Raw genomic sequence first — 168,880 nt, 5'->3', positions numbered from 1 at the left:
CCGGCGACCCGACCCGTCCATCACCTCGACATCGTGCTGCGCCTCAGACCAGTCATCACCCACAAACAACACCACCGACCCCACCCCCTCCACACCCACGAACACAGGAGAGACCAGCGACCTAATGAACAGTGCTCACACCCACAGCCTCACACCCCACGAGCCGGCACGACATCCCAGCAGCCATCAACCCTCCCAGAACCACCAGCCAGGGCACGATCTCCGTCAAGAACTCACCACGTCCAGGAGCGCCCCAGTGCTCACCAGCCAGCAGCACGAGTCTGCACCCAAACCACAGACCCAACACTCATTAGGAGCGGGCGTAGCACCGCGAGGGAAAGACAAACCCCTCACGCGGTGAGGGGAGAGTTGGTGGAGACGAGGGGACTTGAACCCCTAACCCCTGCCTTGCAAAGGCAGTGCTCTGCCAGTTGAGCTACGCCCCCGTGACGGGGTGGTCAGCGGCCCGGGGTGACCGGGTCGACGGCCTCGGCCCAGAGGTCCTTCTCGGCGCGGGACTGCTGGGTCTTCTTGTAGGCGAAGTATCCACCGATGCCGGCCAGCAGCACCAGCAGGATCTTTCTCAGCACTGGAGACTCCTCGGAATCGGGCTTCGTGGTGGTGGGCCTAACTGGACTTGAACCAGTGACCTCTGCCTTATCAGGGCAGCGCTCTAACCGTCTGAGCTATAGGCCCGCGTTGCGGGGTGGAACCCGGGAGAGATTACCGCACCAAGTGCCTGTCTCCCAAACCGGTTCCGGCCGGACCCACCAGGGGCCCGGCCGAGGCAGGTCAGTCCTCCGATGCCAGCGTGACTTCGAGGCCGCCGAGGAGCGTGGCGGCGATGTTGTAGAGGAAGGATCCGAGCGTCGCCAGCGCGGTGATGATCAGCACGTCGGCGCACGCCAGCAGGGTGGTGAAGCCCATCACCTTGCCGGTGTTGATGTAGTTCTCGATCCGGAACGGCTCGGCGGTCGGCGTCCCCAGCACCTCTTGGACGGTGCTGTTGATGTTGTCGAACACACCGGCCGCGCCGATCGCGGACCAGATGATGAACACTGCGACCCAGGTCACGATCCCGAAGGCGATCGACAGCAGGAACGCCGTCTTCATCACCGACCACGGGTCGATCCGGGACATCCGCAGCCGCGCCTTGCGGGTCTGCGGCCGATTCGACACCTTCGGCTCCCTTTCGGCCTTCGCGGTGAGCCGGGTGTCGGCCTTGTCCACCTTGTCGGCCTTCACTGCGGCGGCCTTGTCCAGCACGGCCTGACGCGCCGCGCTCACCCGGTCACCGAACGACACGGTCTTGGGCTCGGTCTTCCCGGTCAGTCCGTACGACGATGCCGCCGGAGTCGCCGACGGGACCGGCGTGTGGGTGGGGGACCACGGTTCCGGGCGGCCCGGCGTACTCGGGCTCGTGCTCGGACGGGTCGGCTGGGCCTGTTGCGGGCGCGGCGGGGCACCGGCCTGGCTCGGCCCGCCGGTGGCGGCCGGCCGCGGCTGCGGGCGGAACTCCGACGGCCGCTGGCCGTTCGATGTGCCCGGCCTCGGCTGGCCATTGCCGCTCGGCGCGGCGCTGGAACGACCGTTGGAGGCCGGAGTGGCCGGTCCGGAGGACTGCTTCCCGCCCTGCGCCGGCCGCTGGCTGTTGGAGCTGTCCGCCGCACCTTCGGGCCAGGTCGGCCTCGCGCGGTTGGTCATCAGTTACCCCTCCTGGCCGGCTTCGTCGTCTTCGACGGTAGCCGCGCCGTCCCCGTCCGTCGAACGCTGGTCATCTTTCTGGACGCTCTCAGGGGTGGATTCGGTTGTCGATCCGTCCACATCCTGAACACTTTCCGGAGCTGTACCCGCTTCGGCGTCCTCTGATTCCTCCCCGTTCACGGTGAGATCGGTGTTCCGGGCGATCGCGACCACGGCGTCGGACTCGCCGACCCCGGCGAACCGGACACCCATCGTGTCGCGGCCCTTGACCGGCACGCTGTCCACCCGGCTGCGGACGACCTGGCCGCTGGCCTTGATCGCCAGCACCTGGTCCTCGTCGACCACGATGATCGCGCCGACCAGCGAACCGCGCTCGTCGTTCAGCTTCACGGCCTTGATCCCGAGACCGCCGCGGCCCTGCTGCCGGTACTCCGAGACCCGGCTGCGCTTGGCGTACCCGGCGTCGGTCACGGTGAAGACGAACTGCGAGTCCTCGTCCGCGCCGGCCCGGATGACCGACATCGACAGCAGCTCGTCGCCGGAGCGGAACTTCATCCCGGTGACGCCGGAGGTGGCCCGGCCCATCGGGCGGAGCTGCTCGTCGTTCGCGGTGAAGCGGATCGACTGGCCCTTGCGGGACACCAGCAGCAGGTCGTCCTCGGCGGTGGCCAGGTCGGCCCCGATCAGCTCGTCGTCCTCCTCGCGGAAGTTGACCGCGATGATGCCGCTCTGCCGGGCCGAGTCGTAGTCGGTCAGCGCCGTCTTCTTGACCAGGCCCCGCTTGGTCGCGAGCACCAGGTAGTCGGCCTGCTCGTAGTCGCGCAGCGTCAGCACCTGGGCGATGTCCTCGTCGGGCTGGAACGACAGCAGTCCGGCCACGTGCGAGCCCTTCGCGTCCCGGGCCGACTCCGGCAGCTGCCACACCTTGGCGCGGTAGACCCGGCCCTTGGTGGTGAAGAACAGCATCCAGTGGTGGTTCGTGGTGGCGAAGAAGTGGCTGATCTCGTCCTCGGCCCGCAGTTGCGCGCCGCGGACACCCTTGCCGCCGCGGTTCTGGGTCCGGTACAGGTCGGTCTTGGTCCGCTTCGCGTACCCGCCGCGGGTGATGGTGACGACGACGTCCTCGTCGGGGACCAGGTCCTGCACGGACAGGTCGCCGTCGGCCGCGATGATCTCGGTCCGGCGCTCGTCGCCGTACCGCTCGACGATCTCGGCGAGCTCGTCCTTGACGATCGTCCGCTGCCGCTCCGGGCTGGCCAGGATGTCCTCGAGGTCGGCGATGATCGCCTCGAGCTCGTTCAGCCGGTCGATGATCTTCTGCCGTTCCAGGGCGGCCAGCCGGCGCAGCTGCATGTCCAGGATCGCCTGGGCCTGGATCTCGTCGATGTCGAGCAGCTGGATCAGGCCGGTGCGCGCCTCTTCCACGTCCGGGCTGCGCCGGATCAGCGCGATCACCTCGTCGAGGGCGTCGAGCGCCTTCACGTACCCGCGGTAGATGTGCGCGTTCTTCTCGGCCTCGCGCAGGCGGAACCGGGTCCGCCGCTGGATGACCTCGATCTGGTGGTCGATCCAGTGGCTGATGAACAGGTTCACGCTGAGGGTGCGCGGTACGCCGTCGACGAGCGCGAGCATGTTGCAGCCGAAGGTGTCCTGCAGCTGCGTGTGCTTGTAGAGGTTGTTCAGTACGACGCGCGGCTGGGCGTCCCGCTTCAGCACGATGACGAGCCGCTGCCCGGTCCGCGACGAGCTGTCGTCGCGGATGTCCGCGATGCCGTTCACCTTGCCGGTGTTCACCAGCTCGGCGATCTTCTGCGCCAGGTTGTCCGGGTTGACCATGTACGGCAGCTCGGTGACGACCAGGCTGGTGCGGCCCTTCGCGTCCTCCTCGATGTCGACGACCGCGCGCATCGTGACCGAGCCGCGACCGGTGCGGTACGCGTCGTCGATGCCCTTGTAGCCGACGATCAGCGCGCCGTTCGGGAAGTCCGGGCCCTTGATGTGCTGCAGGCAGGCGTCGAGCAGCTCCTCCGGGGTGGCGTCCGGGTGCTCGAGCGCCCAGTCGACCGCGGCGGCGACCTCGCGCAGGTTGTGCGGCGGGATCTGGGTGGCCATGCCGACCGCGATCCCGGACGAGCCGTTCACCAGCAGGTTCGGGAATCGGGCCGGCAGGATCACCGGCTCCTGCGACTTGCCGTCGTAGTTGGGCCGGAAGTCGACCGTGTCCTGGTCGATGTCGCGGACCATCTCCATCGCCAGCGGCGCCATCCGGCACTCGGTGTACCGCATCGCGGCGGCCGGGTCGTTACCCGGCGAGCCGAAGTTGCCCTGGCCCTGGATCAGCGGCGCCCGCATCACCCACGGCTGCGCCAGCCGGACCAGGGTGTCGTAGATCGCCGAGTCGCCGTGCGGGTGGTACTGACCCATCACGTCACCGACGACGCGGGAGCACTTGTTGAAACCACGGTCCGGCCGGTAGCCGCCGTCGTACATCGCGTAGAGGATGCGGCGATGCACCGGCTTGAGGCCGTCGCGGACCTCGGGCAGCGCGCGGCCGACGATGACCGCCATCGCATAGTCGAGATACGACTGCTGCATCTCGGTCTGCAGGTCGAGAGGCTCGACCCGGTCGTGGCCCGGGGAGGTGGGGGTCTCGGTCATGAAAAGGTCGTCCCGTTCAACTCAGTACGTCGGTGTGTGGCGAGGCGGATCGTGGCCCGCGGCAACGGGCCACCACCGTCAGATGTCAAGAAAACGAACGTCCTTGGCGTTGCGCTGGATGAAGCTGCGCCGCGCCTCGATGTCGTCGCCCATCAGCGTCTGGAACGTCTCGTCGGCGCGCACCGCGTCGTCCAGCGTGATCTGCAGCAGCACCCGGTTGGCCGGGTCCATCGTCGTCTCCCACAGCTCGTTCGCGTTCATCTCGCCCAGACCCTTGTAGCGCTGGATCGGGTTCTCCTTGGGCAGCTTCTTGCCCGCCTCGTGGCCGGCCTCGAGCAGGCCGTCGCGCTCCCGGTCGGTGTAGGCGAGCTCGTCCGGCTGGTTGCTCCAGCGGATCTTGTACAGCGGCGGCTGCGCGGCGTACACGTGCCCGCGCTCGATCAGCGGCCGCATGAACCGGAACAGCAGCGTCAGCAGCAGGGTCCGGATGTGCTGGCCGTCGACGTCGGCGTCGGCCATGATCACGATCTTGTGGTACCGGAGCTTGTCCTCGTCGAAGTCCTCGTGGATCCCGGTGCCCAGCGCCGAGATGATCGCCTGGACCTCGTTGTTCTGCAGGACCTTGTCGATCCGGGCCTTCTCGACGTTCAGGATCTTGCCGCGGATCGGCAGGATGGCCTGGAACTTCGGGTCCCGGCCGCCCTTCGCGGAGCCACCGGCCGAGTCACCCTCGACGATGTAGACCTCGCACTCCTCCGGGTTGGTCGACTGGCAGTCGGCCAGCTTGCCCGGCAGGCCGCCGCCGCCCAGCAGGCCCTTGCGGTTGCGGGCGAGGTCGCGCGCCTTGCGGGCCGCGATCCGGGCGCTCGCCGCCGCGGTCGCCTTGCGGATGATCTCGCGGCCCTCGGCCGGGTTCTGCTCGAACCAGGCGCCGAGCTTGTCGTTCACGACCCGCTGGACGAAGCCCTTCACCTCGGTGTTGCCGAGCTTGGTCTTCGTCTGGCCCTCGAACTGCGGCTCGGCGAGCTTGACCGAGATGATCGCGGTCAGGCCCTCCCGGATGTCGTCCCCGGTGAGCCTGTCCTCCTTCTTCTTGATCATGCCCTGGTCCTCGCCGAACGAGTTGACCAGTGAGGTCAGCGCGGCCCGGAAGCCCTCCTCGTGGGTGCCGCCCTCGTGGGTGTTGATCGCGTTCGCGAAGGTGTGCACGGACTCCTGGAACGAGCCGCTCCACTGCAGCGCGACCTCGAGGCTCATGCTGTTCTCGCCCTGGGTCTGCGCGGCCTCGAACGAGATCACGTCGCGGTGCACGGTCTCGCGGATGCCGGTCAGGTACTTCACGTAGTCGACCAGGCCGTTGTCGGCGCGGAACGACTGCTCGACCGGGTGGCCGTCCTCGGTGTGGTCCGGGCGCTCGTCCCGGATGGTGATCTGCAGGCCCTTGTTCAGGAAGGCCATCTCGCGGAACCGGGTGGCCAGCGTCTCGTAGGAGTACGTCGTGGTCTCGAAGACGTCCGGGTCCGCCCAGAACGTCACGGTGGTCCCGTTCGACTCCGACGTACCGATCTCGGCGAGGTCCTCGTCCGGGACACCGTGGGTGAAGGACTGCGTGTACAGCTTGCCCTTCAGCCGCACGTCGACCTTGAGCCGGCTGGACAGCGCGTTCACGACGGACACACCGACGCCGTGCAGCCCGCCGGACACCTTGTAGCCACCGCCGCCGAACTTGCCGCCGGCGTGCAGCACGGTCAGCACGACGGTCACGGCCGGCTTGCCCTCGGACTCGACGATGTCGACCGGGATACCGCGGCCGTTGTCGTCGACCTTGATCCCGCCGTCCGGCAGCAGCGTGACGACGATGTGGTCGCCGTACCCGGCCATGGCCTCGTCGACGGCGTTGTCGACCACCTCGGTGACGAGGTGGTGCAGACCACGCTCACCGGTGGACCCGATGTACATGCCTGGGCGCTTCCGAACCGCGTCCAGACCCTCGAGGACCTGGATCGCACTGGCGTCGTACTCCCGCTCGACGATGTTCGAGGGGATCTCGTCGCTGGTGAGGGGACTGTCTCCTGTTTCGGGTAGGCCGGTGCCGATCGGGTCGGCTGACTGGTTGGCGTCGATCTCTGTCGGCTCGTCGGTCACCGGCTGTTGTCCTCCTCGGACCCCGCGTTCGCGAGGCATCGCTGCACAGTGGGAGCCGCCCCCTACAGTGGTACTAGAGGTGCGGCTCGCCCTACATGGTCCATCTTACCTGTCGAGCGAAGCAGAACCGGCCATCAGGCGCCTGAAACTGTGGATAGGGCGTCTTTTCTCCCTCCTAGCCATGTCCCCACTCATGGATGGGGGGCCAGAAAGCGCTCACGGGCGCTCAGTGGCCTCCGGGCAGTTCGCCACTGACGCTCCGGAGACCGGGACCAGGCTGACCGGTCCAGACCGGTGAAACAGCCATGGACGAGGGTGCCCGCCGCGCACCCACCGCCCTCTAGGATCGCTGCCGTGGAAAGTCTCGACGACGTCATCGACGCCATGATCGCCGACCGGGTGATCCACCGGCACCGGCGGAAATGGCTGATCGTCATCGCGCTCGTCGTCGTCCTGGCGGTCGTCGTCTTCTTCACCGGCGGCTGGAAGGAGAAGGAGGGCCGGACGGTCCCCACGCTGACCAATCTCGCCACCACCGTGGGCGACGCGACGAAGGTCGGCGCCGCGACCACGGTGTCGGCCGGCAAGTGGGAGTTCAGCTTCAGCAAGGCCGAGATCGTCCGCACCCCGAAGGACAAGTACACCGAGGCCAAGGCCGAGCTCCGGGTCTACTTCGACCTGAAGAACATCGACACCGAGGAGCAGACCTCGGACAACCTGTCCGGCAAGCTCCTCGTCCTGGTTCCGGGCGGCGGCAAGGACACGGTCGAGTCGAACGGCGCCGACTGCCGGGGAGAGCTGAACTGGGTGGTGGTCTACGGACTGCCGCCGGAGAGCTGCTTCACGAAGTTCGACGTACCGGCCGACTTCACCGCCGATCTGGTGGAGGTCGGCGTCCTCGGCGAGCACTACGAGTCCGACAACGGCCTGCTCGGCGCGAACGAGGATCCGTACTGGCACAACGCGAGCCCGGTCGCCGTCGTCCAGCTCAAGCCGACGGTCGTCGTGGACAGCGGGGAGAACTAGTGAAGCTCTACCGCCCCGCCACCATCCTGGTCGGCGTCCTCTTCGTCCTGCTCGGCGGCCTGACCCGACTGGCCACACCCGACCAGGTGTACGACGAGCAGAACATCAAGGTCATCCACGGCACGATCGGCGAGCCGCTCGACTACACCGGCAGCGGCTCGACGGTGGAGGTCACCCGGATCGCGTTCGCCCAGTCCGTGCTCGACGCCGGCGCCGGTGACGACGACAAGCCGCTGGAGACCAACGGCGTGTACGTCGCGGTCGAGTGGGACACCGTCCGCGGCGTGCAGAAGCCGGACACCATCATCCCGACCCTGACCGCCGACGGCGGCAGTGTGTACACGCCGATCGAGGGCGTGACGAGCAGCAGCTTCGACTTCCCCGACGCGGGCTTCGCGCGCACCGGCGCGATGGTGTTCGAGGTGAACCCGAGCGACATGAAGAACCTGACCCTGAAACTGCGGCCGATGATGCTGTTCAACGTCTACAACACCAACGTCGAGGTCGATCTGGGCATCCCGACCGACGCGATCGCCCAGCGGATGGTCGACGGCGCGGTCCCGCAGTACGTCGTACCGCGGCCGGTCACCCGGGTGGCGTCATGAGGATCGCGGGCCGGGCGACCCGGCTGGCCGCGCAGATCTCGTTGCTCGTGGCACTGCTCGCGACGGGACTGTTCGTCATGCTGCGCAGCTATCTGGACGACGACGAGCGACTGTACGACGAGGGCCGGATCAACCGCGTCGTGAACAACGGCGGCCCGGTGACGATCGGCAACGTCGAGTGGAAGCTGGACAAGCTCCAGGCGTACACCCAGCTCGTCGACGACGAGGGCGAGAAGATCAGCCTGGACCAACCGGCCGGATCCGTGGTCATGCTGGCCACGCTGACCGTGACGCCGCACCAGGGGATCCTGCTGAAGGACGGCGGGTTCAGCTGCTCGGCGATCCTGCGGGACGACCGGGGCAACACCTGGCAGAGCCAGAGCGCGTACGGCTTCGAGATGCCGACCTCCTGCACCGACGACGACCACCCGTTCGAGCTCGACAAGCCGGGCACGATCGCCCAGATCTACATCGTGCCGGAGTCCGCGGTCCCGCACCTGACCGGCGTCGTCGTCGAGAACCTCGACGAGCGCAACCGCTTCCTGATCACCCCGTGACAGTGGCTGGTACGGCGGACGCCGTACCAGCGGATGGGGCGGCGATCAGGCGTTGGTGGGCACCGGCTGCTCGGCGGACTCGGTCTCGGCCGCATCGGCCTTCGCCTGCGTCGCCGCGGCGGCCTCGGCCCGGCGCTGGGTGCCGACCGAGATGCACAGGTCGAACGCGGCCGCGAGCAGCGCGATCCGCAGCGGCTCGAAGACGAGGTCCCGGACGAAGCCCGCGATCTCGTGGTTCATCAGGCCCCAGTACTGGCCGTGGATACCGAGCAGTCGCTGGATCACCACGAATCCCCAGTCGCTGCCGAGCAGCCAGAACGTGTAGACCATGCAGACCACGCCGAGGAACACCGGGCCGACCCGCACCAGCAAGCGGAACGCGTTCAGCGCCGGGTAGAACTTCTCCCGCAGTCCGCCGAGGACGAGATCGGGCGCCTTGTAGGTCAGCGCGACGAACCGGTTCTGGCCCGGCTCCTCCTCCGCACCGAGCTTCCCGCCGAGCCGGCGCTCCAGCCGGGTGCCCTTGAAGACACCACCACTGGAGAGCACACGGTGACCGAACACGACCGTGGTGATCGCCAGCCAGGTCAACGGCTCCGCGACGCCGAGCTTGAACAACGGCCAGAGCGACTCCCAGAAGAAGCCCCAGAGGAACTCGATACCGGCCGGCAGCGGGATCTTGATCCCCGCGAAGAAGTCCTTGACGCCGTCCCACCAGTCCAGCGACCAGTACCAGAAACTGCGCTCCTTGAACCACACCTTGCCTTCGGCAATGGCGTACGGCGTGCAGATGACGGTGAGCAGGATGAAGAAGGACTCGGCCCAGACCTGGGAGAGCTTGACCGGCCGGCTCGGCCAGCGGTCGTCGACCGCCTGCAGCAGCCGGCGCAGGACCAGCAGGATGACGAGGGCCGGCAGATACTTGTGCCACTCGTGGATGCCCACGTGGAAGAACGCCGAGCCGGGCTGGGTCCCGTTCTGCACCAGGTAGGTGGCGCTCAGGCGACTGACCTGGTCGTCGAAGAAGCCCCACGCCGACCACACCGCGACCAGCGGCAGCAGCGTGACGGCGAGCAACTCCAGCAAGCCGCGCTCGGTCGGGTCCGCGGTCTCCTCGGTCTCGCTGCTCGCGGCGTCACGCCAGCGGTACAGCGACATCGCGCAAGTGCGGATCATGCCGACCGCGGCGGTGATCTGCAGCAGGACGCCGACCGCGAAGAGGCCGGTGCCGAGACTCGAGTGCGCGTGCTGGGCCAGCCAGATCGCCCCGTTGATACACACCGTCAGGCCGACGAACCCGGCCACCCACCACATCGTCATGGGCAGCAGGTTCCGCCACCACAACCGGAAGGTGTCTCCGATCAGGTGGACCATCTGGCGAAAACCATCGACGATCGTGCGCATCGGGCCCGATCCTAGGGCATCCGAGGGTGACGTCCCGGCGTCTGCCGACCGGCTGGAACAACCGGCCGGCGTGCGGTCACGGGTAGGCCGGCGAGGTCAGCGCCGACGCCATGGTCGACTCCCACAGCTTGGCGGAAACCTTCCGGTTGGCGTTCGTGGTCAGCCGTAGGTGTCGCGGGGACCTCGGCCGCCGCGGATGGTGCGCGGGCCCTTGCGCCAGCTGGGGGTGTGGGGGCCTTGGATGTTGACCTGCGTGACGGTGCCTTCGCCGAGTTCCTTGTTGAGGCGGCGGACCAGGTCGGGGGCGAGGAGTTTGAGCTGGGTCGCCCACGCCGTGGACGAAGTACGGACGGTCAGGACGGTGTTCTCGTAGGACTCGGGCGTGCAGTGCTCGGCCATCTCGGGGCCGACGATCGACGGCCAGCGGGCCATCACGCCGTGGACGGCGACGTCGACCTCCCAGCCCTGGTCGCGCATCAGCCGGCCGAGGGTGTTCGTGAGTTTCTGCGGATCGCGGTCGTCGGGACGGGCGCTGCTGATCTGGGCGCCGTCGATGCGCGGCCGGCGGCGGCGCTTGACCGGCTTGATCCCGCCGTTCGCCGCCTGCTGCTTCAGCCGCCCGGCGAGCGATTTCGCCAGGTCCAGCCCCTGCTTGTCGTGCTCGATCTCCTCCGGCACCTCCGGAGCGGCGTCGCTCTCGAAGCCGCTCTCAGAGGAATTCCGGGGTTCAGGCACGTCGAACGGCTCCGTCACCGACGTCGAACCGGACTCCGCTGAGCTCAGCGGGCACGTCCGCGCCGACCGCCGCGGTCACCAGCACCTGCTCGGCCGGCGCGACCAGCTCGGCCAGCCGGTCCCGGCGCTGCGAGTCGAGCTCGGCGAACACGTCGTCCAGGATCAGCACCGGCTCACCCCCGTCCGCTCTGAGCAGTTCGTACGACGCCAGCCGCAACGCGAGCGCGAACGACCAAGACTCACCGTGACTCGCATACCCCTTCGCAGGCAAGTCCCCGAGCCCGAGTACGACGTCGTCGCGATGCGGACCGACCAGCGACACACCCCGGTCGAGCTCGTCCTGCCGCTTGTCCCGGACCGCCTGCATCAGCACCTCGGCCAACTGCTCGCGCGAGACCACGCCCGGCTCGAGCGGCACCGACGACTTGTACTCGAGCCGTGCATCACCCTTGCCTCGGGCAACAGCGTCGTACGAGCCGGAGACCAGCGGACGCAGGGATTCCAGCAACTCCAGCCGGGTGGCGAGCAACTCCGAACCCGACCTGGCCAGGTGCGAGTCCCAGACCTCCAGGGTGCGCAACTGCCCTTCGGCCGCGCCCGACCGATTCTGGCGGCGGGCCATCGAGGCACTGCGGAGCAACGAGTTCCGCTGCTTCAGCACCCGGTCGTAGTCCTGCCGTACGCCGGCCATCCGGGGCGACCGCAGGGTCAGCAACTCGTCCAGGAACCGCCGCCGCTCGGACGGATCGCCTTTCACCAGGGCGAGATCCTCCGGCGCGAACAGCACTGTGCGGAGCAGTCCGAGCACGTCGCGCGGTCGTGGCACCGGCGAGCGGTTCACCCGGGCCCGGTTTGCCCTCCCAGGATTGATTTCCAGCTCGACGACCACGTCGCGGTCGTACTGGCTGCGGATCTCGGTCCGCACGATCGCCCGGGTGGCACCGGCCCGCACCAGCGGAGCGTCGTTCGCCACCCGGTGCGAGCCGAGCGTCGCGGTGTAGTGGATCGCCTCGACCAGGTTGGTCTTGCCGTGGCCGTTCGGCCCGACGAAGGCCGTCACGCCCGGGGCGAGCTGGACCTCCGCCTGCTGGTAGGACCGGAAGTCGATCAGACCCAGGGCGGTGACATACACCTCAGTGCTTGATCGGGGGTGTCGCGTACGACGGGTCCGCGGCCTCGGCACCCTTCACCGCGTGCCCGCCGAACTGGTTGCGCATCGCGGCGATCGCCTTCATCGCCGGCGAGTCCTCCTGCCGGGACGCGAACCGGGCGAACAGCGCGGCCGAGATCGCCGGCATCGGCACCGCGTGGTCGATCGCGGCCTCGACGGTCCAGCGCCCCTCGCCGGAGTCGTCGGCGTACCCGCGGATCTTGGCCAGGTGATTGTCGTCCTTCAGCGAGGCCACCAGTAGGTCGAGCAGCCAGGACCGGATGACGGTGCCCTCGCGCCAGGACTCGAAGGCTTCCGGCACGTTCTCCACGACGTCCGCGGCCTCGAGCAGCTCGTAGCCCTCGGCGTACGCCTGCATGATCCCGTACTCGATGCCGTTGTGGACCATCTTCGAGAAATGCCCGGCGCCGACCTTGCCGGCGTGCACGAAGCCGAACTCACCCTCGGGCTTGAGCGCGGTGAAGATCGGCATCACGGTGCCGACGGTGTCCTTGTCGCCGCCACACATCAGGGCGTAGCCGTTCTCCAGGCCCCAGACGCCGCCGGACACGCCGCAGTCGACGAACTTGATGTCCTTCTCGGCGAGCTGCGCGGCCCGCCGGGTGTCGTCGGTCCAGCGGCTGTTGCCGCCGTCGATCACGATGTCGCCGGGGGACAGCAGCTCGGCCAGCTCGGTGACGACCGGGTCGATGGCCTGGACCGGCACCATGATCCAGACGACCCTCGGCTGGTCGGCGGCGGTGAGCTTGCCGACCATGTCGGCCAGGTCCTTGGCGTCGGAGATGTCCTGGTTGTGGTCCAACCCGACCACGGTGTGGCCCGCGTTGCGGATCCGCTGGCGCATGTTGCCGCCCATCTTGCCGAGACCGACAAGGCCGAGCTCCATCGTGAATCCCCTTGTTCTGTTGGCGTTCAGCTGTTCAGGCGGACCGGCATCAGCACGTAGCGGAACTCGCTGATCGGTTCGCCGTCGAAGTCCGTCACACCGGTCAGTTCGGCCGGCTTCGTCGCCTGGGTGAAGGCCAGGTGGGCGATCGGCGTACCGATCGCGTTCAGGCCATCGAGCAGGTACGTCGGATTGAAGCCTACGGTCACCGGATCGCCGGCGACCCTCGCCTCGATCGACTCCGACGCCTGCGCCTCGTCACCGCTGCCAGCGTCCAGCGTCACGCTGTCCTCCGCGAACGTCAGCCGGACCGGAGCGTTGCGCTCGGCGACCAGGGCGACGCGCTTGACCGCCTCGACCAGGTTCGCGGTCTCGATCCGCACCCGGGTCGCGATCGCGGCGTCGGTCGGGATGATGCCGCGGACCTTCGGGAACTCGCCGTCCAGCAGCCGGGTGGTGGCCCGCCGGTTGCCGCCGGACACCTCGCCCTCGAAGCCCACGATGCCGTCGCCGGTACCAGGGGCGGCCAGCGAGACGATCACGTCCGAGCCGGTCATCGCCTTCGCGGTCTCGGACAGCACCCGGGCCGGCACCAGCGCGGCCGCGGACGCGTCGGGGGACTGCGGGTTCCACTCGAGCTCACGGATCGCGAGCCGGTAGCGGTCGGTGGCGAGCAGGGAGATCGTGGTGCCTTCGATCTCGACCCGGACACCGGTCAGCACCGGCAGCGTGTCCTCACGCCCGGCGGCGGTGACCACCTGGGAGACGGCCTGGGCGAAAACGTCTGCCTTGACCGTCCCGCTCGCGGCCGGAAGCTCCGGCAGAGCCGGATATTCCTCTGTGGGAAGCGTTTGGAGCGTGAACCGCGAACTGCCACAGGTGACTTGGGCCTTGGCGCCGTCGATGGCGAAGTCCACCGGCTGGTTCGGAAGGCTCTTGGAGATGTCGGCGACCAGCCGGCCGGAGATCAGGCACTTACCGGAGTCGGCCACTTGTGCGGGCACGGTGACGCGCACGGAGGTCTCGTAGTCGAAGCCGGACAAGGTGATCTGCCCGTCCTCGGCCTCGACCAGAAGGCCGGCAAGGATCGGGACGCTGGGACGACTGGGCAAGCTACGCGCGGCCCAGGCCACCGACTCGGCCAGTACGTCGCGCTCGACGCGAAACTTCACCGCTGGGTGCCTCCTGATTCGGCTGTGTGCCAGGCAGATCCTGCCACGGACAAGTGTGCTCTGCGCCAATCGGGCGTGACGTGGCGCTTCGGGCGGGTCGCGTCGGCGTCGTTCCGGTGGGTTCTGACGACGGTGTTCCGGTGCTTCTGAAGACAGCCTGACAGGTACGTCAAACCGATGCGAGCCCGGGGTTTTCCCCAGGTCGGGCCGCTCGTTCGTTTTGTGGACTGGGAACTCTCTACAGATTCCATAGTGTTCTTCGCACCGGTGGATACTGTGGAAAAGCGGCGACTTCGCAGGTCAGGTACCGAATCGGCCTGTGTACGCCGTGTGGACGAGTCTCGCTTCGTCTGAGGACGCCTGGGTACGGCGAATTCTGTCCCCACAGCGAATCCACAACACAGACCGACGTGTCCACCGCGATACCCCCAGTTATCCACAGGTGTATCCCCACCCTGTGTGGTTCCGGTGACCGCGTCGTAGCGCTCGGCGTACAGAGCTTTTCGACGCGGTCCCGAGGTCATTGCTGCTTGGCCTGGTGCTTGATCCGGTTGGTCAGTTCGGTGACCTGGTTGAAGACACTGCGCCGCTCGGACATCAGCTGACGGATCTTCCGTTCGGCGTGCATCACGGTGGTGTGGTCGCGGCCGCCGAACTGCTGGCCGATCTTCGGCAGCGACAGATCGGTGAGCTCGCGGCACAGATACATGGCGATCTGCCGCGCGGTGACGAGGACCCGGCTACGGCTGGATCCGCAGAGGTCGTCGATCGAGAGACCGAAGTACGACGCGGTCTGGCCCATGATCATGCTGGCCGTCACCTCGGGCTTGCTGCCTTCGGGGATCAGGTCCTTCAGCACGATCTCGGCCAGGCTCAGGTCGACCGGCTGCCGGTTGAGGCTGGCGAACGCGGTGACGCGGATCAGGGCGCCCTCGAGCTCACGGATGTTGGTCTGCACCTTCGAAGCGATGAACTCCAGCACCTCCGGCGGCGCGGTCAGCCGCTCGGTGGCCGCCTTCTTCCGGAGGATCGCGATCCGGGTCTCGAGGTCGGGCGGCTGGATGTCGGTGATCAGACCCCACTCGAACCGGTTCCGCAGCCGGTCCTCCAGTGCCTCCAGGCGTTTCGGCGCCCGGTCGGAGCTGATGACGATCTGCTTGTTCGCGTTGTGGAGGGTGTTGAAGGTGTGGAAGAACTCCTCCTGGGTCTGGATCTTGCCCTCGAGGAACTGGATGTCGTCGATGAGCAGCACGTCGACATCGCGGTACCGGCGCTGGAACTGGGACGCCTTGTCGTCGCGGATCGCGTTGATGAAGTCGTTGGTGAACTCTTCGCTGGAGACGTACCGCACGCGCGCGCCGGTGTAGAGACTGCGGACGTAGTGCCCGATCGCGTGCAGCAGGTGGGTCTTGCCCAGACCGGAGTCGCCGTAGATCAGCTGTGGGTTGTACGCCTTGCCCGGGGCCTCGGCGACGGCGACCGCGGCCGCGTGGGCGAACCGGTTCGAGCTGCCGATGACGAAGGTCTCGAAGGTGTACTTCGGATTCAGCCGGGCTTCACCTTGTGCCTCGGTGGGCGGGTGGGCCGGCGCGGATCCGTTCGGCAGTGGCGACGTACCGAATGGCTGTTGCTGTTGTGGGGCCGGGCCGCGCGGCTGGTCGTAGTGCTGTGGGGCCGGCTGCTCGTAGCGCTGGACCGGCTCCGGGTGCGGCTGACCGAACTGCGGTCCCTGGTCCGGGTCGGTGAGCGCGGACTGGATCGTCGGCTGGAAGGCTCCGTCGGTCCGCAGCGGTTCGCGGACGGCCGGCTGTGGTGGTGCCTGTGGTTCGCGCAGCTCCGGGTCGAGGGACGGGTCGACGGTGACCGCGATCCGGATGTCGCGGCCGAAGCTCTCGGTCAGGATGCGCTCGAGGTCCGGGCGGAGCCGGGTCTCCAGCTGGCCACGGGTGAAGTCGTCGGGCACCGCGACGATCGCTGTGCTCTCGTGCAGCGTCACCGGGCGCGAGTTCGTGAGCCAGGCGCGCTGGTTCGGCGGGAGACCCGCGAGTACCCGGGTCCAGGCATCGCCGAGGTCCATCACCGGTCCTGCGGCTTCCGGTCGAGACTCCGCCGGCCGGGACTGCGATTCGACCGGCCGCTGCTCGACCGGCCGGGGCTGGGATTCGACCGGCCGCTGCTCAACGGGCCGCTGCTCGACCCGCTGCTCCACCGGCCTGTGCTCCACCCGCTGCTGCTCGATGGGCCGCTGCTCGAGCGGTCGCTGGTCGACTGGCCGCTGGTCGACTGGTCGCTGCTCGACTGGTTGTTGTTCGGTTGCCGGAGTCTCTGGGATCCGGGATTCCGGCATCCGGGGTTCAGGGATCCGGGGTTCGGGATTTCTGCCACCGTCCACACGTGCATCACCCTCGTTCCGCGCCGCTACGTCACCGCTGCCAGTACCCTCAGCGGCGTATCGCTGACCACTCCAGGCATTGCCGTTGTTCGCACCGGGGTATCCGAGGTCGCCGACCACGGGCGCGGCACCGAAGTACGCCGGACCAGCGGAGGGCTCGGACGTCGGGCCGGTGGGGAGATCTGTCGCGGCACGCTCCAGGTCGGAGCGGTAGCGATAGCCGTCGTACTCCGGCCGCGGGGCCGGCCGGTAGCCGGACTCCGGCGGCTCGGGCATCGGGATCGGCAGGGAAGGGCTCAGGTGCTCGGCCGGGTCCATCCGCGGCGCCGGCTCGGGGAACCGCTCGGCGCGGAAGGCAGCCGGAGGTACGGCGTCCTCCGCCGGGTGAGCGTCGCGCGGAGCTGCCGGGTGAGCGTCGCGCGGAGCTGCCGGGTGAGGGTCGCGCGGGGACAACGGCCGGGCGTCGTGAGGGGATGCCGGATGAGCCGCGGGCGGGAACTCGGGCCGGGGAATCTCGGTCCGGAAGTCTGCCCGAAAGTCCCCGGGGACAGCTTCGGTGCGGAACTCTGTCGGGGCGACCTCGGTGCGGAAGTCGGCCACCGGGTCGGGGCGGAGGTCCTGCCCGCCGTCGCCGGTGTGCTGCGGTCCGGCGTGATCGGGCCTGGTGTACTGCGACGGTGTCTCTTCCGCCGGTGTGAAGTCCGCACTGGCGGAATGGTCCTCGACCACGCGTTGCTCCCCGATTCATCGCTGCGGTGGCCGGCGCGTTCCGGGCGGACCCGGGCGGCGCGACCGTTGAACCCGACACCGTGCGGCCGGTGAGTCGTGATGCTGTTCGGCTCAGCGCGGTAGCTGGTTTCCGCAGCCGATCGCCGCGCTGTCCACACGGTTGTCCACAGTTGTGAACGACGGGTGGAGCAGGTTGGTTACCGATCGCGGGGTGTGGGACCTCTGGTGTGAGGGGCTGACGCTAACAAGTTCGCACAGGGTGCTTCAAGCCGTCATCCACAGGCTATGAACAGGAAATTGGGTACAACCTCCGGCGTGTCGGGTGGACGCCGGAGCGTAGTCATGGTGCGTGGTCGCTGTCGGTGGCGATCCGGACCGGACAGTGACGACCACTGCACCGATCGGCCGTCCACTATTCTGTCCACAGCCCTGTGGAAAACTATGGGGACGACTGGTTTGACCTGTCCACAGGCGGCCACGTACCGTGGATCAGTCGGTGTTGAGCCGGCCGTTTCGTGCTGCGCTCCCTGCGGGACCACATCCTCTGGTTCTCCGACGGCGTGCAGGACTGCACCAGCGGCAGATCTATCAATGGATTTGTCGACAATTCTGTGATCTCGAGTAACCGGAGTCATTCCAGTGAGCAAGCGGACGTTCCAGCCGAACAACCGTCGCCGGCACAAGAAGCACGGCTTCCGTCTTCGGATGCGCACCCGTGCGGGTCGTGCCATCATCGCCGCCCGCCGTGGCAAGGGCCGTCAGCGCCTCGCGGCCTGAGCGACCCTCTCGACGGTGACCACCTCGTGTTGCCCGCGTCGAACCGGTTACGCCGGTCCGACGACTTCCGCCGCGCCGTTCGGTCTGGACGGCGCGCGGGCCGGCGCGCGGTGGTGCTGCACCTTTTGGTGCGGGACGGCCGGGACAACTCCGAGGCCGAGCCCGCTCGCGTCGGATTCGTGGTGAACAAGGCGGTGGGCAACGCGGTTCTGCGGAACCGGGTCCACCGCCGTCTGCGTGCTGTCCTGGCCACGCGGCTCCCGGAGCTTCCGGCCGGCAGCCTGACCGTCGTCCGCGCGCTCCCGTCGTCCGCCTCGGCGTCGTACGACGAGCTCGCCGCGGATGTCGACGCCGCCCTCAGCCGGTTGTCGGTGTCATGAGGCGGTTCAATCCCGTGAAGAGCGGGATCATCGGTTTTCTGAAGTTGTACCGGCTGACCATCAGCCCGATGTACGGGCAGGTGTGCAGGTTCTACCCGAGTTGTTCGGCGTACGCCCTGGAGGCGGTCGAGCGCCACGGTGCGGTGCGCGGTAGCTGGCTGGCGGCGAAGAGACTCGCCCGCTGCCACCCGTGGAACCCCGGCGGCTACGACCCCGTTCCACCCACAGATGTCGACCAGCGCGGAGACTCGATCTCCGCCAACCAGCCCGGATCGTCCACCGACACCGGGCCTGTGCAGCGAGGTGCATGAGTGACTCTTCTGGCCATCCCCGGACTCGCGGTGTGGGACGGAATCGTAGACCTGTTCAACACCGTTATGACGCCGCTGTACTGGGCCGTGTCGGCCCTGCTCGTCGGCTGGCACTGGCTGTGGAGCCAAGTGCTCGATCCGAACGGCGGCTGGGCCTGGGCACTGTCCATCGCCGGCCTCACCGTCGTGATCCGCACCCTGCTGATCCCGCTGTTCGTGCGGCAGATCCGCTCCAGCCGGAACATGCAGCTGCTGCAGCCCAAGATGAAGGAGCTGCAGAAGAAGTACGGCCATGACCGGGAGAAGCTCGGTCAGGAAATGATGAAGCTGTACAAGGAGACGGGCACCAACCCGTTCTCCTCGTGCCTGCCGCTGCTGCTGCAGTCGCCGATCTTCCTGGCCCTGTTCCGGGTGCTCGACTACGCGGCGAACGGCAAGGCGCACAGCGCGATCATGCAGCCGTACGTGTCGTCGCTGCAGCACGCCAAGATCTTCGGCGCGGAGATCTCGCAGACCTTCCTGAAGGCGAGCGGCCCGGGCGCCAACAACGTCAAGATCGTCGCGATCGTGCTCATCATCCTGATGACCACGACGATGTTCATCACGCAGCTGCAGCTGATGCGCAAGAACATGCCGAAGGAGGCCCTCACCGGCCAGGCGGCGCAGATGCAGAAGATCATGCTGTACGTCTTCCCGATCTTCTTCCTGATCGGTGGCTTCAACTTCCCGATCGGTGTGCTCATCTACTGGTTCGTCTCGAACCTCTGGACGATGGGTCAGCAGTTCTACGTGATCCGCCGCAACCCGGCCCCGGGCACCCCGGCGTACGACGCGATGGAGGCCCGCAAGCGCGAGCACAACCTGCGCGCGGGCCGGCCGGCCGACGAGGGCCTGGGCGATGCCGAGGGTACGACGGACACGCTGACGGACCGCCGTCCGGCGCAGCGCCAGCAGCCGAAGCGGCAGTCGCGCAGCGACCGCAAGGGCGGCCCCGCGAGCAGCGGTCCGGCGAGCAGCGGTGGAGCCGCGGCGAGGCCGTCCGACACAACCGCCGCCGCGAGCAACGGGCAGACGACGTCGAACGCCCAGCAGGGTGCGGCCAAGAAGACTCAGGCCGGTGCCGCCAAGAAGCAGCCGGCCGCCAAGAAGGGTGCAGCGGCGAAGCGCCAGCCCGCGGCGAAGTCGGCCGCGCAGAAGAGGGCGGCGCAGAAGAAGTCGGGTGGTTCGCGCTGATCGGCGCGCGCTCTCTGCTCTCTGCTTGTACGACCTGGGTCCCCGTGGGGCGGATCTCGACATTGCGAAGGAGTGGCCGTGACCGACGGCATGCAGAACGGTGATGCGGCGGAGCAGTCCGCCGGTACGAATAGCGCGGCCGACGAGCGCCTGAAGGCACTGGAGGCGGAGAGCGACATCGCCGCCGACTACCTCGAGGAGCTGCTCGACATCGCCGACCTCGACGGCGACATCGACATGGACATCGACGGCGACCGGGCCGCGGTCTCCATCGTGGGCGCGGAGCTGAACAATCTCGTCGGCGAGAACGGCAAGGTCCTGGAGGCGCTGCAGGAGCTGACCCGGCTGGCCGTCTACCGGGAGACCGGCGAGCGGTCCCGGTTGATGCTGGACGTGTCGAACTACCGGGCGAATCGGAAGGCCGAGCTGGAAGAGGTCGGCCGGAAGGCGGTCGAGGAGGCGAAGGCCACCGGTACGCCGGTCCGCCTGGACCCGATGACGCCGTTCGAGCGCAAGGTCGTCCACGACGTCGTCGCGGCCGCCGGCCTGACGAGCGAGTCCGAGGGCGAGGAGCCCCGGCGCCGCGTCGTCGTCCAGCCGTCGTGATGCGATGACCATCGGCCGAGTCCGGGGTCGGGTCCACTGGTGACCGACTCCGTTTCACGTGAAACGCCGCCGCCGCTCGTGGAAGAACTGTTTCCACGGGCGGCGGTTCGGCTTGCGGCCTATGCCGATCTGCTGGCGACCGAGGGCACGGTCCGCGGTCTGATCGGACCACGCGAGGTTCCGCGGCTGTGGGACCGGCACCTACTGAACTGTGCCGTCCTCGAGCGCCTGATCCCGGAGGAGTCGTCGGTCGCCGATGTCGGCACCGGCGCGGGGCTGCCGGGGATCGTGCTCGCTCTCGTTCGTCCCGACCTCCAGGTGGCGCTCGTCGAGCCCCTGCTCCGGCGCACCACGTTCCTCGAAGAGGCGGTCGACGTCCTCGCGCTGGACAACGCGACCGTGGTCCGGGCCCGGGCCGAGGAACTTCCGCGGGCGTCGTACGACGTGGTGACTTCGCGGGCGGTGGCTCCCTTGGGCAAACTGGCCCGGTGGTGTTTGCCACTGTGTGTCGAAGGGGGGCTGATGCTGGCGATGAAGGGATCGTCCGCCGAGGAGGAACTGGACTCCTCCGAGCGGGAGCTCGCGTCACTCGGAGCCGAGCTGTGGCACATTCACCAACTCGGCGTCGACGAACTGGCCCAGCCGACGACAGTCGTGAGTATTGTGGCCGGACGTGCTGCAGGGGGATCCCGGCACGGAAGACGCGGGAGGTGAGCGGGTTGGTGAGTCGTGCCCTCGGGTGGCCCGAGAAGAGCACCGGTGAGCCGAGAACATCCCAAGGCATCGGCTGGCCCTCCGATCCGGACTCCACCGTCCGCGTGATCACCCAAGACCCTCCGGCTCCCACCAAGCCCGCCACCGCACCCCCTGTCCTCACCTCTCCCACTCCGGCAGTGACGATCTCCCTGACGGAGCCACTCGACCGACAGGAATCGCTTGACGGTCGCGAGCTACTCGATCGCCAGGTGCCGGCCGGACGGAGTGTTCCGGTCGACACCTCGGGGTTGCGGGCAGCTGCCGCGGCGGGTCTCGATGTACCCCCGGCGCCGGCTCCCGTCGTCGATTCCGCGTCCACCGTGGCGCCCGTTTCACGTGAAACGGGGGAGTTGGGAGATGATGGTTCCGCACCGGAGACGGCGTCACTGGTGGACGCCGAACCGGACTTCTCCGAGTCTCCACCGCCTGTGGATGACGACCGCATGAAACTGCCCTCGCACACGGGAATTCGTCCACAGAGGCCTGTGGACGAAGCTGGGGGCAGACCCGCCCCGACCCCTACCGACATCCTCTTCGGGCCAAGTCCCGCACCTCTTGGAATGGGCGCTATGACTGCCGCACAGATCGCCGCGCGGGCCACGTCGGACGAGCTTCAGCGACGACTTCTCGAGACTCCGATCGCCGCCGCCACCGAACGGACCCTGCTGGTGAATGAAGGACGCACTATGGGCCGCGAGTTCCCGCTGCCCGCTGAGACCCGAGTCTTCGTCGTCGCCAACCAGAAGGGCGGCGTCGGCAAGACCACGACGACGGTGAACGTGGCCGCGGGCCTCGCGCTGTACGGCGCGCGGATCCTGGTCATCGACCTCGACCCGCAGGGCAACGCGTCGACCGCCCTCGGCATCGACCACTCGGAAGGCACTCCGGGTGTCTACGAGGCGATCATCGAGAACGAGCCGCTGAGCAAGCTGCTCCAGCCGTGCGCCGAGCACCCCGGCATCATGGTCGTCCCGGCGACCATCGACCTGGCCGGCGCCGAGATCGAACTCGTCAGCATCGTGGCCCGCGAGAGCCGGCTGAAGCGGGCGCTCGACGCGCACCTGGCGGAGACCGAGGCCGCCGGCGAGAAGTACGACTACGTCTTCATCGACTGCCCGCCGTCCCTCGGCCTGCTGACGGTGAACGCGCTGACCGCGGCCCGCGAGGTGCTGGTCCCGATCCAGAGCGAGTACTACGCCCTCGAGGGTCTGTCCCAGCTGCTCCGGCACATCGACATGGTGAAGTCGCACCTGAACCCCGGGCTCGACGTCTCCACCATCCTGCTCACCATGTACGACGCCCGCACCAAGCTGGCCGGCGAGGTCGCGGCCGAGGTCCGTGGTCACTTCCGCGACGCCGTCCTGCGCACCGCCGTACCGCGCTCGGTGCGGATCTCCGAGGCGCCGAGCCACGGCCAGACCGTGCTCGCCTACGACCCGGCGTCCGCCGGAGCGCTCTCGTACCTCGAGGCCTCCCGCGAGATCGCGATGCGGAACAACGCCTGAGCGCGCGGACCGCCGTCGTGTCGTTTCACGTGAAACGAGGCGCGGTCGCCGATCGCTGGTGTAGTAGGTCAGAAGTAGCTCAGCAGGCTGTCGAACACGAGGGAGCGCGATGAACACCCGACTCGGACGCGGACTTGGTGCGCTGATTCCCAGCACGCCCGCTCCCGGCACCACGACGACGCTCGGCAGCAAGTCCCACTCGATTCCGGGAGCACCGCCGATCGCGCAGCCGGACGGGTCCGGACTGGCCGCCGTCCCGGGTGCGGAGTTCGCGGAGATCGAGGTCGACAAGATCACCCCGAACCCGAAGCAGCCGCGCACCGTCTTCGACGAGGAAGCGATGGAGGAGCTGGTCCACTCGGTGAAGGAGATCGGGCTGCTGCAGCCGATCGTCGTCCGCCGGCTGACCCGGGACACCTACGAACTGGTGATGGGGGAGCGCCGCTGGCGCGCCACCCAGCAGGCCGGCCTCACCACGATCCCCGCGATCGTCCGCGACACCCAGGACGACGTGATGCTCCGGGACGCGCTCCTGGAGAACCTGCACCGCAGCCAGCTGAACCCGCTCGAAGAGGCGGCGGCGTACCAGCAGATGCTCGACGACTTCGGCTGCACGCAAGAGGTGCTCGCCACCCGGATCGGCCGCTCGCGCCCGCAGATCTCCAACACCCTTCGTTTGCTGAAGCTCCCGGCCTCGGTCCAGCGTCGCGTCGCCGCCGGTGTCCTCTCCGCCGGGCATGCGCGCGCCCTCCTCGGCCTTCCCAGCGGAGACGCCATCGAGCGGCTCGCTCAGCGGATCGTCGCCGAGGGCCTCTCGGTGCGGACCGTCGAAGAGATCGTTGCCCTGGGCGACATGAACGGCGACGAGCCGGCCGCCGCGCAGCGCCGCCGCAACAAGCCGGTGGCTCCGCGGCTGGTCGATCTCGCCGACCGCCTGTCCGACCGCTTCGAGACCCGCGTCAAGGTCGACCTCGGCAAGACCAAGGGCAAGATCACCGTCGAGTTCGCGTCCCTGGACGACCTCGAGCGCATCGTCACGCTGATGGATCCGAACAAGCAGTCGGACTGATCGCTCAGAATCCGGCTCACAGAGGAATTCCGGGGTCTCCGGTCCCGAAGCACCACGCAGGATTTGTCGACAAAGCTACTTGCAGACTCGCGGCGATGTTTCACATGAAACATCGCCGCGTGGCTTTGATGAGGTAGGTGGCGGGGAGTTGAGTCGCAGTGGGACCGAGCCCGGGGTACAGGTCGTCGACGGGGGACTCGCGGAACTCCGCCAACTCAAGGCCGGCGGCCAGCAGGCTGGTGATGATGTCGCTCGGCGGCCAGATGAACGCGGTGAAGTCAGGAGCGGAGGGGTTGTCGCGGGCGCCGGTCGGGAGCTTCGCGTTGTCGATGGTGGCGCGCGGCCTGGACCGGCCGAAGTAGTCGGCCGTGACTGTCAGGTGGTTGGGGCCGCGGACGGCGAGGACTTCCCAGATCGGGTGATGGTCCGCCAGCAGAACGGACCCGCCAGGAGCCAGCCGGTCGGCGACGAGCCGCGCGAAGACGGCCAGGTCCGGGACCCAGCAAATGGCGCCCCAGCTCAAGTAGATGAGATCGAAGCCGGTCAGCTGAGCCGGCAGGTCGAGCATGTCGGCCTGACGGAACTCGACCGCGAGACCTACCTCGGTGGCCTTCTCGCGGGCCATCGAGATGGCGACCTCGGAGATGTCGACGGCGGTGACCTCGGCGCCGAGCATGGCCCAGGACAGGGCCTGGTCGCCGCAGGAGCAGGCGAGCTGGAGTACCCGTCGGCCGGCAACGTCTCCGGCCGCGGCGATCTCGTCCGCCTCGAGGGTCGAGCCGCCGGAGGTGAAGAACGCCGGGGGTTCGCCGGGGCGGGCACCGTGGATCTGGTTCCAGCTGGCCCGGTTCGACTGCGTGATGTCGCGGAGGTTCGGCACGGACCTGAAGCTAGGTCAACGCGGCCGAGCCTCCAAGGGGATTACCGGCCGAGGAGTTCGTGGGTGGTCTTGCGCTCGGCGTAGAAGGACAGGAACGGGATCGTGCCGGCCAGCGCCATCAGGACCAGGCGGGGGAACGACCAGCGGACCCGGCGGAACAGGTCGAAGGTGCCGACGAGGTAGACCATGTACAGGAAGCCGTGGGCCGGGCCGATCACGTCCATCGCGCCCGGGCTGTCGGCGAAGTACTTCAGCGGCATCGCGACGAACACGAGCAGCAGGAGCATCACGCCGACGACGTACGCGATCACGCGGTACCGGATCAGGGCGCCGCGGACGGCCGGGGTGATGGGCTGCGAGGTGGCGGAGGTGGCGGGGTCGGCTGAGGAGGTCACGCTGAAACGGTACCGCTTGACTCCACAGGCTCCCCGGCCTGGTCGCCCGCTGCTTCAGTTCCGGACCCGGCGTCGGTGGAGTCGGGATCCGGTTCGTTGGCGGAGCGGTGCGCATCCAGCACCATGCGGGCCCACATCCACAGCGTGAAGGCCGCGAAAACCCACCACTGGAAGGCGTACGCGATGTTCCGCAGCCCGGCGTGATCCGTCGGCGGCGCCGGCGGTGGTACGACGGCCGGCGCGGGTGAAGGTACGACGCCTGAGTCGACGGAGGACTGGATCACGAAGGCGTCGTACACGCGGTAGTCGACCAGATGAACGATCGTCGGGATCCGCAGCGATGACAGCACGCGGCCCTTGGCGGCGTCGTCCGAGGAGTCCTCCGCCTCGGACGCCACGACCGCGCCGGACAGTCGGACCGGGCCGGTGGGTGCCGCAGCAGCCGGGTCGGAGACCGACGGGACCCAGCCCCGGACCACCATCACAGCTCCAGAACCAGAGCCGTCGAGCATCACAGGGGAGACCACCCAGAAGCCGTCCGCCGACCCCTGCCTCCGGTCGGAGATGAACACCTGGTCCGCCGCCGGACCCCACGTCCCCTCGACCGTCACGCGCCGCCCGACCGCCTTCGACGGCAATCCCTCGTCGATCGAGAACAGCGACTGCAGCGCGACCGGAGCGGCGTCAGCCCGCTTGGCGGTCGCGGACGCGGTCTTCGACTGGTACACGTCCAGCTGCCACACGCCCATCACCGACATCACCGCGGCGATCGCCAGCGCCAGCAACAGCAACCCCGACCATCGCGGCGTCAGGACGGTCCGCCACAGCGGCTGCGGCTCCCCCGAGGACATCAGGACCTCAACGCGCCGCGGCGGCAGCCAGCAAGTCGCGGCACAGCACACCCAGCTCGATCCCCGCGGCCTCGGCGGCGAGCGGGACCAGCGAGGTCTCGGTCATCCCCGGCGCCACGTTCACCTCCAGGAACCACGGCACCCCGGCCGCATCGACCACCAGGTCCGACCGCGACAGATCCCGCAACCCGAGCGCCTGGTGCGCCGCGACAGCAGCCGACGCGCACGCCTCCGCCACCGTGGCATCCAGCCGAGCCGGTACGACGAACTGCGTCGCCCCGGCCGTGTACCGGGCCTCGTAGTCGTAGAACCCGGAGTCCGGCCGGATCTCCACCGCCGGCAGGGCTCGCGGCCCGTCGCCGGTGTCGACCACGGTCACGGCCACCTCGGTCCCGTCGATGTACTGCTCGATCAGCGCGACCGGTCCGTACGCGTAGCAGTTCACCATCGCCGATGGCAGCTCCTCGGCCGACCGGACGATCGTCACCCCGAGCGCCGAACCGCCGCGGGCCGGCTTCACCACCAGCGGCAGGCCGACCTGCTTGACGACCGCCTCCATCAGCGACGCGGCGCCGAGCTCACGGAACGTGTCGTGCCCGAGCACCACCGACGCGGGGGTGTGCAGTCCGGCCGATCCGACCATCGTCGAGGCGACCGGCTTGTCGAAGGCCGTCCGGCACGCGGCCGCGTCGGCTCCGACGTACGGAACGCCGTACAGGTCGAGGACCTGGCGGAGTGCGCCGTCCTCGCCGGTGACGCCGTGCAGGACGGGGAAGACCGCGTCCGGCGGATCGTCGCGGAGGCGATCGACCAGGGTGGCGTCGACATCGCGCTGCTCGACCTCGACGCCGACGCTGCGCAGGGCGTCGGCGACCCGACGGCCCGACCGGAGCGAGACGTCCCGCTCGTGGGACAACCCGCCTGCCAGTACCAGCACTCGACCCAGATCACTCATCACAAATATCCCGATCACTCGTGGGCGACTCCGGCACGGCCGCCGGTCCCGAGGCCCACTGGAACGGTACCGCTACCGCGTCAGTGACCCCCGGCCGCCCGCAGATCCATTGCGCAACCTTTGCGCAGCGGATCAGAGAAAACCCGTCAGCTCAGCTCCGGCCCCGGAGCGTCGTAGTCGCGGCCCGGACCCGGCGTCATCGGACCGAACGTCTCCCGCAGTTCGAGCTCCTCGTGGATCACCGCGGCCAGCCGGCCGACACCTTCGGTGATCCGGGCGGGTGTCGGATGACAGTAGGACAACCGCATGCACTGGGAGCCGAAACCGTCCGCGAAGAAGGCCGTCCCGGGGACGTACGCCACCCGCGCGGTGACCGCGCGCGGCAGCATCGCCTTCGCGTCCAGGCCGTCCGGCAGGGTGAGCCAGACATAGAACCCGCCGCCCGGCCTGGTCCAGGTCGTTGCCGCGGGCATCTTTTCGGTCAGCGCCGACAGCATCGCGTCGCGGCGCTCCCGGTACATCTCCCGGAACTGCTTCACCTGCCCGAGCCAGTCGTGCCGGGCCAGGTACGACGAGATGGCGAGCTGGCTGAACACCGGTGGACACAGCGTCGCCGATTCCTGTGCCAGCACAAGCTTCTCGCGCACCGCGTGCGGCGCGACCGCCCAGCCGACCCGGAATCCCGGGGCGAACGTCTTCGAGAACGAGCCGAGGTAGATGACCCCCTCGCGATCGTCGGCCCGCAACGCCTGCTGCGGGTCACCGTCGAAGCCGAGCAGGCCGTACGGGTTGTCCTCCAGCACCAGCAGGTCCGCGCGCTGACAGATCTCCAGCACCCGCCGCCGGCGCTCGTCGGACAGCGAGACCCCGGCCGGGTTGTGGAAGTTCGGGATCGTGTAGAAGAACTTGATCCGCTTCCCGGCCGCGCGCACCGCCGCGATCGCCTGCTCGAGTGCCTCCGGCACGACGCCGTCGTCGTCCATCGCGACATGGACGACCTCGCACTGGTACGCACGGAAGACGCCGAGGGCACCGACGTACGACGGAGCCTCGCAGATCACCACGTCGCCCGGATCGCAGAACACCCGGGTCACCAGATCGACCGCCTGCTGGCTGCCGACCGTCACCACGACGTCGTCCGGGTGGGCGTCGATCCCCTCCAGCCGCATCACGTCGCAGATCTGGTCCCGCAGCGCCGGGTCGCCCTGGCCGGAGCCGTACTGCATCGCGGTGGCGCCGTGGTCGATCACCAGGTCGCGGACCGCGCCGCCGACGACGTCCAGCGGCAGGCCGCCGATGTTCGGCATCCCGCCCGCGAGCGACACCACCTCGGGCCGGCTGGCGACCGAGAAGAGGGCCCGGATCTCCGATGCGGTCATGCCCTTGGTCCGTGCCGCGTACCGGTCGACATAGTTGTCGAGGCGGGTCTGCCGGACATCGGGCACGTCAGCACTCACGGGGGCCACTCCAACGGTGATCGAGGGGGAAGTCACCAGGTTACGTCGGCAGACCCGAGTTGTGTCCGGGCTGTGGATCGGCGCGACCTCTCACTACCATGCCTTATAGGGGCAGGTTCGACCATGCCGTGATCTGGCTGCTGAGACAGCCGGCGGGTGTGGTGCGGCCTGAGAGGTGCAACTGGAAGGCATGATCGGATGAGCGTGGGCAAGACAGCCGGGTGGACGCTCGGCGGACTGTTGCTGGGCGTGCTGGCCGGTTTCGCCGGCGAGCTGCTCCGGCGGCAACCCGCCGCGAAGGTGCAACAGCGGTACGTCGCTCCGGAGGCGACCAGGACCACGGACGCGCGGACTCCGGCTCCCGCGCCGGAACCGGCCACTCAGTGAGCCACGGGGTGAGACCCGCCGTGACGAAGGTAACAACCAGCACGCCACCGGACCGGACGCCGGCCACCGCGGACCGGACGCGCTGATGGCCCGACGGCTCGAACCGCTGACGCTCGCCAATCTCGACGAGCTGCCGGTGCCGTGCCGTGACTGCGTGTTCTGGGAACTCGACCCGGTCGCCGCCAAGCAGGCCGACCGCAACGGCGACACCGGCCTGGAGAAGGAGGCCTGGCTCTCGCAGTTGCTGCTCGACTGGGGTACGGCGGGTGTCGTGCTCTACGTCGACGAGGAGCCCGCCGGGTTCGCGGTGTACGCGCCCGCGGCGTACCTGCCCAGGATCCAGGCGTTCCCGACCGCGCCGGTCAGCCCGGATGCCGTCGTCCTCGCGACCGGCCGGATCCAGCCGCGCTACCTGGGGCTCGGGCTCGGGAAGATCCTCGTCCAGGCGGTGGCGAAGGACGTGCTCAAGCGCGGGTTCCGGGCTGTCGAGGCGTTCGGCGACTCGCGCTGGGACGGGCCGGGCTGTGTCTGGCCGACGGAGTTCCTCCGGGCCGTCGGCTTCGGTGTCGTCCGCGAGCACCCGCGCAATCCCCGGCTCCGGCTCGATCTGCGGTCCGCGATCACCTGGCGCAGCGAGATGGAGGCCGCCGTGGAGCGGCTGATGGGCGCGATCCGCCCCGAGCACTCCCCGCCCGCGCCGGTCACGGTCCGGGACGCCCTCACCCGCGACCTGACCCCCTGACAGCGAGGCGACCATGATCTGGCGTGTGCTGGCCGACGTGATGGTCGTTCTGCACGCGGCCTTCCTGCTGTTCTTCGTGCTCGGCGGCTTCCTCGCCTGGAAGTGGCCGAAGGTGATCTGGGCGCATCTGGGCATCGTGGTCTGGAGTCTGGCGATCGTGCTCATCGACTACGACTGTCCCTTTACCGGCATCGAGAAGTACTTCCGCCGCAAGGGCGGCGAGACCCCCTACGAAGCCGGCTACATCAACCACTATCTGGACGGCCACATCTGGCCGGAGGGCGCGACACCGGTCGCGGAGAAGGTCGGGTTCGCCCTGGTGATCATCGGCTACATCGGATTCTTCATCTTCCGCGGTCGTCGCAAGGCGAAGCAGGCCAAGGTCAGGGGAGACTCAGTGGGACCCCGGACGTGATCGGTCCGGCGGTTCCCCATACTTGAAGGCGTGTCCAGTACCAGCACCCCGGTCGACGACTACCTGGCCGCACTGCGCAAGTCGCTCACCGGTCCGCGTCGCCGCAAGGCGGACCTGCTGGCCGAGGCGCGGGACCACCTGACCGACGCGACCGAGGCCTTCGAGGCCGACGGTCTCGGCCGGTACGACGCCGAGCGCGAAGCCGTGGCCGACTTCGGTGAGCTGGCCGAGGTCGTCCCGGGCTACCGCGCCGAGCTCGCGATCAGCCAGAGCCGGCGGACGGCGATGCTGCTGTTCCTGGCGCTGATCATCCAGCCGATCGTCTGGCAGGAAGGCGCCTGGAGCTGGAACCAGGACCCGGCTTCGGCCGGCCCGCTCAACGACTTCCTCCAGTCGTTCGTCCGCACCGTCGGCATGCTGGCGATCGCCGGGACGGTGCTGGCCGTGCTCGGGGCCGGGATCGGTCTGCGCCACCCGGTCGTCCGGGAGCACATCAGCCGGGTGACCGCACTCTTCGCGCTCGCCAGCGCCGTGGTCATCAGCCTGATCGGAATCCTGATGGCGACGACCAGCGGCCGTCCCGTCGGTGCTCTGGACCTCGCCGTGGTCGGCAGCTTCGTCGTGCTGCCGCTGGCCTTCGTGGCCCTCCAGGCCGGCCGCTGCCTACGCCTGGCCCGGTCGTAGCACGCCTTCCACCACAGCCCGGAAGGTCAGCCACTCCTGCTTGCCCGAAGCAAGCATCTTCGTCCCGGCGCTGGTCAGCTGGTAGGTACGGCGCTTCCGTCCGCTGACCGTGCTCCACTCGCTGGCCAGGTACCCGGCCCGCTCCAGCCGCCGCAGCGCCGGGTAGAGCGTCCCGGTCGGCAGGTCGAGCTCGCCGCCGCTGCGCTCGAGCAGCGCCTCCATGATCGCGTAGCCGTGCAGCGGCTCGTGCTCGACGACCGCCAGGATCATCGGGTCCAGATGGCCCCGCAACGCATCCGCTTTCATGTAGCCAGTCTACTCATATGTCTGTTACTGTCGAGAGGCAACATGTAGCCAATCTACTTATCAAGGAGGGCGCACGCCATGACCGTGGACACTCCCGTACGACGACCGCCCGGTCAGGACGGTGGACGACCCGGGCTGCTGCACCGGGTGTCCGGCTGGTCGATGCGGCACGCCGGCCTCGCCCTGCTGCTCTGGGTGGTCGCCCTGGTCGCCGTCACCGCCGCCTCGGTCGTGGTCGGCGACGCCTACAAGAACGACAACTCGCTGCCCGGCACCGACTCCCAGCGGGTGACCGACACCTTCAAGGCACACCAGCCGCGGGGGGAGACGGCGTCGGTGCAGATCGTCCTGCGGGCCGACGGCGGACTGACGGCCGAGAAGCCCCGGATCGCCTCGATGCTCGCCGTCGTTCGCGACCTCCCGCATGTGGCGTCGGTCGCCGATCCGTTCACCGCACCCGGATCGCTGTCGCAGGACGGCCGGACGGCGTACGCGACGGTCGGCTTGGACGTCGCCGTGGCGGACATGCCGGTCGAGGACGTGCGGACGATCATCCACCGGGCGCAGGACTTCGCCCGCCCCGGACTGCAGGTGGAGGTCGGTGGCGACCTGGCCCGGTCCGCGGCCGAGAGCGCGGGTGGCGCGTCCGAGGGGGCCGGCATCCTGGCCGCGCTGGTGATCCTGGTGCTGCTGTTCGGATCGTTGCTCGCGGCAACGCTCCCGCTGCTGACCGCGGTGTTCGCGGTCGGCAGTACGCTCGGCCTGCTGGTCCTTGCGTCCCACTTGTTCACGGTTCCCGACTACACCGCGCCGGTGATGATGCTGGTCGGTCTCGGCGTCGGGATCGACTACGCGCTGCTGATCTTCTCCCGCTATCGCCATGAACTACTGAAGGACGGCACGGATCGGGCGACCGCGGCGATGGTCGCCCTGGACACCGCCGGCCGATCGGTGATGTTCGCCGGCTGCACGGTGGTGATCGCGCTCCTCGGTCTGCTCGCGCTCGGACTCGGCTCGCTGCAAGGCGTCGCGCTCGGCGTCACGCTGACGGTCCTGATGACGATGCTGGCCGCGGTGAGCCTGTTGCCGGCGCTGCTGACCCTGTTCGGGAAGCGGATCGAGCGGAGTGTCCGCAAGCACGCTGCGAAGACGCGCCGTACTCCGGGGGATGGCTGGCGGAAGCTGGCGGCGGCGGTGCAGCGGGGACCGTGGGTGCCGTTGATCCTGGGGACGGTCGCGCTGGTGGCGTTGTCACTGCCGGCCTTGGGCATGCGGCTCGGATTCGCCGACGCGGGGACGGACGACCCGGCCAAGACCAGCCGGAAGGCCTACGACCTGCTGGCCGACGGCTTCGGGCCTGGCTTCAACGGTCCGCTCGTGGTGGTCTCCGAGGGCGACGAGGCGGCAGCGCGGGCACTCGGTCAGACGCTCGCCGCCGATCCCGGCATCGCCGCGGTGACTCCGCCGCAGCTGACCCCGGACGGCAAGATCGCGACCGTACTCGCGTTCCCGAGGTCGGCACCGCAGGACGCCGCGACGAGCGAGCTCGTGAACCGGCTCCGGGACACGACCCTGCCGGCGCTCGAGTCGCAGACCAGGGCGACGTACCTGGTCGGTGGCGCGACCGCGGCGGCGGACGACTTCGCGTCCGCGGTGAGCAAGCGGCTGCCGATCTTCGTGCTGGTGGTGGTTGGTCTGTCCGCACTGCTGCTGATGGCGGTGTTCCGGTCGATCCTGATCCCGCTCAAGGCGGCGGTGCTCAACCTGCTCAGCATCGGCGCTTCGCTCGGGGTGATCACGCTGGTGTTCCAGCACGGATGGTTCGGTGCGCAGCCGGGTCCGATCGAGGCGTTCGTACCGGTGATGATCTTCGCGATCGTGTTCGGGTTGTCGATGGACTACGAGGTGTTCCTGGTCTCGCGGATCCATGAGGAGTGGCGTCGTACCCACGACGCCCGGGAGGCGGTGCGCGAGGGGCTCGCGACCACAGGCAGTGTGATTACCGCGGCAGCGGCGATCATGATCGTGGTGTTCGGGGCCTTCCTGCTCAGCCCGGACCGGATGCTGAAGCAGTTCGGGCTCGGCCTGGCGACCGCGGTCCTGCTGGACGCGCTGCTGATCCGCTGCGTCCTCGTCCCCGCCGTACTGCGCCTGTTCGGCAACCGCGCCTGGTGGCTGCCGCGCGGTCTCGACCGCGTTCTCCCGAAGATCGCGCTCGAGAAGGACTAGACGGTGAGCTGGCCGAAGCGGAGCATGCCGGTCGCGGCGTCCTGCTCCGGTGGGAGGTACACGCGCTGGATGGCGACCACGATCGCCTCCGCGATGACGTCCCGGAAGGCCGGGTCGGCCAGCCGGGCGGAGTCGTGCGGGTTGGTGACGTAGCCGATCTCGAGCCGGACCGCGGGCATCTTCGTCCGCCGCAGCAGGTCCCACGTCTTGGCGTGGGTCCGGCAGTTCAGCAGGTCGGTGCGCGCGACGATCTCGCGCTGCACCAGGCCGGCGAACTGCTCACCGACGCTCGACGACGCGCCGTGCAGATCGTTGCCGTAGTAGTACGTCGCGACGCCCTGGGCCTCCGGGTTCATCGAGCCGTCGGTGTGCAGCGAGACACACAGGTTCGCGTCCGTCTCGTTCGCGAACGCGGCCCGCGCCAGCTCGTCCGGCCCCTGATCCCGCCCACGCGACAAATACGCGCGTACGCCGGTCGCACCCAGGCGACCCTCGATCCGGGCGGCCAGGTCGTACGCGACATCGGACTCGCGGAGGCCGAAGCCCTCCCAGCCGTAGTCGAACCCACCGTGGCCCGGATCGATCACCACGGTCTTGCCGGACAGCCGCGGACCGGCGGCCCGCACGGCCTCCGACGCACGCAAGGCGTCCGGACGTCCGCCGGTCGCCATCGGCCGGATCCGCTGCAGCGCCTTGAACGTCGACGGACCACAGGTGCCGTCACCCGGAAGGCCCATGTTGCGCTGGAAGTCGGTCACCGCGCGCTGGGTGTCCGGTCCGAAGATCCCGTCGATCCGGGCGACCGCGAACCCGAGCTCCTGCAGCTTCGCCTGCAGTGCGAGGACGTCGTCACCGGTCAGCGGGTGCGAGACGACGTACGTCAGCAGCCGGTCGCCCAGCCGCCAGCGCGCGTCGTCGATCGCCCGGTACGTCTGCGGGCCGACGATCCCGTCGATCATCAGCCCGCGTTGCTGCTGGAACCCCCGGACAGCGTGCGCGGTCGCTTCGTCGTAGACGTCGTGACCGCCGGCCAGCAGCCCGAGCCGCTGGAGCTTGCCGACGATCTCGGCGACGGCCTCGCCGCTGTCGCCGATCCTGTACACGCCGTGGGGGCCAAACGGTGACTCAGACATCAAAAGGCTCCTTGCCGTGGCGGTCGGAGGTTCCAGGCGAAGCCTGATTCAGCCGGTGAAGTCGGCCAGTTCCTTCAGCAGCGCCGCCTTCGGCTTGGCGCCGACGATGGACTTGGCCAGTTCACCATTCACGTAGACGTTGATGGTAGGGATACCGGTGACGCGGTAGTTGCTCGGGGTGACCGGGTTCTCGTCCACGTTCATCTTCAGGAACGTGATCTTGTCGCCGTGGTCCTGGTTCAGCTCCTCCAGGATCGGGGACACCTGGCGGCACGGTCCACACCACTCGGCCCAGAAGTCGACCAGCACCGGCTTGTCGCTCTTCAGTACGGTCTGGTCGAACTCGGCGTCGGTGACGGCATTCATCTTCTCGCCCACGGGCGTAACTCCTTCAGTGGTGATGGTCAGGTTCAGACGGAAACCGGCTCAGTGGTGGCCGCCGCGGACGCGGCCGTCGCCGCGTCCTCGAGGGCGGCCAGGTAGCGCTCGGCGTCCAGGGCGGCCGCACAGCCGGTGCCGGCGGCGGTGATCGCCTGCCGGTAGGTGTGGTCCACCAGGTCGCCGGCGGCGAACACGCCGGGCAGGTTGGTCGCGGTGCTGTCCGGCTCGACCAGCACGTAGCCCTCGGCGTCCAGCTCGACCTGCCCCTTGACCAGCTCGGAGCGCGGGTCGTGCCCGATCGCGATGAACAGGCCGGTGGCCGGCACGTGCCGGGTCTCACCGGTGACGGTGTCCTTCAGCGTCACACCGGTCAGCTTGTCCTCACCGTGGATCGTGTCGACCTCGGAGTTCCACTGGAACTCGATCTTGTCGTTCGCGAACGCGCGGTCGGCCATGATCTTCGAGGCCCGCAGCTCGCCGCGGCGGTGCACCAGGTGCACCTTCTTGGCGAACTTGGTCAGGAAGGTTGCCTCCTCGACGGCCGAGTCGCCACCGCCGACGACCGCGATCTCGTGGTCGCGGAAGAAGAACCCGTCACACGTCGCACACCAGGACACCCCGTGCCCGGACATCCGGTCCTCGTCGGGCAGACCCAGCTTGCGGTAACCCGACCCCATCGCCAGGATCACGGTCTTCGCGCGGTGCTCGGTGCCGGCCGAGTCGGTGACCACCTTGATGTCACCGGTCAGGTCGACCTTGATGACGTCGTCGGGCACCAGTTCGGCGCCGAAGCGCTCGGCCTGGGTCCGCATCTCGTCCATCAGCGCCGGGCCCATGATGCCCTGCGAGAAGCCGGGGAAGTTCTCCACGTCGGTGGTGTTCATCAGTGCGCCGCCGGCGGTCACGGAGCCCTCGAACACGAGCGGATCCAGCCGGGCGCGCGCGGCATACACGGCGGCCGTGTAACCGGCCGGACCGGAGCCGACGATGATGACGTTGCGAACTCCTGCGTCGCTCATAAAAGGCGTTCCTCGTGTCGTCGAGTTGATACGTCGTACTCAACGGATCCTAGAGGCCGACCATTCCCACGGTACCCATCGCCGGGCCGGGGCACCGCATTGGTGTCTCAGCGATTGCGCAGTGTCACCGTGGTCTCGTACAAGGTGCTGGCGACGCCCCCGGGGTCACTACATCCGGTGACCGCGAAGACCTGGATGTCGCGGGGTGATCCGGCCTGCAGGCCGATCAGGACGGCGCGCCTGCCGTCGACCTTGGCGGGCTGGACCAGCTGGAGCTGCGGGTTCGGCCGGCCGGAGGCGAACTGGCGGGCGCAGGCCAACTCGGTCGCCGAGCCGTGCAGCAGCGGCGCTTGGGTGTTCTCCAGCCAGCGCTGGGCCTGCGGGCCGACGTCGTTCGTGGTCATCGTCGGGACGCCGCTCGGCACCCCGGTCGGGTTGGTGTTGGCGGCGTTGTCGCCGGCCTGGTCCTTGGTGGCGATCACCACGCCGACGCCGATCGCCGCCACCAGGACGACGGCCGCGGCGGCACCCAGCAACTTGGGCATGTGCCGGCGCGGCTCCTCGCGGATCTGGGCCAGCGAGTGCACACCGACGGTGGATGCGCGCAGGACGGACTCGGACACGATGACCGCGTCCAGGTGCTCGGCGACGTCGGCCGGCATCGGGATGTCCGTCCGGCCCTCCTCGGCGAGATCCTCGGACAGCTGGACGAGGGCGTCGTACGTCTGCTGGCAGTCCGGACAAGCCTTCACATGTTCACGAGCGCGGTGTGCCTCGGGGGCGGGCAACAGGTTCTCGATCAGATCGGCGATCGTGTCCGCATCGAGGTGCTCGAGGTGCTCGCTGGTCGGAAGACCGGATTCGGTCATCGGGAACTCGCCTCCCCACGGGAGGAACGCGCTGTGGTCATCGGAGTGCTCCGGGTAGAGGCATGGAGGCTGGGTCGCAGGTAGGCGACTTCGCTTCGACGGAGTACCCACTCATTCGGTTCCCACCGTTTCGGCGGCGGATTTCTCCGGTACGTCGGACTCGTCGGCACCGGCCCTGGTCGTCTGCCAGTGCCGCAGCAGTGGGAGCAGCCGGGCCCGGCCACGGGCACAGCGGGACTTCACCGTTCCGGGAGCGCAGCCGAGGATCGCGGCCGCCTCCTCGATCGAGTAGCCCTCCATGTCGACCAGCACCAGGGCACTGCGCTGGTCGGGGTTGATCTGCTTGAGCGCGTTCAGCACGTCCAGTCGCCGTTCGCGGACCTCGGCCGGGTCCTCCTCGGCCGGTCCGGCCAGCTCGGCCGCGCGGTCCTCGTCCTCGGGCAGCGGATCGGCGGCCCGCACCTGGCGGCGGCGGATCCGGTCCAGGCACGCGTTCACCACGATCCGGTGCAGCCAGGTGGTCACCTTCGCGTCGCCGCGGAACGAGTCGGCCCGGCGGAACGCCGAGATGAACGCCTCCTGCAGCGCGTCCGCCGCCTCCTCGGGCTCACCGAGGGTGCGGATCGCGACCGCCCACATCCGGTCCCGGTGGCGCTTGACCAGGAATCCGAACGTGTCCGGGTTGCCGGCCACGTGCAGCCGGAGCAGCTCGTGGTCGTCGAGCTGGTCGTAGCTGGTCGGCCCACCCGGCGCGGCAGACTGCGGCGCAGGCTCGGCCGCGCCGATCCGGGGAACGTCTGACCGGGGCGGTGGGGTCGGCCCCGAATCGAGGTGAGCCGTCATTTCTGGATTGTGACCTCCGAGATCGTGCCCCGGTAACCGCTGCCGTCCTTCGGCAGCTTGGTCAGCCAGACCAGCACGTAGCGCGTCTCGGTCGGTGCCGAGGGTTTCAGGATCACCGTACCCTCGGGCTGGTCCTCCATGGTGGCGACGGGCGTCCAGCCGCTCACGGTGGCCGGCGACGTGCTCGTGTCGTCCTTCGGGATCATCAGCTGCAGGCTCGTGTCGTCACCCTGCAGGCTGACGGACACACTGGACACCGCGGTCGGCGCGCCCAGGTCGTAGATGATGCCGACACCCGGCTTCTGGCCACCGAGGTTCGGCTTGTTCTTGTACGACTGCGTGGTCCAGGTCGTGCTGGCCTTGCCGTCGTAGGTGTTCGGGACGTCCTCGTGGTGTTCCTCGCCGTTGCCGTCCGGCTTCGGGTCGAAGTCCGTCGCACCGACGATCTTGGCCGGTCCACCGGTCGCCGACGGGGTCGTGCTGGTCTGCGGCGCGCTGCTCTTGGTGCTGCCGGAGTCGGTGCCCTGGTCGTTGTTCATCGCGCCCTTGAGCAGGAACTGCGCCATCGCGACCACCGACAGCAGCGCCAGCACGGCGAGCAGGATCAGGATCCGGCCACCCCACGAGCCCTTCGGCTTCGGCTCGTCGGGGCGGCGCCGGCCGTTGCCGTTCGGCGGCGGTGGCGGCTGGCGCCGGATCGGCCGGGTCTCGGGGGCGGTCGCGTACGCCGAGTGCGGCTGGTGACCGTTCTCCGACTGGTACGCCGGAGGCGGCGTCGGATCGAGCGCCGGCGGCGACTGCGGGACGACCTGGGTCGCGTCGTCGATGCTGCCGTTCTGCCGGGCGACCTGGACGGTCTCGTCCATCTGGTTCGGCGGCTCGTGTGAGCTGCCGACGACCCCGGAGAGCGCAGCGGACAGACCGGCGGCGCTGGTGATCGGCGGCGCGTGGTGCCGTGGCGGGTCGCTCAGCAGCCGGTCGCTGATGTCGTCCAGCGAGCGCGGCACGCCGGCGCGCACCTGACGTGGGCTGAGCAGCCGGCCGTGCTCGACGGGCGCGGGCTGTAGTCCCCAAGCCGGGGCAGGTCCGGGCCAGCGGCCGGTGAGCGAGGCGTAGAGCAGCTCGCCGAGTGCATACACATCCTGCTCGGGCGAACCCGGGCCGGACGAGCGCAGCGCGGCCTCGGTGGCCAGGCCGACGACCTTGATCGCGCCCGCGTCCGTGACGACGACGGTCGACGGGCTGATGGATCCGTGCGCGTGGCCGGTGCGGTGCAGGTTCTCCAGCGCTTCGGACACCTCGCGAGCCAGCCAGCCCGCCTGCTGCCCGGTCAGCGGGCCGGTGCCGAGCATCCGCTCGAGGGGCCGGCCGCCGGCCCACTCGCGGACGCAGTACGTGACGCCGTCGTGCATGTCGCAGTCGAGCACCCGGAGGAAGCGCGGGTCGGCCGCGGCGGCCGCCCGGCGAGCGGCGTCGAAGAGCAGGTTCGTGCGTGGATCGCCGACCGGCAGGACATCCACGACGACGGCCCGGCTGAGTACCTCGTCCACTGCCCGCCACACCCGCGCACCGTCGATCTCCGCGAGTAACTCGGCGATCCGGTAGCGGCCGGCAAGCAGGGCACCAGGACTGACGGTCTGGTTCGACACGGTGTCTCTCGCCCTCCTCGATGCACTGGTCGGCCTGCGTCTGCCGCTCCGGACCCGGTCGGCGGGAGTCCGATAGCAGCCCCCATGCTAGTGCCTCGGCACAGTGCTCCCCTGACTGCGCAAAGGGTGCACGAGTGCACAAGCGGTCTGGCTCAGCGGCGGCCCGGCAGTTTCGATGTGACCATGGACACCACGTCGTTGACTTCGTGGATCCGCAGTACCCGCGCGACCCCGGCGTACACCGGCAGCATCACGGCGGCCGCGATGGCGAGCTGGAGGATGGCGCCGATCGGTCCGGACCAGTCGATCACCTGGCCGAGCACCCACAGGACCGCGCGCCCGGCGCCGACCCCGAGGACGGCCGCGATCACCATCGCGAGCAGCGGCAGCCCGATCCCGGCTCCCGGGACCCGCGGCACCTTGCGCCGGAGCACCGGTCGCGACAGCAGTACGGCGACCAGGTAAGCCAGCGCGTACGCCGCACCGAGCACGACACCGCTGAACCGGAGGTGCTCCGCATCCAGCAGCACGCGGACCCCGATCACGGCCGCCGCGATGTTCGTCGTCGCGATCACGCACTGCAGGAAGAACGGTGTCCGGGTGTCCTCGAAGGCGTAGAACGTCCGCAGCTGGAAGTACTGGATCGTGAACGGGACTATGCCCAGCGCCAGTGTCATCAGCGTGTACGACATCAGTGTCAGGTTGTTCTTACCCGAGCCGTACCCGGTGATCACCGTGACGATCGGATACGCGAACGCGACCATCGCGGCCGCGGCCGGGACGACGATCGCCAGCGTCTGCCGGACCGACCGGGCCGACAGCCGCTCGAGCTCGGTCATGTCGCCGTCGGCCGCGAGCGCGGACATCTGCGGCAGCGCGGCGGTCGCGAGCGAGACCGTGACGATGCCGTGCGGCACCAGGATGATCAGCATCGCGGTGCTGTACGCGAACAGACCGGCCTTCGAGCCCGGGTCGTCCGACGCGCTGCCGGCGATCGCGAGCCGCGTGACCACCACCAGCGTCACCTGGTTGACCGCGACGAAAAGAACCGTCCAGATGCCCAATCGGGCAGTGTGCCCCAGACCGGTACCGCGCAGACCGAACTTCGGCCGGAAGGTGTGCCCGCTCGCCCGCAGGTACGGCAGCAGCACCAGCAGTTGTACGGCGATGCCGAACGTGTGCCCGAGACCGAGCAGGAGCTCCTCGCCGTGGCTGTAGGTGGGCGGGTGGTCGCCGACCCGGTAGACCATCAGGAAGATCACGATCGACGCGCACGCGACGATGTTGTTCGCGATCGGCGCCCACATCATCGGACCGAACCGGCGCCGCGCGTTCAGCACCTGGCCGACCAGCACGAACGCGCCGTAGAAGAAGATCTGCGGCAGGCAGAGCCGGACGAACATCACCATCGACGCCCGCTCGGACGCCCGGGACGGGTCCTTCAGCTCCTCCGGCATGTACAGGTTGGCGATCGCCGGCGCCAGCAGCACGCACCCGACCGTCACGACCGCCAGCACCACGAAGCCGAAGGTGAGCAGCCGGTTGGTGAAGTCCTGGCCGCCGTCGTCGTGGTTCTTGATCGCACGCACCAGTTGCGGCACCAGCACGGTGTTGAACACGCCGCCGGCCAGCAGGATGTAGAGGCTGTTCGGGATGGTGTTCGCGGCGGTGAAGATGTCACCGCGCAGCGCGGTGCCGATCGCGGCCGCGAGCAGGGCGATCCGGACGAATCCGAGCAGGCGTGACAGCACGGTTCCGGCTGCCATCACCCCCGCGGAGCGCAGGGTGCGGTCAGCCATCCTTCGAACCGACTCCTTCTTTCAGGGACGCGTCGGCGGCCGGGCCGGCGGACGGTGGATCCAGTGGCTCAGGGTGCAACGGGTCGACCGGCGCCTCCGCCTCGGCCGACGGACCGGCCGACGGGCTGCGGCGCTCGGTCCGGATCCGGCGGTAGATGCGGACGAACGACGTACCGAAGAGCAGTGCGCAGGCCGCGCCGACCAGGATCCAGCCGACGCTGCCGTACTGGCTGGCCTGGATCAGCAGCTCCTCGGACTTGCCGACCGGGCGGCCGGAGGCGGTGATCACCTGGGCGTTGGCCCGGATCAGGCCGTTCTGCTCAGCGCTCGCGTTGATCCGCGGGGTGAACTTCTGCTTCGGCGCCAGGACCCTGGTCTGCTGCTCCTCGATCCGCAGGTCGGTCCGGTTCGTCGGCGTGACCACGATGCCGACCCGGACCGACCACTCGGTGTCGTTCGTGATCGTCAGCGGGAACGTGCCCTTGCTGCCGGCCAGGTTGACCTTGATCTCGCGGCGTTCGCCGTTCGCCACGTTGTTGACCAGGTGCACCTTGCCCAGTTGCTGGTTCACCGAGCCGAGCTCGATCGCGGTGTACCGCTGGGCCTCGTCCGGGAACCCGCGCCAACTGGTCGACGCGGCGCGGAGCAGGGCCTGCGGCATCGTCTCGGGCAGGTCCTCCGGGTCGGCCAGCAGGTTCTCGAGCGTGGTGGTCGCCTGGTCGAGCTGGTTCAGGCCGTTGAGCTGGTCAGCGGTCATGGTCGCGTTGGACCGGGGCGCGGCCGGCGCCTTGATGCTCGGCGGCTTCGGCGTCGCGGTCACGACCTGGTCGACGCTGCTGGGATTGATCCACGGCAGCGAGAGATCCGCGGCGAGCGCGGCGGTGGCACGTCCGTCGGAGTCCCAGCCCCGCGGCGGTACGGCGACCACCGAAGTGGTGCCCTTGCCGCCGGCGGCCATCAGCGCGGTCTCGGCCGCGAACCGCTGCCGGACCTGGAGTGGGCTCTCGTCGGTGCCGTTGTCCGGCCCGCCGGACGTCAGCGCGGCGTCGGCGACGACAGTACGCACCTCGTCCCGCGGGCCTTCCGGCGTCTGGATGTCGTAGACCGGGGAGGTCGCCGTCAGGCCCGGACGCTCGGGGGCCGGCCAGGACGCGCTGCTGACCAGATTCACGTCATCGGCGGTCGCGCCGGGGAAGCCGGTCGAGGCAGCCGCGAGGTAGCGGCCGGCGGCGGCGCCGCCTTCCAGCCAGAGCCCGTTGGTGAACCCGTACGGCGCCAGGTTGAAGCCCTCGGAGCGGAACCGCGCGTCCCGGACCAGGTCCTTCAGCGGATCGCCCGCGTCCAGCAGCCCGGCCACGTCCGGGTCGCCGTACGGCAGCAGGACGACCTGGTTGCCGCGGGCCAGGCTGGCCTCGAACTCCTGCAGCCAGGCGGCGGCGGTCCGCTGCCCGGTGCCGGGCGTCGGCTTGGTCTCGCCGACCTCGTACCCGTCCCGCATCCGCCGGGCCTCGTCGAGCATCGCGGGGTCGACCAGCCAGGTGACCTTGCGGTCCTTGCCGAGGGCCAGCAGCTTGCCGAGCCGGCCGGTCGGGGCCATCGCTTCGGCCAGCGACTCGTTGGTGAACTTCTTGCCACCGAGCAGAGTCGGCCGGTGCCGCAGCGGGATCACCAGCGCGGTGTTCACCTTGCCGGGCAGTGGCTCGTTGCCGATCACCGGCATCAGCGTGCGGGCCCGGCCGATGGTGAGCCGTTCCTTGTCCTGCGGGGTGCCGCGGAACACGACGCCGACCACGTAGACCCCGGTCTCCCGGCTGATCCGCCACTCGTTCCACGGCACGGTGAGGGTGAACTGCACCGAGGCGTTCGGCGCCAGCGGGGCGTCGTACTGCTGGAAGACCCCGCTGTCCGGACTCGTCAGCCGGGAGCAGCTGTTCTGGTCGTTCATCGGCACGTCCTGCTCGGCCGGGATCCCCGCGATCTCGGCGGCCGTGGACAGCCGGGTCCGGTCGATGCACGCGAGCGCCTGCGGTGCCTCGAACGTCTCGGTGCTGGTGTTCTTGACGGTGCCCTTGATCTGCACCTGCTCGCCGGGCTTCGGCGCGATCGGCCCGAACGAGTCGATGGTGACCTGGACGACCGGGTCGTCGGCCGGAGCCGCCGTCGCCGGCGGAGTGCCGAGAGTCGCTGCCGTCGCAGCGATCAGCAGGCCCGCACCCGCCACCGCGGAGAGCCTCAGTCGCCGTCTGAACACGCCGTCACCGTAACCTAGTTCCCCGTGTCACCCTTTGCCGACCAGTCAGGCCCCGCCGGATCGCTGTCCGCCATCCAGCGGCGCGCGGTCCAGTCACTGCTGCAGATCGCCCCGGTGGTCGACGAGCTCGGTTCCCGCTTCGCCGGCGCCGGCCACGAGATCGCCCTGGTCGGCGGTCCCGTCCGGGACATTCTGCTGGGCCGGGGGAGCAAGGACCTGGACTTCGCCACGTCAGCGCACCCGGACGTGATCGAGCGGTTGCTGGCCGGCTGGGCGGACCACATCTGGGACATCGGCAAGGCCTTCGGCACCATCGGTTGTCGTAAGGGTGAATGGATTCTGGAGATCACGACGTACAGGTCGGAGTCCTACGATCCCACCTCGCGCAAGCCCGAGGTGTCGTACGGCGACAGCCTCGAGGGTGATCTGGCCCGCCGCGACTTCGCGATGAACGCGATGGCGGTCCGGTTGCCGTCGCACCAGTTCGTCGACCCGTACGGCGGGATCGAGGACGTCGCGCACCGGCGGATCCGGACGCCGGGCACCCCGGAGGACTCGTTCTCCGACGACCCGTTGCGGATGATGCGGGCGGCCCGGTTCGCCGCCCAGCTCGGGTTCACGCCCGACCCGGCGGTGGTGGCCGCGATGACCGCGATGGCCGAGCGGATCACGATCGTGTCGGCCGAGCGGGTCCGCGACGAGCTGATCAAGCTGATCTGCGCCGACCACCCGCGGATCGGCCTCGACCTGATGGTGGCCACCGGCCTGGCCGAGCACGTGCTGCCCGAGTTGCCCGCGCTGAAACTGACGGTGGACGAGCACCACCGGCACAAGGACGTCTACCAGCATTCGCTCACCGTCCTCGATCAGGCCATCGATCTGGAGTCTCGTCTCTCTGTTCCGACGCCCGATTTCGTCGTTCGGTTCGCTGCTCTGATCCACGACATCGGCAAACCGAAGACCCGGCGGTTCGAGGACGGGGGCAAGGTGACCTTCCATCACCACGATGTCGTCGGCGCGAAACTGGCCGCCAAGCGGATGAAGGCGCTGCGGTTCAGCAACGAGCAGATCGAGCAGGTGAGCAAGCTCATCGAGCTCCACCTCCGCTTCCACGGCTTCGGCGACGGCGAATGGACCGACTCCGCCGTACGGCGCTATGTCCGCGACGCCGGCGACCAGCTCGAGCGGCTGCACGTCCTCACCCGCGCCGACTGCACCACCCGCAACCGCCGCCGGGCCGAGGCACTGCGAGCCGCGTACGACGAGCTCGAGGCGCGGATCGAGCGCCTCCGCGAGCAGGAGGAACTCGACGCCCTCCGCCCCGACCTGGACGGCAACCAGATCATGGAGATCCTCGGCATCCCCCCGGGCCGCGAGGTCGGCGAGGCCTACAAGTTCCTCATGAACCTCCGCCTCGACGAAGGCCCTCTCGGCGAAACCCGAGCCCGGGAACAACTCCTCCACTGGTGGTCCGAGCGCTCCTAGATGGGCTGCGGAGGTATGGAGTCGTAGGCGGCGGCTAGGCGGGCCGCTGAGTCGGGGTGGGGTGGGTAGGTCGTGGTGTCGGGGCCGGTGGTGACCGAGGCGACGGGGAGGGCCGGGTCGATCGAGTTCGTCAGGTAGGCGGCGTCGTACGTCGGGAGGTCGGTCAGGGGGATGGCCGTGGTGTCGTAGCTGGCTAGGCCTTGCTGGAGGAGTTGCTGGCGGATGCCGGGGAGGACTGGGGCGGTCGGGAAGACGATCGTGGTGCCGCGGGCGAAGCAGATGTTCCAGATCGAGGCCTCGGAGATCTCGCCGGACGTTGTGTGGAAGACGGCGTCGTCGTACCCGGCGAGCTCTGCCTGGCGGCCGTAGTACACGAGGTCGAAGGTGCCGGTGTGCTTGAGGTGGGGGACCGCGCGCTCGTGCTGGAAGGCGAGCAGGCGCTGCGGTCGTACGCCGGGGTCGACCGGCGGGCCGACGCGGATCAGAAGGTGTAGCTCGGTGGTGGCGAAGACGTTGACGCGCAGCGAGAGATCGCCGGTCCCGGCGTACTCGAGGGCCGCGCGAAGATCGGCGCGGACACGGTCGGCGGAAAGCGCCTGGCCGAACACCTCACGGGCACTGCGGTCGAGCCGCTCGAAGTGGAGGTCGAGTCCGTCCACCGCGCCGCCGCGAACCTGCATCGAGGTGAAGTGTCCGTAGGCGGTTGCTCTCAGCACCTGTGGGTCGACGGCCCGCAGGGGTACGCCGTCGAGCAGTAGCGACTCGGTCACCGGATCAGTCTGCTCTACGCTCGCGCTGTGGACGTCTTGAGCATCATCGGGTGGGGCGGATCCGCGCTGGTCGTGCTGTCGCTGCTGCAGACCCGGATCCTGCGGTTGCGGCTGCTGAACCTGATCGGCTGCGTGATCCTGGTCGGCTTCAACCTCGCGATCGGCGTCTGGCCGATGGTCGGCATGAACGCGGTCCTGGCCGTGATCAACGTCGTCCACCTGTGGCGGCTGCTCCGGCACCGGCACGACGAGGCCGAGTACACGGTCCTGAAGGTCGACGAGAGCGACGCGTACCTGGGTCACGTGCTGACCCGGCACGAGAGCGACATCAGCCGGTTCAACCCCGGCTTCACGCCGAGCGCCAGCCCGTACGCGTTCCTGGTCCAGCACGGCGACCGCACCGTCGGCGTCGTCCTGGCCCACGACGCCGGCGAGGGCCGGGCCCAGATCGACCTCGACTACGTGCTGCCGAAGTACCGCGACTTCACTCCCGGCGAGTTCGTCTACCGGCGCAGCGACGTCTTCACCGACCACGGCTTCCGCCAGGTGCTGGCCTCGCCCCGGATGCGCGACTCCACCCCCTACCTCACCAAACTCGGCTTCCACCGCGCCGGCGACCACCTGGTCCTGGACCTGCCCTGAACATCGACGTTGTAGAGGTGCACTTATTATAAGTATAGTTCTCAAACATGCGGAAGCCTGACCGGATCTTCGCGCGCGACACCGAGTGGAGCTCCCTGGAGCGGTTTGCGGGCAGGACCGCGAAGAGCCCGCAACTGGGTGTGGTCAGCGGCCGCCGGCGCCAAGGCAAGACGTATCTGGTGCAGGCGCTCGCGGAGCAGACCGGTGGCCTGTACTTCGGCGCCACCGAGGCAACCGAGACCGAATCGCTCGCCCTGTTCGCGACGGCGGTGGGGACCCACCTCGGGCTGGCCTCACCACCCCGGTTCGACAGCTGGGACGAGGCCGTCCGCTTCCTGTTCTCCCTTGACCCGGCCACCGGCCCGTTCGTCATCGACGAGTTCCCCTACCTGAGCAAGGTTTCACCGGCGCTTCCGTCGATCCTGCAGCGAGAGATCGACCAAGCCGCGTCGGCCGGGCGCCGGACCAGCATCCTGCTGTGCGGTTCCGCCCTGTCGGTGATGGGCGGACTGCTGTCCGGCAGCGCTCCGTTGCGCGGGCGGGCGAGCCTGGAGCTGGTGGTCCGGCCCTTCGACTACCGCCTGGCCGCCAAGTTCTGGGGTCTGACGGATCCGCGGCTCGCCGCTCTCGTGCATGCGGTGGCCGGCGGGACTCCGGCGTACCGGCGGTTCGTCGACGACGACGTTCCGGGGTCCGTGGACGAGTTCGACGACTGGGTCCTGCGGACCGTGCTCAGTCCGGTGAATCCGTTGTTCCGCGAGGCGCGGTACCTGCTCGACGAGGAGATGGACGTCCGCGACAGTGCGCTCTACCACTCGGTGCTCGCGGCAGTTGCTGCTGGCAACGGTACGCGGGGTGGCATCGCGAACTACGTCGGCCGGAAGTCGACCGACATCGGGCACCATCTGACCGTCCTCGAGGACAGCGGCCTGGTGCGGCGGCAGGACGACGTGTTCCGCTCGCGTCGTTCGACCTATCGGGTGGCCGAGCCGCTCGTGGTCTTCTACCACGTGGTGATGCGGCCGCAGTGGGGACTGTTGGAGAGCGGCCGGGCGCGGAACGTCTGGGAGGCGGCCAGAGCGCGGTTCTCCTCACAGGTCGTCGGACCGCACTTCGAGCAGCTCTGCCGGGACTTCGCACTCTCGGCGCCGGCGGAGCTGTTCGGTGAGCTGCCGGGACAGATCGGCGCCGGCGTCGTCCCGGATCACAGTCGCCGCACTCAGATCGAGATCGACGTCGTCGTCCTCGCGCCGGCGACTTCCGGGCAGCGACGCAAGCTCTTGTCGCTGGGGGAAGTGAAGTGGGGCGAGGTGATGGGGCGGCGGCATGTCGAGCGGCTCGAGCGAGCGCGGCAGTTGCTGTCGAAGGACTACGACACCTCGGACACCGTGCTGGCCTGCTACAGCGGAGCCGGGTTCGAACCCGGGCTCGACCCGAAGGTGCTGACCGTCGGGCTCGATGAGATCTACAGGTCTTTGGCGTAGCAGAGGGACGCGGGTTCGTGTTCGAACGGGGGGTACGGCGGGGTGGGGGTGTAGCCGTGGTGGGTGTAGAGGGCGATGGCCTCGGTCTGGTGGGTGCCGGTCTCCAGCCGGAGGCGGGTCAGTCCGGTGGCGCGGGCCTGGGTCTCGACGGCCTTCAGGAGGACCCGGGACAGGCCCCAGCCGCGGGCGGACGGGTCGACGTACATGCGCTTGATCTCGCCGAGGCCGGGGGAGACCGGTTGCAGGCCGACGCAGCCGACCGGGGTGCCGTCGAGCAGCAGCAGGGTGAACGAGATGTCCGGGTGGAGGGCGACGAGCGGCTGGTCCTCGCCGTACATCGCGGCCAGCTCGGCCTGCTGCGCGGTGGTCAGTGCCAGCAGCGCGGGATCGGTGCCCGGCACCGCCCGGAGCTCGGTCCCTTCGATCAACTCCGCCGTCATGCCCGCGACGGTAGCAAGACAGCATGACGCCCCTGTTTCGGTTTCCTCTCGCCCGTTCCGGACAGCCGTGAGGCCGGCGTGGTCTGATGTGCGGGTGACGTCGTTGGAGGAGATTGCGGCCGGGGTTCGTGCGGGGAGCGTCGATCCGGCCGAGTTGGTCGAGCACGCGTTGACCCGGGCGAACGAGATCGCTGGGTTGAACGCTGTCGTGCACTTGGATGCCGAGGGTGCCCGGAAGGCCGCGGCCACTCATGACCGGAGCGGAGCGCTCGCGGGTGTGCCGGTGCTGGTCAAGGAGATCGTCGAGGTCGAGGGCCTGCCGTACCGCTGTGGGTCCGATGCGCTCGACGAGGTCGGGCACCGTGACGCGGACGTCGTACGGCGGCTCCGCGCGGCCGGGGCGATCGTCATCGGGCTCAGTCACAGTCACGAGTTCGCCTACGGCTGCACTGGTACGTCGAACCGGGTCGGCCCGTGCCGCAATCCGCATGACCCGTTGCGGATGACGGGTGGCTCGAGTTCGGGCGCAGCGGTCGCGGTGGCGGCCGGTGTGGTTCCGTTGGCGATCGGGACGGATACCGCCGGGTCGGTGCGAATCCCAGCGGCGTTGTGCGGTGCGGTCGGCTTCAAGCCGTCGTACGGCACCCTGTCGGCGGATGGAGTCTTTCCGTTGTCGCAGAGCCTTGACCACGTCGGCGTACTGGCGTCGACTGTCGCGGACGCGGCGTACGCCCTGGCTGCCCTTGCCGGCGTTGAGTTCGAGGCCCGGACCACAGCACCCCGGCTCGGGGTGGTCACGAACCCGGAGTACCTCGAGGCGACGCCGGACGTCCGTGCCGCGTGGTTGACGGCATTGGACAGTCTCGCCGCGGCAGGTGCCGTCCTCGTCGACGTGGAGCTTCCGGACTGGGCCGACAGCTTCCGCACCGCGGCGGACATCCAGGGACCCGAGGCCGTGGCCAACCACGCCGGTCGATCCACGGAGCGCTACCAGCCTGACGTGAGGCAGCGTCTCCGCGAGGCGGCGCAGGTCTCGCCCGCAGAGCGTGAGGCTGCCCGGACCAGAGCGACGGCGATCACCACCGAACTGGCCGACCTGCTCGCGAACGTCGACGCCGTCCTCACGCCGACCGTTCTCACCACGGCACCGCTCATCTCGGCCGTCGACACCGAGGAAGGCGGGCTCGCCGTACGGGCCCAGTTGCTGCGGAACACCCGGCTGGCCAACCTCACGCGGCACCCGGCCGTCAGCCTGCCGATCCAGGCTGACGGCCTTCCCGTCGGGTTGCAGGTCATTGCCTCTGACAATGACAAGGCCGCGGCGGTCGCGGGCTGGATCGAGGGTCAGCGGTAGAGCCGGAGGTCGGCCAGGCTCCACCAGTTGCCGGCGCTGCCGGTCGAGGTGATCCGCAGGTACCGCGCGGACACGGCCCGTACGTCGATCGTCGTCAGCTGACCGGTCGACGGACCGCTCGCGATCGTCCGCCAGTGGACGCCATCGTTGCTGACGGCAACGTCCTGGCCACGAGCGAAGTCGCCGATGTTCCCGCCGCTGTCCAGAGCGATCTCCCGGAACGTCTTCGCCCGGCCGAGATCCACCTGCACCCACTGACCCGGCGCCTGTGCCTCCTTGCTCGTCCACACCGTCGACCCGTCGGCATCGATCGCCAGCCCGGCCTCGGTCCCGTTCACCGAAGCGGTCGCTGTCGCGCCCTCGAGCGAGACCGGCTGCGGCACGTCCGCGCTGACCCGGTCCCAGGTGAAGGTCGCGATCGAACCGCCCGGCAACTCGTACTCGAAGGACTTGTCGCCGATCGCCACCGCGAAGCTCCGCGGGTCGTCGTTCTCGTTGTGGACGAGCAGTGCGGTCGAACCATCGGGGTTCCGGAAGGCCGCGGACATCAGCTGCCCGTTCCACCCGGTCGTTCCGTACGACGTACTCCCGATCCGGACCGCGCCCGGCTTCACGAACTTCGACAGGTGCCCGATCGTGTAGTACTCGGCATCGGTGCTGACCGTCCCGTCCGGCTGCAGCGTGACCAGGCCGGTGCAGGTGTCACAGCCACCGAGGTGCGGGCCGCCGGTGGAGTCGAGCGCGATGTTCCAGTTGACCACCGACTTCGCCCAGTTCCGCGTCGTACCGAGCATCAGCGTGCGGGCGTGCCAGGTGAGCGTGCCGCGGAAGATCTGCAGCGGGGTGTCGGTCGGACCGTGCGATCCCGAGCACTCGGTGAACCAGATGCCCTTGGTGGGGAACGCATTGTGCAGGTCGGTCTGCTTCGACGGATCGCCGGAGTAGCAGTGGTACGCCGTACCCGCGATCCACTTGGCCGCGGACGTCCGGAGGAGCTTGTACGGGTAGTCGGTCTCCGGGTCCTCACCGGGCGGCGTGGACGCGATATCACCGGGGTGGGTGGTCCAGTTGTGGTCGTAGCCGAGGATCTTCGTCCGCGGGCTCGCCTTCTGCAGCAGTGGACCCAGGGCGGTGATCACTGCTGCTTCCTGGCGGACCGGCATGTCCGTGCCCGGGTACGCGCTCGGCTTGCGGTTCTGCGGCTCGTTCTGGATGGACAGGAAGTCGATCGGCACGCCGGCCTGGGTGTAGGCCTGCACGAACTTCACCAGATAGCGCGCGTAGGCGTCGTACACCTTCGGGTCGTCCTTGAGCCGGCCGCCGACCAGTGAGTCGCCGGTCTTCATCCACGCGGGCGGGCTCCACGGCGTCGCCATCACCTTGAGTGCCGGGTTGAGCTGCTTGGCCCGCTTGAGCAACGGCAGGACCTGCTGCTGGTCGTGCGCGATGCTGAAGTGCTTCAGGCCGAAGTCGGTCTGCCCGGCCGGTACGTCGTCGTACGTGTAGTGCTCGGCCGCGGCGGTGAAGTCGGACGAACCGACCGGCTGCCGCAGGAGGCTCACCCCGATGCCCTGCTTCGGGTCGAAGAGTTTGCGCAGCGTCTGTTCACGGTCCGCCGGGCTGAGTCGGTAGAGGACGCTCGCGGACGAGTCGGTGATCGAGGCGCCGAAGCCGTCCATGGTCTGGTACGACGTCGTCGGGTCGACCGTGATCGTCGTCCGGTCGCTCGCTCCCCGCTGGAAGGTGACCGGGGTGCGTTCGTGCAGCAGCTCGGCCCGGTCCGGGGTCGTGACCCAGACGCGGACCTGTGGTGGCGACGGGGGATGGGCTTGGGCGGTGGGAACGGTGAGCGAGGCGGTGGCCAGTGCCAGGGCGACGCCGAATGCCTGTGCTTTCATTGCGGCTCCTCGAATGAAACAAACGGCCACAGGAAACGCTCGCCTCTCACCACTGTCAAGGTCTGGGAGCGGTGGCCTAGAGTGCTGAGCGTGAAACAAAGCGATGTAACAAATGCCTAGAGATCGGGCCACCGTCCGCGAGGTCGCGGCGGCGACCGGCGTCTCGATCGCGACCGTGTCCCGGGTCCTCAACCAGCAGGGCAGCGTGGCCCCGGAGACCCGGCGGCTGGTCGAGCGCGCGGTCGAGGAGCTCGGCCTGCGCGCACCCGGCCCGCGCGGCGGTACGGCGAAACCCGTCGCCGGAGCCGTCTACGTGCGCTGTCCTTATGTACTCACGGACTACTTCGGGCTGATCGTGTCGTCGATCGCCGAGACGCTGGACCGGCACGGGCGGCAGCTCGTCCTCAACGCGGGAGAGTCGGCGCAGCACGAGCAGGTGCTGTCCCGGTTGCCCGCGCAGCGCGAGGTCGGCGGCGCGATCCTGATCCTGCCGCCCGAGCCGAGCGAGGAGCTGGTCCGGCTGAGCTCACGCCGGTTCCCGTTCGTCGTGGTTGACCCGCGGACGACACTCCCGCGCGACATCGCTTCGGTCTCCGCGGCACATCACTCCGGTGCCCGTCAGGTCACCTCCCACCTGGTCTCACTCGGCCATACCCGCATCGGCGTCATCGCGGGACCTCGGGAGTGGCTCGCCGCTGACGCCCGGCTGAGCGGCCACTCGGCCGCGCTCGCGGGTGCCGGCGTACTGCCCGACCCTTCGCTGGTTCGGCATGTCGAGCCGACGGTCGCGCACGGCCACCGGGCCGCGAGCGAGCTCCTCGATCTCGATCCGCGGCCGACGGCGCTGGTCGCCTTCAACGACAAGGCCGCGATCGGTGCGCTGCAGGCCGCCGCCGAGCGCGGGCTGTCCGTCCCTGGCGATGTGTCGATCGCCGGATTCGACGACATCGACCTGAGTCGTGCGACCACGCCGCAGCTCACGACCGTCCGGCAGCCGTTGCAGGAGATGGGCCGGATGGCCGTCAGCCTGCTGATCCGACTGCTCGACCGGCACGAGCTCGAGGCCCTGCACGTCGAGCTGGCGACCGAGCTGATCGTCCGCGGGACCACCGGGCCGGTGTCCACTATCCGGAGTTAGGCAGTGCGCAAAACGGTTCGGTTGTGGCAAGTTCTAGACATGAACCTTCGGATCGGCATTGCCGGGATCGCTATCGAGTCCAGCACGTTCTCGCCGCACCGGGCCGGCCTGGCGGACTTCGACGTACGCCGTGGTGAAGACCTGCTGCGGCGGTACGACTTCCTCGACAAGGAGTGGGCGCAGGGCATCGAGTGGGTGCCGCTGCTGCACGCGCGCTCCCTGCCCGGCGGCGCCGTACTGCCGGAGGTGTACGACGACCTGTCCGCCGAGATCATCGAGCTGATCGGGACGGCCGGCGAGCTGGACGGGTTCTTCTTCGACATCCATGGGGCGATGAGCGTGGTCGGCCGGCAGGACGCCGAGGCCGACCTGGCCACTCGGGTCCGGGCCGCGATCGGCCCCGACGTCCTGATGTCGGCCTCGATGGACCTGCACGGGAACGTGTCCCGCGAGTTGGGTACGGCCGTCGACCTGATCACCTGCTACCGGATGGCGCCGCACGAGGACGCGATGGAGAGCCGGGAGCGTGCGGCCCGCAACCTGGTCGAGCGGATCCGGTCCGGGCTGGGCAAGCCCGGTAAGGCGTGGATCCAGGTCCCGGTGCTGCTGCCCGGCGAGAAGACGTCGACCCGGATCGAGCCGGCCGCGTCGATCTACCAGCGCGTCGCGGAGATCGCCGACGAGCCCGGCGTACTCGACGCCGCCGTCTGGGTCGGCTACGCGTGGGCCGACGAGCCGCGGTGCCGCGCGGCCGTGGTCGTGACCGGGGATGACCAGGAGTTGATCACCGCTCGTGCTGCCGAGCTGGCTCAGGCCTATTGGGGTGCTCGTTCGGAGTTCGCGTTCGTCGCTCCTACCGGCACGTTGCAGGAGTGCGTGACCGCGGGTCTCGCGAGTACGGCGCGGCCGTTCCTGATCAGCGACTCCGGTGACAACCCGACGGCCGGTGGAGCCGGGGATGTCTCGTGGACGCTCGGGCAGCTGCTCACGGTCGACGAGCTGACCAAGGGCAACGCGACCGCGATCCACGCGAGCATCACGGACCCCGAGGCGGTCGCTGCCTGTGTCGCTGCTGGTGTGGGCAACCCGGTCCGGGTGTCTGCCGGCGGCAAGGTCGACCCCGGTCCGGCGGGTCCGGTCGACCTCGAGGGCACTGTCTTCTCGCTGTCCGAGGACCCGGTCGGTGGGACCGTCGCGGTGATCAAGGCCGGCGGTCTGCACTCGATCCTCACCTCACGCCGCAAGCCGTACCACCACATCGCCGACTTCACCCTCCTCGGCCTCGACCCCGCCGCCACCGATCTGGTCATCGTGAAGATCGGCTACCTCGAGCCGGAGCTCTACAACCTCGCCAAGGACTGGCTCCTCGCCCTCACCCCCGGCGGCGTAGACCAAGACCTCCTCCGCCTCGGCCACCACGGCGTACTCCGCCCTCTGTTCCCCTTCGACCCCGAGATGGAAGACCCCACTCTCACCCCGGAACTCCTCCCATCGTCCTAGTACAGGTCGAGACGGTGCAGCTCGACAGGACGTAACCGGTGGTCGAGCCCGGCGTAGGCTGGCGGGCGGGGGGCCTATGGGTGCTGGTGGCGACGGCGAATTGGGGCAGCCGGTTCGAGGTGAGCCTCGGTGGCCGAGCGTGGCCGCCGTGCTGGTGGCCATGGCCCTGACGCTCGCGCGACCGAAAGACGTCCGGCTGGCTCCGGCGTACGTCCTGCCGGCCGTCGAGGTCGTGCTGCTGTCGGTGCTGATCGTGCGGGATCCGGGACGGATCGACAAGCGGTCGTCGCTCCTGCGCGGCGTATCGATCGCGGTCGTGGCGTTGCTGGTGCTGGACGCCCTGGGGGCGACGGTGCGGCTCATCGCGGCGCTGATCCGCGGCGGATCGATGACGAACTCACCTGAGGCGCTGCTCGCGGCCGGCGGCGTCGTGTGGTTGTCGAACCTGATCGGGTTCGCCTTGCTGTACTGGGAACTGGACGCCGGCGGCGCCGCGAACCGGGCTCACCGGATGCCGAAGTACCTCGACCTGGCCTTCACGCAGCAGCTCAGCCCGGAGATCGCGCGACCAGGCTGGCGACCCGGGTTCGGCGACTATCTGTACCTCGCGATGACCACTTCGACGGCCTTCAGCCCGACCGACGTGATGCCCCTGGCCCGCTGGGCCAAGATGTCCATGGGCCTGCAGTCCCTGATCTCCCTGGCCGTCGTAGGCCTCGTGGTAGCCCGTGCGGTCAACGTCTTCACCTGACGCCGCACGGGAGTACGACGAGTTTGCCGGTGGCTTGGTTGGATTCCATCTGGCGGTGGGCGGCGGCGATGTCGGTCAGAGGGAAGGTGCGGTCGATGTTGGGGCGGTAGCGACCGGCCTCGACCTGCTGGATGACTCGCTGGAGCACGGGCGCGCCCGCGGAGCCTTCGAGGTTGTGGCTGTGGAAGGCGGTGAGGTTGGTGCCGGACGGGATCATCGCGATGGGTTCGAAGTCGGTGATCAACCACCCGCGGAGCGAGCCTGACACGCACACCGTGCCGCCGCGGCGGACCAACTGGAGCGAGTTGATTGCCGTACTCGCGCCGACGAGATCCAGGATGTAGTCCGGGCCGTCGGGCCAGATCGAGTACAGACTCGCGGCGAGCGAGCCATCGGTGTCGACGATCGCGTGGGAAACGCCGGCCGCGGTCAGTGCCTCGACCTTGTCCGGACTCCGAGTCGTGGCTGCGGTCTCCACCCCGTGGCCGGAGGCGATCGACGCGGCCGCCAACCCCACCGACGAGGTCCCGCCACGGATCAGCAACCGGCCGCCGGGCGCGATACCCAACGTGTCCAGCGAGCCCTGCGCGGTCAGATACGTCTCCGGTAACGCGGCAAGGACCTCCCACGGCAGCGTGGTGGTGACCGGCATCAGCAGATCGTTCGGCAGGAGTGCGTACTCGGCATAGCCGCCGTCGAACGCGCGGCCCATCTCACCCATCACCGCCGCGACTGTCGTTCCCTCCGGCAACCCGGGATCGGTCGAGGCCGCAACGATTCCCACGCACTCGATCCCGAGGACGCGAGGGAAGGTCACCGAGGGAGAGTGGCCCTGGCGGGTTCTCAGTTCCGAGCGGTTCAGGCCCGCGCCCTTCACCAGGACCAGGCTCCACCCCTCGCGGACCGTGGGAATAGGGACTTCACGGATCTCCAGCACCTCAGGGCCGCCTGCGCGGACGCACACCGCGGCTCGCATGGTCATACTCATGCGTTCATCGTTGCCGGGAGGTGGCGCGGCGGGCCACCGATAGAATGCCAACTTGTGCCCGTTAGCCGCCAAACCCCGCAATCGCAGATCTGGCCGTCCGGTGGGGTTCATCTCTGGGAGCCCGGCGGGACGAGCGAAGTGCAGTCCCATGCGCGGGGACACTTGGTGTACGCCGCCCGCGGGGTGCTGTCCGTGCACACCGAGCGTGGCACCTCGATCGTTCCGGCCAACCGGGTCGCCTGGACTCCGGCCGGATTCACGCACTACCACCGGGCGCACGGTCACACCGATATGCGGATCGTCTTCCTGCCGCCGTCGCTGGCCCGCCGCGTGGCTAGCCGGCCTGCCGTGTTCATGGCCTCCGACCTCGCCCGCGAGGTACTGCTCACGCTGACTGGCCCACGCAACTACGAGCGCGCGGCGACCAGTCACGACCGCGCCGCCAGCGCTCGCCTCCGGAGAGTCCTCGTCGACGAACTCCAGGAAGCGCAAGAGCAACCACTGCAACTGCCGGAACCGCAGGATGATCGCCTACAAGCCATCGCCCGCATCCTCTACGAGCAGCCCTCCGACAACACCCCACTCGCGGAGCTCGGCCAGACGATCGGAGCCAGCGCCCGCACCCTCAGCCGGCTGTTCCACGACGAGCTCGGCATGACCTTCTATCAGTGGCGCACACAACTGCGCATCTACCACGCACTCGTCCTGCTAGCCGACGGCCACGACACAACCCACGTCGCCAACGCCTGCGGTTGGTCGAACCCGAGCAGCTTCATCGCAGCCTTCACCGCCCTGATCGGCACAACCCCGGGCCGCTACCGAACCAAGGGCTAGAGCTTCCGCAAGGTGTGGAGGGCTTCGATGGCGTGGTCTACCAGGAACTTGTCGGAGTACGGGCGGTCTTCCTCGGGGAGGCCGGACCACTCGATCGCGAGGTCTTCGGCGTACGCGAGCCAGGCGTGGACGCGCATGTACTCGCCGGATGCGGGGTCTTCGGCGACCTCCGGCGTACCGAGGTAGGTGAGGATGCGCTTGGTCAGGCCGGCGCGGGTCTCGTCGTACACCTCGACCGCGAAGTCGTCGCCGCCGGCGGCACCGCGGACGAAGGAGATGTACGCCGTCCGCCGCCGGGTGATGAACGCCACGAACTGGGTGAGCATCTCCCGCAACTGCTCATCCGGTGGGAGTGACTCGGCCGGCTTGGTGACCCGCAACAGCCGGCGGCCGGCGGCCGAGATCACCGCGACGTAGTAGTCCCGCTTGCTCGGGAAGTAATGGAAGAGCAGGCCGCGGGAGATCCCGGCCTGGCCCGCGACGGCGTCGATCGATAGTTCGTGGATCGGCTGGGTCCGCAGCATCATCAACCCGATCCGGATCAGCTGCTTGCGGCGGTCGTCGGAGGTCCATCGCTCACTCACGCTATTGAGCATTGCTTAGACGCTGCGCTACGGTCAAGAAAACTGGAGGAGGCTTGATGGGGTTCGAACCTTCGGCCCGCGCTCAGGACCTGATCGTAGCCGTGGAGGGGTTCCTCCGCACCGAGATCGAGCCGGTCGAGGCCGAGTTGCACGCCGCGGTCAAGGCGGCCGGTGACCCCTGGCAGCCGCAGCCCGTGATCAAGGATCTGCAGGCGAAGGCCCGCGACCTCGGCCTGTGGAACCTCTTCCTCCCCAAGGCCGAGCCGGGCAACGAGCAGTACGGCGAAGGGCTGTCCAACCTCGACTACGCCCCGATCGCCGAGCTCACCGGTCGCTCGTTCATCGCGCCGTACATCTTCAACTGCAACGCGCCGGACACCGGCAACATGGAAGTCCTGCTGCGCTACGGCAGCCCGGAGCAGAAGAAGCAGTGGCTGGAGCCGTTGCTCGACGGCACGATCCGGTCCGCGTTCTGCATGACCGAGCCCGACGTCGCGTCGTCGGACGCCACCAACATGGCCGCGACCGCGATCGTCGACGGTGCCGAGGTGGTCATCAACGGCCGCAAGTGGTGGAGCACCGGCGTCGGTCACCCGGATTGCGAGCTGCTCATCTTCATGGGCCTCACCGACCCGGACGCCCATCGGTACGCGCGGCACACGATGGTGCTCGTCCCCCGCGACACCCCGGGGGTGAAGGTCGAGCGTCTCCTCCCCGCGATGCACCGGTACGACGAGCCGCACGGACACGGCGAGGTGTCGTTCACCGAGGTCCGGGTGCCGGCGTCGAACATCCTGGTCGGACCGGGCAAGGCGTTCGAGATCGCCCAGGGCCGGCTCGGTCCGGGCCGGGTGCACCACTGCATGCGACTGGTCGGCCTGGCCGAGAAGGCCCTCGAGCTCGCGATCCAGCGCGGCACCAGCCGGACCGCGTTCGGCAAGCCGCTGGTCAATCTCGGCGGCAACCGGGAGCGGATCGCCGACGCGCGGATCGCGATCAACCAGGCGCGGTTGCTCGTGCTGCAGACGGCGTACCTGCTGGACACCAAGGGGCTCGCGGGGGCGTTGAGCGAGGTGAGCCAGATCAAGGTCGCGGTGCCGCGGATGGCGCAGGACGTGATCGACATGGCGATCCAGCTGCACGGCGGTGGTGGGCTGTCCGACGACTTCCCGCTCGCGGCCGCGTGGACGAGCGCGCGGTCGTTGCGGCTCGCGGACGGGCCGGACGAGGTGCATCGCGGGGTCATCGCGCGGATCGAACTGGCGTCGTACCTGTCCGCAGCTCAGGAGGCGAAGTGAGCCGCATCCTCGTCACCGGCGGCGCGAGCGGTCTCGGGGCCGCGCTGGTCGCCCAGTTCATTGCCGAAGGCCATCAAGTGCTCAGCACCGATGTGGCGGTGGACGGTCCGGAGGACGCAGCGTCGTACCGGAAGCTCGACGTGCGCAGCCCGGAGGACTGGGCCGCGGCGGTCGAGTGGGTCGAGCAGAACTGGGGTGGCCTGGACATCCTGGTGAACAACGCCGGCATCGCGACCGGCGGCCGGATCGACGTCGAGTCGCTCGACGAGTGGGATCGCGTCGTCGACATCAACCTGATGGGTGTCGTCCGCGGCTGCCGCGCGTTCACCCCACTCTTCAAACGGCAGCGCTCCGGTCACATCGTCAACACCGCGTCCGCGGCCGGGCTCGTGCACCCGCCGATGATGAGCTCGTACAACACCGTGAAGGCCGGTGTCGTCGCGCTGTCGGAGACGCTGTCGCACGAGTTGCATCCGTACGGCGTGACCGTCTCGGTGGTCTGCCCGTCGTTCTTCCGGACCAACCTGGCCGACTCGATCCGCGGCGCCGACACCGCGATGGGGGCGACCGCGCGGCAGCTGATCGAGAAGTCGCCGCGGTCGGCCGACGACATCGCGGCCGCGGTGATCAACGGGATCAAGAAGCAGCAGTTCCTGATCATCCCCGATCGGCCCGCGCTGCTGGCGTGGCGCACCAAACGCTTCGTCCGGCCCCTGTACAACCGGCAGATGCGGAAGATCGCGGAGCGCGCCCGGCAGCGGGCCGAGGCTGCCGATGGGTGATGGCGCGCGGGCGGTCCGGGACGAGGACGCGTTCGATGTGCCCGCGGTCGATGGTTGGTTGCGACAACAGACGGAGCTTCCGGCCGGGTTGCCCGAGGTCAAGCAGTTCTCCGGCGGCGCGTCGAACCTGACCTATTTGTTGCGGTACGGCGACCACGATCTGATCCTGCGCCGCCCGCCGGCCGGGACGAAGGCCAAGGGCGCGCACGACATGGGCCGTGAGTACCGTATCCAGTCGGCCCTGAAGCCGGTGTTCCGCTACGTCCCGACGATGATTGCCCACTGCAACGACGACGCGGTGATCGGCTCCGAGTTCTACGTGATGGAGCGCGTCGTCGGAACGATCCCGGGCCATCACGAGCTGGGTGTCGACCTGACGCCCGAGCAGACGCGGCAGCTGGGGTTCACGTTGATCGACACGCTGGCCGAGCTGCACGCAGTCGATGCCGAAGCCGCCGGCCTGACCGACCTCGGCCGCGGTGAGGGGTACGTCGGACGCCAGGTCACCGGCTGGTCGGAGCGTTATCGCAAGGCGAAGACGTGGAACGTGCCGAGCTACGAACGGGTGATGGCGTGGCTCGCGGCGAACCAGCCGACCGACGTCCGGACCTGTGTCATCCACAACGACTTCCGGCTCGACAACGTCGTCCTCGCGCCGGACGATCCGCTGCGCGTGGTCGGCGTACTCGACTGGGAGCTCGCGACGCTGGGCGATCCGCTGATGGATCTGGGCAGCGCGCTCGCGTACTGGGTGCAGGCCGACGACGACTGGGCGTTCCGCCGGTTCCGGCTGCAGCCGTCGGACGTGCCCGGCATGATCACGCGGGACGAGATCGTTGCCTACTACACCGAGCAGTCCGGGCTGAAACCGGAGAACTGGCCGTTCTACGAGGTGTTCGGGCTGTTCCGGCTGGCGGTGATCGCGCAGCAGATCTACTACCGCTACCACCACAAGCAGACGCGCAACCCGCGGTTCAAGAACTTCTGGCTCCCGGTCAACCTGCTCGAGCGGCGCTGCCGCCGGATCATCCGGCAGGCGTGAATGGGCGTCGTCTACCTGATCCGGCACGCGCAGGCGTCCTTCGGTGCGAGCGACTACGACAAGCTCTCGCCGCAGGGCGAACAACAGGCGGCGCGCCTGGGCGAGGCGTTGGCAGCGCGGGGAGTGCGGCCGGATCTCGTGGTGTCCGGCTCGATGCGCAGACACGCCCAGACCGCATCGCTGGCTGGATTCACGGCCGAGGTCGACAAGGGTTTCGACGAGTTCGACCACGACGAGCTGATCGTCACGCACAAGCCCGCGTACCGGGTCCGCGCGGTGCTGCTCGCGGACATGGCCCGCAAAGGGAACCCACGGCACGCGTTCCAGGAGATGTTCACCGCGGCGATCCAGCGGTGGATCGATGGTGGTGACGGCTACACCGAGTCCTTCCACACCTTCTGCGAACGGTCCGATGCGGCAGTACGCCGTACTGCCGAGCGACTGGGGAAGGGGGAGACCGCGCTCGTGTTCACCTCCGGCGGGCCGATCTCCGTGGTGGCGAGCCGGCTGCTGTCCGGTGGCGACGAGCTGTGGGCGAAGCTGAACTCCGTCACGGTCAACACTGCGATCACGAAGGTCGTGTCCGGCCGGAGTGGGCTGACCATGGTCAGCTACAACGAGCACGGGCACCTCGACGGCAGCGACCTGCTCTCCTATAGATAGGGCCTCCGATGCGACGGAACATCTTGATCACCGGCGCCAGCGCCGGTCTCGGTGCGGAGATGGCCCGGCAGTTCGCTGCCAAGGGCCACAATCTGGCGTTGACCGCGCGGCGGGAGGAGCGCCTGGAGGCGCTGCGGGCCGAGCTGTCCGAGAGTTGTCCACAGGTCCAGGTGGTCATCCACAGGCTGGATGTGACCGACCACGACCAGGTGTTCGACGTGTTCCGCAAGGCCGACGCCGAGCTGGGTCAGCTTGACCGGGTCATCGTGAATGCCGGCCTCGGCAAGGGCGCTCCGCTGGGCACCGGCCGGTTCGATGCCAACCGCGAGACCGCGCTGACGAACTTCGTCGGCGCGCTCGCCCAGGCCGAAGCGGCGATGGAGCTCTTTCGGGCCCGGAACGCCGGGCACCTTGTCTTCATCTCGTCGATCTCCGCGCTACGAGGGCTGCCGAAGACGGTCACGACGTACGCCGCGACCAAGGCGGCGCTGGCCTCGCTCGGGGAAGGGCTGCAGCTGGAGCTGCTCGGCAAGCCGATCAAGGTCAGCACGATCTTCCCTGGCTACATCCGGTCCGAGATGAACGAGCACGTCGCGAACACCCCGCTGATCGTCGACACTGTTCCCGGCGTCCGTGCGATCGTCGCCGCGATCGAGGCCGAGAAGGCGAAGGCGTACGTACCGCCGTGGCCGTGGATCCCGCTCGCCCGGGTGATGCGGTTCGCACCATTGCCGCTGCTGAAGAGGATGATCTAATGCGCTGGGGTCTCACCGTTCCGCTGACCGGGGTGCCGCTGCGGGAACACCGGGAGCTGATCCAGGATCTGGCGTTCCTGGGGTACACCGACCTGTGGTCCGCGGAGGTGGCCGGCGCGGACGCGTTCACTCCGCTCGTACTCGCGTCCGAGTGGGACGACCGGCTGCGGCTGGGGACGGCCGTCGTCCCCGTGCACACGCGGGGACCGGCCGCGCTCGCGATGAGTGCGGCGGCGCTCGCGGACCTCGCGCCGGGGCGGTTCGTGCTCGGGATCGGGGCGTCGTCGGAGACGATCGTGACGGGGTGGAACGGGATCGCGTACGACCCGCCGCTGGCCCGGACCCGCGACGTCCTGCGGTTCCTGCGGCAGGCGTTCGCCGGGGAGAAGGTGGACGGGGAGTTCGAGAGCTTCACCATCCGGCGGTTCCGGCTGGAGAAGGCGCCCGACGTGCCGCCGTCGATCATGCTCGCCGCGCTCCGGCCGCAGATGCTCAAGCTGGCGGCGCGTGAGGCGGACGGCGCGATCACGAACTGGCTGTCGGCGGACGACGTACGCCAGGTCCGCGCCGAACTGGGCCCGGACAAGGAACTGGCCGCGCGGATCTTCGTCTGTCTCACCGAGGACGCGGAGATGGCGCGCAACATCGGCCGCTTCCTGATCGCGACCTACCTGACCGTCCCCGGGTACGCCGCCTTCCACGACTGGCTCGGCCGTGGCGCCGCGATGAAGCAGATGCGGGAAGCCTGGGCCGCCGGTGACCGGAACGCCGCGATGGCCGCCGTACCGCTCGAGGTCCTCGACGACCTGATCGTCCACGGCACCGCCGAGCAGTGCCGCGACCACATCAACCGCTATGTCGACAACGGCCTCGACACCCCCATCATCGCCACCCTCCCCACCGGCACCGACCTGATGGAAACCGCCCGAGCCCTCGCCCCCAGCTGAAAGCCCCCGCCCGCGCCACGCTCAAAGGACACCGGCTGACGTATGGCCGCCTCCGGCGGCGCGAACCGCGCCGACAGCGACCGTGGTCCGCGGGGATCCAACCGTGATGGGGCAGGCTGCCCGGCGGCACAGCAGCTCCGATCCCGCGCTCAGGCTGGAGTGATGGAGAAGATGCGGACGCAGAGGGGTTCGGGGGTGAGTTGCTGGATGATGACTACGCCGGTGACCGGGGAGCCTTTGGTGGTGCCGGAGAGGCGGATGGCGAAGGTGGGCTGAGCACCGATCGAGGTGCCGGGGGTGAGTCTGGTCGGGGGACGGAGGTACTGGCCCATCAGGATGGGGATCAGCTGCTTCGAGTCCTGGCAGGCGTAGGTGGCCGCGGCGGTCGGGTTGTTCGCGTTGAGTTGGGCGACGAAGCGGCGGGCCAGCTCGGCAGCACTGCCCGGGCGTGTGGGCGCGGCCGGCTTGGTGGTGGGCGCCTTGGTGGTGGGTTTGGTAGTCGGCGGCTGGACTGTCTTGGTGGGCCGTGGCTCCGGCACTGAGCGCTTCGGGGTCGGCGAGCTCGCGGGCGGTGCGGCTGAGGTGGCTGGGCCGGGTGCCGAGGAATGGTGCAGCTTGTCGGAGACCAGGCGATAGGTGAGGACGCCGCCGACGCCCAGTACGCCGATCAGCAGCAGCACCATCAGCACGATGATCAGCCCGGCCCGGTTCTTGCGGGGCGGCTGTCCGTAGTTGGGCGCCGCGGAGACGGGCGGTGGGTAGCTCACGATGTTCAGTGTGGCAGCGAGAGGTGCAACCGGCCGCCTGATCTCAGCTGAGCCGGTGTTCCTCGAGCCAGGTCTTCGCGCGGCGATTGGATGCCCGGGACAACCAGGCGTCCTGGATCACCTCGGTCAGCTCCTGCTTGGACAGCTCGCCGAGGCGGCTGCCGCGGACCAGGACCGAGGGGTGGCCGTCGAAGTGCGGGGTACTGAAGAACGGGTTGGACTCGTCCGACACCAGGGCCAGCTTCTCGTCCTGGGACTCGACCCAGATCACGATCACGTCGTCGTACCGCTCGCCGGTCTCGGGGTCGAAGGCGTCCGGGCGGGCGGTCCGGAAGAACACGAACGACTTCCCGCCGACCTGGTACACCGGGCGATCGGTGCCGTCGTCCCGCTTCCAGACCGTGACGTGCGGCATCGCCTGGGCGATCTCGTGCACATCCGCCACGCGGGCTTTCCGGCCGGCCACCCGCCGAGGTTATCGAGCCGGGATCCAGATCGTGAAGACCGATCCGGACCCGAGCCGGCTGGTGACTGCGATCCGGCCGCCGTGCGCCTCGGCGAGATGCTTGGTGATCGCGAGTCCGAGTCCGCTCCCGCCGGTACTCCGGCTGCGGGACTGCTCGGCGCGGTAGAACCGGTCGAACAGATGCGGCAGATGCTCGTCAGCGATGCCCGTGCCGTTGTCTGTCACGGTCAGGTTGTAGCCGTCGTCCACCCGTCGTACGCCGACCACGACGTGCCCGCCCGGTGGCGTGAAGCGGATCGCGTTCGAGACCAGGTTGCCCAGCGCCTGGCGGATCCGGGCACTGTCGATGGACGCCGTCGCGGGCCCTTGAACTTCAGCGGTCAGCGACACCCCGGCCGTCTCGGCGGCCGGCCGATGCGCCAACACCACCTGTTGCGCGAGCTCGGACAGATCACGCGGCGCGGGGTGCATGCGAAGCATCCCGGCATCCGCGAGCGCAAGGTCCTGCAGATCCGCCACGAGGTGCTCGAGCAGTTCGGTCTCCTCCAGCAGTGATGTCACCAACTCCCGATCCAGCGGTACGACGCCGTCCTCGGACGCGACCAGATACCCCTTCATGTTGGCCAGCGGCGTCCGGAGCTCATGCGCGACGTCGCTGACCATCGCCTTGCGCTGGAAGTCGTGCCGCTGGATCGCCTCGGCCATGTCGTTGAACGCATGTCCTAGCCGGGACACCTCGTCCTTCCCGGTCACCGGAACCCGCGCCGCGTGGTCGCCGTTCCGCATCCGCTGGGCCGCACCGGTGAGCGCGACGATCGGCCGAACCAGCCGGCGCCCGGCGAACACCATCACCAGCGCCGCGATCAGCAGTACGCCGAGTGCGGTCGCCCCGGTCCGCAGCATGCCCTCACCGGAGAACACGTTGAACGTGCTCTTAGCACCCAGGTACAGCTTCGCGGGCGGAGCGACGTACGGCGTCAACGCCTGCGACCGGGCTTCCGACGTACACGTGATGAACTGGTCCGTGAAATCGCGCTCGCTCGTCGGCTCGACCGTCCTCAGGCCCTCGATGTCGTTGATCGAATACCTCAGGCCGGCGGCGTCGAGGCAGGCGGTGGCGCGCCGGATCTCGTCGTCGTTCACGAGCTTGGCCTTGGCGCTCGGTGCGTTCAGACCCGGTGGCATGCACGCGTCGTCCGGCGCGACGCCGGGCTTCTCCATCACGCTCACCCCCGCGGCCGACCGGCTCGACTCGATCATCACCTGCGGGACGTCGGCTCCACCGGTGGCCAGGCTCGCGTTCTTGCCCTGCGCGCGGTAGCAGTCCACCGCCTGCCGGCCGAGCTTGTCGCGCTCGCGCAGTTCCTCGTCGGTCAGGCCCCAGAGTGGGGAGATCGCGGCCGCCGGCACCAGCCCCGCCGCGGTGACCATGTCGTTCGCCTTGCCCGCGGCAATGGTCTTGCGGGCGGCGTACACGGTCAGGGCACCGGACATCTTGCCGAACCCCTCGCTCCGGGCGTCGATGGTTGCCGCCGGCACCGACGGGAGCTCGGGACCGGCGCCGAGCATCCGGGCCGAGTCGGCGATCACGGTGCCGTCCGGTCCGGTGACCGCGATCCGCCGGCCGTGCTTGTCGGCCAGGTCGTGCACCAGTTTGTCCACGCCGGACCAGGTCGGGTGGTTCGAGGCGTACTTCGACAGCTCGGCGTAGATCTGCCCGTCGACCTGGAGCTGGCTGGTGTTGGCGTCGATCTCGCCCTGCAGCTTCTCGGACGTGCTGTACGTCGCGATCACCGCCGTCGCGATCACCGCGCCGAGGGCGACGGCCAGCGACAGCCCGAGGAACCGGATCAGCACGCTACGACGCATCGACGCTCACCTCTTTGTCGGCCAGCTTGTAGCCGACGCCGTACACGGTCTTCAGGTACGCCGGTGGGCCCGGGGACGGCTCGATCTTCTTCCGCAGGTTCATCACGTGGACGTCGATGGTCCGGTCGAACACGTAGTGGTCGAAGCCGAACGCGTGCTCGAGCAACTGCTGCCGGGAGAACGCCCGCCCGGGGGAGGCGGCCAGGCAGGCGAGGATCTTGAACTCCGCAGGCGTCACCTCGACCAGCTTCCCGGCCAGCCGGATCTCGTGCCGGCCCGGATCGATCTCCAGCTCGCCGACCCGGTACACCTCGCCCTCGGCCCGGCTCCGGGTGCGGCGCAGTACCGTCCGGACCCGGGCGACGAGCTCGCGCGGGTTGTACGGCTTGGTCAGGTAGTCGTCCGCGCCCAGGTCGAGACCGAGCAGCAGGTCGTCCTCGGTCGCGCGGGCGGTCAGCATGATGATCGGCACCTCGCCGTCTGCCCGCAGTACCCGGCAGACGTCCAGGCCGTCGACCTTCGGCATCATCACGTCGAGCACCAGCAGGTCCGGGCTGCGCCGGCGCGCCTCGTCGATCGCGGCCCGGCCGTCGTGCACGACGACGGTCAGGTGCCCCTCCCGCTCGAGATACCGCCGGATCAGCTCCGCCTGCTTCAGATCGTCTTCGGCGACGAGGATCCGCGCTGGCATACCCCTCAGAGTCGCCGAGTTTGATGAGAATCCTATGAAGATCGGCTGAGAGCATCGGGTGCAAATCGGTCCTTCACAGGTTCTTCACCGCCCCGCAGGCACGCTCCACCACCATGAAGACCTCACGGAAAGCAGCCCTCGCCCTGGTGGCGGTCCTGGCGTTGGCCGGGTGTGGCAACAACCAGAATCCGGCGGCCTCCGGGGACGACAAGAGCGACAAGAGCCCCCTCGCGGAGTACATGGGCGACGGCTTCGTCAGCTCGTCCGGCGGCGGGATGCGGATCGCGGTCCGGGCCGGCGGCGGTCAGCAGCCGTCGGAGGAGGAGCTGGCCAAGCAGCGCAAGGTCGAGGACGCCACCGCCGCCTGTATGAAGGCGGCCGGGTTCGAGTACGTCGCGGTCCCGCCGGAGTCGAATCCGAAGAGCAAGTTCAGCGACGCGTTCAACCTGCCGGCCGACAAGTTCGCCGAGCAGTACGGCTACGGCATCAGCACCATCGACTGGACCAAGGCCGGCGACGACGACACCAACCCGAACACCAAGATCCGCAACGCCCTCTCCGCGAACGCGAAGAAGGCCTATGACAAGGCGCTGAACGGCCCGAACGCGCTCGGCAACGGCAACGTCGTGATCGCCCCGAAGGAAGGCGACGGGCCGACCTCGAGCGGAAAGCTGGACCTCGGGTGCCGGGGCAAGGCGGTCGAGGAGGTCTACGGCAAGGGCCAGGACCGGACGGCCGACTTCAAGAAGTTCGACAGCCTGTTCAAGGACATCCAGGCGCTGTCGAAGCGGATCGAGGCCGACCAGCGGGTGGTGGACGCGACCACCGCGTGGGCCGACTGCCTGGCCGACGCGGGGCAGGCCGGCTACAAGAAGGTCGACGAGCCGCGCGAGAAGGTCCAGCAGAAGCTCGACGCGCTGACCGGCGCGACGCCGCCGACCGGCAACACCAAGGGCAAGACGCTGCAGGGCCCGCCGTCGTTCGACAAGGTCGACGCGACCAAGCTGGCCGACCTCCGCAAGTTCGAGATCGCGCTCGCGGTGGCGGACCAGAAGTGCAAGGCCAAGGGGTACGACGAGGCCTACAAGAAGGTCCAGTACGAGCAGGAGAAGGAGTTCGTCGACCAGCACAAGGCCGAGCTCGAGGCGTACCGCGACGAGATGGCGAACCGGTGACCACTTCCCCCAAGTCCCGGCGCCGCGTCCTGGTCGGCGTGTCCGCGGTGGCCGCGGTCTCGCTCGGAGTGGGCGTGGCCGCGGGCAGCCGGATCACGTCGCCCGAGGACGCCGCCGCCAAGACCGCGGCCCCGAAGGCTTCCCAGATCACCGTGCCGGTGGAGAAGAAGGCGCTGTCGAGCAAGGTGGTCGGCCGGGGTGACGCGTCGTTCGACGGCGCGGTGAACATCCGGGTCGAGACCAGCGGGCTGACGACTCCGGCGATCGTGACCGGCAAGGTCCCGGCGGTCGGCTCGACCATCACCGAGGGCAAGGCGCTGCTCGAGATCACCGGTCGGCCGGTGATCGGTCTGGCCGGCGTACTCCCGATGTACCGGACGCTCTCCCCGGGTAGCAAAGGACCCGACGTGCTGCAGTTGGAGCAGACGCTGGACCGGCTCGGCCTCGACCCGGGCACGGTCGACGACGAGTACGACACCGACACGTCGCAGGCGGTCGAGCGCCTCTACGAGAAGGCCGGGTACGACGCTCCCGAGCCGGAGGAGCGCCTCACCCAAGCCGCCGACGCCGCGAAGAAACAGGTCGACGCGGCGAAGAACCAGCTCCGGCAGGCGAAGGCCCAGCTGAAGCAGGCCAAGGACGCGAAGGCCAAGGACACCTCGGTGCAGGAGGGTGCGGTCGACGACGCGGAGGAGAACCTCGCCGACGCGCAGGAAGCCCTGAACGAAGCCGACTTCAAGGCCGGCACCCCGCTCCCGGTGTCCGAGGTCGTCTACGTCAAGACGCTCCCGCGCCGGGTCGACGACGTGAAGGTCGAACGCGGCGGCACGGTCAACGGCGTGGTGATGTCCGCCAGCGGCGCCTCCCTGGTGGTCACGGTCAAGGTCGATGCCGAGACCGCTCAGCGCCTGAAGGCCGGCATGGCCGCGACCCTCGACCTCGGCGAGGGTACGGCGGTCGCCGCGAAGGTCCGCCGGATCACCAAGAACGGCAGCCAGTACGACGTCGTGGTCGCACCGAACGCGCTGACAGCGAGCCAGCTGGCGCTGCTCCGGGATGCGAACGTCCGCGTGACGATCCCGGTGAAGAGCACCAGCGGCAAGGTGCTCGCCGTACCGGTGGCCGCGTTGTCGTCCGGGTCGGACGGCGGATCGCGGATCGAGGTACTGCGGAACGGGACGGTCGATCTCGTCCCGGTGACGGTCGGTCTGTCCGCCGACGGGTTCGCCCAGGTCACTCCGGCCGGCGACGCCAAGCTGTCCGAGGGCGATCAGGTGGTGGTCGGCCGATGACCGCCACTGCGGTAGCCCTGCCGGCGCCGGTGGTCGAGATGATCGGCGTACGCCGGTTCTTCCCCGGGCCGCCCGAGGTCCAGGCGATCCGTGAGGTCGACCTGTCGATCGCGCAAGGGGAGTACCTGTCGATCGTCGGGCCGTCCGGGTCGGGGAAGTCGACGTTGCTGCATCTGCTCGGGTTGCTGGACAACCCGACCGGCGGTGTCTACCGGCTCGACGGCGTGGACACGATGAGCCTGCGGGAGCGGCGTCGCGCCGTCCTGCGGGGTGAGCGGATCGGCTTCGTCTTCCAGTCCTTCCACCTGCTCGACCACCGGACCGTGCTGGAGAACGTCGCGCTGTCGATGGTGTACGTCGGTGTGCCGCGACGGGAGCGGATGGCCCGAGCGCGGGTCGCGCTGGAGCGGGTCGGGCTCGCGCACCGGATGGAGTTCGGGCCGACCACGCTCTCCGGTGGGGAGCGGCAGCGGGTGGCGATCGCGCGGGCGCTGGTCGCCGAGCCGAGCCTGCTGCTCGCGGACGAGCCGACCGGCAACCTGGACAGTGCCAACGCGGAGGCGATCCTCGAAGTGTTCGACGAGTTGCACGCCGACGGGATGACGCTGGCCGTCATCACCCATGACGACCACGTCAGCCGCCGGGCGCAGCGCCAGGTCCGGATCGTCGACGGAACCCTCCAGTGGTGACCCCCACAGCAGGCCCCCCGGATCCCGCCGGCGGGCCGTCCACCACCCCGCCCCACCTCGGGCCGGGAGCGCCGCCGCCCTCACCGGCGCGCTCCCGGCGCCGGGTGCGGCCCCGGCTCGCCCTCGCCGGGCTCATCCGGCGTGGTGCTTCCCTCGGCCCCACCCGGTCGCGGGGCCGGACCCGTCCCGCCGTCCGGGACCTCCTCGACGAGGCCCTCGCCGGGGTGGCCGCCAGGCCGACCCGGCTAGTCCTCACCACCTTGGGCACTGTGCTCGGGATCGCCGCACTGGTGGGGACGGTCGGGCTCGGGCAGACCGCGTCGGGGCAGATCACGCAGCGGTTCGACCTCGCGGCCGCGACGCGCGTCGTCGTACAGCCGGACGACAAGGGCGGGCAGGAAGGCGAAGCGGCCACGCAGTTGCCGTGGGACGCGCCGGCCCGGATCCAGCGGCTGAACGGCGTCGAGGCGGCCGGCACGGTCAGCACCCTCGACGTCGGCGACGACCTCGTCCGCAGCGTCGAGGCACTGGACGATCAACGCAACGGTCATGCCCTGCAGGTGATGGCCGCTTCGGCCGGGTTGTGGGACGCGGTCCGGGCGGTGCTGTCGACCGGCCGGTTCTTCGACACCGGGCACGACAAGCGCGGCGACAAGGTCGTTGTCCTCGGCAAGCATGCCGCCGAGCGGCTGGGCATCAACCGGGTCGACTCGCAGCCCGCGGTGTTCATCGGCGACGAGGCCTACACGGTGATCGGCATCCTCGAATCCGTCACCGGGCGGGCCGAGCTCAACGACGCCGTGATCATGCCGAACGGTGCGGCTCGGACGGCGTACGACCTGGAATCCCCGGACGCGGTCGAGATCCGGACCCAGGTCGGCGCGGCGCAGCTGATCGCCGAGCAGGCACCGATCGCGATCGAGCCGAACAACCCGAGCACGCTGCGGGTCGACGCCCCGCCGAAGCAGGGCGCCGTACGCAAGGGGGTCGAGTCCGACCTGAACGCGCTGTTCCTGCTGCTCGGCGCGGTCGCGCTGCTGGTCGGCGGACTCGGCATCGCGAACGTCACGCTGCTGTCGGTGCTCGAACGCATCTCCGAGATCGGCCTGCGTCGGGCGCTCGGGGCGGCCCGAAGACACATCGCGGTGCAGTTCCTGGTGGAGAGCGTGATCGTCGGCTTCCTCGGCGGACTACTCGGTACGGCGGTCGGCGTACTGCTCACCGTCGGAGTGTCGTGGGTCCGGGACTGGACTCCGATCCTGGACAACCGGCTCGCGTTCGGGTCACCCCTGCTGGGTGCGTTCATCGGCCTGGTCGCCGGCACGTACCCCGCGTGGAAGGCCTCCGCCATCCAGCCCATCACCGCGCTCCGGGGAACCTGATCCGTCCCGGCTGAGCCGTGCGTACACCGCCGCGGTGACGGCGAAGCCGAGGGCGATGAAGGCGAGGGCCGGGTACGACTTCCCGTCGTCGGGCAGGATCCACGCGCCGAGCGCGGCCGCGGAGACCTGCCCGACGTTGAAGATCATGTCGTACAGCGAGAACACCCGGCCGCGGTAGACATCGTCGACACCCGTCTGGACGAGGGTGTCGACGCTGATCTTCACACCCTGCGCGCAGAAGCCCGTCAGGAAACCGCCGACGATCAGCGCGGGCTGCGTGAAGAGGCCGATCGGTACGACAGTCACCACCGCGGCGGCCACGAACAGCCAGGTGATCCACTGCCGCAGCGTCATCACGCGCGTACCCCACGGGGTGACGAGGGCGGCCACGAACAGGCCGGCGCCGACCGCTCCGGTCGCGATCGCCAACGCACCGAAGGCCTCGTCGAGCCGGTCCGGGCCGTAGAAGTAGTTGCGGTAGAGCAGGATCATCATCACGGTCATCAGGCCGAAGAAGAACCGGAGCGAGCCGATCGCGGCCAGACCGAGGGCGGGTTGCCTGCGTTCCCTCAGATGCCGGGCGCCGTCGACCAGGCCGGCCGCGATGCTCCGGAGCGCTTCGACGATGCCCGGCTCGTCGCCGTTCAGATCCGGGCCGAGCTGGTCGCGCCGCAGTCTCAGCGCGAGCAGGGCCGCCGCGGTGTAGATGACGACGGTGAGCGCGAGTACGGCGAGATCCGAGTCGACGATCAGCTTGACCCCTGCGCCGACTCCGCCGCCGATGAGGAAGGCCGCCGTACCGGAGGTCGGGGTGACCGCGTTGGCCATCACGAGCTCGTCGCGCTCGACGACGTGCGGGAGACCGGCGGACAGTCCGGACAGCAGGAAGCGGTTCACTCCGAGCGTCAGCAGTACGGCGAGGTAGAACAGCACGCCCGCGTTACCGGTCGCCACGATCGCGCCGACCCCGACCACGAGCGCGGCCCGGGTCAGGTTCGCGCCGAACAGGATCTGCCGCCGCGACCAGCGGTCCAGCAGTACTCCGGTGAACGGCCCGAGGATCGAGTACGGCAGCAGCGCGACCGCGAACAGTCCCGCGATCGCGGCCGCGTCCGGCGCCCGCTCCGGCGAGAACAGCACGTACGACGCCAGCGCGACCTGGAACACGCCGTCCCCGAACTGCGACGTCAACCGCACCGCGAACAGTCGCCGGAAATCACGGCGCTCGAGCAGCGTCCACAGATCCCGGATGAACCGCACGCCCGCAGCCTAGCCCGGCTGCCGCGTCAGCCGTCGCTGGACAGGTGCAGGCGCTCGGCGGCGGTCTCGCCGCGCTGGTTCACCGGCTCGACCCCGGCGACCTTGCCGAGACCGAACAGGGGCATGTTGCCGTAGATCGTCTCCACGCTGCCGGCCGGGACGACGTACGTCTCGTGCCAGATGCCGACCGCGCCGCCCTTGTAGGACTTCCGGAAGTAGTCGACCCAGGCCGGCCGATGCGTCCGACCGTCGTCGTTCGCGAACGCCTGCAGCTTCTCGATCGACTCCCAGTACTGGATCATGGTGACGCCGCGCCACGTCGGCAGCGTCCGGAACCCGAGCAGCCCGCTCGCTGGATCCTTCGACAGTTGTCGCAGCATCGGGCCCATCGCGTTCGCCACCGGCAGCCACTCACGCACCTTGCGGACCGAGTTCACTCGAAACCCGATCAGGAACACGACCAGCTCCCCGTCGTACGCCGCTGTCTGCCGCCCCTCGACCACGCTCATCCGCCGCCCCACCTCTCCTGGTCAGACCCATCGAGGTCCAGCATGAACAACAATCAGGTCGTCAACCAGCGGGCCCCCGACAGAGTCAGGCCGTCGCGCGGGCGGCCTGCCGGGCGCGGAGGCGGTCGCGTTGCTCGACGAACCGGGTGGCCTGGGCGTCCAGGCCGGTCATGAACTCGGCGAGCTCGTCGCGCGCCTTGGCCCCGTCGCCGCTGAGATCCTCGCGGTCGAAGACCTTCCACATCCGCAGGATCGGCGCGACCACCTCGTCGTGGTGCAGGCGCAGGTCGTAGATGCCGGCCTTGGCGATCGTCACCGAGTTGCGGGCGAACCCGTCCATCGTGGCGCCCGGCATCGAGAAGTCGGTCACCTCGTTGGTGACCGCTCGCATGGTCTCGTTCGGCGCGGTCTCGAACGCCGCGGCGACCAGGTTCCGGTAGAAGATCATGTGCAGGTTCTCGTCGGTGGCGATCCGGGCCAGCAACTGGTCCGCGATCTCGCAGCCGGTGGCCTTACCGGTGTTGCGATGGGAGACCCGGGTGGCCAGCTCCTGGAAGCTGACGTACGCGATCGCCTCGAGCATGTTCTTGTCGACCTCGTGGCCGGCCGTCATGTGCGCCATCCGGGCGACCTCCAGCTCCACCGGGTCGACGCCGCGGGTGACCACGAGGTAGTCGCGCAGCGCGATCCCGTGCCGGCCCTCCTCGGCGGTCCAGCGGCCGACCCAGGTGCCCCAGGCGCCGTCGAGGCCGAACTGGGTCGCGATCTCCCGGTGGTACGAGGGCAGGTTGTCCTCGGTCAGCAGGTTGGTGATCATCGCGACCTTGGCGACCGGGTCCAGCCGGGACTGCTCCGGGGACCAGTCCTCGCCGCCGAGGAAGGCGAAGTCGCGGCCCTCGCTCCAGGGCACGTAATCGTGCGGGTTCCAGTCCTTGGTAATGGCCAGATGGCGCTCGAGATTCTGCTCGACGACGGGCTCCAGCTCGTGCAGCAGGTTCGTCACCAGCTTGTCGGTCACCAGGGTCTCCTTCGTCGGCGATTCCCCCCACCCTACGGCACCGTAAGTTACGGGACCGTAGGTTGTGGTGCGCCGCACAGCCGGGAGCCGCCGCTATGGTGGCCCGATGGATCGGAGTTCCTTTCCGCATTTTCTGGCGATCACGCTGCGGTGGAAGGACAACGACGTCTACGGACACGTGAACAACGTGGAGTACTACAGCTTCTTCGACACCGTGATCAACGACTTCCTGATCCGGTCCGGCGGCCTCGACATCCACGGCGGCGACGTGATCGGACTGTGTGTGGACTCACAGTGCACCTTCAAGCAGTCACTGGAGTTCCCGGGGGTCGTCGACGCGGGATTGCGGGCCGGGCAGCTGGGTAATTCCAGCGTGCGGTACGAGATCGGCCTGTTCCGCGAAGGCTCGGACGAGCCGGCCGCGACCGGGCGGTTCGTGCACGTGTTCGTCGGCCGGGCGGACCGCCGCCCGGTGCCGGTCCCGGACCGGATCCGCACCGCCCTCGAAGGGATCACGGGATGATCGTGCGCGGCGCCGTACTGCGGGAGATGGGACTGCCACGCCCGTACGCCGAGTCCCGGCCGCTGAGCATGGAAGCGGTCGAGCTGGCCCCGCCCGGTCCGGGTGAGCTGCTGGTCCGGATCCGCGCGGCCGGGCTCTGTCACTCCGACCTGTCCGTGATCGACGGTTCGCGTCCGCGAGTGCTGCCGATGCTCCTCGGCCACGAGGCCACCGGCGAGGTCGTGCAGTCGGAGGCACCGGGGTTCGCCGTGGGTGACACCGTGGGGTTCGCCTTCGTGCCGGCCTGTGGCGAGTGCGGGCCGTGCGCCGACGGCCGGGCCGCGCTCTGCGAGCCGGGTGCGGCCGCCAACACGGCCGGGACGTTGTTGTCCGGCTCCCGGCGGCTGGACGGCGTACATCACCACCTCGGGGTGTCCGGCTTCGCGGACCACGCGGTGGTGTCGGCGCGATCCGCGGTGAAGATCGATCCGTCCCTCCCACCGGAGATCGCCGCGCTCTTCGGATGCGCGGTGATGACCGGCGTCGGCGCCGTGGTGAACACAGCCCAGGTTCGAGCCGGCCGGAGTGCGGTCGTCTTCGGCCTCGGCGGCGTTGGATTGTCCGCGCTGCTCGGTGCCGTGCTGGTCGGAGCGCATCCGATCGTCGCGGTGGACGTCGTCCCGTCCAAGCTGGAGTTGGCGCAGGAGCTGGGTGCGACCGTCGTGGTCAACGCCCGGGACGCCGACGCCGTCGACCAGGTGCGTGCGGCGACTTCAGGTGGAGCCGACTACGCCTTCGAGACCGTCGGGAGCGCGCAGGTCCTGGAGCAGGCGTACGCCGCCACCCGCCGGGGCGGCACGACGGTCACGGTCGGGCTGCCGCATCCGTCGCAGTCGTTCAGCGTGCCCGCGGTCAGCCTGGTCGCCGAGGAGCGCACGGTGAAGGGGTCGTACCTCGGCTCGTCGGTGCCGTCGCGGGACATCGCGCGGTACGTCGCGCTCTACCAGGCCGGCCGGCTCCCGGTCGACCGGCTGCTCACCGCGACGGTCGGGCTCGACGACCTCAACCAGGCCTTCGACGACCTGGCCGCCGGTACGTCGATCCGTCAGGTGTTGCTGTTCTGAAGGTTCTCGGCGGCCTTCAGCAAGGTCTGCTCCTCACGGGCGCGCGCCTCGGGCGTGAACTCGGCGCCGAAGTCGTCCGGGGTCGCGACCTGCCGGATCTCCAGTCCGGTGCCCTGACCGGTGCCGGCGGGGCCCTCGTCGGCGGCCATGCACCGCCAGCCCCACTCGAGCGCTTCTTCGCGGGAGGCCACCTCGATCAGGCAGAACCCGGCAATCAGCTCCTTGGTCTCCGCGAACGGGCCGTCGACGACCCGGCGCTTGCCGGCGTCCAGCTGGAGCCGGACGCCCTTCGAGCTGGACAGTAGCCCCTCGCCGGCCAGCAGGACGCCCTTCTCGGCCATTTCGGCCATCACCAGACCCATCTCGGTCAGGCTCTTCTCACTCGGCATCGCTCCGGCCTCGGATTCCTCGCTGGCCTTGAACACCATCATGAAGCGCATCGGAACCTCCGCAAGTCGGCGTTAAATCCCGAGACGAATCTATACAGCGCGAGGGCCGGTCGGGCAGGCTACCGAAAGTACGCGCCCGCGTACGAGATGTGAAGCAGTGCCCGCCCACCGCCCATGGTCGGTCGGAGTCCCTGAGGAGGACCCCAGCAATGCACACCCGCCCCCGCCGCCTCGGCGCCCTCGTCGGCGCCGGAGCTGTTGTCTTCGGTGCGCTGGCCGTCGTGGCCGGCAACCAGGCCGACGCCCAGCAACCCGCCCCCGCCCCGATCGACCAGCTGCTCGGCCAGGAACTCCAGGGCACGGCCGCCCTGGGCAAGGTCCAGTCGCGACTCGCCGAACTCGCCCAGCGCAACGGGATCGCCGCCGACCGGCTGGAGCAGATCCTGGCCACCGACAAGACCAGCTGGCTGGACCGCGACGGCAAGCTCTTCTACCGCGAGCCTGTCGCGGGCGCAGCCTCCCGGCAGGCCGCCGCGGCGCCGTCCCCGCGCTGGGCCACGCGTGCCGTCGCGGCCGCCACCGGTCCGGCCTTCGAGCTGCACAGCAAGCCCGGCTCCAACCGGGTGATCTACCTGGACTTCGACGGTCACACCATCAGCGGTACGGCGTGGAACACCAACGGCAAACCGGCCACCGTGAACGTCACGGCGTACGACACGGACGGGAACCCGAACAACTGGAGCACCGCCGAGCAGGACGTCGTACGCGATGTCTGGGCTCGCGTGGCGGAGGACTACGCGCCGTTCGACGTGGATGTGACCACGCAGGAGCCGGCCGCTGCGGCGATCACCCGGTCCGGTTCCTCCGACCAGCAGTACGGCACCCGCGTCCTGATCGACCCGACCACCTGGTACCAGTCCGGCTGTGGCTGCGGCGGGGTCGCGTACGTCGGCGTGTACGACAACACCAGCCAACACTCGTACTACCAGCCGGCTCTCGTCTTCACGAAGGGCGTCGGCACCGGTGCGAAGAACATCGCCGAGGCCGCGTCGCACGAGGCCGGCCACAACGTCGGCCTGAGCCACGACGGTACGGCGTCGGTCGGGTACTACGCGGGTCACGGCGCGTGGGCGCCGATCATGGGTGTCGGCTACTCCAAGGCGATCAGCCAGTGGAGCAAGGGCGAGTACTCCGGTGCCAACAACAAGGAAGACGACTTCGCGGTGATCGGTCAGAACGGTCTGGCGCTGCGGGCCGACGACCACGGCGATACGACCGGTGCTGCCACCGCGCTCACGCTCGGCACCAGCGTGAAGGGCATCTACGCCAACGACTCCGACGTCGACCTGTTCCGCATCGACGTGGCGGCCGGCACCTTCACCTTCGCGGCGTCGTCCGCGGCGTCCGGCGCCGACCTGGACATCAAGCTGCAGTTGCTGAACTCGGCCGGCACAGTCGTCGCCACCGCCGACCCGGCAGCCGGCCAGTCGAACTCGGCCACTCCGACCGGCCTGAGCGCGAGCATCAGCCGCCAGGTCGCGGCCGGCCGCTACTACCTGCGCGTGGAGAACACCGGCTACGGCAACCCGCTGAACACCGGCTACTCGACGTACGGCAGCCGCGGCGCCTACACGGTCCGCGTCACCGCCGGCTGAGGTCATCCCGGCACCTGAGCTGCCCGGGGCCGTCGTTCCCACCGAGATCGACGGCCCCGGGTCTTTGGGGGATACCGCCCACTGGGGGGACTCTGAGGAGGAGTCCGTCATGAACAAGTTCCGCCGCACCGGTGCAATCACCGGCGCCGGTGCTGTCGTCTCCGGTGGACTGGCCGTTGTCACCGGCAACCAGGCCGACGCCTGTTCTTCCGCGAGACGAAGGGCGTCGGCACCGGGGCGAAGAACCTCGCCGAGGCCGCGTCCCACGAAGCCGGCCACAACGTCGGCCTGAGCCACGACGGCACCTCCACCATCGGTTACTACCAGGGGCACGGCGCGTGGGCTCCGATCATGGGCGTCGGCTACTACCGCGGCATCAGCCAGTGGAGCAAGGGCGAGTACGCCGACGCGAACACACGGAAGACGACTACGCGGTCGTCGGCACCCACGGCCTGGCCCTGCGCGCCGACGAAGCCGGCGACACCACCGGCGATGCGGCCGCCCTGGCCGTCGGTACTCCGGCGTCCGGGGTGATCGCCGCGGAGACCGACACCGACGTGTATAGCGTCGACGTCGGTGCTGCCGGCAACTACACCGCAACCGCGAGCGCGGCGGCTATCGGCGGCAACCTCGACATCAAGCCGGACCTCCTGGACAGCTCCGGCGCGGTCGTTGCCTCCGCCGACCCGGCCTCCGGCCAGAGCGACGCCGGTACGCCGACGGGCCTCGGCGCGAGTGTTAGCAGCACCCTCCAGCCGGGTACGTACTACCTGCGGATCGACAACGTGGGCTACGGCGACCCGCTGTACACCGGCTACTCGACCTACGGCAGCCGCGGCGCCTACACCCTCGGCATCTCGCCCTCCTGACCCCTGTGGCTGGCCGGTCTCTGGCGGGCCGGCCAGCCACAGGCCTCAAGCCCGTCGTGAGTCGTCTGTCAGGCGGGGACGAGGTGGGTTGCCGCCAGCTGAGCCAGGGCAGCGGCCTGGTCGCCGAGTACGGCGTCGTCGAAGCGGACCACGCTCGAGTGGTTCGACGGCGCGTCGTCGGCATCGACGTCATCGGGACGGGCGCCGAGCATGATGAACGTGCCGGGCACCTCGTCCAGCACCATCGAGAAGTCCTCCGACCCCATCAACGGGTTGTCCAACGGCTGCACCCGGTCCGCGCCGAACAACTCCTGCAGCACGCCCGAGACCTCCGCCGTACGCCCGGCGTCGTTGACAGTCACCGGGTACTGCTTGGCGAGCGTCGCGTCGACCGTGCACCCGTGCGCCGCCGCGATATTCTCGGCCAGCGCCGGCAGCTCGCGGGACAGTTGCTCGAACGTCGCATTCGAGAGCGTACGCACGGTCGCGCCGAGCCGGGCCGTGTTCGGGATGACGTTGATCGCGATCCCGGCCTGGAGCTGCGTCACGGTGATCACGACGGGGTCGAACACGTTGACCCGCCGGGTCGCGTACGTCTGCAGCGCGAGTACGAGCTCGGCCACCACCGGCACCGGATCGATCGTCCGGTCCGGCGACGAGCCGTGCCCGCCCTTGCCGTGGACGGTGATGTGCAGCTGGTTCGACCCGGCCATGATCGTCCCGGGGCGCGTCTGGAAGATCCCCTTGGCCTCCTGCGACCAGACATGCACGGCGTACGCCGCGATCGGCTTGTCACCCGTCGCCCGCAGCAGACCTTCGCGGAGCATGTACCCGGCGCCGCCGAGACCTTCCTCGCCCGGCTGGAACATGAAGAGCACGTTCCCGTGCAGCTCCTCGCGATGCGCGCTCAGCAACTGCGCCGCACCCACCAGTCCGGCGGTGTGCAGATCGTGGCCGCAGGCATGCATGTTCCCGTTCTCCGACGCGTACTCGAGCCCGGTCTCCTCGACCACCGGCAGCGCATCCATGTCACCGCGCAGCAACACCGTCGGCCCCGGCTGCCCACCTCGCAGCACGCCGACCACCGAGGTCAGCTCCTTGCCGGTACTGATCTCCAACGGCAACCCCGCCAGAGCGTCAAGCACCATCGCCTGCGTCTCAGGCAACTGCAGCCCCACCTCAGGAACCCGATGCAACTCCCGCCGCAACCCCACCAACCCCGCCGCAACACCCGCCCCCTCCGAGCCCAGCTCCACCACGACTCCCTCCATCCGCACACTCCAGCGCCAACGCTCGCCACCGTACCCGTACGCGCGGCTGTCAGTCCCCGAGTGCGCGCGGCCTCCGATCCGGCCTACGGGTGGCGCTGGGGTCTTTCGGCCGGGGCTCGTGGTCGGGTCTGCCGTGCTGCGGCTTCTGCAGCGGTGGACTCGCCCCCAGCCCTGCGTCCAGGCTGCGCCGAAGATCCTGGTTGGCCGACCAATACTCGGCGACCTGGCGGACCTCCCGCATCGCGTTGCGCCCAGCATGAGCGCCCGCCAGCGCGGACATGCGGACGTCCGAAGGCTCGTTCGGATCGAACTCGCGAATCGCAGCGAATGGTGGCCGCATAGCCGTCTCGATGCGCTCGACCGCCGCGGCCTTCCCAGCCGCCGGCACCACCGCAGACAGCTCACCCGCGTCATACAGCAACTCCGCCGCAACCCGGAACTTGTTCTCCGGGTTCACCACCGCCATCCGGCGAATCACCTCCGGAGCAGAGAGCCCAGCCCGATCCGCAATGCCTTCACTAAACACCTCGACCGCAGGCACATACGCGCCGTACGCATGCCCGGTCCGTACGCCGCTGATCCCCGGCGCGATCACCTCGAGCTCGAGCTCACCGATGTAGTCGTCGAGAGCGTTCTGAGTCGCGAGCTCGGTGCCGGCCTCCTCCAGAACCTTGTTCGACGGTTCCTGATAAGCATCAACGGCCATCGCGTACGAAGTACCCGCCGCCGCGAGCAGGTGAATGTTCTCGTGAAACACGACCCGCACCGCCTCGCGATACCGCTGCAGCGTCTCCTCGTCATGCCGCTCCCCGGCCCGGTCGAACATCTCCCGCAGCACCGCAACCACGTGCCGCGGGTGGTACCCGATCGTGTGATCCCACCGCACCACCCCCCGCCGCTGATCCTCCGCGGCAAGCAACTCGTACCTGCCATTCCACGACGAGTGATGCGCCCCCAAAACCTTCACCGCAGCCCGAGCCTGCGCAGCCATCAGTTGCTCGAAGCTACCAACCACCACTCACCACCCCCACCCGTCGAGCGACCCAGCCTGCCAGCGCCTCACCGGCGCGCCCCCACGTCGGGTGTTCGGCGGCCGCCGGTGTGGTGAGTCGCAGAGACTCGCGGTGGCTCAGCACGCCCTCGCATCACCGTCATGTCGCCACGTCGCGGCTTCAGTGGTCGGAGGGCTGTCGTGTGGCGAGTCGCAGGGCCTCGACGAGGGTCAGCGTCCCGTCGCATCAGCGGCACGTCGCCGCGTCGGGGACTCAGCAGTCGAGGGCCGGTGGTGTGGTGAGTTTCGGGGACTCGCGGTGGATCAGCGTGCCGTCGCATCAGCGCTACCACGCCATGTCGGGCGTTCAGTGGCCGGAGGCCGGAGGTGTGGTGAGTCGCAGGGAGCCGACGAGGGTCAGCGTGCCGTCGCCTCACCGTCATGTCGCCGCGTCGAGGATTCAGCGGTTGGAGGCCAGCGGTGCGGTGAGTCGCGGGGACTCGAGGAGGATCAGCGTGCCGTCGCATCAGCGGCAAGTCGCCACGTCGGGGGCTCTGTGGTCGGGGGCCAGTCGTGCAGTGAGTCTCACGCGCTCGAGGAGGATCGGCCGCGGCGGCCCCGCCGTCATCGTCGGCCCGGGCGTGCCGTCGCATCAGCGCTTTGACGCCGTGTCGGGTGTTCAGCTGTCGGAGGCCGGCGGTGTGGTGAGTCGCGGGGACTCGCGGTGGATCAGTGTGCCGTCGCATCAGTGGTACGTAGCCGCGTCGGGGTTCAACGATCGGAGGGTGGTGTGGTGAGTTTCAGCGAGTCGAGGAGGATCGACAGCGGTTCGTTCAGGTCGAGGATGCGCGGCTGGTCAGCGGGCGATGCGGTGGCGGCGATCCGGCCGATCTCCGCGATGGCGGCGTGGAGGTGCTCGATCCGCTCGGCTGGGGTGCCTTCCACGGACTGCGCCCGGGCCTGCACACGGATGGCCTCGGCCAACTCGTCCGATACTGGTGGCGCTTCGTAGCTCAAGGCTCGGTCGAGCGAGGCCATGAGAGAACCCGCGGCCTCCCGATCCGCCGCCGGCTCGACCGAGTCGATCAGCCCCCGCAACCGGTCGACCTCGGCAGCCAAGGTCGCCTCGTCCAGCGACTTGGCCATGGCCGCTTCCAGCACTCGCCCGTACTCCGCATCGAACGCGTCGTAGTCCATCCCGTCAGTATCCCGTCCCGACTCATCCCGCTCGCGCAGTCGCCACCCGTCCGCACGCCGCCGTCTCCCGGCTCCACCGCGACCCCGACCTACCGCGCTCGCACGCTGAATACCTCCCGGCTCCGCGCGTCCTCGATCTACCGCGTTCGCACACTGCCGCCTCCCAGCCTCGCCGCGTCGCTGGTCTCCCGCGTCGCGCGGGGCGCCTCTTGGCTTCGCGGCGCCAGCCCAAGTCCCCCGCTGGTTCGTCGGCCTACGGTCCTCGCCGCGTGTCCGGGTTCCCAGCTCGCCCGCGTGTCCGTCCTCCCCGGCTCGACCGCTGCCCGGCCTACGGTCCTCGCCGTGTCATGCGACCTACTGTCCTCGCAGGGTTGCAGGCTGCCGGGCGGACGTGGTCTGCGCCGGGGATCGCCGTACGCCGGGATCCTGGTCACCGGCAGCCGTACCTCGTACGCCGGGCGTCCGTACGGGCGCTCCTGGGACGCTGGTTGACGGACGCGCTGTTGTCCGGGCGGCTGCAGTGTCGGCGGGGCACGGTCGTGGTGGCGAGATGCCGGATAGAGCCGTGTGGAAGGCGTGCGGGACGGCGCGGGCTGCCGCGTTGGTCGACGTGTCCGAGGAGGAAGTCGGCGGAGCAACGCGTTTTGGCCCCGCCGGGCTGGGTGCGGTGAGCGCCGGGTGGGTGGGGCTGGCTTGGGACGGGGCGAGCGCGAGGTCGGCGGGTGTGGTTTGGGAGAGGGGTGGGAGGGCGAGGCGGGTGGTGGTTGAGGCTGGGGGTGTGCGGGGTGAGGTGTTGGGTGGGGGGAGGGCGCAGGCGGTGGGGTGGGAGTTGTAGGCAGATTCGGCGGAGTGGATTTCTTGGTGGAGGTGGGTGAGGAGTTGGGTGGCGGTGGAGTGGGACTTGGCTGCGGCGAAGCCGGGTGGGTGGAGTTCGTGGGTGTCGAGGTGGGCGAGGCCGGAGCGGAGGATGGATTCGAGGCGGTGGCGGGTGTTGGCGCCGGTGGGCTCTAGGTCGGGTAGGCGGGTGGAGTTGTAGACGAGGCTGACCAGGAGGGGGAACTGGCCGGCGGCGGTTTCTCGGTTCAGGGCGTCCAGGACCTGGCCGGGGGTGAGCTCGTTGCGGGACTCGAGGTCGTTGGTGAGTTTGCGGACGGCGGGGACGAAGGCGGCGTAGTAGCCGGGGGCTTGGACGTCTTTGATGCCTGGGGCAACTTTGTCGATGCCTAGGCGGGTCAGGTACTCGTTGAGGTTGTCCTGGGCCCAGGCTTCCGCGACGCCTTCCTCCAGTTGGCGGCTGCCTGGTTGGGTGAACGCCTCCCGGGCGGCGTCCTGGGATGAGCCGGCCGGACCGAGGAAGTGGGCCTGCTCGTGCAGGAGGGTGGCGAGGGATTCGCGGTAGTGGACGAGCGTCGGGATTGGCTGCTTCTCCCCGGCGTGGTCGTACATCTGTCGCAGTGGGTCGAGGATGCAATCGCGGTCGAGGTAGAGCGTGCCGTCCCAGTGCGCGAGCCCGAGGATGCTGCCGTCGGTCTCGGTGATGCGACCGTTCCACGCGGACTGACCCGCCCCGGAGAGCTCGAGCGCCGCCTCCCCACTCCAGGCGAGCAGCTCGTCCACCGAGCCCGGTGGACTAGGCGGGACGCGGACCGGTTCGCCTCCGTGGGTCGTGGCGCGGAGCGGGTCACTCCCGCCAGCCATGGTGTGGACCGAGTCGTCCCCGTGGGCCGCGGCGCGGAGCGGGTCGCGCCCGTCGGCAGCGGCGAGGAGCGGGTCGCGTTCGTCAGCCGCGGCGCGGACCGGGGCGCGTCCGTCAGCCGCGGCGACGACCCGAGCGTTCCCAGCGTCCTCGGCAACGGGCGGCTCGCCTCGATCAGCCGGGGCAACGACCGGCTCGGGTGGATCAGATGCGGCGCGGACTGGAGCGGGCTCGTCACCCGTGCCGAGGAGCGGGTCGCGCCCGCCGGCCGCGGCGTGGACAGGGTCGCCCCCGTGGGCCTGGGCGAGGACTGGGTCGCGCGCGTCAGCCGCAGCGCGGAGCGGGTCCCTCCTGTCGGTCGCGGCGCGGAGTGGGTTGCGCCTGTCGGCCGCGGCAGGAACCGGAGCGCGCTGGTCGGTCGCGGCGAGGAGTGGGTCGCGGTCGTCGGCGGTGGGACGGGTTGGGTTGTGGGGTGGTGCAGGTGTGTCCGCTGGGCGCACGGTCATGAGCGGAAGGCGATGGCTAGGCGGACGAGGGAGTCGGCGGTTCGGCGGAGGCGGGCTTGTTCTTGGGGGTCGTCGGCTGCGGCGGCGCGGCGGCTGAGTTCGGTGACGAGCCAGTCGGTGCGGGCCTGCCGTTCCGCTCGCGTCGGGTCGCTCGACGGTGCGGCCGGCGAGTTCAAGTGCTCCATGTTCAGTCCTCCCGAGGGTTTGGTCTCGGCGGAGAACATATGGAGATTCGGTCCTGTCCCAGCGACGAACTTTCCGTGCTGTGGATAACTAGAACAGCGTGGGCGGCTCGACCTCGACCGGCTGGGGCAGCGGCTCGACGCTGGGGACGAGTGCACGGACCTCGGCGTGGAAGCGGCGGGCCAGGTTCAGTGCCTCCACGTTGTCCGGAGTGTGCAGGAAGATCGTCGGCGAGCGGCCCTCCGCGAGCCACGCCACGACGAGGTCGATCAGATAGCCCCATCCTTCGACGGTCTCGGCCACCGAGTCGCGGCCGATGTAGCGGACGATCGGGTGCCCGGTCAGCGCGCGCGTACGGCGGACGACGCGAGGCTTCTTCATCCACGCGTCACGTTCGGCGAAGCTGGTCGGGCGACGGGAGAAGAGGGTGCCAGTGTCGAACGGGATCCACTCGGCCCCGACCCGGCCCAGGACCTGTTCGAGCCAGCCGGCCGACCGGGCATCGTCGAAGAACGCCGGGTGGCGGACCTCGACGGCGTACCGATAGTCGCGCGGCGCGTGGTGAAGGAACGCGGCGAGTGTCCCGAGGTCGTTCGGTGCGAAGGACGCCGGAAGCTGGATCCACAGCGCATGGTTGCGCTCGGCCAAGGGGCTCGATCGCGGACAGGAATGCCCGCAGCTCCACCTCGCTACCGGAGAGGCGCCGTTCGTGGCTGATGAGTTGCGGCAGCTTCACGACGAAGCGGAAGTCCGCCGGCGTCTGCCCGGCCCACTTCTCGACGGTCGAGCGGGACGGCGTCGCGTAGAAGGTCGTGTTGCTCTCGACCGCGTTGCAGCACGAGGCGTACCACTGCAACTTCGAGCGCGCCGGCTGCGGCCAGCCGGGGTGGGTCCACTGCGCACACCCCACATGCAGTCGCATCGGCCCAATCTAAAACAGCCCCGCAGCCGGCCCGAAGGCCGGCTGCGGGGCTGCAGGGACGTTCTTTACGTCAGCGCTCGACCTCGCCGCGGATGAACTTCTCCACCAGGTCGCGGCAGACGTCGTCGGCGTACTGCTCCGGCGGCGACTTCATGAAGTACGACGACGCCGACAGGATCGGGCCGCCGATGCCGCGGTCCTTGGCGATCTTGGCCGCGCGGATCGCGTCGATGATGATGCCGGCCGAGTTCGGCGAGTCCCAGACCTCGAGCTTGTACTCCAGCGACAGCGGGACGTCGCCGAAGTTGCGGCCCTCGAGCCGGATGAACGCCCACTTCCGGTCGTCCAGCCAGGCCACGTAGTCGGACGGGCCGATGTGCACGTTGCGGCTGTCGATCTCGTCGCGCAGCTGCGAGGTGACGGACTGGGTCTTGCTGATCTTCTTGGACTCCAGGCGCTCGCGCTCGAGCATGTTCTTGAAGTCCATGTTGCCGCCGACGTTCAGCTGGTACGTGCGGTCCACGGTGACGCCACGGTCCTCGAACAGCTTGGTCAGCACGCGGTGCGTGATGGTCGCGCCGATCTGCGACTTGATGTCGTCGCCGACGATCGGCACGCCGGCCTCGGTGAACTTGTCGGCCCACTCCTTGGTGCCCGCGATGAACACCGGCAGCGCGTTGACGAACGCGACGCCCGCGTCGATCGCGCACTGCGCGTAGAACTTGGCCGCCTGCTCCGAACCCACCGGCAGGTAGCAGACCAGTACGTCGACCTGTGCCTCACGCAGCGTGGAGACCACGTCGACCGGCTCGGCGTCGGACTCGGTGATGGTCTCGCGGTAGTACTTGCCGAGACCGTCGAGGGTGTGACCGCGCTGCACCGTGATGCCGGTCGGCGGCACGTCGCAGATCTTGATCGTGTTGTTCTCGCTGGCGCCGATCGCGTCGGCGAGATCCAGTCCGACCTTCTTGCCGTCGACGTCGAAGGCGGCGACGAACTGCACGTCGCGGACGTGGTAGTCGCCGAACTGGACGTGCATCAGACCGGGGACGCGCTCCTCGGGCTTCGCGTCGCGGTAGTAGTGCACGCCCTGGACGAGCGAGCTGGCGCAGTTGCCGACACCGACGATCGCTACGCGGATCGAGGTCATCTGAACTCCTTAGGTAGGCGGTTGGTGCAGGTCAGGGGGCCGCTGTTGCCGCCGCTCGCCGTCGATCAGCTCGTTCAGCCAGCGGACCTCTCGCTCGGCCGACTCCAGGCCGTGCCGTTGCAGCTCGAGGGTGTAGGCGTCGACCCGCTCCGCGGTGCGGTTCATCGCGGCCCGGAAGTTGGCCAGCCGCTCCTCCATCCGGGCACGCCGGCCCTCGAGGATGCGCAACCGGGTGGCCGGATCGGTCCGGCCGAAGAACGAGAACCGGACGCCGAACGTGTCGTCGTCCCAGGCTGACGGACCAGCGTCGTGCATCGCGTGCGCGAAGTAGTCCTTGCCGTCGGCGGTGATCGTGTAGACGATCTTCGGCCGGCGACCGGACTCCGGTGACCCGGAGTCGGCCGTGATCAGGCCGTTGCGGAGCATCGCCTTCAGACACGGGTAGAGCGACCCGAACGACAGCACGCGCCCCCAGCCGAACTGGGCGTTGACGCGCTTGCGGAGCTCGTAACCGTGCATCGGCGCTTCGTGCAGCAGACCGAGTACGGCGAGTTCCAGGACCCCACTGCGGTTTCCCATGACCCCCACCTCCTCGGTCCAGTTTGTCATGACCTGATGTATCGGTTCGATACATCGTGCCGCCAGGGTAAGCACACCCGACGGCTGTGGACAACTCTTGACAAAGTCGGGGTTTGTCAGGTCGAGCGCGCGGACGCCCGGAAACCTGTTACGTCAGGCGCCGATCTGCGTTAATCGGTTGACACACAGAGTGGTGGTCCAGGAGCGGAGGGTCATGGCCGACAGCCATGCGAAGCACGCCAAGCACGAAGTCGAGGACGAGGGCCCGCTGGCCCGGACCGTTGCGGTTCACCACCCTCGCCGAGAAATGGCTCCCGGACGCGTTCGGGTTCGTGCTGGTCGGGACGTTCGTGGTGCTGCTGTTCGGGCTCGTCACCGGTGAGCCGCTGCTGAAGCGCCCCGACGATCCGGCCGCGACCAAGGGCTTCGGCATGGTCGATGCCTGGGGCCTCGGGTTCTGGTCGCTGATCACGTTCACGCTGCAGATGGCGATGATCATCACCGGCGGGTACGCCGTCGCGACCAGCGGACCGGTCGCCCGGTTGATCTCCCGGCTGGCGCGGATCCCCAAGAAGCCGCGGACCGCGGTGGCGTTCGTGGCCGCGGTCGCGATGCTGGCGTCGTACCTGAACTGGGCGTTCAGTCTGATCTTCGCCGCGATCCTGGCGCGCGAGGTGGCTCGCAACGTGCCGAAGGCGGACTACCGCGCTTTGGGCGCGATGGCGTTCCTGGGGCTCGGCACCGTGTGGGCGCAGGGGTTGTCCGGCTCGGCCGCGTCGCAGGTGGCCAGCGCGAGCAGCAGTCCGGCGCCGGTGCAGGAAGTGATCAAGGCGGGCGGACGCCCCAGTGGGCTGATCCCGCTCAGCGACACGATCTTCACATGGCCTAGAGACCCAGGCGCGTCGGCCGGGGGACTGGCTCGAGCACTCACCACTGTTCAGTCTGCTGATCGTCCTGCTCGGTGCGGTCTATCTGCTCCGCTACTTCAGCGGGAAGAGCTTCTTCAACACACTCGACCTCAACACGGTCAACCTCATCCTGTTCCTGCTCGCACTGCTCCTGCACTGGCGCCCGTGGCGGATGGTCCGGGCGGTGCGCGACGGTGCGCCCGCGGCGGCCGGCGTACTGCTGCAGTTCCCGCTGTACGGCGGCATCTTCGGCATGATCGCGTACACCGGGATCTCGGCCCGGCTGGCCGGCTGGATGGTGCAGGCGAGCAGCCAGTTCCTGTTCCCGCCGCTCGTCGCGATCTACTCGTGCATCCTCGGCATCTTCGTCCCGAGTGGTGGCAGCAAGTGGGTGATCGAGGCGCCGTACGTGCTGCAGGCCGCCACCGAGCTCCAGGTGGACGCGGGCTGGATGGTCGTCGTCTACGACCTCGGGGAGGCGAGCGCCAACCTGCTCCAGCCGTTCTGGATGCTGCCGACGCTCGCGATCCTCGGGCTGAAGGCCCGCGACATCATGGGCTACACCTTCACCCTGTTCCTGGCTTGCTTCCCGGCGGCGCTGATCGCTGTGACTCTGCTCGCACCGCACATGACCGGGTAATCGCTTGCCGAAGGCCCGGGATAGATCTCGGTAAGGCTTGTTCGCGCCCGAATCGTGCCTGACCGCCTGGCTTGCTAGCATCCGGAGCGGATTCGGGCGCGTTACCACACCCACCGTAGTCTGTGGGGCAATGACTTCCGCGAGATCGTCGAGGATTGCACTGTGAGTGAAGCTCGTAGAAAGGCCGTCAAGCCCCCACGCCTGAAGAAACACTGGGCGCTGCGGGTGCTCGGCTGGCTCGCCGCGCTCTTCTTCATCGGCATCATCGGCGCCGTCGCCACCTTCTTCATCGTCTACCAGACGACGAAGATCCCGGACCCGAACAAGGAGTTCGCGACCAACACGACGACGGTGACCTGGGACAACGGGTCCCGGGCGCTGGGGACGTTCTACGAGCAGAACCGGCACTCGGTGCCGCTGTCGCAGATCCCGAAGCACGTCCAGGACGCGGTCATCGCGGCCGAGGACCGGACCTTCTGGACCAACCCCGGCATCTCCCCGTCCGGCATGGCTCGCGCGGCGTGGAACATCGCCCGCGGCGAGCAGTTGCAGGGCGGTTCGACGATCACGCAGCAGTACGTGAAGATCATGTACCTGACCCAGGAGCGAACGGTCTCCCGCAAGTTCGAGGAACTGTTCATCGCGACGAAGCTGAGCCGGCAGCAGGACAAGAGCAAGACCCTCGAGGGCTACCTCAACACCATCTACTTCGGTGAGGGCGCGTACGGCATCTCCGCCGCCGGCGACGCCTACTTCAAGCAGCCGGATCCGCGGAAGCTGAGCGTGCCGCAGGCGGCCTTCCTCGCGACGGTGCTGAACAACCCCACCCTGTTCGACATCGACGACAAGGATCCGCGGACGCAGAAGCGGATCATCGAGCGGTACCACTACGTCCTCGACGGGATGCGGCTGAGCGGCACGATCACCGAGGCGCAGGCGACCGCCTACGGCAAGAAGTTGCCGAAGATCGACAAGAAGGAGAAGAACAACCGCTACAAGGGCTCGACCGGATTCCTGCTCGACATGTCCCGCAAGGAGTTGCTGCGGCTGGGCTTCGACGAGGACCAGATCAGCGGCGGCGGTCTCAAGGTCGTCACCACCTGGAACTACGACAAGCAGAAGCAGATGGTCGCCGCGGCGGAGGACGAGCTGCCGGAGAAGCGGGACAACCTGCACGTCGGGATGGCCGCCGTGACGCCGGGCACCGGGGAGCTGGTCTCCATGTACGGCGGGCCGGACTTCCTGAAGAACCAGTTGAACTGGGCAACGGCGCCGGCCCGGCCGGGGTCGGGGTTCAAGCCGTTCGCGCTGGCCGCGGCGCTCAAGGAGAACAAGAGCATCTACGACACCTTCCAGGGTGACAGCCCGATCGAGGTCCAGGGCCTGAAGCTGAACAACGAGTTCGACCGCGACTACGGCGACGTGACCCTGCTGGAGGCGACCGAGCAATCGATCAACACGGCCTTCTACGACCTGGTCGACAAGCAGATGGACGACGGCCCGGACAAGGTCGTCGACGCCGCCGAGGCCGCCGGGATCCCCAAGGGCAAGTACCTCGAAGCCGGCCGGGGCAACCCGTCCACTGTGCTCGGTCCGGACCCGTACGCGTCGGCGGTCGACATGGCGAACGCCTATGCGACCTTCGCGGCCGACGGGAAGTACGCGCCGCTGCACACGATCAAGAGCGTGACCGGCCCGGACGGCAAGGTCTTGTGGTCGGCGGACAAGAACCTGGCGAAGCCGAAGCAGACGATCGACCCCGAGGTCGCCAAGATGGTCAACTACGTCCTCCAGGACGTGGTCCAGAAGGGGACCGGTACGGGCGCGAAGGAACTGGACCGCCCGGTGGCCGGAAAGACCGGTACGGCGGGTGGCGTCGCGGTCGAGGACCGGGCCGAGAACGCCAAGTGCGACGGGTGCAAGGACGGCTCGGCGACCCTGACCTCGTGGTGGACCGGGTACACGCCTCAACTGTCCACCGCGGTCGTGTACCGGGCCGGCAAGACCGGTGAGAGCAACCTCGACCCCTACTCGGACGACGCGGCGTTCTTCGGTGGCAACTGGCCGCTGAAGACCTGGCTGGCCTTCATGGATCCGGCGCTCAAGGGTCAGCCGGACGCGGAATTCGCCGAGCCGGACGAGGACGCGATCGAGGACAGCCCGACGCCCACCTACACGCCGTCGGAGACGCCGACCATCACCCCGCCGACCAACACTCCCACGAACACCCCGAGCAACACCCCGAGGAACACCCCGTCGAACACTCCGAGCAGTACGCCGACCAAGACCAAGCCGACGCGTACGCCGATCTGGCCGACGATCCCCACCGGGGGACCGCAGCAACCGACCGACACCCCGAAGAATCCCAGCGGCGGCCAATAGCTCCCGAGAACCGGCCGCGGCCCGGGTGCTTCAACGACAGCACTGGCCGCGTGCCCGGTGGAACGGATGGGGCACGATAGGGGGATGACTCGGGTGGACTGTGGTGTGCGGTGGTGCTGCCGTGTTTGAGCGGACGGCTGCCGACGAGCCGCAGCCGTCCGGACAGGCGCGGCGGGCTCGGGTCGATGGGATGTGGTGGCAACGGTGGATGCCATCGGCTCAGGGGCGGGAGGTACTGGGGTGGTGGCTGGTCACCCGGGCGAGTCTCTTTCTGCTGTCGATCTCGGCGCCGTTGCTGTTCAACCGGGGGAGTGACTACCCGAACGTCTGGCACGCCTGGTTGCAGTGGGACGTCTGGCATCTGAACGCGGTCGCCGAGTTCGGGTACAACCACGGGGAGCCGTCGGGCGCTCCGCTGGCGGCGTTCTTCCCCGGGTTCCCGGTGCTGGTCCGGATCGTCAGCTGGACCGGGATCGGATACGTTGCCGCGGGCATCGTCGTGTCGGCGATCGCCAGTGCGGTCGCGGGCATCTACCTGGCGCGGCTCGCGCAGTACGAATTCCCGGAGCTCAAGGGGATCGGTCCGAACGCGGCGATCATCTGGTACGCCGCTCCCGTCGGAGTCTTCCTGGCTGCCGGGTACACGGAGGCGCTCTTCTGCGCGTTCGCGTTCCCCGGCTGGCTCGCGGCACGACAGGGCCGGTGGGGCCGGGCGGCGATCTTCGTCGCGCTCGCGGCGACCGTGCGGGTGTCCGGGATCTTCCTCGCGTTCGCGCTGATCGTCGAGTTCCTCACCTCGAAGAAGCGGGACTGGTACTCGCTTCCCTGGCTGGCGCTGCCGGCCGTTCCCGTCCTCGGTTTCATGGCGTACCTGAAGCAGATCCACGGCTCCTGGTTCGCCTGGCAGGAGGCGCAGGAGAAGGGCTGGGCCCGCGAGTTCACCTGGCCGTGGACCTCCCTGATGCATACGTTCGAGGCGGCGAGCAAGGGCCACTTCGCCGCCGAGCGCAGCGACTGGACCTGGATGTTCCGGGCCGAGCTGGTCGCACTCTTCGTCGGCCTGCTGCTCCTCGCCTGGCTGCTCTGGCGCCGCTCCTGGGGCGAGGCCGCCTGGGTCGCCGCCACCGTCGGCGCCTTCTGTACGTCGTTCTGGATCTACTCGCTCACCCGGGCGACCCTGCTGTGGTGGCCGCTGTGGATCGGCCTCGCCGTCATGGCACACCGAAAACCCTGGCTCGGTCGCCTCTACCTGGCCCTCGCGATACCTCTGGCCGCCATCTGGGCGGCGGGCTTCTTCACCGGCCGCTGGTCCGGCTGAGTAGTTCTGCTCAGGTACGCCGGCCGCCGGATGCTTAGCGTGAGGCCATGGACACCTGGGGGCGGTCGATCGGCAAGGTTGCGCTGCAGGCGGGGTTCGTCGGGGTGGTGGCGGGCGTCGCGTACGGACTGATGCTCCACCTCCAGGCGCCGCTGTGTCCGCCAACCGCGGTGGACTGCGCGGTCGACTCCTGGGGTGCCCTCTTCGCGATCCAGCTCGGTGGAGTCGCGACCGCGCTCGCGCTGCCGGTGCTGGCGCTCCGCGCGGGGCTGGGCTGGATGGTCGCCGCCGCGGCCACCACGGTCGGGCTGGTTCTCAACCTCGCGTGGTTCCTGGCGACCGCCTCGGACCTGACACTGTCCGGCATGTGGACTCTTTCCGGCGGAGGCAACCCCTGACGGTGCTCGAGCGTCGTTAGGGATGAAGGGGTGGCAGTCCGGGCGGGGACCGCCACCCCTCACAGATTTCCGGCGGAACCTCTCAGGGGCAGGCTTCGCCGGCCAACCTCCGCGCGGGCGGCGGCACCAGCCGCCGCCCACCGGCGTCTCCGGACGGATGCAACCCCTCCCGGTGCTCACCCAGTACATCCAGGGTGGAGATCGCCGACAGCGGAGGGTCGATCGTGAGTGATCGGGACGCACAGTTCCTCGAGTACGCCGCAGCACACCGGGCCCGGATGCTCCGCCTGGCCCGGCTGCTCACCGCGGGGGACGCGTACTGGGCCGAGGACCTCGTCCAGGTCGCCCTGACCCGGCTCTACGTCCACTGGTCGAAGGTACGGCGGGAAGACGGCGCGGCCCGGTACGCCGACCGGATCCTGGTGAACGCGTTCCTCGACGAACGCCGCCGGCTCTGGCGCAAACGCGAGGCGAGCACCGACCGGATGGACGACCCCGAGCCCGCCCCCGGCCCGGACCAGGCCGAGCGGATGACCGTCCTGCAGGCCCTGGCGAAGCTGCCCCGCCGGCAGCACGCGGTCGTGGTGCTCCGGTACTTCCGAGACTTCGACATCCAGACCACCGCAGAGCTGATGGGTTGCTCGCCCGGGACCGTCAAGTCGCAGACCTCGCGCGCGCTGGCGACGATGCGTGATCTCCTCCATGACCCGCTGGAGAGCTTGGAGACGCTGCCATGACCGACCTGAAGGAACTGCTCGACCGGGCCGCCGGCGCCGAACCGGCCGTGACCGACGCGGACCTCTCCGCCGACCTCGACCGCGGCCGCCGCGCGCTGCGCCGCCGCCGGACAACCGGAATCGCGGCCGGCGCCGTCGCCACCGCAGTGGTGATCGGCGTCGGCTGGTCCGTCCTGCCGTCCGGTACGACGAACGGCGCACCCGACCCGGCCGGGCAGGCCACATCCAGTCCGACCGCCACGCCGACGGTGCGGACCTCGCCCAAGCCTTACGTCCCGCTTTCGGCCAGGCGACCGGTCCCGCCGACCGAGCGGGACGACCCTCGCCCGATCCCGCCGGTCCTCGCTGCCTCGGTGCCGCTGGTCGCCAACACCACGCCGTTCCCAGGACCGATCACCTGCGACCTGATCCCGAAGGGCTGGGCGGTCCGGGCGCAGGGATCGAGCGGTGAGCAGGAGCTGTACGACCCGAAGCTGAAGAACCCGAACCAGTACCGTGCCCTGACCTACACGATGGTCGTCCGGCCGTCCGAGATGCTCCCTCGGCCGGGCGGCCTCGGCATCGACCGGGTCGCCGACGAGTCCTGGAACAGGTTGAGGGGCTGGCATGCCGGGGAGAACGACGCAGCCGTCTTCGTGATCCCGGACAGCGAGGGCCGCACCAGCAACCCGTTCCAGAAGGAGGTGTACGCCCGCCAGGGCCAGAGCTCCCACCTGGTCGTCGTCACCAACTACGCCTGGACCCTGTCCTGGGACCCCTTCGCGCTGCTGAGGTTCGCCGGTTCCTGTCACTATCGGTGACAGGAACCGGCGAGTGGGATCAGCCGTAGTTGCGGTCGATCGACTGGGAGGGGGTTGGGCTGGGCTTGGTCTCGGCGACGCGCTTGTCGGTCGGGTGTGTGCCGGGTTCGATGCCCTTCAAGGTGCCGAGGAGTTCGAGCTCGGACAGCGTGATGCCGGCAGCGCCCGCAGCGGGGGTCAGCACCAGGCGGTACTGCGTGTAGGCCTTCGGGGACGCGATGCTGAAGGATCGGGTGTACGACGCCCACGCCCAGCTCTCGCCGGACCGGCGATCCACTGTCGTCCACGTCGTACCGTCGTTCGAGCCTTCGAGCACCCAGGCGGACGGCGCCGTACCGGTGGCACCACTGGTCAGCGTGTACATGCCGACCGGCCTGCCCTGCGGCAGGGCGACCGTGACGGTGGACTGGGCGCCGGGGAGCGTGACCTGGGTCTTCGCGTCGTTGTCGGTCAGTGCGGAAACGTCCGCACCACCGGCACCGACCACGGCGCCCTCGTCGGACGTCGAGTCCCGCCACGTCATCGGGTCCTCGCCGGGGGTGGTGATCGACGGCGGTGCGTCGTTCCGGCCGGTGCCCCACTTCGACGGCTTGTCACCCATCTCGAACTCGATCTTGCCACCGTTGGCGATCAGGTCGTGCGGCAGCGCGGTCGACGTCCACTTCTTCCCGTTCACGCGAACGCTCTGCACGTAGATGTTGCGCGAACTGTTGCCCGGCGCGCTGATCACCAGCTTCTTGCCGCCGGCCAGCCGGACCGTCGCCTTGGTGAACAGCGGAGAGCCGATCGCGTACGTCGGCGAGCCGACCTGCAACGGGTAGAACCCGAGCATGCTGAACAGGTACCACGACGACATCTCGCCGTTGTCCTCGTCACCCGGGTAGCCCTGCCCGATCTCCGAGCCCAGGTACAACCGGGACAGCACCTCGCGGACCTTCTCCTGCGTCTTCCACGGCTGACCGGCGAAGTCGTACATGTAGGTCAGGTGGTGCGACGGCTGGTTGCTGTGCCCGTACTGACCCATCCGGACGTCGCGGGCCTCGAGCATCTCGTGGATCGTGCCGCCGTACCCGCCGGGGTGCAGCGCGTCCTCCGGCGTACTGAAGAACTCGTCGAGCTTCTTCGCCAGCCCGTCGCGGCCGCCGTAGATCGCGGCCAGGCCGGCACCGTCCTGCGGGGCCGAGAACGCCATGTTCCAGGCGTTCGTCTCGGTGTAGTCGTGACCCCAGTCCCGCGGGTCGAACAGACTCGGCGAGTAGCCCCAGACACCGTCCGGGCCCTTGCCCTGGAAGAAGTCGATCGCCGGGTCGAACAGCGTGACGTAGTTGCGGGCCCGGTTGATGAAGTACTTGTAGTTGTCCAGGTACTCCTGCTTGCGCGGGTCGCTCTTCTTCGCCGTGTCGTAGAGCTTCTTCGACATGTTCGCGATGCCGAAGTCGTTGATGTAGCCGTCCATCGACCAGCTGAAGCCCTCACCGGTGGTGTTGGCCGTGTAGCCGTTGAAGGTGGACAGGTCCATGCCCTTGCGGCCGACGTTCTGCGACGGCGGCACCACGGACGCGTTCTTGAGCGCCGCGTCGTACGCCGCCTGGACGTCGATCCCCTTGATCCCCTTGAGGTACGCGTCCGCGAAGGCGACGTCGGACGACGTACCGACCATCAGGTTCGCGTAGCCGGGGGACGACCAGCGCGAGATCCAGCCGCCGTCCTTGTACTGCTGGACGAACCCGTTCACCAGGTCCGCCGCCTCGTCCTGCGCGAACAGCGAGTACGCCGGCCACACGGTGCGATACGTGTCCCAGAAGCCGTTGTTCACGTACGTCTGGCCGGCCACGATCTTCGAGCCGGTCGTGGTCGGGGTGTCGGTGCCCACCTTCGTCGAGGTCGGCGACGCGTAGGTGATCACCGGCTTCGCCGCCGTACCGGTGTTCTCGGAGCCGTTGTTCGGGTAGAGGAACAGGCGGTACAGGTTCGAGTACAGGGTGGTCAGCTGGTCGGCCGTCGCACCCTCGACCTCGATCGTGCGCAGCTTGGCGTCCCACAGGTCCTGCGCGGCGTCCTTCACCTTGCCGAACTTCGATCCGGCCGGCAGCTCCAGCTCCAGGTTCTTCTGCGCCTGCGCGGTGCCGATCAGCGAGGTCGCGATCCGCAGCTGGACCTGGGTGACCTTCGGGTCGAAGGAGAAGTAGCCGCCGACGTTCGCGCCGCCGCCGTTCGACAGCTTGCCGGCGGCAACCACCTTCTGGTCCACCACGCCGTACACGAACAGCCGTCCGGCGCCGGTGGACAGGCCGCTCTTGATGTCGCTGAAGCCGGTCACGACACCGGTCGCGGGGTCGAGCGTCAGGCCGCCGCTGTTGTTCACGTTGTCGAACACCAGCGACGGGTTGCCCGCGGGGAAACTGAACCGCAGGATCGCCGCGTGGTCGGTCGGCGCGATCTCGGCCGCGTTGCCGTTGTCGAACGTGACGCCGTAGTAGTACGGCCGGGCGATCTCGTTGTCGTGGCTGAACGACCAGGCCCGCGCCTTGCGGTCCGCGGTCGGGGTCGCCGCCGTCGACGGCATCACCTGGAACGTCTGCCGGTCACCCATCCACGGGCTCGGCTCGTGGCTGATCGACAGCGCCTGCATGGTCGGCTTGTTGGCCTCGTTGTTGCCCTTGGCGTAGTCGTACAGCCAGGACGTGGAGCCGGCGTTCGTCACCGGGGTCCAGAAGTTGAAGCCGTGCGGTACGGCGGTCGCCGGGAAGTTGTTGCCCCGCGAGAAGCCGCCGGTGGCGTTCGTACCCCGGGTGGTCAGCGCCAGGTCCGACGGGTGCTTGGCCGCGGTCTTCTGGGCCGCGCGGTCGGGGTCGATCGCGGCGGCGATCCGGATGTCGTCGACCCAGCCGCGGAAGTCGGCCGGCCCGGACGGCTTGTCGTACCCGATCAGGATCCGCTGGACAGTCTTGCCGGCGGCGACCTTTCCGAGGTCTGCCTCGACGTTGTTCCACTGGTTCGTGGACAGGCCCTTGGCGTCGCCCTGGCCGCGCGGGCTGAGCTCGAACCCGTGGTGATCGCGCGCCTTCAGGTCGCTCAGGTAGGTCCCGTCGGAGAACGCCAGGTCGAGGGCGGCGTACGTACTCGGGTAGCTCAGGTCACCCTCGACGTGCTCGGGGAAGATCTTGTACGACAGCCGGGTGTCCTTGCCGACCTTCAGGTCGACGTCGGCGATCTTGTTCCAGGTGTAGCCACGGCCCTCGGCCTCCTGGTGGCCGGCGTACCGGAACGACTTGACGCCGGTGAAGCCGACCCGGGCGCGGGCGTTGTAGGCGCTGGTCGGACCGGAGTCGAGCCGCGACTCGGCGACCGGGCCGGGTGGGGGCAGCGGTGCGCCGTTGGACAGGTACCAGTCGGCGAGTTGGACGATGTTCTCGCCGTGGTTCAGCGTGACGTCCAGCTTGAAGAACCTGTACGCCGTCTCGTTGGTGAAGCTGTACTCCTTGGTCTGGAAGCGGTTCTCGAAGCTCTCGCCGGTCCGGGTGTCCAGCGTGGTCCAGGTGGTCCCGTCGTTCGAACCGGCGACGGTCCAGTTCTGCGGGTCGCGGCCGTCGGCGTCGTTGGCCGAGGTCAGCGCGTACTTGCGGATCACCACCGGGGCCGAGGTCTCGTAGACCAGCCAGCCGGTCGGCTCGAACACCAGCCACTTGGTGAACTTGTCGCCGTCGGCCACGTTGGTGGCGATCTCGCCGCCGCCGGTGTTCTCGCCGTTCGCGGTCACCTTGGTGACCTTGTCCATCTCGCTGCCGCCGATCCCGGTCGGCGTCGGGCCGCGGACCCCGTCGGTGCGCGGTTTCCCGTCCGGTCCGGTCTCGACCGTGTCGGTGTAGCCGGGCTGCGGCTGCCCCGGCTCGAACGAGGTGAAGAACGAGGACCCGGAAACCACCGGCTGATCCTCCGACGTGGGTGAGACAGCATGCGCTGGCGTCATGGAAACTGACATTGTCACAACGAGCCCTAGAGACGCGACGAGCCCCAGTGGGCGGCGGAGATCCATCTACGCTCCTTGCACGGCCGGACCGGCGCGACAGCGCGAGCTGTCCGCCAGAGGGTTACGCGGCCCCGATGACAAGGTTGTCAGCCCGCGCCCGGGGTGATCCTGCCCATCATGATCACCCGCGGTCAAGGGTTCGTCGCAGACCGTTCGCCTGTGTCCCGGGGTTGATCGGTCAGCGGTAGGTTGAGGGCATGGACGAACGTGTGCTGGTCACCGGTGCGGCCGGGTTCATCGGGCGGGCTGTGGTGGCCGCGTTGCGGGAGCGCGGGGTGGCGGTGACCGCCGTGGATCGCGAGCCGCCGGATGCCTCCTGGGACGAGGGTGTGCACGTGGTGACCGGTGACCTGGCCGAGCAGGAGGTCTGTATCGCGGCCTTCGAGACCCGGCCGACGGCTGTGGTCCACCTGGCGGCGCTGACGTCGGTGCTGCGTTCGGTCGACGCTCCGATGCAGACCTTCGCCCAGAACGTCACCATCACCCAGGTCCTGCTGGAGCTGTCCCGCGGCAGCGGTGTCGACCGCTTCGTGCTCGCCTCGACCAATGCGGTCGTCGGCAACGTCGGTACGTCGACCATCACCGCGGACCTCCCGCTCCGGCCGCTCACGCCGTACGGCGCGACCAAGGCGGCCTGCGAGATGCTGCTCTCGGCGTACTCCGGCAGCTACGGGATGACCACCGCCGCACTGCGGTTCACCAACGTCTACGGTCCGGGCATGTCGCACAAGGACAGCTTCGTGCCCCGGATGATGCGGGCCGCGCTCACCGGCACCGGAGTCCGGGTGTACGGCGATGGCCAGCAGCGGCGGGATCTGGTGTTCATCGATGACGTGGTGAACGGCGTCCTGCTCGCTTTGGACACCAAGTCCGACGGCCGGGCGATCATCGGGTCCGGCCGGTCGGTGTCGGTGCTCGAGATGATCGAGACCGTGCGTACTGTGACCGGCTGCCCGGTTCCGGCCGAGCACATCGAGGCACCGGCCGGTGAGATGCCGGCGGTCGTCGTCGACATCACCAACGACCTCGGCTACGCCCCGACGGTGTCGCTGGAGGACGGGCTGGCCCGCACGTGGCAGTACTTCCAACAGCAGTGAACTCACAACAACCCCGTCCCCGAGCGAAGCGAGGGGGCGGGGGGCTACTGAGGAAGCACTGGTTGCTCGCAGTCTTCCTGCTGGCGGGCACGGTGCTGCGTGTCCTGGCGACCATCGCCTACCGTCCGGCGATCGTCTACACGGACTCCCAGCAGTACCTCAACAACATGCACAAGCTGAGCCCCGACCAGCTCAACCCGATCGGCTACGACTTCGTCCTGCGCCCTCTGGTCGCCGTCGGCGGCCTCACCTTCGTCGTGATCGTGCAGCACGTGGTCGGACTGCTTCTCGGCATCGCGATCTACGCGCTGGCCCGCCGGCTCACCGTCTACCGCTGGCTGGCCGCGGTGGCGGCCGCACCGATCCTGCTCGACGCCTACCAGGTGCAGATCGAGCAGAACATCATGGCCGAGACCACCTTCGACGTCCTGCTGGTGGCGGTCCTCTGGCTGCTCCTGGGCCGCGGTGCGCCCGGCTGGAAGCGCGCAGCGGCCGCGGGCGTCCTGATCGGTGCGGCGTTCACGGTCCGCGCGATCGGCATGGTCCTGATCGTCGCCGTGGTCCTCTACCTGATCGTGGTCGGCAACGCCTGGCGCAAGCGCCGCCTCCAGGTCGTACGGCGTACTGCCGCGGCCATAGCCGGATTCGCTGTCGTGTTCGCGGCCTATGCGACCTACTACCACGCGGAGACCGGCCGGTGGGGTTTCACCGGCGCCGAGAACCAGGTGCTGTACGGACGGACCGCAGTGGTCGCCAACTGCGCGAAGCTGCCGCTCAACGAGGGCACCAGCCTGTTCTGTCCCAAGGAGCCGCTGGGACAGCGCCTGGGCGTGGACAAGTACGCGCACAACCACTACGGCGATCCGAACTGGCCCGGACCGCTGCCGCCAGGCACCACCAAGCGGCAACTGGCCACGGAGTTCGCGCGGCTGGTCATCCGGCATCAGCCGCTTGATGTCACCTGGGCCGCGCTGAAGGACTTCGCGAAGGGCTTCGCGCCGACGCGGACCACCTCACCGGACGACGTGCCACTCGACCGCTGGCAGTTCCAGCTCACCTATCCGAACCTGCAGGACCCCAACACCGCGAAGGTCGCGCTGAAGTGGGGCGGATCGGAGCCACACGTCACCCACGTGCCGGCCGTGATCCTGCGCGCGTACCAACTGCACGGCGGTTACACCTCTGGGTCGCTGCTCGGGCTCTACGCCCTGATCGCCCTCGCCGCGGTCGCGGGCCTCGGCCGCGCCAAGACATCCGGTCTCAGATCGGCCGCTCTGCTTCCGCTTGCGTCCGGTGTGATCCTGCTGCTGGGTTCGGCCGCGTTCGAGTTCTCCTGGCGCTACCAGCTGCCCGGTCTGGTGTTCTTCCCGCTCGCCGGGGCGATCGGACTGCGGGCGATCCTCGGCAAGGACCAGGCGCGTCCGGCGATGGCCGACTACCCGGACACCGTGGACTCCCTTGCTGTGAAGGACTTCGGGAAGCCCGACTTCGCGCCGGTCGTCGTCGTGATTGCCGCGTACAACGAGGCCGGCGGGATCGGTCAGGTGCTGACCGACATGCCGCGGACCTGCGCCGGTCTACCGGTCGATGTCCTGGTCGTCGTGGACGGCGCCACCGACGACACGGCCGAGATCGCCCGCGAGCACGGGGCTTTCGTCTGTGTTGCCCCGAGCAATCGTGGTCAGGGCGCCGCACTCCGGCTCGGGTACCACCTCGCGGCCGAGGGCGGCGCTCGGTACGTCGTGACGACGGACGCGGACGGGCAGTACGACAACGCCGAGCTCGACGTCCTGCTGCGGCCGATCCTGGACGACGAGGCCGACTTCGTCACCGGGTCACGGCGGCTCGGGGCCGAGGACGCGGACAGCCGGCTGCGGTGGGTCGGCGTCCGGGTGTTCGCCGTACTTGCCTCGGTCCTGACCCGGCGCAAGCTCACGGACACGTCGTTCGGGTTCCGCGCGCTGCGGGCCGAGCTGGCGACCGCGGTGACGTTGCGCGAGCCGCAGTACCAGTCGTCGGAGTTGTTGCTCGGGGCCCTCGCGCTCGGTGCGCGGGTGGTCGAGCTGCCGATGACGATGCGGCGCCGCGGCGACGGGACCAGCAAGAAGGGCCCGGGCCTGGTGTACGGCGCGAACTACGGGCGGGTAATGACTACGACGTGGTTACGGGAGTACGTGCTGCGACGGGGTCGGCGTTCGCGGGCTTGGCGAACACGAACCGATCGAACAGCAAGAACTTCAGGATGAACAGCACGCCGTAGGTGCAGAAGTAGGAGCCCGTCACCAGCAGCGTCTTCCACGCGTGCGAGTCGATGCCCTGGACCAGGTGGCTGGTCACCGTCGTGACGAGTGCCGCGGTGGCCGCCGAGCCGATCACGATGATTGCGTAGGGCAACAGCTGCCCGTCCCGGCCCCAGGCCCAGCGGCGGTTCATCAGGTAGTTCGGCACCGCGCCGGCCAGCCAGGCGACCAGCGTGGCCACGATCGCCGCCGTACCGAACCAGTAACACAGCGCGAACGCGAGCTGGCTGACCACGGTGGCGACTACGGAGGAGGCCGAATATCTCGCCCACAGCAACAATCGGCTCCGGCGCGGGCCGGTTCCGTCTCTGACCTTGGTGAGGAGGCGCATCGCCGCCTATTCTGCACCCCCGCACCGGGCAGGGGCAGTCCGGCGGAGATTCTCAGCCGATTGCCAGCTAATCAGTGGGGCTGATCACGTTACTGGAGCGGGTACTCGGGATAGGAAGGACTGTGACAGCCAATGTCCCACCGGAAGGCGGCCCAGCCGTGCGTGTTCTCGTCCTGGGCGGTGACGGTTACCTAGGGTGGCCGACCGCGCTGCATCTGTCCGACACCGGCCACGACACGGCCGTCCTCGACAACTTCGCCCGCCGCGGCTACGACCGTGAGCTGGGCGTGCAGAGCCTGGTCCCGATCCAGGACCTCGACACCCGGGTGGCGGCGTGGGAGGAGGTCTCCGGCCGGCGGATCCCGGCGTACACCGGGGACCTGCTGGACGCGGGCTTCGTCTACCAGGTGCTGGAGGAGTTCCAGCCGGACGCGATCGTGCACTTCGCCGAGCAGCGGGCGGCGCCGTACTCGATGATCGACCGCGAGCACGCCGTCTACACCCAGCACAACAACGTGGTCGGCACGCTGAACCTGATGTACGCCATCGCCGAGACGAACCCGGACATCCACCTGGTCAAGCTCGGCACGATGGGCGAGTACGGGACGCCGAACATCGACATCGAGGAAGGCTGGCTGGAGGTCGAGCACAACGGGCGCAAGGACCGGATGCTCTACCCGAAGAAGCCGGGCTCGTTCTACCACCTCAGCAAGGTGCACGACTCGCACAACCTCGAGTTCGGCTGCCGGATCTGGGGGATGCGCGTCACCGACCTGAACCAGGGCGTGGTCTACGGGCAGCAGACCGACCAGACCGTGCGGGACCCGCGGCTGGCGACCCGGTTCGACTACGACGCGGTCTTCGGCACGGTCCTCAACCGCTTCGCCATCCAGGCCGTCCTCGGCGAGCCGCTGACGGTGTACGGCGCCGGCGGCCAGACCCGCGGCTTCCTGGACATCCGGGACACCGTGGAGTGCATCCGGCTCGCAGTCGAGAACCCGGCCGACGCCGGTGAGTTCCGGGTCTTCAACCAGATGACCGAGAGCTACTCGGTCGCCCAGCTCGCGGAGAAGGTCGCGGAGTGCTTCCCCGGCCCGGTCCAGGTCGAGCATCTGGAGAACCCGCGGGTCGAGCAGGCGGAGCACTACTACAACGTCAAGCACACCGGCCTGGTCGGCCTCGGCCTGCAGCCGCACCTGCTGTCGGACACCCTGATCGACTCGATGTTCGACATCGTCGCCGCCAACAAGGACCGGGTCGACCCGGCCGCGCTGCTCCCGACCGTCCGCTGGAAGGGCCACCTCAAGCAGCGCTGAGCTTCGACTTCACCAGCTCGGTGAACCGCCGCGCCGCGGGCGTGGCGGCGTGCCCGCTCGGCAGCACCAGATCGACCCGGCGCTCCAGCCGGATCCCTTGCAACGGGACCAGCCGGAGCGCGGCGGTCGACCGCGGGTGCAGCGTGAAGTCCAGTCCCTCCGGTACGAGCGCGACGCCAACGCCGGCCGCGACCAGGTCGAGCGCCATGCTCCACTCGTTCACCACGCACGCGATCGTGCGCTGAATCCCCGCGTCCGCGAAGGCGCGGTCGATCTGTGCCCGGATCGCCCACGCGGGCGGCGCCTCGACGAAGCGCTCGCCGACGAGCCGGTCGAGTGCGACTGCCTTCTCGTCGGCCAAGGGGTGACCCGCCGAGCAGGCCAGCACCAGCGGCTCGGCGAGGAGCGGTACGACGTCGAGTCCGGCGGGCTGTTTGTCGAGCAGGGCCACCAGTGCGCAATCCAAGCCTCCGTCGACGACCAGTTCGACCATCTCCGAGGCAGACAGCTGCTGCACCGACACCTCCACCCGCGGATGTGCCAGCGAGAACTCTGCCAGCCAGCTCGCGACCGGAAGCGTGTGCGCGGTCGACTGCAGTGCTCCGATCCGCAGCTGCCCGGCCAGCACACCGTGGACTTCCTGGACCGTTTGCCGGGCCGCGGCGGCCGCCTCCAGCGTCCGGCGCGCCGCCGGGACCAGTGCCTGCCCTTCGGCGATCAGCCGGATCGGCCTGGTCCCGCGGACGAACAGGAGTGCTCCCACGTCCTTCTCCAGCGCCCGGATCGAGGTCGACAGACCGGACTGCACGATGTGCTCGCGGGCCGCGGCCGTGGTGAAGCTGCGCTCCTCGGCGAGCGCGACGAAGTGCCGCAGGTGCCGTAGTTCCACCTTCGCATTATCTCTGCCGGAGATGAAAAGCATCTGATCCGGTCCCGGCAGAGCTGGTATGAGCGGTCGTGGATGGGTCGTTCGGACTCAGTGAATCTGATTCCACGACGAGAGGCACCACCGAGATGAGTACCGCCCTGAGCGTCGGCAACCGGCACCTGACCGGGTTCTGGTTCGTCGCCGTCGCCTTCCTGACCCTGATGGCGTTCGGCATCGTGCCGACGCCGCTCTGGCCGATCTATCAGGTCAGAGACCACTTCGGGGCCACGACGGTGACCGTCGCCTTCGCCGTGATGGTCGTCGGCGCCGCGGCCAGCTTCCGGTTGCTCGGCCATTTGTCCGATCGGCTCGGCCGGCGTCGGGTGATCCTGCCGGCCCTGCTGACCGGGATCCTGTCCGCCGCGGTCCTCGCGAGCTGGCCGGCCCTGCCCGGCCTGTTGGTCGGCCGGGTCCTGACCGGTGTCGCCGTCGGGCTGATGGCCTCCACCGCGACGGCCTACCTCACCGACCTGCATCGTGAAGCCCGTCCGGATGAAGCCGGGTCGCCGTTCCCCGCACTGGTTGCTACAGCGTCGAACCTGGGTGGTCTCGCGCTCGGCCCGCTGGTCGCGGGAGCTCTCGCCGAATGGGCGCCGGCGCCGGTGCGCACGGCGTACCTGATCTTCGGTGGGTTGATGGTGGTCCTGCTGCTGTTGGTGCTGTCGACTCCGGAGACCGTGGACACCGAGCTGGCCGATCGGGACCGGCCGGTGCGGTTCGCCGTACGGGAAGGGCAGTCGGGTGCGTTCGTCTCGGCCGCCGCGCTCGGGTTCTTCGCGTTCGCGGTGATGGGGTTGTTCTCGTCGCTGGGAGCGATCATCGTGCGCGGGCAGCTGGGGATCACGTCGTACTTCGTTGCCGGGCTGGCGCCGTTCGTCGCGTTCGCGGCGTCCGCGGTCGCCCAGCTCGCGGTCGGCCGGCTCACCCACGCGAAGGTGCTGCTGATCGGCACGCTGCTGTTCCCGGCCGGTCTCGCGCTGACCGCGGTGTCGCTCTACCGGCCCGCGCTCTGGCTGGTCCTGACCGCGGCGACCCTGGCCGGTGCGGGAGCCGGCCTGCTCTTCAAGAGCGCGGTCGCCACGACGGTCGTCGCCGCCGTACCGGCGTCGTGGGCCGGGGTGCTCGCCGCCTTCTTCGTGATCGCGTACGTCGGCATGGGCCTGCCGTCGATCGCCTTCAGCCTGGTGATCCGCCAGTTCGCCCTGCGCCCGTCGATGATCGGGTTCGCCGTCGTCCTGTCCCTCGGCGCCGTATTGGCCGCGACTCAATCGGTGCGGAAGCAGAAGGTCTAGCGGCGTGCTCCGACGAGAAGGGTCGGGATCGCGGCCAGGAATCTGTTCTGGTCGCCTCGGTCCGACTGTTCGGTGAGCCAGACATCGGCGTCCGCCTGGGTGATCAGGGCCTTGTCGACCGCGGCGGCTGCCGCGGCTTCGAGTTGGGCGGCCATCAGGTGGTGGTCCGTCACGACCTCCGTGCGTACGACGACGTCGACGTCGCGGAAGCCCGTGTCGAGGAGGACGTCGCGGAGGCTCCGGACCGCGCGGGGAGCGACCGAGCGCGACTCCAGGCCGAGGAGGACGACGTCGGTCAGGTCCTGGTCGGAGCTGTCGACGAGCAGGAAGCCGAAGTCCTGGCCGCCGAGCACGATCCGTCCGCCGGGCCGGAGCACCCGCCACGCCTCGGCCACGGTCGGGCCCGGGTCCGACAGCAGATGGAAGAGCCGGACCGCGCGATAACCGTCCATCGACTCGTCCTCCAGCGGCAGGTCGTCGGACCGTGCCACGTGAAACATTGCGCCGGGCGCGCGGCCGCGGGCAGCCCCGATCGCCTCGGGGTCGGTGTCCACCCCGGTCACCTTCAGCCCCTTCGCCGCCAGTTCGGCGACCGCGTGGCCGGCGCCGCACGCCACATCCACGCAGGTGGTGCCCCGCTTCAGACCCAGCAACCGGTACGACTCCGCCCGGAGCTCCGCTGCTCCGGGCCGCTCCTCGATCCGTTCCAGAAAGCTCATGGGACCACGCTGCAACTTCAGGTCCACCTGAAGTCAACAACGCCTTGTCACATTCCCGGGGCGCCCTGCGTCAGGCTGGGTGACAGAAACCGAGTGGGAGGAGCGGGATCGTGAAATTCGCGAAGACCATCGTGTACGTCGAGGATGCCAAGGCCTCGATCGAGTTCTTCGAGCGCGCCTTCGGGTGGAAGGGCACGTACTGGGACCAGGGCGCCGGCGAGGTGGACACCGGTGACACCAAGATCGTCTTTGCCACCTACGCCGTCGGCCAGAGCCACCTGGCCACGGTCGCCGCACCCGGTGCGGTCGGCTTCGAGCTCGGGCTGACCAGCGAGGACGTCGAGGGTGACTTCCAGCGGGCGGTCGACGCGGGTGCGGAGCCGATCAAGCCACCGGAGAAGACGCCGTGGGGCCAGGTCTCGTCGTACCTGCGCTGCCCCGACGGCACCGTGATCGACCTGGCCTCGCCGGCCTAGTCCATCGAGACCTTGTCGAAGGTGGTGGTGGTGTAGCGGACGTCGACGCCGACGGTGTCGCCGACCGCGGGCGGTGCGACCGAGGACGGGAGGAAGAGCATGCTGGCCTGCATGTGCGGCGGCTCGGCGAACCAGCGCTGCTTGCCCTCGATGGTGAACGGGGACAGCGCCATCCCGGCCGCGTCAAGGCTGCCCTTCGCCATCGCGATCGCCCGCTGACGGACCGTCGCGGCGGCGGTCGGTGCCTCCAGGCCGACGCCGTGGGCGGTCCCGCCGGACACCACCAGGATGTGGCCGTCCCCGCTGACCCGGCGCTGCCGGTAGCCGACGCGCTCACCGCGGCGGACCGAGTGCACGTCGAGCACGGTCGCCCGGACGGTGAGCGCACCCCGGTCGCCGAGCCACAGGCCGGTGCCCATCCGCAGCTTCACGTTGTCGCCGATGTCGGCCAGCTTCTGCGACGGTACGTGCGACACCCACAGGCTGCCCTTGCGGACGTCGAGCGCCGCCTTGGCCAGCTGCTGGGCTTCCCTCAGGTTGGCCGACGTACCGCCCGCACCCATCGGGAAGTGCAGTGACCAGCCCTCGAACCTGATCCGGTCGAGCGCGTTCAGCAGCATCGTGTGCCGCAGTTCGCGGGCGCCGATCCCGTGCCGCCGCATCGAGGTCATCACCTCGATCAGCACCCGGCTGCCGGCCGGGATCGAGACCAGGTCGGCCAGCCGGCTGACCGTGTGGATCACGTTCTTGCTCTGCGGGACCTCCAGGAACGGCCGCCACGGCGAGAGCACGACGATGTCCTCGCGCGGGTCCGGCGGTACCTCGAAGTACGTGCCGACCGCGACCGTCCGGGCGCCGAGCGCGCGCGACTCGGCGATCAGCCGCTGGTTGCCGAACCCATATCCGTTGCCCTTGGCAACCGGAATGACGTCGGGGTGCCAGGTGGAACGCAGGTGATCACGCCATCGATCGGAATCGACGTGCAGGACTAGGGGCATGGTGTCAACGCCGTCTCATGTAGAGGTCGAATGCGGTGTAGAGCGCCTTGTTCAACGGCAGATCCCACTCACCGACGTACTCGACGGCCTCGCCGCCGGTGCCGACCTTGAACTGGATCAACCCGACGTGCGGGTCGTTCGGGTCCAAGGTGTCGGTGATGCCCCGTAGGTCGTACACGGACGCGCCCGCCGCGAGCGCGTCCGACATCATCCGCCACTGGATCGCGTTCGATCCACGGACGTCTCGCTTGGCGGTCGAGCTGGCTCCGTAGGAGTACCAGGAGTGACCGCCGACCCGGACCCAGATCGTCGACGCGACCAGGTCGCCTTCGTGGTAGGCGTTGTAGATCCGGAAGTCACAGCAGTCGGCGGGCTGGTTCGCCATCGCCGCGTGCATCTTCTCGAAGTACGGCAGCGGGCGCGGCGTGAAGTGGTCCCGCTCCGCGGTCTCGACGTACAACTGGTGGAAGGCCTTCAGGTCCTCGGCGCCACCCTGCGTCACCTCGACGCCGGCCTTCTCCGCCTTCTTGATGTTGCGCCGCCACAACTGGTTCATGCCCTTCAGCAGGTCGTCCTGGCTGCGGCCGGCCAGCGGGACCTGGAACACGTACTGCGGTTGCCCGGCGGCGAACCCCTCGCCGACGCGTGGGGCCTTCCACCCGAGGGTGCGCAGCTGTCCGGTCACGGTCGCGCCGGACGGGTCGATCTCGTCCGGCCGGACGTCGCCGAGCTTCGGCTGCTGACCGCCGGCGATCGCGTCCTTGATCGTCTTCGCGCCCCACCGCCGCGTCGGCACCGGCGGACCCATCCGGACGCCGAACGCGCCCTGTTGCTGCAGGTGCGCGGCCAGTGGACGGAGATAGCGGCCGAGGTCGACGGCGTCCCAGTCGATCACCGGACCCTCGGGCAGGTACGCGAGGTAGCGCTTCACCTTGGGCATCTGGCGGTACAGGACGAGACCCACGCCGAGCAGTTCGCCCGGGTTCGAAGCGTCGTACCAGCCGAGTGACTCCGCCTTCCACTCACTCTTCACCGCCGCCCACCCAGGGGTCTGCAGGAAGCTTGCCGACGGCTGCGTCGCGATGTACGTCGCGTGCTCGTCGGCCGAGATGGTCCGGATGCTCAAGTCACTCACGGTCGGTCAGGTTACCGGCCCGGAGCTTGGAACCGTAGCCGAGCCGGTGCCCTGATCAAACCTGCAGCAGCTTTCGGAGACCTCCCACAAGCGGGTGGCGGCCTCGGGGTCGAGCGCGTAGGCCGCGACACCACTGAATTCGTCACCGGTGTTGGGCAGGGCCTCGTTGTTGTCCTCGAAGTACCGGCCGGTGACACCGTCGATCAGCGGCGACGCGGCGAGCAGCACCGAGGTCGACGCACCCTGTTCGGTGGTCTTCCACTGGAACCTGTCCCAACCCTTCTGTACCTCGGGATCCACGTGCCGCTGCAGCGCGGTCCGGATCGCGCCCGGCATCAGGGCGTTGGTGATGATGCCGTCACTCGCCCAGCGCTTGGCCGCCTCGACGGCGAACAGCACGTTCGCGGTCTTCGACTGACCGTAGGCCTGCCATTCCTCGTACGGGCGGTGCTCGAAGTGGAGGTCGTCCAGATGGACGTCCGAGCGCAGGTGTGCGCTCGAGCTGACCGAGACGATCCGGGCGTCACCGCCCGCGGTCAGGGCGTCGTGCAGCCCGATCGCCAGGCCGAAGTGGCCGAGGTGGTTGGTGGCGAACTGGTGCTCCCATCCCTCCGGCGTGCGGTTGAGCGGCTCGGCCATCACACCGGCGTTGTTCACCAGGATGTGCAACGGCCCGTCCCAGCCGGCCGCGAATGCGCGTACGGACGCGCGGTCGGCCAGCTCGATCGGCGCGACGAAGACGTCGTTCAGGTTCTGTCGGTTGGGTCGGGTAGCGTCTTCACCGGTTGCGATAGCCAAGTAACCAGCAGTTGCATGACCAGCGACAACCACGGCCGGGCGGGTCGTGGCAGCGCGGGGAGCCTTCTTGCGCAGTAAGGCACGGCTGTGAACCGCGAACCTCACCCCTGCAAAGGGGAGGACGTCAACAGGTCTGTCCTGTTCTCCGTAAACCGGAGGATCCTCCGACAATCCCAGCTGTCGGAGGATCCTCCGGTTACCAAGTCCGCTAGGGTCTGAGGAGGCACGGAGGAGGGGGATATGACGGGCACCAGTGAGCGCCCGCTGCGCGCTGACGCCCAGCGCAACCGTGACCAGATCCTGGCCGCGGCGGCCCGCGCCTTCTCCAAGTGCGGCCTCGAGGCGACGCTGGAGGGGATCGCCAAGGACGCGGGCCTCGGCATCGGCACGCTGTACCGGCACTTCCCCACCCGCGAGCTGCTGATCGAGGCGGCGTACCGCAGTGAGCTGGCGGCGGTCTGTGCCGCTGCCCCCGAGTTGCTCGAGAAACTGCCGCCGGCGGACGCGCTCCGGACCTGGATGGACCGCTACATCGACTACATGACCCGCAAGCTCGGCATGGCCGACGCGCTCCGGGCCGTGATCGCCTCCGGCGCCAACCCGTACGCGCAGAGCTTCGAGCTCCTGGTCGGCGCGATCAAACCCTTGCTGGACGCCGGCGTCGCCGCCGGAGACATCCGTCCCGACGTCTCGGCGGACGACGTCCTGGTCAGCCTCAGCGGGATCGCTCTCGCCGCCGGTGCCAAACGCGACCAGGCCGACCGCCTGGTCAACCTCCTCCTGGACGGACTCCGCTACCGGCCTTCGTAGGCTGACCCGGTGCAGAAGGTGGCGTTGGTGACGGGCTCGGCTTCGGGCATCGGTGCGGCGACGGCCCGGCGGCTGGCGGCGGACGGGATGACCGTTGCGGTGCATTCGCGCAGCAGCCGCGAGGCCGGGACCACGCTGGCGGACGAGCTCGGTGGGTCGTACCACCAGGCTGATCTCGCCGACGACGCCGCGGCGGCCGAGTTGGTGCCTCAGGTCGTGGCCGAGCACGGGCGGCTCGACGTACTGGTGAACAACGCGGGGATCAGCTGGCCGGTGCCGCATGCCGAGCTCGACGGCCTGACCGCGGACGACTGGCGGAGGCTGCTCGACGTCAACCTGATCGCGCCTTGGCTGTTGTGTACGGCGGCCCTACCCGCGCTCCGGGAATCGAGCGGATGCATCGTGAACGTCACCAGCCACGCCGGCGTCCGGCCGAAGGGGAGCTCGGTCGCGTACGCCGCCTCGAAGGCCGCGCTGAACCACGTCACCAAGCTGCTGGCGGCCGCACTCGGACCAACGGTCCGGGTCAACGCGGTCGCGCCCGGCCTGGTCGACACACCTCTCACCGCGTCGTGGACCGAGGCCCAGGAGCTGTGGAAAACCGCCAGCCCGATGCGTCGCGCAGCTCAGCCGTCGGACGTCGCCGATCTCATCTCCGCCCTTGTCCACAACACGTATCTGACCGGCGAAGTCGTGATGCTGGATGGCGGTCTCAACCTGCGCTGATTCTGTCGGTGCCGCCTCCTACGATCGCGGGATGTCTTTGGGTCGAGACTTCCACCGGCTGTGGGTCGCTTTCACTGTCAGCGCTGTCGGATCGGCGGTCGGTCTCGGTGCCCTGCCGCTGATCGCCGTACTCGCGCTGGACGCCAGCACGTTCCAGGTGTCGATGCTCGCAGCGCTGTCTGCGATCGGGGCCGTGCTCGGCGTACCGATGGGCGACTTCATCGAGCAGCGGCGGAAGCGGCCGGTGATGATCGCCGCGGATCTGGTCCGGTTCGTCGTACTGATCTCGGTTCCGCTGGCGGCGGCGTTCGGCGCACTGACGTATGTGCAGTTGTGCGTGGTCGGCATCGTGCAGGCCGCCGCGATGATCGCGTTCCAGGCGGCGAGCGGTGCGCACCTGAAGGCGCTGATCCCGGCCGAGGCGCGGGCCGAGGCGAACAGCCGGTTCGAGCAGACCAACTGGATCTCGCTGAGCGTGGGTCCGGCGGTCGGCGGCGCGTTGATCAGTCTGGTCGGTGCGACTGCCACGCTGGCGGTCGACGCGGTCTCGTTCCTGCTGTCGGCGATCGGAGTACGGCGGATCCAGCAGCCCGAGCCGGCGCCGGTCCGGCGGGACGGGAAGGCCGACGCGACGGCCGGGTGGCGGTACATCCTTCGTCATCGCGGGCTGCGCGCACTGTTCTGGAACTCGCAGCTGTTCGGTGGGCCGGTGATGATGACGGTGCCGCTGCTGACCGTGTTCATGTTGCGTGACCTCGGGCTGGCGCCGTGGAGCTATGGGTTGTTCCTCGGCCTGGCGTGTCTGGGTGGCGTGTTGGGTGCGCAGCTGACGCCTCGGCTCACGCGTCGGTACGGACTGCATCGAATGCTCATCGTGTTCGGCGTTCTGCGGGCGCCGTGGCTGCTGCTGTTCCCGTTGGCGCCGCACGGGCTCGGCGGGTTCGTGCTGCTCACCGCGGCCGAGACGTGCCTGTTGGTGGCGTCCGGCGTGTTCAACCCGTCGTTCGCGACGTACCGGATGGATGTGACCGAGGACGGGTTCATGGCCCGGGTGGTCGGCGCGTGGTCGATCAGTTCGCGTTGTGTGCAGCCGGCCTTCATGGCGCTCGGCGGAGTTCTTGCCGCGCTGATCGGGCTCCGGGGCGCCTTGTGGGTCGCGGGTGCGTGCTGTCTGGCGAGTGCCGTCGTACTGCCGTGGCAGGCGGCTAAACCAGTCCCATTGCCTGAGCCAGCCTGACCTGACTGCCCATCGCTCCGCCGTCGGCTTGGGCGTCGAGGTAGGTGGCCGCCTGGTCCGGTGGCAGGACGAGAACCTCGACCACCTGCTCGCCGTCGTCGGGGTTGGTCGGCTGACTGTCGACCACGACGTCCGCGACGACGGTGGCCCAGTAGGAGATCGGGTGCGGCAGATGCGGACGGTACGGCGTGGACCGGCCGTGCTCGGCGCGGTGGGCGCCGAGCCAGGTCAGCGGGCCGGTCAGCCGGGCACCGGCCTCCTCTAGGAGCTCACGGTGGACGAGCTGCTCGATCGTCTCGTCCGGCTCGCGGGTGCCGCCGGGGAGGAAGCGCCAGCCCAGATCGTTGCTGCAGACAACGATTCCGCCGGCGGCCCGGCCGATCACGTGCACGTTGCTGATCAGCTCGTCCGGAGCGCGCTCGGTGGAGTACCGCACGTCGACCTCGCCCCAGGCCCAGTGGTCCGGCGCGAAGAGCTCGGGGAACCGCTCGGGCCAGGTCTGCATGCGCGCCATTGTCTCCCTGCGCTACCGTCGCCCCCATGGCGCCCTCGGAACCGGACCCCGTGCCTGATCCTGAGCGGTCACGCCGTACCACCGTGCGATTGTTCTGGGCCAGCGCGGTACTCACGGCGTTCGTCGCGGTCTTCCAGCTCTCCGGCATCGTCAGCGGCGCCGACGAGTACGACGTACTCGCCTGGGTCGGCGTGGCCGTCGCGGGGCTCTGCCTGCTCGCGTTGATCGCCATCTACAGCGGCTGCGCCCTGAACCGGCTCAGCCTGAACCAGCGCGTGCTGGAGCGGTTCGACCTCTTCCAGGTGACCACGTTGTTGCTGCTGCTCGCGATCGTTGCGGGCGTGCTCGTCCCCACCCGCAACAGCACCGCGCTCGCGCTACTGCTGCCGTGGGGGCTGACCTACTGGCTCCACAACCTGAAGCCGACTACGTGAGGTGTGCGCGCAGGTAGTCGATGTCGGCCTTCTGGCCGTGGTCGGCGTTCGGCGTCTCGACGACGACCGGAGCACCGGCGGCCCGCACGACCGCGACGATGTCGGCCGGGTCGATGTGGCCCTCCTCGAAGTTGCTGTGCCGGTCGGCGCCGGAGCCGAACTCGTCGCGTGAGCCGTTCGCGTGCACCAGGTCGATCCGGCCGGTGATCGCGAGCACCTTCTCGACGATCGTCGGCAGCTCCTCGCCGGCGGCGTGGAAGTGACAGGTGTCGAGGCAGAAGCCGACGTTCTCCAGGCGGTCGTTGCCGGACGACTGGACGGCGTCCCAGAGTCGCGCGATCCGGTCGAGCTGGCGGGCCATCGCGTTCTCCCCGCCGGCCGTGTTCTCGATCAGCAGCGGGACCGGCAGCTCGGCGCGCTCGATGCACTTGCGCCAGTTGTCGAAGCCGGCCTCGGGGTCGTCCTCGTCGCCGACGTGCCCACCGTGCACGATCACGCCCTTGACGGCGATCTCGGCGGCCTTGTCGAGGGTCTGCTGGAGCAGCTTGCGGCTCGGGATCCGGATCCGGTTGTTCGTGTTCGCCACGTTCAGCCGGTACGGGGCGTGCACGTACAGATCAACGCCCGCCGCGGCGGCCCGGTCGCGCAGTGCCTCTTCGCCGTCGGCGTACGCGAGCTTCGGGGCCTTGTAGTCCTGCGGGTTGCCGAGGAAGAACTGCACCAGGTCGGCACCCCGATCGGCCGCCTCGGCCAGCGGGTCTTCCTGGTCGACGTGCGCACCCAGCTTCACAGTCATGACCCCACCCTAGAACCGTCCACCGACACTTCAGGAACCCCATCCCGCCGATCGCGTGACCGGCCGCGTCTCCGCTGCCGGCGGCTGCACGGGCCGCCCTTCGAATTCGGTCGAGAGAACCACGTGGGTGTTCATCTCGCCGTGCTCCCCGAGGCGTTCGAAGAGCCCTTCGAGATGGCGCATGGAGCTGACCCGGACCCGGAGCATCGAGCACGAGTTGCCGCTCAGCTTGTGGATCTCGAGCACCTCGGGGAAGTCCTCGGCGCGCGTGGTCTTCAGCAGGCACCGTCCGGTCGTGCAGCGCATCTGGACGAACGCGGACAGCGGCTGACCGGCCCGGGCCGGGTCCACCTGAGCGCGGTAGCCGGTGATCACACCGGCCTCTTCCAGGCGTCGTACCCGATCTGCGACCGCGGGTGGTGAGAGGTTGACCCGCTTGCCCAGCTGGTTGAACGACAGCCGGCCGTCGGCCTGCAGTGCGGCCAGGATCTGCCAGTCGGTCGCGTCCAGCTCACGCTCCTGAAAGGTCATCTCCCCAGAACACCTTCGACATCGCCTGTCCGCAAGGCCGGACGCCTTACTTCGTGCATTCAGTCCGGGGCGCGGCCTTTCTAGCGTGATGAGCATGCTGATTCCCGTCGTTCTCGCCGCCGCCTCCATGAACGCCGCGATGGTCGCTGCCAGTGCCGTGAGCACCATCCTGATCGCCGACGACCTCAGCCCCGCGCTGGCCGGGCTGCCCAACACGGCAGGCGTTCTTGGTACGGCGGTCGGAGCCATCGCCGTTGGTCGCTGGACCGCACGCCTTGGACGCGCTCACGCACTCCGCACCGGGTACGGCGTCGGTGTGGCCGGCGGAGCGTTGACAGTGCTTGCCGCGGTAGGTGCGCCGGTGGCACTGCTCTTCCTAGGGATGTTCCTGCTCGGCGCCGGCAACGCTGCGAGCCTCCTGTCCCGGTACGCCGCCGCGGACGTCGTACCGCCCGCTCGACGTGCGTGGGCCATGAGCACAGTCATCTGGGCAAGCACGGCAGGTGCCGCCGGCGGTCCATTCCTTCTGTCGCCCTCGCAGTCGTTCGCGCTCGGACTAGGTCTGCCCGCGCTCACAGGGCCCTTCCTGCTTGCCCTGGCAGCTGTCTTCGGTGCACTGGTGGCGTCCACCTACATCCGAGGTGCCGAGTCCTCCTCCGATGCGTCCCTGCCCGACGTCTGGTCGGACTCGGATGCGTCTCGCCTGCCTCTCCTTCTGGCCGCTGGAGTCATGGTGGTCGGGCAGTTGGTCATGGTGGCGGTGATGACTGCCGTCCCGGTGCATGCCCACCGGCACGGCGACGGACTCGGATGGCTTGGTGTGATGCTGTCCGCTCATACGCTCGGCATGTTCGCCCTCTCGCCGCTGACCGGCCGGTGGATCGACCACTCCGGCCCCAGACCGGTCATGCTGGGCGGCCTTACGCTTCTACTCGCCTCCGCCGTCCTCGTTACCCAGTCCGGTCCGGCCTTCACACCTGCGCTCTTCCTCCTGGGCTACGGATGGAACCTTTGCTATCTGAGTGGCAGTGCCGCACTCGTCGGCGCAGAGCTGGAGAGCAAGGTCGAGTCGTCGATCTGGACGGTGTCCGCACTGGCCACGGGAGCCTCGCCGTGGCTGTTCACGCTCGGGGGATTCCCGGTGCTGGCGGTGATCTCGGCGATTCTCGCCGTACCGTTGCTCGTGCTGGTGGCGCGGCGTCCCTCGCCGGTGGTCGTCTGCCGATGACGGAGAGTCACCGGAACAGGCCTGTGGATATGGTCAGGTCAGCATCCGGACGCTGGTATTCTCTTGGGTGTGGCCCGGTCCATCGACCGGGCTCGTTGCTTGGCGCCGACGGCAAGTGTCGGCGTGGAGCGCCCCGCATCGCCCTCCTGCCACGGAGAGACCGTGGCCGCCAAGTCCGAAGGAGGTGGAGTTCGCGCATGCGTCGTTATGAAGTCATGGTGATCCTCGACCCTGAGCTCGATGAGCGCACCGTGGAGCCGTCCATCGACCAGTACCTGAACATCGTCCGCAAGGAAGGTGGCTCGGTCGAGAAGCTCGACATCTGGGGTCGTCGCAAGCTTGCCTATGACGTGAAGAAGAAGGCCGAAGGCATCTATGCCGTCATCGACCTGACCGCGGAGCCCGCGGTGGTGAAGGAGCTCGACCGTCAGCTCACGCTGAACGAGTCGATCCTCCGCACCAAGGTCATCCGGCCGGACCAGCACTGACCCTGGGCTCGTCAGCAGCCATCGGTACTGTCGGCGCCAGCCGCTACTGATAGCTGTAGACACAGTCACACCCGATAGCAGGAGGAACGGCAATGGCAGGCGAAACCGTCGTCACACTGGTCGGCAACCTTGTCGACGATCCTGAGCTCCGGTTCACTCCGTCCGGTGCCGCCGTCGCGAACTTCCGGATCGCGTCGACGCCGCGGACCTACGACCGGCAGTCAGGTGAATGGAAGGACGGCGAGTCGCTGTTCCTCAGTTGTTCCGTCTGGCGGCAGGCCGCGGAGAACGTGGCCGAGTCGCTGCAGCGCGGCATGCGCGTGATCGTGCAGGGCCGGCTGAAGTCCCGTTCGTACGACGACCGTGAGGGCAACAAGCGCACGGTCTTCGAGATCGACGTGGACGAGGTCGGTCCGAGCCTGCGCAGTGCCACCGCCAAGGTGACCCGGGCGATGCGCTCGGGCCCCGGCGGCGAAGGTGGCGGCGGCGGTGGCTTCGGTGGTGGCGGTGGCAACCAGGGCGGTGGCTACGGTGGCGGCCAGGGTGGCGCCCCGCAGAACGACCCTTGGGCGACCCCGCAGGGACAGGGCGGCGGCGGCCAGGCCGCCCCGCAGAACGACCCCTGGGCCAGCCAGGGCGGCGGCTCGATGGAGGAGCCCCCGTTCTGATCCGGTCCGGGTCGTGACCAGGTAAGACAGACCATTCCGGCACGTGTGCCGGGCTCTGGAAGGAAGAGAGCACCACAATGGCCAAGATCATTCGGAAGCCGAAGAAGAAGGTCTGCGGCTTCTGCAAGGACAAGGCAACGTACGTCGACTACAAGGACACCGCGCTGCTGCGCAAGTTCATCTCGGACCGCGGCAAGATCCGCGCCCGCCGGGTGACCGGGAACTGCGTGCAGCACCAGCGCGATGTGGCCACCGCTATCAAGAACGCTCGTGAGGTGGCCCTGCTGCCGTACACGAGCACGGCTCGCTGAGGGAGGCGCGGACCATGAAGCTCATCCTGGCGCAGGAGGTCGAGGGCCTCGGGGCTCCCGGCGACATCGTCGAGGTGAAGGACGGCTACGGCCGCAACTACCTGGTTCCCCGCGGCCTGGCCATCGGCTGGACCCGCGGCGCCGAGAAGCAGATCCAGTCGATCAAGCGGGCGCGTGACGCCCGGGCGATCCAGGGCAAGGAGCACGCGAGCGAGGTCAAGAACCAGCTCGAGCAGCTCACTGTCACGCTGGGCGTCAAGGCCGGCGACACCGGCCGCCTGTTCGGTTCGGTCACCCCGGCCGACATCGCGGGCGCGATCAAGTCCGCCGGCGGCCCGCTGGTCGAGAAGCGCGCGATCGCGATCGCGTCGCCGATCAAGACCACCGGCAAGCACCAGGTCTCCGTCCAGCTGCACCCCGAGGTGGCCGCCACGGTCCGCCTCGAGGTCGCGGCCGGCTGACCTACACAGCACCACACCACAGGCCCGCGTCTCCCTGAGGGGGACGCGGGCCTTGGCTTGTCCGCACGGGTTCAGTGGAATCCGAGCCCGTCGGGTGGACGACCCAGCTGTCAGATCACCCGGCTGTCATATCCACCAGCCGGCAGATCCACCCGGCCGGCAGACCTACGCGCCCCGTCAGTTCGACGGTTTGGCGACCTCGGGCCACTTGAGTGGCTTGGGGTCGTTGGAGGACCCGTTGTTCTGCGGCGGGTTGATCGCCGCCCACTTCACCGGACCCGGATCCGATTGGTTGCCCCCGGCATCCGGTTTGGCGACCTCCGGCCACTTCGCCGGCCCCGGATCGTCCGCCGCCACCGCCTGAGCCGACGGCACCAGTACGGCGACCACCGCCAGCAGCCCAGCCACGACCCGCGGCCCGGCCACGACCCGCGCTCCAGTGACAGTCCGCGGCGGCCTCCGGCCGGGGCGCCTGGTCATGGCTTGTCCAGGGCGTAGAGGACTGAGTCATAGACGACGATGGCGTGGCTGCCGGCGATGCCCCACGGGCGCGCGGTGTTGGGCTGTAGCGGCCGGACGGCGCCCGGGGTGATGGCGTACTGGTTGCTGCCGATGGTCCCGTAGACGGTCGTGCCGGTGATCGACAGCGGCTGGAAGTCCGTGCGCAGCGAGGTCTTCCCTTGCGCGGTGAAGTTGATCATGCACTCGCCCCAGGCGGCGATGTTGCCGCCGTTCGCCGGGACCCACTGCCAGCTCTCGGCGTCACTCGCCTTCGAGGTCGGGCAGATCGCGACGGGCGCGCCGGTGACGGTCGAGTGCACGACCGGCATCACCATGTCCTTGACCCCGGTCTGCCACAGCGCCAGGACCTGGCCCGGGCTCGCGGCAACGATGTGGTCGATGCCCTTCGACTTGGGTGGCGGCGTGAGCGCCACCTCCTTGCGGTCCTTGCCCGGCTGGCTCCAGTACAGCGGGCCGGTGTACCGCGCCATCAGCGCTTTGTCGCCCTCGGCAAGCAACATGGTGGAGTTCCGCGGCTGGTCCGGCACCGCCTTGAGCTCACCGTTCGACACCACGCTCCCGCCCGCGCCGGAGGGCAGCAGGACCAGCGGCGACGTACCGAAGAACTGGACTGTCGACGAGTCGGGCAGCTCGATCTCGGTGGCCTTGGCGCCGTCGCCGGCCCAGTAGTACAGCGTGTCGCCGGACGCCACCGCGACCACCAGCTTGGAGTCGATCAGCGTGTAGACCGGGCTCTCCGCGTCCTTCGGCACCTTGTCCTGCCACAGCACCTTGCCGTTGTTGTCGAACACCGCGATCTTCTGGTCCGGCGTCAGTACGGCGATCTCCGAGCCGTCCGGGGACACCGCGGGGACCGAGTCGTCGGCGAGGTCGACCGTCCAGCCGGCCTTGTCCGACCAGCCCGGTGGCACCGGCCGGGCCGCGAGCTGGTCCGGGCCGACGCTCGGCTCGGGCAGCGACGGCAGCTTCGGCGACTCGGTCGTGGTCGGCGTACCGTCGCCGAGTTTGCTGAGCACCGTCACGTACAGGATCGTCCCGAAGATCAGGACGCCGGCCACCACGAACGCCAGGATGATCGGCCAGATCGGCTTCTGCCCGTTGCCGCCCCCGCCACCGCCGCCCCCACCGCCGCTGCTGCGGGTGCGGCCGCGGCTGTCGGTCTCGACCGCCTCGACCCGGCCGTCCGGGTGGATGATCAGCGGCCAGGACGCCCCGTCGGACTCGACCGCGGTCGCCTTCATCGGGCGGCCCAGCTGCCCGGCCCGCTCGCTGACGAGCGCGATCGCGGCCTGCCGCGGATCGTGGTGGTTGACCGGATGACTCCGGCCGGCGATCTTCACCTCGGCGTTGTGGTCGTCGTACAGCCGGATCGTGACCTTGGGCCAGGACGGGATCTTCTCAGCCACGACGACCTCTCATTCCCGCCACAGATCTCCCTCGCTCCTTCGGCTCCGACGCCCTCGTTCTAGCATGTCCCCGCACGAGGCATGCCAGGGATTCCGGGCAGGCAGAAACCACGCGAGCCCGGCGGCTCGACTGACCCCGACAAGGGGGTAGAAACATCCTCGCCTGTGGATGGGTCACGGAAGTACACCCGGAAAGCGAGAGAATACTGTGGGCGACAGCCTGTGACACACCGCGAGAGGAGGGGCCATGACGCAGAACCCGTGGACTCGGCAGCAACAGTCGCCGACCTCGGGTCCACAGCAGCCGTCAGCCGGCCCCTCGCCGCAGCCGGACCTGACCCCTCGGGGTCCGTCCGCGCCGCAGCACGGTGTGGCGCCGCCCGCGGCGGACGAGCGCCTGCCGAAGTTCGCGATCCCGGTCGCGGACACGCTGTGGTGGGTCGGCGTGCACGGCGGTGCCGGCGAGACCACGATGTCGCTGCTGCTCCCGGGTACGCGGGCGGCCAACCATCGCTGGCCGATCCCGCCGCCACCGGTGCCGACCCCGGTCATCCTGGTGGCCCGGACCCACGGGTCCGGCCTGCGGGCCGCGCAGCGCGCGGCGATCGAGTGGGCGTCGGGGGTGGTGCAGGGCGTGGCGGTGCTCGGCCTGGTGCTGATCGCGGACGCCCCGGGCCGGTTGCCCCGCGTGCTCGACGACTTCGCGGACATCGTCGGCGGCGGCGTTCCGAGAGTCTGGGACATCCCCTGGATCGAGGAGTGGCGCAGAGGGGAGGCTCCCACGCCTGACAACACCCCGGACGAAGTCTTCGAGGTTCTTGAATCCATCTACGCTCTTCGCGCGTCAAACCCAGCGGACTACCCCGCCCCGTACTGAAAGGCAACTCACCACAATGATGTTGGTACAGCTGATTTCCGAGCTTCCCACTGTGCTGCCGATGGACGGTGGCCAGGAGCCGCCGGGCGCCGACAAGCTCAACCTGGTGCTCGACTGGGTGAAGTGGATCGCCTACACCGTCTGCATCCTCGGCGTGCTGATCGCCGGCGCGATGATGGCGGTCGGCCAGCGTCGCGGCGAAGGTGGCGAGCACGCCGCCCGGCTCGGCTGGGTGCTGGCGGCCTGCATCGTCATCGGTGCGGCCACGGCCCTCGTGGACGCGCTGAAGTGATCCCGGCGCACGCAGACCTGCGCGTCGGAGACTGATCGCAGGTGGGACTGTTCAGCAGCAATCCGGATTCCGGGGACGACGACGCCGACGGCGGTGAGACCAGCTTCTGGCAGGAGCGTGGCTTCGTCGCGTCGGCGATCGTCGTCGGCGCGGTCGTCGTCTGTCTGCTGGTCTGGTTCTTCGCCCGCGGTGACTCGGGGACGCCGGCCGCCCAGCCGAGCGAGACCCCGGCGACCGTCGTACCCACTGAACAGCCTACGGAGGAGCCGTCGGTGCCGCCCGTCACGCCCACGGATGAACCGAGCACCACACCAGGTACGCCGCCGCCGATCAACGGCTCGGGTGGCTGCAAGAACAAGCACCCGGACATGCGGATCCCGCGGGCCGCGCCGCCCGCTGTGACCTGGCAGTTCGAGGCCGACATGCTGATCCCGCTCCAGGCGGCCGGCGGTCCGGCGGCGACGGACAGCCACGGTGTGCGCTCCTGTTTCGCCCACTCGCCGACCGGAGCCGTGCTCGCGACGCTCGTCATGCTCGGCCAGATTCGCAACCCGGACCTGACCGACGCGGTGCTGGCCACCCGGGTCATGGACGGGCCGGGCCGGAGCCGAGCGGTCGCCGAGGCCCGGAACAGTGCGACCCCGAAAGCCACGGGCCAGGTGCAGTTCGCCGGTTTCAAGGTGATCGACTACACCACCCGCCGCGCGATCATCCAGGTCGCGGCCGAGCTGAACAACGACAACGTCGCGTCGCTGCCGATCACGATGGTCTGGGTGGGCGGTGATTGGAAGGCCGAGTTGCAGCCCGACGGCACCTTCAACGGCGAGGTCGCGCCCGACGTCCTGCAGGGGCTCGAGGGCTACGTCAGGTTCAGTGGTGCCGGATGATCACCCTCGGCTGTTCCTGGGCTCCCTGGAACTGGGACGACTGCGTCGAGGAGTTCCTCGGCAAGGCGATCAGCGCGGCGCTCAACCCGTTCTTCAAGCTGATCTTCAAGGCCATCGCGGCCGTGGTGGTGGCGGCCGTCGAGGCGGTGCTGAAGGCGGTCGGGTTCCTCTGGATCTACATCAAGACGCCGGACATCTCGAACAACGGTGCCGTCAGCTACATCCAGGTCCACACGAACTACATCCTGGCCGCGGCGGCGACGATCGCCGTCATCGTGGCCGCGATCCAGATGGCGGTCTCGCACCGCGGTGAGCCGCTGCGCGAGATCCTCAAGTCGCTGCTCACGATGGTCGTGGTCTCCGCCGCGGGCGCCGGCTTCGCGGGCCTGCTGATCCAGGCCTCGGACGAGTTCTCCTCCTGGATCATCGGTCAGGCGCTCGGCGCCGACGACCACGCCTTCGCGACCGAGCTGACCAAACGGATGGTCGATCCGCTCAAGGATCCCACCGAGCAACTGCAGTTCGCGCTGATCATCTTCGTCGGCATCCTGATGGTGATCACCGCCATCATCCAGCTCGCCCTGATGATCGTCCGGTACGGGATGCTCGTGCTGCTGGTCGGCGTCCTGCCACTGACCGCCGCGGCGACCAACACCGAGATGGGGATGATGTGGTTCAAGCGGGCGATCAGCTGGCTCGGCGGATTCATCCTCTACAAACCCGTGGCGGCGCTGATCTATGCGACCGCCATCAAGCTGATGTCGACGCCGAAGGCCCCGGACGGGTACACCCCGCCGGAAGGAACTCCGGAGACTCTCAAGCTCATCATGGGCGTCACCATGATGATCGTCGCGGTGGTCGCACTGCCCGCCATCCTTCGCTTCGTGTCACCGAGGACGTCATGACATGATCCCGCTCGCGTGGTACGACATCCTCTTCGACGCCATTACCAAGGTTCTGGCGCCTGCGATTGAGAAGTTGATCCAGTTGATCTTTCAGCCGATTCTCGATGCCATCGCCGCCGCCATCACGCTCATCATGGGCACAATCGGCACCTTCTGGATCTACGTGAAGACGCCGTCGGTCGGTGACTCCAGCGGCCGGCCGGCCAACGACACGGTCGGCTGGATGTGGGAGCACACGCAGTACATCGCGATCTTCGTCGCCGTCGTCGGGCTGTTGATCGGCGCGATGCAGATGGCCTGGAGCCATCGCGGTGAGGCGGCCCGCGACATCCTCCGGTCGCTGATCACGCTGGCCGTCGCCTCGGCGCTGTCGGTCGGCGTTGCCCAGGCGCTGATCGAGTTCGGCGACAAGTTCTCCGACTGCCTGGTCACCACCGCGCTGAGCGATTCCGGCGAGGGCTGGCGTTGCGGCATCGGCAACTACGGCGGCGGCAAGAGTTTCGGTGACACGATGGCGGCACTGCTCGGTTTCTCTGCGGCCGCCGGCCCGATCGGTATCGGCCTGATGATCACCATCGGCATCCTGACCATCGTCGCCGGCGTGATCCAGATCGTGCTGATGGTGGTCCGCTCGGCGATGCTGATCCTGCTGATCGGCGTGCTGCCGATCGCGGCGGCCGCGACGAACACCGAGATGGGCCGGACCTGGTTCAAGCGGATCATCTCCTGGCTGCTCGCCTTCATCCTCTACAAACCGGTGGCCGCGATCGTCTATGCGACCGCGATCAGACTCACGTCGAACAACGGGCAGGGCCTGAGCTTCGACGACAAGGACGTCGGCGGCCAGATCATGAATATGGTCACCGGCGTGACCATGCTGGTGCTCGCGCTCTTCGCGCTGCCCGCGCTGATGCGGTTCATCGTCCCGATGGTCGCCGCGACCGCGAGCGGCGCGGGGGCGGGCATGCTCGCCGCCAAGATCGCCGGGCCCGGGATGGACAAGCTGGCCGACGCTGCCAACAAGGCCGGCGATCAAAGCAGCGGCAGTGGTGGCGGCGGCGACGGTCCGACCGGTGCCCAGAACGTCGGTCGTGCCTCCCAGCAAGCCCCCAGCGGTGGCGGCGGTGGAGGTGGAGGTGGAGGTGGCGGTGGAGGCGGTGGCCAGGCGGCCGCCGGTGGCGGTGAAGGGGCCGCGGCAGCCGGTGGCCAAGGCGGTGCCGCGGCAGCAGGTGGTGGCGGTGGCGCCGCAGCCGGTGGCGGGGCAGCGGCCGCTGGTGGTGGAGCCGCGGCGGCCGCCGGACCGGCCGCGGCCGCTGTGGTGGCCGTCAAGATGGGCGTCGACGCGACCAAGGCCGTCGGCCAGATGGCTGCGAGCGAGACCCTCGGCAACGACGCGATGGACGAGGGTTCCAGCGGCGGTGGTGGCGGAGGCGGCGGTGGCGGGGCCGGTGGCTCTGGCGGAGGCGGCGGCCACAGCGGCCCGTCCGGCAGCGGCGGCCGTGCCCGCGACATGAACCGCGAGAACGACCGGGCCCGCGCCCAGCAACCGCAGCACTCCCGAGACCAATCTCCACCACCTCGACCTCCGGACGGACCACGTGGCAGCGGCTGACAACGTACGAAGCGCCCCGCGCACCTACGGCAACTGGCGACAGCCCGCGTCGGCGGGTATCGGCGGACTGGGCACCCTGGGCACCGGCATCATGATGGGCGGCCTGGTCGTCACCGTCATCGCGACGATGGCGGGCGGCCTGCTCGCCGCGATCATCACGCTGCTGATCGTCGGCGTCATGCTGCTGATGCTGATGACGAAGGACAAGCACGGACAGTCCGCCCTGCAACGGCTTTCGACCCGCATTGGATGGCAAAGAGCAAAGATGGCCAAGCACAACGTCTACCGCTCCGGTCCGCTCGGTCGGACCCCGTGGGGCAAGTTCCAGCTCCCCGGCCTGGCCGCCGCGTCCCAGCTCAGCGAGTTCCAGGACTCGTACGGCCGGCCCTTCGCGCTGCTGTTCTACCCGAGCACCCGGCACTTCACCGTCGTCATCAACGCGGAGCCCGACGGCGCCTCGCTGGTCGACGAGGAGCAGGTCGACGTGTGGGTCGCGCACTGGGGTCAGTGGCTGGCGTCGCTCGGCCACGAGCCGGGGATCGTTGCCGCGTCGGTGACAGTGGAGAGCGCCCCCGACACCGGCATCCGGCTGCGCCGTGAGGTCGGCAACAACATGATGGACGGTACGCCGGCCATCGCCCGGGCGATGCTCACCGAGGTCGTGCAGACCTACCCGGAGGGCTCGGCGCTGGTCTCGGCCCGGGTCGCCCTCACCTTCAAGGGCACCGACCGCAACGGAAAGCGTCGCAAGGAAGAGGACATGGGCCGCGAGCTCGCGTCCCGGTTGCCCGCGCTCACCCAGAGCCTGAACGCCACCGGCGCCGGTGCGGCCCGTCCGGTCACCGCGCAGGAGTTGTGCGAGACCGTCCGGATCGCCTACGACCCGGCTTCCGCCGTACTGATCGACGAGGCGCGCAGTCAGGGGATGGCGCCGGAGCTGCAGTGGACCGACGTCGGTCCGGCCGCCGCCCAGGGGTTCTGGGACAAGTACCGGCACGACTCGGCGTGGTCGGTGACCTGGCAGATGACCCAGGCGCCGCGCGGCGAGGTGTTCTCGTCGGTGCTGTCCCAGTTGGTCGCGCCGCACGTCGACATCGACCGCAAGCGGGTCACCCTGCTCTACCGTCCGCTGGACGCGGCCACCGCAGCCCGGATGGTGGAGGCCGACAAGCGCAACGCGTCGTTCCGGGCGACCACGTCGAGCCGGCCGACCGCGCGGACGATGGCCGAGGCACGCGCCGCGGACCGGACCGCGCAGGAGGAGGCGCGCGGCGCCGGCCTGGTCAACTTCGGCATGGTCGTCACCGGAACGGTGATGACGGCCGAGCAGATCCCGGACATGATTGCTGCTATCGACAACCTGGGCGCCACGGCGCGCATCCTGCTCCGGCCGGCGTACGGCTCGCAGGACTCCGCGTTCGTGGCCGCCTTGCCGCTGGGCGTCGTACTGCAGAGCCACCTGTCGGTGCCGGCGGGCCTGCGGGAAGCCCTATGACCAAGAGCAGCACAGTGACATCTGGGGAGTCACAGTGAGCAAGAAGACGAGCAAGCCGGTCGATCAGTCCCGTCGTGGCAAGCGGCCGATGCCGCGCGGCTGGCCGGGGATGGCCGGCGGGTACTCGACGTACGTGCAGGCCCCGGCCGAATGGCGGGGTACGACGGTGCAGGTCTGCGGACTGTGGCCGTTCGCGGCCGGCACCGGCAGCCCGATGGTCGGCGTACCGATCGGCCGCAACATCCTCTCCGGCGCGACCATGTGCTGCGACCCGATCAGCTGGTTCATGCGCGCCAAACTGATCTCGAACCCGTCGATGTTCGTGCTCGGCAAGCCCGGTCTGGGCAAGTCGACGATCACCCGGCGGATGGCCCTCGGCCTGGCCGGGTACGGCGTGATGCCACTCGTGCTCGGCGACCTGAAGCCCGACTACAAGGACCTGATCGAGGCCCTCGGCGGCCAGGTCATCCAGCTCGGCCGCGGCCGCGGTCACCTGAACGTGCTCGACCCGGGCGAGTCCCGCCAGGCCGCGCTCCGGCTCACCGGCAAGGCCCGCGAGGCGATCCAGGCCGACGCGCACGGCCGCCGGCAGACGATGGTGTCGGCGCTGATCTCGATCATGCGCTCGGCCCCGCCGACCGACCGCGAGGAGACCATCCTCGACGAGGCCCTCAAGGTCCTCGACGAGCGCTTCGTCGGTACGCCGTTGCTGCGCGATCTGCTCCAGGTCGTCCAGGAGGCACCGGACCGGGTCCGCAACGTGGCCCTGGACCGGGGCAGCCTGGACCGGTACCGGCAGATCACCGAAGGACTCGAGGCGTCGCTGATCGGTCTGGTCGGCGGCGGCCGGCTCGGTGAGATCTTCTCCGAGCAGACCGACAACCCGATGCAGCTGGACCGTCCGGTCGTGTTCGACGTGTCCAACATCGACGACTCCGAGACGAACCTGCAGGCCGCCGTACTGCTGGCCTGCTGGTCGTACGGGTTCGGCGCGGTCGCGGTCTCGCAGGCGCTGGCGGACGCCGGCCTGGAGCCGCGGCGGCACTACTTCGTCATCCTCGACGAGCTCTGGCGGGTGCTGCGGGCCGGGCGTGGTCTGGTCGACCGCGTCGACGCCCTGACCCGGCTGAACCGGCAGCGTGGTGTCGGGATGGCGATGATCTCGCACACCATGTCCGACCTGCTGGCGCTGGAGCACTCCGAGGACCGGATGAAGGCGAAGGGCTTCGTCGAGCGGTCCGGCATGGTCATCTGCGGTGGTCTGCCGCGGGCCGAGATGGAGAACCTCAGCGAGGTCGTGCCGATGTCCGAGGAGGAGCAGAACATGCTCATCGGCTGGCAGGACCCGCCCGCGTGGGACCCGGCCACCGGTGAGGAGGCCGCGCCCCCGGGCCGCGGCAACTTCCTGGTCAAGGTCGGTGGCCGCCCGGGCATCCCGGTACACGTCGGCCTGACCTCGGTCGAGCGCGAGATCAACGACACCAACAAGCTGTGGAAGACGGCCCCCGACGGCAAGCCGATGAAGGTGGAGGTCGCGCCCGACGGCACCGAGGAGATCGTCGGGGAGTACAGCCTGGACGACCCGGCACTGCTGCCGCCGCCCGACCCGACCACCCGGGTGGTCGCCAGAACGGGAGTTGAGGAGTAATGGCCCAGGGCAAGAAGAGCACCGGACCGGGTGGACTGTCGGTCGAGTCGATCCTGATCTTCGTCGGCGTCGGCGTCCTGCTGGTCGTCTCCGGCGGGGTGTGGGGCGCGCTCAAGGTCGCGGAGGCGGTCAACGGGGCCACCGCGCGCCCGGTGCCGGGCCCGTTCAACGCGCTGGTCGAGCTGATCAAGGGCAAACAGCACTGGTCCGGCGCGGCCACCGGCGTACTGCTGCTCGAGCTGATCGTGCTGCTCGGCATCGCGGGCGGTATCTGGTACTACGTCCGCAACCGCCGGGAGTCCGGCGGCCGGGTCGACAAGCAGGCGTTCCTGATGTCGAAGCGGTCCGAGATCTACAAGCTCACCCGCGAGGGCGCCCAGGACATCGCGAACCGGCTCGGCGCCGGGCACGCCGGCCCCGGCATCATGATCGGCCGGACCGTCCGGGACAACCTCGAGGTGTTCGGGTCCTGGGAAGACATGCACGTCGACATCTGGGGTCCCCGGACCGGTAAGACCACGTCCCGCGCCGTCCCGGCGATCCTGGACGCGCCGGGCGCGGTGGTCGCCACGTCGAACAAGCGCGACATCGTCGACGCCACCCGCGGCCCGCGGTCCGAGAAGGGACCGGTCTGGGTGTTCGACCCGCAGGAGGTCTGCGAGGAGCCGCACAACTGGTGGTGGAACCCGCTCAGCTACATCACCGACGAGACCAAGGCCCGCGAGATGGCCGAGCACTTCGTCTCCTCGCAGCGCAAGGAGAACGCCCAGACGGACGCGTTCTTCGATGCCGCAGGCACCGATCTGCTGGCCGGCCTGCTGCTGGCCGCCGCGGTCGCGAAGCGCCCGCTGACCCAGGTCTACACCTGGCTGGCCGACCAGCGGAACGACGAGCCGGAGCGCATCCTGCGCAACACCCCGGGCCTGCAGCTGTCCGCGGACGCGCTGTCCGGTGTCATCAACGCGCCGGACAAGCAGCGCGCCGGTGTGTACGGCACCGCCCAGCAGAGCGCCCAGTTCCTGGTCAACCGCAAGGTCACCCGCTGGGTCACCCCGCAGGGACCGAACGACACCCGCCCCCAGTTCAACCCGCACGAGTTCGTCCGCCAGGGCGGCACGCTGTACAGCCTGTCCAAGGAAGGCGCCGGTACGGCGGGACCGCTGGTCACCGCACTCACGGTGGCCGTCGTCGAGGCCGCCGAGCAGTATGCCCGGGGCTGCCCGATGGGCCGGATGCCGAACCCGCTGGTCGGCGTCCTGGACGAGGCGGCGAACGTCTGCCGCTGGAAGAACCTGCCCGACCTGTACAGCCACTTCGGTTCCCGCGGCATCGTGCTGATGACGATCCTGCAGTCGTGGGCGCAGGGCCAGGAGTGCTGGGGCGACCACGGCATGGAGAAGCTCTGGTCCGCCGCGAACATCCGGGTGTACGGCGGTGGCGCCTCGGACTCGAACTTCCTCGAGCGGCTGAGCAAGCTGATCGGCGACTACGACATCATTTCCAGCTCGGTGTCGTACAACAAGGGCGAGCGCGGCACCAGCCGGCAGACCCAGCGGCACAACATCCTCGAGGTGTCCGACCTGGCCGCGATGCCGCCCGGCCGCGCGGTGGTGTTCCCGTCCGGGATCCCGGCGACGATGGTGAAGACGGTGCCGTGGTTCACCCGGCCGGACGCTGCCGCGGTGAAGGCGTCGCTGACGAAGTACGACCCGGGTGCCTCCGGTGCGACCGCTCCGGTCAGCAACAACCCGTGGGTGTCGGCCGGCAGCCAGCAGGCGCCTGTTCTGCCGCGCGGCCCGGAGAAGCCGGTCTGGGAGCAGAACGAGGAGCAGCGTCGTGGATGGTGAACAGGAGCTCTTCTATCCACACGTCGCGGCGTTCGTCGAGGACCGGCTGATCTACCTCTACACCCGCCGGATCGGGCAGCAGTTCATCTGGTGCCCGGAGTGGTACCGGCACGCCGAGGCGCTCAGCCGGCTGGACTCGATCTGGCGCGCCTGGGAACACCTGCGGCTCGACCCGGCGACCGGGATGTCGGTCTGGTGGCGTGACCACGCGGACCCGCACATGATGGCGCTGCTCGACCCGGACGGCCCGTTCGCGGCCTGCCGGGGCGCGCACACCGACTACCCGATCCCGCCGCTCCCGGTGGAGGAACCGCCCGCAGGCCTGTTCTTCGACCAGCGGCAGCCGAACCTCCGCGGGATGTGACTAGTCGCCCAGGCCGAGGTCGGGCTCCGTGCTGCGGTCGCGCACCTTGCGGACCTTCTTGAGGTTCTTGTGCACGAACTTGCGGGCCTGCGGCGTCTCCGCGGGCCGGCTGCGGACGGCCTCGGCCGCCGGCGGCTGCTCCTGGCGCGCGAAACCACGGCGCTCCAGGGCCTCGGCGTCGTACTGGTCGGCGCGTTCGTAGTCGGCTTCCGCCGACCGGTCCTCGCGGACGGCGGCGCGCTGGAAGCGGCGGCCGCTGGCGGCTTTCCCGGCTGCGCCCGGTTCGTCTGGACGGGCGGCGGCCTCGTCGAGCTGGTGGTGGCCGTGGGCCCAGTCGCTCATGGCCTGCCGGGTCTTCGCGTCGCCGTCGCGGCGCAGCTCACGGCTCGCCTCGGACAGCCGGATCGCCTCGCTGGTCTCCGCGGCGGCGATGACCTCGCGTCGACGGCGGAGCTCTTCCAGCTGGCGCTCGTCCAGCGCGTCGAGGTCGATCTCCTCCGCGCGGGCCTGCTCGAGGTCCTCCTCGTCGCGAACCTCGTCGAGCTCTTCCTGGCGACGGGCGGCTTCCTCCTCCGGAGTCAGCCCGGCGACGGCGGCCGGCCGCTCGCTGTCCCGCTCCCACGCACGGACGCCGCGCCGCTCACTGGCGGGCTCGGTGTCGTCGTCACCCTGCACGTGCTGGTCGGGCTCGAGCGCGATGGTCTGCTCGTCGTCGGTGTCGGCCATGCCGCTCCTTTCCTCGGGGCTCCACGATGCCGCACCCCGGGGTCAGCGGATAGCCCCGGTCACCAGCCAGGAGTCCCGCCGTTCGCGGGTGGTGAGAGTGAGCAGGCGCAGCAGCATGAACCCGCCGAACGCCCACCACAGTGCGACGATGCCGCCGTCCAGCCACAGCACACTCAGGGCGAGCGGTACGTAGAGAACGAGCGCGATGACGCCGGCCACCGCGAGGTACGGTCCGTCGCCGGCTCCGATGAGTACGCCGTCCAGGACGAACACGACCCCGTTCACCGGTTGCCAGAGTGCGGCGACGATCAGTACGGCGGCGAGAGTACGTCGTACCTCCGGATCGCTGGTGAACCACGGGATGTACACGTCGCGCAGGCCCCAGAGGGCGAGCCCGCCGATCACTCCGGAGAACAGGCCCCACCACATCATCCGGCGGGTGATCGCACGGGTGCCGGCCACGTCGCCCGCGCCCAGCGAGCGGCCGGTCAGCGCCTGGGCCGCGATGGCGATCGCGTCCAGGGCGAGGGCCAGGAAGGACCACAGGGTGAACGCGACCTGGTGCGCCGCGACCGACGCCGTACCCAGGGCCGTCGCGACGAAGGTGAGCAGGATGATTGCCACGCGCAACGTCAGCGTGCGGACGATCAGCGGGACACCCATCTGCGCGGACGCCAGGATCCCGGGCCGGTCCGGGCGCAGCTTGGCGCCGTCGCGCCGGGCGCCGCGGACGACGACCACGACGAGCGCGACCCCGGCGGCTGTCTGGGCGAGCGCCGTACCGAGGGCCGAGCCGGCGATGTCCAGTTCGAGGCCGTAGACGAGCAGGACGTTCAGGGCGATGTTCGCGAGGTTCGCGGTGATGGCGACGATCATCGGCGTCTTGGTGTCCTGCAGGCCACGCAGTACGCCGGTCGCCGCGAGCAGGAGCAGCATCGACGGGATCCCGATGCACGAGATCCGCAGATAGATCACCGCGTGATCAGCCACGTCCGCGGACGGGTTGAACGCCGCGATGGCCTGTGGAGCGAGCACGAGACCGACGAGCGCCAGTACGACGCCCAGCAGCAAAGCCAGCCACAGTCCGTCGATCCCTTGTGCGAGCGCGCCGCGGTGATCGCCGGCGCCGATCCGCCGGGCTACCGCCGAGGTCGTCCCGTACGCGAGAAAGACGCACACGCCGACCAGGGTCTGCAGGATCGTTCCCGCGATGCCGAGGGCCGCGAGTTGCGGCGTACCGAGATGTCCGACGATCGCCGAGTCCGCCAGGAGCATGAGCGGCTCCGACACCAGCGCGAAGAACGCCGGGACGGCGAGCCGGAGGATCTCCTTGTCCTGCTCCCCGAAGAGCTGCCGCCGCCTCACCGGGTCGGGGTCTTCGGCGGGACACGAGTCATAGGCATCATTGTGCCTGACCTCGGCTGTGCACAGCCGCCGGATCCCGGACTCCGGAAAAAGGACGCCAACTTTTTCTTCTCCACAGTTGTGAATGGGTGAAACCGCAGGTCAGGGGGATGTTGTGGGTTGTTGTCCCCAGATATCCACAGGGTTGTGCCCAACCTGTGCACACCTGTTCCCCGGGTTTCCCACAGTTCGTCCACACCCCCTGTGGATGACCGGCTACCACCCGGTGACGAGACCGGCGTACGGTCGCGTACCTGACGCCGTCCGCCCGCAGTCCCGGGGGTCGAGTCCGCCTGCGGATGGCGCCGGCGATGCCTGGTCCCGGCCGGGCGGAAAGTGTCGGCGGGTGTGGCTAAGGTTCGATCAGGTGTTCGAACCCGGCCTTCAGTGGTTGGGCGGCGAGGAGGTCGGGCGAAGTGAGCGTGGCGGAGTTCCGCGGGGGACAGGGCGGCGGCCAGGAAGAGCGCAACCCGGAGATGGGCTTCGACCGCACCCCGCCGCAGGATCTGGCGGCCGAGCAGTGCGTGCTCGGCGCGATGATGCTGAGCAAGGACGCGATCGCCGACGTCATCGAGACGCTGCGCGGCACGGACTTCTACCGTCCGGCCCACGAGGTCGTCTTCGACGCGATCACCGATCTGTACGCGCGGGGTGAGCCGGCCGACGCGATCACGGTCGCCGCCGAGCTGAACAAGCGCGGCGAGATGGCCCGCATCGGCGGCGCGCCGTACGTGCACACCCTGGTCGCCTCGGTCCCGCTGGCGGCGAACGCCGGGTACTACGCGCACATCGTCCGGGAGAAGGCGATCCTGCGCCGGCTGGTCGAGGCCGGCACCAAGATCGTCCAGCTCGGGTATGCGGGCGAGGGTGAGGTCGACGACGTCGTCGACGAGGCGCAGGCGGAGATCTACTCGGTCACCGAGAAGCGCACCACCGAGGACTACGCGCCGCTGAAGGACATCATGGAGGGCGCTCTCGACGAGATCGAGGCGATCGACTCCCGCGGTGACGCGATGGTCGGCGTACCGACCGGGTTCACCGACCTGGACGAGCTGACCAACGGCCTGCACCCCGGGCAGATGATCATCGTCGCCGCCCGTCCCGCGATGGGGAAGGCGCTGGCCCTCGACACCCCGCTGCCCACGCCGACCGGCTGGACCACGATGGGCGAGATCGCCGTCGGCGACCAGCTCCTCGACGTCAACGGTCAGCCGACCACGGTGGTGGCGGCGACCGAGGTGATGGTGGACCGGCCGTGTTTCCGGCTCTCGTTCTCCGACGCCGGCACGATCGTCGCCGACGCCGACCACCAGTGGGTGGTCGAGGACGGCGGCCGCCCGGTGGTCTGCACGACCGCCGACCTGCACACGGCGATGTCCGCGAGTCCCGGGCTGACACCGCCGATCCCCGGGTCGGCGCCGCGACAGATCACCGGGCACGGTTTCCCGGCCGCGCTCGCCGGTGAGGGTGAGCGCCGGATCGAGTGGATCGACCCGGTCGAGAGTGTGCCGGTGCGGTGCGTCGAGGTGGACAACCCCGACCATCTGTACCTGGCCGGCAAGACGATGATCCCGACCCACAACTCCACCCTGGGCCTGGACTTCGCCCGCTCCGCCTCGATCCGGCACGGCCTGACCTCGTGCATCTTCTCGCTGGAGATGAGCCGCAACGAGATCACCATGCGGCTGCTCTCGGCCGAGGCGAAGGTCCCGCTGCACCACATGCGCAACGGCAAGATGACCGACGAGGACTGGGCCCGGCTGGCCCGCAAGATGGGCGAGGTCTCCGAGGCCCCGCTCTTCATCGACGACTCGCCGAACCTCACCATGATGGAGATCCGCGCCAAGGCCCGCCGCCTCAAACAGCGCCACGACCTCCGCCTCATCGTCATCGACTACCTCCAGCTGATGACGTCGGGCAAGAAAGTCGAGTCCCGCCAGCTCGAAGTCTCCGAGTTCTCCCGCTCCATCAAACTCCTCGCCAAAGAACTCGAGCTCCCCGTCGTCGCCATCTGCCAGCTCAACCGAGGCTCCGAACAACGCTCCGACAAACGCCCCATGGCCTCCGACCTCCGCGAATCCGGCTGCCTGACCGCCGACACGCGGCTGCTGCGCGCGGACACCGGCGCGGAGATCTCGCTCGGCGAACTGCTGGCGACAGATGCTCGGGACGTGCCGGTCTGGTCGTTGGACGACCGGCTGAAGCTCGTGCCGCGCACGCTGACGCACGCCTTTCCCAGTGGGGTGAAGGAGGTCTTCAAGCTGAAGCTCGCGTCCGGCCGCGAGATCAAGGCCACCGCGAACCACCCCTTCCTGACGTACGACGGCTGGAAGCCGCTGGGCGACCTGACTCCAGGCGCACGGCTCGGATCACTCCGGCACGTTCCTCCGCCCCTCGAGCTCAAGCCGTGGGACGAGGACGAGGTCACGCTGCTGGCCCACCTGCTCGGTGACGGCTCCTTCGTCAAGCGCCAGCCGATCCGCTACGCCAGCATCGACGAGGCCAATCTGACCGCGGTCGCCGGGGCCGCCCACCGCCGCTTCGGTATCACCGCGGTTCGCGATGACCACGCCGCGGCGCGCGTGACCAGCCTTCGCCTGCCCGCGCCGTACCGGCTGGCCCGCGGCAAGCGGAACCCGATCGCTGCGTGGCTCGACGGTCTGGGGCTGTTCGGCCTCCGAAGCCACGAGAAGTTCATCCCCTCGGGCATCTTCGCGCTCCCGATGGAGCAGGTCGCCCAGTTCGTCCGCCACCTGTGGGCGACCGACGGCTCCGTGCGCTGGGACGCGAAGGCCGGGCAGGGCCGCATCTACTACGCGAGCACCAGTCGCCGCCTGGTCGACGATCTGGCCCGTCTCCTCCTTCGTTACAACATCTTCAGCCGGATCAAGACCGTCAAGAAGGCCGGCTACCGCGACTCGTACCACCTGTGCATCTACGGCGCGGAGAACCAGCTGCGCTTCTGCGACGAGATCGGCGTGCACGGTCTCCGCGGCCTGAAGGTGCTGGAGGTCGCGACAGCCCTACGGGACATCAAGAGCAACACGAACCTCGACACGGTGCCGAAGGAGGTCTGGTCCAGGGTCCGCGAAGTGCTTGCCGAGCGCAACGTTACCCATCGCGAGTTCGCCGCGGCCATGGGCACTCAATTCTCCGGCTCGACGATGTGGAAGCACGCCCCCAGCCGGCAACGCCTCGCCAAGGTCGCCGACATCCTCGACAACGCCGACCTCGAGGTCCTCGCCACCAACGACATCTTCTGGGACACGATCACCTCGATCGAAAGCCTCGGCGACCAAGAGGTGTACGACGCCACCGTCCTGGGCACCCACAACTTCGTAGCCGAAGGCATCGCCACCCACAACAGCCTGGAACAGGACGCGGACGTCGTCATCCTCTTGCATCGCGAGGATGCCTACGAGCGCGAGTCCACCCGGCCCGGCGAGGCTGACTTCATCGTTGCCAAGCACCGCAACGGCCCCACCGCCGACGTGGTCGTGGCGTTCCAGGGGCACTACTCCCGCTTCGTGGACATGGCTCACGACGGCTGAGCTGCGGGCGGGTAATGCGGTCGCTGGGGTGAGTGGGATCGAGGATGATCGATCGCGTGCTCATTCCCTGTGAGGCAGATGACGCGTTGGGGCGGCTGCGGGCTGCGTGCGTGGGGAAGGATGCTGCCGCGCGCGAGTCGATGGCGGCCTGGTTGGACGAGGTGTCGGCGCAGGATCTGGTGCGGCTCGATGAGCGCGCCCGGTTGGTGTCCTGGTCCGGGAATCCGTTGGGAAACTCGGATGATTGGGCAACGGTGGGGGATCCGTTGGCCGACCGCGTTGCGTCGATGCACCCGGATGGGTTCCTGCGGGAGCGTGCGGTGCGGGCGCTGGCGGAGGCCGAGGACGCGATGGCTGCTCGTCTCCTGGCGTTGCGATCGGTAGATCACGTCGAGCAGGTACGACGACTTGCCTTGTCCGCCCTGCCGGCCAGGACCCGGACCGCTGGGGTGCTCGAGGTGCTGCTGCGCTTGCAAGGCCGTACGCACGGTCCGCTCGCGCTGACGTCGTACGTCGAGCAGCTCGAAGCGTCGGCCGGACCCGACTATCCGCGCGTACTCCTCGCGGCTGAAGCCACCCTGGTGAGGCGGTTCGGCTATGAAGCCGCAATGGCGCGCGGGCTGCTCGACTCCGGCGAGATGGAGGCGCGCCTGGCCGCCGAGACCGACCAGTGGTCACGGCGACGACTGGCCGAACACTGGATCTCCCTGGATCCAGTCGCCGCAAAAGCACACCTGCTGCACGCCAGGTATGTCGAAGGACGCCTGATCGCCCTTCAGTACGTGCCTGACAACCTCTACGACCGGTCCGATCTGGAGCGGCGGATGCTCGACCGGTCCCGGCGCGTCCGCGAGGCTGCCCGCTGGCGCTACCGGCGAGCGGGTCAGGAGCCGGTCACCTTCTATCGATCCCGCTGGGAAGCGCGCGATGCCGACGTCGACCTGGTGCTCGCCGGCCTGCGGGAGACCGGGCAGATCCTGTCCGAGGCCGACGCGTACGCCGCCTTGTCGAGCGACGACCCGCGGACCCGACTCGCAGCACTGCGACTGTGGCCGACCGAGACCCCACCGAAGCAGCTGCTGCTAGAACTCCTCGCCGACCCCAGCCGAGCCGTCGTCAAGCAGGCCGCGAAGCTCCTGGCCTCCATCCCGTCGATCCGGTACGACGACGTCGCAGCCGCGGCGAACTCCGACGTGCCGAATCAACGACGCGCGGCCTGGCTCCTCCGGCGAGAACTGGGGGACTGGGATCGAGTGCGCGGAGACCTGGAGGCCATGCAGCAAGCCGATCACGAGTTGGCCCGATCAGCCGAGCACGATCTGCTGACCTGGTTGGATCGCCACGCGGCGACGACGTACAAGCAACCCCTTCCCTCCGAACGGGACGCGATCCGATCCCTTCTGGATGTCGTCGACTTGAGACGCGACGCCGTCGCTCGCGTTGCGTTCCACTGCGCACTGGATGCCTAGGTGGACCAGCGGTGGGCGGAGATCGACTCCTGGGCGAGGAGGCGGAGGGAGGAGATGAGGGTTTCGCCGAGGATGGTGCCGATGACTACGGATTCGGCTAGTTGGTCTCGGGTGGGGTTGGCGGTGACGGCGTCGATTTCGAGTTCGGTGAAGCGTTCGACGGCTTCGGCGTAGGCGTCGAGGAAGGTGACGAGGTTGTCCTGGCCGAGGGTGCGGAGGGCGGCGACGGTCTCGATCAGGGTGGCCAGGGCGGGGGCTTCGGGTTCGACGGACCAGCCGCGGCGGGTGATGAGGTCGGTCACCTGAGTGGTGGCGGCGGCGCGGGCGTCGTCGGAGGCGGCCGGTTTGCGGGTGGGGGTGAGCGCGCGGTGGGCGCGGCCGATCTGTTCGTGCAGGGGTACGTCGTCGGAGTCGAGTGACTCGAGGATGTCCTTGACCTGCGCCACCGGGACCTGGGCCAGCTCGACCAGGGCGCGGATCAGGCGGAGCCGGCGGACGTGGGGTTCGCCGTACGACGCCTGGTTCGGGCTGCTCAGTTCGCCCGCGGGGAGCAGGCCCTCGCGCAGGTAGTACTTGATCGTCGGCACCGGGACCCCGGTGACCTTGCTCAGTTCCCCGATTCGCATTCTCGCTTGCCTTCCTCTCGCTCCTGATGGATAGTATCAGTATCCATAAGCGGATACCTCAACTATCCATAGAAGGAGTTCGATCGATGATCCCCCTCGTACTGGTGCTGGCGACGCTGGTGTTCCGGGCGCTCGGTGCGCTCGGGGTCCGCCGGTTCGCGAGCTGGCCGGTGAGCGCGGCGCACGGGATGGCCGTGATGCTGCCGCTCACCGCGAGCGCGCACTTCGTCCCGGCCGGCGTGACCGTGATGCCGAACCATGCCGACATGGTGCGCATGGTCCCGCCATTCCTCCCGTTCGCGGGTGCGCTCGTCTACCTCACCGGCGTCCTCGAGTTGCTCGGTGCGGCCGGTCTCGTGCTCACCGCGACGCGCAAGTACGCCGGTTACGCCCTGGCCGCGTTGTTCGTCGCGCTGATCCCGGCCAACATCTACGCCGCCGTCGCCGACGTACCGTTCGCGGGCGGCGATGCGACGCCGCTCTGGCAGCGCATCCCCGAACAGATCCTCTACATCGCCGTCGCCCTGTGGGTGACGCAGTCGTCCACCAAACCCGTGACCACCAAGGAGTACGTGCACTCATGACCGACGCGTCCCGGATCATCGCCGGAGTCATCCTGCTGACCATCGTCACGATCCAGTTCGGCGGCTATTTCATGACCAGGATCGTCCGTGGTCAGGTGCCGATGACGGGATTCCAGAAGTCGTTCGCCCGCGCCGGCCACGCGCACGCCGGCGTCCTGGTCATCCTCAGCCTGGTCGGACTGCTGTACGTCGACCAGACGAGCCTCACCGGCTTCTGGCTCTGGGTCGCCCGGCTGGCGATCCCGATCGCGGCGATCCTGATGTCCGGCGGCTTCTTCGCCTCGTCCGCGGGCAAGGACCGGACTCAGCCGAACCAGTTCCTCTGGGTCCTCTGGCTCGGTGCCGCGTCCCTGGCGCTCGGCGTACTGACGCTCGGCATCGGCCTGATCATCGCCTGACCTCCCGCGGATGTCGTACGGCGATCGCGCGCGCGGCTCCGAAGCCCTCCGCGCGCGCGACGATCTGCCCGTCCGCGACCGACGCCGCGAACTCCAGGTCGTCGCCGATCACGTCGCAGCCGAGCGCGGACGCGAGAACGCCGGCCTCGTCGTGCACGAGCTGGACCCGCGGGAGTGATTGCCGCAGGCAACCAAGAAGGGCGCTGGTGGTGTAGCGCGCCAGCGGACCGAGCTCGTCGGGATCACTCGAGACCAAGCCGATGGTGACGGGCCCGTCGGTCGTGCGTACGACGTCCTCCGCGGCGCCGAGGCGGTTGAGCCCGACGACCACGATCACCCCGTCGAGATCCGCCGTACGGCGATGCACCTCGTCGATCACGGATGGCGGAGACCAAGGCTCGTGCGCCGGGCGGACCGGCGGGGTCGTGGGCGGCGGGGTCCAGGGATCGTCAACATCCAGGTCGGCGAGGTGTGCGCAGGCCCGCGCAACGGCGTGCGGCTGGACGAAGCCCGGTGCCAGTTGGTTCGCGCCGGCGAGCAGTGTCAGGGCGAGCCGTGAGATCCGGATCATCCGCCCGAGATCCCGCTCGTCGAGCGAGAGTCCGAGCAGTACGGCGTTCAGCCCGAGAAGCCCGCCGTACGGCGTGCCGAGGTCGGCCAGCTCCGGCAGCACCTCCGGCCCCGGATGCTGTTGGTCGAGCCACGCGAACGCGAACGCGGCGAGTCCCTCGGCCGGAGTAGTCACCTGGCGGGGCGTGGCTCGTTGAGAGATATCAGAGGGGAGAGTCGAGAAGTAGAGGGCGCGTTTGCCGGGGAAGTTGGAGTAGACGGCGCCCCGGGTGAGATCGGCGCGGGCGGCGATGCGGTCGATGGTGGTGTCGCGGTAGCCGTGCTCGGCGAATTCCGCCCGGGCGGCGGCCAGCACCTTCGCCCGGGTGCGGAGCTGCAACTCAGCCCTGCTCAGCCGGCTCACAGCCCCCACGATAGCACTCAGATGTTGCTATCATCTGGATGACCACAACATCTGAGAGGTGGTGGGAATGGCGGCCGAGGTGCTGAAGTGCACGTTCTGCGGCAAGAGCCAGCAGCAGGTCGGCAAGCTGATCGCCGGCCCCACCCCGCTGTGCATCTGTGACGGCTGTGTCGAGCTGTGCAACGAGCTGATCGCCGACGAGGACCTCTCCGACCTCAGCGACGAGCTGCCCGGCCGGCTGCCCAAGCCGCGGGAGATCCGCGAGTTCCTGGACGGCTACGTGATCGGCCAGGACGACGCGAAGAAGGCGCTGGCCGTTGCCGTCTACAACCACTACAAACGGCACCGGACCAAGAACGGCGACCTCGAGCTCGGCAAGTCGAACATCCTGCTGATCGGCCCGACCGGGTCCGGCAAGACCCACCTGGCCCAGACGCTGGCCCGGATGCTCGACGTACCGTTCGCGATCGCCGACGCCACCGCGCTGACCGAGGCCGGGTACGTCGGCGAGGACGTCGAGAACATCCTGCTCAAGCTGATCCAGGCCGCCGACCACGACGTACACAAGGCCGAGACCGGCATCGTCTACATCGACGAGATCGACAAGATCGCCCGCAAGAGCGAGAACCCGTCGATCACCCGTGACGTCTCCGGCGAGGGGGTGCAGCAGGCGCTGCTGAAGATCCTCGAAGGGACGACGGCGAGTGTCCCGCCGCAGGGTGGTCGCAAGCATCCGCAACAGGAGTTCATCCAGCTCGACACGACGCGGGTGCTGTTCATCGTCAGCGGCGCCTTCGACGGCCTGGACGAACTGATCGCCCGCCGCACCCGCCCGATGAGCGTCGGGTTCGGCCCGACCGTCACGTCTCGGCAAACGGCGAAGGTCATGCCGGAGGACCTGGTGAAGTTCGGCCTGATCCCCGAGTTCGTCGGCCGGCTGCCGATCGTGGCGACCGTCCCGGGGCTCGATCGCGACGCGCTCGTCCGCATCCTCACCGAGCCGCGCAACGCCCTGATCAAGCAGTACCGCAAGCTCTTCCGCATCGACGGTGTCGACCTCGAGTTCACGCCCGACGCGGTCGAGGCGATCGCGGACCTCGCCTTGCTCCGCCGCACCGGCGCCCGCGCGCTGCGCGCGATCCTCGAGGAGGTGCTCCTCCCGGTGATGTACGACGTCCCCGACCGCGACGACATCGAGCGCGTGGTGGTCGACCGCGACGCCGTCGAGAGCAACGTCAATCCGACCCTGGTGCCACGGAACCCGCCGCGCCGGCGAAGGACCGCCTGAGCCGGTCGCCCACCCCGGCGATCAGTACGGCGACCTCCGGCGTCGCCTTGTCGACGGTGAACTCGGCGCCCAGGGCAGCGATCGGGACGACCTGGGACAGCACCAGTGACGGCGTGTCCGCGCTGAAGCGGACCACGCAGGCGCTCGGTCCGGCCGGGTCGACCGTGCCGCGGACAACACCTTGGAAGGTGCCGGACACGACCTCGGCCGGGAGTTGCACGGTGAGCCGCACCGCGTGCCGGTACTGCGCGGCGGTGAAGGACTCGACCAGATAGCTGGCCGCGTCCGGCGCCGGCAGGACACGCGGGGTGAAGCGGTGCAGAACCGGTGTCACCTCGTCGATCCGGTCGACCCGGAAGATCCGCCAGTCGTCACGCGACGGGTCGAACGCGAGCAGGTACCACCGCCAGGTCAGCGTGAGCAGTTGATGCGGCTCCACCCGGCGGCGGGTCGCGGTACCCTGCCGATTTTGGTAGTCGAAGGCAACGATCTCGTGGTTGCGGCAGCAGCGGGCGAGAACGGCGAGGACGCCCGGGTCCACCTGCGGGATGCCGGGGCGCGGGACCGCCTCCGTGGCCGACGTCACGGCGGCCAGTTGTGGCCGGAGCCGGGCCGGCAACACCTGCTCGAGCTTGGCGAGGGCCCGCATCGAGCTCTCCGCGATCCCGCTCACCCCGCCGCCGGCCGTGCCGACCAGGCCGAGCGCGACCGCCACGGCCTCGTCGTCGTCGAGCAGCAACGGCGGCAGCGTCGTACCAGGGCCGAGCCGGTACCCGCCCGCGGTGCCGGTCGTCCCCGTCACCGGGTAGTCGAGGGACCGCAGCCGGTCGACGTCCCGGCGTACCGTCCGTTCGGTGACGCCGAGGCGCTCGGCCAGCTCGCGGCCGGACCACTCGCGGCGACTCTGCAGCAGCGACAGCAGCCGGAGCAGGCGGCCGGGCATCTCCTTCCGGGTGCTCATGCTTAAGGACAACATGTGTCCGCAAGGGTCTCTAGCGTGGGTCCCATGATGGTGACGAAGGAGAGCAACGGGTACGACGAGGCGCGGCTCGGATTCCAGCGGCGGGACCCGCATCGGCCGGACGTGATCTTCCCGGCGACGAGTACGGCGGAGGTCGAGGAGGCGGTCCGCTACGCGATCGACCACGACCTGCGGATCGCCGTCCAGGCGGCCGGCCACGGGCTGACGCAGAGGATCGATGGCGGCGTGCTGATCGCGACCCGCGGCTTCAACGGTGTCCGGGTCGACGCGGACCGCAAGACGGCCTGGGTCGAAGCCGGTGCGACATGGCGGGACGTGATCGAGGCGACCGCGCCGTACGGGCTGGCGCCGCTGTCCGGCAGCTCGCCGGGTGTCGGAGCGATCTCCTACACACTCGGCGGCGGTCTCGGCTTGATGGCCCGACGGTACGGCTACGCGGCCGACCACGTCCGGCGGATCTCGCTGATCACCTCCGATGGCGTACGCCGGAACGCCGAGGACGACCCGGATCTCTTCTGGGCGGTGCGCGGGGGAGGCGGCAACTTCGGCGTGGTGACCGGGATCGAGATCGACCTGTTCGAGGTCCCCACGCTGTACGGCGGCAGTCTGTGCTACGACCTCGCCGAGTATCCGGACGCGCTGGAGGTGTGGCGCGAGTGGACGCTGACCGTCCCGGAGGAGGTGACGTCGGCGGTCGCGGTGGTCCCGATCCCGGACATCCCGCAGGTGCCGGAGCCGTTGCGCGGCAAGTACGTCGCCCAGCTGCAGATCGCGATCGCCGACGACGGCGGCGAGGACCTGGTCGCGCCGCTGCGGTCGATCGGTCAGCCGGTGCTCGACACGGTCGGCCTGCTGCCGTACGCGGAGTCGGAGAAGATCTTCGCCGAGCCGGACCGGCCGGACCCCTACCGATCGAGCAACGTGCTGCTGAGCGAGCTCGACCCGGACGCGCTGACGACGGTGCCGAAGCTCGCCGGACCGGGGGCGCCGGAGATGTGCGTGGTCGGCATCCGGCACCTCGGCGGAGCACTTCGTCGTGCGCCGCAGATCGCGAATGCGGTCGGCCACCGCGACGCGTCGTACTCACTCACCGTCCTGACGCCGACCAAGGCCGACGTCACCGAGCTCCACCGCACCGTCCTCGAGCCGTGGCGTGGATCGACCGTCGGCCGCTTCCTCAACTTCACCTTCGCGGTCCTGACCGACGAGGAGCTCGCCGAGGCCTTCGACCCCGGCGACTACCGACGGCTCACTGAGCTCCGGCGGCGGTACGACCCGGATCGCCGGCTGGTGGCGAATCACCGGCTCTAGCGATCAGCTCCTCCACCAGCGCGGACTTCCCGTCGACATACGCCGAACGGTCCGTCGTCAGCAGGTGCGCCAGCTCGCGCTTGCGGACGGCGTACCGTTCGCGGTCGGCGGGATGCGCCCGCAGGTGATCGCGCAGCAGGACGTGGTCCCGGTGGGGCTTGTTGCCTTCGACAACCAGATAGAGATGGTGGTAGCGGTCGGCGTCCGGTGGGAGTGCGAACGCCTCCCGGCCGGGGATCCCCTGGTCGCCCTCAGGCCCGTAGCCGGCGGTGATCAAGGCCGCGATGGCCGCCGGGACCAGGTCCGCAGTCGGGACCACGACGTCCACGTCGATGATCGGCTTGGCGGCGAGCCCTGGTACGGCGGTGCTGCCGACGTGCTCGATCTCGTGTGGCAGTGCGGTGAGGTACGGCGTGAGTCGTGCGCGGATCTCGCCGAACCACAGCGGCCAGCGCGGGTCGTACTCGACGACCTCGGCCGGGACGATCACAGGGCAGCCGTGACGTCGATCTCGACGAGCTGACCGGGGAAGCCCAGCTGGGCGACACCGAGCAGCGTGCTGGCCGAGGTGAAGGCCGGGGCGAGCGGCGACTCGTTGAGCTGCGTCCACACAGCGGAGAGGTCCTCGCGGACCGGACTGGCGACGTAGATCACGGTCCGTACGACGTTCTCCGGGGTGGCGCCGGCGGACTCGAGTGCGGTGAGGATGTTGCGGATCACCTGAGCGGTCTGGGCTTCGAGCCCGCCCTCGGCCAGATCACCCGAGGGTTGGAGCGGGCACTGACCGGCCAGGTAGATGAGGGTGTCGGCCTGAACTTTCGTCACATGGTGATAGCCGGGTGTCGCGTGGAGTCCGGCGGGATTCGTGCGCTCGATCGTCACAGGTCCGAGCCAACGCGAGAACCCCTGCCCGGGTCAAAAGGTTTACCGGGTAAAGCGCCGTACGAAGCGCTTCTGCCCGAAGGTCTCCACGGCGTGCTGGTCGTAGTTCCGCCGTACGTAGTCGACGGCGTCCGCGGCGGGGATCCCGTCGAGAACGGCGAGGCACGCAAGCGCCGTCCCGGTGCGACCGCGCCCGCCACCGCACGCGAACTCGACTCGTTCGGAGCCCGCGCGCTCCAACGCGTCGACGAACACCGAGCGAGCCTCGTCGCGATCGGCCGGCAGCCGGAAGTCGGGCCAACGCAGCCAGTGCGACTCCCAGTCGACGGCCGGCGGCGGCTTACCCAGGAGGTAGACGCCGTACGTAGGAAATGGCTCTGCCGCCGGGCCGTTGCGCAGACCACGTCCGCGCACGAGGCGACCCGACGGCAGAGCCATCACGCCAGGTGCATCCGCATCCCACGTTTGCATCCGGCAACAGTAATCAAGCGGTCAGCCGCTCCTCGGTGGAGGTGGAGAAGAGGTGCAGCTTGTCCGCGTCTGGTGCGAGGTGGACGAGAGTGCCCTTGTCGTTGTGCAGGCGGGTGCCGATGCGGGCGATGATCTGCTGCTTCTCGTCGGTGTGCTCGGCCGTGCCGTACAGGAACGCGTCCGAGCCGAGCTCCTCGATCACCGCGACCTTCACCGGCAGACCCTCGTCGGCGAGGTGGAATGCCTCCGGCCGGATGCCGAGGGTCAGGGTCTTGTCGTCGCCGGCCTTGGCCAGCAGGCTCCGCTCGATCGGTACGACGTAGTCGCCGATCTTCGCGCCGCCGTCGGTGATCTCGGCCTCGATCAGGTTCATCGCGGGCGAGCCGATGAAGCCGGCCACGAACTTGTTCTTCGGCCGGTCGTAGAGGTTCAGGGGAGTGTCGACCTGCTGCAGCAGACCGTCCTTGAGGACGGCGACCCGGTCGCCCATCGTCATGGCCTCGACCTGGTCGTGGGTGACGTAGACGGTGGTGACGCCCAGCCGGTGCTGGAGCTCGGCGATCTGGGTGCGGGTCTGGACCCGGAGCTTGGCGTCGAGGTTCGACAGCGGCTCGTCCATCAGGAAGACCTGCGGGTTGCGGACGATGGCCCGGCCCATGGCGACGCGCTGACGCTGACCACCGGACAGCGCCTTCGGCTTGCGGTCGAGGTACTCCTCGAGACCGAGCAGCTTCGCGGCCTCCAGCACACGCTTGGCCCGGTCGTCCTTGTGGATGCCCTGCATCTTGAGCGCGAAGCCCATGTTGTCGGCGACCGACATATGCGGGTAGAGCGCGTAGTTCTGGAACACCATCGCGATGTCGCGTTCCTTCGGCGGGCTGTTGGTCACGTCGCGGTCGCCGATGTAGATGGACCCCTCGTTCACCTCTTCGAGGCCGGCCAGCATCCGCAGCGCCGTCGACTTGCCGGAACCCGACGGCCCGACGAGCACCATGAACTCGCCGTCGGAGATGTCGAGATCGAGCTTGTCCACCGCGGCGATGTCGGTGCCCGGGTAGACCCGGGTGGCTCCCTTGAACGAGACAGTTGCCATGTCGCGCTTCCTTTCCTCCGCCGGCAGGAACGTGCCGGACGATCCGTAGCAAAGGCCCCCAGGGTCTGGGTGTCTGCCTCGGTGATGCATCACCAAGGCAGTCCTTACAACGAGCGGGACCGGATTTACATTCCCGGGTGATGTAAACCACTCCATTGACAAGGATCTTTTTTACGTACAAACTTTTTTGTGTGATGAGAGACGTGATGCACCTGGAGCAGCTCGAGCAGGCCGAGGCACTGTTCAAGCCGCAGCGGATCGAGGTGCTGCGCCGGCTCGCCGAGCCGCACACCTGTGGTGAGGTGGCCGAGCAGCTCGGGCAGACACCGCAGCGCGTCTACTACCACGTCAAGCGCCTCGTCGAGGCGGGTCTGGTGACGCAGGTGGACGAGCGCAAGGTGCGCGGTGTCCACGAGGGCATCTACCAGGCGACGGCGCGTTCGTACTGGCTGTCACCCCGGCTCGTCGGCCGGATCGGCGGCCTCCGCCGGGCCCGCGACGAGCTGAGCCTCGGCTACCTGCTGGACCTGATGGAAGAGGTCCAGACCGACATCGTCGCGCTGGACCGGACAGCTCCGGAGCTGCCGTCCATCGGGGTGTCCGGTGAGATCCGGGTCCCACCGGACCGGCGGCAGGAGTTTTTCCAGGATCTGCGCAGCACGCTGCAGGACCTCTTCGAGCGCTACGGCGGTGCCGAGGGCGACGCCTTCAAGCTGGCCGTGGCGTGCTACCCCAAGGGAGACCAAGACCATGACTGAACCGCTCATCCTCCAAGTCCGCGCCCGGGTCGGCATCGACGACGCCCGGCAGGCACTGACCGATCCCAAGGCGCTCAACCTCTGGCTCGGCGAGCATTCGACCGTCGATCTGCCCGGCACGTTCGAGTTCTGGGGCCGCCATATCCCCGAGGGCGACGCGCCACACCAGCGAGTTCTGGCGTACGACGGCCAGACGCTGAAGCTGGCCTGGTTCCTCGGCGGCGAGGACACCACCACCGAGATCACCTTGACCGCCGAGGGCGACGACTCCACGGTCATCAAGCTCGAGCAGAGCCACTTCGACTTCGCCGACGCGATCAGCGGGGCGAACATCCGCGGCGTGCTGCAGACCTTCTGGTCGCTGGCGCTCGCCAACCTCGTCGACCACCTAGAGGGCCGTGAGCTCACCACGCGCCCGGACTTCACCTCGTCGACCTTCGAGGGCGAGGCCCTGATCGACGCGCCGATCGCCCAGGTGTACTCGGCGCTGACCGAGCCGGCGAAGGCGTCCGCGTGGTTCGGCTACCCGGTCGACATCGATCTGCGCAAGGGCGGCCGGTTCGCGATGGGCGGCTTCGACGCCGGACCGGGCGTGGAGATCGTCGACCTGGTCGAGGGCCGCAAGATGGCGATGGACTGGGGGCCCGCCGGGATCAGCTCCTGGGAGCTGGCCGAGTCCGGCGGGAAGACCCGACTGACCTTCGTGATGAGTGGGTTCGACGAGGGCAACCCGCCGTACGGCGCATGGCTCGGCTGGCTCAGCGGTGTCGCGGCGCTGCGGCGCTTCAACGAGCTGGACGACTGGCAGCTCTGGGTCGCCTAGAAGTACGGCCCGTCCGTCCGGATCGAGTCGGTGAGGAGATCGAGCAGGGCGGTCACCGCTCTGCTCGATTGCCGGCCGCCCGTCGTGACCACGGACAGCGTCCAGGTCAGCTCGGTGCCGGCGATGGGCTTCTCGACCACGCCGGGCGCGTTGGCCGGCTCCAGTTCGGGTACGACGGCCACCCCGAGGCCGACGCGGACGTACTCGGGGATCGTGGTGAGCTCGGGCACTTCGACCTGGACCCGTCGTGGGACGCCGGCGTACTCGAAGGCCCGGTCGACCGTGCTGCGGTTGCCGAACCCGCGCGGCATGTCGACGAAGCGTTCCCCGGTGAGCTCTTCGAGGCGGACCGCCGGCTCACCGGCGAGCGGGTGGGACGACGGCAGCAGTACGACGAATGGCACGGTGGCGACCTCGCGGACCTCGAATCCGGGGAGCTCCGAGCGGCCCAGGCCGACGAACGCGACGTCCAGGCGGCCGTGCCGCACGTCGTCCGCCAGTCCGCTAGAACCGGTCGGGGAGGTGGCCACTTGGACGTCGACCAGTGGGTACGTGCGGTGGAACGCCCCGAGCAGCTCGGCCAGATTGACCAGGTTGAGCCGTGCGAGCGTGCCGATCCGGATGTTGCCGCGGAGGCCGGCCGACGCCTCCTCGACCGCGGCTCGGGCGCGGTCGAGCGCCTCGAGTGCAGCCTTTGCCTCAGGCAACAAAGCCTGGCCGGCCGCGGACAGTGCGACCCGCCTTGTCGAGCGGTCGAAGAGCGTCGTCTTCAGATCTGTCTCCAGAGCGCGGACGGCGGCGGACACGCTGGACTGGACTGTGAACAGCCGCCGGGCTGCTCGGGTGAAGCTGAGTTCCTCGGCGACGGCCACGAAGTACTCGAGCTGGCGGCTGTCCATGGCTTGAATTATCGGTACTCTCGATAAGAGAGTGCAAGAACTTTCGTTTCCCTCGATAGATTCGGCGAGCCACTCTGGAGACATGTCCAGCTTGACTGTCCCGCGTATTTCGACCTCGCGTGTCCGGTTCGCCCACGGCCCGGGCTTCTGGGTGATCGCTGCGGCCTTCCTGACCACGATGGCGTTCTCCACCGTCCCGACCCCGCTCTATGCCATCTACCAGCACCGCGACGGGTTCCCGACGTACGTCATCACCGTCATCTTCGCGAGCTACGCGGTCGGCGTGATGGCGTCGCTGTACCTCGCCGGCCACGTCAGCGACTGGCTCGGCCGGCGGCGGGTCGCGCTGCTCGCCGTACTCGCGGAAGCGTTGTCGGCGGCCGTCTTCCTACTCTGGCAGGACGTGCCGGGCCTGTTGATCGCGCGCTTCATCTGCGGGATCGGGGTGGGCGTGCTGACGGCGACGGCCACGGCGCACCTGTCCGAGCTACGGCAGGTCGCTCGTCCCGCTGAGGATCCGAGTCGGTCCGCGTTGATCTCGAGCACGGTGAACCTGGGTGGGCTCGCGTTCGGTCCGTTGGTGGGTGGTCTGCTCGCGCAGTACGTCGGGTCGCCGCTGGAGCGCCCGTACGAGATCTTCCTGGTGTTGCTGCTGGTCAGCGCGGTGGGGATCGCGCTGGTGCCGGAGACGGTGGAGCGGTTGGAGGAGCGGCCTGCTTATCGGCCGCAGCGGGTCGCGTTGCCGTCGTCGGCGAAGCCGTTGTTCTTTGCCTCGGCTGTGGGGGCGTTTGCGGCGTTCGCGATCTTCGGGCTGTTCACTTCGCTGGCACCGACGTTCCTGGCCGGCACGTTGCATCACACGTCGCGGGTGCTGGCTGGTGTGGTGACCTTCGCGGTGTTCATCGCGGGGGCCGCTAGTCAGGTTGTGTTCGTACGGTTGACCCGGCAGCACCAGCTCCGCCTTGGTCTGGGGGCGATGTCTTTGGGGTTGATCGGTGTGGCTCTGGGCGGGCTGCTGCCCAGCCTGTGGGTGTTCATCACCGGCGGTGTGGTAGCTGGCGTCGGCGTCGGTCTGGTCTTCCGCGGCGCTGTCGCCACCGCGGCCTCCCTCGCGGATCCGTCCTCCCGTGGTGAGGTGCTGGCCGCGCTCTTCCTGATCGCGTACGCCGGCTTGGCGATCCCCGTCCTGGCGATCGGACTGGGCATCGCGCTACTCCCCGCGGACGTGGCGCTGCTGGTCTTCTCCGCCCTGATCCTCATCCTCGTCAACACCGCAGTCCTCCGCATGCTCGCCGCCCACAAGTAGTAGGCCCCTCGCGGGCGGGCGTCGTCATGTGGTGGGGCGGACGTCGGTGACGGTGCCGTCGGGGGTGGTGGTGTAGAGGCCTTTGGAGAGGTCTACGAGGACCAAGGGGTTGCCGAAGGGGTCTTGGACTACGGCGGCTCGGCCTACGGGGATGTCGAGCGGGCCCGTGAGGACGGTGCCGCCGTGGGTGGTGATGTGGGTCAGGGCGGCGGGGACGTCGTCGACGAGCCAGTTGGGTTCGTAGGGGCGGGTCGTGGTGAGGACCAGTTCGGTGTCGCCGTCGGGGAGTTCCAGGCCGGCTTGGCCGATGGCGTCGTTCCGCCAGAGGAGGCGGTGGCCGAGGGCCTCGACATAGAAGGCGAGACCCTCGGCCAGGCTCGGTACCGGCACCTGTACTGCGTCTACTCGTCGCAGGAGACCGTCGTTTTGCATACCTCAGCATGCGGGATGTCAGGGACTGGTGAGGATGACCAGTTGCTGGGTGGCTCGGGTCATGGCGACGTAGCGGTCCACAGCTCCCTCGATGCCGTCGCCGAACGTCTCGGGGTTGATGAGGATGACGAGGTCGAACTCCAAGCCCTTCGACAACTCCGGCGTCAGCGACCGGACTCGGGACGTGCCCTCGAACGTCGGATCGCCGATGACGCAGGCGATGCCCTCGGGGTGGGTGGTCAGCCAGGCGTCGAGGGTCGACGTGAGGTCAGCAGTGGAGCCGTGGATGACCGGGTTGTCGCTGGTGCGGATGGAGGTGGGGACGTTGGCGTCGGGGAGTACGGCGCGGATGACGGGCTCGGCCTCCGTCATGATCTCGGCGGGCGTGCGGTAGTTGACGCTCAGGGAGGCGAGGTTGATCCGGTCGAGGCCGACTCGGTCGAGGCGTTCCTCCCATGACTCGGTGAAGCCGTGTCTCGCCTGGGCGCGGTCGCCGACGATGGTGAAGCTTCGGGACGGGCAGCGGAGGAGGAGCATCTGCCACTCGGCGTCGGTCAGTTCCTGGGCCTCGTCGACCACGATGTGTGCGAACGGGCCGGCGAGCAGGTCCGGATCGGCGGTGGGGAGTGCGGTCTCGTCGACGAGGGCTTCCTGGATGTCTTGCCCGCGCAGCATCGGCACCCAGCCCTCGTTGTCGTCGTCGGCCTCGATGATGTGGTCGATGACGTCGGCCATGCGTTCGCGTTCGACCGCGGCGGCGGCCTTCTGGCGGCGCTTGCGTCGGGACGCCTCCGGGTCGCCGAGTCGCTGGCGGGCCGCATCCAGCAGTGGCAGGTCTGACACCGTCCACGCCTCGGGGTCCTGGCGCTGAAGCTTCTTGACCTCATCGGGAGTGAGCCAGGGCGCACACATTCGCAGGTACGCCGGAACCGTCCACAGGTCTCCCACCAGATCGGTCGGCTCGATCAACGGCCAGGCCTTGTTGAAGGTGTCGGCCAGATCCTCGTTCTGGGTTAGGGATCTGCGCAGCATCTCGTCCGAGACGTCGTCGTCCTCGTACTCCTCGGCGTGCTTCTCCATGAGGATCGTGAGCAGCTCTTCCCAGACCAGGTCGCGCGCCTCGTTGTGCGGCGTACCCGAGTCCGCGGCTCCGAACGCCTCGGCCCAGTCGGCGGGGCTGAGTCTGATCTCGGACCAGTAGGTCTCGACCGTCATCGCCTTGGTGGGTGCCTCTTCGTAGAGCCGTACGGCGGGCTCGATCGCCCCCACCATGTCCGCGGACGCCTTCAGCCGGGCCACGTCCGGGTCGGTCTCGATCGCCGCTGTGGATCCCTCGGGAAGGAGGTCCCGCAGAGTGCAGGTCTGCACGCCCTCCTCGCCGAGGCTGGGGAGTACGTCGGACACGTACGCCAGATAGGGCTGGTGCGGACCGACGAACAGTACGCCGCCACGACGGTGACCCAGGCGTGGATCGGAATACAAGAGGTACGCCGTACGGTGCAGAGCGACCACCGTCTTCCCCGTACCCGGGCCGCCGTCGACGACGAGTGCGCCGCGCGAACCCGCACGGATGATCGCGTCCTGGTCGGCCTGGATCGTGCCGAGGACGTCGCGCATCCGGGGCGAACGATTGCTGCCCAGGCTGGCGATGAACGCGGACTGGTCGTCGAGGGACGCGGCGTGTCCTTCGAGGCCGTCGGGGGTGAACACCTCGTCCCAGTAGTCACTGATCCGGCCGCGGGTCCAGCGGTACCGGCGGCGGCTCGTCAGGCCCATCGGGTTGGCGTGGGTCGCGCCGAAGAACGGCTCGGCCGCGGGGGAGCGCCAGTCGATCAGCAGGCGGCGGCCCTCGCTGTCGGTGAGGCCGAGGCGTCCGACGTACACGGGTTCGGAGTCGTCCTCGGTCACCATGTGGCCGAGGCACAGGTCCAGACCGAAGCGACGCAGGGTGCGCAGGCGAGAGGTCAGCCGGTGGATCTCCAGGTCGCGGTCGAGCGCTTCCTGCCCCTCGCCGCCGGGCGACTTGCGCGCGACGTCGAGCCGCTCGGACAACCCGGCGATCGTCTGCGCGAGGCTCGTCGCGATCGCCGCGAAGTGTTTCTCGTCGCCGGCGATCAGCCGCGGATCGGCTTTGGCAACGAGGTTCTCAGGAAGGTCGAACGCGCTGACATCCCCGTCGAGTGACGACACAACAGGCACTTCACAAACCCCCAAGGTTCAGCCGGTTTTGCTTCCGGCCGACGATTGTGAGCCATGAACCGGGGCTTGCGGCAAGTCCCCCAGTGCGCTATACGTTAGACATGGCAAGGAGATTCTTCTCCTTGCCATTCGCGCTCTCCGGGCGCGAACGCGCCCCATCCCGACCACAGGATGATGGCCGATCTGCCCGCAAGTCCAGGGCTTCTTCCCGCCGTGAGATTGTTCGGCAGTGATGATTTCGCCTGCTGAACTCGAGCGGGACTTCGGGCTGAGCATCGGCATGCTGCGGTCGCATGCCGGTGGGTTCGAGAGTGACTGTTGGGTGGCGGATGACACCTGGTTCGTGAAGGTGTGGAAGCAGGTGGGGCGGCCCGACGGGCTGGGGATGTTGGAGGAGTTGCGGGAGCTCGGGTTGCCGGTGGTAGCGCCGGTGCCGGCGAGGTCGGGCGAGCTCTACGCGGTCCACGGCGGTCGGTCGTACGCTGTTTTCCCTTATGTGCAAGGGCGTACGGCGACCCACGACGACTGGCGGGTGACGGCGCGAGCGCTGCGGCAGGTGCATGAGGTCAATCCACCGGATCTCCCGCGGATGACCGTGGACGAGCCGGAGATCCGCCAACTGGCCGAACAACTGGACCACCCGTGGATCGTCGACCGGCGAGACGAGGTGGCGGCGGCGATCCGGAGGTTGGACGAGGTGATCGCGCGGGCGAGTGCCACGCCGGTCCGTGAGGTCCTCTGCCATCAGGACTTCGGCGCGCTCAACCTGATGCTGGACGACGACGGCGAGGTCGCAGCCATCCTTGACTGGGAGCAGGCCGTCATCGGGCCCCGCGAGTACGACGTCTGGATCGCCGCCGAGGGCAACCACCTCGACGCCTTCCTCACCGAGTACGGCGCTCACGACCTCGATCTCGATCACCTGGAGTACGCCCTCCTGGCCCGCGCCCTCCGAGACATGGCCGCCCGCGTCCTCGGCAACGTCGACCACCCGGGAGTAACCACCTGGGGCTTCGACCGCATCGACCGCCTCGACCACGACCTCGCAGTGTTCAGCGCTTACTGCCGGTCGGCCGACGGCCCACGCTAGGACTCCTTAAGATGCGCTCATGGGTGTGACTGTGAAGGTTGGGGAGCAGGACGCTTATCTGGCGCGGGTGGGGCGGGCCGGGATGCTGTTGCTGCCGATGATCACGGGGATCGGGGAGCAGGTCCGGGTGTGGGCCGACGAGCTGGCGGGGGAGGGAATCACGGCGCTGGTGTGGGATCCGTTCAAGGGGCGGAGTACGGACAACTCGACGCGCGAGGAGCTCAGCGCGTTGTTGCGGGAGATGGACGACGACACCGCGCTGGCCGAGCAGACCGAGTTGCTGGACTACCTGACTGGTGAGCTCGGGTGCGGCAAGGCCGGGGTGATCGGGTGGTGTCTGGGCGGGCGGTTCGCGTTCCTGCTCGGCGCGCGGGACCGGCGGATCGCGAGTGTCGTCGCGTTTCACCCGACCGTGCCGTCCAAGCTCCCACCGCATCACACGTACGACGCGATCGGCGAGGCCGCCGCGATCACGGCGCCGGTGCTGGTGAGCTACCCGAGCGCGGACACCGCCGTACCCAATGCTGACTTCGAAGCGCTGCAGACCGTGCTGCAGGCGCGGACGACCGGCGCGACGTTCACGCAGTACTTCCCCGGGGCGGACCACGGGTTCTCCGACAAGTCCCGTCAGGACAAGGAGGTCAACGCCGACGCGTACCGGCTGGCGTGGCCGCAGGCGCTTGCGTTCATGAGGTCCACGGTCAGCTAACCGCGCAGCCCCTCCTCCAATTGGCGATGCAGCTCGCCGAGCCGGCTCCGGCCGGGTCGCCCGGCCGGGAATCGTCGGATCAGCTCCCGCACGGCGTCCGGCGCGTGGTCCAGAGCCCAGCGGATCTCGGCGTGGCCCACGTCGGGATCGCCGGCCTGGAGCTCACGCGCGTACGCCTCGTACTGCGCGGGCCCGACAATGTGCCGAACTTGGTGCGGCGTCGCCAGCGGATGCAAGTAGGCCGAGGAAGCCGCATAGCCCGCGGCTCGTCCCGCGGCATCGGCGACCGGGTCGTCGACTTCACGCGCCGCCGCAAGCGCTGCCAGGGAAGCGGATCGCAACTGCGCCGTGCGCTTCCCGCCGGCCGCGAACGCACGGATGGCCTCAAGCGCCTCCCGCGGGCGACGATCGGCCGGAGCCGTTGCCTCGAACAACGGAAGCGCCCGCTCGGCGCACTCCGCCGCCCACCGTCCAAGACCGCGCAGATCCTCGCCGGTCAGTGTGATGCTCATGTGTCTCAACCATATCGTTGAAGCACCGTGTTGAGACTTTCAAGCAGCGCGACGATGCGCGGTAGGCGTAGTACCGCGGACCCGCTTGAAGGCAACGCTCAACGCGAAGGCATTGGCGTACCCGACCCGCCGGGCGATCGTCTCGACCGTGTCCTTGGTCGCGCGCAGCTGATCGGCCGCCAGGGTGATCCGCCACCCGGTGAGGTAACTCATCGGCGCCTCACCCACCAGCGCCGTGAACCGACGGGCCAGCGACGCCCGCGAGACCCCCACCCGATCCGCAAGCTCGGTGACGTTCCACGGGTACGCCGGATCCTCGTGCAGCAACCGCAGCGCCGTGCCGGCGACGGGATCGGTCTGCGCCTGGTACCACCCCGGAGCCTGCGACTCAGGGCGCTCGAACCACGCCCGCAACGTGGTGATCAGAGCAAGGTCGAGCCACCGATCCAGCACGCTCTGCTGCCCGGCCGCATCCCGCTGGATCTCCCCGGTGATCATGTCCGTCACCGGACCCGCGATCTCCGCGGCCGGTACGACGAGCGCCGGCGGCAGTGCCGTGACGAGCCGGCGGCTCACATCGCCGGCCACCTGATAGGTGCCGCTGGCAACCATCACCGCGCCGGACGCGCGACTGCCGTACGTCCGGACGCCGAGCCGGGCCGAGTAGTCGACCGGTGCCCCAGGCAACGGTTCGCAGACGCCGCCCGGATGGATCCGCAACTGCGGCGCGGTCTCGACGCTGTCGCCGACGACGTACGGCGCGGGCCCGGTGAAGATCGCGACATCGCCCTGCTCCATCTGCTGCGGCTCCATCCCCTCCCGGGTCACCCAGCCCGACCCGCGGACCAGTGTCGCCAGCGCGAGCGGCGCCTCGTCGCGGATCTCGATCGCCCACGGCGGATCCATGATCGTCAGGTTGAACACCCCGTCCCGGGCGCGGGTCCCGGCCAGCAGGTCGTCGAGCACGTCCATACTCCAACCCTACCCCGACTGAGCGTCTCAGACATCGAATTGCGAAGAACAACCATGGTTTGACTCATCGAACCCCGGTGAACTAGAGCCATGACAACGACACCGATTCTGATCCTCAGTGGTAAGGGCAAGACCGGCCGCCGGGTCGCGGCGCAGCTCGACGCGCGCGGCGTCCCGTACCGGCTCGCGTCCCGGTCCAGCGAGCGGCGCTTCGACTGGTACGACGACAGCACCTGGTCGGCCACGGTCGCCGGCGCGGACACGGCGTACCTGGCGCCCCCGGTCGGCCCGACCGGACTGGCGCAGGCCGGCCGGTTCATCCGGCAAGCGGCCGCCGAAGGTCTGCGCCGCGTGGTCCTGCTGTCCGGCCGCGGCGTCGGCAGCCCGGGCCGGGACTTCGCCGTGTACGACGGCCAGGTCGAGCTGGAGCACGCCGTCAAGGCGAGTGGCGCGGACTGGACCATCGTCCAGCCGGCGTGGTTCGCGCAGGGGTTCAGCGAGGACTTCCTGCGCTACCACGTGCTCGCGGGTGAGATCCGGCTCTCGGCCGGGACCGGAGCCGAAGCGTGGATCGACACCAACGACGTCGGCGATGTGATGACGGCAGCGTTGCTCGACGAGTCGTACGCCGGTCAGGTCCTGGCACTCTCCGGCCCGCGCCCCCTCACCATGACCGAGGTCGCCGACACCCTGTCGACGGCGACCGGCCGCCCGATCACGTACGTCGACCTGGACCCCGAGAAGCACGTCGCCGAACTGATCGAGCAGGGCCTGACCCCCGAGGACGCCGACGCCGTCCGCGACCTGTTCGCCGTCATCCGCAACCACCGCTCCGAGTACGTCTCCGACGGTGTGCAGCAGGTCCTCGGCCGCCCGCCCCGCGACTTCGCCGACTGGGCTCGAGAGACCGCCGCCACGGGAGTTTGGGCAGTCTGACGGCAGAGCAAGGCCCTCGCACCCACCTGAAGGTGCGAGGGCCTTGGGCTCGACTCAGCGGTGCTGCAGGCTCGTCCATTCGTCGTGGGTGAGTTCCTTCAGCTCCGTGGCCGGGGTCTTGGTCTGGACGGTGCTGCCCTGGCCGACGGCGCCGCCGCCGAAGACGATGTTCGCCCAGTTGTTCTGCGCGATCAGGATCGACGTCACGTTGTCGTCGTTGATGTCCGCGGCTGTGGTCGAGTCCGCGGTGTCGCCGTCGCAGTTCCAGTCGATCGGCGCGCTGGCCGCGCCCGCCGTCGTGCGGGTGCTGCCGTTCGGGCACTTCCACTTGGTCTTGAACGCGGCCCCCAGACTGCCGAGGCCGGCCGCCTCGTTCGGGCGGGCCTCGTTGATCGACGTCGGCGCGACGTTCGAGTAGCCCCAGTAGGTGCTGCCGTCGGCCTTGAGGACGCCGCCGAGCTGGAAGAAGTAGTTCATCACGCTCAGGTAGTTCGGCTTGTAGTTCAGGTTGTCGGTGCCGCCGTGCTTGAGGCCGATGTTGTGGCCGAGCTCGTGCACGAACGTGCCGACGTTGTAGTTGTCGGTCGCGTTCCAGCTGCACTTCGGGCCGACCGTGACGATGAACGTGTCGTTCGGGATGTTGAAGGCCTGGCCGCTGCTGCAGCCGCCGTCGTAGCTGTCGCCCCAGATCATGTAGTGGAAGACAGCCTTGCGGGCCGTGGCGAAGTTGGCGGCCTTGATCGCGTTGGTCTGGGTAGCCGACGGATTGAGGTCGGCGTCGTACGGGACCTCGTTCCCGCCGCCCAGGTTGTACGTCGCCCCGCGGGCGGTGCCGGCGTCGAGGTGGATCCGGACCCCGGTGCTGCCGTCGGGGTTGCTGACCGGGGCGGTGGCGAAGACCTGGACAATCCGGTCCAACGCCGCCGTACTGGCGAGCCGGCCGGACATGTAGTCCATCTCGACGAACAGGTCCTTCTTGTTCGGCGTCGCGCCCATCGCGGGCAGGTTCACGTCGATGACGCCGTCGCCGTTGGCGTCGTACCCGTTCGTCTCCCAGGTGTCGGGCAGTGAGTCGCCGTCGGTGTCGGTCGCGGCCGGTGCGGCGACGGCCTGGGCTCCGTCCGCGGACGGAGGAACGGCCGCCACCGCGCTCGTGGTGGCGAGCGCGGCGACGGCCAGAGAACTGAGGACGGTCAGAAAGGCAGGGCGGGGCCTCATGCAGATCTCCTTGGGGGCGGTGGGTGATCTGCTCGCTACCGTAGGTGATCCGGTTCGGATTGCGCGGCTCAGAAGAGCCACTGGCCCAATTGGGTCAGCCCGCCGAGCGCAGCATCGCCCGGATGCCGACGGTCAGCCCGAGCGCCGCCGTCACGATCGCCGCGACCCAGCCCCACAGCACCGCGCTCGAGACGACGTCACCGGAGAACAGGGTCCGCTCCGCGTCGACGACGTACGACAGCGGGTTGAACTTCGAGGCGATCCGCATCCACTCCGGCCCGGTCTCCAGCGGCAGCAGCATCCCGGACAGGATCATCAGTGGGAACAGGAACGTCTGCTGCACCACCCAGAACATCCAGTCCTGCTTGCGCACCGCGATCGCCAGCGCGTAGCTGAACGAGCCCAGCCCGATCCCGAACACCGCGAGCAGCGCCAGCCCGACCAGCGCGCCACCGGCATGCAGGTCGAACGCGAACGGCGTCATCACCGCGATCACGATGATCGCCTGCCCGAACAGCGGCACCATCTCCTTCAGTGCGCGCCCGACCAGCAGCGACGACCGCGACAGGGGGGTGACCAGCATCCGCTCGTGCGCGCCGGTCTGGAACTCGAAGAGCAGATTGGCGCCGGTGGTCGACGTACCGAAGAGGGTCGTCATCACCAGGATCGACGGGACGAACCATTGCCACACGCCGTCGCCGAACGCGCCACCCATCGATCCGGACAGCAGTGGGCCGAACAGCGCCAGGAAGATCAGCGGCTGGATCATCCCGAACAGCAGCGAGAACGGGTCCCGCAGGACCGGCTTCAGTTCCCGCGTCATCACGATGCGGATGTCGCGCAACAGGTTCCGCGACGGCTGGTCGGTGGCCGTGGCCTGCAGGTTTGCAACAGTCAAGGTGGTCATCAGGCTGCCTTTCCGTTCGAGTCTTCCCGCAGGCTGCGGCCGGTGAGGTTGAGGAACACGTCGTCGAGCGTCGGCCGGTGCACCTGCGCCGAAGCGACCGGTACGCCGTTCTGCTGAGCGGCGCCGATCAGCACCGGAAGGGCCGCCGGACCGTCCGCGACCCGGACGCTGAGCTCGTCGCCGACGGCAACCACCTCACGGGCGCCGGGCAACTTCTCCGCCAGTCCGACCAGGTGCGGAAGGTTGCTAGGAGCAACCGTCAACGCGATCCGGTCGCCGGCCAGCTTGGCCTTCAGGGCGTCGGCGGTGTCGTCGGCGATCACCTGACCGTGGTCCACGACCACCACCCGCTCGGCCATCGAGTCGGCCTCGTCCAGGTAGTGGGTGGTGAGCACGATCGTCATCGCGTACTGCTCACGCATCCGCAGGATGTGGTCCCACAGGTTCGCCCGGTTCTGCGGGTCGAGGCCGGTCGACGGCTCGTCCAGGAACAGCAGCGACGGCGCATGCACGAGCCCCATCGCGACATCCAGCCGCCGCCGCTGACCGCCGGACAGTTCCGACACCTTGCGCTGAGCAAGCTCTGTCAGTTCCAGCGACTCCAGCAGTTCGGAGGTACGCCGCTTCGCCGCGCGCCGGTCGAGTCCGTAGATGACCCCCTGGCCGACCAGTTCGTCGGCCGCGCGCTGGTTGTGACCGGCGCCGTTGCCCTGGCCGACGTACCCGATCCGCCGGCGGACCTGGCTGGGCTCGGCGGTCACGTCGTACCCGGCGACCGTCGCCGTTCCGGCCGTCGGAGTGATCAAGGTGGTGAGCATCCGCAGGGTGGTGGTCTTGCCGGCGCCGTTCGGGCCGAGGACGGCGACCAGTTCGCCGGGTTCGACGTCCAGGCTGATGCCGCGGACCGCGTGCACGGTCTCGGTACGGCTCACCACGAAGTCCCGGGTGAGCGCTCGGGTGCTGATCACGATGTCTCCTTCGGTCTTGGCTTGATGGCTCCGACATTTCCAGCAGAAGAGGACAGGACTTGGCCGTTACTCGTGGCAATCTGAAGTCATGTCCGAGACCTCAGCCCGACTGCTCTCGCTGCTGTCCCTGCTCCAGGCCCGCCGCGACTGGCCCGGCGCGCTGCTGGCCGAGCGCCTCGAGGTCAGCCCGCGCACGGTCCGCCGCGACGTCGACCGGTTGCGTGACCTCGGCTACCCCGTGCGCGCGACCAAGGGACCGGACGGCGGCTACCGCCTCGACGCCGGCGCGGATCTGCCTCCGCTGCTGTTCGACGACGACCAGGCGATCGCCGTCGCGGTGGCCCTGCAGACCGCGACGACCACGGTCGCCGGGATCGAGGAGGGTGCGTTGCGGGCGCTCGCCACGGTCCGTCAGGTGATGCCCGCGCGGCTGCGCCAGCGGGTCGACGCGCTGCAGGTGACGACCGTCGATCGGTACGCCGACACCCGTCGTACGACGGTCGACTCGGACCAGCTGATCGCGATCGGGATGGCGGTCCGTGCCTCCGAGGTACTGCGGTTCGACTACAAGTCACCCGGTGCGTCGGAGGAGGAGTGGCTGCCGCCGCGGAAGGTGGAGCCGCATCACCTGGTGACGTGGGGCGGCCGGTGGTACCTGGTCGCGTGGGATCTGGAGCGGAACGACTGGCGGACGTTCCGGGTGGATCGGATGACGCCGAAGACGCCGACCGGTCCGCGGTTCACCCGGCGGGAGTTGCCCGCGCCCGACGTGGCGACGTACATCTCCAGCCGGTTCAAGACCGGGGACCAGTTGACCTGCCGGGGTGAGGCGATCCTGCAGGCGAAGGCGTCCGACATCGTCCAGTGGGCCGGCCGTGGGGCGATCGTCGAGGAGATCACGCCGACGAGTTGCCGGCTGATCCTGACCGCGTGGTCGTGGACCGGGCTGGCCGCGACCTTCGGGATGTTCGAGTGCGACCTGGAGTTCGTCGGCCCGCAGGAGCTGAAGACCGCCGCCGCTCACCTGGCCGCTCGCTACCACGTGGCCGCGTCATGATGGCGGAAGTGACCGTCGCGGACGTGATCGCGTGGCGGGCCTGGCTCGGGGAGCACCATCGAGCCTCCGACGGGATCTGGCTGGTTCTCGCGAAGAAGAACGTGACCACACCGACGAGCCTCACCTACGACCAGGCGCTCGAGGAGGCGCTGTGCCATGGCTGGATCGACGGCCAGCGCCGGAGCCGGGACGAGCAGACGTTCATCCAGCGCTACACGCCGCGCCGGTCGCGCAGCATGTGGTCGAAGCGGAACGTGGACCTCGTCGCGCAGCTGAACCGCGCGGGCCGGATGCTCCCGGCCGGTCACGCCGAGGTCGAGCGAGCCAAGGCGGACGGCCGCTGGGACAAGGCGTACAGCGGGTCGAGTGCGTTGGAGATCCCCGCCGATCTGACCGAGGCGCTGGCCGCCGTGCCGCGGGCGCAGGCCATGTTCGAGATCCTCACCAGTGCAAACCGGTTTGCAGTGGTGCATCGGGTGAACGACGCGAAGCGGCCGGAGACGAGAACCAAGCGGATCGCGCAGTACGTCGAGCAGCTCGCCCGGGGCGAGACGATCTACCCGCAGAAACGGACGCTCTGATCAGTAGAGCACCGGGTTGAACGGTGAGGAGATGACCTCGCCGGGCTGGTTGCCGGGCATCCAGGCGGCGAGGTCGGCCTGCTGGAAGCGGTTCACCGGTGGGGCGATCTCCATCGCGGCGTCGACGTAGATGATCGTCATCACCCGGCGGGGTACGTCGGTCTCGTTCGCCGGCGCGTGATGGAAGGTCCAGCCGAGGTGGTAGCTGACCTCGCCCAGCTCGTACGGCTCGGAGATCTCCGGGAACTCCTGCTCGGCCAGCGCCTCCTGTAGCACCCGCTCGGACTCGTCGCTGATCGGCAGGTCCCGGCCGTGCTCGAAGACGTGACTGCCCGCGGCGAACGAGAGCGGACCCATCTCCATCGGCGTCTCCTGCAGCGGGACCCACACCGTCACGCACCGGTCGGTGGCGAACGGCCAGTAGTACTGGTCCGCGTGCCACGGCGTGACGCCGCCGCCGGACTCCTTGTACAGCGCCTGGTCGTGGTACAGCCGGACCGACGGGACGCCGAGCAGTTGCGCCGCGATCCGGGCCAGCCGCGGCGACGAGACGAACTCCAGCACGCGCTCGCTGTCCTGCCACAGGTTCATCACCTGCAGGAACGCCTTCCCATAGGTATCGCGCTCCGCCAGCGGCAGGTCCTGCGTGTTCAGCTCGATCACCTTGCCGGTGATCTCCGGCTCGTACGCCGCGATCGTGTCGGCGCTGAGCACGTTCTTCAGCTTGACGAAGCCGTGCTCGGCGAAGTGCGCGATATCGGACCGGCTGAGGGTGTAGTCGGTCTCGAGCTCCGGGCGGGTCAGAGTCATGGGACCTAAGCGTTCCGGTGCGATTTATCGATGTAAAGATCAGTGATCAAATCTTTGCCCTATTAGTTAACTGATTCAGCCCGCGGGGGCGAACCGGTCCAGGGCGGTTCAGCGACCCGGCCGAGTGCCCTCGGCGAAGCGGTCGAGGGCGGTGAGAACCAGGTTCCGCGTGCTGCTTCCGCCGGCGCCGTGGCCTTCCTGTTCGACTAGGTGGAGCTCGGCGTCCGGCCAGGCCTGCGCCATCCTCCAAGCGGTGTCCGGCGGGCTGCTGATATCGAGGCGCCCATGGACCAGCACACCGGGGATCCCGGCCAGCTTGCCCGCCTCACGGACCAGCACGTCCTCCTCCAGCCAGGCCGCGTGACCCCAGTAGTGGGTGACAAGCCGCGCCAGCCGCAGCCGGAAGACGGGATCGTCGTACCGGGAGTCAGGCCGCCAGTCCGGATGCGTACGTACGTGCGTGTCCTCCCAGTCGCACCAGTCGCGTGCGGCCTTGTCCCGGACCGCGGGATCCGCGTCGTGCAGGAGCCGGCTGTAGGCCAGCGCGAGATTCCCGTCCCGCTGGTCCTCCGGTACGCCGTCGCGGAAGCGCGCCCACTCCTCGGGGAAGATTCGGCCCATGTCCCGGGTGATCCACTCGACCTCACGCCGGGTCGTGTTCGTGACGCTGAACAGGACGATCTCGGACACCGAGTCCGGGTGTTGTTCGGCGTACGCGAGACCGAGCGTCGCACCCCAGGACGCGCCGAGCAGCAGCCACTTCTCGATCGCGAGGTGTTGCCGGAGTTGCTCGAGGTCCGCAATCAGGTGGGCGGTTGTGTTGGTGCTCAGGTCAACATCCGGCTCGGCGGCGTCCGGCGTACTGCGGCCGCAGTTGCGCTGGTCCATCAGGACCACCTTGTACTTCGCGGGATCGAAGTACCGCCGCCACCACGCACCGGCGCCGGACCCCGGTCCGCCGTGGATCACGACCGCGGGCTTGCCGTCCGGGTTGCCGCAGACCCCCCAGTACACGCGGTGTCCGTCGCCCGCATCGAGCATGCCGTGGTCGTAGGGCTCGATCTCTGGATACATGCGGGGATTACAGCACCCCGGTGTAGGTCAGGGCGAAAGTGCCACAGGGGAAGAGGAACAGCGACGCCAGCACGATGATCCCCTTGAACGACTGACGTGGTCCGATCAGCTTGCGGTACGCCGCGATCAGGACCGGGACCATCACGACCTCCAGCGCGAGCATGCTTCTCGGGATGATGGTGTCCGTCGCGGCCAGGATCACCGAGAGCGCGGCCGCCGCGATCCAGGCGCCGTACCCGATCAGGTACGTCGTCCGCGCGCCGAAGCGGACCGCGATCGTTTGATAGCCGGCTTTGCAGTCGGCGTCGAGATCGGCGAGGGTCGTGGGGAGGTAGAGACCGATGGCGGCGAGCGTGCCTTGCAGGCCCATCAGCCAGGGGAAGTCCCTGAGGTCCGGGTTGATCGCCGCCCAGCCGGCGAGTGGCCCGAACGCACCGAGGGCGAGGGCGTTCACCGCGACGTCGAAGCCGGCTCGAGTCTTCAGCCGCACCGGCGGGACGCTGTAGGCGTATCCGAGCAGAACGGCGAGGAGGACGCCGAGTGCGAACACGATCCCGACGTGGAGGCTCAGTCCGACGGCCGCGACCGCTGCGGCGAAGGCGAGGCGTTTCGCGGCGCGCAGGGTGATGCGGCCGTCGAGGAGTGGGGACTTCGCTTTGCGGGGGTTGAGGCGGTCGCTCGGGAGGTCGTACGCGTCGTTCACCGCGAGCACGGCCAGCCACACCAGCGGCCCCATCACCACCGCGCCGACGATCAACCGCGGCCATTCCTCCAGCGGCGGGACCAGTCGATGTGTTGCAAGCAAGATGCCCGTGTAATACGGCACGATCGAAACAACCCAGAACGCCGGCCGCCCCACCGCGATGACATCCCGCACCCGCGGTCCCGCAGTCCTCAGCCCCACCACCGTGGTCACACCCCCACTCTCCTCCCGCGACACCCGCCAGTCCTCCCTCCCGCGAGTGACGCCCCGCACTCCCACGGCTGACTGTGTCCGACCCCACCCGCGGTCGACGACTCCGTGGTGTCGCCTTCGGGTGGCTCGTGGGAGATGCGCGCCGCGTGATGTGGGGAACGCTGCGCGGACAACCGTGGCTGGGTACTCGGGTCAAACGGTCACGTGGGCGAGTGAGCCGTTCTCCAGGGCGACCCAGAGTGAGCCGTCTGGGGCGACGGCTAGGCCGTGGGGCTCGGAGCCTTCGCCTAGGTCGAACTCGGCGATGACGTTGCCTTGGGCATTCAGTTGGGTGAGGGCGGATGTGCCCCACAGGGTGATCCAGCAGCCGCCGTCGTCCGTGGCGGCTACCGCGTGGGGCTTGGAGCCTTCCGGTAGTGGGAACTCCTCGAGCTTTCCGTCCAAACTGATGCGGCCGGCCTGGTTGGCGAGGATCTCGACGAACCACACACCCTCCGGACCAGCGCTGATGCCGACCGGCCCGGCGGCTTCGGTGGGCAGGGGATACGTGGTGACCTCGCCGCTCGTGGTCATCCGGGCGATCGCGTTGCCCTGGTTGAGGGTGAACCACAGCTCATCGTCAGTCGCGGTGATCATCGCCGGGAACGCCCCGGTGGTCCCGATCGGATACGTCGACACCTCACCGTCGACGGTCACCCGCCCGATCTCGTCCGTGTTCATCAGCGTGCACCACAGCGCCCCGTCCGGTCCCACGCACAATCCGTACGGCGCTCCCGCGATCGCGACCGCCGACACGGTTCCGTCGTACCCGATCCGTCCGATGTGATCGTCGCCGCTCCGGGTGAACCAGACGGCGTCGTCCGGCCCCGGCACGATCACACTCGGCCGCGACCCCGGCGCACCCAGATCGAACTGCTGGTCGGACAGCTTCGTGACCCGGCCGGTGTGGACGAGGGTTGTCCACACCGCACCGTCGGCGACGGCAACGCCGTACGGGCCGTCGGCCGGATCGGCAATCGTGAACTCAGTGACAGGCAAGGCAGTTCTCCTCATGACTCTCGCGGGGTTCCTCGGGCGAACGGGCGGGGTCAGAAGATCACGGCTGCCTCCACTAACGCGACGAATGTTGCATTAGGATGATGCCATGACCGCCGCCGTACCCGCAAGCAGACCGGGAGGACGCACCGCCCGAGTGCGCGCCGACGTACTCGCCGCGGTCGAGACCGAGCTGGCCGAGCACGGTTACGACAAACTCACCATCGACGCGGTCGCGGCCCGGTCCGGCGTTCACCGCACCACCGTCTACCGCCGCTGGAAGACCGTCGCCGGCCTGCTCGTGGACCTGCTCCAAGCCGGAATCGACGACGCCTGGGCACCAGCCGACACCGGCGACCTCGAACGCGACCTGATCAAACTCAACCGCGAGGTCCACGCCGCCCTCACCGCGAAACCCTCGATCACCCAGGCCGTCATCGCCGCCTCTTTCCGTACGCCGGAAGCCGCCGAGGCCCTGACCGAGTTCTGGACCGACCGCTACACCCGGAGCGCAGTCGTCGTACGCCGAGCGATCGAACGCGGTGAGGTGCCGGCCAAGACTGACGCCCACCAAGTGGTGATGACCGCGACCGCCCCGCTCTACCACCAGCTCGTTCTCCTCCGGCGACCGATGCCTCGCGCAACTGCTGACCGGTACGCGAGAGCTGCCGCCGCGGTGGCGCGGGCCGGACTAGGGTCGTCTCACACGTGAGTTGAGGAGACTGTTTTGACTGGACGCCTGGTGAACGAGGTCGTGCTGGTGACCGGTGCCGCGCGGGGGATCGGGCGGGCGGTGGCGGTGAAGGCCGCGGAGGAGGGTGCGGCGGTCGCGCTGATCGACGTACTGGCGGATCAGCTGACCGCGACGACCGCGGAGATCGCCGAGACCGGGGCCAAGGTGGCGGCCGCGGTCGGCGACATCACCGACGAGGTGTCGGTCCGCCAGGCGGTGGCGAAGTTGACCGACGACCTGGGCAAGCCGTTCAGTGTGCTGGTCAACAACGCCGGCAAGAACGCGTACGCCGATGCGACGAAGATGTCCGTGGCCGAGTGGGACAGCGTGTTCGACGTCGACCTGAAGGGCGCCTGGCTGATGGCGCGCCAGGTGTTGCCGGCGATGATCGAGAACCGGCACGGCGCGATCGTCAACATCGCGTCGATCCACTCCAGCCTGACCACCGCGGGGATGTTCCCGTACGCCGCGGCCAAGTCCGGCCTGGTCGGCATGACCCGGTCGCTGGCGCTCGACGTGGCGCCGCACAACGTCCGCGTCAACGCGGTCAGCCCGGGCTACATCGGCACCGACCTGCTGGAGGAGTTCTTCAACACCATCCCGGGCGAACGCGAGAAGGCCCTCGACGTCCACCCGCTCGGCCGGATCGGCACCCCGGAGAACGTCGCCGAGGTCGTCTGCTTCCTCGCCTCCGAAGCCGCCGCCTTCGTCACCGGCGCCAACTGGGCCGTCGACGGCGGCCTAGGCGTCCGCTACGCCTAGGCAGCTCCCGCGCCACCCCATCCACCACCCGGCCGACGTCGCGCAAGTCCGTCAGAGCGCTTCTTCGAGCATCGCCGCGGCTTCATCCATGCCGTACCGCTCGCGAAGCACCAGCAGTAGATCGTCCACGGATTCCGGTGGACACCTGCGACGAGCGGACATTCTGCTCACAGCTCTGAGAGCCCGTTCTGGACTGACCGACACGGCATCGGCCGCGAAGTCCCGGGCGGCAAGCACCTGGATCCCCCGGGGCAGGCAGCGCTCGGGAAAGTCCTTCAGGTTCTCGGTGACGATCGCGCCGGCACCGCCGGCGACCGCAGCCGCGAGGACATGCTCGTCGGCAAAGTCCGGAAGACCGAAGGTGCCCTCGTGCGGCTCCCAGCGAGCGACCTCCGCGTCGTCGAAGGCCAAGCGCATCTGCTCGATCAGACGAGCAGACCGCGCCTCGGCTGTCGCCGGCGGGACGGATCTCGCGAGGAGCTTGCGGAGGTTGGTGTAGCGCAGTTCTTCGAGGATCGCGCTGCTCCAAAGGGGCCGGTACAGGTTCTCCACTGCCAGCGACAGCAAGAAGTCTCGCTGGGTGCTGGGCCAGAGAACCGATGTGTCGAGGACTGCGCTGAACACTCCGGCGGCTTTCAGCTGGTGTGGCCGCGGCGTCGGTTGGCCAGTTCCTGGCGGATCTCACGGAGCTGCTCCTGGACGGCGGCTGGGTCGTCCTCGGCGTCGAGCTCGACGCCGGTCGCGGCGATGGCGTCGTACTGGCGTTGCCGGCGGCGCTCGCGGTAGTCGAGCAGCTCCCGCAACAGGACCTTCCGGCGGGTGCCGATCCGCTCTGCCGGAAGCTCACCTTGGTCGATCAGCCTGACCACGGTCGGCCGGCTGACGCCGAGCAGATCTGCCGCCTGCTGGGTCGTCAGCTTCGAGCTCTGTGGTGCGACAGTGACCGCGTGGCCGGCCTTCAGCGCCTCGACCACCTGCAGGAGAACCATGTGCAGCGCCTCCGGAACCTCGACCTGATCGCCTTCCTGCGCTCCGGCGAGGAAGTACCGCGACTCCGGCGACGAACCCCGTCGGGTTTGGTGTGCCTCGAGAAAGCTGGCGACGGTGGCCAGTTGCTCGGGCTGGTCGGGCAGGTAGGTCTGCTGCTCCAGCACCTCGGCAGTCATCGCACCTCCTGCGAACGAAAAGAAACCACGTTCGAAACGTTCGAATAGTAGCTCGACGGAAGCCTGGCACGCAACCGGTGGAGGGTCAGCTTGGGGGGCCGGGTTTGTAGGCGCAGGCTGAGGTTAGGTCGCCTGGGTTGGGGGAGGGGGTGGTGGTTGGTTTGGTGGTGGTGCGGTGGGTGGGGGTCGTGGGGGTGGTGCGGCGGGGTTTGGGGGTGGTGGATGGGTTGAGGGCCTGCTGGATGAGGGTGCGCATGGCGGCGTAGTCGGGGTTGCGGCCGTTGGGGTAGTTCTTCTTCTTGTCGAGGTCGATGTTGGTGATCTTGGCGGTCTTGACCCGCTGGCCGAGGGTGACGAAGTCGCCGAGCAGGTTCTGCGGGATGTCGGTCCTGATCAGCTGCTCGCCGGCCTTGGCGATGGCCTGGTAGTTCGCGAGGACGTTCTGCGGGGTGGCGCGCTCGACGATCGCCTTGACCGTGCAGCGCTGGCGGGCCTGCCGGGCGAGGTCGGCGGTCGGCACGTTGTAGCGGCCGCGGGCGAACCACAGGGCGTCGCTGCCGTTCAGTTCCTGGTCCGGGCCGGGCTGCAGGTAGCGGCTCGGCGGGATCTTCTTGTCGTCGTTGCCGCCGACCGGGACGGGGTAGTTGATGTTCACCTTGATCCCGCCGAGCGCCTCCACCAGTTGCGCGAACCCGGCCAGGTTGACCTGCACGTAGTAGTGCAGCTTCAGCCCGAGTGCCTCGCCCACCGACAGCTTCAGGATGTCGGCGCCCTCGTTGTCCGACGGCCCGAGGATGCCGTGGTGTTGCGCCGGGATCATCCGGTACATCGCGTCCAGGTAGTAGTTCGGCTGCTCGGGCGGACCGTTCGGATCCCAGAATCCGGTCGGATAGATCTTGTGCAGCGGCGAGTCGGCCGGGAACGGCATCCGCATCCAGTTCCGGGTCAGCGAGATCAGTGCGGTGTCGCCGGTCTTGGTGTCGATACTCGCGACCATCACCGAGTCGGTGCGGGTGCCTTCGCGGTCCTCGCCGTCGTCCGCGCCGAGCAGCAGGATGTTCACCCGCGGCAACTGCTGCCAGACGTCCTTCGCCGGGTTGATCGTGGGCCGCGTCTGACTCTTCGCCTTGTCCCCGGAGAACACCTTCTGGACCAGGCTCCGCTGCGCCATCAGCGTCTGGGCACCGGTCGCCGTACTGGCCGCCATCGCGAAGCACACCACCCCGACCACCAGCGACCCGAACATCCGCGCGCCCGGCCCCGCCGTGAGCGGCCGCAGCATCTTGTACGACGTGACGAGCACGACGACCCACGCGACCGCGACCACGCCGAGTCCGGCGACCATCCAGAGCAGCAGGGTGGGATCGAGGGCCCACGTGATCACGTCGTCCCGCCGTCGCAGACCGACGTACGCCGCTCCGCCGTACAGCGCGACGCTGATCGTCGTCACCACGGCCCCGAGCCAGATCCGCCGGGCGACCAGGTACGCCGTACCCGGCAGGAGCGCCCCGAGCACCGCGAGCGCGACCGCGCCGACGGACGTCCGCTTCCTGGGCCCGGCCCGGCGGGATCGACTCGGCGCGGCACGACGGGCCCTGCTGCTCCGGGACATGCGCTCCCTCAACCTGCCGACGACAGAAGAAGTGGACGCGTCCCCGGTGCGCGTCCACTTCCTTCGATTCACTGACGCGGCAAAAAGTTGGCATGATTTCGGTTGTGACCGACATTCAGGTACGCCGGGCCAAGCCGGACGACGCGGAGGCGCTGGTCGAGCTCCGTGGTCTGATGCTCGCCGCGATGGGCACCGACATCGGCGGACCGGACGCGCCGTGGCGGGAGATCGCGCGGCAGTGGTTCGCCGAACAGCTCGCGTCCCCGGATTCCTTCGCGGCGTACGTCGTCGACGACCCGACGGCCGGCGTGGTCGCGGGCGCGGCCGGCAACGTGCACGTCCACCCGCCGGGCCCGAACGACCTGACCACGCTCCGCGGCCACGTGTACAACGTCAGCACCGACCCCGGCTT

The 168,880-nt window shown here is 69.0% G+C and carries 164 protein-coding genes, 2 tRNA genes and 3 pseudogenes (1 of these 169 only partly in view); 85 read left to right on the top strand and 84 right to left on the bottom strand.

The features are described 5' to 3' along the window. Positions 1-370: 370 nt before the first annotated feature. From ACZ6O0_RS40130 to gyrB, 6 genes are all read right to left on the bottom strand, one after another. Positions 371-446, bottom strand: a tRNA-Ala gene (locus tag ACZ6O0_RS40130). Positions 447-458: 12 nt separating this feature from the next. Then, a complete protein-coding gene (locus ACZ6O0_RS40125; protein ID WP_465681469.1) occupies positions 459-590 on the bottom strand; it encodes a DLW-39 family protein in 132 nt (43 codons plus the stop codon). Between the two features lie 29 nt (positions 591-619). Then, positions 620-696, bottom strand: a tRNA-Ile gene (locus tag ACZ6O0_RS40120). A gap of 96 nt (positions 697-792) precedes the next feature. After that, complete coding sequence (locus ACZ6O0_RS40115; protein ID WP_465770314.1) at positions 793-1,704, bottom strand: DUF3566 domain-containing protein; 912 nt, start codon at positions 1,702-1,704, stop codon at positions 793-795. A gap of 3 nt (positions 1,705-1,707) precedes the next feature. Further along, on the bottom strand, positions 1,708-4,299 hold the full coding sequence (gyrA, locus tag ACZ6O0_RS40110; protein ID WP_465770321.1) for a DNA gyrase subunit A: 2,592 nt from the start codon (positions 4,297-4,299) through the stop codon (positions 1,708-1,710). A 141-nt stretch (positions 4,300-4,440) separates the two neighbouring features. Continuing rightward, positions 4,441-6,507, bottom strand: a complete 2,067-nt coding sequence (gene gyrB, locus ACZ6O0_RS40105; protein ID WP_465770313.1) for a DNA topoisomerase (ATP-hydrolyzing) subunit B — start codon at positions 6,505-6,507, stop codon at positions 4,441-4,443. Positions 6,508-6,861: 354 nt separating this feature from the next. Between gyrB and ACZ6O0_RS40100 the strand changes: the two genes are divergently transcribed. From ACZ6O0_RS40100 to ACZ6O0_RS40090, 3 genes are read left to right on the top strand one after another with little or no spacing between them, the layout of a single operon-like run. After that, positions 6,862-7,533, top strand: coding sequence for a hypothetical protein (locus ACZ6O0_RS40100; protein WP_465770312.1), 672 nt, complete (start codon positions 6,862-6,864; stop codon positions 7,531-7,533). Next, the gene (locus ACZ6O0_RS40095; RefSeq protein ID WP_465770311.1) at positions 7,533-8,138 is read left to right on the top strand and encodes a hypothetical protein; all 606 of its coding nucleotides are present in this window, start codon (positions 7,533-7,535) and stop codon (positions 8,136-8,138) included. Before ACZ6O0_RS40100 ends, ACZ6O0_RS40095 begins: the two co-directional genes overlap by 1 nt. Next, positions 8,135-8,695, top strand: coding sequence for a hypothetical protein (locus ACZ6O0_RS40090; RefSeq protein ID WP_465770310.1), 561 nt, complete (start codon positions 8,135-8,137; stop codon positions 8,693-8,695). The genes ACZ6O0_RS40095 and ACZ6O0_RS40090 overlap by 4 nt, the downstream gene beginning before the upstream one ends. Before the next feature lie 45 nt (positions 8,696-8,740). Here the strand turns inward: ACZ6O0_RS40090 and ACZ6O0_RS40085 are convergent, their stop codons facing one another. From ACZ6O0_RS40085 to dnaA, 6 genes are all read right to left on the bottom strand, one after another. After that, on the bottom strand, positions 8,741-10,099 hold the full coding sequence (locus ACZ6O0_RS40085; RefSeq protein WP_465770309.1) for a hypothetical protein: 1,359 nt from the start codon (positions 10,097-10,099) through the stop codon (positions 8,741-8,743). 159 nt (positions 10,100-10,258) lie between these two features. Next, the gene (locus tag ACZ6O0_RS40080; protein WP_465770308.1) at positions 10,259-10,834 is read right to left on the bottom strand and encodes a DciA family protein; all 576 of its coding nucleotides are present in this window, start codon (positions 10,832-10,834) and stop codon (positions 10,259-10,261) included. Beyond that, positions 10,827-11,966, bottom strand: coding sequence for a DNA replication/repair protein RecF (gene recF, locus ACZ6O0_RS40075; protein ID WP_465770307.1), 1,140 nt, complete (start codon positions 11,964-11,966; stop codon positions 10,827-10,829). Before recF ends, ACZ6O0_RS40080 begins: the two co-directional genes overlap by 8 nt. Position 11,967: 1 nt before the next feature. Further along, complete coding sequence (gnd, locus tag ACZ6O0_RS40070) at positions 11,968-12,891, bottom strand: phosphogluconate dehydrogenase (NAD(+)-dependent, decarboxylating) (RefSeq protein ID WP_465770306.1); 924 nt, start codon at positions 12,889-12,891, stop codon at positions 11,968-11,970. A 26-nt stretch (positions 12,892-12,917) separates the two neighbouring features. Next, complete coding sequence (gene dnaN, locus ACZ6O0_RS40065; RefSeq protein WP_465770305.1) at positions 12,918-14,063, bottom strand: DNA polymerase III subunit beta; 1,146 nt, start codon at positions 14,061-14,063, stop codon at positions 12,918-12,920. A gap of 520 nt (positions 14,064-14,583) precedes the next feature. Continuing rightward, positions 14,584-17,184 carry a chromosomal replication initiator protein DnaA gene (gene dnaA, locus ACZ6O0_RS40060; RefSeq protein ID WP_465770304.1) on the bottom strand — a complete coding sequence of 867 codons (2,601 nt, stop codon included), beginning with the start codon at positions 17,182-17,184 and terminating at the stop codon, positions 14,584-14,586. A 639-nt stretch (positions 17,185-17,823) separates the two neighbouring features. On the opposite strand from dnaA, the gene rpmH reads away from it, so the two are divergent. The 8 genes and pseudogenes from rpmH to ACZ6O0_RS40020 all read left to right on the top strand — a co-directional run bounded on the left by rpmH (position 17,824) and on the right by ACZ6O0_RS40020 (position 23,821). Then, complete coding sequence (gene rpmH, locus ACZ6O0_RS40055) at positions 17,824-17,961, top strand: 50S ribosomal protein L34 (protein WP_130386492.1); 138 nt, start codon at positions 17,824-17,826, stop codon at positions 17,959-17,961. A gap of 26 nt (positions 17,962-17,987) precedes the next feature. Then, complete coding sequence (gene rnpA / locus ACZ6O0_RS40050; protein ID WP_465770303.1) at positions 17,988-18,341, top strand: ribonuclease P protein component; 354 nt, start codon at positions 17,988-17,990, stop codon at positions 18,339-18,341. Next, entirely contained in the window at positions 18,338-18,652 is a 315-nt protein-coding gene (yidD, locus tag ACZ6O0_RS40045; RefSeq protein ID WP_465770302.1) for a membrane protein insertion efficiency factor YidD, read from the top strand. Before rnpA ends, yidD begins: the two co-directional genes overlap by 4 nt. Before the next feature lie 66 nt (positions 18,653-18,718). Next, positions 18,719-19,636, top strand: a pseudogene (gene yidC, locus ACZ6O0_RS40040) (membrane protein insertase YidC); the annotation flags it as partial. A 327-nt stretch (positions 19,637-19,963) separates the two neighbouring features. Further along, positions 19,964-20,491 (top strand): Jag family protein, encoded by a 528-nt coding sequence (locus tag ACZ6O0_RS40035; RefSeq protein WP_465770301.1) that lies wholly within the window; start codon positions 19,964-19,966, stop codon positions 20,489-20,491. Positions 20,492-20,530: 39 nt separating this feature from the next. Then, positions 20,531-21,205, top strand: coding sequence for a 16S rRNA (guanine(527)-N(7))-methyltransferase RsmG (rsmG, locus tag ACZ6O0_RS40030; protein WP_465770300.1), 675 nt, complete (start codon positions 20,531-20,533; stop codon positions 21,203-21,205). Between the two features lie 611 nt (positions 21,206-21,816). After that, the gene (locus ACZ6O0_RS40025; protein WP_465770299.1) at positions 21,817-22,752 is read left to right on the top strand and encodes a ParA family protein; all 936 of its coding nucleotides are present in this window, start codon (positions 21,817-21,819) and stop codon (positions 22,750-22,752) included. A gap of 109 nt (positions 22,753-22,861) precedes the next feature. Then, entirely contained in the window at positions 22,862-23,821 is a 960-nt protein-coding gene (locus ACZ6O0_RS40020; RefSeq protein ID WP_465770298.1) for a ParB/RepB/Spo0J family partition protein, read from the top strand. Positions 23,822-23,921: 100 nt separating this feature from the next. Here the strand turns inward: ACZ6O0_RS40020 and ACZ6O0_RS40015 are convergent, their stop codons facing one another. From ACZ6O0_RS40015 to ACZ6O0_RS39995, 5 genes are all read right to left on the bottom strand, one after another. Then, complete coding sequence (locus ACZ6O0_RS40015; RefSeq protein ID WP_465770297.1) at positions 23,922-24,701, bottom strand: class I SAM-dependent methyltransferase; 780 nt, start codon at positions 24,699-24,701, stop codon at positions 23,922-23,924. A gap of 41 nt (positions 24,702-24,742) precedes the next feature. Then, positions 24,743-25,096, bottom strand: coding sequence for a DUF3817 domain-containing protein (locus tag ACZ6O0_RS40010; RefSeq protein WP_465770296.1), 354 nt, complete (start codon positions 25,094-25,096; stop codon positions 24,743-24,745). Beyond that, positions 25,093-25,947, bottom strand: coding sequence for an SURF1 family protein (locus ACZ6O0_RS40005; RefSeq protein WP_465770295.1), 855 nt, complete (start codon positions 25,945-25,947; stop codon positions 25,093-25,095). Before ACZ6O0_RS40005 ends, ACZ6O0_RS40010 begins: the two co-directional genes overlap by 4 nt. A gap of 7 nt (positions 25,948-25,954) precedes the next feature. Next, positions 25,955-26,902, bottom strand: a complete 948-nt coding sequence (locus tag ACZ6O0_RS40000) for a D-alanine--D-alanine ligase family protein (protein ID WP_465770294.1) — start codon at positions 26,900-26,902, stop codon at positions 25,955-25,957. A gap of 146 nt (positions 26,903-27,048) precedes the next feature. Next, positions 27,049-28,359 carry an aminotransferase-like domain-containing protein gene (locus ACZ6O0_RS39995; protein WP_465770293.1) on the bottom strand — a complete coding sequence of 437 codons (1,311 nt, stop codon included), beginning with the start codon at positions 28,357-28,359 and terminating at the stop codon, positions 27,049-27,051. A 198-nt stretch (positions 28,360-28,557) separates the two neighbouring features. Here ACZ6O0_RS39995 and ACZ6O0_RS39990 point away from each other — a divergent pair, with 198 nt between their 5' ends. From ACZ6O0_RS39990 to ACZ6O0_RS39975, 4 genes are all read left to right on the top strand, one after another. Then, on the top strand, positions 28,558-28,746 hold the full coding sequence (locus ACZ6O0_RS39990; RefSeq protein ID WP_465770292.1) for a hypothetical protein: 189 nt from the start codon (positions 28,558-28,560) through the stop codon (positions 28,744-28,746). 85 nt (positions 28,747-28,831) lie between these two features. Continuing rightward, entirely contained in the window at positions 28,832-29,488 is a 657-nt protein-coding gene (locus ACZ6O0_RS39985) for a GNAT family N-acetyltransferase (protein ID WP_465770291.1), read from the top strand. A gap of 13 nt (positions 29,489-29,501) precedes the next feature. Beyond that, positions 29,502-29,903 (top strand): DUF2784 domain-containing protein, encoded by a 402-nt coding sequence (locus tag ACZ6O0_RS39980; protein ID WP_465770290.1) that lies wholly within the window; start codon positions 29,502-29,504, stop codon positions 29,901-29,903. 30 nt (positions 29,904-29,933) lie between these two features. Further along, the gene (locus ACZ6O0_RS39975; protein WP_465770289.1) at positions 29,934-30,587 is read left to right on the top strand and encodes a permease prefix domain 1-containing protein; all 654 of its coding nucleotides are present in this window, start codon (positions 29,934-29,936) and stop codon (positions 30,585-30,587) included. Here ACZ6O0_RS39975 and ACZ6O0_RS39970 read toward each other — a convergent pair. Next, the gene (locus ACZ6O0_RS39970) at positions 30,567-30,893 is read right to left on the bottom strand and encodes a PadR family transcriptional regulator (RefSeq protein ID WP_465770288.1); all 327 of its coding nucleotides are present in this window, start codon (positions 30,891-30,893) and stop codon (positions 30,567-30,569) included. The two genes, ACZ6O0_RS39975 and ACZ6O0_RS39970, sit on opposite strands and share 21 nt — an antisense overlap. A gap of 78 nt (positions 30,894-30,971) precedes the next feature. On the opposite strand from ACZ6O0_RS39970, the gene ACZ6O0_RS39965 reads away from it, so the two are divergent. Beyond that, positions 30,972-33,122, top strand: coding sequence for an MMPL family transporter (locus ACZ6O0_RS39965; RefSeq protein ID WP_465770287.1), 2,151 nt, complete (start codon positions 30,972-30,974; stop codon positions 33,120-33,122). Here ACZ6O0_RS39965 and ACZ6O0_RS39960 read toward each other — a convergent pair. The 8 genes from ACZ6O0_RS39960 to ACZ6O0_RS39925 form a co-directional block, all read right to left on the bottom strand. After that, a complete protein-coding gene (locus ACZ6O0_RS39960; protein WP_465770286.1) occupies positions 33,119-34,255 on the bottom strand; it encodes an N-acetylmuramoyl-L-alanine amidase in 1,137 nt (378 codons plus the stop codon). The two genes, ACZ6O0_RS39965 and ACZ6O0_RS39960, sit on opposite strands and share 4 nt — an antisense overlap. A gap of 48 nt (positions 34,256-34,303) precedes the next feature. Further along, positions 34,304-34,621 (bottom strand): thioredoxin, encoded by a 318-nt coding sequence (trxA, locus tag ACZ6O0_RS39955; protein ID WP_355475881.1) that lies wholly within the window; start codon positions 34,619-34,621, stop codon positions 34,304-34,306. Between the two features lie 44 nt (positions 34,622-34,665). After that, positions 34,666-35,655, bottom strand: coding sequence for a thioredoxin-disulfide reductase (gene trxB / locus ACZ6O0_RS39950; protein WP_465770285.1), 990 nt, complete (start codon positions 35,653-35,655; stop codon positions 34,666-34,668). Positions 35,656-35,762: 107 nt separating this feature from the next. Next, on the bottom strand, positions 35,763-36,524 hold the full coding sequence (locus tag ACZ6O0_RS39945; RefSeq protein ID WP_465770284.1) for an anti-sigma factor family protein: 762 nt from the start codon (positions 36,522-36,524) through the stop codon (positions 35,763-35,765). Between the two features lie 111 nt (positions 36,525-36,635). Then, complete coding sequence (sigM, locus tag ACZ6O0_RS39940; RefSeq protein WP_465770283.1) at positions 36,636-37,367, bottom strand: RNA polymerase sigma factor SigM; 732 nt, start codon at positions 37,365-37,367, stop codon at positions 36,636-36,638. Next, positions 37,364-39,016, bottom strand: a complete 1,653-nt coding sequence (locus tag ACZ6O0_RS39935; protein WP_465770282.1) for a protein kinase family protein — start codon at positions 39,014-39,016, stop codon at positions 37,364-37,366. Before ACZ6O0_RS39935 ends, sigM begins: the two co-directional genes overlap by 4 nt. A 152-nt stretch (positions 39,017-39,168) precedes the next feature. Continuing rightward, the gene (murJ, locus tag ACZ6O0_RS39930; protein WP_465770281.1) at positions 39,169-40,815 is read right to left on the bottom strand and encodes a murein biosynthesis integral membrane protein MurJ; all 1,647 of its coding nucleotides are present in this window, start codon (positions 40,813-40,815) and stop codon (positions 39,169-39,171) included. Beyond that, positions 40,808-43,066: a DUF6049 family protein gene (locus ACZ6O0_RS39925; protein WP_465770280.1), complete on the bottom strand. Its 2,259-nt coding sequence runs from the start codon at positions 43,064-43,066 to the stop codon at positions 40,808-40,810. Before ACZ6O0_RS39925 ends, murJ begins: the two co-directional genes overlap by 8 nt. A 63-nt stretch (positions 43,067-43,129) precedes the next feature. Between ACZ6O0_RS39925 and ACZ6O0_RS39920 the strand changes: the two genes are divergently transcribed. Then, a complete protein-coding gene (locus ACZ6O0_RS39920; RefSeq protein WP_465770320.1) occupies positions 43,130-44,551 on the top strand; it encodes a CCA tRNA nucleotidyltransferase in 1,422 nt (473 codons plus the stop codon). Here ACZ6O0_RS39920 and ACZ6O0_RS39915 read toward each other — a convergent pair. Further along, positions 44,548-45,321, bottom strand: a complete 774-nt coding sequence (locus ACZ6O0_RS39915) for an aminotransferase class IV (protein WP_465770279.1) — start codon at positions 45,319-45,321, stop codon at positions 44,548-44,550. The genes ACZ6O0_RS39920 and ACZ6O0_RS39915 overlap by 4 nt on opposite strands. 27 nt (positions 45,322-45,348) lie before the next feature. Here ACZ6O0_RS39915 and ACZ6O0_RS39910 point away from each other — a divergent pair, with 27 nt between their 5' ends. Both ACZ6O0_RS39910 and ACZ6O0_RS39905 read left to right on the top strand, forming a co-directional pair. Further along, positions 45,349-45,963, top strand: a complete 615-nt coding sequence (locus ACZ6O0_RS39910) for a hypothetical protein (protein WP_465770278.1) — start codon at positions 45,349-45,351, stop codon at positions 45,961-45,963. A 47-nt stretch (positions 45,964-46,010) separates the two neighbouring features. Then, positions 46,011-47,447: an ATP-binding protein gene (locus ACZ6O0_RS39905; protein WP_465770277.1), complete on the top strand. Its 1,437-nt coding sequence runs from the start codon at positions 46,011-46,013 to the stop codon at positions 47,445-47,447. On the opposite strand, the gene ACZ6O0_RS39900 is transcribed toward ACZ6O0_RS39905, so the two are convergent. Next, positions 47,429-47,887, bottom strand: coding sequence for a GNAT family N-acetyltransferase (locus ACZ6O0_RS39900; RefSeq protein ID WP_465770276.1), 459 nt, complete (start codon positions 47,885-47,887; stop codon positions 47,429-47,431). The genes ACZ6O0_RS39905 and ACZ6O0_RS39900 overlap by 19 nt on opposite strands. Before the next feature lie 94 nt (positions 47,888-47,981). Between ACZ6O0_RS39900 and ACZ6O0_RS39895 the strand changes: the two genes are divergently transcribed. Beyond that, positions 47,982-49,241, top strand: coding sequence for an amidase (locus ACZ6O0_RS39895; RefSeq protein ID WP_465770275.1), 1,260 nt, complete (start codon positions 47,982-47,984; stop codon positions 49,239-49,241). Here the strand turns inward: ACZ6O0_RS39895 and ACZ6O0_RS39890 are convergent. Then, the gene (locus ACZ6O0_RS39890) at positions 49,232-51,139 is read right to left on the bottom strand and encodes a discoidin domain-containing protein (RefSeq protein ID WP_465770274.1); all 1,908 of its coding nucleotides are present in this window, start codon (positions 51,137-51,139) and stop codon (positions 49,232-49,234) included. The two genes, ACZ6O0_RS39895 and ACZ6O0_RS39890, sit on opposite strands and share 10 nt — an antisense overlap. 112 nt (positions 51,140-51,251) lie before the next feature. Between ACZ6O0_RS39890 and ACZ6O0_RS39885 the strand changes: the two genes are divergently transcribed. The 3 genes from ACZ6O0_RS39885 to ACZ6O0_RS39875 all read left to right on the top strand — a co-directional run bounded on the left by ACZ6O0_RS39885 (position 51,252) and on the right by ACZ6O0_RS39875 (position 54,528). After that, a complete protein-coding gene (locus ACZ6O0_RS39885) occupies positions 51,252-52,277 on the top strand; it encodes a LacI family DNA-binding transcriptional regulator (RefSeq protein WP_465770273.1) in 1,026 nt (341 codons plus the stop codon). 39 nt (positions 52,278-52,316) lie between these two features. Then, a complete protein-coding gene (locus ACZ6O0_RS39880) occupies positions 52,317-53,777 on the top strand; it encodes a M81 family metallopeptidase (RefSeq protein ID WP_465770272.1) in 1,461 nt (486 codons plus the stop codon). A 139-nt stretch (positions 53,778-53,916) separates the two neighbouring features. Next, positions 53,917-54,528 carry a hypothetical protein gene (locus ACZ6O0_RS39875; protein ID WP_465770271.1) on the top strand — a complete coding sequence of 204 codons (612 nt, stop codon included), beginning with the start codon at positions 53,917-53,919 and terminating at the stop codon, positions 54,526-54,528. Here ACZ6O0_RS39875 and ACZ6O0_RS39870 read toward each other — a convergent pair. After that, the gene (locus ACZ6O0_RS39870) at positions 54,521-55,504 is read right to left on the bottom strand and encodes a zinc-binding dehydrogenase (protein WP_465770319.1); all 984 of its coding nucleotides are present in this window, start codon (positions 55,502-55,504) and stop codon (positions 54,521-54,523) included. The genes ACZ6O0_RS39875 and ACZ6O0_RS39870 overlap by 8 nt on opposite strands. Before the next feature lie 177 nt (positions 55,505-55,681). Between ACZ6O0_RS39870 and ACZ6O0_RS39865 the strand changes: the two genes are divergently transcribed. Continuing rightward, the gene (locus tag ACZ6O0_RS39865; RefSeq protein ID WP_465770270.1) at positions 55,682-56,350 is read left to right on the top strand and encodes a helix-turn-helix transcriptional regulator; all 669 of its coding nucleotides are present in this window, start codon (positions 55,682-55,684) and stop codon (positions 56,348-56,350) included. Here ACZ6O0_RS39865 and ACZ6O0_RS39860 read toward each other — a convergent pair. Next, positions 56,347-56,934 carry a TetR/AcrR family transcriptional regulator gene (locus tag ACZ6O0_RS39860; protein WP_465770269.1) on the bottom strand — a complete coding sequence of 196 codons (588 nt, stop codon included), beginning with the start codon at positions 56,932-56,934 and terminating at the stop codon, positions 56,347-56,349. The genes ACZ6O0_RS39865 and ACZ6O0_RS39860 overlap by 4 nt on opposite strands. 56 nt (positions 56,935-56,990) lie before the next feature. On the opposite strand from ACZ6O0_RS39860, the gene ACZ6O0_RS39855 reads away from it, so the two are divergent. From ACZ6O0_RS39855 to ACZ6O0_RS39830, 6 genes are read left to right on the top strand one after another with little or no spacing between them, the layout of a single operon-like run. After that, positions 56,991-58,232 (top strand): acyl-CoA dehydrogenase family protein, encoded by a 1,242-nt coding sequence (locus tag ACZ6O0_RS39855; protein WP_465770268.1) that lies wholly within the window; start codon positions 56,991-56,993, stop codon positions 58,230-58,232. Next, the gene (locus ACZ6O0_RS39850; RefSeq protein ID WP_465770267.1) at positions 58,229-59,014 is read left to right on the top strand and encodes an SDR family NAD(P)-dependent oxidoreductase; all 786 of its coding nucleotides are present in this window, start codon (positions 58,229-58,231) and stop codon (positions 59,012-59,014) included. Before ACZ6O0_RS39855 ends, ACZ6O0_RS39850 begins: the two co-directional genes overlap by 4 nt. Next, complete coding sequence (locus ACZ6O0_RS39845; RefSeq protein ID WP_465770266.1) at positions 59,007-60,056, top strand: phosphotransferase family protein; 1,050 nt, start codon at positions 59,007-59,009, stop codon at positions 60,054-60,056. The genes ACZ6O0_RS39850 and ACZ6O0_RS39845 overlap by 8 nt, the downstream gene beginning before the upstream one ends. Then, the gene (locus ACZ6O0_RS39840; protein WP_465770265.1) at positions 60,057-60,719 is read left to right on the top strand and encodes a histidine phosphatase family protein; all 663 of its coding nucleotides are present in this window, start codon (positions 60,057-60,059) and stop codon (positions 60,717-60,719) included. An 8-nt stretch (positions 60,720-60,727) separates the two neighbouring features. Next, positions 60,728-61,474, top strand: a complete 747-nt coding sequence (locus ACZ6O0_RS39835) for an SDR family oxidoreductase (protein ID WP_465770264.1) — start codon at positions 60,728-60,730, stop codon at positions 61,472-61,474. Then, positions 61,474-62,421 (top strand): LLM class F420-dependent oxidoreductase, encoded by a 948-nt coding sequence (locus ACZ6O0_RS39830; protein ID WP_465770263.1) that lies wholly within the window; start codon positions 61,474-61,476, stop codon positions 62,419-62,421. The genes ACZ6O0_RS39835 and ACZ6O0_RS39830 overlap by 1 nt, the downstream gene beginning before the upstream one ends. 149 nt (positions 62,422-62,570) lie before the next feature. Here ACZ6O0_RS39830 and ACZ6O0_RS39825 read toward each other — a convergent pair whose 3' ends face one another. Genes ACZ6O0_RS39825 through ACZ6O0_RS39810 form a run of 4 tightly spaced genes read right to left on the bottom strand, consistent with a single transcriptional unit; the run spans position 62,571 to position 66,214 of the window. Further along, positions 62,571-63,188 (bottom strand): hypothetical protein, encoded by a 618-nt coding sequence (locus ACZ6O0_RS39825; RefSeq protein ID WP_465770262.1) that lies wholly within the window; start codon positions 63,186-63,188, stop codon positions 62,571-62,573. Positions 63,189-63,231: 43 nt separating this feature from the next. After that, positions 63,232-63,654, bottom strand: a complete 423-nt coding sequence (locus ACZ6O0_RS39820; RefSeq protein ID WP_465770261.1) for an MmcQ/YjbR family DNA-binding protein — start codon at positions 63,652-63,654, stop codon at positions 63,232-63,234. 9 nt (positions 63,655-63,663) lie between these two features. Then, positions 63,664-65,523: a sensor histidine kinase gene (locus ACZ6O0_RS39815; protein ID WP_465770260.1), complete on the bottom strand. Its 1,860-nt coding sequence runs from the start codon at positions 65,521-65,523 to the stop codon at positions 63,664-63,666. After that, positions 65,513-66,214, bottom strand: a complete 702-nt coding sequence (locus ACZ6O0_RS39810; RefSeq protein WP_465770259.1) for a response regulator transcription factor — start codon at positions 66,212-66,214, stop codon at positions 65,513-65,515. Before ACZ6O0_RS39810 ends, ACZ6O0_RS39815 begins: the two co-directional genes overlap by 11 nt. Before the next feature lie 113 nt (positions 66,215-66,327). Here ACZ6O0_RS39810 and ACZ6O0_RS39805 point away from each other — a divergent pair, with 113 nt between their 5' ends. The 4 genes from ACZ6O0_RS39805 to ACZ6O0_RS39790 are packed head-to-tail and all read left to right on the top strand — an operon-like array spanning position 66,328 to position 70,752. After that, positions 66,328-67,389 carry a hypothetical protein gene (locus ACZ6O0_RS39805; protein WP_465770258.1) on the top strand — a complete coding sequence of 354 codons (1,062 nt, stop codon included), beginning with the start codon at positions 66,328-66,330 and terminating at the stop codon, positions 67,387-67,389. Then, complete coding sequence (locus tag ACZ6O0_RS39800; RefSeq protein WP_465770257.1) at positions 67,386-68,681, top strand: peptidoglycan-binding protein; 1,296 nt, start codon at positions 67,386-67,388, stop codon at positions 68,679-68,681. Before ACZ6O0_RS39805 ends, ACZ6O0_RS39800 begins: the two co-directional genes overlap by 4 nt. Next, positions 68,678-69,370, top strand: coding sequence for an ABC transporter ATP-binding protein (locus ACZ6O0_RS39795; RefSeq protein ID WP_465770256.1), 693 nt, complete (start codon positions 68,678-68,680; stop codon positions 69,368-69,370). The genes ACZ6O0_RS39800 and ACZ6O0_RS39795 overlap by 4 nt, the downstream gene beginning before the upstream one ends. Beyond that, entirely contained in the window at positions 69,367-70,752 is a 1,386-nt protein-coding gene (locus tag ACZ6O0_RS39790) for an ABC transporter permease (protein ID WP_465770255.1), read from the top strand. The genes ACZ6O0_RS39795 and ACZ6O0_RS39790 overlap by 4 nt, the downstream gene beginning before the upstream one ends. On the opposite strand, the gene ACZ6O0_RS39785 is transcribed toward ACZ6O0_RS39790, so the two are convergent. From ACZ6O0_RS39785 to ACZ6O0_RS39775, 3 genes are all read right to left on the bottom strand, one after another. After that, on the bottom strand, positions 70,654-72,012 hold the full coding sequence (locus ACZ6O0_RS39785; protein WP_465770254.1) for an MFS transporter: 1,359 nt from the start codon (positions 72,010-72,012) through the stop codon (positions 70,654-70,656). The two genes, ACZ6O0_RS39790 and ACZ6O0_RS39785, sit on opposite strands and share 99 nt — an antisense overlap. A 26-nt stretch (positions 72,013-72,038) precedes the next feature. Next, entirely contained in the window at positions 72,039-72,521 is a 483-nt protein-coding gene (locus ACZ6O0_RS39780) for a DUF4188 domain-containing protein (protein WP_465770253.1), read from the bottom strand. A gap of 85 nt (positions 72,522-72,606) precedes the next feature. Further along, positions 72,607-73,539 carry an acyl-ACP desaturase gene (locus ACZ6O0_RS39775; RefSeq protein ID WP_465770252.1) on the bottom strand — a complete coding sequence of 311 codons (933 nt, stop codon included), beginning with the start codon at positions 73,537-73,539 and terminating at the stop codon, positions 72,607-72,609. A 106-nt stretch (positions 73,540-73,645) separates the two neighbouring features. On the opposite strand from ACZ6O0_RS39775, the gene ACZ6O0_RS39770 reads away from it, so the two are divergent. Continuing rightward, positions 73,646-74,062 (top strand): acyl-CoA thioesterase, encoded by a 417-nt coding sequence (locus ACZ6O0_RS39770; protein ID WP_465770251.1) that lies wholly within the window; start codon positions 73,646-73,648, stop codon positions 74,060-74,062. Beyond that, a complete protein-coding gene (locus ACZ6O0_RS39765) occupies positions 74,059-75,165 on the top strand; it encodes a zinc-dependent alcohol dehydrogenase family protein (protein WP_465770250.1) in 1,107 nt (368 codons plus the stop codon). The genes ACZ6O0_RS39770 and ACZ6O0_RS39765 overlap by 4 nt, the downstream gene beginning before the upstream one ends. Here the strand turns inward: ACZ6O0_RS39765 and ACZ6O0_RS39760 are convergent. Further along, positions 75,147-75,605 carry a YciI family protein gene (locus ACZ6O0_RS39760; protein WP_465770249.1) on the bottom strand — a complete coding sequence of 153 codons (459 nt, stop codon included), beginning with the start codon at positions 75,603-75,605 and terminating at the stop codon, positions 75,147-75,149. The genes ACZ6O0_RS39765 and ACZ6O0_RS39760 overlap by 19 nt on opposite strands. A 158-nt stretch (positions 75,606-75,763) precedes the next feature. On the opposite strand from ACZ6O0_RS39760, the gene ACZ6O0_RS39755 reads away from it, so the two are divergent. Both ACZ6O0_RS39755 and ACZ6O0_RS39750 read left to right on the top strand, forming a co-directional pair. After that, positions 75,764-77,209: a pre-peptidase C-terminal domain-containing protein gene (locus ACZ6O0_RS39755; RefSeq protein ID WP_465770248.1), complete on the top strand. Its 1,446-nt coding sequence runs from the start codon at positions 75,764-75,766 to the stop codon at positions 77,207-77,209. A gap of 383 nt (positions 77,210-77,592) precedes the next feature. Beyond that, complete coding sequence (locus tag ACZ6O0_RS39750) at positions 77,593-78,078, top strand: pre-peptidase C-terminal domain-containing protein (protein WP_465770247.1); 486 nt, start codon at positions 77,593-77,595, stop codon at positions 78,076-78,078. 68 nt (positions 78,079-78,146) lie between these two features. Here ACZ6O0_RS39750 and ACZ6O0_RS39745 read toward each other — a convergent pair whose 3' ends face one another. From ACZ6O0_RS39745 to ACZ6O0_RS39705, 9 genes and pseudogenes are all read right to left on the bottom strand, one after another. Next, a complete protein-coding gene (locus ACZ6O0_RS39745) occupies positions 78,147-79,349 on the bottom strand; it encodes a M20 metallopeptidase family protein (RefSeq protein ID WP_465770246.1) in 1,203 nt (400 codons plus the stop codon). Positions 79,350-79,398: 49 nt separating this feature from the next. Further along, entirely contained in the window at positions 79,399-80,340 is a 942-nt protein-coding gene (locus ACZ6O0_RS39740; protein ID WP_465770245.1) for a hypothetical protein, read from the bottom strand. 771 nt (positions 80,341-81,111) lie between these two features. Further along, entirely contained in the window at positions 81,112-81,537 is a 426-nt protein-coding gene (locus tag ACZ6O0_RS39735; protein WP_465770244.1) for a hypothetical protein, read from the bottom strand. Positions 81,538-81,891: 354 nt separating this feature from the next. Then, entirely contained in the window at positions 81,892-83,739 is a 1,848-nt protein-coding gene (locus ACZ6O0_RS39730) for a hypothetical protein (protein ID WP_465770243.1), read from the bottom strand. Continuing rightward, positions 83,736-83,924, bottom strand: a complete 189-nt coding sequence (locus ACZ6O0_RS39725) for a hypothetical protein (RefSeq protein ID WP_465770242.1) — start codon at positions 83,922-83,924, stop codon at positions 83,736-83,738. The genes ACZ6O0_RS39730 and ACZ6O0_RS39725 overlap by 4 nt, the downstream gene beginning before the upstream one ends. A gap of 88 nt (positions 83,925-84,012) precedes the next feature. Further along, on the bottom strand, positions 84,013-84,570 hold the full coding sequence (locus ACZ6O0_RS39720) for a DUF72 domain-containing protein (protein WP_465770241.1): 558 nt from the start codon (positions 84,568-84,570) through the stop codon (positions 84,013-84,015). Positions 84,571-84,640: 70 nt separating this feature from the next. Then, a pseudogene (locus tag ACZ6O0_RS39715) lies at positions 84,641-84,844 on the bottom strand (DUF72 domain-containing protein); the annotation flags it as partial. A 70-nt stretch (positions 84,845-84,914) separates the two neighbouring features. Next, positions 84,915-85,994 (bottom strand): inositol-3-phosphate synthase, encoded by a 1,080-nt coding sequence (locus ACZ6O0_RS39710; protein ID WP_465770240.1) that lies wholly within the window; start codon positions 85,992-85,994, stop codon positions 84,915-84,917. 9 nt (positions 85,995-86,003) lie between these two features. Further along, positions 86,004-86,573 carry a PadR family transcriptional regulator gene (locus ACZ6O0_RS39705; protein WP_360363309.1) on the bottom strand — a complete coding sequence of 190 codons (570 nt, stop codon included), beginning with the start codon at positions 86,571-86,573 and terminating at the stop codon, positions 86,004-86,006. Positions 86,574-86,800: 227 nt separating this feature from the next. On the opposite strand from ACZ6O0_RS39705, the pseudogene ACZ6O0_RS39700 reads away from it, so the two are divergent. From ACZ6O0_RS39700 to ACZ6O0_RS39670, 7 genes and pseudogenes are all read left to right on the top strand, one after another. Further along, a pseudogene (locus ACZ6O0_RS39700) lies at positions 86,801-87,394 on the top strand (TIGR00366 family protein); the annotation flags it as partial. A gap of 112 nt (positions 87,395-87,506) precedes the next feature. Next, positions 87,507-88,121 (top strand): TIGR00366 family protein, encoded by a 615-nt coding sequence (locus tag ACZ6O0_RS39695; protein ID WP_465770318.1) that lies wholly within the window; start codon positions 87,507-87,509, stop codon positions 88,119-88,121. A 162-nt stretch (positions 88,122-88,283) separates the two neighbouring features. Continuing rightward, positions 88,284-90,503 carry a transglycosylase domain-containing protein gene (locus ACZ6O0_RS39690; protein WP_465770239.1) on the top strand — a complete coding sequence of 740 codons (2,220 nt, stop codon included), beginning with the start codon at positions 88,284-88,286 and terminating at the stop codon, positions 90,501-90,503. A gap of 121 nt (positions 90,504-90,624) precedes the next feature. Beyond that, entirely contained in the window at positions 90,625-91,821 is a 1,197-nt protein-coding gene (locus tag ACZ6O0_RS39685; RefSeq protein WP_465770238.1) for a mannosyltransferase family protein, read from the top strand. A 47-nt stretch (positions 91,822-91,868) separates the two neighbouring features. Continuing rightward, positions 91,869-92,219: a hypothetical protein gene (locus ACZ6O0_RS39680; protein ID WP_465770237.1), complete on the top strand. Its 351-nt coding sequence runs from the start codon at positions 91,869-91,871 to the stop codon at positions 92,217-92,219. A gap of 224 nt (positions 92,220-92,443) precedes the next feature. Beyond that, positions 92,444-92,956 carry a SigE family RNA polymerase sigma factor gene (locus tag ACZ6O0_RS39675; RefSeq protein ID WP_465770236.1) on the top strand — a complete coding sequence of 171 codons (513 nt, stop codon included), beginning with the start codon at positions 92,444-92,446 and terminating at the stop codon, positions 92,954-92,956. After that, a complete protein-coding gene (locus tag ACZ6O0_RS39670) occupies positions 92,953-93,756 on the top strand; it encodes a hypothetical protein (protein ID WP_465770235.1) in 804 nt (267 codons plus the stop codon). The genes ACZ6O0_RS39675 and ACZ6O0_RS39670 overlap by 4 nt, the downstream gene beginning before the upstream one ends. Positions 93,757-93,775: 19 nt before the next feature. Here the strand turns inward: ACZ6O0_RS39670 and ACZ6O0_RS39665 are convergent, their stop codons facing one another. After that, entirely contained in the window at positions 93,776-97,681 is a 3,906-nt protein-coding gene (locus tag ACZ6O0_RS39665; protein WP_465770234.1) for a GH92 family glycosyl hydrolase, read from the bottom strand. Positions 97,682-97,983: 302 nt separating this feature from the next. Between ACZ6O0_RS39665 and ACZ6O0_RS39660 the strand changes: the two genes are divergently transcribed. After that, positions 97,984-98,883: an NAD-dependent epimerase/dehydratase family protein gene (locus tag ACZ6O0_RS39660; protein ID WP_465770233.1), complete on the top strand. Its 900-nt coding sequence runs from the start codon at positions 97,984-97,986 to the stop codon at positions 98,881-98,883. A gap of 62 nt (positions 98,884-98,945) precedes the next feature. Then, positions 98,946-101,129, top strand: coding sequence for a glycosyltransferase family 2 protein (locus tag ACZ6O0_RS39655; RefSeq protein WP_465770232.1), 2,184 nt, complete (start codon positions 98,946-98,948; stop codon positions 101,127-101,129). On the opposite strand, the gene ACZ6O0_RS39650 is transcribed toward ACZ6O0_RS39655, so the two are convergent. Beyond that, positions 101,035-101,514: a GtrA family protein gene (locus tag ACZ6O0_RS39650; protein WP_465770231.1), complete on the bottom strand. Its 480-nt coding sequence runs from the start codon at positions 101,512-101,514 to the stop codon at positions 101,035-101,037. The genes ACZ6O0_RS39655 and ACZ6O0_RS39650 overlap by 95 nt on opposite strands. A gap of 158 nt (positions 101,515-101,672) precedes the next feature. Between ACZ6O0_RS39650 and ACZ6O0_RS39645 the strand changes: the two genes are divergently transcribed. Beyond that, positions 101,673-102,830, top strand: coding sequence for an NAD-dependent epimerase/dehydratase family protein (locus ACZ6O0_RS39645; protein WP_465770230.1), 1,158 nt, complete (start codon positions 101,673-101,675; stop codon positions 102,828-102,830). Here ACZ6O0_RS39645 and ACZ6O0_RS39640 read toward each other — a convergent pair. Then, complete coding sequence (locus ACZ6O0_RS39640) at positions 102,817-103,719, bottom strand: LysR family transcriptional regulator (protein WP_465770229.1); 903 nt, start codon at positions 103,717-103,719, stop codon at positions 102,817-102,819. The genes ACZ6O0_RS39645 and ACZ6O0_RS39640 overlap by 14 nt on opposite strands. Positions 103,720-103,844: 125 nt before the next feature. Between ACZ6O0_RS39640 and ACZ6O0_RS39635 the strand changes: the two genes are divergently transcribed. Further along, a complete protein-coding gene (locus tag ACZ6O0_RS39635; RefSeq protein WP_465770228.1) occupies positions 103,845-105,050 on the top strand; it encodes an MFS transporter in 1,206 nt (401 codons plus the stop codon). Here ACZ6O0_RS39635 and ACZ6O0_RS39630 read toward each other — a convergent pair. Beyond that, positions 105,047-105,769 (bottom strand): methyltransferase domain-containing protein, encoded by a 723-nt coding sequence (locus tag ACZ6O0_RS39630; RefSeq protein WP_465770227.1) that lies wholly within the window; start codon positions 105,767-105,769, stop codon positions 105,047-105,049. The genes ACZ6O0_RS39635 and ACZ6O0_RS39630 overlap by 4 nt on opposite strands. Before the next feature lie 110 nt (positions 105,770-105,879). Between ACZ6O0_RS39630 and ACZ6O0_RS39625 the strand changes: the two genes are divergently transcribed. Then, entirely contained in the window at positions 105,880-106,245 is a 366-nt protein-coding gene (locus ACZ6O0_RS39625) for a VOC family protein (protein WP_465770226.1), read from the top strand. Here ACZ6O0_RS39625 and ACZ6O0_RS39620 read toward each other — a convergent pair. The 3 genes from ACZ6O0_RS39620 to ACZ6O0_RS39610 are packed head-to-tail and all read right to left on the bottom strand — an operon-like array spanning position 106,242 to position 109,176. Beyond that, the gene (locus ACZ6O0_RS39620; protein ID WP_465770225.1) at positions 106,242-107,243 is read right to left on the bottom strand and encodes an alanine racemase; all 1,002 of its coding nucleotides are present in this window, start codon (positions 107,241-107,243) and stop codon (positions 106,242-106,244) included. The two genes, ACZ6O0_RS39625 and ACZ6O0_RS39620, sit on opposite strands and share 4 nt — an antisense overlap. A gap of 4 nt (positions 107,244-107,247) precedes the next feature. Next, positions 107,248-108,378 carry a lipid II:glycine glycyltransferase FemX gene (locus ACZ6O0_RS39615; RefSeq protein ID WP_465770224.1) on the bottom strand — a complete coding sequence of 377 codons (1,131 nt, stop codon included), beginning with the start codon at positions 108,376-108,378 and terminating at the stop codon, positions 107,248-107,250. Positions 108,379-108,384: 6 nt separating this feature from the next. After that, positions 108,385-109,176, bottom strand: a complete 792-nt coding sequence (locus ACZ6O0_RS39610) for an SDR family NAD(P)-dependent oxidoreductase (RefSeq protein WP_465770223.1) — start codon at positions 109,174-109,176, stop codon at positions 108,385-108,387. A 240-nt stretch (positions 109,177-109,416) separates the two neighbouring features. Between ACZ6O0_RS39610 and ACZ6O0_RS39605 the strand changes: the two genes are divergently transcribed. Genes ACZ6O0_RS39605 through ACZ6O0_RS39595 form a run of 3 tightly spaced genes read left to right on the top strand, consistent with a single transcriptional unit; the run spans position 109,417 to position 111,949 of the window. Beyond that, complete coding sequence (locus ACZ6O0_RS39605) at positions 109,417-109,986, top strand: TetR/AcrR family transcriptional regulator (protein WP_465770222.1); 570 nt, start codon at positions 109,417-109,419, stop codon at positions 109,984-109,986. A 9-nt stretch (positions 109,987-109,995) separates the two neighbouring features. Beyond that, positions 109,996-110,712, top strand: coding sequence for an SDR family NAD(P)-dependent oxidoreductase (locus ACZ6O0_RS39600; protein ID WP_465770221.1), 717 nt, complete (start codon positions 109,996-109,998; stop codon positions 110,710-110,712). Between the two features lie 31 nt (positions 110,713-110,743). Continuing rightward, positions 110,744-111,949, top strand: coding sequence for an MFS transporter (locus ACZ6O0_RS39595; RefSeq protein ID WP_465770220.1), 1,206 nt, complete (start codon positions 110,744-110,746; stop codon positions 111,947-111,949). On the opposite strand, the gene ACZ6O0_RS39590 is transcribed toward ACZ6O0_RS39595, so the two are convergent. Further along, positions 111,918-112,454 (bottom strand): NUDIX hydrolase, encoded by a 537-nt coding sequence (locus ACZ6O0_RS39590; protein ID WP_465770219.1) that lies wholly within the window; start codon positions 112,452-112,454, stop codon positions 111,918-111,920. The genes ACZ6O0_RS39595 and ACZ6O0_RS39590 overlap by 32 nt on opposite strands. 35 nt (positions 112,455-112,489) lie before the next feature. On the opposite strand from ACZ6O0_RS39590, the gene ACZ6O0_RS39585 reads away from it, so the two are divergent. Next, positions 112,490-112,897, top strand: a complete 408-nt coding sequence (locus ACZ6O0_RS39585) for a hypothetical protein (protein ID WP_465770218.1) — start codon at positions 112,490-112,492, stop codon at positions 112,895-112,897. Here the strand turns inward: ACZ6O0_RS39585 and ACZ6O0_RS39580 are convergent. Both ACZ6O0_RS39580 and ACZ6O0_RS39575 read right to left on the bottom strand, forming a co-directional pair. Further along, positions 112,890-113,693 (bottom strand): deoxyribonuclease IV, encoded by an 804-nt coding sequence (locus ACZ6O0_RS39580; protein ID WP_465770217.1) that lies wholly within the window; start codon positions 113,691-113,693, stop codon positions 112,890-112,892. The two genes, ACZ6O0_RS39585 and ACZ6O0_RS39580, sit on opposite strands and share 8 nt — an antisense overlap. A gap of 30 nt (positions 113,694-113,723) precedes the next feature. After that, positions 113,724-114,224: an Lrp/AsnC family transcriptional regulator gene (locus ACZ6O0_RS39575; protein WP_465770216.1), complete on the bottom strand. Its 501-nt coding sequence runs from the start codon at positions 114,222-114,224 to the stop codon at positions 113,724-113,726. Between the two features lie 94 nt (positions 114,225-114,318). Between ACZ6O0_RS39575 and ACZ6O0_RS39570 the strand changes: the two genes are divergently transcribed. The 5 genes from ACZ6O0_RS39570 (at position 114,319) to rplI (ending at position 117,380) form a co-directional block, all read left to right on the top strand. After that, positions 114,319-115,452, top strand: coding sequence for an MFS transporter (locus ACZ6O0_RS39570; protein WP_465770215.1), 1,134 nt, complete (start codon positions 114,319-114,321; stop codon positions 115,450-115,452). A gap of 197 nt (positions 115,453-115,649) precedes the next feature. Continuing rightward, on the top strand, positions 115,650-115,940 hold the full coding sequence (rpsF, locus tag ACZ6O0_RS39565; RefSeq protein ID WP_145804544.1) for a 30S ribosomal protein S6: 291 nt from the start codon (positions 115,650-115,652) through the stop codon (positions 115,938-115,940). A gap of 92 nt (positions 115,941-116,032) precedes the next feature. Continuing rightward, positions 116,033-116,608 (top strand): single-stranded DNA-binding protein, encoded by a 576-nt coding sequence (locus ACZ6O0_RS39560; RefSeq protein ID WP_465770214.1) that lies wholly within the window; start codon positions 116,033-116,035, stop codon positions 116,606-116,608. A 77-nt stretch (positions 116,609-116,685) separates the two neighbouring features. Then, positions 116,686-116,919 carry a 30S ribosomal protein S18 gene (gene rpsR, locus ACZ6O0_RS39555; RefSeq protein ID WP_012924539.1) on the top strand — a complete coding sequence of 78 codons (234 nt, stop codon included), beginning with the start codon at positions 116,686-116,688 and terminating at the stop codon, positions 116,917-116,919. Between the two features lie 14 nt (positions 116,920-116,933). Further along, positions 116,934-117,380 (top strand): 50S ribosomal protein L9, encoded by a 447-nt coding sequence (rplI, locus tag ACZ6O0_RS39550; RefSeq protein WP_465770213.1) that lies wholly within the window; start codon positions 116,934-116,936, stop codon positions 117,378-117,380. Between the two features lie 177 nt (positions 117,381-117,557). Here rplI and ACZ6O0_RS39545 read toward each other — a convergent pair whose 3' ends face one another. Both ACZ6O0_RS39545 and ACZ6O0_RS39540 read right to left on the bottom strand, forming a co-directional pair. Continuing rightward, complete coding sequence (locus ACZ6O0_RS39545; RefSeq protein WP_465770212.1) at positions 117,558-117,806, bottom strand: hypothetical protein; 249 nt, start codon at positions 117,804-117,806, stop codon at positions 117,558-117,560. A gap of 50 nt (positions 117,807-117,856) precedes the next feature. Continuing rightward, positions 117,857-119,308 (bottom strand): hypothetical protein, encoded by a 1,452-nt coding sequence (locus tag ACZ6O0_RS39540; protein WP_465770211.1) that lies wholly within the window; start codon positions 119,306-119,308, stop codon positions 117,857-117,859. Between the two features lie 247 nt (positions 119,309-119,555). On the opposite strand from ACZ6O0_RS39540, the gene ACZ6O0_RS39535 reads away from it, so the two are divergent. From ACZ6O0_RS39535 to ACZ6O0_RS39495, 9 genes are all read left to right on the top strand, one after another. Further along, the gene (locus tag ACZ6O0_RS39535; RefSeq protein WP_465770210.1) at positions 119,556-120,185 is read left to right on the top strand and encodes a DUF6668 family protein; all 630 of its coding nucleotides are present in this window, start codon (positions 119,556-119,558) and stop codon (positions 120,183-120,185) included. Positions 120,186-120,246: 61 nt separating this feature from the next. Then, a complete protein-coding gene (locus ACZ6O0_RS39530; RefSeq protein WP_465770209.1) occupies positions 120,247-120,477 on the top strand; it encodes a conjugal transfer protein TrbC in 231 nt (76 codons plus the stop codon). Between the two features lie 41 nt (positions 120,478-120,518). Beyond that, positions 120,519-121,364 (top strand): DUF8175 domain-containg protein, encoded by an 846-nt coding sequence (locus ACZ6O0_RS39525; protein WP_465770208.1) that lies wholly within the window; start codon positions 120,519-120,521, stop codon positions 121,362-121,364. Next, positions 121,361-122,269, top strand: coding sequence for a type IV secretion system protein (locus tag ACZ6O0_RS39520; RefSeq protein WP_465770207.1), 909 nt, complete (start codon positions 121,361-121,363; stop codon positions 122,267-122,269). Before ACZ6O0_RS39525 ends, ACZ6O0_RS39520 begins: the two co-directional genes overlap by 4 nt. A 1-nt stretch (position 122,270) precedes the next feature. Further along, positions 122,271-123,881 (top strand): type IV secretion system protein, encoded by a 1,611-nt coding sequence (locus ACZ6O0_RS39515; RefSeq protein WP_465770206.1) that lies wholly within the window; start codon positions 122,271-122,273, stop codon positions 123,879-123,881. Next, complete coding sequence (locus ACZ6O0_RS39510; protein ID WP_465770205.1) at positions 123,868-125,376, top strand: SCO6880 family protein; 1,509 nt, start codon at positions 123,868-123,870, stop codon at positions 125,374-125,376. Before ACZ6O0_RS39515 ends, ACZ6O0_RS39510 begins: the two co-directional genes overlap by 14 nt. Before the next feature lie 34 nt (positions 125,377-125,410). Then, a complete protein-coding gene (locus ACZ6O0_RS39505; RefSeq protein WP_465770204.1) occupies positions 125,411-127,024 on the top strand; it encodes an ATP/GTP-binding protein in 1,614 nt (537 codons plus the stop codon). Continuing rightward, a complete protein-coding gene (locus ACZ6O0_RS39500) occupies positions 127,024-128,871 on the top strand; it encodes a type IV secretory system conjugative DNA transfer family protein (protein WP_465770203.1) in 1,848 nt (615 codons plus the stop codon). The genes ACZ6O0_RS39505 and ACZ6O0_RS39500 overlap by 1 nt, the downstream gene beginning before the upstream one ends. After that, positions 128,861-129,235 (top strand): DUF4913 domain-containing protein, encoded by a 375-nt coding sequence (locus tag ACZ6O0_RS39495; protein ID WP_465770202.1) that lies wholly within the window; start codon positions 128,861-128,863, stop codon positions 129,233-129,235. Before ACZ6O0_RS39500 ends, ACZ6O0_RS39495 begins: the two co-directional genes overlap by 11 nt. On the opposite strand, the gene ACZ6O0_RS39490 is transcribed toward ACZ6O0_RS39495, so the two are convergent. Together ACZ6O0_RS39490 and ACZ6O0_RS39485 are read right to left on the bottom strand one after the other, a co-directional pair. Further along, a complete protein-coding gene (locus ACZ6O0_RS39490; protein WP_465770201.1) occupies positions 129,236-129,961 on the bottom strand; it encodes a hypothetical protein in 726 nt (241 codons plus the stop codon). It lies immediately after the preceding gene. A gap of 42 nt (positions 129,962-130,003) precedes the next feature. Further along, entirely contained in the window at positions 130,004-131,326 is a 1,323-nt protein-coding gene (locus tag ACZ6O0_RS39485; protein WP_465770200.1) for an MATE family efflux transporter, read from the bottom strand. A 455-nt stretch (positions 131,327-131,781) separates the two neighbouring features. Here ACZ6O0_RS39485 and ACZ6O0_RS39480 point away from each other — a divergent pair, with 455 nt between their 5' ends. Both ACZ6O0_RS39480 and ACZ6O0_RS39475 read left to right on the top strand, forming a co-directional pair. Further along, positions 131,782-134,916, top strand: coding sequence for a replicative DNA helicase (locus tag ACZ6O0_RS39480; protein WP_465770199.1), 3,135 nt, complete (start codon positions 131,782-131,784; stop codon positions 134,914-134,916). 44 nt (positions 134,917-134,960) lie between these two features. Further along, entirely contained in the window at positions 134,961-136,385 is a 1,425-nt protein-coding gene (locus ACZ6O0_RS39475; protein ID WP_465770198.1) for a hypothetical protein, read from the top strand. Here the strand turns inward: ACZ6O0_RS39475 and ACZ6O0_RS39470 are convergent. Then, positions 136,382-137,011, bottom strand: a complete 630-nt coding sequence (locus ACZ6O0_RS39470) for a MerR family transcriptional regulator (protein ID WP_465770197.1) — start codon at positions 137,009-137,011, stop codon at positions 136,382-136,384. The genes ACZ6O0_RS39475 and ACZ6O0_RS39470 overlap by 4 nt on opposite strands. 86 nt (positions 137,012-137,097) lie before the next feature. Here ACZ6O0_RS39470 and ACZ6O0_RS39465 point away from each other — a divergent pair, with 86 nt between their 5' ends. Next, on the top strand, positions 137,098-137,595 hold the full coding sequence (locus ACZ6O0_RS39465; protein WP_465770196.1) for a DoxX family protein: 498 nt from the start codon (positions 137,098-137,100) through the stop codon (positions 137,593-137,595). Continuing rightward, a complete protein-coding gene (locus tag ACZ6O0_RS39460) occupies positions 137,592-137,993 on the top strand; it encodes a hypothetical protein (protein WP_465770195.1) in 402 nt (133 codons plus the stop codon). Before ACZ6O0_RS39465 ends, ACZ6O0_RS39460 begins: the two co-directional genes overlap by 4 nt. On the opposite strand, the gene ACZ6O0_RS39455 is transcribed toward ACZ6O0_RS39460, so the two are convergent. Continuing rightward, a complete protein-coding gene (locus tag ACZ6O0_RS39455) occupies positions 137,983-138,966 on the bottom strand; it encodes a TetR/AcrR family transcriptional regulator (RefSeq protein WP_465770194.1) in 984 nt (327 codons plus the stop codon). The genes ACZ6O0_RS39460 and ACZ6O0_RS39455 overlap by 11 nt on opposite strands. 67 nt (positions 138,967-139,033) lie before the next feature. Here ACZ6O0_RS39455 and clpX point away from each other — a divergent pair, with 67 nt between their 5' ends. Further along, positions 139,034-140,254, top strand: a complete 1,221-nt coding sequence (clpX, locus tag ACZ6O0_RS39450; RefSeq protein WP_465770193.1) for an ATP-dependent Clp protease ATP-binding subunit ClpX — start codon at positions 139,034-139,036, stop codon at positions 140,252-140,254. Here the strand turns inward: clpX and ACZ6O0_RS39445 are convergent. Beyond that, positions 140,202-141,215 carry a helix-turn-helix transcriptional regulator gene (locus ACZ6O0_RS39445; protein ID WP_465770192.1) on the bottom strand — a complete coding sequence of 338 codons (1,014 nt, stop codon included), beginning with the start codon at positions 141,213-141,215 and terminating at the stop codon, positions 140,202-140,204. The two genes, clpX and ACZ6O0_RS39445, sit on opposite strands and share 53 nt — an antisense overlap. 45 nt (positions 141,216-141,260) lie before the next feature. On the opposite strand from ACZ6O0_RS39445, the gene ACZ6O0_RS39440 reads away from it, so the two are divergent. After that, the gene (locus ACZ6O0_RS39440) at positions 141,261-142,547 is read left to right on the top strand and encodes an FAD-binding oxidoreductase (RefSeq protein ID WP_465770191.1); all 1,287 of its coding nucleotides are present in this window, start codon (positions 141,261-141,263) and stop codon (positions 142,545-142,547) included. On the opposite strand, the gene ACZ6O0_RS39435 is transcribed toward ACZ6O0_RS39440, so the two are convergent. Genes ACZ6O0_RS39435 through ACZ6O0_RS39420 form a run of 4 tightly spaced genes read right to left on the bottom strand, consistent with a single transcriptional unit; the run spans position 142,486 to position 144,993 of the window. Beyond that, entirely contained in the window at positions 142,486-143,037 is a 552-nt protein-coding gene (locus ACZ6O0_RS39435; protein WP_465770190.1) for a GrpB family protein, read from the bottom strand. The genes ACZ6O0_RS39440 and ACZ6O0_RS39435 overlap by 62 nt on opposite strands. After that, the gene (locus tag ACZ6O0_RS39430; protein ID WP_465770189.1) at positions 143,034-143,429 is read right to left on the bottom strand and encodes a RidA family protein; all 396 of its coding nucleotides are present in this window, start codon (positions 143,427-143,429) and stop codon (positions 143,034-143,036) included. Before ACZ6O0_RS39430 ends, ACZ6O0_RS39435 begins: the two co-directional genes overlap by 4 nt. Positions 143,430-143,471: 42 nt before the next feature. Next, positions 143,472-143,900 carry a phosphatase domain-containing protein gene (locus ACZ6O0_RS39425; RefSeq protein WP_465770188.1) on the bottom strand — a complete coding sequence of 143 codons (429 nt, stop codon included), beginning with the start codon at positions 143,898-143,900 and terminating at the stop codon, positions 143,472-143,474. A gap of 13 nt (positions 143,901-143,913) precedes the next feature. After that, on the bottom strand, positions 143,914-144,993 hold the full coding sequence (locus tag ACZ6O0_RS39420; protein WP_465770187.1) for an ABC transporter ATP-binding protein: 1,080 nt from the start codon (positions 144,991-144,993) through the stop codon (positions 143,914-143,916). 194 nt (positions 144,994-145,187) lie between these two features. Between ACZ6O0_RS39420 and ACZ6O0_RS39415 the strand changes: the two genes are divergently transcribed. Together ACZ6O0_RS39415 and ACZ6O0_RS39410 are read left to right on the top strand one after the other, a co-directional pair. Continuing rightward, entirely contained in the window at positions 145,188-145,751 is a 564-nt protein-coding gene (locus ACZ6O0_RS39415) for an ArsR/SmtB family transcription factor (protein ID WP_465770317.1), read from the top strand. After that, a complete protein-coding gene (locus ACZ6O0_RS39410) occupies positions 145,744-146,574 on the top strand; it encodes an SRPBCC domain-containing protein (RefSeq protein ID WP_465770186.1) in 831 nt (276 codons plus the stop codon). Before ACZ6O0_RS39415 ends, ACZ6O0_RS39410 begins: the two co-directional genes overlap by 8 nt. Here ACZ6O0_RS39410 and ACZ6O0_RS39405 read toward each other — a convergent pair. Continuing rightward, complete coding sequence (locus ACZ6O0_RS39405) at positions 146,571-147,473, bottom strand: LysR family transcriptional regulator (protein ID WP_465770185.1); 903 nt, start codon at positions 147,471-147,473, stop codon at positions 146,571-146,573. The two genes, ACZ6O0_RS39410 and ACZ6O0_RS39405, sit on opposite strands and share 4 nt — an antisense overlap. 82 nt (positions 147,474-147,555) lie before the next feature. On the opposite strand from ACZ6O0_RS39405, the gene ACZ6O0_RS39400 reads away from it, so the two are divergent. Beyond that, a complete protein-coding gene (locus ACZ6O0_RS39400; protein ID WP_465770184.1) occupies positions 147,556-148,779 on the top strand; it encodes an MFS transporter in 1,224 nt (407 codons plus the stop codon). 24 nt (positions 148,780-148,803) lie between these two features. On the opposite strand, the gene ACZ6O0_RS39395 is transcribed toward ACZ6O0_RS39400, so the two are convergent. Then, on the bottom strand, positions 148,804-149,211 hold the full coding sequence (locus ACZ6O0_RS39395; protein ID WP_465770183.1) for a VOC family protein: 408 nt from the start codon (positions 149,209-149,211) through the stop codon (positions 148,804-148,806). 18 nt (positions 149,212-149,229) lie between these two features. Beyond that, a complete protein-coding gene (gene helR, locus ACZ6O0_RS39390) occupies positions 149,230-151,410 on the bottom strand; it encodes an RNA polymerase recycling motor ATPase HelR (protein WP_465770182.1) in 2,181 nt (726 codons plus the stop codon). Positions 151,411-151,642: 232 nt separating this feature from the next. On the opposite strand from helR, the gene ACZ6O0_RS39385 reads away from it, so the two are divergent. Both ACZ6O0_RS39385 and ACZ6O0_RS39380 read left to right on the top strand, forming a co-directional pair. Then, a complete protein-coding gene (locus ACZ6O0_RS39385; protein ID WP_465770181.1) occupies positions 151,643-152,500 on the top strand; it encodes a phosphotransferase enzyme family protein in 858 nt (285 codons plus the stop codon). A 19-nt stretch (positions 152,501-152,519) separates the two neighbouring features. Next, positions 152,520-153,209, top strand: coding sequence for a dienelactone hydrolase family protein (locus ACZ6O0_RS39380; protein ID WP_465770180.1), 690 nt, complete (start codon positions 152,520-152,522; stop codon positions 153,207-153,209). Here the strand turns inward: ACZ6O0_RS39380 and ACZ6O0_RS39375 are convergent. Continuing rightward, positions 153,206-153,721, bottom strand: coding sequence for a putative immunity protein (locus ACZ6O0_RS39375; protein WP_465770179.1), 516 nt, complete (start codon positions 153,719-153,721; stop codon positions 153,206-153,208). The two genes, ACZ6O0_RS39380 and ACZ6O0_RS39375, sit on opposite strands and share 4 nt — an antisense overlap. Positions 153,722-153,760: 39 nt before the next feature. Continuing rightward, on the bottom strand, positions 153,761-154,693 hold the full coding sequence (locus ACZ6O0_RS39370; protein ID WP_465770178.1) for an AraC family transcriptional regulator: 933 nt from the start codon (positions 154,691-154,693) through the stop codon (positions 153,761-153,763). 90 nt (positions 154,694-154,783) lie between these two features. Here ACZ6O0_RS39370 and ACZ6O0_RS39365 point away from each other — a divergent pair, with 90 nt between their 5' ends. Beyond that, positions 154,784-155,629: an NAD(P)H-binding protein gene (locus tag ACZ6O0_RS39365; protein ID WP_465770177.1), complete on the top strand. Its 846-nt coding sequence runs from the start codon at positions 154,784-154,786 to the stop codon at positions 155,627-155,629. 54 nt (positions 155,630-155,683) lie between these two features. On the opposite strand, the gene ACZ6O0_RS39360 is transcribed toward ACZ6O0_RS39365, so the two are convergent. The 3 genes from ACZ6O0_RS39360 to ACZ6O0_RS39350 form a co-directional block, all read right to left on the bottom strand. Then, positions 155,684-156,847: a zinc metalloprotease gene (locus ACZ6O0_RS39360; RefSeq protein ID WP_465770176.1), complete on the bottom strand. Its 1,164-nt coding sequence runs from the start codon at positions 156,845-156,847 to the stop codon at positions 155,684-155,686. Between the two features lie 94 nt (positions 156,848-156,941). Next, positions 156,942-157,754, bottom strand: coding sequence for an ABC transporter permease (locus ACZ6O0_RS39355; RefSeq protein WP_465770175.1), 813 nt, complete (start codon positions 157,752-157,754; stop codon positions 156,942-156,944). After that, positions 157,754-158,722 (bottom strand): ATP-binding cassette domain-containing protein, encoded by a 969-nt coding sequence (locus ACZ6O0_RS39350; protein WP_465770174.1) that lies wholly within the window; start codon positions 158,720-158,722, stop codon positions 157,754-157,756. Before ACZ6O0_RS39350 ends, ACZ6O0_RS39355 begins: the two co-directional genes overlap by 1 nt. Before the next feature lie 88 nt (positions 158,723-158,810). Here ACZ6O0_RS39350 and ACZ6O0_RS39345 point away from each other — a divergent pair, with 88 nt between their 5' ends. Together ACZ6O0_RS39345 and ACZ6O0_RS39340 are read left to right on the top strand one after the other, a co-directional pair. Then, the gene (locus tag ACZ6O0_RS39345; RefSeq protein WP_465770173.1) at positions 158,811-159,779 is read left to right on the top strand and encodes a helix-turn-helix transcriptional regulator; all 969 of its coding nucleotides are present in this window, start codon (positions 158,811-158,813) and stop codon (positions 159,777-159,779) included. Continuing rightward, entirely contained in the window at positions 159,779-160,360 is a 582-nt protein-coding gene (locus ACZ6O0_RS39340) for a YdeI/OmpD-associated family protein (protein WP_465770316.1), read from the top strand. The genes ACZ6O0_RS39345 and ACZ6O0_RS39340 overlap by 1 nt, the downstream gene beginning before the upstream one ends. Here ACZ6O0_RS39340 and ACZ6O0_RS39335 read toward each other — a convergent pair whose 3' ends face one another. The 4 genes from ACZ6O0_RS39335 to ACZ6O0_RS39320 form a co-directional block, all read right to left on the bottom strand. After that, positions 160,361-161,170, bottom strand: coding sequence for a phytanoyl-CoA dioxygenase family protein (locus ACZ6O0_RS39335; RefSeq protein WP_465770172.1), 810 nt, complete (start codon positions 161,168-161,170; stop codon positions 160,361-160,363). 108 nt (positions 161,171-161,278) lie between these two features. After that, positions 161,279-162,244 carry a prolyl aminopeptidase gene (gene pip, locus ACZ6O0_RS39330; protein WP_465770171.1) on the bottom strand — a complete coding sequence of 322 codons (966 nt, stop codon included), beginning with the start codon at positions 162,242-162,244 and terminating at the stop codon, positions 161,279-161,281. 7 nt (positions 162,245-162,251) lie between these two features. Continuing rightward, entirely contained in the window at positions 162,252-163,160 is a 909-nt protein-coding gene (locus ACZ6O0_RS39325; RefSeq protein ID WP_465770170.1) for a UbiA prenyltransferase family protein, read from the bottom strand. Between the two features lie 192 nt (positions 163,161-163,352). Further along, positions 163,353-164,198, bottom strand: a complete 846-nt coding sequence (locus ACZ6O0_RS39320) for a Vgb family protein (RefSeq protein ID WP_465770169.1) — start codon at positions 164,196-164,198, stop codon at positions 163,353-163,355. A gap of 106 nt (positions 164,199-164,304) precedes the next feature. On the opposite strand from ACZ6O0_RS39320, the gene ACZ6O0_RS39315 reads away from it, so the two are divergent. Both ACZ6O0_RS39315 and ACZ6O0_RS39310 read left to right on the top strand, forming a co-directional pair. Then, on the top strand, positions 164,305-164,907 hold the full coding sequence (locus ACZ6O0_RS39315; RefSeq protein WP_465770168.1) for a TetR/AcrR family transcriptional regulator: 603 nt from the start codon (positions 164,305-164,307) through the stop codon (positions 164,905-164,907). A gap of 15 nt (positions 164,908-164,922) precedes the next feature. Beyond that, a complete protein-coding gene (locus ACZ6O0_RS39310; RefSeq protein ID WP_465770167.1) occupies positions 164,923-165,690 on the top strand; it encodes an SDR family NAD(P)-dependent oxidoreductase in 768 nt (255 codons plus the stop codon). A 51-nt stretch (positions 165,691-165,741) separates the two neighbouring features. On the opposite strand, the gene ACZ6O0_RS39305 is transcribed toward ACZ6O0_RS39310, so the two are convergent. The 3 genes from ACZ6O0_RS39305 to ACZ6O0_RS39295 form a co-directional block, all read right to left on the bottom strand. After that, positions 165,742-166,314, bottom strand: a complete 573-nt coding sequence (locus ACZ6O0_RS39305) for a PIN domain-containing protein (protein WP_465770166.1) — start codon at positions 166,312-166,314, stop codon at positions 165,742-165,744. A gap of 11 nt (positions 166,315-166,325) precedes the next feature. Further along, positions 166,326-166,856, bottom strand: coding sequence for a helix-turn-helix domain-containing protein (locus ACZ6O0_RS39300; RefSeq protein ID WP_465770165.1), 531 nt, complete (start codon positions 166,854-166,856; stop codon positions 166,326-166,328). Between the two features lie 85 nt (positions 166,857-166,941). Continuing rightward, on the bottom strand, positions 166,942-168,468 hold the full coding sequence (locus tag ACZ6O0_RS39295; RefSeq protein ID WP_465770164.1) for an LCP family protein: 1,527 nt from the start codon (positions 168,466-168,468) through the stop codon (positions 166,942-166,944). A 104-nt stretch (positions 168,469-168,572) separates the two neighbouring features. On the opposite strand from ACZ6O0_RS39295, the gene ACZ6O0_RS39290 reads away from it, so the two are divergent. After that, positions 168,573-168,880, top strand: partial view of a GNAT family N-acetyltransferase gene (locus tag ACZ6O0_RS39290; RefSeq protein ID WP_465770163.1) — the 5' portion only. Its footprint extends 172 nt past the window's final position; the window shows 308 of its 480 coding nt (coding positions 1-308); its start codon is at positions 168,573-168,575; its stop codon lies beyond the right edge, outside the window.

This window comes from Kribbella sp. NPDC048837, from assembly GCF_055586945.1.
Note: the sequence above shows the minus strand (reverse complement) of the source record. Positions and strands in the feature narration are given on the sequence as shown.

Bases quoted from the DNA above. Each gene is read 5' to 3' on its own strand.
- ACZ6O0_RS39880 (WP_465770272.1), top strand. From the start codon at position 52,317: ATGAACCTTCGGATCGGCATTGCCGGGATCGCTATCGAGTCCAGCACG.
- ACZ6O0_RS39670 (WP_465770235.1), top strand. From the start codon at position 92,953: ATGACCGACCTGAAGGAACTGCTCGACCGGGCCGCCGGCGCCGAACCG.
- ACZ6O0_RS39315 (WP_465770168.1), top strand. From the start codon at position 164,305: ATGACCGCCGCCGTACCCGCAAGCAGACCGGGAGGACGCACCGCCCGA.
- ACZ6O0_RS40005 (WP_465770295.1), bottom strand. From the start codon at position 25,947: ATGTCCTCGGGGGAGCCGCAGCCGCTGTGGCGGACCGTCCTGACGCCG.
- ACZ6O0_RS39725 (WP_465770242.1), bottom strand. From the start codon at position 83,924: ATGGAGCACTTGAACTCGCCGGCCGCACCGTCGAGCGACCCGACGCGA.
- ACZ6O0_RS39740 (WP_465770245.1), bottom strand. From the start codon at position 80,340: ATGGCTGCGCAGGCTCGGGCTGCGGTGAAGGTTTTGGGGGCGCATCAC.
- ACZ6O0_RS39780 (WP_465770253.1), bottom strand. From the start codon at position 72,521: ATGAGCGTGGTCGAGGGGCGGCAGACAGCGGCGTACGACGGGGAGCTG.
- ACZ6O0_RS39730 (WP_465770243.1), bottom strand. From the start codon at position 83,739: ATGACCGTGCGCCCAGCGGACACACCTGCACCACCCCACAACCCAACC.
- ACZ6O0_RS40020 (WP_465770298.1), top strand. From the start codon at position 22,862: ATGAACACCCGACTCGGACGCGGACTTGGTGCGCTGATTCCCAGCACG.
- ACZ6O0_RS39425 (WP_465770188.1), bottom strand. From the start codon at position 143,900: ATGCAAACGTGGGATGCGGATGCACCTGGCGTGATGGCTCTGCCGTCG.
- ACZ6O0_RS39415 (WP_465770317.1), top strand. From the start codon at position 145,188: ATGAGAGACGTGATGCACCTGGAGCAGCTCGAGCAGGCCGAGGCACTG.
- ACZ6O0_RS39710 (WP_465770240.1), bottom strand. From the start codon at position 85,994: ATGACCTCGATCCGCGTAGCGATCGTCGGTGTCGGCAACTGCGCCAGC.
- ACZ6O0_RS39745 (WP_465770246.1), bottom strand. From the start codon at position 79,349: ATGGAGGGAGTCGTGGTGGAGCTGGGCTCGGAGGGGGCGGGTGTTGCG.
- ACZ6O0_RS39805 (WP_465770258.1), top strand. From the start codon at position 66,328: ATGAAGACCTCACGGAAAGCAGCCCTCGCCCTGGTGGCGGTCCTGGCG.
- ACZ6O0_RS39870 (WP_465770319.1), bottom strand. From the start codon at position 55,504: ATGCGAGCCGCGGTGTGCGTCCGCGCAGGCGGCCCTGAGGTGCTGGAG.
- ACZ6O0_RS39300 (WP_465770165.1), bottom strand. From the start codon at position 166,856: ATGACTGCCGAGGTGCTGGAGCAGCAGACCTACCTGCCCGACCAGCCC.
- ACZ6O0_RS39500 (WP_465770203.1), top strand. From the start codon at position 127,024: ATGGCCCAGGGCAAGAAGAGCACCGGACCGGGTGGACTGTCGGTCGAG.
- ACZ6O0_RS39840 (WP_465770265.1), top strand. From the start codon at position 60,057: ATGGGCGTCGTCTACCTGATCCGGCACGCGCAGGCGTCCTTCGGTGCG.
- ACZ6O0_RS39885 (WP_465770273.1), top strand. From the start codon at position 51,252: ATGCCTAGAGATCGGGCCACCGTCCGCGAGGTCGCGGCGGCGACCGGC.
- ACZ6O0_RS40085 (WP_465770309.1), bottom strand. From the start codon at position 10,099: ATGCGCACGATCGTCGATGGTTTTCGCCAGATGGTCCACCTGATCGGA.
- ACZ6O0_RS39520 (WP_465770207.1), top strand. From the start codon at position 121,361: ATGATCACCCTCGGCTGTTCCTGGGCTCCCTGGAACTGGGACGACTGC.
- ACZ6O0_RS39295 (WP_465770164.1), bottom strand. From the start codon at position 168,468: ATGTCCCGGAGCAGCAGGGCCCGTCGTGCCGCGCCGAGTCGATCCCGC.
- ACZ6O0_RS39735 (WP_465770244.1), bottom strand. From the start codon at position 81,537: ATGGACTACGACGCGTTCGATGCGGAGTACGGGCGAGTGCTGGAAGCG.
- sigM (WP_465770283.1), bottom strand. From the start codon at position 37,367: ATGACGGCTCACCTCGATTCGGGGCCGACCCCACCGCCCCGGTCAGAC.
- ACZ6O0_RS39355 (WP_465770175.1), bottom strand. From the start codon at position 157,754: ATGACCACCTTGACTGTTGCAAACCTGCAGGCCACGGCCACCGACCAG.
- ACZ6O0_RS39580 (WP_465770217.1), bottom strand. From the start codon at position 113,693: ATGACTGTGAAGCTGGGTGCGCACGTCGACCAGGAAGACCCGCTGGCC.
- ACZ6O0_RS39835 (WP_465770264.1), top strand. From the start codon at position 60,728: ATGCGACGGAACATCTTGATCACCGGCGCCAGCGCCGGTCTCGGTGCG.
- ACZ6O0_RS39420 (WP_465770187.1), bottom strand. From the start codon at position 144,993: ATGGCAACTGTCTCGTTCAAGGGAGCCACCCGGGTCTACCCGGGCACC.
- ACZ6O0_RS39340 (WP_465770316.1), top strand. From the start codon at position 159,779: ATGGCGGAAGTGACCGTCGCGGACGTGATCGCGTGGCGGGCCTGGCTC.
- ACZ6O0_RS39770 (WP_465770251.1), top strand. From the start codon at position 73,646: ATGGATCGGAGTTCCTTTCCGCATTTTCTGGCGATCACGCTGCGGTGG.
- rplI (WP_465770213.1), top strand. From the start codon at position 116,934: ATGAAGCTCATCCTGGCGCAGGAGGTCGAGGGCCTCGGGGCTCCCGGC.
- ACZ6O0_RS40025 (WP_465770299.1), top strand. From the start codon at position 21,817: ATGACTGCCGCACAGATCGCCGCGCGGGCCACGTCGGACGAGCTTCAG.
- ACZ6O0_RS39530 (WP_465770209.1), top strand. From the start codon at position 120,247: ATGGACGGTGGCCAGGAGCCGCCGGGCGCCGACAAGCTCAACCTGGTG.
- trxA (WP_355475881.1), bottom strand. From the start codon at position 34,621: ATGAATGCCGTCACCGACGCCGAGTTCGACCAGACCGTACTGAAGAGC.
- ACZ6O0_RS39905 (WP_465770277.1), top strand. From the start codon at position 46,011: ATGCGGAAGCCTGACCGGATCTTCGCGCGCGACACCGAGTGGAGCTCC.
- ACZ6O0_RS39705 (WP_360363309.1), bottom strand. From the start codon at position 86,573: ATGGGAAACCGCAGTGGGGTCCTGGAACTCGCCGTACTCGGTCTGCTG.
- ACZ6O0_RS39490 (WP_465770201.1), bottom strand. From the start codon at position 129,961: ATGGCCGACACCGACGACGAGCAGACCATCGCGCTCGAGCCCGACCAG.
- trxB (WP_465770285.1), bottom strand. From the start codon at position 35,655: ATGAGCGACGCAGGAGTTCGCAACGTCATCATCGTCGGCTCCGGTCCG.
- ACZ6O0_RS39965 (WP_465770287.1), top strand. From the start codon at position 30,972: ATGACCGTGGACACTCCCGTACGACGACCGCCCGGTCAGGACGGTGGA.
- ACZ6O0_RS39845 (WP_465770266.1), top strand. From the start codon at position 59,007: ATGGGTGATGGCGCGCGGGCGGTCCGGGACGAGGACGCGTTCGATGTG.
- ACZ6O0_RS40000 (WP_465770294.1), bottom strand. From the start codon at position 26,902: ATGAGTGATCTGGGTCGAGTGCTGGTACTGGCAGGCGGGTTGTCCCAC.
- ACZ6O0_RS39985 (WP_465770291.1), top strand. From the start codon at position 28,832: ATGGCCCGACGGCTCGAACCGCTGACGCTCGCCAATCTCGACGAGCTG.
- ACZ6O0_RS39570 (WP_465770215.1), top strand. From the start codon at position 114,319: ATGCTGATTCCCGTCGTTCTCGCCGCCGCCTCCATGAACGCCGCGATG.
- ACZ6O0_RS39460 (WP_465770195.1), top strand. From the start codon at position 137,592: ATGACCGACGCGTCCCGGATCATCGCCGGAGTCATCCTGCTGACCATC.
- ACZ6O0_RS39855 (WP_465770268.1), top strand. From the start codon at position 56,991: ATGGGGTTCGAACCTTCGGCCCGCGCTCAGGACCTGATCGTAGCCGTG.
- ACZ6O0_RS39815 (WP_465770260.1), bottom strand. From the start codon at position 65,523: ATGCGTCGTAGCGTGCTGATCCGGTTCCTCGGGCTGTCGCTGGCCGTC.
- ACZ6O0_RS39440 (WP_465770191.1), top strand. From the start codon at position 141,261: ATGATGGTGACGAAGGAGAGCAACGGGTACGACGAGGCGCGGCTCGGA.
- ACZ6O0_RS39620 (WP_465770225.1), bottom strand. From the start codon at position 107,243: ATGCCCCTAGTCCTGCACGTCGATTCCGATCGATGGCGTGATCACCTG.
- ACZ6O0_RS39970 (WP_465770288.1), bottom strand. From the start codon at position 30,893: ATGAAAGCGGATGCGTTGCGGGGCCATCTGGACCCGATGATCCTGGCG.
- ACZ6O0_RS40115 (WP_465770314.1), bottom strand. From the start codon at position 1,704: ATGACCAACCGCGCGAGGCCGACCTGGCCCGAAGGTGCGGCGGACAGC.
- ACZ6O0_RS39395 (WP_465770183.1), bottom strand. From the start codon at position 149,211: ATGCAAAACGACGGTCTCCTGCGACGAGTAGACGCAGTACAGGTGCCG.
- ACZ6O0_RS39375 (WP_465770179.1), bottom strand. From the start codon at position 153,721: ATGAGCATCACACTGACCGGCGAGGATCTGCGCGGTCTTGGACGGTGG.
- ACZ6O0_RS39470 (WP_465770197.1), bottom strand. From the start codon at position 137,011: ATGCGAATCGGGGAACTGAGCAAGGTCACCGGGGTCCCGGTGCCGACG.
- ACZ6O0_RS39465 (WP_465770196.1), top strand. From the start codon at position 137,098: ATGATCCCCCTCGTACTGGTGCTGGCGACGCTGGTGTTCCGGGCGCTC.
- ACZ6O0_RS39380 (WP_465770180.1), top strand. From the start codon at position 152,520: ATGGGTGTGACTGTGAAGGTTGGGGAGCAGGACGCTTATCTGGCGCGG.
- ACZ6O0_RS39760 (WP_465770249.1), bottom strand. From the start codon at position 75,605: ATGCGCTTCATGATGGTGTTCAAGGCCAGCGAGGAATCCGAGGCCGGA.
- ACZ6O0_RS39680 (WP_465770237.1), top strand. From the start codon at position 91,869: ATGGACACCTGGGGGCGGTCGATCGGCAAGGTTGCGCTGCAGGCGGGG.
- ACZ6O0_RS39345 (WP_465770173.1), top strand. From the start codon at position 158,811: ATGTCCGAGACCTCAGCCCGACTGCTCTCGCTGCTGTCCCTGCTCCAG.
- ACZ6O0_RS39650 (WP_465770231.1), bottom strand. From the start codon at position 101,514: ATGCGCCTCCTCACCAAGGTCAGAGACGGAACCGGCCCGCGCCGGAGC.
- ACZ6O0_RS39765 (WP_465770250.1), top strand. From the start codon at position 74,059: ATGATCGTGCGCGGCGCCGTACTGCGGGAGATGGGACTGCCACGCCCG.
- ACZ6O0_RS39830 (WP_465770263.1), top strand. From the start codon at position 61,474: ATGCGCTGGGGTCTCACCGTTCCGCTGACCGGGGTGCCGCTGCGGGAA.
- ACZ6O0_RS39515 (WP_465770206.1), top strand. From the start codon at position 122,271: ATGATCCCGCTCGCGTGGTACGACATCCTCTTCGACGCCATTACCAAG.
- rpsR (WP_012924539.1), top strand. From the start codon at position 116,686: ATGGCCAAGATCATTCGGAAGCCGAAGAAGAAGGTCTGCGGCTTCTGC.
- ACZ6O0_RS39635 (WP_465770228.1), top strand. From the start codon at position 103,845: ATGAGTACCGCCCTGAGCGTCGGCAACCGGCACCTGACCGGGTTCTGG.
- rpsF (WP_145804544.1), top strand. From the start codon at position 115,650: ATGCGTCGTTATGAAGTCATGGTGATCCTCGACCCTGAGCTCGATGAG.
- ACZ6O0_RS39535 (WP_465770210.1), top strand. From the start codon at position 119,556: ATGACGCAGAACCCGTGGACTCGGCAGCAACAGTCGCCGACCTCGGGT.
- ACZ6O0_RS39795 (WP_465770256.1), top strand. From the start codon at position 68,678: ATGACCGCCACTGCGGTAGCCCTGCCGGCGCCGGTGGTCGAGATGATC.
- ACZ6O0_RS39945 (WP_465770284.1), bottom strand. From the start codon at position 36,524: ATGACCGAATCCGGTCTTCCGACCAGCGAGCACCTCGAGCACCTCGAT.
- ACZ6O0_RS39365 (WP_465770177.1), top strand. From the start codon at position 154,784: ATGACAACGACACCGATTCTGATCCTCAGTGGTAAGGGCAAGACCGGC.
- pip (WP_465770171.1), bottom strand. From the start codon at position 162,244: ATGTATCCAGAGATCGAGCCCTACGACCACGGCATGCTCGATGCGGGC.
- ACZ6O0_RS39900 (WP_465770276.1), bottom strand. From the start codon at position 47,887: ATGACGGCGGAGTTGATCGAAGGGACCGAGCTCCGGGCGGTGCCGGGC.
- ACZ6O0_RS39660 (WP_465770233.1), top strand. From the start codon at position 97,984: ATGGACGAACGTGTGCTGGTCACCGGTGCGGCCGGGTTCATCGGGCGG.
- ACZ6O0_RS39575 (WP_465770216.1), bottom strand. From the start codon at position 114,224: ATGACCTTTCAGGAGCGTGAGCTGGACGCGACCGACTGGCAGATCCTG.
- murJ (WP_465770281.1), bottom strand. From the start codon at position 40,815: ATGGCTGACCGCACCCTGCGCTCCGCGGGGGTGATGGCAGCCGGAACC.
- ACZ6O0_RS39400 (WP_465770184.1), top strand. From the start codon at position 147,556: ATGTCCAGCTTGACTGTCCCGCGTATTTCGACCTCGCGTGTCCGGTTC.
- ACZ6O0_RS39360 (WP_465770176.1), bottom strand. From the start codon at position 156,847: ATGAGGCCCCGCCCTGCCTTTCTGACCGTCCTCAGTTCTCTGGCCGTC.
- ACZ6O0_RS39370 (WP_465770178.1), bottom strand. From the start codon at position 154,693: ATGGACGTGCTCGACGACCTGCTGGCCGGGACCCGCGCCCGGGACGGG.
- ACZ6O0_RS39385 (WP_465770181.1), top strand. From the start codon at position 151,643: ATGATTTCGCCTGCTGAACTCGAGCGGGACTTCGGGCTGAGCATCGGC.
- ACZ6O0_RS39405 (WP_465770185.1), bottom strand. From the start codon at position 147,473: ATGGACAGCCGCCAGCTCGAGTACTTCGTGGCCGTCGCCGAGGAACTC.
- ACZ6O0_RS39890 (WP_465770274.1), bottom strand. From the start codon at position 51,139: ATGAAAGCACAGGCATTCGGCGTCGCCCTGGCACTGGCCACCGCCTCG.
- ACZ6O0_RS39990 (WP_465770292.1), top strand. From the start codon at position 28,558: ATGAGCGTGGGCAAGACAGCCGGGTGGACGCTCGGCGGACTGTTGCTG.
- ACZ6O0_RS39595 (WP_465770220.1), top strand. From the start codon at position 110,744: ATGTCTTTGGGTCGAGACTTCCACCGGCTGTGGGTCGCTTTCACTGTC.
- ACZ6O0_RS39590 (WP_465770219.1), bottom strand. From the start codon at position 112,454: ATGCAGACCTGGCCCGAGCGGTTCCCCGAGCTCTTCGCGCCGGACCAC.
- ACZ6O0_RS39560 (WP_465770214.1), top strand. From the start codon at position 116,033: ATGGCAGGCGAAACCGTCGTCACACTGGTCGGCAACCTTGTCGACGAT.
- ACZ6O0_RS39960 (WP_465770286.1), bottom strand. From the start codon at position 34,255: ATGTCTGAGTCACCGTTTGGCCCCCACGGCGTGTACAGGATCGGCGAC.
- ACZ6O0_RS39810 (WP_465770259.1), bottom strand. From the start codon at position 66,214: ATGCCAGCGCGGATCCTCGTCGCCGAAGACGATCTGAAGCAGGCGGAG.
- ACZ6O0_RS39585 (WP_465770218.1), top strand. From the start codon at position 112,490: ATGGCGCCCTCGGAACCGGACCCCGTGCCTGATCCTGAGCGGTCACGC.
- ACZ6O0_RS39755 (WP_465770248.1), top strand. From the start codon at position 75,764: ATGCACACCCGCCCCCGCCGCCTCGGCGCCCTCGTCGGCGCCGGAGCT.
- ACZ6O0_RS39630 (WP_465770227.1), bottom strand. From the start codon at position 105,769: ATGAGCTTTCTGGAACGGATCGAGGAGCGGCCCGGAGCAGCGGAGCTC.
- ACZ6O0_RS39475 (WP_465770198.1), top strand. From the start codon at position 134,961: ATGATCGATCGCGTGCTCATTCCCTGTGAGGCAGATGACGCGTTGGGG.
- yidD (WP_465770302.1), top strand. From the start codon at position 18,338: ATGAGGCGGTTCAATCCCGTGAAGAGCGGGATCATCGGTTTTCTGAAG.
- ACZ6O0_RS40090 (WP_465770310.1), top strand. From the start codon at position 8,135: ATGAGGATCGCGGGCCGGGCGACCCGGCTGGCCGCGCAGATCTCGTTG.
- clpX (WP_465770193.1), top strand. From the start codon at position 139,034: ATGGCGGCCGAGGTGCTGAAGTGCACGTTCTGCGGCAAGAGCCAGCAG.
- gyrA (WP_465770321.1), bottom strand. From the start codon at position 4,299: ATGCAGCAGTCGTATCTCGACTATGCGATGGCGGTCATCGTCGGCCGC.
- gnd (WP_465770306.1), bottom strand. From the start codon at position 12,891: ATGGAGCTCGGCCTTGTCGGTCTCGGCAAGATGGGCGGCAACATGCGC.
- ACZ6O0_RS39445 (WP_465770192.1), bottom strand. From the start codon at position 141,215: ATGAGCACCCGGAAGGAGATGCCCGGCCGCCTGCTCCGGCTGCTGTCG.
- ACZ6O0_RS39335 (WP_465770172.1), bottom strand. From the start codon at position 161,170: ATGACTCTGACCCGCCCGGAGCTCGAGACCGACTACACCCTCAGCCGG.
- ACZ6O0_RS39605 (WP_465770222.1), top strand. From the start codon at position 109,417: ATGACGGGCACCAGTGAGCGCCCGCTGCGCGCTGACGCCCAGCGCAAC.
- ACZ6O0_RS39980 (WP_465770290.1), top strand. From the start codon at position 29,502: ATGATCTGGCGTGTGCTGGCCGACGTGATGGTCGTTCTGCACGCGGCC.
- ACZ6O0_RS39410 (WP_465770186.1), top strand. From the start codon at position 145,744: ATGACTGAACCGCTCATCCTCCAAGTCCGCGCCCGGGTCGGCATCGAC.